The organism is Variovorax paradoxus, assembly GCF_009498455.1.
Classification (GTDB): domain Bacteria; phylum Pseudomonadota; class Gammaproteobacteria; order Burkholderiales; family Burkholderiaceae_C; genus Variovorax; species Variovorax paradoxus_H.
On record NZ_CP045644.1, the window covers coordinates 1897286 to 2120279 of the forward strand.

The window sequence follows — 222994 nt, forward strand, 5'->3', positions numbered from 1 at the left end:
GCAAAGATTCAAGCAAGAACGCAGAACGAAGGTCCTGAGGACGGTTTGCGCGAGAAGATGATCGCGATCAACCGCGTCACCAAGGTGGTGAAGGGTGGTCGTATCCTCGGTTTCGCAGCACTGACCGTGGTCGGTGACGGTGAAGGCCGCGTCGGCATGGGCAAGGGCAAGTCGAAGGAAGTGCCTGCTGCCGTGCAGAAGGCAATGGAAGAAGCCCGTCGCAACCTGTTCAAGGCTGCGATCAAGAACGGCACGCTGCACCACCAGGTGCAAGGCCATCATGGTGCCGCCAGGGTCGTGATGTATCCGGCTCCCAAGGGTACCGGCATCATCGCCGGCGGCCCGATGCGCGCCGTGTTCGAAGTCATGGGCATCACCGACATCGTGGCCAAGAGCCATGGTTCGTCGAACCCCTACAACATGGTTCGCGCCACGCTCGACGGGTTGAAGAACTCGACGACGGCCGGCAATGTGGCTGCCAAGCGCGGTCTCACCGTCGAAGAAATCTTCGCCTGAGCGCAAGCTCTCGCAAGGCTGAAGGAAGCATTCAAATGACGCAACAACAAACCCTCAAGGTGCAGCTGGTGAAGAGCCCGATCGGCACCAAGGAATCGCATCGCGCGACCGTGCGTGGCCTCGGCCTGCGCAAGCTCAACAGCGTGAGCGAGCTGCAAGACACGCCCGCAGTGCGCGGCATGATCAACAAGATCAGTTATCTGGTCAAAGTTCTGTAAGAGAGACTGATATGGAACTCAATGGCATCAAGCCGGCAGCTGGCGCCAAGCACGCCAAGCGTCGCGTCGGCCGCGGTATCGGCTCCGGCATCGGCAAGACCGCAGGTCGCGGTCACAAGGGCCAGAAGTCGCGCGCAGGCGGTTTCCACAAGGTCGGCTTCGAAGGCGGTCAAATGCCGCTGCAGCGTCGCCTGCCGAAGCGTGGCTTCAAGTCGCACCTGCTGAAGTACAACGCCGAAGTCACGCTGACTGCTCTCGAGCAGCTCGGCCTGGCCGAAGTCGATGTCCTGGCACTGAAGCAAGCCGGCCTCGTGGGCCAGCTCGCCAAGGTCGTCAAGATCATCAAGACCGGCGAACTCACCAAGGCCGTCAAGCTGACGGGCGTGGGTGCGACCGCTGGTGCCAAGGCTGCGATCGAAGCGGCCGGCGGCAGCTTCGCCTGATCACCTTCGGACTGAAAGAAGTTCTTCGTGGCAACTAACGCGGCAACGATCGCAAAAACAGGCAAGTTCGGCGACCTCCGTCGTCGGCTCGTCTTTTTGCTGCTCGCGCTCGTGGTCTACCGGATTGGCGCGCACATTCCTGTGCCGGGTATCAACCCGGACCAGCTGGCAGCGTTGTTCCAGGGCCAGCAGGGCGGCATTCTGAGCCTGTTCAACATGTTCTCGGGCGGGGCGCTGTCGCGTTTCACCGTGTTCGCGTTGGGGATCATGCCGTACATCTCGGCGTCGATCATCATGCAGCTGATGACCTACGTGCTTCCTACCTTCGAGCAATTGAAGAAGGAAGGCGAGGCTGGTCGCCGCAAGATCACGCAGTACACGCGCTATGGCGCACTCGGCCTGGCCCTGTTCCAGTCGTTCAGCATCGCAGTGGCCCTCGAATCGTCGGCTGGTCTGGTGATCGCCCCCGGTTTCGGCTTCCGCCTGACCGCCATGGTGAGCCTGACCGCTGGTTCGATGTTCCTGATGTGGCTCGGCGAGCAGATCACCGAACGCGGCTTGGGCAACGGCATCTCGATCCTGATCTTTGCAGGTATCGCGGCCGGTCTCCCGGGTGCCATCGGTGGCTTGGCTTCGCTGGTGACGACCGGTGCGATGAACCCCATCGTCGCGCTCTTCATCATCGCTGTCGTGGTGCTGGTCACTTACTTCGTGGTGTTCGTGGAACGCGGTCAGCGCAAGATCCTCGTGAACTATGCGCGGCGCCAGGTTGGCAACAAGGTCTACGGCGGTCAGTCGTCGCACCTGCCCCTGAAGCTGAACATGGCCGGTGTGATTCCTCCGATCTTCGCGTCGTCGATCATTCTGCTGCCGGCAACGGTGGTGGGCTGGTTCAGCGCCGGTGACGGTGGCTTCCGCTGGATCAAGGACATCGCCAGCGCACTGCGTCCGGGCGAGCCGATCTACGTGCTGCTGTACGCTGCTGCGATCGTTTTCTTCTGCTTCTTCTACACGGCACTCGTGTTCAACAGCAAGGAAACGGCCGACAACCTGAAGAAGAGTGGTGCGTTCATTCCTGGCATTCGCCCGGGTGACCAGACCGCTCGCTATATCGACAAGATTCTGGTTCGCCTGACGTTGGCTGGCGCGGTGTACATCACCTTCGTCTGCCTGCTGCCCGAGTTCCTGATCCTGAAGTACAACGTCCCGTTCTACTTCGGTGGTACCTCCCTGCTGATCATCGTGGTCGTCACGATGGACTTCATGGCCCAGGTGCAAAACTACATGATGTCCCAGCAGTACGAATCGCTGCTGAAGAAGGCTAACTTCAAGACATCGTAGGGCTGTGAGTTTCAGTATTGAGAATTTGGGTGTGGGCGGTGTACCGCCACGTTAAACAGTTTTAGGAGAATGAAATGAGAGTTTCGGCTTCGGTCAAAACCATCTGCCGTAATTGCAAGGTCATCCGCCGTAAAGGTGTGGTGCGTGTGATTTGCACCGACCCGCGCCACAAGCAGCGCCAGGGTTGATTGAAGAGTATTAGAGGACGCACATGGCACGTATTGCTGGCATCAACATCCCGCCGCACAAGCACGCTGAAATCGGCCTGACCGCCATTTTCGGTATCGGTCGCACCCGCGCCCGTCAAATCTGCGAAGCGAGCGGCATCGAATATTCGAAGAAGATCAAGGATCTGACCGACGCCGATCTCGAAAAGATCCGCGACCAGATCGCTCTGTTCACGATCGAAGGCGATCTGCGTCGCGAGACGACGATGAACATCAAGCGTTTGATGGACATCGGCTGCTATCGCGGCTTCCGTCACCGTCGCGGCCTGCCGATGCGCGGCCAGCGCACGCGCACCAACGCCCGCACCCGCAAGGGTCCGCGCAAGGCTGCGCAGTCCCTGAAGAAATAAGGATAGACAAGCATGGCTAAAGCACCTGCAAACAACGCCGCACAGCGCGTTCGCAAGAAGGTTCGCAAGAACGTTGCGGACGGTATCGCCCACGTGCATGCCTCGTTCAACAACACCATCATCACGATCACCGATCGCCAGGGCAACGCCCTGTCGTGGGCTTCGTCGGGTGGCCAGGGCTTCAAGGGCTCGCGCAAGTCGACCCCGTTCGCTGCGCAGGTCGCTTCCGAAGTGGCCGGCCGTGCTGCTGTCGAACAAGGTATCAAGAACCTCGACGTCGAGATCAAGGGCCCCGGTCCTGGTCGCGAGTCGTCGGTGCGCGCCCTGGCTGCGCTCGGCATCCGGATCAATTCCATTGCCGACGTGACGCCCGTTCCGCACAACGGCTGCCGTCCCCAGAAGCGTCGCCGCATCTGATCGTCAGTCCGCAAGGCGCAGCCAGCTTTCGAGCGGCTGCGCATTTGTTTTTTCACTAAGCCCACCGCCATCGGCACATCCGCCGACGGCTCCCGCAGGCAACTGCGGCAGATGACACCAAGGAAATACCGTGGCACGTTACCTCGGCCCCAAGGCCAAACTTTCCCGCCGTGAAGGCACCGACCTGTTCCTGAAGAGCGCCCGCCGTTCGATCCAGGACAAGGCCAAGTTCGACTCCAAGCCCGGCCAGCACGGTCGCACCTCGGGTCAGCGCACCTCCGACTACGGTCTGCAGCTGCGTGAGAAGCAGAAGGTCAAGCGCATGTACGGCGTGCTCGAAAAGCAGTTCCGCCGCTACTTCGAAGAAGCCGATCGCCGCCGTGGCAACACCGGCGCCAACCTGCTGTTCATCCTCGAGTCGCGCCTGGACAACGTGGTCTACCGCATGGGCTTCGGCTCGACGCGCGCCGAAGCACGCCAGCTCGTGTCGCACAAGGCGATCACCGTGAACGGCCAGTCGGTCAACATCCCGTCGTACCTGGTCAAGACCGGTGACGTGATCGCCGTGCGCGAAAAGTCGAAGAAGCAGAACCGCATTGTCGAAGCGCTGCAACTCGCCCAACAAGTCGGCATGCCGGCCTGGGTCGATGTGAACGCCGACAAGGCCGAAGGCACCTTCAAGAAGGTCCCGGATCGCGACGAATTCGCAGCCGACATCAACGAATCGCTGATCGTCGAACTGTATTCGCGTTGATTTTCTCTACCCGCCTGCGCGTCTTTGCGCCGGCGGGAGATTGATATTGTTGTTCACGTTCCTGCTCCGCACTCTGTTGCGGATCAGGCGCTTCACCAGCCTTACCGGTGTAACGAGCCGGGGGTATTGAGAGGAAGTCTGCATGCAAACCACCCTGCTGAAACCCAAGACCATCCAGGTCGAGCAACTTGCCGCCAACAAGGCCAAGGTCACGCTCGAACCTTTCGAGCGCGGCTACGGCCACACGCTCGGCAACGCGCTGCGTCGCGTTCTGCTGTCGTCCATGGTCGGCTACTCGGCCACCGAAGTCACGATCGCTGGCGTTCTGCATGAGTACTCGTCGATCGACGGCGTGCAGGAAGATGTCGTCAACATCCTGCTGAATCTCAAGGGCGTGGTGTTCAAGCTCCACAACCGCGACGAAGTCACGCTGAGCCTGCGCAAGGACGGCGAAGGCCCGGTCCTCGCATCGGACATCCAGACCCCGCATGACGTCGAGATCATCAACCCTGACCACGTGATCGCGCACCTGTCGCAAGGCGGCAAGCTCGACATGCAGATCAAGGTCGAAAAGGGTCGCGGCTACGTGCCCGGCACGATGCGTCGCTACGCCGACGAGCCGACCAAGTCGATCGGCCGCATCGTTCTCGACGCGTCGTTCTCGCCCGTCAAGCGCGTGAGCTACACCGTCGAAAGCGCCCGGGTCGAACAGCGTACCGACTTGGACAAGCTGCTGGTCGAGATCGAGACCAACGGTGCGATCAGCGCCGAAGATGCCGTTCGTGCATCGGCTAAAATCCTGGTTGAACAGCTCGCCGTGTTTGCGCAGCTCGAAGGCGGCGAACTCGCTGCATTCGACGCACCCGCACCGCGCAGCGCCCAGCAATTCGATCCGATCCTGCTGCGACCTGTCGACGAACTCGAACTGACGGTGCGTTCGGCCAACTGCCTGAAGGCCGAAAACATCTACTACATCGGCGACCTGATCCAGCGCACCGAGAACGAGCTGCTCAAGACCCCGAACCTGGGTCGCAAGTCGCTCAACGAAATCAAGGAAGTCCTCGCTTCGCGCGGCCTCACCCTTGGTATGAAGCTTGAAAGCTGGCCGCCGGCCGGTCTCGACAAGCGTTGATTTTTGTTTGAATTGAGCCCCTGAGGGCTCGTGCCCGGGCAGTACCTGATACGGCTGCCTGTTTAATAAAGTAAAGGAAAAGCACCATGCGTCACGGACACGGACTTCGCAAACTCAACCGCACCAGCTCGCACCGCCTTGCGATGCTGCAGAACATGATGAATTCGCTCATCGAGCACGAAGTCATCAAGACCACGGTCCCCAAGGCCAAGGAACTGCGCCGCGTCATCGAACCGATGATCACGCTCGCCAAGAAGCCCACGCTCGCCAACAAGCGCCTGGCCTTCGACCGCCTGCGCAGCCGCGACAGCGTCGTCAAGCTCTTCGGCGAACTCGGCCCGCGTTTCGCAGCGCGTCCGGGCGGCTACACCCGCATTCTGAAGATGGGCTTCCGCGTGGGCGACAACGCGCCGATGGCGCTCGTCGAACTGGTCGACCGTGCTGAAATTAAAGATGCTGGCGCTGAGCAAAACGCCGCTGAATAAGCTATAATTTATACTTGCCGCGCGATGGAGCAGCCTGGTAGCTCGTTGGGCTCATAACCCAAAGGTCGCAAGTTCAAATCTTGCTCGCGCAACCAATTTAAAAGGCCCTTTGAGAAATCAAAGGGCCTTTTTCTTTGGCCAAATTCGTTTGGAAATTCCCGGTCGAAATCCGACGCAAAAGAAAGCCCTCGCGAAGAGGGCTTTTCTGTTTCTGGACCGGCCCCGCAAAGGACCGGTTTCGAGAACGTGCGCAGTGAAGGCGCCTGAGGGACTGCGATGAGGCGCAGCCCAAGCGCAGGATCAGTCCGGAATGACCGCCGTGACCTCGATCTCCACCTTCGCGCGGTGCTCCACCAGCGCCGCCACCTGCACGCAGGTCATCGCAGGGAAGTTGCGGCCCAGCGCGTCGCGGTAGACCGGGCCGAGCTCGGACAGGCGCCGGCTGTACTCGTCGCGGTCCGTCACGTACCAGGTCATGCGCACCATGTGCTCGGGACCGGCGCCGGCTTCGCGCAGCACCTCGGCGATGTTGCGCAGCGCCTGGCCGCACTGGTCGATGAAGTCGTCGGATTCGAACTGCTGCTGGGCATTCCAGCCGATCTGGCCGCCGACGAACACTTGCGTGCCGCGCGCGGCGATGCCGTTTGCATAGCCCTTCGGGGGCAGCCAGCCGGGAGGCTGAATCAGTTTGTTCGTCATGATGATGGTGTCTCGCTGTTGAGTTGTCTCAATTTGAAGCGCTGGAGTTTGCCGGTTTCGGTGCGCGGCAGCGCCGTCACGAACTCGATCTCCCGCGGGTACTTGAAGGGGGCGATGGTGGCTTTCACGTGGTCCTGAAGCGCCTTCGCCATCGCTGCGTCGCCGGTGTTGCCGGGCTTGAGCACGCAGAAGGCTTTCACGATCATGCCGCGGTCGGCGTCGGGCTTGCCGATCACGCCGCACTCGGCCACGGCCGGGTGCTTGAGCAGCGCATCTTCGACCTCCGGGCCGCCGACGTTGTAGCCGGCCGTGATGATCATGTCGTCCGCACGCGCCTGATAGAAGAAGTAGCCGTCGTCATCCTGCACGAACGAGTCGCCAGGGTAGTTCCAGCCGTTCTTCACGTAATCGGACTGGCGCGGATCGTCGAGGTAGCGGCAGCCGACCGGCCCTTGCAGCGCCAGCTTGCCGACCGTGCCGCGCGGCACTTCGTTGCCCTGGTCGTCGACCACCTTGGCCGTGAACCCCGGCACCGCCTTGCCGACGGCACCGCGGCGTACCTCGTCACCGGCGGCCGAGATGTAGATGTGAAACACCTCGGTCCCGCCGATGCCGTCGAGCATCTCGATGCCGGTGGTGTCCTTCCAGAGTTGGCGCGTGGCGTCGGGAAGCGCCTCGCCTGCGCTCACGCAGATGCGCAGGCTCGGCGCCCCGTGCTGCCGGACAAACGGCGCCATCTGGCGATAGAAAGTGGGCGCGGTGTAGCAGATGGTCGCGCCGACCTCGTTGATGAGCTTCACGAGCGCTTCGGGTGAGAAAGAGCCCTCGGGAAAATACACCGACGCACCGGCCCACATCGGGAAGATCAGCAGGCCGCCGAGCCCGAAGGTGAACGCCAGCGGCGGGGTGCCGACCACGATGTCGTCGCTGCGCGCACGCAGCACGTGGCGCGGCCAGGTCTGGCACATGGCGACCACGTCGCGGTGCGTGGTGACGGGCGCCTTGGGCTTGCCCGTGGTGCCGGAGGTGAAGGCGAGCAGCGCGATGTCGTCGGCCGCGGTGGGGCAGGCGGTGAATACGCCGCTTTTGCCGGCTGCGCGCGCCGACAGCGAATCGGGCGCATCGGGCTGGTTGAACGCAATCACCGTCGCGAGCACGGGGTGCGCCTGCTGCGCGGCCACCAGTTCGTCGAGCAGGCGGCCTTCGCACAGCGCGGCCACGGGCTGCGCCTTCTCGATGATCTCGCCGAGCTCCTTGGCGCGCAGCAGCGGCATCGTCGCCACCGCGATCAGCCCGGCCTTGACCACGGCCAGCCACGACAGCGCCATCCACACCGAGTTGCCGCCGCGCAGCAGCACGCGGTTGCCGGGCACGAGCCCGAGATCCTCGACCAGCACCTGGGCGATGCGGTTCACCTCGACGCCCGCCTGGGCGTAGGTGAGCACGCCGGCGGGCGAACGCAGCATCGGCTTGTCGCCGAAGCCCTTGGCGACCGCCTTGTCCAGCAGCTCCTCGACCAGGTTCAGCTGGTCGGGGAACTGCAGCTCGGGCAGGTCGTAGCGAAAGACCGGCAGCTGCGCGGCAGGCGGCAGGCGGTCATGAACGAAGCGATCGACTTGGGCAGACACGATTTCACCCCCGCAGAACGGATTTGCCGATGATCAGTTGCTGGACTTCCGTCGCGCCTTCGTAAATGCGCAGCGAGCGGATGTCCCGGTACAGGCTTTCGATCTTGGTGCCGACCTTCACGCCGAGTCCCCCATGCATCTGCAGCGCCATGTCGATCACGCGGCTCGCGTTCTCGGTGGCGCACATCTTGGCCATGGCCGCAGCGGCCGACACGTCGCCGACCGCCGGTGCACCACGGCGCTCGGCGTCGTCGCGCATCCACGCGGCGCGATAGGTCAGCAGCGCGGCACTGTCGATCAGCGCGGCCATCTCGCCGAGCTTGGCCTGCGTGAGCTGGAAGTCGGCCAGCGTCTGGCCGAACATGCGGCGACCCTTGGCATGCGCGATGGCTTCGGCGAGCGCACGGCGACCCATGCCGAGCGCAGCAGCAGCCACCGACGCACGGAAGATGTCGAGCGTGCGCATCGCGAGCTTGAAGCCGCCGTTCAGCGTGCCCAGCTGCGCCGTGCGCGGCACGATGCAGTTGTCGAAGCGCAGGGTGGCCAGCGGGTGCGGTGCCATCACGTCGATATGGGCCGAGGTGTCGAGCCCCGGCGTCGTCGCGTCGACGATGAACACCGTGATGCCGCGCGTGCCGGCCGTGGGGTCGGTCTTCGCGAACACGCAGTAGAAGTCGGCGATGCCGCCGTTGCTGATCCAGGTCTTCTCGCCGTTCAGGCACCAGCCGTCGGTGGTGGGCTCGGCGCGCATCGCCATCGCTGCCACGTCGGAGCCGGCTTCGGGTTCGCTGAGTGCGAAGGCCGCGATCTTCTTGCCCTGGCCCACGGCCGTGAGGTACTGCGACTGCTGCTCGGGCGTGCCGTCCAGCGTGATCGCGCCGCTGCCCAGGCCCTGCATCGCGAACGCGAAGTCGGCCAGTGGCGAGTGGTAGCCGAGCGTCTCGCGCAGCAGCACGAGCGCGCGCGAATCGAGGCGTTCGAGCGCGCCGCCGGCACTGCCGGGCACCGCGTAGCGCAGCCAGCCGGCGTCGCCGAGACGGCGCACCCATTCACGGCAGGCCGCGCGGTCGTCGCGCTCATCGATCTCCTGTGCGGCGCACCAGGGCAGCAGGTCGTTGGCGAGCGCGCGGTGCGCGTCGTCGAAGAACGGCAGCGCGAGGTGCGCGGTCGAAGGTGGGGCGGGGATCTTGGTCATCATGATGCGCGTCAGTCTCCGCCGAACACCGGCTTGCGCTTGGCCGCGAAGGCCTCGTAGGCGCGCTTGAAGTCTTCGGTCTGCATGCAGATCGCCTGCGCCTGCGCTTCGGCCTCGATGGCCTGGTCGATGGTCATCGACCACTCTTGCGCGAGCATGGTCTTGGTCATGCCGTGCGCGAAGCTCGGGCCTTCGGCCAGGTCGCGCGCCACCTTGGTGGCGGCGTCGAGCAGCGAGGCGCTGTCGTGCAGTGCGTTGAAGAAGCCCCAGGACTGGCCTTCGTCGGCGGTCATGGCGCGACCGGTGAACAGCAGCTCCGAGGCGCGGCCCTGGCCGATCACGCGCGGCAGCAGCGCGCAGGCGCCCATGTCGGCGCCGGCCAGACCCACGCGGGTGAACAGGAACGCAGTGCGCGTGGCGGGCGTGCCGTAGCGCAGGTCGCAGGCCAGCGCGATCATCGCGCCGGCGCCGGCGCACACGCCGTCGATCGCACCGACGATCGGCTGCGGACAGTTGCGAATGGCCTTCACGAGGTCGCCCGTCATGCGCGTGAACTCGAGCAGCTCGGGCATGCGCATGCCGGTCAGCGGGCCGATGATTTCATGCACGTCGCCGCCGGAGCAGAAGTTGCCGCCGGCGCCGGTGATGACGATCACCTTCACGTCGGTTGCGTAGGTCAGCGCGCGGAACAGGTCGCGCAGCTCGGCGTACGAGTCGAAGGTCAGCGGGTTCTTGCGCTCGGGGCGGTTCAGCGTGATGGTGCCGACGCCGGCCTCGAAACGCCAGGCAAAGTGCTCGGCCTTGTAGTCGGCCTTGGGTTCGAATTGCGCGCGCATGGGATTGCTTGCGCCGATGTAGTGCTTCATGCGGTCTCCGCCAATTGGCTGCTGTGGGAATGTTGCTTGACCTTGCCGAGCAGCTTGTGAAGCTGCGCGATCTCCTTGGGGTTGAGGCTTGAAAAAGCCTCGACGATCCAGTCTTCGTGCTGTTGCGCCATCTCGTTGAAGAGCTTGCGTCCGCGCGGCGTGAGGCGCACGCGCCAAGCGCGGCGGTCGCCCTCGACGTTGATGCGTTCCACCAGCCCTTCGGTCACGAGCTGGTCGGTGATGCCGGTGACATTGCCGCCTGTGACCATCATGCGGCGCGAGAGTTCGTTCATCTTCAGGCCGTCGGGCGAACGCTCGAGTTGCGACATGAGATCGAAGCGCGGCAGCGTGGTGGCGAACTGCGCACGCAGTCCGTTGCGCACCTGCTTTTCCACCAGCTGCGTGCAGGTGAGCAGGCGCAGCCAGAGGCGCAGCGCCTCGGGATGCTCGCTGTGGGCGCGTGCTTCGAGGTCCATGTCAGTGGGTCTCTTCGGTGTCGGCCGCGCGGCCTGCGGCCGCGGTGGCCGCGGCGATCTGCTGCTGCTTGGCGATCTCGCGGTACATCTGGTCGCGGCCGCTCAGGTACTGCTTGGGCCAGTCGACGTCGCGGCTTTGCAGCTTGGCGGCTTCGTGCAGCGTCCATGCGGGGTCGGCCAGGTGCGGGCGCGCCACGGCGCACAGGTCGGCGCGGCCGGCCGCGATGATGCTGTTGGCCTGGTCGGCGTCGGTGATGGCGCCCACGGCGATGGTCGAGATGCCGACCTCGTTGCGGATGCGGTCGGCGAACGGCGTCTGGTACATGCGGCCGTACACGGGTTTGGCGTCGCGCGTGGTCTGGCCCGACGACACGTCGATGAAGTCGGCACCGGCTTCCTTGAAGAGACGTGCAACCACCACGGCGTCGGCATCGGTGTTGCCGCCGGGCGCCCAGTCGTGCGCCGAGATGCGCACGCTCATGGGCTTGTCGGCGGGCCACACGGCGCGCATGGCGCGGAACACTTCGAGCGGGTAGCGGCAGCGTGCCTCGATGTCACCGCCGTATTCGTCGGTGCGCTGGTTGGTGAGCGGGCTGATGAAGGCCGACAGCAGGTAGCCGTGCGCGCAGTGCAGCTCGAGCCAGTCGAAGCCGCATTCGACCGCGCGGCGCGTCGAATCGACGAACTGGTCGCGCAGCGTGTCCATCTCGGCGCGCGTGATCGCGGCCGGCAGCTGGTTCTGTTCGCCGTACGGCAGGGCACTCGCGGCGAGCAGCGGCCAGTTGCCGCTTTCGAGCGGCTCGTCGGTGCCTTCCCAGCCCACGCGCGTCGAGCCCTTGGGGCCGCTGTGGCCGAGCTGGATCGCGATCTTCGCGCTCGACTGCGTGTGCACGAAGTCGACGATGCGCTTGAACGCCGCCTGCTGCGTGTCGTTGTACAGGCCCGTGCAGGCCGGCGTGATGCGGCCTTCGGGCGTCGGGCTCGTCATCTCGACGCAGACCATCGCAGCGCCGCCGAGCGCGCGTGCGCCCAGGTGCACCAGCAGGAAGTCTTGCGGCACGCCGTCGACCGCGCTGTAGGTGGCCATCGGCGAGACCACGATGCGGTTCTTCAGCTCGACGCCGCGCACCTTCAGCGGCATCAGCATCGGCGCCATCGCCTTGCCGCCTGCCAGCCACTGCTCGTAGCCGCCGAGCCATTGCGTGTCGCGCACGCGCAGGTTCTCGTGGCTGATGCGCTGCGAGCGCGTGAGCAGCGAGTAGGCGAACTGCTCGATCTCCATGCCCGTGTAGCGCGGCACGTTCTCGAACCACTCGGTGGAGTTGCGCGCGGCGTTCTGGATTTTCAGCACCTCGACGCTGCGGCGTGCTTCATAGCCTTCGAGCACATGGTCGAGCGTGCCGCCCTGTTCGAATTCGTTGGCCAGGTCGATCGCGTCTTCGAGCGCGAGCTTGGTGCCCGAGCCGATCGAGAAGTGCGCCGTGTGCGCGGCATCGCCCATGAGCACGACGGGCACCGAGCGGCCGTCGACGTCGATGCGGTGCGTCCAGCGCTCGCACACCACGCGCGGAAAACGGATCCAGTTGGCAGAGCCGCGCAGGTGCGTGGCGTTGCTGATGAGCGCGTGGCCGCCCAGGTACTTGGCGAACAGCTTCTCGCAGAAGGCAACGGCCTCGGGCTGCTCCATCTGGTCGAGGCCGTGGGCCTTCCACACGGCTTCGGGCGTCTCGACGATGAAGGTCGAGGTCTTGTCGTCGAACTGGTAGGCGTGCGCCTGGAACCAGCCGTGCTCGGTCTCTTCGAACGCGAAGGTGAAGGCGTCGAAGGTCTGGTGCGTGCCCAGCCACACGAAGCGGCAGTTGCGCAGATCGACGTCGGGCTTGTACACATCGGCGTAGCGCTGGCGGATGCGGCTGTTGAGGCCGTCGCTGGCAATGACGAGGTCGGCCTTGTACTGCGCGGCAATCGCCTGGTCGTCGGTGGCGTCGGTTTCGAACACCAGCTCCACGCCGAGTTCGAGGCAGCGTTCCTGCAGGATGTTCAGCAGGCGCTTGCGGCCGATGCCGCAGAAGCCGTGGCCGCCCGAGCGCACCTGGCGGCCCTTGAAGAAGACCTGGATGTCGTCCCAGTGGTGGAACTCGTTGCCGATGAGCGCGGCCGTGGGGCCGTCGGCCGCGCGCAGGTTACCCAGCGTCTGGTCGCTCAGCACCACGCCCCAGCCGAAGGTGTCGAAGGGGCGGTTGCGCTCCACCACGGTGATCTGCAGCGCCGGGTTGCGGGCCTTCATCAGCAGGGCGAAATACAGGCCGGCCGGACCCCCACCGATGCACAGGATGCGCTGGAGGTCCGAGGCGGGCGCGAGGCGGGGGGAGGTCAAGCTGTTCATGGTTGAATAGTTTAGGCATAAACAATCTGTTGTCAACGAGGGCTTCTCTGCAGAGGCCCGAGGGCCCGCGCGGCGTGTGATGTCATGCAAATCCTTGGAAAAATCAATACCATGGACGGATGCAACACTTGATACCCAAGATCGAGTCGCAGCTGGCCTCGCTGCCCGTGCCCATCGCACTGGAGTTGCCCGACGGGCGCCGGGTCGCCCAGGCGGGTTCACGCGTGACGCTGGCTTTCAAGGAGTGGTCGGTGCTGGCCAAGCTGGCCGGCCGGCAGGTCGGGGCCATCGGCGAGGCCTACGTCGAAGGCAAGGTGCAGATCGAAGGCGCCATGCGCGACCTGATCGACGCCACCGTCGGCCTGTTGCCCGGCAACCCCGCCGAAACCGACACCAGCTGGTGGAGCCGCCTGCAGCACCGCGCCAAGTCGCGCGGCTCGCACTCGCTGCGCAAGGACGCCGCGCAGATCGAGTTCCACTACGACGTCTCCGACGACTTCTACGCGCTGTGGCTCGACCCGCGCCGCGTCTATTCATGCGCCTACTTCCGCACGCCCGAGCTCACACTGGCGCAGGCGCAGGAAGCCAAGCTCGACCACATCTGCCGCAAGCTCATGCTGCAGCCGGGCGAGCGCTACCTGGACATCGGCTCGGGCTGGGGCGCGCTGCTGCTGTGGGCGGCCGAGCACTACGGCGTGGACGCCACCGGCATCACGCTGTCGAAGAACCAGCATGCGCATGTGCAGCGGCTCATCGAAGAAAAAGGGCTGCAGGGCCGCGTGCGCGTGGAGCTGCGCGACTACCGCGAGCTGCCCGACGACCACCCCTTCGACAAGATCTCGTCAGTGGGCATGTTCGAGCACGTGGGCGCGGCCAACATGCCGACCTACTTCCGCAAGATCCACGCACTGCTCAAGCCGGGCGGGCTGGTGCTCAACCACGGCATCACCTCGGGCGAGCTGAACTACCGCCAGCTCGGTGCGGGCATGGGCGACTTCATCGAGAAATACATCTTCCCCGGCGGCGAGCTGCTGCACGTGACGCACGTGCTGCGCGAGACCGCGGCGGCCGGGCTGGAGATGGTCGACACCGAAAGCCTGCGCCCGCACTACGCGCGCACGCTGTGGGCGTGGTCGGATGCGCTCGAGGCGCAGCTCGATGCCGCGCGCGAGGTGCTCAGCCGCAGCGGCGGGCGCCAGGGTCCGAACGCCGAGCGCATCCTTCGCGCCTACCGCCTGTACCTCGCGGGCTCGGCGATGAGTTTCGAGCAGGGATGGATCTCCTTGCATCAGATGCTGTCGACAAAGCCTGACGGCAATGTAGGGCGCGCGGGCGTCTTGCGCGGTGCGCAATCGGTGTACCCTTTTGCCCGTGACTACATCTACAAATAAGTGAGGACACCATGCTCTACCGCTTCAAATCCCGGGCCGCGCCTGACTTCGTGATGCTCGAGGTGCATGCGCGGCAACTGCTCGACATCGTCGGCAAGCCGGCCGCGCCGCAGGGCATCATCACGGTCGAGCAGATTCCGTCCGCCATCGCCGCCCTCGAGGCCGCACTGGCCCGCGAAAGCACCAAGCCCGCCGTGCACAACCACGACGACCACGCCGTGGAAGGCCACGATGCCGACGCCGAGAAACAGCATGTCGGCCTGCACCAGCGCGCCGCGCCGCTGCTGCACATGCTCAAGGACGCACAGGCCGAGAGCAAGGACGTGACCTGGGGGACCTGAGCCGCCCCGGCTTGTGATCAGTCCACCTTTGCGCCGGAGTCTTTCACGACCTTCGCCCACTTCACATGCTCACTCGCGATGAGCTTCGTGAAGTCGGCCGGCGAATTGCCGCTCGGGATCGCGCCCTGGGCCAGCATCTTTTCCTTGATCGCCGGCGTGCCCAGCGACTTCGCCACTTCCTGCTGGATGCGGTTCACGATCTCGGGCGAGGTGCCGGCCGGTGCCAGCAACCCGAACCACGAACTCGCCTCGTAGCCCTTGAGCGCGGGGCCGCCGGCTTCTTCCACCGTCGGCACATCGGGCAGCGCGGGCGAGCGCTGCGAACTGGTCACGGCCAGCGCCGTGAGCTTGCCGCCCTTGATCTGCGCCATCGACGAGGGCAGGTTGTCGAACATCACGTCGGCGTTCCCGCCCACCATGTCCAGCAGCGCCGGGCCCGATCCCTTGTACGGGATGTGGGCCATGAAGGTGCCGGTCATGCTCTTGAAGAGTTCGCCCGCCAAATGGATTGACGTGCCGCTGCCGCTCGATGCCATGTTCAGCTTGCCGGGATTCGCCTTCGCGTACTTGATGAAATCCTGCACGTTGCGGATGTTCAGTTTCTTGGCTGTTTCGGCGTTCATCTCCATCACGTTCGGCACCGCGGCCACCAGCGTGACGGGCACGAAGTCCTTGATCGGGTCGAAGGGCAGCTTGGGGTACAGCGCGCGGTTGATGCCGTGCGTGCCCACCGTGCCCATCAGCAGCGTGTAGCCGTCGTTGGGCGCGCGCGCCACGAGCTCGGCGCCCACGTTGCCGCCGGCGCCCGCGCGGTTGTCCACGATGAACTGCTGGCCGAAGGCCTTCGACAGCTCGGGCGCGACCGCGCGCGCCAGGATGTCGGTGGTGCCGCCGGCCGCGAAGGGCACGACGATGCGCACCGGCTTGGTCGGCCACGTGCCTTGCGCGTGCGCGGCGCTGCCCAGCAGCGCGAGGGTGGCCGCCGCCGTGGCGATCAGTGCGAAGCGGCGGGTAGATGAAGTAGCGGAAGAAGAGCGAGAGGTAAAAGTCATGCGCGTCTTTGTACAGGGGGCCGCCGCAGGCGTCGCGGGTAAAAACCCCGGCCTGTGAGGGCCATCGCCGCTCAACCCACCTGCATCCGCTGCGAGAAGCGCGCCTCGCGAAAGCGTGCCAGCACGAAGTCGACGAACACCCGCGTCTTGGGCGGCAGCAGCTTCTTGCTTGGGTAGTAGATCCACACGGCGCCCGAATCCTGGTACCACTCGGGCAGCAGCCGCACGAGCGCGCCGCTGCGCAGGCCGCGTTCCACGAAAGGCATCGGCAGCATCGCCACGCCGAACCCCAAGAGCGCCGCCTGCGCGATCGCCTCGGGGTCGTTGAAGATCGCGCGCGGGCGCTGCGGCAACTCGACCATGGTTTCTTCGCCGCTCGCATGCCGCAGCGTCCACGGCCGCAGCCGGCCCGTGGGCGAGGAGCGGCGCAGCAGCACGTCGAAGCGTGCCAGCTCGCCCGGATGCGCGGGCAGCGTGCGCCCCGCCAGGTAGGCCGGCGCCGCCACGGCGACCACGTGGATGCGCGCCAGCTCGCGCGCCACCACGCCGGGCGACAACGCGATGCCGCCGCCGATGGCCGCGTCGAAGCCCTCGCCGATCAGGTCGACCTGCTGGTTGTCGAAATGCCAGTCGGGCACGATGCCCGGATAACGCGCCAGAAAGTCACCCATGAACGGCAGCACGTGCTCGCGCCCGAAGGCCTGGCCCATGCTCACCTTGAGCGTGCCCGACGGCTGGCCGTCGTCCTGCGCGAGGCCGGCCACCGCGTCCTGCAGCGTGGCCAGCGCGCCGCCCACTTGCGCCAGGAAGCGCTCGCCGGCCTCGGTCAGCGTGAGCCGCCGCGTGCTGCGCTGGAACAAGCGCACGCCCAGCCGCGCCTCGAGCCGCGCCACGTTCTTGCTGACCGCCGCCGGCGTCAGCCCCAGGCGCCGTGCGGCCGCCGAGAAGCTGCCGCCCTCGGCACTCTGCACGAAGGATTCGAGGTGATTGAGCGGTTCCATGCCGCGATTCTGGCGCTCATCTTCAACTTTGGGTTGAATCTGATCGGGCCGATTGATGGCTACCGCAAAGGGAATGGAATTCCGACACTGAAGGCCTTCCTCCTCCAACTGATCGGAAAAATCATGGCTTCCACCTCTGTGTCTTCTTCGTCTTCCTCCCCCGTCCTGGCCGGCAAGGTCGCCTTCGTCACCGGCGGCTCGCGCGGCATCGGCGCCGCCATCGTGCGCCGGCTGGCGCGCGATGGCGCGGCCGTGGCCTTCACCTACGTCAGCGCCCAAGCCGAGGCCGACAAGCTCGCCGCCGAGATCCAATCCGCCGGCGGCCGCGCACTCGCCATCCGTGCCGACGCCGGCGACGCCGCCGCGCTGACGGCGGCCATTGCCCAGGGCGCACGTGCTTTCGAGCGCCTCGACGTCCTCGTGAACAACGCCGGCGTGTACCTCGGCGGCGACCTCGACACCTTCTCGCTCGACGACTTCGACCGCACCATCGACGTCAACGTGCGCGCCACCTTCGTGGCCGTCCAGGCCGCCGCGCGCCACATGGGCGACGGCACGGGTCGCATCGTCAACATCGGCAGCGTCAACGCCGAGCGCGTGTTCGACGCGGGCGCCAGCGTCTACGCCATGAGCAAGGCCGCCATCGTCGGCCTCACGCGCGGCCTGGCGCGCGACCTCGGCCCGCGCGGCATCACGGTGAACAACGTGCAGCCCGGCCCCATCGACACCGCCATGAACCCCGCCACCGGCCCGCGTGCCGCCTCGATGCACGACGTGATGGCGCTGCCGCGCCACGGACGCGCCGAAGAAATCGCCGGCATGGTCGCGTACCTCGTGGGCCCGGACGGCGGCTTCGTCACCGGCGCCAACCTGAGCGTGGACGGCGGCTACACGGTCTGATCGGCAGCGGCTGCGTCGATGGGGCCGGGCGCACGCTCCACGGCGTGGATCAGCGTGTCGAGCGTGTCGCTCAGCCGGGCCAGCTCGCTGGCATCGATGCCAGCGAACAGCTCGGCCTCGCGCTGCCGCCCGAGCGCACCGACCGTCGCGTGCAGCGCCTTGCCGGCGGCCGTGAGGTAGAGCCGGCTGCAGCGCTGGTCGGTCGGGTCGCCGCGACGCTGCACGCGCTTGTGGCGCTTCAGGCCTGCGAGCGCGCGGCTCACCGCCATCTTGTCCAGGCCGGTGAGGTCGGCCACCTGCGCGCCCGTGAGCCCCGGCTGCGTGGCGAGCACGGCCAGCGTGCGCCACTCGTTCAGCGTGAGCTGGTGCTCGCGCCCCACGCGCTCATGGAACGGCCGCGCCGTGAGGTTGACCACCCGCACCAGCTTGAAGAAGAGCGGGTCCATGGCCGTTCGTGTTCTGGTTCTGGCGTGTCAGCCGGCCAGCTTCTTCGCCGCCGCCACGATCGCATCCACACCGACGCGCGACTGCGCCTCCAGCAGCGGCGCATAGCCGACCGGAATGCGCGGCGCGCCCAGCCGTGCGACGCGGCAGCCGGTCGCCTCGGCCGCGCTCGCGGCGATCTCGGCGCCGAAGCCCGCGGCCTGCACCGCTTCATGCACCACCAGCAGCCGCCCCGTGCGCGCGCACGACGACAGCACCGTCTCGCGGTCCCAGGGCCACAGCGTGCGCAGGTCGATCAGGTCGACCGCGATGCCCTCGGCCGCCAGCGCGTCGCAGGCTGCGGCGCAAGGCTGCATCTGCTTGCTCCAGCTCACGAGCGTGAGCGCGTTGCCCTCGCGCACGCGCGCCGCCTGGCCCAGCGGCACCACCAGCGTGTCGTCCACCTCGCCGCGCAGGCCCCACAGCGTCTTGTGCTCGATGTAGACCACCGGGTCGCCGCACTGCAGCGCCGCGCGCAGCAGGCCGTGGTTGTCCTGCGGCGTCGACGGGCTCACCACCACCACGCCCGGCAGGTGCGCGAACCAGGCCTCGAGCGACTGCGAATGCTGCGCCGCCGACGCGTCCCAGATGCCGCCCGGCATGCGCGCCACCAGCGGCACGCGGCCCTGGCCGCCGAACATGAAGCGGTTTTTCGCCGCCTGGTTCACCAGCTCGTCCATGCCGCACAGCGCGAAGTCGACCACGCGCATCTCGACCACGGGGCGCAGCCCCGCGAGCGCCATGCCCACGCCGGCGCCCATGATCGCGGCCTCGCTGATCGGCGTGTCGATCACGCGCCCGGCGCCGTACTGCTGCTGCAGCCCCTTGTACTGGCCGAAGATGCCACCGCGGCCCACGTCCTCGCCGAGCACGACCACGCGCGGGTCGGCGTCCATCTCCTGCTGCAGCGCGCGCACGGCGGCTTCGGAATAACTCAGCGTGGTCGTCACAGCCATTGGCCTGCTCCCGTGGTCTGCACGTCGGTGAAGGCGGCGCTCGCCTCGGGCCAGGGCGCCGCGTCGGCCACGGCAAGGGCGGTGTCCACCTCGTCGCGCGCGGCGTTCTCGATGGCGTCCAGCGCCGCGGCGGCCACGCCGGTGTCGAGCAGGTGGCCGCGGGCGCGCGCGATCGGGTCGGTCTCCAGCGCCGCCGCCAGCTCGGCCGGGTCGCGGTAGGCCGCGAGGTCGACCGACACATGGCCCTTCACGCGGTAGGTGAGCGCGTGCAGCAGGCGCGGACCGGCGCCGCTGCGCACCTCGGCCACAAGACGCGCGGCGGTGTCGTGCACCGCGAACACGTCGTTGCCGTCGACCTGTGTGGCCGCGATGTCCATCGACGCGGCGCGCGCCGAGGCGCCATCGCCCGCCGTCATAGGGCCGCTCGCGGTGGTCGCGCTCCAGCGGTTGTCTTCGCAGACGAAGAGCACGGGCAGGTCGTACACACGCGCCCAGTTCAGCGCTTCGAGGAACGGGCCGCGGTTGATCGCGCCGTCACCAAAAAAACAGACCGTGATGTCGTCGCCTTGCTTCAAGAGTTTTTGCGCATGCGCCGCGCCGACGGCGATCGGCAAGCCCGCCGCCACCACGCCGTTGGCGCCGAGCATGCCGACCGAGAAGTCCGCGATGTGCATCGAGCCGCCCTTGCCGCCGTTGAAGCCCGTGGCCTTGCCGAACAGCTCGCACATCATCCGCGTGAGGTCCGCGCCCTTGGCCAGCGTGTGGCCGTGGCCGCGGTGCGTGGAGGTGAGGTAGTCGCTCGTGCGCAGGTGGGCGCACACGCCCGCCGGCACGGCCTCCTGCCCGGTCGACAGGTGCAGCGGCCCGCGCACCTTGGCGGCCCCGCCCGCCTGCTGGCCGTAGGCACTGACCCCGCCCTGGCTGGCGGTTTCGGCGGCATTCTCGAAGGCGCGGATGCGCACCATGACGCGGTACAGCGCCTCGCCGGCGCTGAGGGAGCGGTGTGATTCCATGTTGTCTCCAGCGCTGGTGAGGTCTGCGCTTGGAGAAAAATCGTATCAAACGTGACGGAATCAGGTATCGGGCTTACCCGCCGCTGCCGGGCGACCTCCTCAGGGCTTCTTGACCAGGTTGCAGCGAGATTCCGCCAGCGGCTGGAACGCCTGGTCGCCGGGTACCACGGCCTTCACGTTGTAGAAGTCCCAGGGCTCCTTCGACTCCGACGGCTTCTTGACCTGCACGAGCAGCATGTCGTGCACCATGCGCCCGTCGTCGCGGATGTGGCCGTTGGCCGCGAACATGTCGTTGATGCGCACCGACTTCATCTGCTTCATGACGGCGTCCGCGTCGTCGGTACCGATAGCCTGCACGGCCTTCAGGTAGTTGGTCACCGCCGAGTAGGTGCCGGCGTGGATGAGGTTGGGCATCTTCTTCTGCTTCTCGAAGAAGCGCCGGCTCCACTCGCGCGTCTGCGCGTTGAGGTTCCAGTAGAAGGCCTCGGTCAGCACCATGCCCTGGGCCGTCGCCAGCCCCATGGCCTGGACGTCGTTGAGCGTGCCGCTCAGCGGCACGATGGTCTGCGCCTTGCCGAGGCCGAACTCGCGCGCGGCCTTCACGGCGCCGATCAGGTCGCCGCCCGCGTTGGCGATGGCCACGCCCTTGGCCTTCGACGACTGCGCCTGCAGCACGAAGGACGAGAAGTCCGACGCGCTCAACGGATGGCGCGCGCTGCCGATCACCTTGCCTCCCGCCGCGGTGATGGCGCCCGAGGCCTCCTGCTCGATGGAGTGGCCGAGCGCGTAGTCCACGGTGATGAAGTACCAGCTGTCGGTGCCCGCCTTCGTCAGCGCCGCCACGGTGGGGCGCGACGTGGCATAGGCGTCCCACGTGTAGCTCACCGTGTAGGGCGAGCATTCCTCGTTGGTCAGGCGCATCGAGCCGGGCCCGGTGGCGAACAGCAGGCGCTTCTTCTCCCGCGCCACGTTCGAGACGGCCAGCGCCACCGCCGAGTTGATGGCGTCCACCACGATGTCGACGCGCTGCGTGTCGAACCACTCGCGCGCCTTGTTGGCCCCGATGTCGGCCTTGTTCTGGTGGTCGGCTGAGACCATCTCGATGGCGAAGGCCGGCTTGGCGTCGCGCTTGAAGTCGTCGATGGCCATCTGCGTGGCCACCACCGAGCCGCGTCCGCCGAGCTCGGAGAAGATGCTGTTCATGTCGGTGAGCACGCCCACCTTCACGACCTGGCCCGAGAGCCCCGGCGCCGCGACGGCCGCGGGCGCGCACAGCGACAGCGCGCACGCCAGTGCGCAGGTGGTCATGCGATGCGGCATGCTCATGCGGCCTCCTTCTGTTCCGACGACGCGCGCAGGCCGCGCGCCCAGTGTCCGGCCTCGGCCAGCGTGCGCTGCGCCTCCGGCAGGAACGGGAACAGCGTGAAGACGTGCACCGAGTCGGGCACGAGGTCCAGGCGCACGTCGACGCCCGCCGCGCGGGCCGCTTCGGCGAAGCGCGTCGTGTCGCTCTCGAGCACCTCGCCCTGGACGGCCGACAGGAACAAGGGCGGCAGGCCGCGCAGGTCGCCGAACAGGGGCGACACCAGGGGGTCGGTGGGCTCGTGGCCCTGGAAGTACGACGCCGCGAGCTGCGTGAGCGAGTCCCGATGCGCCGCCGGATCGTCCCCCGAGTTCTGCCGCACGGTGGGGCCCGACAGCGTGAGGTCGGTGAACGGGCAGACCGCGATCACGCCCGCCGGTTGCGGCAGCCCTGCGCGCGCCAGCCCCAGGGCCAGCGCGAGCGCCAGCCCACCGCCCGAAGACTCTCCACTCAGCACGATGCGCGACGCCGCCACGCCACGCGCGAGCAGGCCGCGGTAGGCCTGGAAGGCGTCGTCGATCGCGGCGGGGTAGGGGTGCTCGGGGGCGAGCCGGTAGTCGACCGTGTAGCAATCACCGCCCAGGGCCGCCGACAGCCGTCCGGCGTACTCGGCAGAGCTCGCGGCCGAGCCCATTACGTAGGCGCCCCCGTGGAAGTGCAGCACGACGGAGCCGGCAGGCTGCGGTGCCCCGCCGTCCACGCGCAAGGCCGGCACGCCGTTGAGTTCGACCGGCGTGACGCCGAGCGTGGCGGGTGCGGGAAAGTGCGTCGTGAGGAAGCGTTCGTAGGCCTCGCGCTGCCCCCGGTGCCCGCGCGCGATGTCTTCGGAGCCGATGGCGCTCTTCCATAGGTCGAAGGCGCGCTGGCTTTCGGGCCGCGCCATGCGCTTGCCTTCGCGTGCCGCGCTCAGGCCCACCACTTCGCCGGCCGGCTGTTGGGCCGCTTCCAGGATGTTGTGGCCCCACGCAAACGCCCACGAGGTTTCGGCGAGCGGATCGATGCGCGAGAGGCCGCGCCAACGGCCGTTGCGGTGACGCACCGATTCCTCGTCGGGCTCGTGCGACTGCTTCACGGCAAAGCGCGCGCCGGCCTGGATGCGCGTGGTGCGCGGCTGGCGGCGGCGTTCGTATTCGAGCAGCGCGGCCTCCACGCCGCCGGCGCCGTGGCGGTGCAGGCAGGTCGCGAGCACCCAGGCGTCCTCGATGGATTGGCAGGCGCCCTGCGCGAGGTACGGCACCATCGCGTGCGCCGCGTCGCCCAGCAGCGTGATGCGTCCCGTGGTCCAGTGCTCGATCGGGTCGCGGTAGTACATGCCCGTGATGAAGCTCGAGTCCACCTGCTCGAGCATGTGCTGCACCGTCGGCTCGCTGCCGCGGAAGGAGTCGAGCATTTCGCCGATGTCGCCGCTCTCGGTCCACGATTCGCGTCGCACCTCGCTGGCGGGCACGGCGGCCAGGATGCTGTACAGGTCCTTGCGGACCCAGTACGACACTACGCTGCGCCGCAGGCCGAACCAGTTGTTGCCGGCCACCGGCAGCGCCAGCCCTTCGAGCCGGGCGGCCGGAATCAGCGCGCGCCACATGAGGATGTTGGCGAACTGCTTTTCCTCGGGGCCGCGCAGTGCGGTGCGCACGGCCGAGTGGATGCCGTCGGCGCCGATGACCGCGTCGGCCTCGATGACCTCGCCGGTCTTGAGGACCACGCGGGCACCCTTGGCGTCTTGCGAGATCGACGCGCATTCGGCGCCCAGGCGCACGGTGTCGCGCGGCAATGCGTTGTAGAGCAGGGCGACGAGGTCGGCGCGGTGCACGTTGTACATGAGCGCGCCATAGCGCTGCGCCGCCTCCGCGCCCAGCGGCGCGAGGTAGAGCAGGCGGCCCGTGTGCAGGTCGCGGTAGTCGTAGCGCTCGGGCACCGTGGCGACCTGGGCCAGCGCGGGCTCGAGGCCGAGCTCGCGCAGCACCAGCGTGCCGTTGGCCGCGATCTGCACGCCGGCGCCGATCTCGGCCATCTGCGCGGCACGCTCCAGCACAATCGCGTCGATGCCGTGATGCCGCAGCGCCAGCGCTGTCGTCAGGCCGCCAATGCCGCCACCCACAATGAGAATCTTCATTTTGGACACCTGTTTTCCGTATAGTTAACCGAGTTCGGTTAGTTAAGTTAACTCGATAAACTTATGGCCCCATCGGTAAAAACCCTTCGTGCGGACGGCCTCGAGACGCGTGCGCGACTGAAGGAAGAAGCGCAGCGGCTGTTTGCGCTGCGCGGCATCGACGGCGTGTCGGTGCAGGACATCGTTTCGGCCGCCGAGCAGCGCAACAACGCATCGCTGCGCTACTACTTCGGCACCAAGCTGGAGCTGGCGCGTGAGCTGGTCGTGGACGGCGCGCGCGTCATCGACGAGATACGCCAGGCCATGCTCGACGCGCTCGAACGGGAGGGCCAGGTGACCCTGCCCAGCGTGCTGGACGCGCTCACGCTGCCGTTGCTCGAGCTGTCGGAGCGCACGGGCCAGGCCACCTACATCCGCCTGATCGCGAACCTGCAGCTCAACAACCGTGCGTTCCTGCGCGAGGCGCTGGAGGACAAGTGGAACGCCGGCTACAAGCGCTGCTTCGCGCACCTGGCGCGGCTGCTGCCCGACATGCCCGCACCGATCCTGGAACAACGCCTGACCCTGGCGGGCAACATCTACGGCAACGCCGTGTGGGCAGCCTGGGAGTCTTCGAAAGACAGCGACGATCCCAGCCGTTTCTGGGAACGCGGCTACACCATCTCCAACGTGATGGACACGCTGCAGGGCGTGCTCGAAACACCGCCTTCGGCGCGCACGCTGGCGCTGGTCGATGCCAAGCTGCCTGCGCGGAAGACGACGGCGCGCACCACGCTCGCGCGAAAGAAGGCCTGACCTGCGCGGCATTTGCGTCCGCTTCGGGGCGCTCTCTGGCGCCGCGCGCTTCCCGCTCTCTTCTCTATTTATTCTTCTTATTTAAGTTAGTAGTAGTAGATAAGGGTAAACCCGCCCTGTGGACAGGCCGCTTTTCCCCTTGCCTGACAACAACTTGTGACACCCGAGACACTGTGCGCTCCTGTGCTTCCGTGGTGCTATCAAAAAAGGAACAACTTGGGCGCGGGCGGTCCTTCTGTGGATAACAGGGGGCTTGTCCGGAAACTGTCCCCAGAGTTTTCCTGAGGAGGCCGGGCCCTGTCGCCCGGCCTCCGGTTCACAGCTGAATGTCCGCGACGATGCGTGACACCTGGCGTTCCACGAGGCTGTGTTCCGCGGCCAGCGCGCGGATGGATTTGCCCGTGCTGTAGTCCGTGCGGATCTGTTCGTTGCGGATGGCGTCGAGGGCCCGTTGGGCCTTGGGCAGCACGAAGCGAAGCCCCGTGCCGTCGACGGCGTACTCGGCGCTGAGCGCGCGCAGGTTGTCGAAGCCGATCAGCGCGGCGAACGGATGGTCGGGCGCGGGGTTTGCCGGGATGTAGATCCGCAGCCCACCGTAGCGCGCGACGAACGACATGGTGGCCGACAACCCGATCAGGCGGGCGAACTCCCGCAACCGGGGCGGCAGCAGGTCGCGCGCCGGCGCGGACCTGCGCGGCCACGGCGCGATCGTGTGCGTTGGAAACGGCAGGGTGCTGACGAACTCGGGAGGGCTCATGGGTGGGGCTCCATTTCAGATGTCGGTGGGGCCGATCTGCACCTTGGCGGGCGGGCGCTCCCGTATCGCCGAAGGTTCGACCAGGCCCGCGGCCTCGAGCTGCGGCCGGCAGGCGTCGCAGGCGATCTCGTGCAGGCTGGCGCCGGGCGCCATGCACCAGGCGCAGAAAGAGGGCTCGGTGATGTGCATGCTCATGCGGCGGCCACGTCCAGGTTGATCGGCGTGTACTCGCCGGTGAGGTCATTGCGCTCGTAGAAGCGGATGTAGGGCTTGGTGCTGGCGATGCGCATGCTGTCGCTGATCGCCCGCATCGCCTGCTGCCACTTCGCGTCGGCGATGTCGTGCCGGCGCAGGCCGAGCACGCGGGCGGTGCTGATCTTGCCCTGCTGGTCGACGTCGAACGCATCGTTCACCAGCACCTTGATGTTGGCGTTGCTGCCCTTGCTCCAGCCCTGGATGCACTCGTCGATGAGCGCCTTGGCCGCCTGCAGCCGCTCGTCGAAGACGATGGTGTCCTGCATCCGGCGTTCCACCTTGTGCTTGCCGTCGAAGCTCACGAGCGTGACGTTGCCCTTGCGCCCGCCCTGCTTCACGTCGTAGGCCGCCAGGCTGCGCTCGATGAATGCGTGCACCGCGTTCATCGCGGCCACCTTGAACCCGATCAGCGCCGCGCTCTGCTGGCGGGCCTGCGCGCAGAGTTCGCTGACGACGGCATGGCGGTCCTTGTCGATGGGCTTGATCTTCGACACCGGGATCAGGGCGTCGTTGGCGTCTTTCCAGTAACCCGGGTGGTGTGCGATGGCTTCTTGCATGAAATGTCCTCTCAGGAGTTGGCGTTGTTCTTGGGTGTGTCGTTGTCGGACAGGGCGAGCTGCCCGAGCAGAGCGAGCAGCGACACCCGGCGCAGCCGGCTTTCGATGCGCAGGCCGGACACGGCGCGGCTGCGCAGGTAGCGGCAGGTCTCGTCGAGCTCGGCTGCAGTGGCGGCCATGAAGTAGCCGGTGTCGGGTTTGCCGCAGATGTGCTCGCCCTGCAGTCGCAGCGCCGCGACGTGTTCGCGCGCGCGGCGTTCATGGGCGGGTGCCGGCGTCGAGCGGCCAGTGATGCGGGCGACAAGGTCGCGCACATGCAGGCCGTGCGCGCGGCCGACGCACGTCCGCAGTTCGGCCAGCACCTGGGCGGCGGTGAGGGTCGGATCGGCGCTGCTCATTGCGCCGACCCCCAGTAGCCGGATCGCGTGCCGAGCAGCAGGCTCGGCACGCGCGTGAAGTCGAGCGCGCCCGGCCGCACCACGGGGCTGTGCACGGGCATGTAGACGCTGGTGTCGAGCCGCGTCACGCGGCGCGCCGATGCCATGCGCTCGGCCACGGGCCCGGGGCCGCACCGCCAGCGCCGCCGGCCGCCGACCGTCACGGCGTGGACGTGGCCGCCGTCCGCCAGCCGCGCCAGTTGCCGGCGAAGCGCCGGGCAGCCCGGCTCGGGTCGGTAGCCCGCGAGGCGGTGCGCCAGCATGCGGTCGAGCTCTCCGGCCGACGCCGTGCCGTGTGCTTCGAGGTGCGCGGCAACAGCCCGTCCGAGCCGCTGCTCCCACGCGCGATCTGTGGTGTCGTTCATGCGGGGTGTCCTTCCCTTGCAGTGCGTGGCGGCGGCGTGGCGCCCACGTCGCGCTGGAGCACGTAGCGCTTCAGCCCGTCGACACGGCGCGCGCCGATGCGCACGTCTTTCGGACGCTGCCGCGACCACGACAACATCAGCGCGCCGGCCTGGCGCCGGGCCTCGGCCACGTCGTCGTCCGCATCGACCAGCAGGCTGGCTGCTTCGTCGGCGGTCAACGCGCGGCGGATGCGCAGCAGGCGCCACAGGCGGTCGGCGAAAGGGGCACCGTCGGCCGCCATCGGCTCGGCCGGCGTGTCGTCGGGCTGTGGTGGGGGTGCGGCCGCGTCGGCCTGCGCGTTCGCGATGCGCTGCTCGGCGAGTGCCAGCAAGGCCTTGGCGACGAACCATTCGGAAGAAGAGGTCGTGACCTGCATCACGCACCTCCTGCCAGTTGTTCGAAGCGCGTCGCGCCGTCGAACACAGTCTTTTTCTCAGTCTTGACGAAGCCTTTTCTCACAGTACATTTCTCCTCGCTCGTGGCACTGCTCAGTTCACTGGCACGCCCGGTGAAGGCTGCAACCTTCATCGGGCACTCTTGAAATCACGCGTTTCTTCTTCCTCCTCCGCACATGCCAGACCCTGGCGAGCCGGCCGGGAAACCCGGCCAGGTCTCGTGCGGTGAGCCCGCTGGTCACGCTCAGTCGGGTCCTTCGCCGGGAGGCGCCAGCGCATGCGGATTGCGCGTCATCGCAATGCCGCGGTGGCGCGGGCGCAGGTAACGGCTGGGCCAGATGGCTTCGGGTTCCAGCGCCAGCGCGCGGGCCACGATGCGTTCCGCGGCAACCCAGGGGCGGTACAGAACTTCGTTGATGTGCGCGTATTTGTGTTCTTTGGCCAACTTCGACAGGTTGGTGTCGACCATTTCAAGTGCCGCTTTAACCTGAGCCGGGTGCCAATCCATCGAAAAATCTCGTTTTGTGTTGATGATCTCGATTATGCACATGAAGCAGGTTTTGACAATCTAAATAAACACGCCAACAGATATTTCTTGTCGATGAAACATCTTTTGGGTTGAAAGAGTACCTTTGTGTGTTTAATATGTGCGCCTTCGCACAAAGCAGAGTGATCGTGACGTCGCCCACCCCTACCCCTCTAGACGACACCCAAGTGACCGCCCGCGTCAACGAACTGGCCCTTGCTCAGGGCGCGCGGCTGCGGGATCTGCGCAAGCGCAAGGGCCTCACCATCGACGACCTCGCGCAGCGCAGCGGTCTTCACTTCAATACGGTGGGGCGCATCGAACGGGGCGTCAGCGACGCCAGCCTGGCGCAGCTGTATGTGATGGCCCTGGCGCTGGGCGTCGATCCGGCGGAGCTGAATCCTTTCCAGTCCGCCCAGCCGGCCAGCCCGCTGTCGAGCGGACTCGACGACGAGACCTTCGTGCTGGTGGAACTGCTCGACGTTCGCGTGAGCGCCGGTGGGGGCTCGTACAACGGCTCGCAGGAAGACATGGGCCGCTTCGCGTTCAACCGGGCCTGGATGGCGCGCAAGGGCGTGAAGCCAGCCTATGCCCGCATCGTCCACGCGCGCGGCGATTCGATGGCCGACAAGATCAACAACGGCGACATCCTGCTGGTCGACACCGCCACCAAGTCGCTCGACCAGGACGGCGTGTACGTGATCCAGCTCGACGGCCACGACTACGTGAAGGTGCTGCAGCGCGACTTCTCGACCGGCGGCCTGCAGATCATCAGCTACAACCCCGCGTACAAGCCGCAGGTGCTCAGCGCCGAACAGGCCGCCGACCTGCACATCAGCGGCCGCGTTGTTTGGCACGGCGGCGAGATCTGACCCGCGCGCTCCCGCGTTCGGCGGGCAGGCCAGTGTAGGCAGCGCCCTGCGGTGAAAAGCAGGTCGGCGCATGTCGACCTCAGCCGATCGCGACCCACGCCCGACCATGAGGGCATGGGCAAAAACATCTTTCGAAGGTTCCGGCGGCGACCTGCGTCCGCCGAAAAAGGGGGCGCGTCCCCGCGTCAACTGCTGACCGTCCTTGCGCTCAGCGCGGCCGGGCTGGTGGGCATCGTCGCGCGGGAGGGCTACAGCGACAAGGCCTACCCCGACCCTGTGCACGGCACCGCGGTGCCGACCATCGGCTTCGGCACCACCGGTGGCGTTCGCATGGGCGACACCACCACGCCCGTGCCCGCGCTGCATCGCGCGTTGCACGATGTGCAGACTTATGAAAGCGCGCTCAAGCAGTGCGTGCAAGTGCCACTGCATCAGTACGAGTACGACGCCTATGTGAGCCTGGCCTACAACATCGGCGCGTTCAATTTCTGCACCGGCGGCCGCGCGGGCCGCACCTCGATGCTGGTGCAGCGGCTCAACCGCGGCGACTACGCCGGCGCATGCGACGCCATCCTCGGCTGGAAGTACGCAGGCACCACCGACTGCTCAGCGCCCGGCAACAAGACCTGCGGCGGGCTCTGGAAAGACCGCTTGCGTTTGCACGCGCAGTGCCAGGGGAATGCGCCATGACCTTCAGCGCAAGACTGGCCGTGGTCGGTGTGGCCGTGGGTGCGGGCGCACTGTTGCTCGCCGTCGGCGGATGGGCGGTGCACGACGCAGGCCGCACCAAGGAGCGTGTCCTCTGGCAGGACAAGGAAGCGCAGCGCGCCGCGCAACTCGCGAAAGACCTCGAAGCCGAGTACGCGCGCGGGCGTGCCGCATCGACCCGCTACCAGCTTGGCGTCAGCGCCCTGCAGGCCCGCTACTTCACCCTCGAAGGCCCGTCCCATGATCTACGCCGGCGCGTTTCTCTTGTCGTTCCTCCTGCTGTTCCTGATTGCCGCGCTGAGCGGCCTGGCGATCCTGCGCGACCTGTCGCGCCGCGAGCGGAACCGGATGCTGTCGCGCCTGGCGATGCACAGCGCGACCCTGTCGACCGCGGTCATCGCCTCAGCCTTGCTGCTGTCTGGCTGTGGAACAGCGCCCTTGCGGGCACGGACGTTCCCGCCGGTGCCTGCGGACTTGCTGACACCTCCGTCGAAGCCTGTGGTGCTGACGCCGGCCTCACCGTCGACGACGCCTGGAACAACCACCACCTCAACGCGAAATCCTGCGCCGCCGATCGCCTTCGGTATCGCGCGCTGATCGAGTTCATCACAGAAAGACCCGTCCCATGAGCGACTCCCACGTCCGCGCACAGGAACTGCTGTTGCTCGGCCAGATCCACGGCCTCGTGCAAGCCCTGAAGGAAGGGCAGGACCGGCAGAGCCGGCGCATGGACCACTTCGATGCGCGCTTCGATGCGCTCGACAGCCGGCTGCGTGCCGTCGAGCAGCGCGCAGCCGTGTTCGGCGCCGCCTCGGGCGGTGCGATGGCCATCGGCACCGCGTTGCTCATCGAGGGCATCAAACAGTGGTTTCGCGGCGGAGGTCCTGGTGCGAACTGAACACACGACCGCAGGCGAACACCGCCGATTTTTCGCTTCAGGGGCCGACAGATGTCGGCCTTTTGCATTTCGGGCCCGGCCGCGACAGTTGATTCACCAACCAACGCAGCCAACGATGCACACCACTTTCATTCACACGATCTTCATGCCGCGACGCGCGGCCGGAGCCGCCGCATGAGCGGCCTCGACACCCTGCGCGCGGCCATTGTCCAGACGCTGAACGGCGTGCCGCAGATCGGCCGTGTTCACGACCGCGAGCGTTTCGCGAGCGACGAGGCCGCGCTGCGCGCGCTCTACCTGCACACGCTGCCCGGCGGCGCGCAACAGCTGCGTGGCTGGTGGCTGCGCCGCGATGCCACCGAGGAGCGCAGCCTCAATGTCGGGCGCACCCTCAGCGTCGACACCTGGACCCTGCACGGCCGCATGGCCGTCGACGACACCGCCGCTTCGGAGCTCGCCTTCGACGCCTTGATCGAGGCCGTGCGCGACGCCGTGCGCGCCGACCCGACCTTCGGTGGCGCATGCGCCACCAGTCCAATCAAGGACGAGAAAGCCACCGACGGCATGCAGGTCGGCGGCACCGGCGCGGTCAGTTTTTGCGGCGTGCAGTGCCACGGCGCCTCCCTGCAGTTGCGGACCTGGCGCTACCTCTGAGCCAGGCCCTCTGTTCATCAGTCCCATCCTTCCATCAACCAACCAACCAACCAACCAACGGAGAACGCCGACATGGCAAAACTCATGCGCAAGATGGCCATCCTGGCCAAGGCTGAAACGGTACGCGGTACCGACGCTCTTCCCACCGGTGCGGCCAACGCCATCCTGGTCAGCGAAGTCACCCTGACCCCCATCGAAGGCGATGTGGTACAGCGCGACAACGTGCGACCCTACTTCGGCTCGCGCGGCTCCGTGCTGGTGACCCAGTACAGCAAGATCGCCTTCTCGGTCGAGATCGCGGGCGTCGCCGCCGCCGGTGATGTGCCGGCCTACGCTGCGCTCATGCGCGGCTGCGCCATCGCCGTCACCACGGCCGCCGGCGTCAGCACCACCTTCGCACCGGCAACCGACAGCCTCGAGTCGCTCACCATCTACGGAAACGTCGACGGCACCGTCTACAAGATGACCGACGCGCACGGCAACGTGAAGGCCACCATCGACGCCAAGGGCATCCCGAAGTGGCAGTTCGAGTTCACCGGCCTGTTCGTGCCCGCCGCCGATGCGCCGCTGCCCACGGCCGACTACACCAAGTTCATGGACCCGCTGGGCGTGAACAAGGCCAACACCACCTTCACGCTCGACGGCCTCGGTGTGGCGGCCAGTGCCTTCAGCTTCGATGCCGGCAACACCGTCGTGAAGCGCGACCTCATGACCATCGACTCGGTCGAGATCACCGCCCGCGTTTCCACTGGCTCGGTCACCTTCGAGAACACCGCGGTGGCGACCAAGGACTGGATCGGCATGGCGCGTTCGAGCAAGCGCGTGCCCCTGGCCCTCAAGCACGGTCAGGGCGCGACCAACGTGGTCGAGTTCCTCTCGCCGCGCGCGCAGATCGGCAAGCCCACCTACAGCGACGTCGACGGCGTGCAGATGGTCACCGTGCCGCTCGAGTTCGTGCCCAGTGGCTCGGGCAACGACGAGTGGTCGATCGTCGTGCGCTGAGCACGGCCTTCTGCGTCATTCGCTCAACCACCCAGTCATTCATTCAAGACACAGGAAAGAGAACCCGATGCCTCAGAAGCTCAAGATCGCCGTGAAGCCCACCTTCATCGCACCCGTGGTGATGCGTGTGCCCGGTGACGGCCAGGTCGAGGAGGTGCGTTTCGACGCCGTCTTCAAGCGCCTGTCCAAGACCGACAACGAAACGCTGCAGGCGCGGCTAGACGCGCGCAGCCTCACCGACCGCGAACTGCTCGACATGGTGCTGGCCGACTGGAAGGGCCTGGAGGGCGAAGACAACGCGCCCTTCATCTGCACGCCCGACAACCGCGCCGCGGCGGCCGAGGACTGGCCGACCTTCGAGGCGGCCATTGCCTACAGCTACTTCGAGCACGCGTACCCGGCCGCAGCAAAAAACTGAGGGGCGCCGCGCGCTTCGTGCTCGGAGTCGCGCATCGCGTCCATGACGAGCTGGACGACGATCTCCGAAGCCAGTGCGCGTCGCTCGGTCTCGACCCGAGAAAGCTCGTCTCCTCGATGGCGAACGGGGACGGCCCGCCGCCTTTCGAGCTGTGGCCGGAACACCAGGAAGCCTTCGAGGTGTTCCACGCCTGCCGCACGCAATGGCGCGTGGTCGCCGGTGCGGCAGGCGCGTGGTTCCAGGGGCTCGACTTCGGTGCGGTCGACGTGGCGATGCGGCGCCTGGGCATTCCGCGTGCGCGTCAGCGTGAAGTGTTTCTGCAGTTGCAGGTGATGGAAGACGAAGGCATTGCGGTGCTGAACGTCTAGCAACAGCGCGGGCCGACGGCCATCGAAGGAGCAAGGGGCCGGCAGATGTCGGCCTTATTTTTTCTTTCTCTCAAACGGACCATACAGACATGGCTGCTGAACAAAAAACTGGAATCCTTGCAAACACTTTGACAAAAGAAGTGCCTGCGGCCACGCAAGCGCTGAAGGAGTTCACTAGCGCCGCCGGTGCCGCGAATGTGGCAATGGCGACACTTCGGCGCGAACCACGTGTCGAGCTCGCCGTGAAGGCCGCGCGCTACGTGGGCGAAGCCGCCGTTGACGGTGCGAGAGAAGGCGCTTCGTATTCGCGAGCGAAGACGTCGAGCGGGAACTATGCCGCCGTGACGAACGACCAGCTGCGAAGAATGGAAGTCGAGATCGCAGGCAGTACCGGCGGATCGCGCGCAAAAGCGGCGGAGGCCTTGAGCAGCCTGGTGGCTTCGGGCCAGGTACAAGGCCACGTCTTGCAGCAGGCGGCCACCGCGGTCGTTCAGATGAACCGGGTGTCGGGCGTCTCGATCAAGGACGCCGTGGAGAATTTTGCCAAGCTGGCGGACGAGCCCCTGAAAGCTTCCGAGGAGCTCAACAAGAAACGCAACTACTTCACCCCGGACGTCAGAAAGCGAGTGAGTGACTTCGAGGGTAAAGGCCAGAAGGAAGCCGCTGCCGCCGTCGCTCAGAACGCCTTCGGTGTCGCGATAGACCAGCGAGCGCGGCAGGAGATCGAGAACATGACGTTCTTCGATCGCGGGTTTCTGCATCTTCGCGAACTTCGCGATCGGCCGAAGGACATCGTGCGCAACGTCGGACGCGGCACCACGTTGCAGGAGGACTATGAAAGAGCCTCGACGAAGCGCGACAACCGGCTTCGCCGCGATGGCGGCGAAGGCACCCCAATGGCCGAAACGGAAGGAGGAGCCGCAGTCGGATTTTTGCGGCGACCTGCATCGCCGATATGGAACCGAGACAGTGAAAACCTGAGAGAGCAGCGGGTGCTAGACGCCCGGCTGGCGGCATTGCAAGGAGAGCGTGCAAGCAGCAGCAAGGCTGCAGCTGACGCAACGCTGGAGGCGAAAGATGCGCTCGCTCAGGACAAGGAGACAAGTGATGTCGCTCGAAAGGTCGTGGCTCTCCTAGGCAGCAAGGCGCCGGCTCCGTCGGTCTCAACAGCGGGAGCATCGGCCCGCAAGGCGCCTGCGGCCCGTAGTGCAAGCGCCGGCATCCTGCATGCTGAGGGTGAGGGATTGCGCCCGTGCATCGAAGTTGTGTGCGGCTGCAAGGCAGGCGCAACGGACCAAGCAAAGCAAGGCGCGCAAAAGGCCGCGACAAGCGAAACCGCGAAGCGCGCGTCCATCGACCCGGAACAAGCGCGGCAAGCGGCTCTGGTCGAAAGCATGCGCAAGGCCACCTCCGGCGTTCTCGATCAGACGACCGCACTGGACGCGCAGAACACCGCGCACGGAAAAACCAAGTCGGCGCTGAAGGAACTGAACATCGCTCAACTGGAGCGCCAGTACCAGGACCTGGACAACACCGAGCAAGTCATTCCTGGCTACCTGGAGGTACTGGGTGCGCGCATCGAAGCCGAGAAAGAACTGCTGAAGGTCACCCGAAACAGTGAAGGTATCGAGGCAGCCGACAAGGAAAAGACCAAGCGGGATGCGAAGGCCACCAAGATGTCCGACGACATCGGCGGTGCGTTCCGGGAAGGTTTCACGGGCTTTCTTCAGGGCGACGACAAGGCCTTCGACAAGATGGGCGAGTCGCTCAAGAAGAAGATCGTTTCGTCGATCGCCGACGCGCTCTACGACACATCGCTGAAGCCAGCCGTCGAGGCATTTTCCGGATGGTTCTCGGGCCTGTTCAAGGGAGGGTCTTCGGGTGGTGGCGCGTCTGCAGGCGGAAGCTCCGGCGATAACTGGTTGGGCAGCCTCGTGAACGGCGTGATGAAGTTCTTCGTCACGAGCGCCAACGGCAACGTCTTCTCCTCCCCCGGCCTGCACACCTACGCCAACAGCGTGGTCGGCAAGCCCACCTTCTTTCCCTTCGCCAACGGCATCGGCCTCATGGGCGAGGCCGGGCCCGAAGCCATCATGCCGCTGCGTCGCGGCTCCGACGGACGGCTGGGCGTCAGTGCCCAAGGTTCGGGTTCAGGTGGTGCCCTGCACTACGCACCCTCCACCGTCTTCCACATCGATTCGAGGTCCGATCGCGGCGCCGTGATGGCCGATCTGGACCGTGCGCTTCAAGCAAACAACCAAGGCCAAATGGAACAACTCAAGCGTATGCGGGTGGTGCCCCAATGAGCATCATCACCTTGCCCCTCACCTTGCCTGTCAAGCGACAGGACTTCGGCATCCAGACCTTCGACCTGAGCTTCAGCAGTGGCGACACCGGCTCGTCGCAGGTCGCCGTGCTGGCACCGCCGCGCCGCACCTGTGCGCTCGTGAGCGAAGAGCGCATCCCACTGATGAACGAGGCCGCGATGTGGCGCAGCCTGGTGCATGCGCTGCGCGGCCAGGTCAACGTGCTCGCGGTCAGCGACATGTTGCAGCCGGCCCCGCGCGGTAGCGCGCGGGGCACATGGACGGCGCTGGCCGCTGCTGCGGGCGCGTCGTCGCTGTCGATCCAGATGGGTGCGGCCCAGACCGGCAAGACCCTGCTGCAGGGCGACTGGATCGGCGTCAACCAGGGGTCGATCCATCGGCAGTTGTTGCACGTGCAGTCCGATGCCGTGGCGAACGCGTCGGGGCTGATCGTGGTGTCCGTCGAGCCGGTGTTGCGCGTGGCTGTGGCCGCCGGAAGTGCCGTGGTCTGGGACCGCCCGACCTGCCTCATGCGCAAGGTCGATGCCAAGAACAACTGGTCGTCGGAGTCGCGCACGCAGGGCGGCTTCAGCCTCGATCTCATGGAGTCCTGGGAATGACAGTCACCACCAACAGCGGCTTTCAGGCCACTGCCAGCGCCGGCGCCTATGGCGAACTTGCACTGGTCGAACTGCAACTGCGCTCGGGCACGGCGCGCTTCACGAACTGGCCGCTCAGCGTCCAGGTCATGGGCGAGACCTGGCAGGGCGTGGGCAACCTCGGCTCCATCGGTGAGTTGCACGAGAGCGAAGACGGCGCGGCCGAGAAGCTCACGCTGACGCTCTCGCCGGTGGACATCGGCACGCGTGCGCTGGCGCTCGGCGATCCCTCCGACTACCAGGACCGCCGTGTGCGCGTGTGGATCGCGATGCTCGATGCCAACACGCTACAGATCACCGGCGCTCCCGTGCTGCGCTTCGTCGGCGTGATGGACCAGATGAAGATCGATCGCGATGGCAACAACGCCTCGATCAGCATGGACTGTCGCACCGCGAGCTACGACGTGCGCAGCAATCCCGCGGCGCTGCGCATGAACAACGCGCAGCACCTGGCGCGGCATCCGGGCGAGCTCGGCTTCTCCTACCTAACGGGTCTGATCGGCAATCCGTCGATCTGGGTCAGCAAGTGGCTGCAGGCCAATCTGCAGTACCGGCAAAGCCTGGGGGTGCACAGCAAATGAGCATCGACCTGGACGCCTTCATCGACGCGCGACGCCACACGGGCTTCGCCTATTTCAGACACGACTGCGCAAGCATTGCCGCGGACTGGGTGCTCGAGCAGCGCGGCGCGGACCCGCTCGAGGCGCTGCGTGCGCCGGGCGGTGCATTGGCGCCCCAGAGGCTGCTGACGGCGCTGCGGCATGTGCGTGCCTCGGGCGGCTTCGAGGCTGCGGCCTCCGCCCTCCTGGGGACTCCACAGCCGGGCCGCATGGCGCAACGCGGCGACGTCGTGCTGGCTCGCAGCGGCCGGCGCATCGGCCGCGTTTCTGGCTACAGCTTCGGTATCTGCACGGGCTCGCACATCGTGGCTCCCGGCACCGACCGATTGATTTTTCTTCCAATGACCGAGGGGGTGGCCGCATGGCGCATTTGATTCGACGGTTCTCCGTCCTGTTTGGTCTTCTTTGCTTTGCGGCGGTAGCGCATGCGGAGCCGACGTCCATCATCGGCGGGATCATTTCCGCCATCACGAGCTATGGAGCGGCAGTCGCTGCAGTCGTTTCGATCGTGAGTTCGGCCTACGCCTCATCGCAAGCCAAGAAGAAGGCGCGCCAGGCCGCGGCCCGCAAGTTCGCCGAAGACGTTGCCAACCTGCGCGACCGCACCGCCACGCTGGTCAGTTCGGAAGCCCCCTGGTCGACGGTCTACGGCGCACCTGCACGCGTGGGGGGCGCCATCGTTGCGGTGCTCGACAGCGGTGCGATGGCCCATTTCAAGCACATCGTGATCGTCTTCGCGGCGCACGAGTGCGAGGCCATCGACGAGATCTTCATCGACGGTACGTCGGTGGGACGACCCAATGCGGCCGGCTGGACCGACGGCTCCGAGTTCCAGATGCCGCCGCTGTTCAGCGGGTGGCCTTCGGAAGGCCCGTCGGTGAACGTGCAGTTTCACACCTCGCCCGGTGGCGTGGACACGGCCGATGGCTTCCTTCGCGCCAGTCTCCACGAGACCTTCCCCGACGTCGACTTCTGGACCGAACAGCACAAGCTCAGCGGCTGCACCTATGCAGTCGTCACGCTCAATCTGCTGTTCGACCGTTTCCAGGGCGGCATTCCCGAGATCACGGCCAGGATTCGCGGCAAGAAGGTGAACGATCCGCGCACCGGCCAGACCGTCTATTCGCGCAACCCGGCGCTGTGCCTGGCCGACTTCCTGCGCTCGGAGTCGGGGTACCTCGCGGCGCCTGACCAGATCGACGAGAACGCACTCATCGCTGCCGCCAACGCCTGCGACCAGCAGGCCTACACCGCCACCCAAGCAAGCGACGCCCTGAACTACGGCAACTCGCGCGCGCTGTACGTCTGCGACGGCATGTTCCGCTCCGACCAGGACCGCGAATCGACCCGCCAGCAGATCGAAGATGCAATGGCCGGCTTCAGCCTGGAGTCGGGCGGCGTCTGGCGCGTCCAGGCCGGTGCATGGAGCACGCCGGTGCTCAACCTCGACGACGACGACATGCTGGCGCCCACGGCGGTGGCCCAGACCGCCCATCCTGGTACGAGCCGATTCAACGGCATGCGCGGCACGTATGTCAACGCGGCGCGCAATGGCGTCAGCGAAGACTTCTCGCCCTACCAGAACGCGAACTTCCGCGCGCTCGATGCGAAGGACAAGCTCACCGACATGGCGCTGGCCTTCACGGCCTCGCACATGCGTTGTCACCAGATCGCCCGTGTGGTGGTCGAGCAGAGCCGAGGCGGCTTCGTGCTGCGCATCCATCCGAAGATGCTGGCCTGGCATCTGCAACCCGGCGATCGCATCGTGCTTTCGAGCGCGCTGTATGGCTTCACCAACAAGACCTTCCGCGTCACGGACTGGACCTACGCACGCAACGCACCGCTGTCGCTGCTCGTGATCGAGGATGTGCCGGCGTACTACGACCTGGCCGACGAGGTGCTCGCCGACGCGGCGCCGAACACCAACCTGCCGAGCCCCTTCCTTCAACCGCAGGCACCGTTCGACTTCAAGGTGGAAAGCGGCCTGTCGCAAATGTCGGTGCAGGACGGCGGCATGGTGGCGCGTGCCCGCGTCTCATGGGCGAAATCGAACGAGCTCAACATCCTGAAGAGCGGCGCTGTCGAGGTGCAATGGCGCTCGCTGGCACCGGTGAGCGACTGGCACTCGTCGCAACTGCCGGGCGATGCCACCGAGACCTTCCTGCTGGGCTTGTCGGTGCGCAGCCTCTATCAGGTGCGAGCGCGTTTCCGAACACCCTACGCATCAAGCCCGTGGGCCACGGCCGAGCACACGCTGGTCGGCAAGGGCGGTGTGCCTGGCGACGTGGCGGGGCTCGCGCTCGACGTGACCGACGCAGGCATCGTCGCCACCTGGGGGCAGCCGATCGGAATCGACCTGCTCGACTGGAGTACGACCCGCGTGCGCATCGGCGCCAGCTGGGAGCTGGCCGACGAGGTGTTCTCCGCCAAGGGCGTGGCGGCCAACCTCGGGTGGCTGCGCGCCGGCACCCAGCGCGTCTGGGCCTCGCACGGCAGCACGTCCAACCAATGGTCGGTGCCGGTCTCCGCGTCCATCGACATTGCGCCGCCTGCGCAGCCACTCGTGAACGGCATCGTCTGGCGCAACGAGGTCGACCTGTCGTGGCAGGACTGCAAGACCATGCAGCCGATCGCGTACTACGAGCTGCGCCGGGGCGCTACGCTCGAGACCTCTGAAGAGATCGGACGTACGGCAGAGCGGACCTTCGTTCGCACCGAAGCCACGGGCAGCTGGCGCTACTGGGTGCGCGCCGTGGACGCCGGTGGCAACGGCAGCGCGGCCGCGTACGTGCAGCTCACGGTGCTGCCCGGCATCGACGAGGCGCTGGAAGAGCTCGAGCAAGGCCTGAACGAAGCCGTCGACGAGCTCAAGGCCGTCGACCAGGCACAAGGCCAGGCGCTGACCAAGGAAGCGCAAGACCGTGCGCAGGCCCTGAGCGCCGAGGCGGCCGCGCGAGCGGCAGCCATCGCGGCAGAAACGGCCGCGCGCTCGGCGGCGTTGGTGTCCGAGGCCCAGCAGCGGGCGCAGCAGGTCACGCAGGTGACGAACGCGCTCACGGCAGAAGCCACCACCCGCGCCGCGGCCGACCAGGCCGAAATCACTGCACGTGTGGCGGCCGTCTCGCAGGAGGTGGCCGACCGGAAGGCGGCAGTGACGGCCGAGGCCACGACGCGTGCCACCGCGATCACGGCCGAGCAGAGCGCGCGCGCCGCGGCGCTGCTCGCCGAAACCAATGCCCGCAAGGCCGCGATCACGGACGAGGCCACGGCACGGCAGACCGCCGACGAGTCGTTGTCATCACGCGTCACGACCCTGAACGCATCGTTGAGCATCGCGCAGGCTGCACTGCAGACCGAGGCCACGACGCGCGCCAGTGCCGATGCGGCCGAAGCGTCTGCACGGCAGCAGCTGGCCACGCAACTGCAGGCCGCCGATGCGACTCTGACCGCGGCCATCGGCAACGAAGCCTCGGCGCGCAGCGCGGCGGATGCGGCCGAGGCCCGCAGCCGCGAGTCGTTGACGGTCGCGCTGGTCGGCGCAACGGACCTCGCCGCCACCTTGGCCTACGTGGACGGCGCCTCGCTGGAGATCGGGTTTGCCGAGCAGAGCTACGGCGTCTGGCAGGCACCGGCGCTGGGGCAGGTGGGCAGCGGCCTGATCGCCGAAGAGCGCCAGGCCCGCGTGGCGGCCGATGCTGCAGAGGTAACGGCACGGGAGACGCTGCAGGCACAGCTCACCGGCGGCTACGGCGGATCGGACCTGTCGCAGGTGGTCAGCGGCCTGATCTACCAAGAGCGCAGTGCACGCGCCACGAGCGACGAGGCATTGGCGCAGCAGATCACGCTGATCTCGGCAGGCGTGGGTGAGCAGTTCGACTACGCGAAGATCTGGTACTTCGATTCCGGTCTGGAAGCCTGGACGGGCAATGGCACGCCTTCTGTCGCGGCCGGGTGGATCCGCCCCGCCAACCATGCGACCGACCCCTTCGTCGTGTCGCCTGTGGGGATTGCCGCAAACGGCTCGACCTACGGCCAGATCCGCATGCGCGTGCGCAAGATCGGTGTGCCTGCATGGGACGGCGCGCTGTCCTGGCGTGCGGCGAGCGACAGCGGCTTCGACGCGTCGCGGCGTGTGACGATGACAGAGCCGACCTACGACGGCGCAGGCATCGGCATGGTCACGGTCAGCCCCGGGTGGGATGTGGCCATCGACCAGCTCCGCATCGAGCTGTCGGCGACGCAGACGGCCACCGCGTACTTCGAGATCGACTGGGTCGCCATCGGACGCCCGTCGCCAGGCGCCTCGAACGCCGCGCTGCAGGCGGAAGTGGCCGCGCGTGCGAGCGCGGACGCTGCGCAGGTCACGGCGCGCGAGAACCTCGCCGCGCAGCTGCGCGGCGCCTACAGCGGCAACGACATCGGCGCGCTGAGCTCGGGCCTTCTCGCATCGGAGCGTGATGCACGGGTGAGCGCGGACAGCGCCGAGGTCACGGCGCGGCAGCAGCTCGCGGCCACTGTGGCCGGCAACAAGACGAACGCGGATGCTGCGCTCGTGGCCGAGCAGACGGCGCGTGCCAACGCCGATGCCGCCGAGGTCACGGCCCGCCAGGCACTGGCCGCGACCGTTGCCGGAAACCTGTCCACCGTCAATGCTGCGATCAACGCCGAACAGAGCGCGCGTGCCACCGCAGACACGGCGGAAGTCACCGCGCGCGAATCGCTGGCCACGCAGGTGCGCGGTGCCTACATCGGCACGGACGTCGGTGCTGTCAGCTCGGGCCTGGTCTACAGCGAGCGCCAGGCACGCATCGCCGCCGACAACGCGGAGATCACGGCTCGCACGGCGCTGGCGGCAACGGTCGCGAGCAACAAGACCAGCGCCGACGCTGCGCTGGTGACCGAGCAGAGCGTGCGCGCCACCGCTGACACGGCCAATGCCAATGCGATCACCGCGTTGCAGGCGACAGTCACGGGCAACGCCACGGCCGGGTCCGCCGCGCTGCAGAACGAGGCTGTGGCGCGTGCGCAAGCGGACAGTGCAGAGGCGATCCAGCGGCAGGGCCTTTCCGTGGCGCTCACGGGCGTTCCCGACACCTCGGGCAGCCTGGACACGGTGATCGGTGCGTCGCTGGTCAACGACTTCGTGGGCAATGCCTTCGAAGTCTGGGAGAAGCCGACGGGACCGACACTCGCCAGTGGGCTGATCTACGAGGAGCGCCAGGCGCGCATCACGGCGGATGCGGCCGAAGTGTCTGCTCGTCAGGCGCTGGAGGCGGTGGTCAATACCAACAAGGCAGATGCCGCCGCGGCCGTGACGGCGGAGCAGAGTGCCCGCGTCACGGCGGACACGGCGAATGCCAACGCGATCACTGCGCTGTCGGCCACCGTCAACCACACCACGAACGGCCTGCCGAGCAAGGCCAGCAACACGGCCCTGACCGCGTTGACGACGCGCGTCACGAATGCAGAGGGCCTGATCACGTCGCAGGGCGATGCGATCACCAGCATCAACAGTGGATTGGAACTGGGGCGCGCCGATTCGCAGGCGAGTTTGACGGCGGACGAGAGCCTGGCGAATGCGACGGCATGGCGCAGTCACTACGGCACCAACCTGGCGACGTACTTCGTCACGACGACGACCGGCAAGGTTGCCACGACGGTGTGCCGTTCGCCTTTGGGGGGGGCGAACTTCTGGAACTACTCGAAGAGCAAGGTGGTGATCGACCAAGCGCGAACCTACCGCCTCACGGCATGGGTTCGACGCGCGGATGCCAACGGCACGCACTACTGGACGTGGTGGCGCAACACGTTGGGCAACTATGGCAACAGCGGCATCGCGATCGGCAGCCTGCCCAACAACGTCTGGACCCAGATCTCGCTGGACCTGCTCGGCAGCGCCTTTGGCGATACGTCGGTCAGTCCCGGCTTTGCCCTGAACCACACAGGTGGCACGACGGGCTACTCGGAGATCCAGGGGTTCCGCTTCGAGGATGTCACGGACAGCCTGCGGATCACCAAGGCGGAGACCACGAAGGCGGACGCCACTGCGGTCAATGCGCTCACGACGCGTGTGACGAGCGCTGAAGGCGCGATCACGAGCCAGGCGACGGCGCTGAGCAATGTGACGGCCAAGGTCAATGGGAACACTGCGTCGATCACCGCGACGTCGAGTGCGCTCGCGACGCTCGACGGCAAGGTCAAGTCGACGTGGAAGCTCAACGTCACGGCCGGAAACAGGGTCTCCGGGATCTTGCTCGACGCCGACAACACTGAGAGCAAGATGGTCGTGCTCGTCGACAAGTTCGCGATCGCCCAGACCGCGACGGGCGGAGAGACCAAGTACCCGTTCATCGTCGGTCGCGTGGACGGTGCCAGCACCATCGGCATGGACGGCAACTTGTTTGTCGATGGGTCCATCAAAGCCCGCTCGCTGGATGTGGAGCAGTTGACTGCGACGATCTCGAAGCTGAACTACATCAGTGCGGGTCAGATCACGATCAACGGAAACATGGCGGGAACGGACTGGGGCTACATCCGCTCCACCGACAAGTGGTACGGCGATGGCAGATGGGGATGGATACTCGCCAAGGCACCGGATGGCGCCTCTTTTGTCGACTTCACCCAGGGGCCTTGCGGCCTGCAGATGCTGGGGACCCCCAACGGAGGGGATAGCTTCCGCTTGTGGGGGCCGGGCTTCAACCTGGATCGAGGAGGGCTGACGATCGGTCAGGCCAACGTGATCGACACGCTCAACATTCGGGGCGAAGCGGTCACCGTTCCCAGATACGCAGTCTCGCCGGGGAATGTCTGCCATTTGCTCTACCGGAACAGCACAGGGCAGACGTTGGATGTCTTCGCAATGGGTACCGTCTTCTTGATGATGACGGGCTTCGTCTCGATCAAAGTGAACGGAAACCAAGTCTGGTTTGGTGCGGGCATTGCAGGTTCCACCGTGACTGGCGGGGCAAGTTTTCAATGTTGGCCAGGTGACTCTGTGATCGAAATATCTTCTACCGCGCCCTCCGGTCTCTCCGGCTCTTTCATCTATGCAATCGCCACACGTCGTTGAACATGATCGATTTCACTGTTTATAAAACCGCGACCGGAGAGGTCGTTCGTTCAGGCTACGCCGGCTCCGAGGACGAGTGCCTCAGTCAGGCCTTCGAAGGGGAGTCTGTCTATGTGGGCAAAGCCCGATTCGACCAATACCTCGCGGATGGGAAGCCTGTCGACATGCCGTCGAAGCCAGACGAACACCACGTGTTCGATTGGACGCACCGCGCCTGGCTCGATCCCCGAACGATGGAGGACCGTCGTCGCGCGCTGCGCGAGCGCGTCACCGAGCGTCGGTGGGAAATCGAAACCGGCGGTATCACGTTGCAGAGCGGTGTGCGTGTTCTCACAGGCAAGCCCGACCAAGACCGCATCACCGCGGTGATCGTCAACGCCGACATCGCAGGCATCGACGCCGTCGACTTCAAAGCCGACAGCGGATGGGCCCGCTTGACCCTCGACGAACTTCGCGGCGTGGCCAAAGCGATCGGCCTGCACGTCCAGGCGTGCTTCAGTGCCGAGCGCACGCACCACGCCGCCATCGACCAACTCCGGACAGAGGCCGAGACCGAGGCCTATGACATCTCCGCGGGCTGGCCCCTCACCAACAACAGCATCGAAACGCAATGACCACTACGCTCACTGAAAAAACATTCGCCGAACTTTTCACTTACTCTGGTGCAGAGCAGGGTTCGTTTGTCAACGCGCAGGGCTGGATTCAAAAGAAGCCACATGGAGAGGCCCCGCGCTTTGACTACGATCCTGTCACCAAGGTCGCCAAGGGGCTGCTGATCGAGAACTCGCGGACGAATCTTTTTTCGTTTTCGTCGCGATTCGATAAATCTTCAGTTTGGATCAGGGGCGGCGCTACGCCTGTGCCGGAAGCTGCTGTTGCGCCCAATGGGCGCTGGGACGCATGCAAGTTGATCTTGAACAGTGGGATCAGCGCTGGCGGCGGCCATATTGCCCAGACCTTTGCAAAGGCAACGACGGCAACCACCTATGCGTATTCGTTCTATGCGAAGGCTGCGGGCGCGCTCAATGGTTGGATCTATGCCCGAGGTGCCGCGGGGGCAGACAGCATCAGCATTCCTTTCAATCTGACGACGATGGTCGCGTCAGGCGTCGCCACCGGCGGCTTCGTCGAAGTGTCCAAGCGCGTTGTTGATGTTGGCAATGGGTGGCGCAGGGTCGAGATCGTCTTCACGGCGGATGCATCCGCAACGTTGGTGGCGGCCATTTATCCTGGCACTGCGTCAGGGAGCGTGGGCAATGGCGTCGATGGTCTCTACATTTGGGGGGCGCAGCTTGAGGAAGGGAAGTTCCCCAGCTCCTATATCTACAACGTCGAGACAGTCGCCGGGCGTGCGTCTATCGGCAGCTATTGCGATGCCAACGGTGTCCTGCGCAATGTGGCGGTGGGCGTTGCACGCAACAGCTTCGAGCCGTCGAATTTGGCGTTGCCCCCCATGTTGATGGTTGAGGAGCAGCGCACCAACATCCTACTGAAGAGCAACGACATGCACCTGACGCCGTGGACGGGCGGCGGGCTCACACGCATTCCTGGCAGGCTGGCGCCAGACGGAACCTACCGAGCCGTAGAGTTTTCGGGAGCCTCCGTGGGCCCCAACACGCAGTCTGTTGCGGCAACGGCTACGGTGATGACTTACTCGATCTATCTCAAGAACATTTCGAGAACCGGAACGCTCGAACTCTTGCTGAGGAACCACACCACTAGCGTCAACGGGGTCTACGGAAATGTGACCCTTCACGGTTCCACTCCTTCCATCGCGGGCGCGGGCTGGGAAATGCGTGATGTAGGCGGCGGCTGGTATCGCTGCTCCTATACGTCGAACATACACATCACCGTCGGCGACACGGTCATCGTCTACGCTGTCGTCGCGGGTGCGCGTGCAGACGCGGGAGCCTGCCTTGCCTGGGGCGCCCAACTGGAAGCTGGTGCCTTTGCGACCAGCTACATCCCGAGCACCGAGACTTTCACCAGTCGCGCATCCATCGGCACCTACTTTGACTCCATGGGCGTGATGAAGACCGCTGCTGCAGGTGTTGCACGGATGACGTACAACCCCGCCGACCTGACCATCGCGCCGTGGCTCATGCAGGAGATGTCCAGTGTAAATCTGTTGACCGAGAGCGAATTTCGCAACGGGCTTGCAGATGCGTCCATCAGACTCGGATGTGCTGCGGCATCCTGGAACGAACTGGGGTTCACAACAGGCATCGCGTTCTCTGCACCGCCGCCCGCCGGCACGTTCGCGTTCTATGCCGCCAAGACGCCTGTTCTTGCGCCGTCGACCACCTACGTGATTTCCTGTTTCGTGAAGATGGACGATGGCGGAGCACTTAGCATGCCCACGTCTGGCGGCGCGGCGGACTTCGCGCTTGTCATCGCGAACGCGCCAATTTCTCCCGCTGCCTGCACCATGACGCATGTCGGTGGCGGCGTATACCGCGTCACTGGCACGCGGACCACCGATGCATCCGTTCCCAGCGCGGCGTCGGGCATCTGGAAGTACGGCACCAACAGCGCTCGGACTTTCAGGTTCACGGGTTTGCAGTTGGAGCAGGCATCATCAGCTTCGAGCTACATCCCGACCACGACGGCGGCGGTGACGCGTCTTGCTGACATCGCTTCATCGACGGCCACCACACGCCAGGCCGACACAGCCACTTCAGTGGCCACGACACGTGCATTCGACAACGTTCGCATCGATACCACGAAGGGCTGGTTCAACGCTGCCGAAGGCACTGTGTTCATGGAGCTGGAAGCGCCCCGGACGAGCGATACCGGGACCAAGACGGTCCTGGAGTTCGGAGGGTGGGCGGGCGCATGGGCGTTTCGTACTCCGCTGGGAACGTCACCAACGCCGTGGCCTACGGGTACACGGTGATCGATGGCACGACCCTGGCCACGCCGCCGAAGGTGCTGCCAGGACCGGTCGCAAAGATCGCAATGAGCTACGGGACCGACGGCGTGCGCTTCGCGTACAACAATCAGCCGATCCAGAAGGTGGCCACGCCGATTGCCGGACCTGGCACCACCTACCTCGGGCTGGGCAGCACCTACGGGGGAGGCAACTGCCCGTTCTTCCGCGTCCGCGCGGTGCGCTACCAGCCGCAGAAGCTCACGGATGCCGAGGTGGTGGCCCTGACGGCGTAAGGGCGGAGCTCTGACAAAGGGCATTGCAGAAAGAGCAATCGCCACGAGGCCCTTCGGGGCCTTTTTCACGCCCGCTTGCGCACCCGCGTCATCTCCACGCAGTCCTTCTTCGTACTGTCAACCTCCTTGGCGTCCACTCCCAAAGCGTGCGGAGCGCTTCACGCGCCCACGCCTCGGGGAATTCCCGGGTGCCCGGAATCCCCACCCGATGGGATAGTTAGTTCGCCACTCAAACTAACTACCCCGGCACGCCAGCTCACGCTCGGCAAACCGTTCAGGAGAGACACCGATGCAACTGACAACGAAACACACCCTGGCCGCCATGGCGTTCGGTCTCACGGCCGTGGGCGCGATGGCGCAGACCGTGGTCGGCGTGAGCTGGTCCAACTTCCAGGAAGAGCGCTGGAAGACCGACGAGGCCGCGATCAAGGCGCAGCTCGAAAAGCTCGGCGCGAAGTACATCAGTGCCGACGCGGGCGGTTCGCCCGAGAAGCAGCTGGGTGACATCGAGGGCCTGATGTCCAAGGGCGCGAAGGCGCTCATCGTGCTGGCGATGGACAAGGACGCGATCCTGCCCGCCGTGACCAAGGCCACGCGGCAGAAGGTGCCGGTGGTGGCGTACGACCGTCTCATCGAAGCGCCCGGCGTCTTCTACATCACCTTCGACAACGTCGAGGTCGGCCGCATGGAGGCGCGCGAGGTGCTCAAGGTCAAGCCCAAGGGCAACTACGTGATCATCAAGGGCTCGCCGAGCGACCCGAACGCCGACTTCCTGCGCGCCGGCCAGCAGGAGGTGCTCGAGCCTTCGATCAAGAAGGGCGACATCAAGATCGTCGGCGACGAGTACACCGAAGGCTGGAAGCCCGAGGTCGCGCAGAAGAACATGGAGCAGATCCTCACCAAGAACGGCAACAAGGTCGACGCGGTGGTGGCGGCCAACGACGGCACGGCCGGCGGCGCCGTGGCGGCGCTCACGGCCAAGGGCCTGCGCGGCATTCCGGTGTCGGGCCAGGACGCCGACTTTGCGGCGCTCAACCGCATCGCGCTCGGCACGCAGACGGCCACCATCTTCAAGGACTCGCGCGAGCTCGGCCGCGAAGCTGCCTCCGCCGCCATCGCACTGTCGCAGGGCAAGCCGGTCGAGAAGGCCGCGCAGTGGAACTCGGGCCCGAAGAAGGTCGCGCTCTCCTCGCGCCTGCTCACGCCGGTGCCGATCACACGCGACAACCTCGACGTGGTCGTGAAGGCCGGCTGGATCAAGAAGGACGAGCTCTGCAAGGGCGTCCCGGGTGCGAACGCACCGGCGGCCTGCAAGTAACGCAGCCACCCACGACGCGTTCGGCCTTCTTCTGAACGGCTGACCGCGTCGATCCATCTCCTCGCAACATGGCTTCCGGCGGACCCGCGAGGGTCTGGCGGCAGCCGGTTGCGCACCTGAAATCCTGAGGGGGTTCAAGAAATGAGCGATCCAACACCCGGCTGGTGGCGCCGCACCGGCATCGACCTGCGCCTGATCCTGATGTGCGTGCTGCTGGCCGCGATGGCGGTGGCGTTCAGCGTCATGTCGGGCGGCGTGTTCCTGTCGCCCGAGAACCTCTACAACGTCGCGCAGCAGACGGCCGTGGTCGGCATCGTTTCCACGGTGATGGTGCTGGTCATCGTGGCGCGCCACATCGACCTGTCGGTGGGCTCGGTGATGGGCTTCGTCGGCGTGCTCATCGCGTACCTGCAGTACACCTCGGGCTGGTCGTGGCCCACGGCCTGCCTCGCGGGGCTCGCGGTGGCGCTGCTGGTGTCGATCTACCAGGGCTGGCTCACGGCGGTGCTGGGCGTGCCCTCGTTCGTGGTCACGCTGGGCGGGCTGATGTCGTTCCGCGGCGCGGCCTTTCTCGTGGCCGACGGCAAGACGCAGCCGGTGAACGACGAGTTCTTCCAGCGACTGGGCGGCGGCTACGACGGCGGCATCGGCGTCACCGCCAGCTGGGTGCTTGCGGCCTTCGTGGCGCTGGTGCTGTTCGGGCGCATGGTGCAAAAACGCCGCGCGCGCCAGCGCCACGACATGCCGACCGAGGCGCTGTGGCTCGATGTGCTGCTCACCGCCGTCCCGGTGGCGGTGGTGGCCGGCTTCGCCTGGGTGATGAACAGCTACCAGATCTCGTCCAAGAGCGAGCCGCAGGGCATTCCGATTCCGGTGCTGATCTGGGCCGTGGTGGCGATCGTGCTGTCGTTCATCGTGCACCGCACGCGCTTCGGGCGCTACGTGTTCGCGATGGGCGGCAACCCCGACGCGGCGGCGCTGGTGGGCATTCCGGTCAAGCGCGTCACGCTGATGCTGTTCGCGCTGCTGGCGGTGCTGGTCACCATCGCGGCCATCGTGTCGATCGCGCGGCTCAATGCGGGCACCAACTCGCTGGGCACGGGCATGGAGCTGTACGTGATCGCGGCGGCCGTGATCGGCGGCACGGCGCTCGCGGGCGGCACCGGCTCGATCTTCGGCTCGGTGCTGGGCGCGCTGATCATGCAATCGCTCGACAGCGGCATGCTGCTGCTCGACGTGCCCATCGGCAAGCGCATGGTGATCATCGGCCAGGTGCTGATCGTGGCCGTCGTCTTCGACGTGCTGTACCGCCGCAAGTTCGGAGACAACTGACATGGCCGACATCGACAAGACGAAACCTCTCGTCGAGCTGCGCGAGATCCGCAAGGCCTTCGGCGGCGTGAAGGCCGTGGACGGCGTGAGCATCAACCTCTACCCCGGCGAGGTGGTCGCGCTGCTGGGCCACAACGGCGCGGGCAAGTCCACGCTGATGAAGATGCTCGCGGGCGCCTACCCGATCGATTCGGGCGACACGCTCATCGCGGGCGAAAAGGTCCACATCCGCACGCCCGCCGAGGCGCAGGCGCAGGGCATCGAGACCATCTACCAGACGCTCGCGCTGGCCGACAACCTCGACTCGGTGGCCAACCTCTTTCTCGGCCGCGAGAAGATGACGGCGTGGAACACGCTCGACGACCACTTCATGGAAGTGCAGGCGCGCAAGGTGTTCCAGCGGCTGAACAAGAACTTCACCAACATCCGCATCCCGGTGCGGCGGCTGTCGGGCGGGCAGCGGCAGGTGGTGGCGATTTCGCGCGCGCTGTACTTCAACGCGCGCATCCTCATCATGGACGAGCCCTGCGCCGCGCTCGGCCCCGAAGAAACGGCGATGGTCGGGCGCCTCGTGAAGCAGCTGAAGGACGACGGCGTCGGCATCTTCCTCATCACGCACGACATGCCCGACGTGTTCTCGCTGAGCGACCGGCTTGCGGTGATGAAGAACGGCAAGCTCGTGGGCACCTACCGCACGGCCGATGTCACCGAGGACGAAGTGCTCGGGATGATCATTGCCGGCAAGCGGCCCGAGGGGCGGGAGCAGGCGCACCACGCAGCCACCGCAGCCACTGCATCGGCATGAAGACGATCGGCGACCAGCCGCTGCTCAAGCGCATGAACCGCAGCGTGCTGCTGCGGTTGCTACGCGCGCAGCCGGGCTTGTCGCGCGCGCGGCTCGCGAGCGAAAGCGGGCTCACCAAATCGACCGTGAGCCTGCTGGTGCGCGAGCTGCTCGACGAAGGCTGGCTCAGCGAATCGGGCGCGGCCGTGGCCGACGGACTGGGGCGGCCGTCTACGCCGCTGCAGATCAACGTCGGCGTGCGCGCGCTGATGGGCGTGGAGATCGCCGTCGAAACGCTGCGCCTCGTGTGCGTCTCGCTGCAGGGCGAGGTGCTGCACGCGGACACGCAGCCGCTGGACGACGGCACGCCCGCCCGCGTGTGCGCGCAGCTCGCGCGCATGGCCGCTGCGGGACACGCGCACCTCGACCGGCGCGGCCTGCGCCTGTCGAGCATCGGCGTGTGCGTGCCGGGCGCGGTGGACGACTGCACGGGCGTGGTCCGCTTCGCGCCCAACCTCGGTTGGCGCAACGTGAACCTGCTGCCTGCGCTCGAAAAAGCGCTGGCCGCGGCGGGCCTGCCGGGCGTCACCGTGCAGCTGCAGAACGACGCCGATGCGGCCGCGCTCGGCGAGTACGAGTTCGCCGCGGGCGAGGGCGAAGACCCGCTGATCTTCGTCAGCAGCGACGTCGGCGTGGGCGCCGGCGTGGTGCTGAACGACCGCCTCTTCACCGGCGCGCAAGGCATGGCCGGCGAGATCGGCCACACCATCCTGCAGCTCGACGGCCCGCTGTGCTCGTGCGGACGGCACGGCTGCGCCGAGGCTTTTTTCGGCTCGCGCGTGCTGGCGCGCGAGGGTGCCGACATGGCGCGTGCCGCCGCTTTCTTCGGCGTGCTGCTGCAGAACCTGTGGGTCACCTTCAACCCGCGCGCGATCGTGCTCGGGGGCAAGGTCTGCGCGGAGCATCCCGCGTTCGTGCAGACCGCGTTCGACGCAGTGAAGGGTTATGCGGAGCGCGCCGGCATGCCCGCGCCCGACCTGCGCACCGCGCGCTACGAAGCACTCGCGCCCGCGGTGGGCGCGGCGGCGTTGGCGCTGCACGAATACTTAAGGCCGCTGCAGCCCGACGCCCGCACGCGGCGCGCGCGCGCCGCACAAGGTCTTGCCACCGTCGTCTGAGCCATCGGCCTACGCGCGTGGCGCGGGCGTTGGTCTACGGTAGGGGTTCCGTTCGAGGGGAGCTCCAGCCATGACGCGTTCTTCCGCCCAGTTCACGCAGCCTGCCGGGGTGTCGTCGGCGTCTCCCTTGCTGGTCGCCACCGCCGTGGTGCTCGGCCTCGCGGGCCTGGTGCTCGCCGCTGCGGGCGCGTGGCTTATCGCGCTCGGCGGCTCGTGGTACTACCTCGTCGCGGGGCTCGGGCTCCTCGCGTCGGCGTGGCTGCTGAAGCGCGGCGGCGGCATCGGTCTGCTGGTCTATGCGGCGGTGGTGCTGCTGACGCTGGTGTGGTCGCTGTGGGAGGTGGGCTTCGACTGGTGGCCGCTGGCCGCGCGCGGCGATGTGTTCTTCGTGCTCGGCCTGTTCCTGCTCTCGCCGTGGGTGGCGCGTGCGCTGGCGCGCCGCGATGCCACGGGCATCGGGCCCACGCGCGCCGTGCTCGGCGGCGTGCTCGCGGCCTTCCTCGTTGCCGCGGTGGTTTCGTGGACGCGCGAGCCCGGCCGCATCGAAGGCATCGCGCCGCTGCCCGATGCATCGAGCAATGCAACCAGCAACGCAGCCGCCCACCCGCCACCGCCCACGGATGAGTGGACCGCCTACAGCGGCACCGGTTTCGGCCAGCGCTACTCGGCGCTCGACCAGATCACGCCGGCCAACGTCGGGCAGCTCCAGGAGGCGTGGCACTTCCGTACCGGCGACGTGCGCGGCCAGCCCGGCGATCCGGAGGAGACGACCTTCGAGGTCACGCCGCTGAAGATCGGCGAGCGGCTCTTTTTGTGCACGCCGCACCAGTCGGTGGTGGCGCTCGACGCGACCACGGGCGCGCAGCTGTGGCGCTACACGCCCGAGATCAAGCGCCCGCTCGCGCTGCAGCACCTGACCTGCCGCGGGCTCTCGTACCACGCGGGCAGCGCGTCGCCCTCGCCAGCACCGGCACCCGCACCCGCAGGCGACTGCAGCGCCAAGCTCTTCATGCCCACCGCCGACGGCCGCGTGCTCGCGCTCAACCCCGAGAACGGCAAGCCCTGCATGGCCTTCGGCAATGGCACGGGGCAGATCGACCTGTGGAAGAACATGCCCAACGTGAACCCGGGCTCGTATTACTCGACCTCGCCCGTCGTCGTGACGCGCTCGCTGTTCATCGTGGGCGGCACCGTGCTCGACAACGTCTCGACGAAGGAAGCCTCGGGCGTGATCCGCGCCTTCGACGTGAACACCGGCGCGCTGGTGTGGAACTGGGATTCAGGCAACCCCGAGGACACCGCGCCCATCGCGCCCGATCGCACCTACAGCGCCAACTCGCCCAACAGCTGGTCGATCTCCAGCGTGGACGAGGCGCTGGGCCTGGTCTACGTGCCCACGGGCAACCAGCCGCCCGACCAGTGGGGCGGCAAGCGCACCGAGGGCGCCGAGCGCTATTCGTCGTCGGTGGTGGCGCTCGACCTGGCGAGCGGCCGCGTGCGCTGGCATTTCCAGACCGTGCACCACGACCTGTGGGACTACGACGTGCCGTCGCAGCCCAGCCTCGTCGACCTGCGCGTGGGCAGCGAGACCCTTCCCGCGCTGGTGCAGCCGACCAAGCAGGGCGAGCTCTTCGTGCTCGATCGGCGCAACGGCCAGCCGATCGTGCCGGTGACCGAGCGGCCCGTGCCGCAGGGCGCAGCCGCAGGCGACCGCACCGCGCCGACGCAGCCGGTGTCGGGCCTGTCGTTCGATCCGCCCGCGCTCACGCCGGCCGATATGTGGGGCGGCACGGTCTTCGATCAGCTGGCCTGCCGCATCGCGTTCCACCGGCTGCGCTACGAAGGCCGCTACACGCCGCCGTCGACGCAGGGCTCGTTGATCTATCCGGGCAACTTCGGCGTCTTCAACTGGGGCGGCATCGCGGTCGATCCGCAGCGGCAGATCGCCTTCGCCACGCCGACCGCGCTGGCCTTCGTGTCGAAGCTCGTGCCGCGCGCCGACGACACCACGCCGTACGTGCAGGGAAAAAACCGTCCGAACGACAGCCTGCCCGCGCTCAACGAGAACTTCGGCGCGCCCTTCGCGGTGAAGCTCAGCGCGTTCACGTCAGTGTTCGGCCTGCCGTGCCAGGCGCCGCCGTGGGGCCACGTGGCCGCCGCCGACCTGCGCAGCGGCAAGGTCGTGTGGAAGCACAAGAACGGCACGGTGCGCGACAGCTCGCCGCTGCCGCTGCCCTTCGCGATGGGCGTGCCGAACCTCGGCGGCCCGGTCATGACGGCGGGCGGCGTCGCCTTTCTCTCGGGCACGCTCGACCAGTACGTGCGCGGCTACGACGTCGGCAACGGCAAGGAACTGTGGCGCAGCCGTCTGCCCGCCGGCGGACAGGCCACGCCGATGACCTACCGCGGCAGCGACGGGCGCCAGTACGTGGTGGTGGCGGCGGGCGGCCACGGCTCGCTGGGCACGCGCACGGGCGACCATGTGATCGCGTACGCGCTGCCGAAGCGCTGAAGGTTGCGCTCAGTCCGCAGCCAGCCCTTCGCTCTCCCGCCAGCCGCGCATGCGTCGATAGAGCGTCCCGCGCGACACCTTGAGCTGACGTGCCGCCTGCGACACATTGCCGCCGTGCGCTGCTAGCGTTTCCTCGATCAGCTTGCGGCTGTGTTCGCGCAGCGTCTCGGCGTGAGGAGTCTGTGGGTCGTCGACTGTGGCTGTGCAATCTGCGTCGGCAGCGACCGCGTCGAGCGTGGGTGCGATGGGCGTCGACGCGTGCAGAGCGGGCATTGCCACCGCGTGCTTGAAGTCCACGCCGTCCGCGCCCTTCAGATGCGCCTGCACCCACACGCCGAGCCCACTCGCAAGCCGCAACGGCTGCGCGGATTCGCGGTGCCCCAGCCGCAGCAGGCTCGCGAGGTCGTGGCCCAGCAGGCATTCGACATCGCGCTCGTCCGCCGCATCGGGCAAGCGCCCGAGCAAGCGCGCGCCCGCGTTGTTGAGCCACGCGATCGTGCCGTCCGGCGCGATGCCGGCGAGCGCTTCCAGCGGCGTGCCGAGCAGCGTCGGGCTCGCTTGGAAACGAAGGATGAGGTGGTCGCGCGACTGCGCCTGGAGCAATCGGTTTTCGATCGTCGTCGCATATAGCGACACCATCGACGCCGCATCGAAGCCGAAGCGGCGCGCCTCTGCCGTGAGGTCGAGCACACCGGCGAGGCGACCCGTCACGTCGCGTATCGGCGCGGCCGCGCACTGCATCTCGCCCAGCACGTCGAAGTAGTGCTCCGCGCCGTCGACCGCGCAGGCCTGCCCCGTGGTGGCGACGATGCCCGGTGCGGTGGTGCCTACGATGCGCTCGGAGATGTTCACGCCCACGCGCGCGGTTTTGCGCAGCACCGGCTGGTGCGCGGCGGCGGGTTGGTGCGTGACGTGCACCACCACGCCCTCGCGGTCGGTGAGGATCACGCGGCAGTCGGTGCCGGCGAGCGCGTGCTCCATCTGCCCGAGTTCCTGCCGCGCCACCTCGAGCAGCTCGCGGTTGCGCGCGAGCGTGGCGTGCAGGCGGCTGGGCGTGACGGCATCGAAGGGCACGATGCGCTGGCGGTCGGCATGGGTGCGGGTGCAGCGCATCCACGACTGGAGCACCGCCTCGCCGATGAGGCCGGAGGGCCGCACGCCTTCCTCGAAGAACTGCCGCCGCGCGAGCGCCACGCGCTCCGCGGGCGTGCTGGTGAAGAGCTGGCGCGGCGCATCCGCGGTGCCCAGCCTGTCGAATATGTCGTGAGCCATGGTGCTCGATGCCTCCCTGGATTCGGGGACCACAGCGAATGTGTCCCGCAATGGAACAGCACCGGACTGGGGAAATCCCGAAGAGACACGGGCTGGGCGAGCAGGGCGGTCATACAGAAGCCATAGCTTGTCGCAGCGATCGAGAGTGGCGTGTCCAAGAGTGCTAAATCGGCATTTCCGAGCAAAGTGTTCCTAGTAGAAATCGGAGTATTTGTCTTCAGTGCGTTCTCTCCAAGAGGGCGGCGGTTGCGAATGCTCTGAGATGGTCATCTTTCGATTTCCGTCAGACTAACATCGCTGCTACATTCAAAAACTAACTACCACTGGAGGTGGAGATGACAGACGGCACCGCGCGAGCCAAATTTAGCTTGGCTGATGGTCGAATTGAGATTGAGGGGTCTGAGGCGTTCGTAATGGCACAACTTGCGAAGCTCGAGCCGTTGCTTGCGAAGTTAATTGAGCAACGTCCTGCGCCAAGCTCGTCTGCCCCGATCACCAGTGCGGCTGCGGGAAACGGAGCCACTGCGGGGGCTTCTGCCGCTGCGTCTGTCGCTCCTGGACTCGATGCTTATCTGAACCTCTTCGCATTGGCCGACGAAAAAATTCAGATTCTTAAATCGCTGCCTGGGAGTTCGAAGTCCGGAAAGACGTTGGCTGCAGCTCAGCTCCTGACGCTCGCGAATGAGCTGAATGGAAAGAAGGCAACAAATATCGAAGAAATACGTAGCACGTGTACTGCGCATGCGTGTCTCGATAGGCCCAACTTTGCGACAACTTTCAAGGGAGCGTCAGCCAAAGAGTGGTTCACCTTTTCCGGGACTGGTGCGACTCAGACAATCTCGTTGACTTATCCCGGTAGAGTGAAAGCAAAAGAACTGGCAAATCTACTCAACAAATGACGATCGAAGCGGCCCTCAAGGCTAAGTTTCCGACGGATGTTTGCGACGCATTACTTGCCGCGTACAAGGAAATTGAAGAGAGCTTCTCTCTTCAGAAGTGGAAAGCTACGGAGCTTGACGCAGGGCATTTTGTAGAGGCATCTCGACGGCTGATTGAACAAGAGCTTTTGGGGAGCTACACCCCCATCGGCAAGAGCTTGCCTGGCTTCAGTGACGCTGAGCTGAAGAAATATGAAAACGCGGCAGGCGACGAATCGCTGCGCATGCTCATCCCTCGCGTTCTGAAGTCGATCTTCAATATCAGGAATAAGCGCGGCATCGGGCATCTCGGGCTCATTTCGGCGAATGAGATGGACTCGACGCTCATTCTTTACAGCGTGAAATGGGTCTTGGCGGAGTTCGTTCGGCTGGCAACCGGTGCGGACCCAAGTGCGACCCAGAAGATGATCGACTCCATCGTGGAGCGCCGAATCGGCGTCTTGTGGAAGCAAGACGGCATCACGCGAGTTCTTGAGAACAAGATGGAGGCGAGAGACCAAGTTCTGGTGCTCTTGTTCGATTCAAATCCCCTAGCCGAAAATGAACTTCAGAAGATCACTGAATACCGGAACACCACGAACTTCAGGAAGATTTTGAAGCGCCTTCACAACTCGCGAATGATCGATTGGACCGTAGGTGGAAAAGCCTTCATCACACCGAAAGGCTCTGCAGCCGCTGAGGCCGTGATTCTCAAGTACAGACCGAAGTAGGAATGGGCTTCGGTAAGAGTGCGGGGTAGCAAGCGTGGTTGGACGCCAAGAAAAAATTGGCCGGGGAACGACTCCAGCTAGAACCTGTTCAGTCAAGCGGCTCGCTGCTCTCGCCGGCAGGGGGCTTTGAGTCGTCTGGCGAACAAGCGCTCAAAACAACTCTTGATGTTCCGTAATGGAACAGTGTCGGACTCGGGAAATCCCGAGGGTGAGCGCGAAGACCGCGCGCGTGATCCTTGCGCAATAAGGAGACCCATGATGAAAAACACACCCCCCAGGCTGCTTGTGCTCGCCGGCGCTTTGCTGTGCCTGTGTACGACGACGACGACGGTCACGGCCCAGAACGCGCAGGACCGCGCGGCGGCCGCTACGAAGAAAGTCGACGCCAACTTCGTGCGCGCCAACGCGGCGAAGAAGACGCCCGACTGGCCCAGCTATGGGCTCGACTACGCGGAGTCGCGCTTCAGCAAGCTCGACCAGGTCAACACCGGCAACGTGAAGCAGCTCGGGCTGGTCTGGTCGTACAACCTGGAGTCGACGCGCGGCGTGGAAGCCACGCCGCTGGTGGTCGACGGCATCATGTACGTCACGGCCTCGTGGAGCGTGGTGCATGCGATCGACACGCGCACCGGCCAGAAGATCTGGAGCTTCGATCCGCAGGTCGACCGTTCCAAGGGCTTCAGGGGCTGCTGCGACGTGGTCAACCGCGGCGTGGCGCTGTACGAGGGCCGCGTCTACGTGGCCGCCTACGACGGCCGCCTGATCGCGCTGGACGCCGCCACCGGCCAGAAGGTGTGGGAGAAGAACACCATCGACGGCCAGAAGGGCAGCTACACCATCACCGGCGCGCCGCGCGTGTTCAAGGGCAAGGTCATCATCGGCAACGGCGGCGCCGAGTACGGCGTGCGCGGCTACGTCACCGCCTACGACGCAAAAACCGGCGACCAGAAGTGGCGCTGGTTCGTGGTGCCCGGCGACCCGAGCAAGCCCTTCGAAGACGAGTCGATGGCGCGCGCCGCCAAGACCTGGGACCCTTCGGCCAAGTACTGGGAAGCCGGCGGCGGCGGCACCGCCTGGGACAGCTTTGCCTACGACCCCGAGCTCAACCTGATGTACGTGGGCACCGGCAACGGCTCGCCCTGGGCGCACAAGAAGCGCAGCCCCAAGGGCGGCGACAACCTCTACCTGAGTTCGGTGGTGGCGCTGAACCCCGACACCGGCAAGTACGTGTGGCACTACCAGGAGACGCCCGGCGACAACTGGGACTACACCTCCACGCAGTCGATGATCCTGGCCGACGTCAAGCTGGACGGCAAGACCCGCAAGGTGCTCATGCACGCGCCGAAGAACGGCTTCTTCTTCGTCATCGACCGCACCAACGGCAAGTTCATCTCGGCGAAGAACTTCGTCGAGGTCAACTGGGCCACGGGCTACGACAAGAACGGCCGGCCCATCGAGGTCGCCGCCGCGCGGCAGAACGAGAAGCCGGGCGACAGCATCCCGGGCCCGTTCGGCGCGCACAACTGGCACCCGATGTCGTTCAACCCGCAGACCGGCCTGGCCTACCTGCCCGCCCAGCACGTGCCGCTCAACCTGATGGACGACAAGGACTGGAAGTTCGACCAGAACGCGCCGGGCCGCCCGCACGCCGCGCTGGGCTGGAACACCGCCATGTTCGCCAACGCCGAGCCGCCCAAGAGCAAGCCCTTCGGCCGCCTCGTGGCCTGGGATCCGGTCACGCAGAAGGAAGCCTGGGGCGTCGACTACGCCTCGCCGTGGAACGGCGGCACGCTGACCACCGCCGGCACGCTGGTGTTCCAGGGCACGGCCGACGGCCGGCTCGTGGCCTACCACGCCAAGACCGGCGAGAAGCTCTGGGAAACGCCCACCGGCACCGGCGTGGTGGCGGCGCCCGCCACTTATATGGTGGACGGCAAGCAGTACGTGTCGGTGGCCGTGGGCTGGGGCGGCGTGTACGGCCTGGCGCAGCGCGCCACCGAGCGGCAGGGGCCGGGCACGGTCTACACCTTCGCGGTCGGCGGCACGGCCAAGATGCCCGCGTTCGTCGAGTACCGCATGGCCAAGCTGGTGCAGGGCGTGAAGTACGACCCCGCCAAGGTCCAGGCCGGCACCCTGCTGTACGTGAGCAACTGCGTGTTCTGCCACGGCGTGCCGGGCGTGGACCGCGGCGGCAACATCCCTAACCTGGGCTATCTCGATCCGGCCTACATCGAGAACCTCGACAAGTTCGTGCTCAAGGGCCCGGCCATGTCGCGCGGCATGCCCGACTTCACGGGCAAGCTGTCGGGCGACGACATCGAGAGCATCAAGGCCTTCATCCAGGGCACGGCGGACGCGATCCGGCCGAAGTAGGGCGCATCGCGCGCAAGCAAACAGGAAAGGCGCCATCGGCGCCTTTTCTTTTGAGGGCAGGGCGGCCGGTCAGCCCGCCAGCCGCAGCTCGTGGATCAGCCCCGCCACGTTGCCCACCTGCAGCTTGTCGTAGATCGACTGGATGTGGTTGCGCACCGTGGCCGGCGAGCGGTTCAGGAGGGCGGCGATGTCCTTGTGCGTGTCGCCGCGCGCCAGCAGCTCGGCCACCGTGTGCTCGCGCGGCGTGAGGCTGTCGGCGCGGCAGCGCTTGCGAATGCTCAGGAACAGGAGGCGCTGCTCAAGCCGATAGGACACCACGACGTGCCGGCCCATGCAAGCCGACTGCGCCGTCATGAAGTGCTGCAGCAGCAACTGCGGCAGCGCCTGGCGCGGCCAACCCGGGAATTCTTCCTGCATCAGCGCCACGAAGGTCACGTCGCAGTGATAGATCGCGCCTTTCAAGTCGGCAATCGCTGCGCCGCGCGGGTGCGTGCCCGAGGCCGGCGAGAGCGTGCGGTCCAGGTGCATCACGCGGTTGAGCGCCAGCGCCTGCATGAGGTGGGGCGACAGGCTGGCCAGGAGGCTCACTTCCTCGGGCTTGCAGTGCGCATCGGGATCGGCGCGGAACAGCGAGAACCAGTGCATGAAATTGGACTGCGGGTTGCTGTCCATCGTGATGAAGATGTTGTTCTGGTCATAGCGCTGCACGTAGTCCAGAAACGGCGCGTACGTGGGGCCGCTCCACCAGCTCGCCGAGTTGAAGCCCCGCGTGCCGTGTCCCTTGCCGAAGAAGCTCGCGGCCGCGGAGTCGAGGTGCTTGAAGTCGTCGTACTCCATCATCATTTCGGGCGTCTTGCGGTGCAGGTGCAGCGTGTGCACGTCGATTCCCTCGGCCGCTGTGGTGGCGGTACCCCACATCGACGAGTCGAAGGGCAGCACGGGCTTGATGAGGTCGAGCGCCGCATCCTGGAAGGCATCGATGGGCAGCTCGTGCGAGAGGCGGTACAGCCGCAGCAGGAGGTCGCTGAGATCGCGCGGGGCACCGGCCGGGGAGGTCATGCGCGGAGTCTTCCAGCCGCCGGACCCTCTGCCCATCCCATGTTCCGGGGAAGCGCGCCAGGCCTGGCCGGGTGGTTTCAAGAATGGTGCATTTGCATCATTTGATTTCCAAAAGCGAAAGCTATTGTTTGCAGCGCCCTCGGTTGCTGCCCAGGCCCTTTCCCTTTTCGAGAGACCCACGATGCCTCATCCCACCTCCAGAATCCCCCACGCCCTGTCCCTTGCCACCCTGTTGATCCTCGGCGCCTGCGGCGCGGAGGGTGGCGGAGGCGGCGGTGGTTTCGCGTTCCCCGTCGGCACGGGCGGCAATGGCGGTACCCCGCCCGCCGCCGAATCGCCCGGCACCCTGAGCGGCACCGTCGCCACCGGCGCCGCCTTTGCCGGCGCCGCCCTCACCGTGTTCGACCAGACCGGCGCCAAGGTCTGCGAACTGACCGTGCCGGCCGAAGGCAGCTACAGCTGCGTGCTGCCCGCCGGCACCAGGGCGCCGCTGGTGATCCAGGCCGTGCGCGACGACCTCACGCTCTACAGCACCACCGCCAGCACCGCCACCGGCACCACCAACGTGACGCCGCTCACCACCGTCGTGGTGGCGCAGCTGTCGCCCGACGGCGACCCCTCGAAGCTGGCCGCCGCCGTGCAGGCCGATGCCGGCGCCGTCACGCCGGGCGCCATCAGCGACCAGGTCGCCAGGCTCGTGGCCGCGCTGAAGCCGCTGCTGGACGCGCTCAACACCAGCATCGATCCGATGAGCGGCGAGTTCCAGGCCAACGGCACGGGACAGGACCGCGTGCTCGACACGCTCAATGTCTCGGTGCGCCCCGACGGCACCGCCGCCAACATCGAGATCACCGTCAAGGCGCAGCCTGCGAGCGAAGACAGCGCGCCGGTGTCCATCGTCTTTCGCACCGGCGAGAGCACCATCGCGCCGCTGCCCGCGGTCGATGTCGCGGCCCTCGTGCCGCCGCCCACGCCGGCGATGGTGAAAGACCTGCTCGACCGCCTCGACGCCTGCTACGCGCTGCCGGTGAACGAACGCGTGGACAGCACCATCGGCTCCGACGGCAACGCCTTCGGTGAGGCCTTCAACGTGGTCGCGCCGGCCTGCCGCACGCTGTTCGTGGGCGACGACCCGGCCAGCTTCGTGACGGCCGGCCTGCACATCGGCCGCGCGTCGAGCGGCCCGCGCCGGCCTTTCGAAAGCCTGTTCCGTTTCGGCCCCACGAACCTGAAGCACGACCGCGGCAACTTCGAATATTTCCATCCGGGCGGCGACATCGCGCTGACCTACCGCTGGACCGACAGCGTGGGCAACACCGACAACGACGTGTTCAACGCGAAGATCGTGAATGGCGCGCTCAAGCTCACCGGTAACAGCAACGCCTACCGCGCCGCCGTGCGCCCGCAGCAGGAGCTGAAGGACTTCCTCAAGCACGCGAACCTGATGTACCACGCCGCCGGCTACAACGTCGCGGTGGACAACGTGCTCGACGGCAACGGCGACTCGATCTTCACGAAGGTGGTGGCCACCTCGTCCGCGCTGCCGGGCCGCGAGCTGGTGCTGGTGCCCCGGGCCGGGCTGACGACCCTGGTGCTCACCACCGACGGCACCCCCAACGGCGCGCTGAACTCCTCGCTGTGGCGCATGGCCGCACGCTACGCGGACCCGGCACAAGGCGGCAATCCGAGCAGCATCGAGCCCGGCAATCTCTTCGCCGCGCCGCAGTTCGACGACGCACAGCTGAGCGCCATTCCCGATCAGGCGGTCTGGAAGCTCGAGTTCTTCCTGGCGGCCGGCGGGACGAACCCGGTGCAGTACGCGCGCACCTTCTCGCGCGCGCCGACCCTCGCCGAGGCCATGCAGTTGCCGACCATGGACATGACGCCGGCCCTGCGCGCCGAACTGATGCAGGAGATCGACGGCGTTCCGCGCGGCATCGTGTTCGGCGCGCCGGAGCCGTCCGACCCCGGCGCCAACAACATCGACTTCAGCGCCGACGGCAACCTCGACGGCTGGTCGGTGCCCACCGGCGCCTACGCCCCGACCACCTTCCTGGTGGCCGGCCGTGGCCCGAACAACAACCGCTTCACCGACTCGATCACCGTGCGCACCTCGGCGCGCAAGGCCGTCATCTACTGCCAGCCCGTGAACTCGCCGAGCGACAACCACTGCGTGAGCGTCGGCAACAACGCCTGGCAGTACGCGCAGGGCACATCGGTCAGCAGCTTCATCTTCACGGCACGCACCGCGCGCCAGGTCGACGTGCGCAAGAACTTCGAAGTCTGGACCGTCCCCACCCCCTGATTCTTTTTCCTGCTGTCACACCGGATGAAAAAAGCCGCCGGCCCTTTCGGGTCGGCGGCTTTTTCTATGGGAGATCGAAAGGATCAGTCTGCGTAGACGCCAGCGGCCTTGATGATCGGGCCCCACTTGGCGATTTCAGCCGAGACGAACTTCTTGTGCTCGGCCGGCTCGACGCGCTTGTCGGTGGTGATCACGGCGCCCAGGCCTTCCTGGCGCTTGATGAAGGCCGGGTCCTTCATGGCGGCCTTGATGGCCTCGTTGACCTTCTTCAGCACCGGCGCGGGCGTGCCCTTGGGGGCGTACACGCCGTGCCAGATCGACACTTCAAAACCCTTCAGGCCCGACTCGTCGAGCGTGGGCAGGTCTTTCAGCGCGGGCGTCGTCAGGCGCTTGCTGGTGGTCACGGCGTAGGCCTTGACCTTCTTGGCCTCGATCTGCGACGTGGTGTTGGTGGTCTGGTCGCACAGCAGGTCGATCTGGCCGCCCAGCAGGTCGGCGATGGCCGGCGCGGTGCCCTTGTACGGCACGGGCGTCATTTCGACCTTCAGCGCGCTCTGGAACAGCAGGCCGCACAGGTGCGAAGCAGCGCCCAGGCCGGCGTTGCCCAGGTTGATCTTGCCCTTGTTGGCATTGATCCAGGTCGTCAGTTCCTTGTAGTTGTTGGCGGGCAGGCCGGGCTTGCCGATGAGCGTCATCGGCACTTCATTGACCATGCCGAGGTATTCGAAGTCGTTCTCGACGTTGAACGGCAGCTTGCGGTACAGCGCCGGCATCGTCGACATGCCGATGTGGTTCAGCAGCAGCGTGTAGCCGTCGGGGTTGGCGCGCGCCACCTTGGCGGTGCCGATCGAGCTGCCGGCGCCGGCGGTGTTGTCCACGATGATCGTGGTGCCCAGCGTCTTCTGCAGCGATTCGGCCAGGTCGCGGGCCACGCGGTCGGTCGGGCCGCCGGCCGAGAAAGGCACCACCAGTGTCACGGGCTTGCCTGCGGGGAAATCCTGGGCGTGTGCGCCGACGGCGGCCGCGGCAATCGCCGCGAGGGCAAACAGTTTCTTCATGATGTCTCCGACGGAGTTTTTAAATGGAAAGGGTCGCGATCTTATCGGCTGACCGGGGGCTGACCCATACCGAATAGCCCTTAGGAATGTCACCGATTTCGCCCCATGCTGGGGCATGATCACGCCCGTCCCGCGCACCCGCGCCGGGGTGACCACAACCACAAACAGGCCAGCCCGACGGGCGGCATCGAGGAGAAGAAACCAATGGATCCCTGGGTCTATCCGCGCGAGCGCTGGCTCGGCAAACTCACGCTCGTTCTGGGCCTGCTGGCCTGGGCGCTGATCGTCGTCGGCACGCTGGGCATTGCGCTGCTGTACGTGCTGCTGGGCTTCATCGGCTACGTGTTCGCACAGTCGGCGGTCATCGCCTGGATCAAGGGCACCGGCGTGAAGCTGTCGCCCCAGCAGCTGCCCGAGCTGCACGCGCGCTTTGTCGACTGCTGCACCCGCCTGGGCATCGCGCAGCCGCCCGAGGCCTACCTGCTGCACGGCGACGGCATGTTCAACGCCTTTGCCACGCGCTTTTTCGGCCGCAACTTCGTGGTGCTGCTGTCCGACGTGGTCGACGCCATGGAGTCGCAACCCGACGGCATCCACTTCTACATGGGCCACGAGCTGGGCCACATCCGCCGCGGCCACCTCACGGGCCACATCTGGCGCGCGCCCGTGCTCTGGCTGCCGCTCTTGGGCGCGGCCTACGCGCGCGCCAAGGAATACACCTGCGACCTGCACGGCGCCGCCTGCTGCCGCGAGGTCGATTCCGCGCCGCGCGCGCTGGTGGCATTGGCCGCCGGCGCGCAGCAGTGGCGCAACGTGAACCTGCAGCGCTACGCCGCCCAGTCGGTGGCCAACCGCGGTTTCTGGGGCTCGTTCCATGAGCTCATCGCCGGCTATCCCTGGCTCACCAAGCGCGTCGCACGCGCCATCGACCCGGGCGCCAAGCTGCCCGAGCGCAACCCGGTGGCGTACCTGCTCGCGCTCTTCGTGCCGTATGCCGGCCGGGCCGGCGGCGGCGCGGCAGGTGCGCTGATCGTGGTGGCGGTCATCGGCGTCATGGCGGCTGCAGCCATCCCCGCCTACCAGGAGTACCAGACCCGCGCCGCCGTCGCGCAGGCCTGGACCGAGGGCGCATCGGTGCGCGACGCGCTCACGCGCCACTACGAAGAAAAGGCCGAGATCCCCGACACCCTGGCCGCCGTCGGCCTGCCGGGCAACCTGCCCAACGGCGCGGCGCTCACGCTCGACCCGGACAGCATGGTGGTGGAGGTGGCCACGTCCAAGGGCACGCTGCGCATGGAGCCGTCGTCGACCGACGCGGGCATCGCATGGCACTGCAGCGCGGGGGACGGGTTGAAGGACAAGGCGTTGCCGGCGAGCTGCAAGAAGTAGCCGTCTGTTGGCTTCGATGACGTCTTCCACTTCACTCGCCAACGCGTGGCGCCTGCCGCGCGACTTCGCGCTCATTACCGTGGCCGTCGAAGCGGCCATCGTGGGGGTCCGCTTCGGCCGGCAGCTGTGGTCCGCCTCGGAGGACAGCGGCTATGGCCTGGAGGTGTGGTTGGGCATGGCGGCCAACCTCGCGATGGCCTGGGTGCTGTCGGCGGCATTGGCCTGGAGCCATGCCCGCCAGGCGCTGGAAGTTCGCGGTGCCGCGCGCCTGGCGCAACTGCGCGGCCCGCATGTGCGCCTTGCCGGGGCCTATCTCATCGTGCGGGTGCTCGAGTATTTCGTGCTGAGCCCCTGGCTCTACGGGCTGGAGCTGCTCTACATGCCGGGCGGTCGGCTGGTGCAACTGGCGATGCTGGTGCTGGGCGTGTGGCTCGCAACCTGGATTGCGCTGAGGCAGGGCACTCAGGCATCGGCCGCGTCGTCCGATGCGGGCGATGCCGACGCCGCCGCGCCCCCGGGCGCGTGGTCGGGCCGGACCACGGTGGCACTGTTGATCGCCGCCGTGTTCGCGTCGACCCAGGTGTGGTGCGTGATGGCCGTGGACCCGTGGAACGAGGTCGAAAGGACCCTGAATCGCGTGGTGCCCTTCCTGGGCTTCCTCGGGCCGCCGCTGCTGCTCTTTGCGCTGGCATTCTGGGGCGGCTGGCTCGGCATCGGCCGCGGGCCCGTCCCCGCACGTCTGCGGCCCTTCCGGGCGGTGGCGGCGTCGGTGCTGGCCTTGGTGCTGGTGGTGGCGAGCTGCGCGGCCCTCTTTTTCGTGGGGCTGGCCCTGGTGCTCGTGCCGTCGTCGAGCAGCATGTCCGGCCTCGGCGGCCTGATCGTGCTGGTGGGCGTGCTCGTGCTGTTCTACCTCGTGCTGACCGTGCTGCTCACACGCTTCATCACGCGTCGCCTGTACCGCCCCTACTTGTAGCTGCGCGCGTCCTCGATCACCTTGCCGTCGTTCGGCAGGGTGCCCGGCGCCACCAGTTCGATGGTGCCGCGCAGCTTGGTCACTTCGCGCACCGCGTCGGCAACGCGCGCGTCGAGCCCGGCCGGAGCGCCGGCGCATTCGAGCTTGAAGGTCATCTGGTCGTCGCCCATCTCGCCCGACACCACGAGGCGCGCACGCACGATCTCTGGAAAGCGCCGCACGACCTCGGCGACCTGCGACGGGTGCACGAACATGCCGCGCACCTTGGTGGTCTGGTCGGCGCGGCCGAGCCAGCCCTTGATGCGCTTGTTGGTGCGGCCCGTGGGGCAGGTGCCCGCGAGCACGGCCGAGAGGTCGCCGGTGCCGAAGCGCACCAGCGGGTAGTCGGGGTTGAAGGTGGTGACGACGATCTCGCCCACCTCGCCATCGGGCACCGGGTCGCCGGTGCCGGGGCGCACGATCTCGACCAGCACGCCCTCGTCGATCACCAGGCCCTGGCGCGCGCTGGTTTCATAAGCGATGAGGCCCAGGTCGGCGGTGGCGTAGCACTGGATGCCCTGCACGCCGTGCGCGGCAATCCAGTCGTGCAGGCTGGGCGGAAAGGCCTCGCCGGACACCAGCGCCTTGGTGAACCACGGCAGCTTCTGGCCCTTTTCTTCGGCCTTCTCCAGCAGGATTTTCAAAAAGCTCGGCGTGCCCGCGTAGCCATCGGGCTTGAGGTCGACGATGGCTTCGAGCTGCTGCTCGGTCTGGCCCGTGCCGCCCGCGAAGATGGTGCAGCCCATGGCATGCGCGCCGCTTTCCATGATCGAGCCGGCCGGGGTCATGTGGTAGCTGAAGCTGTTGTGGATCAGCTCGCCGCCGCGAAATCCCGCCGCATGCAGCGCCCGTGCGGTGCGCCAGTAGTCGCGCGCCTCGCCCTCGGGTTCGTAGATGGTGCCGGGGCTCGCGAAGATGCGCGGCATGCGCGGCCCGCGCACGATCGACGCAAAGCCGCCGAACGGGTCGTCGGCGCGGCGTGCCTTCTGCAGCTCGAGCAGTTCCGATTTGCGCGTGACCGGTAGTTTTGTCAGTGCCTCGCGCGAGGTGACGTCGCCGGGTTTCACGCCGTCGAGGATCTTCGTGAACGCGGGGGAGGCGGTCTGGGCCTGGGCGATCTGCTTGGGCAGCGCGGCCAGCAGGTCACGTTCGCGTTCGGCGGGGTCGCGGATCTCGAGGTCGTCGTAGTGGTCGGTCATGTCCGTACCCTTCATCTTTCTGTTCGGTCTTGCTCCCTCTCCCCTTGGGGAGAGGGCTGGGGTGAGGGTCGGCGGCGATGGCGGAGGCGGTGTCTGTGCAAAGGCCGATGCCCTCACCCTGACCCTCTCCCGCACGCGGGAGAGGGAACAAAGCCTCTCAAGCCAGCCACCTCTTGCGGCGCTTGTAGCTCTTCACATCGCGGAAGCTCTTGCGGTCTGCGCCGCCCACGCCGAGGTAGAACTCCTTCACGTCCTCGTTCTCGCGCAGGCTCTTGGCCTCGCCGTCCATCACGATGCGGCCGTTCTCCAGGATGTAGCCGTAGTCGGCGTAGCGCAGCGCCATGTTGGTGTTCTGCTCGGCCAGGAGGAAGGTCACCTTCTCCTTGGTGTTCAGGTCTTTGACGATCTCGAACACCTCTTCCACGATCTGCGGCGCCAGGCCCATCGAGGGCTCGTCGAGCAGCACCATCGTCGGGTTGGCCATCAGCGCGCGGCCGATGGCGCACATCTGCTGCTCGCCGCCCGAGGTGTAGGCCGCCTGCGAGCTGCGGCGCGTCTTCAGGCGCGGGAAGTACGCGTAGACCTTTTCCAGCGTCTCCAGCACCGCGGCCTTGCCGTCGGTGCGCGTGTAGGCGCCGGTCATCAGGTTCTCTTCGATGGTCAGGTGGGCGAAGCAGTGACGGCCTTCCATCACCTGGATCAGCCCGCGCTTGACCAGCTCGGCCGGCGACAGCGCCTCGATGCGCTCGCCGCGCAGCTCGATGGTGCCCTTGGTGACGGCGCCGCGTTCGCCTGCGAGCAGGTTGCTCACGGCGCGCAAGGTGGTCGTCTTGCCGGCGCCGTTGCCGCCGAGCAGCGCGACGATGCCGCTTTCGGGCACGGTCAGCGACACGCCCTTGAGCACGAGGATCACGTGGTTATAGATAACCTCGATGCCGTTGACGTTGAGAAGGATCTTGGGTTCGCTCATGGTGTGGTCCGAAGCATTCGCAAGAACGGCACATCGCCGTCCTTGCGAATGGCGGCTCTTGCGAGCCGCCACGGCACTTTCTTTGAAGGTCAGTGCATCAGGATTGGCAGTCGGCCGCTTCGCGACGCGTGATCTTCTTTTCACCTGCGTACTTGTCGGCGGCAGCCTTCACCATCGGCTTGATGATCTGGCTGTCGGCCTCGTACCAATCAGACATGCCGCCCCACTTCGCGCCGTCCCAGGTGTGGACGCGCGCCCAGGTCGAGCCCATGTGGTCCTGGCACGAGGTGCTCACCGGACGCATCACGCCCGAGAAGCCCAGCGCGTCGAGCTTCTTCTGGTCGAGTGCGAGGTTTTCCATGCCCCAGCGCACCTGCTCGCCGGTCATGACCTTGCCCTTGCCGAAGCGCTCTTGCGCACGCTTGACGGCCTCGATGGTCAGCATCTGGATGATCACGCCGCGCGTGTACAGCACCGAGCCCACTTCGTCCTTCGGACCCGTGCCCTGGCCCTTGTCGTGCACCTGCTTCAGGATGTCCTGGATCACCTTCGGCTGCGTGCCCGAGGTGTTCAGCGCCAGCGCGTTGTAGCCCTTGGCGTTGGCACCGACGTCCTTCACATCGGGTTCGGCGCCGGCCCACCACACGCCGTACATCTTCTCGCGCGGGTAGCCCGTGGCCACGGCTTCCTTCAGGGCGGTGGAGTTCATCACGCCCCAGCCCCACAGCAGCACGAAGTCAGGACGCGACTGGCGCACCTGCAGCCAGGCCGACTTCTGTTCCACGCCGGGCGCGGTCACAGGAATGAGCGACAGCTCGAAGCCGTTCTGCTTGGCGCGCTCCTGCAGCAGCGGAATCGGTTCCTTGCCGAACGGCGAGTCGTGGTACACGAGGGCAATCTTCTTGCCCTTGAGCTTGTCCATGCCGCCTTCTTTTTTGCCGATGTGCTGGATCAGGATGTCGGCCGCGGTCCAGTAGGAGCCCATGAGCGGGAAGTTCCACTTGAACACGCCGCCGTCTTGCGAGGCCGAGAGGCCGTAGCCCAGCGTGATGAGCGGGATCTTGTCGGTGGGCACCTTGTCGGTCAGTGCAAAGGTGATGCCGGTGGCCTGCGGATCGAACAGCGCGACGCCCGGGCGGCCCTTCAGGCGCTCGTAGCACTCCACGCCCTTGTCGGTCGCGTAGCCGGTTTCGCATTCTTCGTAGGCGATCTTCACGCCATTCATGCCGCCGGTGGCGTTGACGTACTTGATGTAGTCCTGCTTGCCGTTGGCCCAAGGCGTGCCGTTGGGCGCGTAGGGGCCGGTGCGGTAGACCAGCAGCGGGAAGAACTGTTCCTTGGCCTGCGCCTGGACCAGCGACGGCGCCAGCGCCGTGCCCAGGGTGGTGACCACCAGGGCGGCGGTCAGAGCGAGCGATTTCAGTGTCATGCCTGTCTCCTTTTGTGGGCACCTCGGTGCCGGTTTTTACGTGCGAACGAACGGGAACTCTTGCAATGCGTTGTCTGTCAGTGCGGGAAGGGCCACAGCCGCAGCTTTTCCTTGGCCGTGGACCACAGCCGCGCCAGGCCGTGCGGCTCGACGATCAGGAAGAACACGATCAGCGCGCCGAAGATCATGGTCTCCAGGTGCGAGGCCAGTGCGGTCGAGATCGAGAAGCCCAGCCAGCCCGGCAGCTGGTTCAAAAAGAGCGGCAGCAGCACGATGAAGGCGGCGCCGAAGAAGCTGCCCATGATCGAGCCGAGCCCGCCGATGATCACCATGAACAGCAGCTGGAACGAGCGGTCGATGCTGAACGCCGCCGGCTCCCACGCACCCAGGTGAATGAAGCCCCACAGCGCGCCGGCCACGCCGACGATGAAGCTGCTCACCGCAAAGGCCGTGAGCTTGGCGTACACCGGGCGGATGCCGATCACCGCGGCGGCCACGTCCATGTCGCGCATCGCCATCCACTCGCGGCCGATGGCGCTGCGCACCAGGTTCTTGGCGAGCAGTGCGAACACCACCACGAAGATCAGGCAGAACAAATACTTCTGCACCGGCGATTCGATCGGCACGCCGAACACGTTCAAACCCGCCACGCTCACCGAACCCGACGACGAGTTGTTAGTGAACCACTGGATGCGCAAGAACGCCCAGTCGGTGAAGAACTGCGCGGCCAGCGTGGCCACCGCGAGGTACAGGCCCTTGATGCGCAGGCTCGGAATGCCGAACAGCACGCCGATCACCGTCGCGCACAGCCCGCCCAGCAGCAGCGAGGCAATGAGCGGCATGCCGTCGATGCGCACCTGGAAGTTGTAGGCCGCATACGCGCCCACCGCCATGAAGGCGCCGGTGCCCAGCGAAATCTGGCCGCAGTAGCCGACCAGGATGTTCAGGCCGAGTGCCGCGAGCGACAGGATCAGAAAGGGCGTGAGGATGGCGCGCATCCAGTAGTCGGACACGCCCATCGGCACCACGACGAACGCCACGAGCAGCAGCACGAGGATCGCGATGCGGTCCTGCGCGATCGGGAAGATCTGTTGGTCGGCGCGGTAGCTCGACTTGAACTGGCCGTTTTCTCTGTAGAACATGTCAGACCCGATCGATGATCTTTTCGCCGAACAGCCCTTGGGGCCGCACGAGCAGGAAGACCAGTGCAAGAACATAAGCAAACCAGATCTCGATGCCGCCACCGAGCATGGGGCCGAGATAGATTTCAGACAGCTTCTCGCCGACGCCGATCAACAGGCCGCCGATGATGGCGCCGGGGATCGAGGTCAGCCCGCCGAGGATCACCACCGGCAGCGCCTTCAGCGCCACCAGCGAGAGCGAGAACTGCACGCCGAGCTTGGAGCCCCAGATGATCCCGGCCACCAGGGCCGAGAAGCCGGCCACCGACCACACGATCACCCAGATGCGCGACAGCGGAATGCCGATCGATTGCGCGGCCTGGTGGTCGTCGGCCACTGCGCGCAGCGCGCGGCCCGTGGCGGTCTTCTGGAAGAAGATGGCCAGTACCACCACCAGCGCGGCCGACACCGCCGCGGCTGCCAGGTCTTCCTGGCTCAGCAGCAGGCCACCGGGGAAGGTGCCTTCAAGCACCATCAGCGGTTCCTTGGGCATGCCCACGTCGATCTTGTAGATGTCGTTGCCGAAGATCGTCTGGCCCACGCCGTCGAGAAAGTAGGCGATGCCCAGCGTGGCCATCAGGAGCGTGATGCCTTCCTGGTTCACCAGCTTGCTCAGCGCCAGCCGCTCGATGAGCCAGGCCACGACGATCATCACCGCCATGGCCGCGATGAAGGCCAGGATGTTCGCGAGCAGCAGACTTTCGAAGCCGAACCACAGCGGGAACCACTCGGCAAAGCGCGCCATGGCCAAGGCTGCGAACAGCACCATCGCGCCTTGTGCGAAGTTGAAGACGCCCGAGGCCTTGTAGATCAGCACGAAGCCGATCGCGATGAGCGAATACAGCATGCCGACCATGAGGCCGCCGAAGAGGGTTTCGAGGAAAAAGCCCATGGTCAATGTCTCTCTTGTTTTTCTCCCTCCCCGCTGGGGAGGGTTGGGGTGGGGCAGGCGGCGTATCCACTGGGCGCTCTGCGTGCCCCCATCCCAGCCTTCCCCAGAGGGGGAAGGAGCAATGCTTCATGGCGATGATCGGCATGGCGTCAGTGCTCCACACCCAGATACGCCCGGATCACGTCTTCGTTGTTGCGCACTTCGTCCGGCGTGCCGTCGCCGATCTTCTTGCCGTAGTCCAGCACCACCACGCGGTCGGAGATGTCCATCACCACGCCCATGTCGTGCTCGATGAGCACGATGGTCGCGCCGAACTCGTCGTTCACGTCGAGGATGAAGCGGCTCATGTCCTGCTTCTCTTCGACGTTCATGCCGGCCATGGGCTCGTCGAGCAAAAGCACCTGCGGTTCCATCGCGAGCGCGCGGCCGAGGTCGACGCGCTTTTGCAGACCGTAGGGCAGGCGGCCCACCGGCGTCTTGCGGTGCGCCTGGATTTCCAGGAAGTCGATGATGTGCTCGACGAACTCGCGGTGCTGCAACTCTTCGCGTTCGGCCGGGCCCCAGCGCAGCGCTTGCGCGAGCAAGCCGCTCTTCATCTTGAGGTTGCGCCCCGTCATGATGTTGTCGAGCACGCTCATGCCCTTGAACAGCGCCAGGTTCTGGAAGGTGCGCGCCACGCCCATCTCGGCCACCTGGCGCGAGTTCATGTGCTTGAAGGTCTGGCCGCGGAAGGTGATGGAGCCCTGCTGCGGCCAGTACACGCCGTTGATGCAGTTCAGCATCGAGCTCTTGCCCGCGCCGTTGGGGCCGATGATGGCCCGCACCTCGTGCTCGCGCACGTTGAAGCTGATGTCGGTCAGCGCCTTCACGCCGCCGAAGCTCAGGCTGATGTTCTGGACGTCGAGGATGACCTCGCCAATCTTTCGGTTGCTCATGCGGCGGCCTTCACGATGGGGAAGGTCTTGGCTTCGGTGATCTTCAGCGTGGCGCTGACAACCCCCGTGCGTCCGTCCTCGAACTTGACCTGGGTCTCGATGTACTGCTCGGCCTTGCCGCCGTAGAGCGCGTCGACCAGCACGGCGTACTTTTCGGCGATGAAGCCGCGGCGCACCTTGCGCGTGCGGGTCAGCTCGTCGTCGTCGGGGTCGAGCTCCTTGTGCAGCACGAGGAAGCGCGCGATCTGCGTCTCGCCCATGCCGTCTTCGGCCGCGAGGTCGGCGTTGACCTTGCCGATGCACTCGGCGATGAGTGCCAGCACCTCGGGCTTGCCGGCCAGGTCGACATAGCCGCCATAGGCCAGGCCGCGGCGCTCGGCCCAGTTGCCGACCGCCTCGAAGTCGATGTTGATGGCGGCGCAGACCTCGTCGCGGGCGTTGCCGAAGCACACGGCTTCCTTGATCTGCGGGAAGAACTTGAGCTTGTTCTCGATGTAGTTGGGCGCAAAGATCGCGCCGCTCACGAGCCGGCCCACGTCCTTCGCGCGATCGATGATGCGCAGGTGGCCTTCGCTGTCGAGCACGCCAGCGTCGCCGGTGTGGAAGTAGCCGTTGGCGTCGAGCACCTCGGCCGTGGCGTCGGGGCGCTTGTAGTACTCCTTGAGCACCGACACGCCGCGCACCAGCACCTCGCCGTCTTCGGCGATCTTGAGTTCGATGCCCGGTGCCGCCGTGCCCACGGTCTGCAGCTTGACCTTGCCGTCCTGCTGCAGGCACACGTAGGCGCAGGTTTCGGTCTGGCCGTAGAACTGCTTGAGGTTCACGCCGATCGAGCGGTAGAAGCGGAACAGGTCGGGCCCGATGGCCGCGCCGGCCGTGTAGGCCACGCGGATGCGGCTCATGCCCAGCACGTTGCGCAGCGGGCCGTAGATCAGCAGGTTGCCCAGGCTGTACATGACCCGGTCGCCCGTGCTCACCGGCGCGCCGTTGAGGATGTCGGCGCCCACGCGCTGTGCCAGCGCCATGAACTTCGCATACAGCCAGCGCTTGGGCGCGGCCGCGTCTTCCATGCGGATCGACACGGCCGTGAGCAAACCTTCGAAGGTGCGCGGCGGGCCGAAGTAGTAGCTCGGGCCGATCTCGCGCATGTCGTTCATCACCGTCTCGGCCGACTCGGGGCAGTTGAGCGTGAAGCCGCCCACCAGCCACTGCGCCACCGAGAACAGGTGGTCGCCCACCCACGCCATCGGCAGGTAGCTCATGATGTTGTCGCCGGGGCCGAGCTTGTCGGTCTCGACGCCGCCGCGGCCCGCCGCGATGAAGCTGGCGTGCGTCTGGCACACGCCCTTGGGACGGCCGGTGGTGCCCGAGGTGTAGAGGATCACGCCGACATCGGCCGCCTCGCCGCTGGCCACGGCGCGGTCGTAATACCCGGCGTTGGCCTTGTCGAAGGCCCGGCCCAGCTCGCGCAGCTGCTCGTAGCCCATGAGCCCCGGCTGCTCGTAGTGGCGCAGGCCCTTGGGGTCGTCGTAGATGATGTGGCGGATGCCCTGCTGCTGGCCTTCCTGCCCTTGCTGCAGCTCGCGGCACTCGAGCAGCTTGTCGACCTGCTCCTGGTCTTCGACGATCACGAACTCGATGCTGGCGTCGTTCAGCATGAAGACCATCTCGCCGGCGACCGCGTCCTGGTACAGCGGCACGGGCACGCCGCGCAGGCTTTGCGCGGCGAGCACCGCCATGTACAGGTGCGGCCGGTTGGCACCGACGATCGCAAGGTTGTCGAAGGCCTTGAAGCCAAGGCTTGCCAGACCGCAGGCCATCTCGCGCACTTCTTGCGCCACGGCGTTCCAGGTCCAGGTTTGCCAGATGCCAAGGTCTTTTTCGCGCACGGCGGGGGCCTCGGGACGGGCCTCGGCATGCGCGAGCAGCAGACGGGGGAAGGTGGGGGCGGTGGTTTGCACAGTGGCCGGATCGTAGGTCCCACTTTGACGCCCGGTTGTCGTTCCAACGACAATCCTAGGGACACTACTCCCCGGAGTTTCCCGATGCCTCCTGGCAACCTCAACCCGCAGAACGTGCTCGGCGGTTCCATCAAGGACCGCGTGCGCCCCGCGAATGCCAATGAACTCGATGGCATTCCGTGGCTGCCCACGCTCACGCCGACCGAGCGCCGCCGCGCCGAGGCCACGCTCGTGGTCGGCGAGGCCGAGCCCGGCGACCTGGTGTGCCGCGTCGGCCGCTCGCCCACCTACTGGTTCGGCGTGGTCGAGGGCCTCTTGAAGATGAGCAACGACAACGCCGACGGCGGCTCGGTCACCTACACCGGCGTGCCGCCCGGCGGCTGGTTCGGCGAAGGCACGGTGATGAAGCGCGAGCCCTACCGCTACAACATCCAGGCGCTGCGCCGCAGCCTCGTGGCGGGGCTGCCGATCGAGAGCTTCCACTGGCTGCTCGACCATTCCATCGGCTTCAACCGCTTCGTGATGAACCAGCTCAACGAGCGGCTCGGGCAGTTCATCGCGGCGCTGGAAATCGACCGCCTCAACAACCCCGACGCGCGCGTGGCGCGCAACCTCGTGTCGCTGTTCAACCCCGTGCTCTACCCCGGCGTGGGCGAGGTCTTGCGCATCACGCAGCAGGAGCTGGCGTATCTTGTCGGCCTGTCGCGCCAGCGCGTGAACGAGGCGCTCAATGCGCTGTCGGCACAGGGGCTGATCCGCGTGGAGTACGGTGGCCTGCGCGTGCTCGACCTGCCGGGCCTGCGCGCCACCGCGATGTCCAGCCGCAAGAACAACAGCACCTCGAACTGAAAGATAAAAACATGGCTCTCTCCGACCACCTGCAGATCGTGCCCGCCGACGCACAGGCGAGCTTTCTGCCGCCGCAGCAGCAACAGGCCACGCAGGCCCGCAACGAGGAAGACGACGGCCCGACGCTCGAAGAAGCCATCGACCGCGCCGAGGCCTTGGGCGAACAGATCGACGCGCTCAACGAGATCCTGGCGCGCCCGCTGAAAGACATCCTTGCCGACCGCGAAAAGTCCGAGGAAGCCGCACTGGCCTGGGACCGCTTCGGCGCGATGTGGATGCTGTCGCAGCGCGCCATGCGCCGCGTCGCGCTCGACCTGGCGGCGCAACTCGGCGTGAGCGAGGAAGAAGTCGTCGCGCGCGCCATGGCGAACGCCAACGCGGTGCTCAACGGCGCGGACGAAGTCGACCTCGGCGGCAGCATCGCACCGGCGCAGCTGCAGCACATCGCGCGCCACCGCAACTTCCTGCGCAGCCAGTTCCGTACCGGCTGATGCACGCGGCCTTTCGATATCCCTTAGCCTTGCGGCCTTCTCCTGCCCCCACACACCCATGACCACCTCCGCCCCTTCCCACCTCACCGTCATCACCGGCGCCTCGCGCGGCCTGGGCCGTGCCATGGCCGAACAGCTGCTGCAGGCCGGCCACGCGGTGCTCGGCATTGCGCGCAAGCCATCGCCCGAACTCGCCGAAGCGGCGAAGGGCGCCAGCGCCGAACTGACGCAATGGGAGCAGGACCTGTCCGACCCCGTGGCCGCCGCGGCGCGCCTGTCGGACTGGCTCCAGACGCTGGACGGCCAGCGCTTCGACAGCGTCACGCTCATCAACAACGCCGGCACCGTCGGCAACCCCGCGCCACTGTCGCGCGCCGTGCCGGCCGAACTGGCACAGGCCCTGCGCATCGGCCTCGAAGCGCCGATGCTGCTCACGGCCGCTTTTCTCGGTGCCACGCGCGAATGGCGCGGCGCACGCAAGGTGCTGAACATCTCGTCGGGCCTGGGCCGCAACGCCCTGGGCAGCCAGGCGCCGTACTGCGCGGCCAAGGCCGGCATGGACCATTTCTCGCGCGCCGTGGCGCTCGAAGAAGCCCATGCACCGAACGGCGCGCGCATCGTGTCGCTGGCACCCGGCATCATCGACACCGACATGCAGGTGCAGCTGCGCGGCGCGTCGGCCGAACAGTTTCCGGACCGCACGCGCTTCGTGAGCATGAAGGAAGAAGGCCGGCTCGACAGCCCCCAGGGCGCCGCAGGCAAGGTGCTCGCCTACCTGGCACGTGCCGACTTCGGCGCCAACCCCGTGGCCGACGTGCGCGACCCGGCCTGAGCACCGAAGACAGAAGCACATCATGGCCACCGCAAAGTCCATCGACACCGTCGAATACAAGCTCTTCCCGTCACCGAGGAACGTGCACCGCATCGTCTTCGAGCACCAGGTCTTCGTGCCCTACCCGTACGCGCTGATCGTGATGGACGAGTTCTATTTCAAGGGCCGCTACAGCCTGTTCTCGGCCTGCCGCATGAGCGACGGGAAGATGGGGCAGGTCGCGACGTTCGAGGATGCGGCGGACGTGGAGATCTTCAATACGAAGTTCGTGCCGGATTGAGCGCGCGGGAGTTTCTCCCTCCCCGCTGGGGAGGGTTGGGGTGGGGCACGACGGCCTCCTGAACAGCGCGGCGCTTCGTCGGAGGCCTGCCCCCATCCCCACCTTCCCCCAGAGGGGGAAGGGGCAAGAGTCTTACTCGATCGTCGCCCCCGAGGCCTGCACGATCCCCTTCCACTTCTCATAGTCCGTCTTCAGCAGCGCACCGAACTGCTCCGGCGTCATGCTCTGCGGCTCCGCGCCCTGCGCAATGATGGCCGCCTTCATCTCGGGCGTGGCCAGCAGCTTGTTGACCGCCGCGTTCAGCGTGGTGACGATGTCCTTGGGCGTGCCGGCCGGCACGAAGACGCCGTACCAGGTGCTCACGTCGAAGTCCTTGTAGCCCAGCTCGGCCACGGTGGGCGTGTCGGGCAGCGAGGTGCTGCGCTTGGCCGAGGTGACCGCCAGCGGTCGCAGCTTGCCGGCCTTGATCTGCGCCAGTGCCGAAGGCACCGACGACACCATCAGGTCGACGTTGCCCGCGAGCACGTCCATCATGGCCGCGTTGGAGCCCTTGTAGGGCACGTGGCGCATCTTGATCTTGGCGGCGCCGTTGAAGATCTCGCCGGCCAAGTGGATGGTGGTGCCATTGCCGGGCGAGCCGTAGGTGACGGTGTCGGGCGCGGCGCGCGCGGCCTTCACCACGTCGTCGAGCGTCTTGAACTTCGAGTTGGCCTGCGTGACGATCACCACGGGCGTGTAGGCCACGTGGGCCACGGCCGTGAGGTCCTTCACCGGGTTGTAGCTGAGGCTCTTGTAGAGCCAGGGCGCGACGACCATGTTGTCCTTCTGGCCCATCACGATGTCGTAGCCCGTGGGCGCGGCGCGCGCCGCCTCGGCGATGCCGATGGTGCCGCCGGCGCCGCCGCGGTTGTCGGGCACCACGGTCCAGTGGTTGGCCTCGGTGAGCTTCTGCGCGACCAGGCGCGCCAGGATGTCGGTGCCGCCGCCGGGCGGGAAGGGCACGACCATGCGGATGGGCTTGGCGGGGTAGGCGGCGGTCTGGGCCTGCGCGGCCACGGTGCCAAAGGCCAGGGGGAGTGCGAGCACGAGGGCCAGCGAGCGGGTGAGTTTTCTTCGGATCATGGGTTTGTCTCTCTCGGTCTGAGCGGATCGGGGGGCGGCAGTGTCGGTGGAGGTCTTTCGACCTCACTGCACCCACGGTGCAGTGTGCCGGAAGGGGCATCGCCCCATTTTCGTGGTTTGCGATGGGCCCCGTATCGGACGGCGCCGACTTGACAGGGCCATCTTGGCGCCGAAGATGAAATGTCCATTCCCCCCACAGGAGACACCCATGCTCGGAAACATCGATGCAGTGGCGAATCTCGCGGTGAAAGACATGACCGTGGCGCGCCGTTTCTACGAAGACACCCTGGGCCTTGCGCAGGTGGATGCCGAAGGCGACGAGGTCATCGTGTACCGAAGCGGCAACACGCGCATCCAGGTGTACCGCTCGTCGTTCGCAGGCACGAACCAGGCCACGGCCGTGAGCTGGCAGGTCGGCGCGGACATCGGGCGCCTCGTCGCCGCGCTCAAGGCCAAGGGCGTGCGCTTCGAGCACTACGACATGCCCGACACGAAGCGCGAAGGCGACCTCCATGTCGCGGACGGCATGAAGATGGCGTGGTTCAAGGACCCGGACGGGAACATCCTGCACCTGATCGGCGGCTGAGGCACTGGCCGTCCGGCATCCCTCGTTTGGGGGAAGCCAAAGGCGGCGCGCTGCGGACAATCCCTCCTGCCATGCACCCGCGTGGCATGAGGAGTCACCCCATGCGCGCATCGTCGCCCGACCCGTCAACGCCCGCGCGCCCCGAGCGCGTCGCGGTCATCGCCATCCACGGCGTGGCCGACCAGAAGGCCGGCGACACGGCCCGCGCCATCGCCTCGCTGATGCTCAACAATCCCGGCCCTGGCGCGACCTACCGCCAGGCCGACTGCGACACCCACCTGCTGCCGGTGCCGCCGCTGACATCGATGGTGCAGCAGCGCACGGGCCATCCGAAGTCAACGGAAGGCGGTGCCGCGCAGAAGGCCTACGTGCCGCCCGTGCGCAAGGCGATGCGGCAGTCGAAGACCTCCGACTTCAGCGCCGACGACTGGATCTCGACCGCCGAGTCCGAGGACGCGGGCGTGGTGCGCGCCGCCAAGGGGCGCGGGCCGCTCACGCCGCGCGAGCTGAAGAAGAGCAACCCCGACATCGCCTTCAGCGACTACCTGCTGTTCAAGTCGCAGCGCGCCGAGCCCGACCACGAAGCCTACGAGGCCACGCGCGTGCGCATGACGCGCGACGCCACCGATGCCAACGGCCAGCCGGTGCAGCAGCGCATCGACGTGCACGAGATGTACTGGGCCGACCTGTCGCGCCTGCCGGGCTCGGTGGCGCGCATCGTCGCCGAGCTGTTCACCATCGTGTTCCGCCTCTCGCAGCTGGGCCGCGATGCGGTCGACCGCGCGGCCGAAGCAGCCGGCGTCAACAGGAAGCCCCGGCCGCCGGGCGCGCGGCGCTGGGCTTGCCTGGCGTCGCTGCAGACGGCGCTCGACTGGGCGTTTGCGAACCTGCTGGCGAATCTCTTTCTGCAGCTGCTGCTCATCGGGCTGGTGATCGCGGGGCTCGGCGGCCTGGCGCGGGCGGAGGCCGCGTCAGGTGCCGAGCTTCTGCGCCGAGTGCTGGCCGTGGTCGTGCCGGTGCTGGCGTTCTGGTGGTACGGCTACCAGGCGCGCCCCGGGGTTTCGGGGCGCATCGTCGTGGGCCTGTATGCCTTGCTCGCGGGGTGGCTCCTGTGGGCGCAACTGCCCGCGCACTGGGTGGTCGGCATGACCTGGCTGGCACTGCTCGCCGCGTTGGCCGACCGCGCCTTGCGCATCGCACGCGACCGCTTTCCGGCAGCACGCACCTGGGGCCTGGGCCTCATGGCGCTGACCGCGGCGGCGCTGCTGCTGCACGTGGCAATCAACGCCGCGGCGGCAGGCGGCACGGACGACCTGCGCCACTGGGTGCGCGCCGGCATGCGCGTGGTCGAGTACCTGCTGCTGGGCGTCGTCGCGTGGTGGGGCGTGGCCGGCGTGCTGCTCATCGCCTGGCTCATCGCAGGGCAGACCGTGCCCGACCGCGATGCGGCCGCGTGCGCCAGCATCGCCACGGGTCGGCTCGGGCTCTTCGTGTCGGTGGCCGCGTTCGTGGCGCTGTCGATGGTGTTCTGGGCCGTGCTCACGAACGTCGTGGAGCTCGGCGCGAAGAACGTCGACTACGCGCCGTTCTGGTTCGGCAAGGGCATCTACTGGGCCGATGGCGCGAACTTCCTGCATGGCCGCTACGAGAAGAGCACGCAGGCCTTCGCCCTGACGGCGGGGCTCACGCTCTCGCTGCTGGCGTATCTCGTCGCGGTGCTGGTGCCCAGCCTGTTCGCGGAACTCAAGGTGGCCTTCGGGACCTCGGAGCGCCTGGGACACTGGCTCGGCGCGGGCTACCGGCGGCTCGACCGTTTCGTCACGATCCTCACGAGCGCCAGCGTGCTGGTCGCTTGCGCGGTCGCGCTGCTGCTGGTGCTCAAGCAATGCGGTGTCTCGGTCGGTGGGCGGATCGACGACGCCGTCATCTGGGTGTCGGCGCTGTCGCAGACCGGCCTCAAGCCGCTGATCTTCACCGCCGCCACGCTGACCGCTGCCGTCTCGCTGCTCGGCGGTTTCCTGTCGCGCACCGTGCCGGGCCTGCGCATGCCGCTCGATGTGGCGCTCGACGTCGACGGCCACTTCCGCGAGTTTCCGCGCCGCGCCATTCCGCGTGCGCGCATCTTCTCGCGCTATGTGTCGCTGCTGGAGCATGTGGCGGCGCAGGGCTACGACCGCATCGTGATCGTGGCCCACAGCCAGGGCACGGTGATCTCGACGGAGCTGCTGCGCTACCTGCAGTTCCGTGCCGAGCAGAAGGTCGACGCGCGCGTGACGGAACTCTGGGCGGCGTTGAACAAGAGCCGGCTGCTGCTGCTCACCGCCGGCTGCCCGCTGCGCCAGCTGTACGCGGCGCGCTTTCCGCACCTCTATGCGTGGGTGACGGCGGAAGACGCGAACGGCGGCGGGCCGAGCGCGGCCAAGGTCGGCGTGGACCGCTGGGTCAACCTGTACACGGCCGGCGACTACGTCGGGCGCTGGCTCTGGGGCGCCGACGACAAGTCGTACGCGCAGGTCAGCGTGGCGCCGGCCTGGTGCGCCACGGCCGAGCACGAGGCGTGCCTCGGCCGCGGCGCCCACACGCACTATTTCGACCTCGACCAGGCGCAGGTCGCGCGCTGGATCGACTGGATGGTGACGGCGCCGCGCTGAACCGACCGCCCACAAAAAAGCCGACCCGCAGGTCGGCTTCCTTCAGTGCGAGAACGCGGGCTTCAGCCGAAGTTCTTGGCCGCGAAGTCCCAGTTGACCAGCTTGGCCAGGAAGGTCTCGACGAACTTCGGGCGCATGTTGCGGTAGTCGATGTAGTACGCGTGCTCCCACACGTCGACCGTCAGCAGCGCGGTGTCGGCGGTGGTCAGCGGCGTGCCGGCAGCGCCGGTGTTCACGATGTCTACCGAGCCATCGGCCTTCTTCACGAGCCACGTCCAGCCCGAACCGAAGTTGCCCACGGCCGACTTCACGAAGGCTTCCTTGAAGGCGTCGTAGCTGCCCCACTTGGCATCGATGGCCTTGGCCAATGCGCCCGTCGGTGCGCCGCCTCCTTGCGGCTTCATGCAGTTCCAGAAGAAGGTGTGGTTCCAGATCTGGGCAGCGTTGTTGTAGATGCCGCCGCTGGACTTCTTGATGATCTCTTCGAGCGTCATCGCTTCGAACTCGGTGCCCTTTTGCAGGTTGTTCAGGTTCACCACGTAGGCGTTGTGGTGCTTGCCGTGGTGGAACTCGAGCGTTTCCTGCGAGTACTCGGGGGCCAGTGCGTCGATGGCGTACGGCAGCGGGGGAAGGGTGTGTTCCATGGTGGAGTCTTTCTTTCTAGTTGGTGGATAAAAACAAAAAGGTGCGTCGGCGTTTCAGGCGGCCTTGGGCACGACGCGGTAGGCGCAGCGCCGCGCGCCCGCGAGCACGTGCTCGACGCGGCTCACGTCGGCCTCGGGCCCCAGCACTTCGTTGAAGAGCTGCAGCTCGCTGCGGCAAAAGCCGGTGCAGGCCTGCGCCGCGGTGCAGATGGGGCAGTGGTTCTCGATGAAGAGAAAGCCCTCGCCCTCGGCCCGGTACTCGGCCATGTAGCCCTCGCGGCTGCGGATGTCCGCGAGCCGCTCGAGCCGCGTCTCGAGGTTGCGCGCGCCGCGCATGGCCTCGGTGTAGGTGGCGCGCATGGTGGCTTCGCGCGCGCCGATGAGCTGGTCCATGCCCTTCTCGCCGAACACGCTGATCACGGCGCTGATCATCTGCACCGTCATCTCGGCGTGCGTGTCGGGAAAGCGCCGGTGGCCCTCGCCGGTGAGCCGCCAGATCTGGGTCGGACGGCCGCGGCCGCTGGAGCGGCTCTCGGCGTCGACCAGCCCTTCGGTCTCGAGCTTGGCCATCTGCTGGCGCACCGCCTCGACCGTCACGTTCAGCACCTTGGCGATGTCGGGGATGCCGAGCGCGCCGCGGGTCTTCAGCGTGGAGAGGATGCGGTCTGCCGGCTGGTGCGGCATCCAGGTGGGCTTGGTGGCATCGGGGGCGGACATGGCAACTTCGGTCGTGGGGAAAAACAGTGTCATTGTCAGGTGGTTGGCACTCCCTTCGCATCCGTGGGCGCTTGCCACCCGCCGCCCAGTGCTTTGTAAAGCGCCACGAGGCTGGTGAACGAGGCCGTTTCGGCCTCGGCCACGGCGTCCTGCGCGCGCAGCAGGGTGCGCTGCGCATCGAGCACGCTCAGGTAGGGCGCGGCGCCTTCGCGGTAGCGCACCTGGGCCAGCTCGGCGGCACGGCCGCTGCGGGCCGAGGCCTCCAGCAGCCGCTGCAGGCGCAACTGGTTCTGGCCGTAGCCGGTGAGGGCGTTCTCCACGTCCTCGATGGCGCGCAGCACCGTCTGTTCGTAGACGGCGCGCTCGCCTTCGGCACGGGCTTCGGCGCCGCGCAGGCGGGCCTTGACCGAGCCCAGCCGCAGGCCGGGCCAACTCACGCCGGGCGTGACGCTGAAGGCGCGGCTCGACGCACTGCCCAGGTCCGACCCGCGCAAGGCGATGAACCCCAGGAACCCCCCGATATCGACGCGCGGATACAGCTCGGCCGTGGCAGCGCCCACGTCCGCGGTGCTGGCCGCCAGGCCGCGCTCGGCGCGCAGCACGTCGGGCCGGCGGCGCAGCAATTCGCCCAGGTCGCCGATGGGCAGGCGCTTGTCGAGCACGCGCAGCGCTTGCGGCTGCAGCATCGGCACCAGCTCGGCCGGACGCAGGCCCGCCAGCACGGCGACGCGGTAGGCGGCCTGGCGGCGCGCGGTTTCGAAGGCAGGCAGCTGGCTCTCAGTGCTGGCCAGATTGGCCTGCGCGCTCGCCAGGTCGCCTTCGAGGCCGCGCCCGGTCTGCACCTGCGCCTCGGTCACGCGCAGGCTCTGGCGCAGGCTGTCGAGCGTGCGCTGCGTCACGGCCAAGCGCTGCTCGGCGCCGCGCATCTCGTAGTAGTTACGCGCCAGTTCGGCCACGGCCACGATGCGCACCTGTTCGAGGTCGGCCGCGCTGGCCTGGGCGCGCGCGGTGGCGGCTTCGTCCAGGCGTTGCAGGCGGCCGAAGAGGTCGATCTCCCAGCCGGCGTCGAAGCCGGCGCGGCTGCTTTGCGCCAGCGTGCGCGCATCGGCCGGTACGCCGTTGCCTTGGGCGATGCTGCGCGTCTTGCTGGCGCCCAGCGTCACCACGGGCAGGCGGTCGAGTTCGGCCTCGGTCTGCATCGCGCGGGCTTCGAGCAGCCGGGCCTGCGCGATGCGGATGTCGTGGTTGCCGGCCAGTGCGCGTTCGATGAGCGCATCGAGCTGCGGGTCGTCGAGCTGGCGCCACCAGTCGCGCTGCACTGCGTCGGGCGCGAACAGCGCGCGCTCGGGGGCGGCGATGGCCACCGGCGCATCGTCCAGCGCGGCGTACTTCGGCCCGACCGCGCAACCGGCCAGCACCAGCACGCTGAGGGCGAACGGTGCGGCGTAAGAGAAAAGTCCTGTCGTCATGGTCATGCTCCCGGTGTCATCAGGCGGGGTCGCCGGCGGGCTCGCGCGCCACGAGCGCTTCGAGTTCGGCGGTGCGCGCCGAGCGGCCCACCGTGCGGTGGTCGCGCGCCAGCAGCGTGTACATCGTGGGCAGCACGAACAGCGTGAACAGCGTGCCCACCAGCATGCCGACCACGATCACCAGGCCGATGCTGAAGCGGCTGTTGGCGCCCGCGCCGCTCGCGAACAGCAGCGGCACCAGGCCCACCACCATCGCGGCCGTGGTCATCAAGATCGGGCGCAGCCGGATGCGCGCGGCCTGCTCGATGGCGGCGCGGCGGTCCAGGTTCTGGCGCTCCTGGATCTCGTTGGCGAACTCCACCATCAGGATGCCGTGCTTGCTGATGAGCCCGATGAGCGTCACCAGCCCGATCTGCGTGTAGATGTTGATGGTGGCAAAGCCCAGCGCCAGCGGCACCAGCGCACCGCAGATCGACATCGGCACGCTGATCAGGATGATCAGCGGGTCGCGCAGGCTCTCGTACTGCGCGGCCAGCACCAGGTAGATCACCACGATCGCGAACACGAAGGCCATCACCAGCGCCGAGCCTTCCTGCGTGAAATGGCGCGCGTCCGACTGCCAGTCGTAGCTGAAGCCGGCCGGCAGCTTCTTCGCCTCTTCGCTGAGGAACGCCACGGCGTCGCCCATGGTCACGCCCGGCATCGGAATGGCCTGGAAGGTCGAGGCATTGAGCTGGTTGAACTGCGTGAGCTTGTTGGGCCCCACGCTGGTCGACAGCGTCACCAGGTTGGCCAGCGGCACGGGCTGGCCGCTCGCGCTCTTCACGAAGTAGCGCGACATCGCCTCGGCCGTGAGCCGCTGGTCGCGCGGCGATTGCGGAATCACGTCGTACGAGCGGCCGTCCATGCCGAAGCGGTTGACGTAGTTCTCGCCCACCAGCACCGCCAGCGTGTCGCCGATGGCCTTCATGGTCACGCCCATGCTGTTGGCCTTGGCGCGGTCGACGCGCACTTCGGTCACGGGGTTGTTGAACTCCAGGTCGCTGTCGACCACGGCGAACTTGCCGCTTTCGCGCGCCGCCTTCTTCAGCGTTTCCATCGCCTCGAACACGGTGGCGTGGTCGCCCGCGCTGCGGATCACCATCTGCACCGGAAGCCCACCGGTCGAGCCGGGAAGCGACGGCAACTGAAAGGCGAACACGCTGCTGCCCTCGACCTCGTTCATGCCGCCCTGCACGTCGGCCTGGATCTGGTCGGCGTTGCGCTCGCGGTCTTTCCAGTCGGACAGCTGCACGCCGCCGATGCTGTTGGACACACCGTCCGAGCCGTTGATGAGCCAGCGGCCGGTGTTCTCGGGCAGCTTCGCCAGCACCGCGTCCCACGTCTGGCCGAACTTCTCGACGTAGTCGATGTTGGCGTGTTGCGGCGACTTGATGACGGTCATCACCATCGCCTGGTCTTCGCCGGGCGCCAGCTCGCGCTGCGCCGCGTTGTACAGAAAGGGCAGGCTCACGAGCACGGCCGCGGCCAACAGGCCCGTGACCCAGCGGTGGTGCAGCGACACGTCGAGCAGCCGGCCATACGCGGTGGCGAGCTTGTGGAAGAACGATTCCGCATAGCGCGCCATGCGGCCCGTCGTGGCGTCCTGCGGCAGCAGGAACGAGCTCATCACCGGCGACAGCGTGAGCGCGATCACGCCCGACACCACCACCGCGCCTGCGAGCGTGAAGGCGAACTCCTTGAAGAGCGAGCCCGTGAGCCCGCCCATGAGGCCGATGGGCGCGTACACCGCGGCCAGCGTGAGCGTCATCGCGATCACCGGGCCGGCCACTTCGCGTGCGCCGATCAGTGCGGCCTGCACGCGCGACTTGCCCTCTTCGATGTGGCGGTGCACGTTCTCCACCACCACGATGGCGTCGTCCACCACCAGGCCGATGGCCAGCACCATTGCCAGCAGCGTGAGCAGGTTGATGCTGAAGCCGAACAGCAGCATCAGCGCCGCCGCGCCCAGCATCGACAGCGGAATCGTCACCACCGGAATGAGCACCGCGCGCAGCGAGCCCAGGCACAGGAAGATCACCAGCACCACGATGGCGATGGCTTCGAGCAGCGTCTTCTGCACCTCGTCGATCGAGGCCTCGATGAAGCGCGCGAGTTCGAAGGGAAGCTGCACCTCCACACCCGGCGGCAGGTTCTGCTTGATGCCGGGCAGCAGGTCGCGGATGCGCTTCACGATCACCAGCGGGTTGCCGTTGGGCGCGGCCTGCAGGCCGAGGTAGATGGCCTTGTCGCCGTCCATCGTCGCGCTGCTGTCGGCGCTGGCCGCACCGAGTTCCACCGTGGCCACGTCGCCCAGCCGCACGATGGCTTCACTTCCACCGTCGGTCTGGCGCTTGATGACCATGTCGCGGAACTCGGCCACGTTCACCAGGTCGGTGTTCACGCGGATGTTCGACACCACGTACAGGCCCTTCACCTGCCCCGGTGCGGCCTGCACGTTGTTCTGGCGCAGCGCGTCGGCCAGCTCGCCGGCCGAGATGCCGCGCGCGGCCATGCGGTTGGCGTCGAGCCACACGCGCATCGCCAGCGTCTGCCCGCCCGACACCTCGACACCCGAGACGCCTTCGATCGACGCGAACTGCGGCTGCACCACGCGCGAGAGGTAATCGGTGAGCTGCGGCACGGCCATGGTCTTGCTCGAGAAGCCCACGTACGCCACCGCCGTGGCCTCGCCTGCCGACTTCAGGATCACCGGGTCGAAGGCCTCGGCCGGCAGCCGGTACTTCACCTGGCTGACCTGCGCCATCGCCTGCGTGAGCGCCTGGTTGGCGTCGGCGTTGAGCTTCATGCGCACGCTGATCACGCTGCGCCCGAGCGTGGACGACGACGAGAGGTAGTCGACGTTCTCGATGGTCGCCACCGCCTGCGCGATGGGCTGCGTGACGAAGCCCTGCATCAGCTCCGGCGAGGCGCCGGGGTACTGCGTGGTGATGGTGAGCGTGGTGCTTTCAGTCAGCGGGTACTGGCGCACCGGCAGGTCGCCCAGCGCGCGGGCGCCGAGCAGAAGAATGAGCGTGCTCACCACCAGCGCCAGCACGGGCCGGCGCACGAAGAGGTCGGTGAACTTCATGACTTCGGCTCCGTGAGGGCCAGCGTGTCCTTCGCGGCCGGCGCTACGGCGGCGCCGTTGTACAGGCGCAGCTGGCCCGAGGTGACGACCTGCTCGCCGGCCTTCAGGCCCTGCTCGACAACCACCAAGCCGTCTTGCCGCTCGCCGGTTTTCACGAACACCTGCTGCACCGAGTAGCCGTCGCCTTTGTCGCCAGCGCGCACCACGAACACCGAGTCGCCGTGCGTGCTGTAGGTGATGGCGGTTTCAGGCACGGCGATGGCGTCGGCGCGCGTGGGCAGCGCCACCTTGCCGTTGACGTACATGCCGGGTGTGAGTGCGCCGTCGGCGTTGTCGACCGTGGCCTGCAGCCGCACGGTGCGCGTGTCGCTGCCGATCATCGGTTCGATGGCGCTGAGCTTCGCGGGGAACACGCGGCCCGGGTAGGCATCGACCGCGAGCGCCACCGCCTGGTTGCGCTTGAGCGCCGGCAGCGCGGTCTCGGGCAGCGTGAGGTTGGCGAACAGCGTGCGGCTGTCGGTGAGCGACACCAGCGCATCGCCGGCGCGCACGAACTGGCCGAGGTTGACCTTGCGGATGCCCAGCACGCCGTCGAACGGCGCCTTGATGTGCTTCTGTTCGATGAGCGCCTGCACGCGCCGCAGCTCGCCGCTGGCCTGGTCGAAGGCGGCCTGCGCCTGTTCCATCTGCTCCTGCGTGGCGGCCTGCTGCGGCAGCAGGCGGCGCGTGCGGTCGAGCAAGGCCCTGGCATTGGCCTGCTGGGCGCGCAGGCGTTCGAGGTCGCCCTGCTCGGGCGCGTCGTTGAGCTGCACCAGCAGCTGGCCGGCACGCACCTGCGCGCCCGGCGTGAACAGGATCTTCGCGACCCGTCCCTCCACCTCGGCCGGCACCTCGACCTGCCGGTTGGCCTCCAGCGTGCCGATGCCGCTGAGGAAGCGCGCCATCTCGGTCTGCCGCGCGGGGGCCACCGCCACCTTGGCCGGGGGCATGGCGCCGCCCTGTGCATGGGCCGGCTGGAATTTCGCCACGAGCCCGTAGCCCGCCGCGCCCAGCACCGCGACCGTGAGACCGGCGCCGAGCCAGGTCCTGGATTGTTTGTTCATACGCAACCTGCTCTTTTATCAAAGAAAGTGCTTTGATTATTAGATCGCGTCCGAATGAAGTCGAGAACGACGTGGCAATGGCCTCGATAGAACAGGGCTATCTTTTGCAGCGCGTGCATGCGGGGTGCTCCGGTGGTGGCGCGGGGACATCCCCGCACCCCGAAGACGGACTGCTCGTCGCTTTTGTGACGCGGCGCCGCTGTGCAATCGCCGTGCGGCCGCCGGGACATCGCTCGCCGCGCCAGGCGCCGATGTACATTGCGACCTGCGCATGAACCTATTCAGCATGGCCACCAAACCCCGCAAGAAGTCCTCGGCTGTCACCGAGGACGAGGTCTTCGACATTGCCGCCGACCTGTTCCGGGCCATGGCCGCGCCCATGCGGCTGAAGATCGTGAGCCTGCTGTGCAACGGCGAGAAGAACGTGAGCGAGCTGCTCGCGCAGATCGACACCACGCAGCCCAACATGTCGCAGCACCTGAACACGCTCTACCAGGCGGGCGTGCTCGCACGACGCCGCGACGGCGTGAGCATCTACTACAGCATCGCGAACGAGACCGTGGTGGCGCTGTGCCGCAGCATCTGCGTGCAGATCGCCATCGAGCAGGAATAGGAAGAGAAGAAGGCCGGCGTCAGCCGGCTTCTTCTCTTCAGCGCTGCGTTCAGGGCTTCAGGTAGACGTAGCCTTCCTTCGCCTGCAGCCGCGCCACCTCGGCCACGCCCGAGGGCACCACCTTGGTTTCCATCAGCAGCTTGCCCGCGTCGATGTTGCGCGAGGTCAGCGTGTTGTTGCACACCTTGAACTCCACGCCGCGTCCGGCCAGTGCGCTCACCGGACCACTGAACTCGCGACCCTTGCTGTCCTTCGCGTCGCTCAGCAGGAAGTCGATGCCGGGGCCGTGCGTGACCACGACGATCTTCGCCTTCGGCTCCGCGTTCAGGTGGTTCGTGATGTTCGCGAGGATGGCGGCGCTGTTCTCCACGCCGGTGTTCACGTGGTAGACCACCTTGGTCTCCTGTGCGCCCGCGAACGTGGCGACCATGGCGAGCAGGAAGGCGATGAATGCGTGTCTCATGGGGAAACCCTCTGGCTGTTGTCGTTGCCCGCAAAATATCATCTTCTGCTTATATTTACAGCCGGGCAAGCCCGCGGCCCTCGCCGCCCAGCCCGCAGGAGACGACCCACGATGTTCCCGTGCCGGCCCACCGCCGTTCGCGCGAAGGCGCTGTTGATGTGCGCTGCGCTCTGGCTGAGCGCCAGTGCCGCAGTCGCCGCCCCCGAGATCCGCCCGCTGCCGGTGGCGCCCGACATCTACTACGTGCAGGGCATCCCCGCGCTGGGCTCGAAGGACAACCAGAACTTCATCTCCAACGCCGGCTTCGTCATCACGCGCGACAGCGTCGTGATGATCGACGCGCTCGGCTCGCCCGCGGTCGCCGAGCGCATGGTGGCCGAGATCCGCAAGCTCACGCCCAAGCCGATCAGCCACGTCATCCTCACGCACTACCACGCCGACCACATCTACGGCCTGCAGGTGTTCAAGGCGCTGGGCGCGCAGATCGTGGCGCACACGCGGGGCAAGACCTACCTCACGTCCGACACCGCACGGCTGCGGCTCGAGGCCTCGCGCCAGGAGCTCGCCCCATGGATCGACGAGCGCACGCGGCTGGTGCCGGCCGATGTGTGGATCGACGGCCGCACCGAGCTCACCATCGGCGGCACGCGCTTCGTGATCCAGCCCGCGGGCCCCGCGCACACGCCCGAAGACCTCGCCATCTTCCTGCCGCAGCAGAAGGTGCTGTTCACCGGCGACATCGTGTTCCGCAACCGCACGCCCTACGTGGGCTCGGCCGACAGCCGGCACTGGATCACGTCGCTCGACGCACTGCTCGCACTCGATGCGCGCACCATCGTGCCGGGCCACGGCCCCGCGTCGGACGACCCGGCGCAAGACCTGCGGCAGACGCGCGACTACCTCGTCTTCCTGCGCGGCGCGATGCAGAAAGCGGCCACCGAGATGACGCCCTTCGACGAGGCCTACGCCGCCACCGACTGGTCGCGCTTCGAGGCCTGGCCGCTGTTCAAGGTGGCCAACCGCATGAACGCCTACAACACCTACCTGCTGCTGGAGCAGGAGGCGCGATGAGCGGCGACCGCACGCGCCGGCAGCTCGTTGCGGGTCTTGCCGCGTGGTGCGTCGCGCCGATGGCGGTGTATGCGGCTGAGGTGCAGCAACTGCCCGCGCCCGTCTCGCTGGCCGGTGCGCTCGCCGCGGCGCTGGCCCGCTCGCAACCGTTGGTCGTCATGGCCAGCCTGCAGGGCTGCCCCTTCTGCAAGATCGTGCGCGAGCACTACCTCGTGCCTGAAGTCGCAGCCGGCCTGCCTGTGGTGCAGATCGACTTTCGTGATTCACGCAGCGTGCGCGATTTCGATGGCACAGCGCGCACGCATGACGCGCTCATCAAGGCGTGGAAAGTCACCGTCGCACCGACGGTGCTCTTCTTCGGCCGCAACGGCCGCGAGGTCGCCGAGCGGCTGACCGGCGGCGACTCGGACTTCTACGGCGCTTACCTCGAAGCACGCCTGCAGCACGCACGCACCGCCGTCCGCAGCTGACGTGGCGCAGCGAGAAACCGCACGGGTTTCCCCCAAGGCCGAAGCCCTTCCCTTGTGCGCGATCGTCCCTAAAATCAATACATAACGATTTACTTATTTAACGATGAAACCAGCCGCTTCGGGGCGCGTTTCAAGGAGACCGATTTGAAGTTGCTGTTGCCGTCGCTCGCCGTTGCTGTCACCACCTTGCTGCTGTCGACACCGGCCCTTGCCAACAAGGAACTGGCCCAGAAGAACGCCTGCCTCGCGTGCCATGCGGTCGACAAGAAGCTGGTCGGTCCCGCCTACCTCGACGTCGCGAAGAAGTACACCGGCCAGGCCGATGCGCTCGCCGTGCTCACCGCGAGCATCCAGAAGGGCAGCACCGGCAAGTGGGGCGCCGTGCCCATGCCCGCGCAGCCCGCGATGAGCGAGGCCGATGCCAAGGCGCTGGCCGCCTGGGTGTTGGGCGGCGCCAAGTAAGGCGCACGGACGCGACGCAATGAGCGGCAGCATCCAGCAGACCGGGAAGGTGCGCAAGGCACCCGAGAACTTTCTCGATGCGCAGGGCGTGCGTGCCGTCTTCGCCGAAGCCGGCAAGGGGCGGCGCGACTTCATTCGCAACGCGTTCGCAGCGGCCGTTGCAGGCACCGCAGCGACATCGTCCGCGCTCGCGCAATCGCGCACTGCGGTGGGCGATGGCGACCCCGCCATCTTGAATCTGCCCGCGCACAGCACGGGCCTCGGCCAGCCGGTGGTCACCGACGGCTACGGCAAGCCTTCCAGATACGAAGCCAATGTGCAGCGTCGCCAGAGCCCGGGGCTCACGCCGACCGCGCAGGCCTCGGTGTCGTTCGCGCCGCTGCAGTCGCTGTTCGGCATCGTCACGCCCAGCGGCCTGCACTTCGAGCGGCACCACCAGGGCTGGTGGGACATCGATCCGTCGAAGCACCGGCTCATGGTCAACGGCCTCGTGAAGACGCCGAAGGTCTTCACGCTCGACGAGCTGATGCGGCTGCCGTCGGTGTCGCGCTTTCACTTCATCGAGTGCGGCGCCAACACCGGCATGGAGTGGGGCAACGTCGCGGTGCCGACGGCCCAGTACACGCACGGCATGCTGTCGTGCAGCGAGTTCACCGGCGTGCCGCTGATCACGCTGCTCGAGATGGCGGGCGCCGACCTCAAGGGCGAGCGCTTCGTGCTCGCCGAGGGCGCCGACGGTTCGTCCATGACGCGCACCATTCCCATGAGCCTCATCCGCTCCGGCGAGGTGCTCGTGGCCTACGGCCAGAACGGCGAGATGCTGCGGCCCGAGCAGGGCTACCCGCTGCGGCTCGTGGTGCCGGGCGTGCAGGGCGTGAGCTGGGTCAAGTACCTGCGCCGCATCGAACTCGGCGACCAGCCCTACGGTGCCAAGGACGAGACCGTGCACTACGTCGACCTCATGCCCGACGGCCAGCACCGCCAGTACACCAGCATCCAGGAATGCAAGAGCGTCGTGACCACGCCCTCGGGCGGCCAGATGCTGCTCGACAAGGGCTTCTACAACATCACCGGCCTCGCGTGGTCGGGCCGCGGCCAGGTGAAGCGTGTGGACGTGAGCGTGGACGGCGGGCGCAACTGGCGCACCGCGCGGCTCGAATCGCCCGTGCTCTCGAAGTGCCTCACGCGCTTCAACATCGACTGGGTGTGGGACGGCACGCCCGCCATCATCCAGAGCCGCGCCATGGACGACACCGGCTACGTGCAGCCCAGCTACAAGCAGCTGCGCGCGGTGCGCGGCACGCGTTCGATCTATCACAACAACGCCATCCAGTCGTGGCAGGTGCAGGCGAACGGGGAGGTGGCGAATGTCCAGCTTTCCTAGTCGCGCGCTGCTCGTTCTTGCGCTCGCCTGCAGTGTCGGCGCTGCGGCCTGGGCACAGCCCAAGACGGCAGGCTACGCAGGCATCGGCCGCGACGCCACGCCCAAGGAAGTGGCCGCGTGGGACATCGACGTGCGCCCCGACTTCAAGGGCCTGCCGCCCGGCTCGGGTTCCGTCACGCGCGGGCAGGATGTGTGGGAAGGCAAGTGCGCCTCGTGCCACGGCGTGTTCGGCGAATCGAACCAGGTGTTCAGCCCGATCGTCGGCGGCACCACGGCCGAAGACATCAAGAGCGGCCACGTCGCACGCCTGAAAGACTCGGCCTTCCCGGGCCGCACCACGCTGATGAAGGTCACGAGCCTGTCGACCGTGTGGGACTACGTGTACCGCGCCATGCCGTGGAACCAGCCCAAGTCGCTCTCGCCCGACGATGTGTACGCCGTCACCGCCTACATGCTGAACCTCGGCGGCATCGTGCCCGACGACTTCACGCTGTCCGACAAGAACATCCGCGAAGTGCAGGCCCGCATGCCCAACCGCAACGGCGGCACCACCGCGCACGCGATGTGGCCTGGCGCCGAGCTGGGCCGCGCGACGAAGCCCGATGTGTCGGCCGTGGCCTGCATGCGCGACTGCGTGCCGGCGGCGTCGTCCGTCGCGCAGCTGCCGCCGCATGCGCGCGGCAGCCACGGCAACCTCGCCGACCAGAACCGGCTGGTGGGGGCGCAGCGCGGCATCGCCACCGCCGCACCCGCTGCCGTGAAGACCACCGCACCCGCTGTAGCAGCACCGAAAGTGCCCGTGGCGCTGCTCGAGAAGAACAGCTGCACCGCCTGCCACGGCATGACGCAGAAGCTCGTCGGCCCCGCCTTCTCGGACATCGCGAAAAAGTACCCCGGCCAGACCGACCACCTGCTGCAGAAGATCAAGGCGGGCAGCACCGGTGTCTGGGGGGCGATCCCGATGCCGCCGCAGACCCTCGGCGACGATGATGCCAAGGCCATCGCCCGCTGGCTCGCCGACAGCACCGGACCATGATTCGACAGGAGACAACCCCATGAAAAACCGCAGACAGATGCTCACGCAGTCCGCCGCCCTCGCGGGCCTGGCGGCCACCGCCGGCTGGCTCCCCGCCACCGCGTTCGCGTACTCCAAAGACGCCTTCGACGCCAAGAGCGTGGCCGACGCGCTCAAGGCCGTCGGTGTCACCGGCGCGCCCACCGAGAGCAAGGACGTCACCATCACCGGCCCCGACATCGCCGAGAACGGCGCCGTGGTGCCGCTCAGCGTGGCCACCGCCTTGCCCGGCGTGAAGCAGCTCATGCTGCTGGTCGAGAAGAACCCGAACGCCGTGGTCGCGATCTTCAACACCTCGGAGTTCGTCGAGTCGAACTTCACCACGCGCGCCAAGCTGGGCCAGTCGTCCGACGTGTACGCGATCGCGGTCATGAACGACGGCAAGGCGCTCTTCGCCAAGAAGGAAGTCAAGGTCACGCTCGGCGGCTGCGGCGGCTGAGCGACGGCTTCACACACAAGAACACGACGAGAAGAAGGAGACCACCATGGCAGATCCCATGCGCATCCGCGCCCAGGCCGCGGGCGACAAGACGACCGTGCGCATCCTCATGGCGCACGAAATGGAAACCGGCCAGCGCAAGGACGCCGCCGGCAAGACGATTCCCGCCTGGTTCATCCAGGAGGTCACGGCCTCGCTCAACGGCAAGACCGTGCTCACGGCCGACTGGGGCCCGGCGGTGTCGAAGAACCCCTTCATGCAGTTCACGCTGAAGGGCGCGAAGGCCGGCGACAAGATCGCCGTGACCTGGAAGGACAACCGCGGCGACACCCGCACCGACGAAGCCACCGTCAGCTGACGCTTCCTCCTCCACGCGGGCGATCGCTCACGTGTTGTTGTGTTCCCCACGAGAAAAAAGGCGGCCCCATGAGGACAACCACATGCCTGAGCCTGCTGGTGCTGGCCGGCAGCATCGCGCTGCCCGCCGCGGCGCAGAAGACCACGGCCGAAGGCATCGCCGAGTACCGCGCGCTGCTGCAGGACGGCAACCCCGCCGAACTGTTCGAGGCCAAGGGCGAAGACCTCTGGAAACAGAAGCGCGGCCCCAAGGCTGCGTCGATGGAGAAGTGCGACCTCGGCAAGGGCCCGGGCGTGGTGAAGGGCGCGTTCGCCGAACTGCCGCGCTACTTTCCCGACACCGGCCGCGTGCAGGACATGGAGTCGCGCCTGCTCACCTGCATGGAAACCTTGCAGGGCTTCGACGCCGCCGCCATCGCCAAGACGCCGTTCGGCCAGGGCGAGCAGAAGAACCTCGAAGGGCTGGTGGCGTGGATCTCGGCCGAATCGAAAGGCCTGCCGCTGAACCTGCCGCAGTCGCATGCCAGCGAACGCCGCGCGTACGAAGTGGGCAAGCGCCTGTTCTTCCTGCGCGCCGGCCCGCACGACTTTGCCTGCGCCACCTGCCACGGCGCCGACGGCAAGCGCATTCGCCTGCAAGACCTGCCCAACCTCACGAAGAACCCCGGCGCCGGTGAAGGCTTCGGTGCCTGGCCGGCCTACCGCGTGTCGTCGGGCGAGCTGTGGGGCATGCAGCGCCGGCTCAACGACTGCTTCCGCCAGCAGCGCTTTCCGTACCCGGGCTACGCCAGCGACGTGACCGTGGCACTGGCCGTGTACATGGGCGTCAACGGCAAGGGCGGCAAGACCACCGCGCCCGGCATCAAGCGCTGAAGGAGCCACGCCATGAAGTCTGATCATTTCGTCGGCCTGGCCGCCGTGGCCTGCGCGCTCACCGTGTTCGGTTGCGCGTCGGTCGACAGCGCCGCCGAACTCGACAAGCTCACCGCCGACGCGCTGCAGCGTTCCTTCCGTGACCAGGGCATCGCCAAGGTCGACCGCCTCGTGCAAGACCCGGCCAACCTCGCGTGCAGCGAAGCCGAGGCCAGCGGCAAGCCGCTGGACGAGCAGCGCACCAAGGAGATCGAGGCCGCCAACATGAAGACCGTGCGCTGGCCTTCTGACGGCAAGTTCGTCGGCGACTGGCGCGAGGGCGAGAAGATCGCGCAGAACGGCCGCGGCCTCACCTGGACCGACGCGGCCAATGCGGCCAACGGCGGCAATTGCTACAACTGCCACCAGATGTCGAAGGAAGAAATCTCCTTCGGCACGCTCGGCCCGAGCCTGTACCACTACGGCAAGCTGCGCGGCGTGAGCGACCCGGCGAGCGCTGCTTCCAAGCCCATCGTCGAATACACCTGGGGCAAGCTGTGGAACGCGCGCGCCTACAACGCCTGCTCGAACATGCCGCGCGTCGGCCACTCCGGCATCCTCAACGAGAAGCAGATCCGCGACGTGATGGGCTTGCTGCTCGACCCCCAGTCTCCCGTCAACCGCTGAGCGTCCGGCTTTCTTCTTCATGAACCTTTCCAAGCGCGAGTTCGTCCAGATGCTCGGTGCCGGCGCTGTCGCCGGCCTGGGCCTGGGCCGCCACGGCAGCAGCGTGGCCGCCGGCCTTGACGGCATGTACACCGTGCCGGCCTTCGGCAACGTGTCGATGCTGCACATGACCGACTGCCATGCGCAGCTCAAGCCGCTGTACTTCCGCGAGCCGGGCGTCAACATCGGCATCGGCGCCATGCGGGGCAAGGTGCCGCACCTCGTGGGCGAGCACCTGCTGAAAGCCGCGGGCGTGAAGCCCGGCACGCGCATGGCGCATGCGCTCACCTACCTCGACTTCGACAACGCCGCGCAGCGCTACGGCAAGGTGGGCGGCTTCGCGCACCTGGCCACGCTGGTCAAGCAGCTCAAGGCCAGCCGCCCCGGCGCGTTGCTGCTCGACGGCGGCGACACCTGGCAGGGCTCGGCCACATCGCTGTGGACCGACGCACAGGACATGGTCGACGCCTGCAAGCTGCTCGGCGTCGACGTGATGACCGGGCACTGGGAGTTCACCTACGGCATGGCGCGGGTGCAGCAGATCATCGAGAAAGACTTTGCGGGCAAGGTCGAGTTCGTCGCGCAGAACGTCAAGACCGCCGACTTCGGCGACCCGGTGTTCAAGCCCTATGTGATGCGCGAGATCAACGGCGTGCCCTGCGCCATCATCGGCCAGGCCTTCCCCTACACGCCGATCGCCAACCCGCGCTACATGGTGGCCGACTGGACCTTCGGCATCCAGGACGACAACCTGCAGCGCGTGGTGAACGAGGCGCGCGGCAAGGGCGCGCAGGTGGTGGTGGTGCTGTCGCACAACGGCATGGACGTCGACCTCAAGATGGCCAGCCGCGTCACCGGCATCGACGCCATCCTCGGCGGCCACACGCACGACGGCACGCCCATGCCCACGCTCGTGAGCAACGCGGGCGGCAAGACCATCGTGGTCAACGGCGGCTCCAACGGCAAGTTCCTCGGCGTGATCGACTTCGACGTCAAGGGCAAGAAGGTGAGCGACTTCCGCTACCGCCTGCTGCCCGTGTTCTCCGACCTGATTCCGGCCGACAAGGAGATGGACGCGCTCATCACCCGCGTGCGCGCGCCCTACGAGGCCAAGCTTGCGGAAACCCTCGCCCACACCGACGGCGCGCTGTACCGGCGCGGCAACTTCAACGGCACCGGCGACCAGCTGCTGCTCGACGCGCTCATGGAAGTCCAGGACGCGCCCATCGCCTTCTCGCCCGGTTTCCGCTGGGGCACCTCGCTGCTGCCCGGCCAGGCGATCACGCGCGAGTGGCTCATGGACATGACGGCCACCACGTACTCGTACGCGACCGTCACGCAGATGACCGGCGAGACGCTGAAGACCGTGCTCGAAGACGTGTGCGACAACCTCTTCAACCCCGACCCGTACTACCAGCAGGGCGGCGACATGGTGCGCGTGGGCGGGCTGCAGTACACCTGCGACCCGACGGCCGCCATGGGCCAGCGCATCCAGGACATGCGCCTGGGCGGCAAGCCCATCGACGCCAGCCGCAGCTACAAGGTCGCGGGCTGGGCGCCCGTGAGCGAAGAGGCGCGCACCGCCGGCAACAAACCGGTGTGGGAAGTCATCGAGCCGTGGCTGAAGTCGCGCAAGGTGGTGACCACGCGCCGGCTCGACGAACCCGTGCTGAAGAACATCGCACCGAACCCCGGCCTGGCCTGAATCGAGCGCCCCGCAGGTGGGGCGCTCCCTAGAATCGGGCCATGTCCATCGCGCAGGTTTCCCTTCTCACCACGCTCGCGCTCGTGGCGGCCTTCGTGCTGTCGGCCGTGTTCGGCGCCGTCGCGCGCGCCACGCGCTTTTGCACCATGGGCGCGATCAGTGACGTGGTGGCGCTCGGCGACTGGACCCGCGTGAAGCAGTGGGCCGCAGCCGGCGGCGTCGCGCTCATCGGCTTCTCGGCGCTTGTGTCCGCGGGGCTCGTCGATGCCGACCGCACGCTCTACGCCTCGCACCAGATCCTCTGGCTCTCGGCGCTGGTCGGCGGCCTGCTGTTCGGCGTCGGCATGGTGCTGTCGTCGGGCTGCGGCAACAAGACGCTGGTGCGCCTGGGCGGTGGCAACCTCAAGGCGCTGGTGGTGCTCGTGCTCATGGGCGTGTCGGCCTTCGCCACGCTGAAGGGCATCACCGCGGTGCTGCGTGTTGCGACTGTCGATGCGGTGCATGTGGACCTGGCGGTGAATGCATCGCTGCCTGACGTGCTGGCCGCATCCTTCCAACTCGACGCAGCATCGCTGCGCCTTGCGCTCGGCCTCGTGCTCGGCGGCGCGCTGCTCGTGTGGGCCGCGTGGGGCCGCGAGACGCGCGACGTGCGCAGCCTTGTCGGCGGCATGCTGATCGGCGCATTGGTCGTCGGTGCGTGGTGGCTCAGCGGCCACTGGGCGGTGGTCGAGGAGCATCCGCTCACGCTTGAGCACGTGTTCCTCGCCACCAACTCCGGCCGCGCCGAAGCGCTGAGCTTCGTCACGCCGGTGGCCTACGCGCTCGACTGGCTCATGTTCTACAGCGACGTCAACAAGCGGCTCACGCTCGGCATCGTGTCGGTCGCGGGCGTGGTGGCGGGTGCCGCACTGCATGCGCTGTGGTCGCGCGAATTCCGCTGGGAAGGTTTCACGAACACCGGCGACCTCGCGCACCACGCGACGGGCGCCGTGCTCATGGGCATCGGCGGCGTCACGGCCATGGGCTGCACCATCGGGCAGGGCCTGAGTGCGTTGTCGACGCTGAGCATCGCGAGCGTGCCGGCGATCGCGGGCATCGTGGCCGGTGCAGTGGTCAGCCTGAAGTACCAGGCGTGGCAGCTCGAGCGGAGTGCTTGACGCACGCCAAGTTGCCCCCATCTCTTGTCTTGTTCCGGCACGCCCGACCCGGAACCCTGTGTGCAAAGCGCGGGCAACCACTGGAGAAATAGATGACTCACCACGACACTGCAATCCTGGCCGGCGGCTGCTTCTGGGGGATGCAGGATCTCATCCGCAAGATGCCGGGCGTGGTTTCTACCCGGGTCGGGTACAGCGGCGGCGATGTACCCAACGCCACGTACCGCAACCACGGCACCCACGCGGAAGCCATTGAAGTCGTGTTCGACCCCGCGGTCCTGAGCTATCGGAAATTGCTGGAATTCTTCTTCCAGATCCATGACCCCACGACCCCCAACCGCCAGGGCAATGACCGGGGCGCCTCCTACCGCTCTGGCATCTACTACACCTCGCCCGAACAGTTGCAGGTGGCGCAGGACACCATCGCCGACGTGAATGCCTCGGGGCTGTGGCCGGGCACGGTGACGAGCGAAGTCAAGGCGGCGGGCCCCTTCTGGCAGGCCGAGCCGGAACACCAGGACTACCTGGAGCATTACCCGGGCGGCTATACCTGCCACTTCGCACGTCCCGACTGGCGCCTGCCGGGATCGGCATAAGCAGCACCCGCTGACATCGACAGCCCGTAGAGGGCGGCCCCCGCGTGGGCGCGCGGCAGCCCGGTCTGCGCGCTGCCGGTGTAACCCTTTGGATGTCTGGACCGAACTCAGTAGGTGTGTGCCATCCGCACCGACCGGCTGACGGTCGTTCGGGCTTTGACGCTCCCCCAAGATCCAGCGACTCAAGGAGCATTCCGTGCAGACTGATTTCGACCCTCGTCAGCCCGGCATCCTCGGCCAGGCGGCGCCGGAACTGGGCGTGACCCAATGGGTCGATGCCGCAGGCCAGCCGCTTTCGCATTTCGGTCTGTCGCACATGCCCGGCGCGTTCAAGCTGTTGTTTTGTTTTCAGGATGCCTGCCCCGGCTGCCACAGCGCGGGCTTTCCCAGCCTGATCAAGCTGGTGGAGGGCCTGCGCGGTTCGCGCATGGTGAGCTTTGCCGCTGTCCAGACCGCGTTTGAAGACTTCGAACACAACAGCTACGAGCGCATCGACCGGGCACGTGCCGTCATTTCCGACGCGACCGTCATTCGACCGACATCTCCAACGGAGTCCCCATGAATCTGCTGCACCTGACAGACGAGGTCACCATCGAATTCCTGAGCCATCAGGCCGGGTCCACCGTCTCTCGCATCGATTTCGATCCCCATGCGGCAGCAGCGGTCCACGCGCACGCACAAGAGGAAATCAACTACGCGTTGCAGGGACGCTTCGAGGTGAAGAACGGGGCAGAGACGTTGGTCATTGAAACGGGCCAGGCGGTGCATATTGCGCCGAATGTCGCCCACAACATTACCAATCTGGGCGAAACAGCCGGATCGGTGCTGAGCTTCTGGGCGCCCGGCCGCCAGGATCTGGTGGACTTCGCTCAGAAGAAGAACGCTGGCAGCGATTGACGTGGTCGAACCACGTGCGCCCACACGGCTGGCCGTGAGACAGCGGCGCGCCGCCCGCGCCGCCCGCGCCGGCTACGTCCTCAGCCGGCGTGGCGACGGGCGCTGGATGGCGCACTGAGCCTCTCGCCCGCCCGAATCAGGGCACCACGTCCATGACCACCGGGTAGTAGATGTCATAGGCAGGGCCTCCGTCCGGGGTGTAGCGGAACTGAACCTGCGCGCTGTAGCGTCCGGGCACCAGGCATCGGTCGTTGTAGCAGGCCTGCACCTGCGTGCTCCAGCTGTAGCTCTTCGTCGCGTACCGGGGCAAGCCCGCTTCGTTGTAGAAGTAGTCATAGAGCCACAGGTTCGGCCCTGGGTACATGCTGGTGTCCACGCCGGGCGGTGTGTTCATCACCGTGCCCATGTAGCGCATCTTGTCGCTGGTGTCGCCCGGGAAGAAGACCGCGCCGTCCTGTGCGGGCGCCAGGGTGGACGTTCCTTGCTTGACCACGAAATGCGCTTCCGGCCTGGACAGGGCGTAGGGCGCGCTGGAGGGGTTGGTCAGCACGCTCACCTCGAGCAGCCTGGACAGTGTCTGCTCATCCGAAGTGGTGGCACTCACGTTGAAGCTGGCCTTGTACGACGAGGCGCTCGGCAGCAGCGCCGGCAGCGAGACCACGAGGTTCGCCGAGCCATCGCCCGCCTTCTCGACCTTGAAGGTATCGGTCGACCCGATCGCCGGCGCGACGGCCCAGGAGACGGCGCCCGCAGGCAGCGTGACCGGAACCGTCACAGGCGCCACGGCGGCGCCGAAGGGGGTGACGAAGTCGACGTTCTTGCTGCCCAGGCCCAGCCCGGCCTTGACGGTGATCGCATACGGAATCTGCGGATTCTCGACCCGGATTTCCGACTGGCATGCCGTGTCCAGGCAGGCCTTGATCGTCATGCTGCCCTTGTAGGTCCTGGGGCCGTCGGGTGCCATCTTGCCGGTCATGCTCAGCGAAGCCGACTGTGCCGCGGCATTGACGGTGATGACGGGCTTCTCTTCGAACAGCGGATCGGGCATCACGACAAGCAGTACCAGCACCTTGCCGCTGAGCAGATTCACATCGCCCGACAGCGTGCCGGACACCAGGGCGCTTGGGATCATCTGCCCTTCGTAGACCGTCTTGTCGATGCTGGCCGGCTGGTTGATGCGGATGGACAGCCCGCTGACATAGTTCACAGGGGAGCGACGGGTGCGATGCCGATCGGAAAACCGCCACCACCTCCTCCTCCTCCGCCACCCTCCGCCGCCACACGCGGCGATCATCAGGAACGAAAGGCCAGCCGCAGCCGCCTGAAAGACACGCTTCAGTTTCATTTCTTCTCCTCTGTGGTTTGCACTTTTTTGCGGGCCCGATCGATCACTGTTTCGGCCCGCACCCTCTTTGGTTTGCGCTTTTTTTCTTGCGCTCTCGTTTTCAGGGATTGTTGTCGATTCCACCTGGCGGCGGCAACAACCTGGCAGGCGACCACCGGTCGCTTTCTCGTTGCCCGCGTTTTTACGTTTTCTTTACGCCCGCCCGCTCACTCTTTCCCCCGGTTTTACGCACGCCTGCCGAGACTCATCCCGTCTTGTTTGCAGGAGTGATGAATGGACATCGTCTGGATGGGCGCCTTGCTGGCGCTGTGGGCCGTGGTGGCGGCCCTGGTCGTCGGGCTGAACCGGCTCGAAGGGCCGCAGAAGCCGCACGCGGGCGTTGATACGACACGCACGCCGGGAGACGCATCGTGATCGGCCTCGAAGTGCTGTATGGCTTCGGCGCGCTGGTCGCCGTGGTCCTGTTCGCGTACCTGGTGTTCGCGCTGATCTGCGCCGAGGAGTTCTGACATGGAAACCTCGGCCTGGGTCTTGTTGGCCCTTTTTCTTGGCGCGCTGCTCGTGTTGGCCTGGCCGCTGGGCAAGCTGCTGGCTGCGCTGTGCGGCGAGCGCGTGCCGCGCTGGATGCAGCGCGTCGAAGCACCGCTGTACCGGCTCGCGGGCACCCAGCCCGAGCAGTCGATGCACTGGCTGCGCTACGCGCTGGCGCTGCTCGCGTTCAACGCCATCGGCGCGATCTTTCTGTATGCGCTGCAACGCCTGCAGGGCGGGCTGCCGTTCAATCCGGCCGGCATGGGCGCGGTGTCGCCCGACTCGGCCTTCAACACGGCGGTGAGCTTCGTCGCCAACACCAACTGGCAGGGCTACGGCGGCGAGTCGACCATGAGCTATCTCACGCAGATGCTCGGCCTGGCGGTGCAGAACTTTTTCTCCGCCGCCACCGGCATCGCGGTCGCCTTCGCGCTGGTGCGCGGCTTTGCGCGCCGCGGGGAAGGGCGTGAGGGCAAGGGTCTGGTCGGCAACTTCTGGGCCGACGTGACGCGCGTCACGCTGTGGGTGCTGCTGCCGATCTCGTTCGTGCTCGCGCTGTGCCTCGCAGGGCAGGGCGTGATCCAGAACTTCGACGCCTACAAGAGCGTGCAGACACTCGAGGCCACGGCCTTCCAGCAGCCCAAGAACGGCCCCGATGGCCAGCCTTTGAAGGACGACAAGGGCGCGCCCGTGATGGAAGACGCCAGCACCCCCACGCAGACGCTCGCCATGGGCCCGGTCGCTTCGCAGGAAGCGATCAAGATGCTCGGCACCAACGGCGGCGGCTTCTTTAACGCCAACTCGGCGCATCCCTACGAGAACCCGACCGCGTTCAGCAACCTGCTGGAGATGCTGGCGATCTTCCTGATCCCGGCGGCGCTGTGCTTTGCCTTCGGCCGCGTGGTCGGCGACCTGCGCCAGGGCTGGGCCGTGCTCGCGGCGATGACGGTGCTGTTCGTGGTGGCGGTGCTGGTCGTCACGCCCGCCGAGCAGGCTGGTAACCCGCTGCTGGGCCCGCTGGGCGTGGACCAGATGGCGAGCGCGCTGCAAAGCGGCGGCAACATGGAAGGCAAGGAAGTGCGCTTCGGCATCGACGCCTCGGCCCTCTTCGCCGCCGTGACCACCGCCGCCTCGTGCGGCGCGGTGAACGCCATGCATGACTCTCTCACGCCCATCGGCGGCATGGTTCCCCTGGTGCTGATGCAGCTGGGCGAGGTCGTCTTCGGCGGCGTCGGCAGCGGCCTGTACGGCATGCTGGTGTTCGCCATGCTCGCGGTGTTCATCGCGGGCCTGATGATCGGCCGCACGCCCGAGTACCTCGGCAAGAAGATCGAGGTGCGCGAGATGAAGCTGATCTCCATCGCCATCCTCGTCACGCCGGTGCTGGTGCTGGCGGGCACCGCGCTGGCGGTGAGCGCGGGTGCGGGCAAGGTCGGCATCGCCAACCCTGGCGCGCACGGCTTCTCCGAGGTGCTGTATGCGCTGACCTCGGCCGCCAACAACAACGGCAGCGCCTTCGCGGGTCTGTCGGCCAACACACCGTTCTACAACGGCCTGCTCGGCCTGGCGATGTGGCTCGGCCGCTTCGCGATGATCGTGCCGGTGCTCGCCATTGCCGGCGCGCTGGCCGCCAAGAAGCGCCTGCCCGTCACCAGCGGCACGCTGCCCACGCACGGTCCGCTGTTCGTCTTCCTGCTGATCGGCACCGTGCTGCTGGTCGGCTTGCTCAACTACGTGCCGGCACTGGCCCTCGGGCCGATCGTCGAACACCTCGTGCTCTGGAAATAAGAAGGAGCGCACCATGACTGTCAAAACCAAAACCTCTCTCTCGCTGTTCGATGCGGCGCTCGTGAAGCCCGCGCTGTGGGGCGCCTTCGCCAAGCTGAGCCCGCGCACCCAGTGGCGCAACCCGGTGATGTTCATCGTCTACATCGGGAGCATCCTCACGACGCTGCTCTGGGTGCATGCGCTGAGCTTTCCCGGCGACACCGGCATGCAGCCCGCCTTCGTGCTGGCCGTGACCGTGTGGCTGTGGTTCACCGTGCTGTTCGCCAACTTCGCCGAAGCACTGGCCGAAGGCCGCAGCAAGGCACAGGCGGCGTCGCTGCGCGGCCTGCGCAAGGACACCTGGGCCAAGAAGCTGAAGGACCAGCAACAGCCGCACCATGGCGCGCCGTGGTTGCCGGAGCAGGCACCCAACCTGCGCAAGGGCGACGTCGTGCTGGTCGAAGCCGGCGACGTGATCCCGCTTGACGGCGAGGTCATCGAAGGCGTGGCCTCGGTCGATGAAAGCGCCATCACCGGCGAATCGGCGCCTGTGGTGCGCGAATCGGGCGGTGACTTCTCGGCCGTCACCGGCGGCACCCGCGTGCTGTCCGACTGGCTGGTGGTGCGCATCTCGGTGAACCCGGGCGAGTCGTTCCTGGACCGCATGATCGGCATGGTCGAGGCGGCCAAGCGCCACAAGACGCCGAACGAGATCGCGCTGACCATCCTGCTGGTCGCACTGACGATCGTGTTCCTCATGGTCACCGTCACGCTGCTGCCGTTCTCGGTGTTCAGCGTCGAGGCCGCGGGCGCGGGCACCGTGGTGTCGCTCACCGCACTGGTCGCGCTGCTCGTGTGCCTGATCCCGACCACCATCGGCGGCCTGCTCTCGGCCGTGGGCGTGGCCGGCATGAGTCGCATGATGCAGGCCAACGTGATCGCCACCTCGGGCCGCGCGGTGGAAGCCGCCGGCGACGTCGACGTGCTGCTGCTCGACAAGACCGGCACCATCACGCACGGCAACCGCCAGGCCAGCGCCTTCCTGCCCGCACCGGGCGTGCCGAAGGGCCGCCTCGCGCGCGCCGCCATGCTCGCCTCGCTGGCCGATGAAACGCCCGAAGGCCGCAGCATCGTCGAGCTGGCACGTCGCGATGGCCTCGAAGCCGCTTCTGTCGACGTGCTGCGCTATGTGCCGTTCACCGCGCAGACCCGCATGAGCGGTGTCGACCTGCCGGCCGCGCCCCACAGCCTCGACACCGACGCCATCGTGCTGCGCAAGGGCGCGGTCGATGCGGTGCGCCGCCATGTCGAATCGTTCGGCGGCACCATGCCAGCCGAGATGCTGCGCGCCGCCGAAGAAACGGCACGCCGCGGCAGCACGCCGCTGGCCGTGGCCGAAGGCAACCGCGTGCTCGGCGTGGTCGAACTCAAGGACATCGTCAAGACCGGCATCAAGGAGCGCTTTGCCGAGCTGCGCCGCATGGGCATCAAGACCGTGATGATCACGGGCGACAACAAGCTCACGGCCGCCGCCATCGCGGCCGAGGCCGGCGTGGACGACTTCCTGGCCGAGGCCACGCCCGAAGACAAGCTTGCGCTCATCCGCAAGTACCAGGCCGAAGGCCGCCTGGTCGCGATGACCGGTGACGGCACCAACGACGCCCCCGCGCTCGCGCAGGCCGACGTGGCCGTGGCCATGGGCAGCGGCACGCAGGCCGCGAAAGAGGCCGGCAACATGGTCGACCTCGACTCCAACCCGACCAAGCTGCTCGAGGTGGTGGAGACCGGCAAGGCGCTGCTCATGACGCGCGGCTCGCTCACCACCTTCTCGATCGCGAACGACGTGGCGAAGTACTTCGCGATCATTCCGGCGATCTTCGTGTCGACGTATCCGCAGCTGGGTGCGCTCAACGTGATGCGGCTTGCGAGCCCGTCGTCGGCCATTCTGTCGGCGGTGATCTTCAACGCGCTCGTCATCGTGTTCCTGATTCCGCTCGCGCTCAAGGGTGTGCGCTACCGGCCGGTGGGCGCCGCTGCGCTGCTGCGCCGCAACCTCGCCATCTACGGCCTGGGCGGTCTGCTCGTTCCTTTCATCGGCATCAAGTTGATCGACTGGCTGCTCGTGGCCGTCCATCTCGTCTGAGGAGTTCTTCACCATGACAAGCCACAACACCAACGCCAACAACAACGGTGGCATTTTTCGCCCCGCACTCGTGCTTTTCGCACTGCTGAGCGCGCTCACCGGCCTGATCTACCCGGCGGCTGTCACAGGCGCCGCGCAGTCGCTGTTCCCATCGCAAGCGGCGGGCAGCCTCGTCGTGCGCGACGGCAAGCCCGTCGGCTCCGCGCTCATCGGCCAGAACTTCAGCGACCCGAAGCACTTCTGGGGCCGCCCGTCGGCCACCGCGCCGCAGCCCTACAACGCCAGCGCCTCGGGCGGCTCCAACCAGGGCCCGCTCAACCCCGCGCTGGCCGATGCGGTGAAGGCGCGCGTCGAAGCGCTGCGCGCGGCTGACGCGGGCAACACCGCGCCGGTGCCCGTGGACCTCGTCACGGCCTCGGCCAGCGGGCTCGACCCCGACATCAGCCCCGCCGCCGCGCACTACCAGGCCGCCCGTGTGGCACGTGAACGCGGCATGGCGCCCGACCAGGTGAATGCGCTGATCGTGCAGAACACCCAGAAGCCGCTGTGGGGCGTGCTGGGCGAATCGCGCGTCAACGTGCTGGCGCTGAACCTGGCGCTTGAAGCTTCTTCGACGGTGCGTTGAGGAGAAAACAACCATGGCCTATGCCGCTTACCGTGACCACCCCAGCGTCGTGCGAAGTCCGATCGCGCCGCGCACGACGCAGTTCCACGTGCTCGATGTCACCGTCTGCTGCGCCGACGCACTGCGCGTGCGCCGCAGCATTGCGGCCTGCGCCGAAGCCGGCGTGGTGCGCTGCGAGCCGCTGCTGCATGCCTGCAGCTCGCAGGAAAGCGACGCGCCCTGCGTGCGCCTGATGATCCGCTTTCCGACCACGCGCTACGCTGAGGTGCTGCACCGGCTCATCGAATGCGTGCCCTCGGGCGAGATCGGCCGGCTCATGAGCTGGCGCGATCACCTCACGCGCTGCGGCCTGCGCCATGGTCTCTGACCTGCTGCACGTGCTGCTGGCCATGGCGGCGCTGTTCGTGCCGCTGGGCTTTGCCTGGTGGGTGCTGTCGCGCACCGCGCGCCGGCATGCGCGGCGGCGCAAGAACGGGCCGATGCGATAACCTGCACCTTCCCATGCCCGAGACCCGCCCCGACCCCGACGCCCTGCTCGCGCAACTGCGCAGCGACGAGGCGCGCGCGCTGCGCGGCAAGCTGCGCATCTACTTCGGCGCCAGCGCCGGCGTGGGCAAGACCTGGGCCATGCTCAGCGCCGCCCGGCGCGAGCGCGAGGCCGGACGCGACGTGCTCATCGGCGTGGTCGAAACGCACGGCCGCAGCGAGACGGCCGCGCTGCTCGCGGGGCTCGACACGCTGCCGCTGCGCGAGCTGCCTTATCGCGGCCGCACGCTCGCCGAGTTCGATTTAGACGCCGCCCTGGCGCGCAAGCCCGCCGTGCTGCTGGTCGACGAACTGGCCCACACCAACGCACCCGGCTCGCGCCACGCCAAGCGCTGGCAGGACGTGCAGGAGCTGCTGGCCGCGGGCATCGAGGTGTGGTCGGCGCTCAACGTGCAGCACCTCGAAAGCCTCAACGGCACCGTCGGCGCCATCACCGGCGTGCGCGTGCACGAGACCGTGCCCGACAGCGTGCTCGACGAGGCCGACGAGGTGGTGCTGGTCGACGTCACGCCCGACGAACTCACGGCGCGGCTCGCGGCCGGCAAGGTCTACCTGCCGCAGCAGGCCGAGCGCGCCGCACAGAACTTCTTCCGCAAGGGCAACCTGATCGCGCTGCGCGAGATCGCCCTGCGCCGCACCGCCGAGCACGTCGAAGACGACGTGCGCGGCTGGCGCGTCGAGCAGTCGGTCCCCGGCGGCAACGGGCAGGGCGGCGCGGCGCTGCAGGCCTGGAACACCTCGGGCGCGATCCTGGCCTGCGTCGGTCCGCACGAGGGCGCGGCGCAGACCGTGCGCACGGCGGCGCGGCTCGCGGGCCAGCTCAACGTGCGCTGGCATGCCGCGTATGTCGAGACGCCGCGGCTGCAGCGCCTCGATGCCGCGCAGCGCGACCGCATCCTCGCCGTGCTCAAGCTCGCCGAGGAACTGGGCGCGGCCACGGCCGTGCTTACCGGCGCCGACGTGGCCGAGCAACTGTCCGAGCAGGCGCGGCGCCTCAACTGCGCGACGCTGGTCATCGGCCGCGCGGAGCCCGTGCGCGGATGGCGGCGCTGGTGGGGTGCGTCCGCGGTGCCGCTGGCGCGCGCGCTGGCACAACGGGCACCGGCGCTCGACATCCTCGAAGTCGGCCGCGCCGACAGCGCACGCCGCCTGTCGCAAGCATCGCTGGTCGCCACGCAGGCCGACGAAGACGACGAGCGCGCGCAATCGCGCTGGCCCGGCTACGCGTGGGCCGCTGCCTCCAGCATCGCGCTCACGCTGCTGTGCACGCCGCTGACCGGCGTGCTGGAGCTCACCAACATCGTCATGCTGTTCCTGCTCGGCGTGGTGGGCGTGGCGATGCGCTTCGGGCGCGGGCCGTCGGCGCTCGCGGCGATGCTCAACGTGGCGGCCTTCGACTACTTCTTCGTCGCGCCGCGCCTGTCCTTCGCGGTCAGCGACGTGCAGTACCTGCTGACCTTCGCCGTGATGCTCGGCGTGGGCCTGCTGGTGGGCCAGCTCACGGCCGGGCTGCGCTTCGCGGCCGGCGTGTCGACCAGCCGCGAGCGCCGCGCACGCTCGCTGTTCGAGCTCACGCGCGAACTCTCGGCCGCCCTCGAAAGCACCCAGGTCGTCGCGCTCGGCGCCGCCGCCGTGCAGGCCCATTTCGGCGGCCATGCGCGCGTGCTGGTCACCGATGCGGCCGACCAGCTCGTGCCCCCCGCCGACCCGGCGCCCGGCTTCGATGCGCAGGTGGCCGACTGGGCCTTCCGCCACGGCCAGCCTGCCGGCCTGGCCACCGCCACGCTCGCCGCGCAGCCCTGGCACTACGTGCCACTGCGCGCGCCGATGCGCGTGCGCGGCGTGCTCGCGCTGTGCCCGGCCCGTCCGCGCTGGCTGCTGATTCCCGAGCAGGCGCAGCAGCTGGACACGCTCGCGCGCCAGATCGCCATCGCGCTGGAGCGCGTGCACTACGTCGAAGTCGCGCAGCGCGCCGTGGTCGAGATGGAATCGGAGCGCCTGCGCAATGCGCTGCTCGGCGCCATCTCGCACGACGTGCGCACGCCGCTCACCGCGCTCATCGCGCTGGCCGAATCGCTGCAGACCCTTCCGCCCGAAGAACACACCGAGGCCGCGCGCGCCATCGTCACGCAGGCCCACGCGCTGCATGCGCTGGTCAGCAACCTGCTCGACATGGCGCGGCTCGAAAGCGGCGTGGCCGGCGGCACCGTCAACCTGCGGCGCGACTGGCAGTCGGTCGAAGAAGTGGTGGGCGCCGCCATCCGCGCCGCGCGCCCCGCATTGCGCGGCATGACCGTGCAGACCGCGTGGGACCCCGAGCTGCCGCTGGTCGAGTTCGACGCCGTGCTCATCGAGCGCGTGCTCGTCAACCTGCTGGAAAACGCCGCCAAGTACGGCGCCGCGCCCATCGAGGTGGGCGCGCGCGCCGAGCCCGGCACGCTGGTGCTCACGGTGCGCGACCACGGCCCCGGCCTGCCCGCCGCGCTGCACGGCCGCGAGCAGACACTGTTCGACAAGTTCACGCGCGGTGAGGCCGAGTCCGCCACGCCCGGCGTCGGCCTCGGCTTGGCCATCTGCCGTGCCGTGGTGAGCGCGCACGGCGGCGAGATCAGCGCAGCGAATGCGCGCGACGGCGGTGCAGAATTCACCGTCACCTTGCCGCGCCGCGAGCCGCCCGAACCCGCTGAAGCCCAGCTCTGAAACCCGCCATGCCATCCCCCACCGCCATCGTGATCGAAGACGAGCCGCAGATCCGCCGCTTCGTGCGCGGCGCGCTCGAGGCCGAAGGCTGGCAGGTGCACGAAGCCGGCACCCTGCGCGACGGCCTTGCCGCCGCCGGCACGCGCCAACCCGATCTGCTGGTGCTCGACCTGGGCCTGCCCGATGGCGACGGCGTGTCGCTGATCCGCGATGTGCGCGGCTGGTCACAGGTGCCGATCATCGTGCTCTCGGCCCGCACCGACGAAGCCGACAAGATCGCCGCACTCGACGCCGGCGCCGACGACTACCTCACCAAGCCCTTCGGCACCGGCGAACTGCTGGCCCGCGTGCGCGCCAACCTGCGCCGCCCACGTGCCGCGAGCGGCAACGGCGATGAACCGGCCGCCGAGGCCGTGTTCCGCTTCGGCGAGATCGAACTGGACCGCGCCGCACGCATCGTGCGCCGCGCCGGCGCCGAGGTGCACCTCACGCCGACCGAGTACAGATTGCTCTCCGTGCTGGTGGCCAACGCCGGCCGCGTGCTGACGCAGCGACAGCTGCTGCGCGAGGTGTGGGGCCCGTCGCACACGGACCAGAGCCACTACCTGCGCATCTACATGGGGCATCTGCGGCAGAAGCTGGAGACGGACCCGGCGCAGCCGAAGCATCTGTTGACGGAGACGGCGGTGGGGTATCGGCTGGTTGTCTAGTGAGGAGGCCGCGCTTTGTCGGCGGCACATGCCCTCACCCTAACCCTCTCCCCGAGGGGAGAGGGGACAAGGCGGGGACAAGAGAGCAAGAGGTGCGCAAGAAGGCAGTCAACGACGCCGAGGTCTTGCTCCCTCTCCCCTCGGGGAGAGGGTTGGGGTGAGGGCAACGGCCGTCACATCACGACAGCCGCTCACTCGATCGCAAGCGATCAGGCCGCCAATCCCTTGTTCGGATTCAGCAGGAATTTCTCCCCGGTCGCCTGCTTCCCATACACCCCGATCGCATCCAGCTGCAGCGCCTCCACAAGAGACACCTCCCGCGTGTAGTGACTCGCAAACGTCGTCTTCAACTCCGCCACCACGCGCGAACGCAGCCGCTGCGTGCCTTCATCGCCCAGCTTCTGCAGGAACGGGAACAGCAGCCAGCCGCCCATGCCCCAGGCCATGCCGAAGTTGCGCACGAACTCGGTCGGGCTGCGGTCCAGGCCGCCGTAGATGTAGACCTGCTTGTGCGTGGTCGAGCCGTAGCGGCTGTATTCCTTGGCGGTGCGGTTCAGCGCCGCTTCCATGCAGCCGAGGATCTGGCCGGCGAGCTTGCCGCCGCCCGTGGCGTCGAAGGCCAGCGTGGCGCCGGTGGCGACCAGGGCGTCCGTCAGCTGGTCGAGAAATTCCGGCGAGCTCGCGTTGCAGACGTACTTCGCGCCGATGCTGCGCAGCAGCGCTTCCTGCTCGGGCTTGCGCACGATGTTGACGAGGTCGATGCCGTCCTTCTGGCAGATCTTGTTGAGCATCTGGCCGAGGTTGGACGCGGCTGCCGTGTGCACCAGCGCCTTGTGGCCTTCCATCCGCATGGTCTCGACCATGCTCAGCGAGGTGAGCGGGTTGACGAAACACGAGGCGCCATCGGCAGGAGTGGCATCCGCAGGCAGCTCCAGGCACTGCGCAGCGGCGAGGCAGCGGTACTGCGAATACATCGCACCACCGATGGCCGCCACCGTCTTGCCGAGCAATGCCTGCGCGGCCGGCGACGAACCGGCCTTGACGACCACGCCCGCACCCTCGTTGCCCACGGGCATCGACTGGTCGAGCCGCGCCGCCATCGACGCGCGTGCGCGCTCGGGCACCATGGCGGTGACGACAGGGCGATCGGCCGTGCCGGAGGCCACCGCGGTGGTCATGTCGGCGGCGCCGAACAGCAGGCCCAGGTCCGACGGGTTCATCGGCGAGGCCTCGACGCGGATCACCACCTCGTGGGCCTGCGGTTCGGGCATCGGGTCGTCGTGCAGCGAGAGTTCGAGTTCGCCGTTGGAACGGATGAGAGAGCGCAGCTGGAGTGCCATGGAGAAGCCCCTGTGAAAGGTCGTTCGGAGATGGCCATCGGCCACGGGGCGGCCAGTATAGGAGCGGGTGCGCGCGCCTGCTGGCGCCTTCAGGACACCACGGGAATCACCGGGGCATGGGCCAGCGCATGGCGCATCTTCAGCGGGTCGAGCCGCTCGAGGTAGCGCGGAATGTTGCGCCACATCGTGTGGTACCCATAGCCGCCGCGCAGCATCTCCTGGCGCGCGCTGTCCTTGTCCCAGTCCTGCACGGCCATGCGGTAGACGGCCGCCACCACGCCGGTGCGGTCGGCGCCGTGCATGCAGTGAATGAGCACCGGGCCCTGCTTCTCGGCCTCGCGGATCGCGACCAGCGCGCGCAGCACCTTGGCATCGTCGATCGACCAGGTGTTGATCGGCACGCGCACCAGCCGGATGCCGCTGCCCGCAAACACCTTCCGGTCGTCGTTGAAGGAGCGCAGGCTCACGACGGTGCGGATGCCCAGCGTCTGCAGCGCCGCCACGTTCGCGCGGCGCGGCTGCGCGCTGCGATACAGCGTGGGCGTGATGCGGTGCAGGTTCTCGACCTGCAGGGCATTGAGCGGATCGGCCCAGTGGCCGGGGCGCAGGTCGGCGGTCTTCGTTTTTGTCGTTGTCATCGCGCGCGCGGACGCCAGTGGCGCACCGTCAGGATCAGCGCCGCGATCGCAAGCCCGCCCCAATAGTCGATCGGCGCACCCCACAGCCAGTGCTTGTGCCAGAACGCCTTGGTCGGGTTGAAGTTCTCGAAGCCGAAGGCCGGGTTGATGAGGAACCACAGGAAGTCTTCGCAAACCCAGAACACGATCAGCCCCGCAAGCGCCAGACCCCAGTCGCGCCATGTCCAGCGCCCCTGGAAGGCCAGCGGCGAGAAGAACACCAGCATCATGAAGGTGAACACCCAGGCGTGATAACCCGTCATCGCGCGGCCACCCCAGAACAGGTCGAGCCAGATGTTGTTCTCGATGCGCCACGTGGGCAGCGAGGTGGCCCAGCCCGCACCGCCTTCGATCTGGATCTCGGCGTTGGCGAAGAAGAACGCCATCGTCACGACCCACGCGAGGTAGACCAGCGTGCGGCCGATGCCCGGCCGGGGCTCCACGGCGCCGCCGCTCATTCGACGAGGCCCAGCACGCGCTGCAGCACCGCACGCGCGGCCTGCGGCTTGCCCAGCGCGCGGCTGCGCGCGGCCATGGCGGCGAGCTTGGCGGGGTCGGCCATGAGGCGCGCGACCTTGTAGTCCAGGCCGATGGCGTCGTAGGCCAGCCACGCGGCGCTTTCTTCCATGAGGAAGCCGGCGTTGTGCTCTTCCTGCCCCGGAATCGGCGAGATCAGCAGCATCGGCTTGCCCAGCGCCAGGCACTCCGACACCGTGAGGCCGCCGGGCTTGGTCACGACCAGGTCGGCCGCGGCCATCATCTTGTGCATCTCGTTCGTGAAACCGACGGCCACCACGCGGCCCGGATGGCGCCGCGACAGCGCCTCGAGCCGCGCGTGCGCGTCCGCATTGCGGCCGGCCACGGCGATCACCTGGAACGGCGTGTCGCCGCCGAGCGCCAGCACGCGCTCGACCATGCTCGGCAGGTCGCCCACGCCGGCACCACCCGACGCCATCAACAGCACCGGCCGTGCGGGGTCCAGCCCCAGCGCACGAGCGCAGGCCGCGTGCGCCAGCTCGGGTGCATCAGGCTCGGAAAAAGCCGGCATCACCGGAATGCCCGTGACATGCACGCGCTCGGGCGGAATGCCGCGTGCGCGCAGCCGGAAGGCGACTTCTTCCGTCGCCGCGAGGTAACCGGTCATGCCCGGCACCAGCCACATGTTGTGCAGGTCGTAGTCGGTGATCTGCAGCCACACGGGGCACTCGATGCGCCCCCGGTTGCGCTCGCGCATCAGCAGCTCGGCCGGCAGGAAGTGGGTGCAGATCACGGCGTCGGGCTTGGCGCGGCGAATTTCGCGCACCAGCGCGCCGGTGCTCAGGCGCTCGATGCCGCGTCGCAGCCGCTGCGAGGGCGCGTGGTGCGGCGTGACGTCGGTGCGCTGGTGCAGGTACGACCACAGCTCGGGCGCGCGGTTCACCAGCTGGAGGTACCAGTCGGTGTACACCTTGCGAAAGCCCAGCGGCACATGGGCCATGGCGTCGACATGCACCGCGGTATGCGGCGCGAACGACTGGGCGAGGGTGGATTCAAGCGCCTGGGCGGCGCGCACATGGCCGTTGCCGGCGCTCACACTGAGGATCAGGAGATGGGTCATGCAGTAAGGATGCCGGCGGCGTGCCGATTGGCGCGCATTATCGCCACGCATTGCGACACATCGGCCCCGGGCGTGGCACGGCGCCCGCCATCGGCGAAAATGTCACGGGACGCCCCGTCCCGCGGGCTGTGCACCGCCATCTCGCCAGCCGCAACCATTGCTCCCATGACCGACAACGCCCCCGCCCCCGTCCGCCTCAACAAACGCATGGCCGAACTCGGCCTGTGCTCGCGCCGCGAGGCCGACGACTGGATCGCTCAGGGCTGGGTGCGCGTCAACGGCAAGCCCGCCGAGATGGGCGTGAAGGTCACGCCCAACGACCGCATCGAGGTCGACAAGGCCGCCAAGGGCCAGCAGGCGAACCAGGTCACGATCCTCATCAACAAGCCCATCGGCTACGTGAGCGGGCAGGCCGAAGACGGCCACGAGCCGGCGGTCACGCTCTTCACGCCCCAGAACCGCTGGGTGGAAGACAACGCGCGCTTTTTCTTCGGCCCGCAGCAGCTGCGCGGCCTGGCGCCGTGCGGGCGGCTCGACATCGACTCCACCGGCCTGCTCGTGATGACGCAGGACGGGCGCATCGCGCGCCAGCTCATCGGCGAAGACTCGGTGATGGACAAGGAATACCTCGTGCGCGTGGCCTACCACGGCCTGGACCAGCCGGCGCCCACCGGCCAGCTGGTGCGCCTGGACGACGACGACCCGGTCACCACCAACGTGCAGGCGGTGTTTCCGCCCGCCATGCTCGCGCGGCTGCGGCACGGCCTGAGCCTGGACGGCCAGGCGCTCAAGCCGGCGCGCGTCGAGTGGCAGAACCCCGAGCAGCTGCGCTTCGTGCTCACCGAAGGCAAGAAGCGCCAGATCCGCCGCATGTGCGAGCTGGTCGGCCTCAAGGTGGTGGGGCTGAAGCGCGTGCGCATCGGCAAGGTGATGCTCGGCAACCTGCCGGTCGGGCAGTGGCGCTACCTGGCGCCGCACGAGAAGTTCTAACCAAAAATCGACCCATGGCCGCGGTGCTGAGCCGGCGCGCATTGAACCGGGCCACGCTGGCGCGGCAGATGCTGCTGGCGCGGCGCAAGGCGACCGTCGTGCAGGCCATCGACAAGCTGGCCGGTTTGCAGGCGCAGGCGCCCAACCCACCGTACGTCGGTCTGTGGAGCCGGCTCGAAGGCTTTCGCCGCGAGCAGTTGACCGATGCGCTGAAAACACGCCGCATCGTGCGCATGTCGACGCTGCGGGCGACCCTGCACCTGATGACCGCCCCGGACGCGTGGGCCTGGCGGCCGTTGCTCGAACCGGTGCACCAGCGCGGCCTGTCGGGCCTGCATGCGCGGGCCCTGGAAGGCGTCGACCGTGCGGCCGTGGTGAAGGCGGGCCGTGCGCTGCTCGATGGCGGACCGCTCACCGGCACGGCGCTCGGCCAGGCGCTTGCCGGGCGTTGGAAGAACCACGCGCCGGCTTCACTTGCCGCGCTCATCCGCAACAACGTGCCGCTGGTTCACCTGCCGCCCGCGGGCAGCTGGAACTCGCACCAGAACGCGCTGCTGCAGCCGCTCGGCGCATGGCTCGGTGAATCCGCCGCCGAGATCGCAGAAGCCACGCAAGACGACCTGCTCCTGCGCTACCTCGCCGCCTTCGGCCCCGCGACACTGGCCGATGCGGGCGCGTGGTCGGGCCTCACGGGGTGGAAGGCCGTGGCCGAACGGCTGCGGCCGCAGCTGCGCGTGTTCACCGGCGAGCAGGGCCAGGAACTCTTCGATCTGCCGCGCGCGCCGCGCCCCGACCCCGACACGCACGCGCCGCCGCGCCTGGTCGCCGAATGGGACAACCTGCTGCTCTCGCACGCCGACCGCAGCCGCGTGCTCGACGAGGCGCATCGCGCCCGCGTGTTCACCGTCAACGGCATCGTGCGCGGCACGGTGCTGCTCGACGGCTTCGTGGCGGGCACCTGGAAGATCGAACGCGCGACGCAGGCGGCCACCGTGGTTCTGGAGCCCTTCACGCGCTGGTCGGCGGCCGACCGGCGCGGCGTGGAGGAAGAGGCGCTGCGCCTGCTGGCCTTTGCCGCGGGCGCAGAAGGCGAGCGGCACGCGGTTCGCGTCCTGAGCCCCGCCTAAGCCTCTCCTAAGTCTTCGCGCCTACGCTGCGCCGCGGCGCAGGGCCACTACCGATCATCCCGGTCGCGTGCTACCTTGCGCGCGAAGGAGTCGCCGCGATGCGCGTGCTGCTGGTGGAAGACGACGAAATGATCGGGCGCAGCCTGAAGCAGGCGCTCGAGGGCGCGGGCTGGTCGGCCGACTGGGTGCGCGACGGCGAACTGGCGCACAGCGCGCTCGGCGACGGCGGCTACACCTGCGTGCTGCTCGACCTGGGCCTGCCGCGCCAGGACGGCACCGAGGTGCTGCGCCGCGCGCGCGAACGCGGCGACGCCACGCCCGTGCTGGTGCTCACCGCGCGCGACGGCCTGGACGATCGCATCCACAGCCTGGACCTCGGCGCCGACGACTACCTGCTCAAGCCCTTCGAGTTCCGCGAACTGCTCGCGCGCATGCGCGCCGTGGTGCGCCGCCGCGACGGCGCCGCGCATTCACGGATCGGCACTGCCGCGCTGCAGCTGGACCTCACGACGCGCGAGGTGGCCGTGAACGGCGTGCCCGAGGCGCTCACCGCGCGCGAGTTCGCACTGCTGCACGCACTGCTGGAGCGGCCCGGCGCCATCCTCTCGCGCGAGCAGCTCGAGAACCGCATCTACGGCTGGGGCGACGAAGTGACCAGCAATGCGATCGATGTGCTGATCCACGGCATGCGCCGCAAGCTCGGCGCCGACGCGATCCGCAACGTGCGCGGGCTCGGCTGGCGAGTGGCTGCATGACCGGTGACCGCCGCTGGTGGCGCCCGCGTTCGCTGCGCACCCAGCTGTTGCTGTGGCTGGTCACGCTGCATGTGGTGGCGGCGGTGCTCACGGCGTGGTTCTCTTTCCTGGCCTACGGCAACCTCGTTCACAACGCGCTGGACGACCAGATGCGGCTGGTGGCCGAGTCGTACGCGGGCAACGACCCGCCCAAGACCCCGCGCGCGATGGACGGCGAAGCGGCGTTCTCGCGCGGCGCCTTCGTCGTGCAACTCTGGAGCGCCGACGGCGCCACCTTGCGCGCGAGTTCGTGGCCCGCGCTGTCGGTGCCGCTGCAGCCCGGCAGCGGCTTCCGCGACGTGCACGCGGAAGGGCCCGCACATTCGCGCTGGCGCGTGTTCACGGCCGAGCCCGCGCTGCATGCCGACGCGCCGCGCGTGCAGGTGCTGCAGAACGAGGACTACCGGCACCGCCGTGCGCTGCGCCGCGCCCTGCTCGAAGGCCTGCCGATCGCGCTGCTGCTGCCGGCGGCGCTGCTGGTGCTGTGGCTCATCGTGTCGGCCGCCTCGCGCTCGCTGCGCGGCGTGGCGCGCGACGTGGCCTCGCAGGACGAGCGTCGCCCCACCGAGCTGTCGCTGGCGCGCGTGCCCGACGAGATCACGCCGCTGGTGGGCGCCTTCAACCACCTGCTGTCGCGCGTGCGCAGCGCCTTCGCCACGCAGCGCCGCTTCGTGCAGGACGCAGCGCACGAGCTGCGCACGCCGATGGCCGCCATCGGCCTGCAGATCGAGAACCTGCGCGCGCACGTGCCGGCGGGCGAAGCCACCGACCGCTTCAACCAGCTCGAAGCCGGCGTGACGCGCGCGCAGCACCTGATCGAGCAGCTGCTGCAGCTGTCGCGGCAGGACGCGCCGCCCTCGGATGCGCCGGGCGAGCGGGTCGACATCGAAGCGTTGCTGCGCGACAGCCTGGGCCAGCGCATGGTGCTGGCCGATGCGCGGCGCATCGACGTGGGCTTTGAAGGACTCACGAGCGCCGTGGTGACTGCACCCGCGTCCGAACTGCGCAGCGTGTTCGACAACCTCATCGACAACGCGCTGCGCTATGCGCCCGAAGGTGGCGTGGTCGATGTGCGGCTGCACCGGGTCGAGGACGGACAGGCGGTGGTCGACGTGCTGGACAACGGACCGGGCATTCCGCCGGCCGAACTGGAGCGCGTGTTCGACCGCTTCTTTCGCGTGCCCGGCGCGGCGGCGGGCGGCAGCGGGCTGGGCCTGGCGATTGCGCGCACGGCGGCGGAGCGGCATGGGCTGCGCATCGAACTGCGCAACCGCGAGGACGGGCCGGGGTTGAGGGCGCGGGTGCTGCTGCCGATGTAGAGGGCGCGGTGATGCTCACGCTCCGCTCATTCTTCGCTCACGCTCGCCTCAGTCAGGCTGCCTAGAGTGGCTGCAGGTCCTGCTGCGCGCGGTCCGCGCGACGGCTCCGGACCGGAGACAACCTGCCCTCAGGAGAACACACCATGCGCACTTCGTTCCAACTTCTTGCCGTTGCTTCCTTCGCCGCGTTCGCGGCCCTGGGCACGGTCCACGCGTCCGCCGAAACCACCGACGGTTCGGACTTCCATCCGCTGCAGATGAATTCGCCGGAGAACCCGGAGGTGCAGGCCGGCGCGATGGCGGCGGCACGTCCGAGCGGCACGGAGCCCATCGGGCAATCGACCTCGGCGCCGGCGATCAATGGGATGACGCCGGTGTCCGACATCGAGGCGGGCGCCTATGCGGCGTCGCACCCGACGGGCACGGAGCCCATCGGGCAATCGACTTCACTGCCGATGGTGAAGTCGGGCAGCAGCGGAAGCTGAGTCCGCCGCCGAAGATTTACCAGCTCAGTCGTCGTTGCTGCTGAGCAGTGCGCGGTAGATCACCGCGCCGATGATCGCGCCCACGATCGGGGCGACCCAGAACAGCCACAGCTCCGACATCGCGTACGACGGGCCGAACAGGGCCGGGCCGGTGCTGCGCGCCGGGTTCACCGAGGTGTTGGTCACGGGGATCGACACCAGGTGGATCAGCGTCAGGCACAGGCCGATGGCCATGCCTGCGAAGCCGGCTGCCGCGCGCCGGGCGGTGGCACCGAGGATCACGATCAGGAACACGGCGGTCATCACCACTTCGCTGATGAGTGCAGCCGTCATGCTGTACTTGCCGGGCGAGTGCTCGCCGTAGCCGTTGGTGGCAAAGCCGCCGATGTCCGCGCCCGGCTTGCCGGTGGCAATCAGGTACAGCACGCCGGCCGCCGCGATGGCGCCCAGCACCTGCGACACGATGTAGCCCGGCAACTGTCCGGCCTTGAAACGGCCTGCGGCGGCGAGGCCGATCGACACGGCCGGGTTGAAGTGGCCGCCCGAGATCGGACCGAGCGCATAGGCGCCGGTGACCACCGTGAGGCCGAAGGCCAGCGAGACGCCGAGCAGGCCGATGCCGACGCCCGGAAAGGCCGCTGCCAGAACTGCGCTTCCGCAGCCTCCGAGCGTGAGCCAGAAAGTACCAATGAATTCTGCAGACCACTTTTTGTAGGTACTGTGTTCCATAACGCTCCATCCTGAAGTTGAGAAAGCGCGCACGGCGAGGGCCGAACGCGGGCCGCATTCTAGGAACGGGAAATGAAGGCGTCGAGCAAACGGGCGCGCTGAGCGGCAACTGTTCACGATTGCTGTGGATTTGTGCCCTGCAGCATTTGCAAATGGGCGGGGCGAGGGCGCGCCACCGCACATCGTCGTCACATCGTCACGACGACCTTGCCGAACGCGCCGCGTTCCAGATGGTCGAGCGCGGCGGGCAGCGCGTCGAAGCCGTAGCGCGCCGCAATCACCGGCTTCAGCGCGTTGGCATCGACCGCGCGCACCAGCTCTTCGAGCGCACGACGGTGGCCGACGCCGATGCCTTGCACCGTCACGCGGCCGAGCACCATCGCGTAGAACGACGCGCTCAGCGTGTCGCCGCCGAGCATGCCGATGATCGACACGCGCCCGCCCTGCTTCACGGCCTGCAGCGAGCGGTCGAGGTCGGGGCCGCTCGAGAGTTCGAGCACGTGGTCGACGCCGCGCCCGTGCGTGAGCCGGCGCACCTCGGCGGGCCAGTCGCTGTCGCGCGCCAGCACGTGCGTGGCGCCGAGCGCGCGGGCGGCGGCCTGCTTGTCGGCGCTGCCCGTCACCACGATGGCCTGCGCGCCGTGCAGCCGCGCGAGTTGCAGCCCGAACAGCGCGACGCCGCCGGTGCCGTGGACCAGCACCGTCTCGCCCGCGCGCAGGGCGCCGGTTTCGACCAGCGCGAACCACGCCGTGAGGCCGGCGCAGGGCAGCGTGCTCGCTTCTTCGAGGCTCAGCGTGGCGGGCGCGGCCACGGCCCAGTTCGCATCGATGCACACGTGCGAGGCCAGCATGCCCGGGCCGGGGCCGCCGAGCAGCGTGGTGTCGGCGTGCCAGTGGCTGTCGATCCAGCCGCCCCAGAAGGTGTTGATCACGCGGTCGCCCACGGCAAAGCGGCGCACGCCCGGGCCCACGGCCACCACGGTGCCCGCCATGTCCGAGCCGGGCGTGAAGGGCAGGTCGAGCGCCATGCCCATGCCGTCGCGCACCATGAGCAGGTCGCGGTAGTTGAGCGCCACCGCGCCCACGCGCACGAGGATCTGGCCCGCGCCCGGCGAGGGCATCGGCGCGTCGGCTTGTTCGAGGTGGGCGCGGCCCAGCCGGGGAAGCTGCCAGCGGCGCAGCACGTCGGGTTCTTGCATCGGAAAGGCTCCATCAAAAAAGGACTGACCTCGATGCTATTGACGATGAAAACGATCCGGTGGTGGATAATTTTCCGAAGAATGGTGCTTGAAAGTCTCCAATGAGCCAACGCCTGCAAGGCATCGAAGAGTTCGTCGCGGCGGTGGAGGCGGGCAGCTTTGCGCTCGCCGCGCAGCGTTTGCACGTCACGCGTTCGGCCGTCGCCAAGAGCATCGCGCGGCTCGAGGCGCGGCTGGACACGCGCCTCTTTTTGCGCACCACACGCAGCCAGAGCCTCACCGAGGAAGGGCACGGCTACTACGAGCGCTGCCGCCGCGCGCTGGCCGAACTGGACGCGGCCGAGGCGCTCACCGACGCCGCGCGCCACACGGCCGCCGGCCTCGTGCGCCTGAGCATGCCGGCGATGCTCGGGCGGCTCAAGGTCGGGCCGCTGCTGCTGGCATTGGCGCGTCAGCACCCGCAGCTGTCGCTGGAGCTGGCCTTCAATGACCGGCGCGTCGACCTCGTCGAAGAGGGGCTCGACCTGGCCATCCGCAGCGGCGAGCTCGACGACAGCGCGGGCCTCGTGGCGCGGCCGGTCGGCGTGCAGTGGATGCTGCTGTGCGCTGCGCCCGCGTACCTGGCCGAGCGCGGCCATCCGCGTGATCTGCGCGCACTGGTCGCGCCGCACGAGGCCGTGTACTACGCCCGCGACGGGCAGGTGTCGCCCTGGCGCTTTCACGAAGGCGGAACGATGGTGGAGGCCGCGCTCCCGTCGCGGCTGCGTTGCGACAGCGCCGAGGTGCTGCTGGAGGCCGCCCTCGGCGGCATGGGCCTGGCGCGGCTGCCGGCCTGGCTGGCGGCCGACGCGCTTGCGGCCGGCACGCTGGTGCGCGTGTTCGACGAGCCGGTGCCGTTTGGCTTTCCGCTGCACGTGATCCGCACGCCGAGCCGCTACCTGCCGCTGAAGACGCGCGTGGTGATCGACTGGCTGGTGGAACACCTGCCACCGCTGCTGGCGACACGCTGAACCCATCCACGCAGACGGGCGCTATCCTGCGCCTTCGAGCAACGAGGAGACCTGCGCATGCCTTCATCATCCGCCCCGCGACCCACCGTGAGCGCCCTGGCCATCGCCTGCCTGGGCGCGGTGCTCCTGCTCGGGGCGCCGCAGGCTGCCGCGCAGGGCACCGTCAACGCGCTGTGCAGCACCGACGCGGGCTGGTGTGAGGCGGCCGCCACGGCCTTCACGCGCGAGACCGGCATCAAGGTGCAGCAGGCCCACAAGGGCACCGGCGAAATCGGTGCGCAGCTGCGCGCCGAGGCCGCCAACCCCAAGACCGATCTCTGGTGGGGCGGCACCGGCGACCCCTTTTTGCAGGCCGCCGAGCAGGGCCTGCTCGAGCCGTACCGCCCGGCCTACATCAACGACCTGCACGACTGGTCGGTGCGCCAGTACGCCATGTCGCAGAACATGGTGGGCGGCTTCTACACCAGCGCCATGGGCTTCGGTTTCAACACCGACCTGCTGAAGAAAAAGAAGCTCGCCGAGCCCAGGTGCTGGGCCGACCTCATCAAGCCCGAGTACAAGGGCGAGATCGAAATCTCGCACCCCGCCACCAGCGGCACGGCCTACACCGTCATCGCCGGCCTGGTGCAGCAGATGGGCGAGGAGCCCGCCTTCGACTACCTGAAGAAGCTGCACAAGAACGTCACCAGCTACACGCGCAGCGGCCAGGCGCAGGCGCCCAACGTGGCCAAGGGCGAGGTGGCGATCGGCGTGAGCTTCATCTTCGGCTTCGAGCGCTGGCGGCACGACAAATTTCCGGTGAAGACCGCCGCGCCCTGCGAAGGCACGGGCTTCGAAATCGGCGGCATCGCGCTCGTGAAGGGCGCGCGCAACAAGGAGAACGCCAGGCGCTACTACGACTGGCTCATGAGCCCCGCGGGCCAGTCCATCGGCGCCAAGGTCGGCAGCCTGCAGTCGCCGGCCAACAAGACCTTCAAGGCCGATGCCCGCATTCCGTCGATGGAGGGCGTGCGGCTCATCAAGTACGACTTCGAGAAATACGGCAAGGTGGCCGAGCGCAAACGGCTCATCGACCGCTGGACGCGTGAAGTGGAGTCGCAACCGCGCTGAAAGCGCAGCGTGCAGCCGACAGCCGTGTGACAAAGTTCGCCCGGCCTTGCACTCGTTGTTTTTTGGCGCGACAACCCCAGTTCATAAAGTTGGCAAGGCCGCTGCCCGCCGCGGGCGGCTCGCCTTAGAATTTTTTGGCTTCGATCTCATTCTTTCCCATGGCTGATTCCTCCAATACCAAACTCCCGTTCCAGGCTGAAGTCGCGCAACTGCTGCACCTCGTCACGCATGCGCTGTACTCCAACAAGGAAATCTTCCTGCGCGAGCTGATCTCGAACGCGTCCGACGCGTGCGACAAGCTGCGCTTCGAGGCGCTCGACCATCCCGAGCTCTACGAAGACCAGCCCGAGCTCGACGTGCGCCTGTCGTTCGACAAGGCCGCGCGCACCCTCACCCTCACCGACAAGGGCATCGGCCTGTCGCGCCAGGAAGCCATCGACAACCTCGGCACCATCGCCAAGAGTGGTACCAAAGACTTCATGAGCCGCCTGAGCGGCGACCAGAAGGCCGACGCGCAGCTCATCGGCCAGTTCGGCGTGGGCTTTTACTCGGGCTTCATCGTGGCCGACAAGATCAGCGTCGAGTCGCGCCGCGCGGGCCTGCCCGCCGACCAGGGCGTGCGCTGGGTGAGCGGCGGCGCCGGCGACTTCGAGGTGGCCGACATCACGCGCGCCGAACGCGGCACCAGCATCACGCTGCACCTGCGCGACGATGCCGACGAATACCTCAACGCCTGGAAGCTCAAGCAGATCGTCGGCAAATATTCCGACCACATCTCCCTGCCCATCCTGATGGAAAAGGAAGAGTGGAAAGAAGGCGAGAACGACCAGCCCGGCGACATGGTGAAAACCGGCGAATGGGAAACCGTCAACAAGGCCAACGCCCTGTGGAGCCGTCCCAAGAAGGACATCACGTCCGAGCAGTACGAAGAGTTCTACAAGAGCATCAGCCACGACTACGAGGCGCCGCTCGCCTGGAGCCACAACCGCGTCGAAGGCAGCACCGAGTACACGCAGCTCCTGTACATCCCGGCCAAGGCCCCGTTCGACCTGTGGAACCGCGACAAGAGCGCGGGTGTCAAGCTGTACGTCAAGCGGGTCTTCATCATGGACGACGCCGAGGCGCTGCTGCCCAACTACCTGCGCTTCGTGAAGGGCGTGATCGACTCGGCCGACCTGCCGCTCAACGTGAGCCGCGAGCTGCTGCAGGAAAGCCGCGACGTGAAGGCCATCCGTGAAGGCAGCACCAAGCGCGTGCTGTCGATGCTCGAAGACCTGGCCAAGAAGCAGAAGACCGCGCCCGACAGCGTCGAAGGCAAGATCGACGTGGGCTCGGGCGAATCGGTGCCCGCACCCGAGCCGACCGAAGGTGTGACCGACGTGGTCGACAAGAACACGCCCACCGCCGCCGAAACGGCCGCCGCGGCCGCCGACGACTCGGGCAAGTTCGCCAAGTTCTACGCCGAGTTCGGCGCGGTGCTGAAGGAAGGCCTGGGCGAGGACATGGGCAACCGCGACCGCATCGCCAAGCTGCTGCGCTTTGCCTCCACCACGAGCGACGTCGCGAGCGTGAGCTTCGCCGACTACAAGGCGCGCATGAAGGACGGCCAGGACGCCATCTACTACATCACGGCCGACAACCTCGCCGCCGCCAAGAACAGCCCGCAGCTCGAGGTCTTCAAGAAGAAGGGCATCGAGGTGCTGCTCATGACCGACCGTGTCGACGAGTGGGCGCTGAACTACCTCAACGAGTTCGACGGCACGCCGCTGCAGAGCGTGGCCAAGGGCGCGGTCGACCTGGGCAAGCTGCAGGACGAAGCCGAGAAGAAGGCCGCCGAGGAAGCCGCCGAGTCGTTCAAGCCGCTGCTCGAAAAACTGAAAGAGGCGCTCAAGGACAAGGCCGAAGACGTGCGCGTGACCACGCGCCTGGTCGACTCGCCCGCCTGCCTCGTGGTGGAAGACGGCGGCATGAGCACGCAGCTCGCGCGCATGCTCAAGCAGGCCGGCCAGCCCGCGCCCGACCTGAAGCCCGTGCTCGAAGTCAACGCCGAGCACCCGCTGGTGAAGAAGCTCGAAGGCTCCGCGCATTTCGACGACCTCGCGAACATCCTGTTCGACCAGGCGCTGCTGGCCGAAGGCGGCCTGCCGGCCGACCCCGCCGCCTACGTGAGGCGCGTCAACGCGCTGCTGGTGTGAACGCCCGGCCGCGCATCGTTCGTCGCGCAGCGGCTGCCACTTCGGCGCTGCTGTTGTTGCTTCTGATGGGCGGCTGTTCGCACTATCACATCGGCATTCCGCTGGTGCCCGGGCTCTCGCTCGGGCTCGGTGCCACGAAGGACGGCAATTTTTCCGTCGGCCTGAACACCGGCTGGGGCCCGCTCGGCGCGGGCGTGTCCCTGCACGACAACGGCGCCGTCACCGGCTCGGCCAGCGTCGGCGTGGGGGTCGGCGTCGGGCCGATCGGCACCGGCGTGGGCGTCGGCAAGAGCGTGGTGCTGCACAACCCGTACGAGACGGCGCCAGCAGCGCCCGGGCAGGCGACGCCTGGCGTGGTGGTGCCTGCCGCGGCATCGGCCACCGCGCCTGTCAGTGTCACCAAGGCCGGCGTCACGCGGCCCATGTCATCGTCGCCACCGATCGCCGCCGCACCCGTGCCGGCGGCACGCGTGTCCTACCGCCCCTCCGCTGCGAGAACAGCGGTCGTGGCCGGCGAAGCAGGCACGCCCGGCCATCCCATCGCGCCCTGATGGTCGCGCCCCTCCCACCCCTGACCGCGCCGCGGCCCGGCGCGAGGCTGCCCTTTCCATGAGTCTCAGTACCGAAGCCGTCCTCGCGCTTGCGCCGGACGACGCCTCCGCGAAGGCCGCCAAAGGCCTGCTCGCGCCCGCCAAGTGGCCCACGCTCGCACATTCCGACGACGCCGTCTGGGGCGAATGCCAGGGCAGCGGCAGCAAGCCCTACCAGACACAGGTCGACCTGTCGGGGCCCGTGTTCCGCTGCTCCTGCCCGAGCCGCAAGTTCCCCTGCAAGCACGGCCTGGCGCTGATGCTGCTGCGCGCGCAGAGCGAAGCCAGCTTCACCGCCGGCGCGCCGCCGCCGTGGGTGGCCGACTGGCTCGCCTCGCGCCGCGACAAGGCCGAGAAGAAAGAAGCCCGCGCCGCCGAACCGGCCGCCGCGCCCGATCCCGCTGCAGCCGCCAAGCGCGACGCGCAGCGCTGGAAGCGCATCGAGACCGGCGTGCAGGAGCTTGCGCGCTGGCTCGACGACCAGACCCAGCGCGGCCTGGCCGCGCTCGGCAGCGAGCAGGCCGAAGGCTGGGCCGCCATGGCCGCGCGCATGGTCGACGCGCAGGCGCCGGGGCTCGGCCAGCGCATCACGCAGGCGGCCGAGCTGATCGGCGCCGGCGATGGCTGGCCCGCGCGCCTGCTCGACCGGCTGGGCCGGCTGCAACTGATCGTCGATGCGGTGCCGCGCCGCGACAGCCTGTCGCCCGCCACGCGCGCCGACCTGCGCGCCGCGCTCGGCTGGCCGCAGGACCGCGAGGCGCTGCTGGCCGATGGCGAGCGCGTGAACGACCACTGGCTCGTGCTGGGCCAGTGCCTCGACGAGCGCGACACCAAGCTGGTCGAGCGCCATGTGTGGCTGCAGGGCCGCGCGAGCGGACGGCGCGCGCTGCTGCTCGACTACTCGCACGGCGGACGCGGCTTCGAGACCGGCTGGGTCAGCGGCAGCGAACGTGCGGCCGTGCTGTGCTTCTATCCCGGCCACGCCTCGCAGCGCGCGGTGGTGGCCGAGCTGCCGGCCGAGGCTGCGTCGACCGCAGCGCCTGTCGCGCTTCATGACGAAGCCAGTGAATGGCAACGCATGGCGCAGCAGATCGCGGCCAACCCGTGGCAGCCGCTGCTGCCCCTGGTGTGGGCCGATGCCGTGCCCGCGCGGCATGGCGACCAGTGGTGGCTGCGCCTGGGCGCCGCTTCGCAGGCGCTGCCGATGCAACTGGCCGCGGCCGAAGCCTGGCAGCTGATGGCGCATTCGGGCGGTGCGCCGCTGCGCGTATTCGGCGAATGGGACGGCGAGCAGTTCGCGCCACTCACCGCGTGGGCGGCTGAGGGTGGAACACCCGTCTGGACCTTGAGCGGAGCACGCACATGAGCCACTGGAACACCTTGCTGCAGACGGCTCTCGTCGGCACCGCACGCCAACCCGTGCCCGCCGCCGACGGCATGGCCGGCGATTTCGGCGCGCTGCTTCAGGCGCTGCAACAACCCGCTGACAGCGCGCAAGGCGTGCTGCTGCGCGTCGCGGGCGCCGTGGCCGTGGGCCGCCGTGCGGGCTTCGTCGCGCCGGGCTTGCCCGCCGACGACGCACCGCCTGCCGCCAACGATCTCTCTCCCGCGCTCGGCGACCCCGCCTTGCTCGCCGTGATCGCCGATGCGCTCGCCGCCGGCCCGCAGCGCCTGCAGCACGAGGTGCTGGCGGTGCTCGCCGCTGCCGGCTGGCGCCTGCCGCCCAGCCTGCTGCCCGCCGCGCTCGATGCCGGCCGCCGCGACACCGCGCTGCGTCCCGCCGTCGTTCTCGCGCTCGGCGAGCGCGGTCGCTGGCTGGCCGCGCGCAACGACGACTGGCGCTACGCCGTCGGTGCCAGCGCGCAGGCCGACACGCAGACCCGCTGGGACGAAGGCAGCATCGATCAGCGCCGCGCCGTGCTGGCCGAGCAACGCCGCGACGACCCGGCTGGCGCGCGCGAACGCCTCGCCGCCGAGCTGCCGCAACTGCCCGCCAAGGAGCGCGCCGTGCTGATCGGCGCGCTGGCCGAGAACCTCGGTCCCGACGACGAAGCCTTGCTCGAAGCCCAGCTGAAAGACCGCGCGCGCGATGTGCGCCAGACCGTGGTCGAGCTGCTGCAGCGCCTGCCGGCCAGCGCGCACGTGCGGCGCGTCGAGGCCTTTCTCGCGCCCTTGCTCTCACCGCAAGGCGCGACGTGGCAACTGAACGCCCCCGAGGCCGCCGACCCGCGCTGGAAGGACGACGCCATCGACGCCACGCGCCCCACGCACGACAGCCTCGGCGAGCGCGCGTGGTGGCTCTACCAGCTCGTGCGCCAGATGCCGCTCGCGTGGTGGACCGCGCGCACCGGCCTGACGCCCGCTGCCTTGCTCGACTGGGCCGCGACCGGCGACTGGCACGACGCGCTGCTGCGCGGCTGGAACGAGGCCGTGCTGGCCGCGCCCGATTTCGACTGGTGCGATGCGCTGCTCGACCGCCCGCGCGGTCACCGCGGCGGCGTGGGCCCGCTGCTGGCGCTGCTGCCGCGCGAACGCCGCGAGCGCCACTGGGCGACGCAACTCGGCGATGCCGGCGAGGGCGTGCAGGACGTCGTCGCGTTTGCCGACCAGGCCTGCGCGCCCGGCAATACGCCCTCGGCCGCGCTGTCGCTGCGCATCGCACAGGCGCTGCGCACGCGCGTCGAGCGCGGCGACCTCGTCAACGACTACGTGCTGCGCCAGGTGCTCGGCACCGCCGCCGCGCTGCTGCACCTCGATGCGCTGCCGCTGCTGGCCGACCTGCCGCGCGCGGCCGAGGAAAGCCCCGGCCTCGCCCACGCACTGGCCGACACCGCGCGCATCGTGCGCGCGCGCCGGCTGGTCGCGACCCTTCCCTTGTCTTCTTTCTCTTCTTCCTCACTTTCAACCTCTTCCCAAGGCCGTCCATGAGCAATGTCCTGCGCCAGCATGCCGAACAGCAATTCGCCGAAGAACTCGAAGCGCTCCAGAAGGTCGACGACCGCCAGCGCCCGGCCAACTGGAAGCTCTCGCCCTGGGCCGTGCTCACCTACCTGATGGGCGGCAAGCTGGCCAACGGCTTCGAGGTCAGCCCCAAGTACATCGGCAGTTCGCGCCTGATGGAAATCGCCGTGTCCACGCTCGCGACCGACCGCGCGCTGCTGCTGTACGGCGTGCCGGGCACTGCCAAGTCGTGGGTGTCGGAGCACCTGGCCGCCGCCGTGAGCGGTGACTCGACGATGCTGATCCAGGGCACGGCTGGCACCAGCGAAGAACAGCTGCGCTACGGCTGGAACTACGCCGAGCTGCTGGCCCACGGCCCGTCGGAAAAGGCGCTGGTGCCGAGCCCGCTGGTGAACGCCATGCGCCTGGGCAAGATCGCGCGCGTCGAAGAACTCACGCGCATCCCGGCCGACGTACAAGACTCGCTGATCACCGTGCTTTCGGAAAAGACGCTGCCCGTGCCCGAACTCGGCACCGAGGTGCAGGCCACGCGTGGCTTCTCGGTGATTGCCACGGCCAACAACCGCGACAAGGGCGTGAATGAACTCTCGAGCGCGCTCAAGCGCCGCTTCAACACCGTGGTGCTGCCCGTGCCGTCGAGCGAAGCCGAAGAAGTCCAGATCGTCGTCAAGCGCGTGTCCGAGCTGGGCCGCGCGCTCGCGCTGCCGGCCGAGCCGCCCGCGCTGCAGGAAGTGCGCCGCGTGGTGCAGATCTTCCGCGAGCTGCGCAACGGCCAGACCGAAGACGGCAAGACGCGCATCAAGTCGCCCACCTCCACGCTCTCGACCGCCGAGGCCATCTCGGTCATCAACAGCGGCATGGCGCTGGCCGGCCACTTCGGCGACGGCGTGCTGCGCTCGGCCGACGTGGCTTCGGGCCTGATCGGCGCCGTCATCAAGGACCCGGTGCAGGACCAGGTGGTGTGGAAGGAATACCTCGAGACCGTGGTGAAGGAACGGGCCGACTGGAAGGACCTGTACCGCGCCTGCCGCGAACAACTCTGACGCGAGCCAGCGCATGAGCACGAGCGCGGCGCCTTCGCCGCTGCACTACTTCGGCATCCGCCACCACGGCCCCGGCTGTGCGCGCAGCCTGCTGCGCGCCTTCGAGTCGCTGCAGCCCGACTGCATCCTCGTCGAGGGCCCGCCCGAGGCCGAGCCGCTGCTGTCCTTTCTCGCGCATGCCGACCTGCAACCGCCGGTCGCGGTGCTGATCCACGCGAGCGAAGACACGGGCCTGGCCGCGTTCTATCCTTTCGCCACCTTCTCGCCCGAGTGGCAGGCGCTGCAATGGGGCGCCGCGCGCGGCGTGCCCACGCGCTTCATCGACCTGCCGCAGGCGCACCGCATGGCCATCGAGCAGGTCGCACGCGCAGCCGACGAGGCCAAGGCCGCAGAGCCTGTCGACACACCACTCGACGATGACGAGACCGACACGGTGCCCCTCGTTGAAACGGTCGAAGCCCCCGAGGAAGAACACGCCGCGCACACGTTGCCCGACGACCCCTTCGACTGGCTCGCCCACGCTGCCGGCTATGCCGACGGCGAGAGCTGGTGGAACCACATGGTCGAGGAACGCGGCGACGGCGAAGACCTGTTCGGCGCCATCGCCGAAGCCATGACCGCCGTGCGCGCCGAAACGCCCGAAGACCGGCGCGGCGTGCGCGCGATGGAACGCGAGCAGCGGCGCGAAGCCTTCATGCGGCAATCGATCCGCGAAGCCGTGAAGGCCGGCCACCAGCGCATCGCCGTCGTCTGCGGTGCGTGGCACGTGCCTGCGCTGCAGGGCGCGGCCACCGCCAAGGCCGATGCGGCGCTGCTCAAGGGCCTGCCCAAGCTCAAGGTGCTCGCGACCTGGGTACCGTGGACGTACCGGCACCTCACGAGCGCCAGCGGCTACGGCGCCGGCATCGATTCGCCGGGCTGGTACGAGCACCTGTGGCAGCAGGGGCACGAGGTGGCGGGGCGCAGCACCGGGTGGCTCGCACGCGTCGCGCGCTTGCTGCGCGAGCACGACCTCGACTGCTCCTCCGCCCACCTCATCGAGGCCACGCGCCTGGCCGACACGCTCGCCGCATTGCGCGAGCGCCCCGCGCCCGGCCTGCCCGAGCTCGACGAGGCCGTGCGCAGCGTGATCTGCATGGGCGAGCAGGCGCCGCTCACGCTCATCCGCGAACGCCTCACGGTCGGCGACCGCATGGGCCAGGTGCCGGCCGACGTGCCCACCGTGCCGCTGCAGCGCGACCTCGAACAGGCGCAGAAAAGCCTGCGCCTCAAGCCCGAGGCCACCGCGAAGACGCTCGACCTCGACCTGCGCCAGCCCAACGACCTCGCACGCAGCCACCTGCTGCACCGCCTGCGCCTGCTCGACCTGCCATGGGGCGAGGTCACCGCCGGCCAGCGCGCGAGCCGCGGCACCTTCCACGAGGTGTGGCAGCTGCAGTGGCAGCCCGAGTTCGCGCTGCGCGTCATCGAGGCCAGCCGCTTCGGCGCTACGGTGGCACACGCCGCCAGCGCGCGCGTGATGGAAGGGCTGGCGGCCGAGACCTCGCTCACCGTGCTCGCAGAGCAGGTCGACACCGTGCTGCTCGCCGACCTGCCCGTGGCCGTGCAGGCCGTGACCCGCGCGCTCGAAGACCGCGCCGCGCTCACCGGCGACGCCGTGCAGCTCATCGGCGCCGTGCCGCCGCTGGCCAACGTGTTCCGCTACGGCAGCGTGCGCCAGACCGACAGCGCGCTGCTCTCGCACGTGCTCGACAGCCTCATCGTGCGCGGCGCCATCGGCCTGCCGATTGCGTGCGGCGCGCTCGACGCCGAAGCCGCCGAGTCGCTGCGTATCCGCCTCATCGGCGCGCACGACGCGGTGCGCCTGCGTGATGGCGAAGAAACCACCACCGCCTGGCGCAACGCATTGCGTGCTATCGCCTTCGGCGAAACCGGCGCGCCGCTGCTGCGCGGCGTGAGCTGCCGGCTGCTGCTCGACGACGCGCAGATCGGCAGCGACGGCGCCTCGCAGCAACTGGCGCGCAACCTCTCGGCCGGCGCACCGCCGACCGATGCGGCGGCATGGCTCGAAGGCTTTCTCAACCGCAACGCGATGGTGCTGCTGCACGACGATGCCGTGTGGTCGCTGGTCGACGGCTGGCTCGCGGGGCTCGGTGAAGACCACTTCGTGCAGGTGCTGCCGCTGGTGCGGCGCAGCTTCGCGGACTTCTCGGGCGCCGACCGGCGCGCGCTCGGCGAACGCGCCAAGCGCGGTGCGGTCGGCGGCACCTTGCCGTCTGCCGTGGCTGCCACCAACTGGGACGAATCACGCGCGGTGCTCGCGCTGCCGCTGCTGCGGGAACTGCTGGGAGTGAAGGCATGAGCGCGAATCCAATGCCCATCGACGACGAAGAACAAACCCTGCCGCCCACCGACCGGCTGCAGCGCTGGCGCCTCGTGCTCGGCAGCGAAGCCAACGCCAGCTGCGGCGCCATCGAAGGCCGCGTGCGCGAGATCGACCAGGCACTCGCCGCGCTCTACGAAGCTGATGGCCGGCGCGGCCTCGGCCAGGGTGGGCAGCGCGGCGGCCGCGGCGATTCGGCGCCCAGCGTGGCGCGCTGGCTCGGCGACATCCGCAAGTACTTTCCGAGCCAGGTGGTGCAGGTCATGCAGCGCGACGCGATGGAGCGGCTCAACCTGCGCCAGATGCTGTTGCAGCCCGAGATGCTCGAGAACGCGCAGCCCGACGTGCACCTGGTGGCCAACCTCGTGGCACTGGCGAGCGTGATCCCGGCCGGCACGAAGGACACGGCGCGCGCCGTGGTGCGCAAGGTGGTCGACGAGCTCATGAAGAAGCTCGAGGAGCCGATGCGCAGCGCCGTGAGCGGCGCGCTCAACCGCAGCCAGCGCAACCGCCGCCCGCGCCATTCGGAGATCGACTGGCACCGCACCATCCGCGCCAACCTGCGCCACTGGCAGCCCGAGTACCGCACCGTGGTGCCGCAGACGCTGATCGGCTACGGGCGCAAGGCGCGCCAGCCGCAGCGCGAAGTGATCCTGTGCATCGACCAGAGCGGATCGATGGCCGCGTCGGTCGTGTATTCGAGCATCTTCGGCGCGGTGATGGCGAGCCTGCCGGCGGTGTCGACCAAGCTGGTGGTGTTCGACACCGCCGTGGTCGACATGACCGAGCAGTTGCAAGACCCGGTCGACCTGCTGTTCGGCGTGCAGCTGGGCGGCGGCACGGACATCAACGGCGCCGTGGGCTACTGCCAGACGCTGGTGCGCGAGCCGCGCAACACCATCCTGATCCTCATCTCCGACCTGTACGAAGGCGGCGTGGAAGACGGCCTGCTGCGCCGCGCCCACCAGCTGGTGGAGGCCGGCGTGCAGTTCATCGCGCTGCTGGCGCTCAGCGACGAGGGCGCGCCCTCGTACGACCGCGACCTGGCCGCCAAGCTCGCCGCGCTGGGCGTGCCCTCGTTCGCCTGCACGCCCGATGCGTTCCCCGGGCTCATGGCCGCGGCCATCAAGCGCGAGGACGTGTCGACCTGGGCCGCAGGGCAGGGCTTGAAGACCAGCCGCGCGGCCTGACGCGAGAGACGATGACGGCGCTCAGCGCGCCGCGTCGTCGTCGCTCGGGAGGAACGCGTCGCCCGGCGTCAGCGGTGCGTGGCGGTAGCTGGCCGGCGTGCGGCTGAGCTTCACCGGCGCGCCGATGCCGCGGTAGCCGCCTTCCATCTCCACCACCATCTCGCGGTGCAGCGTGTGCGGGTGCTGCAGCGCAGCCGCCACGGGCAGCACGGGCGCGGCGGGCACGCCGGCGGCCATCAGCTGGTCGACCAGCGTGCGGCCGTCGAAGGCGGCGAGCGCGGCTTCGAGCTGCTGCTTGAGGCCGTCGCGGTTCACAGAGCGCGCGCCGGCAGTGCGGTACAGCGGGTCGTCGGACAGCGCGGGCAGGCCGATGCAGCGGCAGAAGCTCGCGAACTGGCGGTCGTTGCCCACGGCCACGAAGATCGGGTCGGTGCCCGTGGCCAGCGCGTCGTAGGGATAGATGTTGGGGTGCGCGTTGCCGGTGCGGCGCGGCGCCGTGCCGTCCATGAACCAGTTGGCTGCGTGCGGGTGCAGCAGCGAGAGGCCGCTGTCGTACAGCGCCGCTTCGACGAACTGGCCACGTCCGCTGCGATTCCGCTCTTGCAGTGCGAGCAGCACGCCGATGACGGCGTTGAGCCCGGTCACCATGTCGACCACCGGCAGGCCCACGCGCAGCGGGCCGCCGTCGGCCTCGCCGTTGATGCTCATGATGCCGGTCATGGCCTGCACGGCGGCGTCGTAGCCCGGCAGCGCGCCCAGCGGGCCATCGGCGCCGAAGCCCGACACGCGGCACCACACCAGGCGCGGAAAGCGCTGCGACAGCGCCTCGTAGCCGATGCCCCAGCGCTCCATCGTGCCGGTCTTGAAGTTCTCGATCAGCACGTCGGCCTCGGCCACCAGCGTGAGCAGCGCATCGCGGCCTTCTTCGGTCGAGAAGTCCAGGTGCTGCACGCGCTTGTTGCGGTTCAGCCCGTGGTAGTACGAGGCCACGCCTTCCTTGAAGGGCGGGCCCCAGGTGCGCGTGTCGTCGCCTTGCGGCGGCTCGACCTTGAGCACGTCGGCGCCGTGGTCGCCGAGGATCTGGCCGCAGTACGGGCCGCCGAGGATGCGCGAGATGTCGAGCACGCGGATGCCCGCGAGGGCGCTTTGGGGGGATGTCATGTCAGTGCGGTGCCTTCGTCGTCGTCAATCGAGCTGCGCGCCCGACTTCGTCACCACGTCTTTCCACTTGGCCGTTTCGCTGGCGATGAACTGCGCCAGCTTCTGCGGCGAGGTGTCGGCCGATGCTTCGAGGCCTTGGCCGGCGAACATCTGCTTCACCTTCGGCGAGTTGAGCACTTCGGCGAACGCGTGGTTGAGCTTGGCCACGCGGTCGGGCGGCGTGCCGGCCGGGGCGACGATGCCGAAGAACACGCTCACGTCGTAGCCCTTGTTGCCTTGCTCGGCAATCGTCGGCACGTCGGGCAGCGCCTGCGAGCGCGCTGCCGTCGCCACGCCGAGCGCGCGCAGCTTGCCGGTCTTGACGTAGGGCAGCGCGGTGAGGATGTCGGTGAAGGTCATGCTGACCTGGTTGCCCAGCAGGTCGTTGAGCGCCGGGCCCGTGCCTTTGTAGGGCACGTGCAGCAGGTCGGTGCCGGCCACCGAGTTGAACAGCACGCCCGCCAGGTGCGACGAGGCGCCGTTGCCCGACGAGGCATAGCTCAGCTTGCCCGGGTTGGCCTTGGCGTAGGCGACCAGCTCGGGCACGTTCTTCACCGGCAGGGCCGGGTTCACCACCAGGATGTTCGGCAGGTAGCCGACCTGGATCACGGGCGCGAAGCTCTTCGTCGGGTCGTAGCTGATCTTGCGGTACAGGCTGACGTTGATGGCCAGCGGGCCCGAGGTGCCGAACAGCAGCGTGTGGCCGTCGGCCTCGGCGCGCGCCACGTAGTCGGCGCCGATGTTGCCGCCCGCGCCCGCGCGGTTCTCCACGATCATGGGCTGGCCGAGCTTGTCGCGCAGCTCGGCGGCGAGCGTGCGCGCCATCGCATCGGTCGGGCCGCCGGGCGGGAAGGGCACGACCAGCGTCATCGGCTTGGACGGGAAGGCGCCGGGTTGCGCGTGCGCAGCGGGCGTGGCCGCGAGCAGCAGGGTGGCGCAGGCGGTGGCCGCCGCGCTGAGGAAATGGCTGAGTGAATGTCGCATGGGTTCTTGTCTCCGTTGTTCTAGAAAAAGTGGGGTCAGGCGGCGGTGCGGACGACGGCGGCGTGCCAGTCGGCAGGCAGCGCATCGGGCGCCAGCGGATCGCGCGGCAGCACGCGGTGCAGCAGCACCAGCTGCGCCCAGCGCAGGCGCGCGGCGGACCCGCCGGCCGAGGCCTCCCAGGCCATCGCGGCGGCGCTGGTGCAGTGGTACAGCGCCGATGCGGCCTGACGTGCGAGCACGTCGCCGCCTTCGCGTGCGGCGGTTTCGGCCAGGGCGCAGGCGCGTGCCATCGTGTCGCGCAGCGCGGCAGCGAAGGCGGGCGTGAGTTCGGTGGCGTCGCCGATGAGCTTCTCGACGTGCGCGCGCAGCACGGGCAGCGAGCCTTCGCGCTTCACGGCGCGGATCACGTCGAGCGCCACGATGTTGCTGGTGCCTTCCCAGATCGAGCCCAGGTGCGCGTCGCGCACGATGCGCGGGTCGCTCCATTCCTCGATGTAGCCGCAGCCGCCGCGCACTTCCATCGCATCGCCCGTGACCTGGCGCGCGTCGCGGCAAGCGCGGAACTTGATGAGCGGCGTGAGGATGCGCAGCAGCGCATACGCATCGGGCTCGCCGGCGTCGGAGCGCGCGAGCGCTTGCGCGGTCTGGCAGACCATGGTGCGGGCCTGCTCGGACGGCACGCGCAGCTTGTCGAGCTGGCGCTGCATCAGCGGCATCTGCTCGAGCGCGCGGCCGAAGGCGCGGCGCTCGGAAGCGATGTACTCGGCCTCGGCCACCGCGCGGCGCATCAGGCCGGCGGAGCGCACGCCGTTCGACAGGCGCGAGTTGTTGACCATGTCGGCCATCTGCTGGAAGCCGCGGCCTTCCTCGCCCACGAGGTAGGCCACCGCGCCTTCGAGGCGGATCTCGCCGCTGGCCATCGAGCGCGTGCCCAGCTTGTCCTTGAGCCGGATGATGCGGTAGTGGTTGAGGCTGCCGTCGTCGAGTTCGCGCGGCAGCAGGAACAGCGACACGCCCTTCATGCCCGCGGGCGCATCGTCCGCGCGTGCGAGCACCATCGCAAAGCCGGCATCGGGGTTAGAGCAGAACCACTTGTCGCCGGCCAGGCGCCAGCTGCCGTCGGCCTGGCGATGCGCGGTGGTGGCGGTGGCGGCGATGTCGGAGCCGGCGGCCTGCTCGGTCATGAACATCGCGCCCTGCGCCAGTTCGTCGAAGTCGAGCGAGGTCAGGCGCGGCAGGTACTTGGCGACCAGCTCGGGCGTGCCGAACTTCTTCAGCGTGCGCGTGAGCGAGTCGGTCATCGAGACCGGGCAGCACAGGCCGAACTCGGCCTGCACGAAGAGGTAGGTCAGCACGTACTTGACCAGCGGCGGCATCTTGCCTTGCCAGCCCAGCGTCTCGTCGCGGTGCGAGATGGCGGCCAGGCCGAATTCGCTGAGCGCCAGGCGCTCCATCTCGACATAGGCCGGATGCTTGATGACCTTCTGCTCGTCCACGCCGGTGCGCGTGCGCTGCTTGAGCGTGGGCGGGTTGCGGTCGGCGGTGCCGGCCAGGTCGTCCAGCAGGCCGCCCGCCAGGCCGCCCAGGCGTTCGAAGTGCGGGCGCATGTGCGTGCGCAGGGCTTCGGGCAGGTACAGCGCGAGCAGCGTGTGCAGCTCGGTGTCGGTGGTGAAGAGGTTCTGGCCGTGGCGATCGGGGATCGGGTGCGCGGTGGGGTGCGCGGCGGCTGCGGCTGCGGATGTAGGCATGCGGGCGTCTCCTGGTTCGCCGCATTGTTGAGTTGGCAACGATCCGTGTCTAATATTGATTTGGTCTTGTATGATTTGATTTAACTATTCATGGAACTGCGGCACCTGCGCTACTTCTCCGTGCTCGCCGAAGAGCTGCACTTCGGGCGCGCCGCGCGGCGCTTGGCCATTTCGCAGCCGCCGCTGTCGGTGGCGATCCGCCAGCTCGAAGAGTCGGTGGGCGCGCGCCTGTTCGAGCGCAACAGCAAGGAGGTGCGGCTCACGCCCGCGGGCGAGGCGCTGCGCGTGTCGGCGCGGCGCGTGCTGCTGCAGGCCGAGGAGGCCGCCATGGAGGCGCGCGACGTGGCCACCGGTTCGGCGGGCCGGCTGCGCATCGGCTTTGTCGGCGCCATGCTCTACCGCGGCCTGCCGCCCGCGCTGCGTGCGTTCCAGGCGCGGCATCCGGCGGTGCGCATCACGCTGAGCGAACTCAATTCGGGCGTGCAGATCGCCGAGCTGCTGCACGACCGGCTCGACCTGGGCTTCGTTCACACCAGCCGCATGCCGGCCGAGCTGCAGCACCGGCTGCTGTTGTCGGAGCCCTTCGTGGCCTGCCTGCCCGCGGGCCATGCGCTGGCGCGCAAGCGCGTGCTGGCGCCGGCCGACCTGCGCGCGCAGCCCTTCGTGCTGTTCTCGCGCGAGGCCTCACCCGATTACCACGAGCGCATCCTCTCGATCTGCGCCGACGCGGGCTTTTCGCCCGAGGTGCGCCACGAGGTGCGGCACTGGCTGGCCGTGGTCTCGCTGGTGTCGCAGGGCATGGGCGTGGCGCTGGTGCCGCAGGCGATGCGGCACTCGGCGCTGCGCGGCGCGGTGTTCCGCCCGCTCGACCGCGCGGTGGCGCAGTCGGAGGCTTATGGCGTGTGGCGCACCGGGCCGGTCAATGTGCTGGTCGAGCGGCTGCTGCAGGGCGTATCCAACGTCCAACCGGCCGCCGCCGGGCCGCCCCAAGGCGGCCGGGCCTCCCCCATGGGGGGTGGCGAATTACACGCAGCGAAGCGAAGTGAAAAGCCGGGGGGCCGACATTTCTAGGCGTACAGCGGCTCTTCCGCCATCTGCTCGCACTGGTCTTCCAGCACGAGGATCTGGCCCTTCCAGTAGTCGCTGGAGCCGAACCACGGAAAGTTGATCGGGAAGATCGGGTCTTCCCAGCGGCGCGCCAGCCAGGCGCTGTAGTGGATGAGCCGCAGCGTGCGCAGCGGTTCGATGAGCGCCAGCTCGCGGCGGTCGAATTCGCGGAACTGCTCGTAGCCGTCGAGCAGGCCCGACAGCTGCGCCGTGCGCTGCGCGCGGTCGCCCGACAGCAGCATCCACAGGTCTTGCACCGCGAAGCCCGTGCGCGCGTCGTCCAGGTCGACGAAGTGCGGGCCGCCGCCGGGGCGGTCGGTGGGCGTCCACAGGATGTTGCCGGGGTGCACGTCGCCGTGCAGGCGCAGCTTGCGGGGCTTGAAGTCGGAGGCCGGCGGCTGCAACGCCAGGGCGGTGGCGCGGACCATGTCCAGCGCCTCGTTGCAGGTCTTTTCCCATTCGCGCTGCATGTCGAGCGGGATCTTGTCGTTCTCGAGCAGCCAGTCGCGCGAGTCCAGGCCGAAGGTCTGCAGGTCGAGCGCGGGGCGGGCCTCGAAGGGCTTGGCGCTGCCCACGGTGTGGATGCGCGCGAGGAAGCGGCCGACCCATTCGAGCACCTCGAAGTTGTCGAGCTCGGGCGCACGGCCGCCGCGGTAGGGGCTCACGCTGAAGGCAAAGCCCGCGTGGTGGTGCAGCGTCTTGCCGTCGAAGGCCAGCGGCGGCACGGCCGGCACTTCGCCAGCGGCCAGTTCGAGCGAGAAGGCGTGCTCCTCGAGGATCTCGGCCTCGCTCCAGCGGCCGGGGCGGTAGAACTTGAGCACCACCGCAGGATGGGGATTCGGGTCTTCCAGGAACACCTGGTAGACCCGGTTTTCATAGGAGTTCAGGCCGGTGAGCCGGCCGTCGCCGTGCAGGCCGAGTGTCGCGAGCGCGTCGAGCACCACGTCAGGCGTGAGGCTCTCGTAAGGATGTGTGTTCGCGGGCGCGACAGAAGAAGGGGTCATGCGGCGATTGTCGCCACACGGGCCCCGTGCCGGTCAGCGAGCGCCCGCTTGTTTGTAAAGCGAAAGGATATGGCCCGTGCGCGGGTCGCCCTTGCCCGCCAGCACCTGCGCGTAGGCGGCCTGCACCGCCTCGCCGCCAAAGTGGTGTTGGGCGTGCAGCCAGGGGTTGTTGGGGTCGGTCACCGTGGCCAGGAAGTGGTGCCAGGCGGCCACCATGCGCCGGCCGAACTCGTCGGCGCCCCATTCGGTGGTGCGCTTTTTTATCTGCGCCGGCGCAAAGAACAGCGTGGCGCGCGGGCCGCTCAGGCTCTTGCCGGCGCCCTTGGCGGCGAGCTGCTCCACGTGCGTGCCGCCGATCGAGCTGCTGTACTTCAGGTTCGTGAAGCGCTCGTGGATCGCAGTGCGCAGCTCGCCGTTGCCGGCGAAGTCGATGTACACGCACGGCGTGTCGGCCGCGATGCTGTCGAGCGCGTCGTAGGTCACCACGCGGTCGTAGCAGCCCAGGCTCTGGCAGAAGGCCACGTTGGCGGGCGACGTGAGGCCGATCACTTCGATGCCTTCGCGCTGGTGCAGCTGGAAGGCCGTGCCGTAGGCCGTCTTGCTCGACGCGCTCGACAGCAGCATGGTGGTGGCGCCGAAGAAGTCGTTGTCGGCCATGAAGTCGTCGATGAGCCACGAGGTGATGAACAGCGGGCGCAGCAGCGCCTGCAGGTCTTCGGTGTCGGTGGTGTACAGCGGGTCGGCGTTGCAGCGGAAATACTGGTTGTAGACCGCGGGCAGCTCGGCGCGGTGCGGCGCCGCGTCGGTGAAGCGTGCGGGCGAGAGCCGGTCGGGGCTGAGCACCGCGCTCGTGGCCATCGGCCAGTAGCCGTACAGCCGTTCGCCCACGGCCACGCCCGGGTGCAGCGACTGCACCACGCTCGCGAAGCCCCACACCGGGATGCTGCCCCAGCCTTCTTCCTCGGAGGGGAAGAACTGCCAGTAGCTCATCGCATCGCCGAAGGCGGCGTAGGTGATGTTGTTGGAGGTGAGCGCAAAGCTGTCGATGCGCACGCGCACCTGGCCGTCGGCCAGCGGCCGTTCGGTGGTGTCGGTGTGCAGGCGCGCGGTGGCGAGCTGGTCTTTGCGGATCAGGAGGTGGGTGGTGCTCATGGGGTCGATCTCCACGGGTGTGTGTTGAGGACTAGCGGGCGAGACGTGCGGCCACATTAGCCAAGCTTGGTGAAAGGCGCTATCTCGGCGTGCGTTTCGGCGTCACCCGTGAGACAGACATGAAAAAAGCGCCCGGGCCTGGGGCCGGGGCGCTTCTTTTTTTCACGAAACCGTCAGAGCGGAATCAGACGATGGTGAGTTCCACGTCGATGTTGCCGCGGGTGGCGTTCGAGTACGGGCAGACCTGGTGGGCGGTGTCGACCAGCAGCTTCTTCTGTGCGTCGTCGAGGCCGGGCAGCGAGATCGCCAGTTGCACCGAGATGCCGTAGGCCGCGCCGCCGTTCGTCGGGCCGAGGGAAACCTTCGAGTCGATGGCGACTTCTTCCGGCACCTTGACGCTGATCTTCGGGCCGACGGCCTTCATGGCGCCGATGAAGCAGGCGGCGTAGCCGACCGCGAACAGCTGCTCGGGGTTGGTGCCGGGCTTGCCCGAACCGGGCGAGCTCAGCTTGACGTCGATGGCGCCGTCGCTGGACTTGCCGGCGCCGTCACGGCCGCCGACGGTGTGGGCTTCTGCGGTGTAGAGAACTTTGTCGAGCTTGGTGGTCATGGTGATTTCCTTTGGCTTGGGGTGGTGAAAGGGCTTCCTGGGGAGGCCGGGGAGAACTGTGATGGGGTTGTGTGTCAGGCGGCTTTGCGGATGCGGTCGCGCAGGGTCTGGATCTGCTGCGTGAGGGCGATCAGCTCGGGCACCGAGCATTCGCTGGCGGCCATGAGGCACTCGGGGACGTTGGCGGCGCGGGACTTGAGTTTGCGGCCGGTGGCGGTGAGCGTGATGTGGACGCGGCGCTCGTCTGCGACGTCGCGGACGCGGGCTACGTAGCCGTTGGCTTCGAGGCGCTTGAGCAGCGGGGTCAGCGTGCCGGAATCCAGCGAGAGGCGCTCGCCGAGGGCGGAGACGGTGGGGCCGTCTTGTTCCCAGAGGGCGAGCATCACCAAGTATTGAGGGTAGGTGAGCTGGAGCTTTTCCAGCAGCGGCTTGTAGAGACGGGTCATGGCCAAGGACGCGGAGTAGACGGCGAAGCAGAGCTGGTTGTCTAGCTTGAGCATCTCGTCTGGTTGGATCTTCTTTGGCATGGGTGGAATTGTAGTTCGCAATTGAATTGTGTGCAATGTAGTTGGTTTGGGTGACATGGGGTGGGGGTCGTTTTGCTTTCCGAGGCCGGGACTCGCCCCGGCGGGCGACTTACTTTCTTTTGCTTCGCCAAAAGAAAGTAAGCAAAGAAAAGGCGACCCCACTGTCTGCGTCCCTTCGCTTCGCTGCGGGCAACCTGCGGTGCTCGCGTTTCGCGGGGTCTCGCAGAACTCGCTGCGCTCAAACAGCTGCGAGCCCTGATCCGCGAAACGCTGCGCTCCTCGGCGCAGCCAGAGGGGATTGGGACACCGGGCGGGCCGTCGCTTCGCTCGGCATGGGATCGGGCCTTTGCTTCGGTCGGCTTGGGATCGGGCCTTTGCTTCGGTCGGCGGGGGACTTGCTCCCTCTCCCCTTGGGGAGAGGGCGGGGGTGAGGGCGTCGGCCTTTGTGCGCGCGAGGCGGTGTTTCTGTGCCGCGGACCCTCACCCCAACCCTCTCCCCAAGGGGAGAGGGAGTAATGCAAGCCGAGCGAGCGAAGGCTCGTGAGGTGTTCAGCTGCCGAGCAAAGCGATGGCCCGCTCGGTATCAAACCCCTTCTGTATGCGCCGAGGAGCGCAGCGTTTCGCGGATCAGGGCTCGCCCTTGTTTGAGCGAAGCGAGTTTGGGCGAGACCCCGCGGAACGTGAGCACCGCAGGTTGCCCGCAGCGAAGCGCAGGGACGCAGACAGCAGGGTCGCCTTTCTTTTGCCTACGTTTCTTTGGCGAAGCAAAGAAAAGTAGGTCGCCCGCCGGGGCGAGACCCGGCCCCGGGAAGCAAACCAGATCACGCCCTAAACATCACCCCCGAAACCTCTTCCGAGTCAACGCCAAAGCAACCCAGAAAGCAACAACCGCATAAACAACCAACACCCCCGCATGCACCCACCACCCCTCAGGCCACCGATCCATGAACAACGGCCGCACCAAAGCCACAGCATTAGTCAACGGCAACCACGCAGCCACAGCACGCACAGCAGCAGGCAACTGCTCCAAAGGAAAAAACACCCCACTCAAAAACATCATCGGCGTCATGAACAGCGTGAAGTAATAAGTAAAAAAGTCATACCCCTTGGCCAACGCATTGAAGATCAACGCCACAGAAGAAAACGTGATCCCACACCCAATCAACACCATCCAAGCCACGATCAACTTGGGGCTGTGACTGATCCCCAACCCCAACATCACAAACAAGATCGCAGTCACAGTAAAGATCGACTTGAACGCCGCCCACAGCATCTCCGCGAGAACGATGTCATCCAGCCCCACCGGCGCATTCATGATCCCGTCCCACGTCTTCTGCACATGCATCCGAGAAAACGCCGAATACAGCGCTTCAAAGCTCGCCGCATTCATCGCACTCATGCAGATCGACCCACTCGCCAGGAACAGGATGTACGGCACCTGCGTGCCATCCACCGTCACCTGCCCGACGAGTGCGCCCATGCCGTAGCCAAAGGCCACGAGCCAGATCAGGGGCTCCGCGATGTTGCCGATGAGGCTGGGCAGCGCGAGCTTGCGCCACACCAGCAGGTTGCGCAAAAACACCGGCCACCATCGCATCGACAGCTCAGGCGCGCGCCACACGGAGGGTGAAGGAGGCACGGGTGTCTCAGAAGAAGCAGTGGTCGTGTTCATAAAGAAGGTCTGATTAGCCATCTTGGCGAATCTGCCGGCCAGTGAGCTTGAGGAAAAGATCTTCCAGGTTGGCCGGCCGATGGAAGGTCCGCAGCCCGCCATGCTGCGTCAGCGCGTCAAGCAAACGCCGCGCATCCTGCGTGTAGAAGAACACGGTCTCCCCGCTCACCTCCACGCGCGCAGCCAACGCCTGCAACTCCGCCGAGCCGGCCAGCGACAGCGCGCCATTGCCATACACCTCGACCACATCAGGCTCCAGGTGCTCGGCGATCAAATCGCGCGGGCGGCCTTCGGCGATCTTGCGGCCATGGTCGAGCACCAGCAGACGCGAACACAGGCGCTCGGCCTCGTCCATGAAGTGCGTGGTCAGCAGGATCGACTTGCCCTGCTGCAGCAGCACCTGCAGCCGCTCCCACATCAGATGGCGCGCCTGCGGGTCGAGCCCGGTGGTGGGCTCGTCGAGCAGCAACAACTTGGGGTCGTTCACCAGCGCACGCGCCAGCGACAGCCGCCGGCGCATGCCGCCCGACAACTCACCGGGCTTGGCGTCGGCCTTGTGCGAGAGCGCGGCGAACTCCAGCAGCTGCGGCACGCGTTCGCGCACATGCGCCTTGCTGAAACCGAAATAACGGCCGTACACCACGAGGTTCTCGGCGCAGCTGAAGTCGGGGTCGAGCGTGTCGAACTGCGACACCACGCCCAGCTGCGCCTTGATGGCCAGCGCGTCGCGTGGCATCTGCAAACCCAGCGCCTCGATGCTGCCGCCGTCGGGCGCGGTCAGCCCCAGGCACATGCGGATGGTGGTGGTCTTGCCCGCGCCGTTCGGCCCGATCACGCCCAGGCACTCGCCGGGCGCGATCTCGAACGAAAGATCGTCGACGACCGTGGTCTCGCCGTAGCGCTTGCGCAGCCCGCGGACCTGGAACAACGGGGAGGAAGAAGAAGGCGAGGAGGGGGTGGTGGGAGATGGCACGCGGTCATTCTGACGCAGCTCGCCGATTGGCGCAGCCGCTACATGCGCAGCCCGCTGAACTCGGTTTTCATCCAGTCGATGAAGGCCCGCGTGCGTGCCGGCAGCAGCCGCGCGTTGGGGTAGATCACGCTCACGGGCCGGGGCGCGGGCTCGTAGTCTTCGAGCACCAGCTGCAGCTGGCCCTGCGCCACGTAGGGGAGCACCTGGTACGAGAAGAAGGTACCGAAGCCCATGCCCGCGGCGCAGGCTTCGAGGGCGGGCGCGAGGTGGTTGAACTCGAGGCGGTTGTCGGGCGTGACATGCACGGTCTTGCCACCGTCGCGGAACGCCCATTGCGGCGGTGCATCAATGCGCCCGCGCACGCTGGGCGCACCGGCCAGGTCGCGCGGATGGCGCGGCACGCCGTGCTGCGCCAAGAAGGCAGGGCTGGCCGCCACCACGCGGCGGATGGTGCCCAGCGTCTGCGCCACCAGCGACGAGTCTTCGAGCGGGCTGATGCGGATGCCGACGTCGATGCCCTCTTCGAGCAGGTTCACCGTGCGGTCGTGCAGCCGCACGCTGCAGCGCACCTTCTCGTGGCGCTGCATGAAACGCACGATGGCCGGCGCCACGTACATGTGGCCGAACAGCACCGGCGCGGTGATGACGAGTTGCCCCGCGGGTTCGCGCGCCTCGGCCTTCAGCGCCTGATCGGCGGCGTCGGCCGCGAGCAGCACCTCGCGCGCGCTCGGCAGATAGTGGCGGCCCTCCTCGGTGAGGGACAGGCGCCGCGTGGTGCGGTGGAACAGGCGCACGCCCAGGTGCGCCTCGAGCGCGGCGAGCGCGCGCACCACGGCGGGCAGCGAACTGCCGAGCGCCTCGGCGGCGCGGGTCAGGCTGCCCTGGTCGGCAATCTGCACGAAGGTCTGCATGGCTTTGAAGCGGTCCATGGCGCGATTAAACCGGAAAACGCAGCAGTCAAATCCGGCAAAGGCTATTCATTCATTTGGCGGAAGAGAGAAGAATCGAGGGCATACCCACCCGAAGGACTCTTCATGACCGAGAACATCGCAGCCACCCGCCAGCCAGCCCAGCCCATCCAGCTCTACGGCAACGCCATCTCGGGCCATGTGCACCGCGTGCGCTTCTTCCTCACGGTGCTCGGCCTGCCCTTCGAGATCGTCGAACTCAACCTGCGCCAGCGCGAGCACCGCACGCCGGAGTTCCTGGCGCGCAACCCCTTCGGACAGGTGCCGGTGATCGAGGACGGCGACGTCACGCTGGCCGACTCCAACGCCATCCTCGTGTACCTCAACGAACGCTATGCCGCCGATCCGGCGCGTTGGATGCCGCGCGACCCGGTGGGCGCGGCGCGCGTGCAGCGCTGGTTCTCGGTGGCGGCCGGCCCGCTCGCGTTCGGGCCTGCGGCGGCGCGCGTGATGGTGCTGTTCGGCCTGGACACCGACCCGACCGAAACGGTCAAGCGCTCGCACGCCCTACTCGCCGTGATGGAGACCTGCCTGACCGGCCAGGCCTTTCTCGCGGGCCCGTCGGCCACGCTGGCCGACATCGCGAACTACGCCTACGTGGCGCATGCGCCCGAGGGCAGCGTGTCGCTCGACGCGTATCCGCAACTGCGCGCCTGGCTGGCGCGCGTGGAAGCCTTGCCGGGGTTCGTGCCGATGGTGCGCACGCCGGTCGGCCTGGCGGCGGTCGCATGATCGCCGCGCCATTCCACGCGGGCGAGCGTGCGCTGCAGGCGCTCGTGGGTTCGCGCGAGCAGATGGAGGCGATGGGGCCGCGCGTGATTCGCGACTACATGCCCGACCAGCACCGCGAGTTCTTCGCGCAGCTGCCGTTCCTTGTGGTCGGCAGCCTCGACGCCGACCTGCAGCCGTGGGCCAGCATGCTCGCGGCACCCGCCGGCTTTGCGCACTCGCCCGACGCGACGCACCTGCGCGTCGATGCGCTGCCGGGCGCCGGTGATCCGCTCGCGGCCCAGCTCGCGCCCGGTGCCACGCTCGGGCTGCTGGGCATCCAGCCGCACACGCGGCGGCGCAACCGCATGAACGGCACGGTCGAGGCGCTCGACGCGGCGGGCTTCATGGTCGAGGTGCAGCAGAGCTTCGGCAATTGCCCGCGCTACATCCAGGCGCGCGAGCCGGTGTTTGCCGCACCGCCTGCCAATGAGCCGGCCGTGCAGTGGCTCGACACGCTCGACCTCGCCGCCGAGCGGCTCATCGGTGCCGCCGACACGCTGTTCATCGCCACGGCGTATCCCGACGCGGCGGCGGTCGGCGACGAAGCCGATGCGCGCTCGCACGGCGTCGACGTGTCGCACCGCGGCGGTCGACCGGGCTTCGTGCGTGTCGATGCGGGCGGCGTGCTCACGGTGCCCGACTTCAACGGCAACCGCTTCTTCAACACGCTCGGCAACTTGCAGGCGCACCCGCGCGCGGGTCTGCTGTTCGTCGATTTCGACACCGGCGAACTGCTGCACCTGAGCGCCACGGCGGAGATCGTCACGGACGGGCCCGAGGTCGCGGCGTTCGAGGGCGCGGAGCGGCTGATGCGCTTTCATGTCACGCGTGCGTTGCGTCGTCCGGCCGCATTGCCGCTGCGTTGGGGCGAGGCCGCGTTGTCGCCGCACCTGGCGGGCACCGGCCGTTGGGCCGGGCACTGACTATTCAAAGACGGGAATGCGCCCGTTGACCGATGGCCGGTAGCGCCAGCGAAGCGCGTCGAGATCGGATGCGCGTTGTGGGCGCAATAGCGCTTCGAGGCCCGCAGCGGCCAGCGTGCAGGCCAGTGCCTGTCCGGGGCACGCATGCATGCCATGGCCGAAGCCAAGCACGCGGCGTTGGGCGCGCACGGGCATGAAGCGGTCGGGCTCGGGGTTGAACGCCGGGTCGCGGTGCGCCGAGGCCAGCAGCACCAGCACCGCATCACCCGCCGCCAGCGAGGTGCCGGCGATCTCGACGGGTTCGATCGCGAAGCGGCGCGTGTTCTGCACCGACGGATCGTGGCGCGCTGTCTCTTCAACGATCGCGAGCAGCCCGTCGCGCGTGCGAGTCAACGGGCGCAGCGCGGGCTCGCGCACCAGTGCGATCAGGCTGTTGCCCAGCAGGCCCGCCGTGGCGTCGCAGGTCTGCGAGAGCAGGCCCACGAGGTTCGCCAGCAGCGCGCGGGAGAGCGGCGCGCTCGCCGCGCTTTCGGCCAGCACCGCCGCCAGCAGCGTACCGTCGCGCGGCGAGGCGTTCGCGCTCAGGGCTTCGAAGCGGTTCATTAGTTCGCCGGCCGCCGCGCTTGCCGCCTGCAACTGGTCGGCGTTCGACAGCGGTGAGAGGCAGGCGACGAAGTCACGCATCCAGCGGTCCACCTGCGGCAGCGTCGCGTCGTCGAAGCCGAGCAGGTGCGCCATCGCGCGCACGGGCAGCGAGAACAGCGAATCGGACAGTGGTGCGTGCGCGGGCACCTGCCGTGCCACGTCGAGCGCGGCGGCGTGTGCCGCATGGAGGTCGAGCCCCGCCAGCGCGCGCTGCAATGCCGGCCGGTGTGCCTGGTGCGCGGGGCCGTCGTTCATGCGTACGAGGTGGCCGAACACCTCGCCGGCCGGGCTGCCCACGATCGCGCGCGGCACGGGCTCGGCGGCGGGGCGCACGCGCAGCGGGGCGTGGGCCTGCAACACCTGCATGACCACATCGGCGCGGCTCGCCACCCACGCGCGCAAGCCCTCGTGCCACGCGAGCGGCGGGCCATCACGCAGCGTGGCGTAGTACGGGTACGGGTCGGCGTGCGTGGCGGCGGCGACCGGGTCGGCGGGGTGATAAGGGAGCACAGCGGTGGTCATGGCGCGCAGTGTGCGTTCGCAGCTGCCGGCACACTTCGCTCGCGAACGAAGTGTGGGATGCGGCGTCGCTTTAGGATGGCCGCATGGACGACACCACCGCTTCCGACTTCCAGCTCGCCCGTCTTGCCGGCGCCATCGCCGAACCGGCGCGCGCCCGCATGCTGAACTGCCTGATGGACGGTCACGCCCGTACCGCGACCGAGCTCGCCACCGTGGCCGAGGTGGCGCCCTCGACCGCGAGCGCGCACCTCGCGCGCCTGAAAGAAGAACGGCTGGTCGAGGTGCTTGTGCAAGGCAAGCACCGCTACTTCCGCCTGGCCAGCGACGACGTGGCTGCCGCGCTCGAAAGCCTCATGGTCGTGGCCGGCGCGCCGCGCCCCACGGCGGCCGCCTTTCAGCCCAACACGCCGAGCCGCCTGCGCAGCGCCCGCACCTGCTACGACCACATGGCCGGCACCGCGGGCGTCGCGCTGCACGACCGGCTGCATGCGCAGGGCTGGCTCAGCGGGCTGGAGAGCGGCTCGTACGAGCTCACGCCCGACGGCGCGATCGCGCTGGAAAGCCTGGGCGTCGAGGTCGATGCCGTGCGCCGTTCACGCCGCCGCTTCGCCTGTGCCTGCCTCGACTGGAGCGAACGCCGCCCGCACCTGGGTGGCGCGCTCGGCGCCGCGTGGCTGCAGCTGTCGCTGCGGCGCGGCTGGGTGCGGCAAGCGCTCGACGGGCGCGCGCTCACGCTGACGGCGAAGGCGCTGCGGGAGATGCCGGAGTTGTTTGCTTGAGCGGCTGTTCTGCGGGCGAACCCGAGTAAACGGCACACTGCGAACTGACTACCATCTTCGGTTTCCAAGGGAGAGAGACCGTGACTGTGAAAACATGGGCGGCCGTGAGCTGCATCGTTCTGGGGGCGTGCGGAGGTGGGGGCGGAGGCGGTGGAGGCGGCGGTGGTTTTGCCGGCTTCGTTCCACCAGTGACAGGTACATCGCAGACACCGCCTGCGGGCACGCAAACCACGCCGAACACAACGACCGATCCGGAGCCCGGAGCCGGTCCTGGTCCCGGACCAGGCCAGCCGGAGCCGGGTGGAACTGGGCCTCGACCTGGCCCCGTCGTCACCTACACCTACAAGCTGGCCAAGATCACAGAAGCAGGCAACCCCTTCGCCGGCACCATGGCCACAACGGTGCTCGGTCTGCTGAACAGCCCTGAGTTCGTGGGCTACTACTACGCCGGCTTTCTCAATTCTCAGACGGGCAATGGCATCTTCGCCAAGTCGTCGCTGGAGTCGTCCTATGTGTGGACCTTCGACAAGGCCTCGCCTCCGAATGGTGAGGCTGCCGCGAGCTTCCTGCCGATGATGTTCTTCCCCGGTCAGGGCGGAACGGGCGTGCAATACCTCTATGGAAGACCGGCCACAGCCGCAACGTACGAGAGCATGCCGGTCGATGCCGACTGGTTCGGCGCCAGCGACGATGTCCTGGCACGGCTCAATGCGATGGGCGCACAAGGCTATTGCCGGCAGTCGGGCGAATGGGATGCGCCGAAGCTCTCTCTGATCCGACAGCAGGGCGCCAGTGATCGCTGCGCCTACGAGTTCAAGGCTTTTCCGCGGGACGTAATGAGCGACAGTCTTGAAACGCTCAACGCAATGGGCGACAGGGGCTTTGTACCGCTCACCTCCGTGGCCTCGCGTGGCACCTACTACGTCAAGGTGAGCAACGATCCGACCACCTATTACTACTACGTGGTCGATGCCGTGATGAGCAGCGATGCGGATTGGGTGGCACAGCTCAACACCGAAGGCGCCAAGGGCGGAGCCCAGTACACCTTCGTTCCGGCGAACGGCAGCCTGCCGGCAAAGCGCGTCTTCCGGATTGCCACCCAGTGCACACGCACCTGGCTCTGCCGATGACCGCGGGCGGCGCTCGCGCGCCGCGCCACGATCTGCTCAGGCTTTCAGCTTGAGCAGATAGATCAGCGGCCCAGCCATCGCCGTATCGAGTTCGAGAAAGCTCTCGAAGTCCTTCCCCGCCATCCAGTACGGGTCCCAGTTGTTGCGCTTGATGGTCTTCTGCCAGAGGTCGTGCGTGGTGGCGCGTTGCACGGCCTCGAGCAGCTGGCCGCGGCGGTAGGGCGGCACTTTCTTGCCGGTCATCACGCCGCGCCAGTTGGCCAGGTCGGCGTCCACGCCCTGCTGGCGCACCGACGCAATGCCCTGGAACGGGTGCTTGGACGACACGCCGATGGCGCGCAGCTTGCCGCTCGTGATGTGCTCGGCGAATTCGCTGTAGCCCGAGATGCCGGCCGCCGCCTTGCCCGTCTCGAGCGCTTCGACCACCTGGGCGCCGCCCGGGTGCGGCTGGTAGTTCAGCGACGCCGAGGCGCCGGCCACGCGCGCCAGCATGCCGGCGAACATGTGGTCCACGCCGCCGGCCGAACCGCCGGCGATGACCGTGTTGGCGGCATCGGCGCGCAGCTGGGCGATGAGGTCCTTGGGGGTCTTGATGGGCGAGTCGGCCTTGACGGCGACCACCTCGTAGTCGCTGGTGAGGCGCGCCACGGGCGACACGTGCGCCAGCGTCACGGCGGGCTTCTGCAGCGCCACCGCGCCGACCATCACCATGCCGCTGACCAGCAGCGCCTCGGGGTCGGCGTCGTACTTCTCGACGTACCTGGCCAGCCCGATGGTGCCGCCCTTGCCGCCGATGTTCTCGTAGGTGACGGTGCCCACGGCGCCCGAGGCCAGCAGGGCGGCGCCGAGGGCGCGGCCGGTCTGGTCCCAGCCGCCGCCTTCGTTCGCGGGAATGACGATGCGCAGCTTGCTGCTCAGCGGCGCGTCGGCCGCGCGGGCGTTGCCGGCCCACAGCGCGGCCTGGCCCGCACCGGCGGCAGCGGCCGAGGCGGCCAGCCAGGTGCCGAATCGGCGGCGGGACAGGGGGAGGGCGGCGGCAGGCGGCGAAGACGGGCGCATCGTGTTTCCGGTGGTGTACGTGACAGCCAATGATGTCCGCGAAACACCGCCATCCCGTCCTCGCCCTCACAGGGAGAAACCCTGAGGCGAAGACCGAGAGAAAGGCGCCTCAGCCTACTGGAAAGCCACTTCCGCGAAGCTTCGCAGCTTGCGGCTGTGCAGCCGGGTCGTGCCTTCCTCGCGCAGGATCTCGATGGCGCGCATGCCGATGCGCAGGTGCTGCTCCACGCGCTCACGGTAGAAGTGGTTGGCCATGCCGGGCAGCTTGATCTCGCCGTGCAGCGGCTTGTCGCTCACGCACAGCAGCGTGCCGTAGGGCACCCGGAAGCGGAAGCCGTTGGCCGCGATGGTCGCGCTTTCCATGTCCAGCGCCACGGCGCGGCTCTGGCTGAAGCGGCGTTGCGGCTGGTTGGCGGGCAGCAGCTCCCAGTTGCGGTTGTCGGTGCTGGCCACGGTGCCGGTGCGCATGATCTTCTTGAGCTCGGGCCCTTCGCACTTCGTGACGTCGGCCACCGCCTGCTCGAGCGCGAGCTGGATTTCCGACAGCGCCGGAATCGGCACCCACAGCGGCAGTTCTTCGTCGAGCACGTGGTCCTCGCGCACGTAGGCGTGGGCCAGCACGTAGTCGCCCAGCTGCTGCGTGTTGCGCAGGCCCGCGCAGTGGCCCAGCATCATCCAGGCGTGCGGACGCAGCACGGCGATGTGGTCGGTGATGGTCTTGGCGTTGGCCGGGCCGACGCCGATGTTCGTCATGGTGATGCCGCTGTAGTCCTCGCGCACCAGGTGGTAGGCCGGCATCTGCGGCAGGCGCGGCGGCGCGGTGCCCTGGCTGCCGTCCAGCAGGTGGGCGAAGGTGTCGCTCTGGCCCGCGGCCAGCCCGCGCCGGCGCGTGATCACGTTGCCGGGTTCGATGAAGGCGATGTACTCGCTGTTCTCGTCGGCCATGGCCTCGTGGCCCAGGCGCACGAACTCGTCGATGTAGAACTGGTAGTTGGTGAACAGCACGAAGTTCTGGAACCACTCGGGCGCCGTGCCGGTGTAGTGGCGCAGGCGGTGCAGCGAGTAGTCGACGCGCGCCGCCGTGAACAGCGACAGCGGCTGCGGCTCGCCGGGCAGCGCCTCGAAGGTGCCGTTGGCAATGCCGTCGTCCATGGCGCCCAGGTCGGGCAGGTCGAACACGTCGCGCATGAGGGCGCGACGCTCGGTGCTCATGGTGCCTTCGATGTGGTCGTTCTCGGCGAACGAGAAGTGGATGGGAATCGGCTGCGTGCTGGTGCCCACCTCGAGCTCGACCTGGTGGTTTTCGAGCAGCAGCCGGAACTGGTCGAGGTAGTAGCGCGAAAACAGGTCGGGCCGCGTCAGCGTGGTCTCGTAGCGGCCGGGGCCGGCCACGAAGCCGTAGCTCAGGCCGGCGTTGGCCGGCGGCGTGTGGCGCGACACGGTGTGCGTGTGCACCCGCACGAACGGGTAGCAGGCCCGCACCCGGCCCGGCAGCGCCTCCCCGGCCACGAAGCGCAGCATCGACTCACGCAGGTGGGCGAGCCCGCCCTGGTAGATGGCTTTGACCTGGTCGAGCGCCTCGGCGGCGTCGGTGAAGCGGGCGGGAGCGACGAAGGTGGGCATGTAGGGCATGGCGTCATTGTGCAATGCGGGCGTGACGCGTGGGCGGTCGCCGCGCGGCGCTGTCGTGCGTCGGCGAGGCCCCGGCACGCCGGGCGCGAAGTGATTAACCTCGATGGTTTCCGATGAACGAATGCTGGAAGGTGAAGGAATGAAAGTCGCAGTCATGGGTGCCGGCGCGGTCGGCTGTTACTACGGCGCCATGCTGGCGCGTGCGGGGCACGCGGTGGTGCTGATCGGCCGGCCTTCGCATGTGGAGGCGGTGCGCGCGAACGGGCTGCGGCTGGAGACGAAGACTTTCGATGAACAGGTGCCGCTCGATGCGAGCACCGAAGCGGACGCGGTGCAGGGCGCCGACCTCGTGCTGTTCTGCGTGAAGTCCACCGACACCGAATCGGCCGCCGCGCAGATCCAGTCGCACCTCGCGCCCGGTGCGCTGGTGCTCACGTTGCAGAACGGCGTCGACAACGACGCGCGCGTGCGGTCTGTGCTGCCATCGCACGACGTGGCCGCTGCCGTGGTCTACGTGGCGACCGAGATGGCCGGGCCGGGCCACGTGAAGCACCACGGCCGCGGCGAACTGGTGATCGCGCCGTCGCGCCGCAGCGACGAGGTCGCGCAGGCGCTGATCACCGCCGGCGTGCCCACGCAGATTTCCGACAACGTGCGCGGCGCGCTGTGGGCCAAGCTGGTGCTCAACTGCGCCTACAACGCGCTGTCGGCCGTCTCGCAACTGCCGTACGGCGTGCTCGTACAGGGCATCGGTGTGACCGACGTGATCCGCGACGTGGTCGCCGAATGCCTCGCGGTGGCGAAGGCCGAAGGCGTCGTCATTCCAGGTGACACCGATGCAGCCCTCCGCGGCATTGCGCAGTCGATGCCGTCGCAGTATTCGTCGACCGCGCAAGACCTCGCACGCGGCAAGCGCAGCGAGATCGACCACCTCAACGGGCTGGTCGTGCGGCGCGGCGAGGCGCTGGGCGTGCCCACGCCGGCGAACCGGGTGTTGTTCGTGATGGTGAAGCTGCTCGAAGGCAAGCCGCCTCGGGCCAGCGTCTAGCCGGGCATCGGTTCGCGCATGGTGACGAACTCTTCAGCAGCCGTCGGGTGGATGCCGATGGTGCTGTCGAACAGTGCCTTCGTCGCGCCCGCGCGCATCGCCACTGCAAAGCCCTGCACGACTTCACCCGCGTCTGCGCCGACCATGTGCAGGCCCACCACGCGGTCGCTCTTCTTGTCGACCACGAGCTTCATGAAGGTGCGTTCGCTGCGGCCCGAGAGCGTGTGGCGCAACGACTTGAACTCGCTCGAGAACACGGTGACCTCGCCGAACTTCGCGCGGGCGTCGATCTCGCTGTAGCCGCAGGTGCCGATGTTGGGATGCGTGAACACGGCGGTGGGAATGAACTCGTAGTCCATGCCGCGCTTGCCCTTGCCGAACAGCGCATCGACCACCACCATCGCTTCGGCCAGCGCCACGGGCGTGAGCTGCACGCGGGTCGACACGTCGCCCACTGCGTAGATCGACGGCACCGAGGTGCGGTAGTGCGCATCGACCGCGATCGCGCCCTTGTCGTCGACCTTCACGCCCGCCGCCTCGAGGCCGAGCCCCTGCGTGTTGGGCACGCGGCCGGTGGCGAAGAGCACGGTGTCGGCCTCGATCTGCTGGCCGCGCGCGAGCGTGACCACGAGGCCGTTGGGGCCGCGTGCGATCGACGAGGCCTCGCAGTTCAGGCGCACGTCGACGCCGGCCTTGCCCATCTCGTGCGCGAGGAACTGGCGCACGTCGTCGTCGAAGCCGGTGAGCAGGTGGGCGCGGCGGTGCAGCTGCGTCACCTTGGAGCCCAGGCCGTTGAAGATCGACGCGAACTCGCAGGCGATGTAGCCGCCGCCCACCACCAGCAGGCGCTTGGGGAACGGGTCGAGGTCGAACATCGCGTCGGAGGTCACGATGTGTTCGCGGCCCGGAATGTCGGGCACGAAAGGTGTGCCGCCGGTGGCCACCAGCAGGTGCCGCGCGGTGTGGCGCTTGCCTTCGATCTCCACCGTGTGGGCATCGATCAGCTGCGCCCAGCCGGTGATGAGCGTGACGCCCGAGTTCTTCAGCAGCGAGCCGTAGATGCCGTTGAGCCGGCTGATCTCTTTGGCGCGCTGCGTCTTGAGGTGCGCCCAGTCGAACTGCGGCGCCTCGGGCAGCTTCCAGCCGTAGCCTTCGGCTTCCTCGAAGGCCTCGGCATAGCCGGCGGCGTAGCTGTAGAGCTTCTTCGGGATGCAGCCCACGTTGACGCAGGTGCCGCCGAGTTCGGCGGCCTCGGCCAGCGCGACGCGCGCGCCGGTTTGCGCCGCCATGCGCGCGGCGCGCACGCCGCCGCTGCCGCCGCCAATGACGAAGAGGTCGAAATCGAATGGTTGCATGGGAAAGACACTCCTTGCGGCCGACTGTAGCGGTGAGGCGAAGGCGGTGCTCGCAGCGGGGCTTGGGGGCCGGCGGCGAGCGAGAATTCGCGCTCGTCGCAACGGGAGTCCGAGGCCTATGAAGAACAACACGCACAGCCATAGAAACATCCTTCGCATCGGGGCCGGGTGGCCGCAGAAGGGCCTGGCCCTGTGCGCGCTCGCGCTCGTCTGCCTGAGCGCCAGCGCACAGCTCGCGCGCAAGCCGTCGTACTACCAGCAGCAGAACCAGCCGCAGCCCGAAGGGCCGGCCGCGCAGCTCGTGCCGCGCCCCGCGGTGCCCGCCTCGTTGCCGGCGCTGCGCAGCCAGGGCGATTTCGACACGCTGGCGCGCGTCTACGACGCCGGCACGCCGATGCAGCTGGCCCACGTGCTGTTCGCGATCGACCGGCAGGCCAAGCCGGCGCGCATGCACTACATCGACACACCGCGCTTCCAGCTGCACGTGCGCTTCCTGCGCGACACGCGGCTCACGCCGAACACCCTCAAGCGCGAGATCGACCGCAACTACCTCGTGCCCGACCGGCGCTTTCTGTTCGGCACGTTGAGCTGGCAGCAGAACATCGGCACCTTCACCTACGAGTTCTGGGAAGGCGACCGGCTGACCGTGCCGCTGCTGCGCGAGGCCGAGGCGCAGGTGAAGGCCAGCTTCTTCGCGCCGGTGAAGTTCAAGACCAACTCGACGCTGCACGAGCGCATCGCGAAAGAGGCCGGCATCGACTTCGTGAGCCAGGAGGCGCTGATCCGCGAGCAGCCCTTCCTGCCGATGAACCTCGGCACCGCCACGGGCCGCGTGCGCATCGTGAACGACGCCTCGGGCCTGAACGCGCTGCTGCCCGACGACATCGCCGTGCTGCGCGAAGTGCCGATCAACCTGCCGCCGGTGGCCGGCGTGCTGACCGAGCGGCCGTCCACGGCGCTGTCGCACGTCAACCTGCTGGCCAAGGGCTGGGGCATTCCGAACGCCTACGTGCGCGATGCCGCATCCGTGCTGCGCGAGCACGCGGGCCAGTGGGTGGCGCTGAAGGTGGCGGCCTCGGGCTACCAGCTGCGCCGCCTCACGGCGGAAGAAATCGCCGCGCTGCCGCCGCGCGCTGCGCGTACCGCTGCCACCGGCGCGCTGCCCGGTAGCAAGGCCGCGAAGCCCGACCTGCGCGAGGCGCGCCTGCTGCCGCTGGCCTCGCTGCGCGCGCGCCACAGCGTGCAATGCGGCTCGAAGGCGGCCAACCTCGGCGCGGTGCTGGCCGCGCGCATTCCCTCGACCACCGTGCCCGACGGCTTCTGCATTCCGTTCGCGCACTACGACCGCTTCATGCGGTCGAACGGGCTGGCCGAGCGCATCGCGCGCATGCAGCAGCAGCCCGGCTTCGCGGGTGACCCGCAGGTGCGGCTGAAGGCGCTGGCGCAGCTGCGCGAGGAGATCGTGCAATGGCCCGTCGATGCGGGCACCGCGGCAGCTTGGCGCGCCGCGTGGCAATCGCAGCTGGGTGGGGGCGGCGTGTTCGTGCGCAGCTCGTCCAACTCGGAAGATCTGCCGGGCTTCAGCGGCGCGGGGCTCTACACGACGGTGCCCAACGTGAAGACTGGTGATGCGCTCGAACTCGCGGTGAAGAAGGTCTGGGCTTCGGTGTTCAATCCCGAGGCCTGGGAGGCGCGCAGCGCCGCGGGCTTCGGCGCCGAGTCGGTGCTGATGGGCGTGCTCGTGCAGACCGCCATCGACGCGACGAACGCCGGCGTGATGATCACGCGCGACCCCTTCGACGCGGGCCATCCGCACATCACCTACATCTCGGCCAAGCGCGGCATCGGCATCCGCGTGGTCGAGGGCAAGCGCGTGGCGGAGCAGGTGATGTATTCGAGCTGGTCCAAAGCCATCCAGGTGCTGAGCCGCTCGGCCGAAGAGACGGCGCTGCAACTGGACAAGGACGGCGGCGTGAAGGAAGTGCCCGTGGAACTGGGCCGCCACGTGCTGACCGACGAACTGGTGGTGCGGCTCGCGAACGTGGGCGCGGCGGTGAAGCGCACGTTCAATGCGGTCGATCAGGACATCGAGTGGGCGACGGTGGGCGACAAGATCGTGCTGCTGCAGGCGCGACCGTATGTGGAGCGGCGGCGCTAGTTCGCCGATCCGTCACACCGGCGCGGCGCGCGGGCGATGCCCCGCCAGCGTGTTCAGCGGAATGCGCAGGTAGGCCACGCCGTTGTCGTCGGGCGGTGGCAACCGGCCGCCGCGCACGTTGACCTGCATCGACGGCAGGATCAGCGTCGGCACTTCGAGGGTGGCGTCGCGCGCGGTGCGCATGCGCACGAATTCGTCTTCGGCGATGCCGTCGCGCACGTGGATGTTGTGGGCGCGCTGTTGCGCCACGGTGCTCTGCCAGCGGGGCTCGCGCGTGGCGGGCGGGTAGTCGTGGCAGACGTACACGGTGGTCTCGGGCGGCAGCGCGAGCAGCCGGCGCATCGAGCGGTAGAGCTCGCGCGCATCGCCCCCCGGAAAGTCGGCGCGCGCGCTGCCCAGGTCGGGCATGAAGAGCGTGTCGCCCACGAAGACCGCGTCGTCCACCAGGTACGCCATGTCGGCCGGCGTGTGGCCGGGCACGCGAAGGGCCTGGGCCTCGATCTCGCCGATGCGAAAACGCTCGCCATCCTGGAAGAGGTGATCGAACTGGCTGCCGTCAGGGACGAAGTCGCGCTCCAGGTTGTAGAGGCTGCGAAAGGTGGCCTGCACCGTGCGGATGTGCTCACCGATGGCGACGCGCCCGCCGGCCTGCGACTGCACATGCCGCGCGCCCGAGAGGTGGTCGGCGTGCGCGTGGGTTTCCAGAATCCAGTCGACCTGCAAGGCCCGCGCGCGCACGTACGCCAGCAGGCGGTCGGCCGAGACGGTGTCGGTGTGGCCGGAGCGAAAGTCGTAGTCGAGCACCGGGTCGATGACGGCGGCGCGTTGCGTAGCGCGGTCCCACACCACGTAGGACACGGTACCCGTTGCAGGGTCGAAGAACGCCTGGGTGGTGGCGCGGTGCGTGGTCATGGGCACTCCTTTCGCGAACAAGGGCCAAGGCTCATTCAAGCGATCTATATTATATGAATTGATAGAATATAAATTCCCGAACTGAAAATCTTCCCATGAAGGCTTCCACTCTCGTCATCGATCCCGCGCAACTGCGCAGTGCGGCCGGCCAGGCGGTCGCCGTGCTCAAGCTGCTGGCCAACGAAGACAGGCTGCTGCTGCTGTGCCAGCTCTCGCAGGGCGAGATGTGCGTGAGCGATCTCGAAAGCGTGCTGGGCATCCGCCAGCCCACCTTGTCGCAGCAACTGTCGGTGCTGCGCACCGAGGGCGTGGTGACCACGCGCCGCGAAGGCAAGAACATCCACTACAGCGTGGCCGACCCCGCGCTGCTCGAGATTCTTGCGGTGCTCTATCGCCTTTACTGCCCGAAGGAGAACTGAAGATGCCCACCATCGACTGGCCTCATTTCACGCCCTGGGCCGCACTGGCCGGCGGCGTGCTCATCGGACTTTCCGCGGCGATGTTCGTGCTGCTCAACGGGCGCATCGCCGGCGTCAGCGGCGTGCTGGGCGGCTTGCTGCGTCCCATGAAGGGCGACGTGACCTGGCGCGCGGCCTTCGTGCTCGGGCTGGTCGGCGCGCCGCTCGTGTACGGGCTGTTCACCGTGCTGCCCGCGGCGCAGATCGACGCGGGCTACGGCACGCTCGCGCTGGCCGGCCTGCTGGTGGGCGTGGGCACGCGCTACGGCGCGGGCTGCACCAGCGGCCACGGCGTGTGCGGGCTGGCGCGGCGCTCGCCGCGTTCGCTGGTCGCCACGCTGGCGTTCATGGCCGCGGGGTTCGTCACGGTGTTCGTGCTGCGCCACCTGCTGAATCTGTGAACCGGGAGACTGCCATGTGGACCGCCCTCGCTTCTCTGCTCGCCGGCCTTGTCTTCGGACTGGGCCTCATCGTCTCCGGCATGGCCAATCCGGCCAAGGTGTTGGGCTTTCTCGACGTGGGCGGGGCCTGGGATCCGTCGCTTGCCTTCGTGATGGCCGGCGCGGTGGCGGTGAGCACCGTCGGATTTCTGCTGGCGGGCCGTCGCAAGGACTCGCTGCTCGGCGGGCCGATCACGCTGCCCAGCCTGCGCCACATCGACCGCCGCCTGGTCGGCGGCAGCCTGCTGTTCGGCGTCGGCTGGGGCGTCGCGGGCTTCTGCCCCGGGCCCGCGCTGGTGTCGCTGGGCTCGGGCGAAGTCAAGGCGCTGGTCTTCGTGGGCGCCATGCTGTTGGGCATGGGCCTGTTCGAAGTGATCGAGCGCCGCCGCTGAGCAGCGCCCGGCGCCGTCCGCTTACTTGTACAGCAGCTGCGGCAGCCACAGCCCGATCTGCGGCCAGATGTACAGCAGCACGATCGCCAGCACCTGGATGCCCATGAACGGCAGCATGCCCAGGAAGATCTGGTTCAGCGTGACGTGCGACGGGCTCACGCCCTTCAGGTAGAAGGCGGCCATCGCCACCGGCGGCGACAGGAACGCCGTCTGCAGGTTCAGCGCCACCAGCAGGCCGAAGAACAGCGGGTCGACACCGAAGTTGTCCAGCAGCGGGATGAAGATGGGCATGAAGATCACGATGATCTCGGTCCACTCCAGCGGCCAGCCCAGCAGGAAGATGATGACCTGGCTCAGGATCAGGAACTGAACCTTCGTGAGGTTCATGCCGAGCACCCACTGTTCCACCAGCGCCTGGCCGCCCAGCAGCGCGAACGCCGCCGAGAAGATGGCCGAGCCGACGAACAGCCAGCACACCATCGCCGAGGTCTTGGCCGTGAGGAAGACCGATTCCTTCAGCACCGTGAGGTTGAGCCGCCGGTAGGCTGCGGCCAGCAGCATGCCGCCCAGTGCGCCCATGGCGGCGGCCTCGGTCGGCGTGGCCAAGCCCAGCACGATCGAGCCCAGCACCGAGAGGATCAGCAGCACCAGCGGGAAGAACGAACCCAGCAGCATCTTGAAGATCTCGAGCCGCGCGAAACTCAGGAACAGGTAGAACAGCGTGACCATCGCGCCGAAGACGGCGAAGGTGACCCACCACCAGGTCGGCGCGGGGCGCACCGAGGCGCCTTCGGCCGGCGCCGAGGATGCGGCGGCCGGCGGTTCTGCCACCGCGGCTGCAGGCGCCGAGGCTTCGGCGGCAGCACCGGGCGGTTCGGCCAGCGGGCCTGAAGACGAGGCGGCCGGCGCGGGCGTTTCTTCCGACGGCGGCTCCTGCAGCCCGCCTTCCGCAGGCGGCTCTGCCAGGCTGTCGTTCGACGGCGGCTCCTGCAAGCCGCCCGCACTGCTTTCGCCGCTGCCCGTTCCGGTCGCGCCGATCTCCTGGATCTCGTAGCGCGCCTGCGCTTCCACGGTGGTCACCGACTGGTAGCTCAGGCCCGCGGCCAGCAGGAAGATCGCGCCGGGCAGCACGACGATGCCCAGCTGCTTGAGCACATGCGAGAACGGCACGTCGGCGTTGCGGCGGCCTTTCAGCAGCCCGACCACGGCGTGCGCGGCGGGGCTGTCGGCCAGCCGCTGCGACAGCGGCGGCAGCGGCACCACGCGCTCGGCCTGCGACAGCGGCGGCGCCCACTGCGGCTTCAGCCACGCGATGACGATCACGTACACCACATACAGCGACGCGAGCATCAGCCCTGGAAAGAAAGCGCCCGCGTACAGCTGCACCACCGACACGCCCGCCGTCGCGCCGTACACGATCAGCAGCACCGACGGCGGAATCAGGATGCCCAGGCAGCCGCCCGCCGTGATCGCACCCGCGGCCAGCGGCACGCTGTAGCCCGCGCGCAGCATGGCCGGCAGCGCGAGCAGGCCCATGAGCGTGACCACTGCGCCGACGATGCCGGTGGCAGTCGCGAAGATGGTGCAGGTGACCAGCGTCGCCACGGCCAGCGCGCCCGGCAGGCGCGCGAGCGCCAGGTGCAGGCTCTTGAAGAGCGACTCGATGAGGTTGGCGCGCTCCACCAGGTAGCCCATGAAGACGAACAGCGGCACGGCGATCAGCACGTCGTTGGCCATGGTCTTGTAGGCCGACTGCACCATCAGGTCGAGCGTGCGGTGCCAGTCGCGGTCGTAGGCCAGCCAGGTGAAGAGCATGCCCATGCCCATCAGCGTGAACGCCGTGGGAAAGCCCAGCATGATCGCCACCACGACGAGCGAGAGCATCAGCAGGCCCAGGTGGCCGTTGGTGATGGTGTCGGCGCTCAGCAGCATGGCTGCCGCGCCGATGACGATGAGGGCCATGAACGACAGGCCGAACCAGAGTTCGCGGCGGATGTTCATCGCGCGCCCTCCTTGGCCACCACCACGCGGTCGAGCGCGGCGATGTCTTCGTCCTTCACGTGCACCATTTCCTTGAGCTTCTCGACGTCGACTTCTTCCACGTCCTGCTCGCGCGACGGCCAGGCGCCGGTGCGGATGCATTGCACGCAGCGAATGATCTCGACCACGCCCTGCAGCAGCAGCGTGAAGCCGGCCAGCGGAATGACGTACTTGAACGGGTACAGCGGCAGCGGCTCGGCCGAGAAGGTCTGCTCGCGGATGGCGAGCGACTCGCCCGCATAGACCCAGCCGGCCCAGGTCAGCGCGATGATGCCGGGCAGGAAGAACAGAAAGTAGAGCACCAGGTCGAACAGCGCCTGCGTGCGGGGACGAAAGAAGCCGTAGAGCACGTCACCGCGCACATGGCCGTTCTTCGAGAGCGTGTAGGCACCGGCCGTCATGAACATGGCGCCGTACAACATGATCTGGGCATCGAGCACCCAGGCGTGCGGGCGGTTCAGCACATAGCGAGAGAACACCTCCCAGCTGATGAGCAGCGTGAGCAGCAGCGCGCACCACGAGAAGGTCTTGCCGATCCAGGTCGAGAACCGGTCGACGGCCAACAAAAAAGATTGCATCGAAAGGGGCTCCTCGCTGCGGGCGATGCCGCGCGGACAGGCAAGCAAAGAGGGCACCGCGCGGGTGCCCTCAGGTCGGCGGATGGCCTCAGGCCTTCTTGGCCTTGGCGCCGAAGTAGTGGTTGTAGGCCATCTTGAAATCGACCGTGTAGTCGTTCTGCCATTGGCCTGCGCGCTCGGCAAAGGCCTTCTGCGAGTCGAGCACCTTCTTGAACATCGGGTTCTCGGCCGACTTCTTGGCCACCGTCTTGTCCCACGAGGCCAGCTGCGCGCGCAGGATGGCGTCGGGCGTCTTGTAGAACTTGATGCCGGCCTTCTTCAGCTCGATGTAGTCCTGCGAGTTGCGCTGGATCGCCTTCCAGCTCATGTCGGCGCTGGAGGCCTGCACCGCGTAGTCGATGATCGACTTGAGCTCGGTCGGCAGCGCCGTGAGCTTGGCCTTGTTGAACAGGATTTCGAACTGCTCGCCCGACTGGTGAAAGCTCTGCAGCATGCAGTTCTTCGCCACGTCGGGAAAGCCCAGCACGCGGTCGCTCGACGCGTTGTTGAACTCGGCCGCATCGATCAGGCCGCGGTCCAGCGCCGGCACGATCTCGCCGCCGGGCAGCGGGTTCACGGCCGTGCCCATGTCGGTGAACACGTCCACCGCCAGGCCCACGGTGCGGAACTTCAGGCCCTTCATGTCCTCGACCTTGGCCACCGGCTTCTTGAACCAGCCCAGCGGCTGCGTGGGCATGGGGCCGTACAGGTACGACACCACGTCCAGGTTCAGGCTCTTGTAGATCTCGTCGATCAGCGCCTTGCCGCCGCCGTAGTTGTGCCAGGCCAGGACCATGTTGGCGTCCATGCCGAAGCCCGGGCCCGAACCCCACAGCGCGAGCGCCGAGTTCTTGCCGTACCAGTACGCGACCACGCCGTGGCCGCCGTCGAGCGTGCCCTTGGCCACCGCGTCGAGCAGCTGGAAGGCGGGCACCACCGAGCCGGCGGGCAGCACTTCGATCTTCAGGCGGTTGCCCGCCATGTCGTTCACCTTCTTGGCGAAGTCCTGTGCGTACTCGTGGAAGATGTCTTTCGCCGGCCAGGTGCTCTGGAAACGCAGCGACGTGGTTTGGGCCATGCTGACCATCGGCGCCGACATGGCGCCTGCAGCCACTGCCGCACCTTTGAGAAGGCTTCGGCGGCGGGGCGATTTGCTGTCTGTCATGTGTCTCTCTCCATAAGTTCTCTGACCGGAACACCCAGGCCGTCGTCTTCACGTTATGGTTTCGACAGGCCGCGACCTCCATCTTTGGCGCGCCACACCTTGTGACAAACAGGGTTTTCACGAACCGGTGAAAAATTCCATCATCCGGCGTGCAGATCGATCGCCCCGAGCCGCCAAAGGCTTCGGGCTAACCCTAGAAATTGGAAAGAAAACGCGAAATGAGCGAACCCGTTGGAGAAAAAGGCTACGCCGGCGACGTGACGCCCGAACAAGCCGCGCAGTGGATGGCCAGCGGCGAGGCCGTGCTGGTCGACGTGCGCACCGACGCCGAGCGTGAATGGGTCGGCTACGTGCCCGGCGCCGTGCCGCTGGCCTGGAAGCAGTGGCCCGGCATGGCGCTCAACCCGGCCTTCGACGACGGCGTGCGCGCCGCTGCGGAGGGCGGCAAGAAGCTGGTGCTGCTGTGCCGCAGCGGTGTGCGCTCGATCGCCGCGGCGAAGCGGGCGACCGAACTGGGCGTGCAGGCCTACAACATCCTCGAAGGCTTCGAGGGCAACCCGGACGAGAGCGGGCACCGCGGGTTGATCGGGGGCTGGCGCAAGCGCGGGCTGCCCTGGCGCCAGAACTAGAGAGCGCCCAGAGAGCGCCGCTCGCCTCACTCGGACGTGGCCGGGTCGATCACGCTGTACACCCGGTCCACACGGTTGGCCGGAAAGCCACCGAGCTCCGCGTGACGGCGCACCAGGGCCTCGTCGGTCGCCTGGTAGACGCAGTAGATCCGGTCGTCGGTCACGTAGCTGTGGATCCACTGGATGTCGGTGCCCATGCTGTTGAGCACGCCACAGGATTTCTGCGAGATGGCCTTGAGGTCCGACGGCGTGAACTTGCCGGCGCCGGGGATGTCTCGCTCGATAACGAATTTGGGCATGGCGGTACTCCTGTCTAGAATCGGCCGAAGGTGACCAGGTCCTATGGTGCCGACGTGCAGCCGCCCTGCATTGCCCGTCTCGCCGGACTTGTTGACCGAAACCCCGCCCTCGCTTGCCGGAGGTGACCATGGATGTCTTGTCGGACGTGCTGCGGACCATCCGCCTGGAGGGCGCGCTGTTCCTGAACGGGGACATGTATGCACCCTGGTGCTTCAAGGTACCCAAGGGCGCGCACATCGCGCAACTGCTCAGGCCTGGCGCGCAGCGGCTGGCCATCTGCCACCTCGTGCTGCAAGGCGAATGCTGGGCCCAGGTCGACGGTGAGGCGCCGATCCACGCGCACGCCGGCGACGTGATCGCCGTGCCGCATGGCGACGCGCATGTGCTGGGCAGCGGCCTGCACCATGCGGCCGTGGACATGTCGCATGTGGTGAGTCCGCGGGCGCCCGAGCTGGAGCGCATCCGCTATGGCGGCCAGGGCGAGCGCACGGTGCTGGTCTGCAGCTGGTTCGCGTACGAAGGCGACGCGCCCCATCCCGTCATGTCGAACATTCCGCATCTGTTCACCACGCCGCTGCGCAGCAGGCCGGCGGGCCCGTGGATCGAGCAGTCGGTCGACTTCGTGTTGGGTGATGCGCCGTTGCACACGCCCGGCTCGGAGATGGTCGCCGCCAAGGTGGCGGAAGTGCTGTTCACCGAAGTGCTGCGCGGCTACATCGAGTCGATGCCTGCCAACAACCCCGGCTGGCTGGCGGGCCTGCGCGACCCCCATGTGAGCCGCTGCCTGGCGCTGATGCACGCCGAGCCCGCGCGCAACTGGACGGTCGACGCACTGGCTCAGGAAGTTCATACCTCGCGCAGCGTGCTGGCGGACCGCTTCACCGAACTGGTGGGCGCGCCGCCCATGCACTACCTGGCGCGCTGGCGCATGATCCTGGCCGCCGGCATGCTGCGCAAGGACCAGGGCAACCTGGCGCGCATTGCCGAAGGCGTGGGCTACGAATCGGAAGCGGCTTTCAACCGCGCATTCAAGCGGGAGTACGGGGTGTCGCCCGGGGCCTGGCGCCAGAACGGCGCCTAGCGATGCGCGCCGGGCTTGATCCGGCTGCGATCAGAGCGCGGGGATGCGCAGCTTCTGGCCCGGGTAGATCTTGTCCGGGTGCGACAGCATCGGCTTGTTCGCCTCGAAGATCGCGTTGTACTTGTTGGCGTCGCCGTAGTACTTCTTCGAGATGGCCGAGAGCGTGTCGCCCTTCACCACGTCGTGGTACTGCGCAGGCGGTGCGGCCGGGGCGACAAGGTTGTTGTCGACGCTCGTGACGTTGGCCACGTTGCCCGCGGCGAGCGCGGCTTTCTCGCTGGCTTCCTGCGAGGGCGCTTGACCTGCGAGGGTGACGACGCCGCTGCTCGCGGTGTAGGTCACTTCCAGTCCGGTGAGGCCGAGGTTCTGGGTCTCGATGTAGGTCTTGATGGCCGCGGCGGCTGCCGTGTTCGCATCGGGTGTGGCCGCTTCGGCCGACGAACCGCCGAACAGTTTTTCGCCGGCCTCCTTGATGAAGCTGAGCAATCCCATGGTGTTCTCCTTGTGCCGTGGTGGATGGAAAGGGCGAATGTAGCGGCGGAACCGACCGCATCCGCGTAGGCCCACGCCGCGACTGTCAAAGAGGCGCCAGCAGGAATAACCACAAAGTCGCAATAATCGCGCGCATGTCTTCCCCCTTCCTCGCCATCGACATCGGCAACACCCGGCTCAAGTGGGCGCTTTACGAGGGGGCTTTCCCCGGTGCGGCGCTGCAGGCCCATGGTGCCGAGTTTCTCGACCACATCGAACGCCTGGCCGACGGCCCCTGGGCCGAGCTGCCCGCGCCCGGCTCCATGCTGGGCTGCGTCGTGGCCGGCGACACGCTGCGACGGCGCGCCGAAGAGCAGATCACCGAACGCTTCGACTGCACGCCGCGCTGGGTGGTGTCGAGCGCGGGCGAGGCCGGCATCGTCAACGGCTACGACCACCCGACACGGCTGGGCGCCGACCGCTTCGTGGCGATGATCGGCGCGCGCCACCGCATGCTGACGCAAGGGCCCGAGCGGCCGATGGTGGTGGTGCTGATCGGCACGGCCGTCACGGTCGAGGCGATCGATGCCAGCGGCAAGTTCTTGGGCGGCCTCATCCTGCCGGGCCACGGCATCATGTTGCGCGCGCTCGAGTCGGGCACGGCGGGCCTGCACGTGCCCACCGGCGAGGTGCGCGAATTTCCCACCAACACCAGCGACGCGCTGACCAGCGGGGGTACCTACGCCATCGCGGGCGCGGTCGAGCGCATGGTGCAGCACGTGCGCTCGCACTGCGGCGCCGAGCCGGCCTGCTTCATGACCGGCGGCGCGGGCTGGAAGATGGCGCCCGCCATGAACGGGGACTTCGAACTGGTCGAGAGCCTGATCATGGACGGCCTGCTCGTCATCGCGAAGCAGCGCGCCGGCTGAGCCACCTGGAAGCTCAGGGCTTCATCAACGCCTCGCCCATGGCCTGGAAGGCGGGCAGGGTCAGCGGGTCGTTGCCTCCGTTCGCGGCGATCGGGTGCGCGGCGTAGCGCACGATGACCATCTCAGCCTTCGGATCGACATAGATGCTCTGGCCGTGGATGCCACGCGCCATGTACGCGCCATGCGGGTTGTGCGTCACCCACCACATGTTCCGGTAGCTCCAGCCCGGCAGCAGCGCGTAGCCGGCCTTCGCGAACTTGGCGGGGTCGGCGCCGCGCTGGATGTCGTCGACCACCGCCTTCGCGATCGCCTGCTGTCCGTTCGGGGCGCGCCCGCCGTTGCGCAGTGTTTCGCCGAAGCGCGCGATGTCGCGCAGCACGGTGTTCAGGCCACCGCCGCCCGACTCGGTGCCGATGCGGTCGACCATGAAATACGCATCCTGCTCGGCGCCGATGCGGCGCCAGATTTTTTCGCTCAGCAGGTCGGCCAGCGAGCGGTTGGACGCGCGGCGCAGCACCCAGGCCAGCACCTCGGCGTTGACCGTCTTGTAGGCAAAGGCGTCGCCGTGCGTGCCTTCCTTCTTGAGCGTGACCAGGAACTCGTAGAACGATTTCGGGCCCGTGTAGTTGGCGCCCTGCGTCAGCATGCCGCCGGCGCGCGCATAGTCCCAGACCTCGGCCTTGGGGTCAGCGTAGTTCTCGGAGTAGCGCACGCCGATGGTCATGTCCATCACCTGGCGCACCGTGGCGTCGCCGTAGGCCGTGTCCTTGAGTTCGGGCAGGTACTTCGTGACCGGCGCCGACGGGTCGATCGTGCCCTCCTGCGCAAGGATGGCCGCCAGCGTGCCCACGAACGACTTGGTGACCGACATCGCCAGGTGCGGGCGCTCGGGCGTGAGCGCGCCGAAGTACTTCTCGTAGACCACCTGGCCGCGGTGCAGCACCAGGATGCCGTCGGTGTAGGTGCGCGTGACCATCTGGCCGAAGGTCTGCGCCTCGCCGCCGCCCATCGGCTGGAAGCGCACGGCCTCGATGTCGAAGCGCGGCGTGGCCGTCGGCAGCGGGCTCGCGGCGCCGGGGCCGCGCCACACGTTGGCCGTGGGCACCGTCTCGCGCACGTGCGAGAAGCTCCAGCGGATGCGCGGGTACACGCCGCCGACCGGGTTGTCGAAGGTGATCTGCTTGTCGGGTGGTGGCGGAAAGCCCTGCATCCAGCCCATCGCCTCCACCGAGGTGGCAGCGGGATCGGGCAGCGCGGGCGGCGTCGGGGTCTGGGCGTGGCTGGTGTTCACGGCAAGAAGGGCGAAGGCGGCGGCCAGCGCCGTGCGTTGAAAAAAGAAAAACGACGAAGAAGAGGGCATGCAACGGGCTCCAGTGGACGACAGAAACGGAACAGCAATCAGCGGCCGCTGAACCGCGCAGGCCGGCGCTCGATGAACGAGCGCACGCCCTCGGCCGCGTCCTCGCTGTTCGACAGGCGTTTCTGCGTCTCGATGAATTCCGCCACGGCCGCCAGCGGCCCGTGTTCGATCGCCTTGAGCACGTTGAGCCGCGTGGCCTGCACGGCCAGCGGCGCCTGGGCCGCGATGCGCTGCGCGATCTGCAGCGCCGCGTCGAGCTCCTGCCCGGCCGGCACCACCTTCTGCACGAAGTTCAGGCGATAGGCCTCGGCGCTGTCGAACTCGTCGGCCGTGAGCAGGTGCAGCATCGCGTTGCCCAGCCCCGCGCGCTCGGCCATGCGCAGCGTGGCGCCGCCCGTGGCCATGATGCCGCGCTGCACTTCCATCTGCGAGAAGCGGCAGTTGTCGGCCGCCACCACGATGTCGGCGCCCAGCATCAGCTCGATGCCCACCGTGAAGCAGATGCCCTTCACGGCCGCGACCATCGGCTTGGTGCGGCGGCGGTAGCCCTCCAGGCCGAAGTCGTGCGGCTCCACCAGCCCCGCCGGAATCGCCTTTTCGCCGCGCTTCATGTACTCGGTGACCGCCGGCAGGTCCAGGCCCGCCGTGAAGTGGTCGCCGAAGGCATGCAGCACGCCCACATGCAGGCTCGGGTCGTCGTCCAGCCGCGTGTAGGCCTCGGCCAGCTGCTTGAACATCGGCGGCGTCCAGCCGTTGCGCTTGGCGGGGCGGTTGATGCCGATCAGCAGCACGTGGTCGAGCACCTGCGTGTCGATGCAGCCTTCGGCGGGCGGGGTGGTGGGGGTCGCGGTCATCGGTCTTGTCTCCTTGTTGTTGTGGTCGTGGCGCTGCGGATCAGTACGTGTAGACGCCGCGGCCCGTTTTACGGCCGAGCTGGCCGGCGGCGACCATTTCCTTCAGCAGCGGGCAGGGGCGGTACTTGGAGTCGCCGAACTGCTCGAGGTACACCTCCATCACGGCCAGGCACACATCGAGGCCGATCATGTCGGCCAGTGCCAGCGGGCCGATGGGCTGGTTGCAGCCCAGCTTCATGCCGGCGTCGATGTCTTCGGCGGTGGCCAGGCCTTCGGCCAGCACGAAGAAAGCCTCGTTGATCATCGGCACCAGGATGCGGTTGACCACGAAGCCCGGCGCGTTCTTCACCGTGATCGGCGACTTGCCCAGCTTCTCGGCCAGGGCCTTCACCGCGTCGTGCGTGGCGTCGCTCGTGAGGTAGCCGCGGATCAGCTCCACCAGCGCCATCATCGGCACCGGGTTGAAGAAGTGCATGCCGATGAAGCGGTCGGCGCGCGAGGTGGCGGCGGCCAGCTGCGTGATCGAGATCGACGAGGTGTTCGACGCAATGATCACCTCGGGGCCGACCAGATCGTCCACCTGCTTGAGGATCTTGAGCTTGAGCGCGTGGTTCTCGGTGGCGGCCTCGATGACCAGCTGCGCGCCCTTCAGGTCGTTGTAGTCGGTCGAGCCCTTGACCAGCGCCAGCGCGGCGGCCTTCTGCTCGGCCGTGAGCTTTTCCTTCTTGATCAGGCGGTCGAGGCTGCCCGAAATGGTGGCGATGCCCTTGTCGACAGCCGCCTGGGCCACGTCGATCATCACCACGTTGACGCCCGACACCGCGCAGGCCTGGGCGATGCCGTTGCCCATGGTGCCGGCGCCGATGATGCCCACAGTTTGAATCGTCATGAAAAATGCTCCTTGAAACAAAAAAGAAAGGGGGAGGCGAGGGCGGGCGCGGAGCCGCCGTCGCGCAATGGCGGTCATTGTGAATCAGCCGTGCAGCGCGGCCGTTCCCGTGGGCGACACCAGCCCGGGGTGGCTTACAGTGCTGCGATTGTTTTCAACCCTATTTTTTCGAGCCCTCGCATGACCACCCTCGGCACCCCCCTGTCCCCTTCCGCCACCCGCGTGATGCTGCTCGGCTCCGGCGAGCTCGGCAAGGAGGTGCTCATCGCCTTGCAACGCCTGGGCGTCGAGACCATCGCGGTCGACCGCTACGAGAACGCGCCCGGCCAGCAGGTGGCCCACCACGCGCGCACCATCACCATGAGCGACCCTGAGCAGCTGAAGGCGCTCATCGAGGCCGAGAAGCCCACGCTCGTCGTGCCCGAGATCGAGGCCATCGCCACGCAGACGCTCCAGGAGTTGGAAGATGCGGGCGTGGTGCGCGTGATTCCCACCGCCCGCGCCGCCCGCCTCACGATGGACCGCGAAGGCATCCGCCGCCTGGCGGCCGAAACGCTGGGCGTGCCCACCAGCCCCTACAAGTTCTGCGACTCGCTGGCCGAGCTGCAGGCCGCCATCGACGCGGGCATTGGGTACCCCTGCATCGTCAAGCCCGTGATGAGCAGCTCCGGCAAGGGCCAGAGCAAGATCGACGGCCCCGCCGACGTGCAAAAGGCCTGGGACTACGCCATGGCCGGCGGCCGTGTGAGCCATGGCCGCGTGATCGTCGAGGGTTTCATCGACTTCGACTACGAGATCACGCTGCTGACCGTGCGCGCCAAGGATGCGGCAGGCGCCGTCGAAACGAAGTTCTGCGCCCCCATCGGCCACGTGCAGGTCAGCGGCGACTACGTCGAAAGCTGGCAGCCGCACCCCATGGCGCCGGCCGCGCTGCAGAAGGCGCAGCAGATCGCGCAGGCCGTCACGGCCGACCTCGGCGGCCAGGGCCTGTTCGGCGTGGAGCTGTTCGTGAAGGGCGACGAAGTCTGGTTCAGCGAAGTCAGCCCGCGTCCGCACGACACCGGCATGGTCACCATGGCCACGCAATGGCAGAACGAGTTCGAGCTGCATGCACGCGCCATCCTCGGCCTGCCGGTCGACACTTCGCTCAAGAGCCCGGGCGCGAGCGCCGTGATCTACGGCGGCGTCGACGCCACCGGCATCGCCTTCGACGGCGTGGCCGAGGCGCTGCAGGTGCCCGGCAGCGACATCCGCCTGTTCGGCAAGCCCGAGAGCTTCGTCAAGCGCCGCATGGGCGTGGCGCTGGTGCACGCGGCCGACACCGACACGGCGCGCAAGCTCGCCAAGGAAGCCGCTTCGCGCGTGAAGCCGCGCACCGCCTGAGCCGTGAGCTTCTCGGGGTGAACCCGCGAGCCGGGCCCCGGTAGCCAGTTTTCGCAAGCGACCCCGCAGCGGTGCGGGCATGGTGCAGGTCTTGTCGCCAGGACGCCGGTCGGGTGCGGGTGCATGCGGATACCCCGCAGGCACCCCGCCCTCCACACTGAGCGCTCCGTTCGATTCACCGGAGACACCATGCTGCATCCCCAGGCGCGCGCCTTGCTGGATTTCATCGAAGCGCGCGGCATTCCGCCGACCCACACGCTGTCGCCCGCCGATGCGCGGGCCTTCTATCGCGAGCGCCGCACGGCCACGCAGCCGCTGCCGGCGGAGGTGGCCGAAGTGCGCGACCTCGCCGCCGACGGGCCGCACGGCACCATTCCGGTGCGGCTGTACAAGCCACTCGGCGCAAACGCAAGCGCAGGTCCGCTGCCTGTGCTCGTCTACTACCACGGGGGCGGCTGGGTCATCGGCGACCTCGACACGCACGACGTGCTGTGCCGCGAGCTGGCCAACGGCGCAGGCTGCGCGGTGGTCGCGGTCGACTACCGCATGGGCCCGGAGCACCGCTTTCCCACCGCCGTGGACGACGTGCTCGCCGCCACGCGCTGGGTGCGCCGCGAAGCGGCCGCGCTGGGGCTCGATGCAAGCCGCCTCGCGGTGGGCGGTGACAGTGCGGGTGGCAATCTCGCGGCCGTGGCGGCGATCGCGGCGCGCGATGCGGGCGACCTGCCCATCGTGTTCCAGCTCCTGATCTACCCGGCCACCGACATGCGCCGCGGCCATCCGTCGCACCAGGCGAACGGGCAGGGCTACCTGCTCACGCGCGACACGATGACCTACTTCCACGACCACTACATCACCGACGTGGCGCACGACCTCGACTGGCGTGCCTCGCCGCTGCTGCACACCGACCTCGCGGGCCTGCCGCCCGCGCTCGTGCTCACGGCCGGCTACGACCCGTTGCGCGACGAAGGCGCGGCGTATGCCGAGGCGCTCACGGCCGCCGGCAACCGCGCGAACTACGTGTGCTTCGAGCGCCAGATCCATGGCTTCATCACCATGGGCAAGGTGCTCGACGAAGCGCACACCGCGGTCGCGCTGTGTGCCGCCGAACTGCGCCGCGCGTTCGCGTCGGCCTAGGGAAAGTCCCCGCGCAAATGGATGCCGCGCTCACGGCCCTCGCCGCTACGATCCAGCGAACACGACGCCACCCCCCGGTCGGACGTCGTCGACCGATGCAGGAGACAGACACCATGCAGCGAACCAGGACGTCGACGCCTTCGGGCGGCGATGCACGGCAGGGCGAACGCCTCATGTGGCTCACGCCGCAGCGCGTCTTCTATGCCGGCCTGCTCGGCGCCGCGGCCGAGCGCGCGATGGGCGGGCACGGCGTGTACGTGTCGCCCGCCGGTGCGCCGCCCAACCGCATCCGCATCGGCGGTGGTGCCTGGCAGAGCGGCGAGTTCATCGTGGTGCCGCCGCACGTGCCGCACCAGGTCGAGAGTGCGTGCCCGCTGATCTTCAACCTGCTGATCGAATCGGAGTCGGTCGATCCCGCGCGCATGCCGGCCTTCCTGCAGCACTGCGGCCCGGTCGATGCGCCGGCCTTCGTGCAGCGCATGCGCGAGGCCCATGCCCACTTGCTGGCGGCCTCGGCGCGCGGCATCGACTTCGACGGTTTCGATTTCGACGCGCTGTTCTTCGACGGCCCGCTCACGCCGCGCCCGCTCGATGCGCGCATCCGCAAGGTGGTCGACATGCTCGTGGCCGACCCCGCCGCGCCCGCCTCGGCGGAAGACTGCGCGGCCTCGGTGCACCTGTCGTTCTCGCGCTTCCTGCACCTGTTCAAGCAGGAGACGGGCATGGCCTTTCGCGGCTTCCGTGCCTGGAAGCGTGCGCGCAGCCTGCTGCGCTACGTGCACCAGAGCGGCACGCTCACCGACATCGCGCTGGACACCGGCTACCCCGACTCCACGCACTTCAGCCATTCGATCCGCCAGGTCTACGGGCTCAAGCCCAGCGACATCGTCGCGGGCTCGCGCCGCCTCGCGCTGCACGACGCGGCCGGCGGGTTCCGGCAGTAACGGCGCGCGGGACGGCAACGCATGCAGATCCTCCAACTCCTGCTGTCGGGCATCGCACAAGGCTGCATCTACGGCCTGATCGCGCTCGGCTTCGTGCTGATCTACAAGGCCACCGAAACGGTGAGCTTCGCGCAGGGCGACCTGATGATGCTCGGCGCGTTCGGTGCCTTCGCGGGCATGTCGCTGTTCGGCATGCCGTTCTGGCTCGCGGCGCTCTTGGCCGTGGTGGCCATGGCGGCCTTCGGCGTGCTGCTCGAACTGGTGGTGATCCGCCCGATCCTCGGGCAGCCGCAGTTCTCCATCGTGATGCTGACCATCGGCATTGCCTACGTGGCGCGCGGCCTCATCACCATGGTGCCGGGCATCGGCACCGACACCCACACGCTGGCCGTGCCCTACAAGGACCAGATCTGGAAGCTCGGTGAGCTGGTGGTGAACCTCGAGCAGCTCGTGATCATCATTGCCACCGCCATCCTGTGTGGGCTGCTGTTCGCGATGTTCCGCTACAGCAAGCTGGGCATCGCGATGCAGGCCTCGTCGCAGAACCAGCTCGCGGCCTACTACATGGGCATTCCGGTGAAGCGGCTCAACGGGCTGGTGTGGGGGCTGGCGGCTGCGGTCGCGGCCATCGCGGGCATGCTGCTCGCGCCCATCACCTTCGTGCACGCCAACATGGGCTTCATCGGCCTCAAGGCTTTTCCGGCGGCGGTGGTGGGCGGCTTCGGCAGCCTGCCGGGCGCGATCGTCGGCGGGCTGGTGATCGGCATCGTCGAGTCGTTCGCGGGTTTCTATCTGCCCGACGGTTTCAAGGACACGGCGCCGTACATCGTGGTGCTGCTGATGCTCATGATCAAGCCCAACGGTCTGTTCGGCGAGAAGCTGCGCAAGAAGGTGTAAATCTCATATGCGCTTCATCTTCAAGACCACCTACGACCAGGACATCCGCTTGGCGCGGCACGGCGGCCATGTGCTCTGGTACAGCCTGCTCGTGGCCTTCCTGCTCGTCGCGCCGTGGGTCATCGACGAGTACTGGCTTGCGCAGCTGACCTTCGTGCTCATCTACGGCATCGTCGGCCTGGGGCTGATGCTGCTGGCGGGTTTCACGGGGCAGTTCTCCATCGGGCATGCGGCGTTTCTCGGAACGGGCGCGTACACGCAGGGCGTGCTGACCAACATGGGCGTGCCATTCCCGCTCGCGCTGCTCGCGTCGGCCGCGTTGTCGGCGGCGGTGGGCGTGGTGGTGGCGCTGCCGGCGCTGCGCGTGAAGGGCATCTACCTGGGCATCGCGACGCTGTCCTTCGGCTTCATCGTCGAGGAAGTGTTCGCGCGCTGGGAAAGCGTGACGGGCGGCAATGCGGGCCTGCATGTGAAGTCACCGCAGCTGTTCGGCTGGTCGCTGGGCTCGGGCGAAGGCTTCTACTTTCTGTGCCTGGTGGTCGCGGTGATCTCCACGCTGGGCATCCTGAACCTGTTGCGTTCGCCGACCGGGCGCGCCTTCGTGGCGATCCGCGATTCGGAGATTTCGGCGCAGAGCATGGGCATCCACCTGGCGCGCTACAAGACGATGTCGTTCGCGATCTCTGCGGCGCTCGCGGGGCTGGGCGGGGCGCTGTATGCGCACAAGCTGAGCTTCATCTCGCCGGACCAGTTCAACATCCTGCAGTCGATCGACCTGCTGCTGATGGTGGTGATCGGCGGCCTGGGCTCGGTGCACGGCGCGTTCCTCGGCGCGATTTTTCTCATCGCGATGCCGCAGCTGATCTCGATGGGCAAGGACTGGCTGCCGGCGGTCGTCGGTCAGGCGCCCGGCCTGCAGGGGTTGGTGTACGGCCTGGTGCTGATCGCCTTCGTGCTGTTCGAGCCGCTGGGGCTGTACGGGCGCTGGCTGAAGATTCGCACCTGGCTGCAGCTCTTCCCGTTCTACCGCAAGGGCTTGTTCAAGCGGCAGAAGTCGTTCACCAAATCGGATCGGCTGAGATGAGCAACGACATTCTTTTGTCGGCCAAGGACCTGAGCGTTCGCTTCGGCGGTGTGCTCGCGGTCAACAAGGTGAGCTTCGACGTGCGGCGCGGCGAGGTGTTCACGCTCATCGGCCCGAACGGTGCGGGCAAGACGACGGTGTTCAACCTCATCAGCCGCATCTACACGCCGACCACCGGCGAGATCACGTGGCATGGCGAGGCGGGCGGGCCGATCGCGCTCACGCAGCAGGCGCCGCACGCGATTGCCGCGCTGGGCATTGCGCGCACCTTCCAGAACATCGAGCTGTTCGAGCATGCGACCGTGCTGCACAACCTGCTGATCGGGCGCCACACGCACCGGCAGACGGGCTTCTGGAGCGAAGTGTTCTTCACGCCGGCCACGCGCCGCGCCGAGATCGCGGCGCGCGAGAAGGCGGAGCAGGTGATCGACCTGCTCGACCTGCAGCACTACCGCGACTCGATGGTGGCGGGCCTACCTTATGGCGTGCGCAAGGTGGTCGAGCTGGCGCGTGCGCTGTGCACTGAGCCGAAGCTGCTGCTGCTCGATGAGCCCTCTTCGGGACTCAATGTCGAAGAGACGGCGGACATGGCGTTCTGGATTCAGGACATCCAGCATGAGCTGGGGGTGTCGGTGCTGATGGTCGAGCACGACATGTCGCTTGTTTCCAAGGTGTCGGATCGCGTGTTGGCGATGAACCAGGGCGAGGTGCTGGCGACCGGCTCTCCGCGCGAGGTGCAGGCGGATGCGCGGGTGATCGAGGCTTATCTTGGGACTGTGGATGACGTGAGCAGCCTTCGGAGGGTTGTGGCATGAGCACTTTGTTCGCTACCCCTTTGGAGGCGCCCGGTGCGCGGCACGGCGCGGTCGCCCCCACTGTGCCGGCCGCTGCGCGGCTCCCCTGCGGTGCTCGCGTTTCGCGGGGTCTCGCAGAACTCGCTGCGCTCAAACAGCTGCGAGCCCTGATCCGCGAAACGCTGCGCTCCTCGGCGGCACAGAGGGGGCGCCCACGCCGCACCGCACACCGGGCTTCGTGGTGGCGTGATGGCTCTGCATGTTCCGCCTTGAATCAGGGAGCAGTGGCATGAGCGACGTCGTACTCCAACTGCTCAACGTCGAAAGCGCCTACGGCCCGATCAAGGCCATCCGGGGCGTGAGCCTGAAGGTGCGCAAGGGCGAGATCGCGACGGTGCTGGGCTCCAACGGTGCGGGCAAGACGACGATCCTCAAGACCATCTCCGGGATCATCGATCCGCGCAAGGGAAGCATCGAATTCCAGGGGCACGACATCACGGCCAAAGACCCGGCCTTCATCGTGCAGCAGGGCCTGAGTCATGTGCCCGAAGGGCGCGAGGTGTTCCCGCTGCTGTCGGTGAAGGACAACCTGCTGATGGGCGCCTACACGCGCAAGGACCGCGACGGCGTGGCGCGGGACATCGAGACCGTCTTCACCTACTTCCCGATCCTGCGCGAGCGGGCCACGCAGGACGCCGGCCTGCTCTCGGGCGGGCAGCAACAGATGCTGGCCATCTCGCGCGCCATCATGGCGGCGCCGCACCTCATCCTGCTCGACGAACCCAGCCTCGGCCTGAGCCCCAAGCTCACGAAGGAAATCTTCGAGATCGTGGTGCGCATCAACCGCGAGCGCGGCACCACCATCCTGCTGGTGGAGCAGAACGCCAACATGGCGCTCAACGCCGCCGACCACGGCTACGTGCTGGAAAACGGGCGCATCGTGATGGAAGACTCGTGCGAACGCCTGCGCGAGAAGGACGACATCAAGGAGTTCTACCTCGGTGTCAAGGACGACGGCGTGCGCGGCGAGCGGCGCTGGAAAAAGAAGAAGACCTGGAGGTAGCCGTCGCCATGCAAGGACTCTGGGATCTTCGAACCATCGAATCCGGCCACGACATCCTCGTGCCGGGCGACACGCTTTCGGCCATGTTCTGGAACGCCGTGCGCCAGCGCGGCGACAACATCTGGATGCGGCAGAAGGAGCTGGGCATCTGGCGCGCCTGGAGCTGGCGCCAGACCGCCGAGGCCGTGCGCGAGATCGCGGCCGGCCTGCAGGCGATCGGCTTCACGCGCGGCGAGTGCGCGTCCATTCTTTCGAACACCGTCATCGAGTGGGTGCTGGCCGACCTGGCCGTGCTGAGCTGCGGCGGTGTGTCGAACGGCATCTACCCGACCGACGCCGCCTCGCAGGTGGAGTACCTGTGCGAAGACTCGCGCACCACCGTGCTGTTCGTGGAAGACGACGAGCAGCTCGACAAGGCGCTCGAGGTCCGCGCCCGCCTGCCCGGCCTGCGCCGCGTGGTCGTGTTCGACATGGAAGGCCTGCGCGAGCTCGACGACCCGGGCGTGATGAGCCTCGATGCGCTGCGCGCCCTCGGCCGCACGCACCTGGCGGGCGACCCGCAGGCGGTGGAGCGCAGCGTGGCCGCCTGCCGGCCCGAAGACCTCGCCATTCTTGTCTACACCTCGGGCACCACTGGCAAGCCCAAGGGCGCCATGCACAGCCACGCGGGGCTGGTGTACACCGCGCGCGGCTACAACACGCTCATCGCGCAGGACGAGAAGGACGAGCGCATGTGCTTCCTGCCGCTGTGCCACATCGCCGAGCGCATGGGCGGCGAGTATTTCGCGATGTACACCGGCTCGATCCTCAACTTCGTCGAGAACCCCGAGACGGTGCCCGAGAACGTGCGCGAGATTGCGCCGACCGTGTTCACGGGCGTGCCGCGCGTGTGGGAGAAGTTCTATTCGGGCGTGATGATCGCGCTGAAAGAGGCCAGCCCGCTGCAGCAGGCGGCCTACAAGTGGAGCATCGGCGTGGGCGAGACCATCGCCAACAAGGTGCTCGCGGGCCAGGAGATCGGCACGGGGCTGCGCCTGAAGTTCAGGCTGGCGCGGCTGCTGGCGCTGGACAACGCGCGCAAGCTCATCGGCATCCACCGCGCGCGTTTTCTCGTGACGGGCGCGGCGCCCATTTCGCCCGAACTGGTCAAGTGGTACCTCGCGCTGGGCGTGCCCATGCTCGAGGTGTGGGGCATGACGGAGTCGTGCGGCGCTTCGACTGCCGTGCCCGTCACGCGCATCAAGCCCGGCTCCATCGGCCCGGCCACGGGCTACAACGAGGTGCGCATCGATCCGGCCACCAGCGAGATCCTGGTGCGCGGCCCCAACGTCTTCATGGGCTATTTGAATCTGCCGGAGAAAACCGCAGAGACCATCGACGCCGACGGCTGGCTGCACACGGGCGACGTGGGCGTGATGGACGAGGACGGGTATTTCCGCATCACCGACCGGATGAAAGACATCATCATCACGGCAGGCGGCAAGAACGTGACCCCGAGCGAGCTGGAAAACGAGCTCAAGTTCAGCCTCTACATCACCGATGCCGTGGTGATCGGCGACAAGAGGCCCTACCTCACGGTGATCGTCATGATCGACCAGGAGAACGTCGAAAAGTTTGCGCAGGACCACGACGTGCCGTTCAGCAACTACGAGAGCCTGACACGCACGCAGGAAGTGCAGGACCTGATCCAGGGCGAGATCGATCGCGTCAACGCCAAGTTCGCGCGCGTCGAGCAGATCAAGAAGTTCTTCCTGCTCGAGACGCAACTGAGCGCCGAGGACGAGGAGCTCACGCCGACGATGAAGCTCAAGCGCAAGCTGGTGCAAACCAAGTACGCGGCGCGCATCGACGCCATGTACAGATAGGGCTCGCCCCCAGGCTTCGCGCACTTCGTGTCGCTACGCCAGCCCCCTACCGGGGGCAACACCAGCGGCCCGGCAAAGCCGGTTCCGCGGTGTTTCTGGAAGAGGCCAGGCAGTGTGTTTTTTCAACAGGCAAGGAGACAAGGCAATGACGAAGCTCAAGACATTGACGACGCTGGCTGTGCTGGGCCTGATCGCGACGCTCGCGTCGGCGCAGCAGGGTGTCAGCAAGGACGAGATCCGCATCGGCACCATCCAGGACCTGTCGGGTCCGCTGGCGGGCTTCGGCAAGCAGGCGCGCAACGGCATGCAGCTGCGCGTGGACGAGCTCAACGAGCAGGGCACGCTGAACGGCCGCAAGCTCAAGCTCTTCGTCGAAGACTCGGGCTATGACCCGAAGAAAGCGGTGCTGGCGGCGCAGAAGCTGGTCAACCAGGAAAAGATCTTCATCATGGCCGGCCACATCGGCACGGCGCAGAACATGGCGGCGATGCCGGTGCAGTTCGACAAGAACGTCGTCAACTTCATGCCCATTACCGCGGCGCGCGAAATGTACGAGCCGCTGAACCGGCTGAAGTACTCGTTCGCGGCCACCTACTACGACCAGATCCGCCTGGCGCTGCCCAAGATGATCAAGGACAAGGGCGCCAAGAAGGTCTGCACGATCTACCAGGACGACGAGTTTGGCCTGGAGGTGCAGCGCGGCGCCGAGGCCGGCCTGAAGGCCTCGGGCATGGAGCTGGCCGAGAAGACCTCGTTCAAGCGCGGCGCCACCGACTTCAGCTCGCAGGTCGCGAAAATGAAGGCCGCCAACTGCGACCTCGTGGTGCTCGGCACCATCATCCGCGAGACCATCGGCACCGTGGGCGAGTCGCGCAAGACGGGCTTCAACCCGACCTTCCTGGGTTCGAGCGCGGCTTACACCGACCTGATCCACAAGCTCGGCGGCAAGGCCATGGACGGCGTGTACGCCACCATGACGGTGCAGAACCCCTATACCGACGAGCAGTCGCAGCCGCTGCGCTTCTGGGCCAACAAGTACAAGACCAAGTTCAACGAAGACCCGACCGTGTTCTCGGTGTACGGCTACGTGATCATCGATTCGTTCATCAAGGCCGCGACCAAGGCCGGCCCGAACCTGACGACCGACAGCTTCATCAAGGCGATGGACAGCATCACCTTCGAGCCCGACATGTTCGGCAGCCCGAAGAGCACCTACACCGCCACCAAGCGCCTGGGCAACGATCAGTCGCGGCTGTCGCAGATCAAGGACGGCAAGTGGGTCGTGGTGTCCGACTACGTGACACCGTAAACGAGGAGCGCCCCGGAATGGGGCGAGCGGCTATATTCCGCGAAATCCCCTTCGCGAGACTGCCGCCATGCCCCAGTACTGGTTGATGAAATCCGAGCCCGACGAGGTCTCGATCGACGATGCCCTCGCCGCACCCGGTGCCACCGTGGCGTGGACCGGCGTGCGCAACTACCAGGCGCGCAACTTCATGCGCGACGGCATGAAGATCGGTGACGGCGTGCTGTTCTATCACTCGAGCTGTCCCGAGCCCGGCATTGCCGGCATCGCGCGGGTGGCCTCGGGCATCAAGCCCGATCCGACGCAGTTCGATGCGAAGTCGCCGTACTACGACGCGGCCTCGAAGAAGGACGATCCGCGCTGGCTGCTGGTCGACGTGCAGGCGCTGCGCAAGACGCGGCTGCTGTCGCTGCCCGAGCTGCGCGCCAAGCCCGAGCTGGCCGACCTCGTCGTGCTGCGCAAGGGCAACCGGCTGTCGATCACGCCGGTGGAGCCGGCGCACTGGAAGGTCATCGAGAAGATGCTGGCCTGAGCGACGCTGTTCAGGCGACTTTCGACAGGATCGGGAACAGCTTGCCGAGCCCGTCGGCCATCACCTCGACCGCGAGCGCCGCGAGGATCAAGCCCATCAGCCGCGTCATGATGTTGATGCCGGTCTTGCCGAGCACCCGCGCGATCGGCTGCGCGAGCGAAAAGGCCAGCGCGGTCGCCAGCGCCACCACCACGCCGTAGCCGACCAGCAGCCCCAGCTCCCACAGGTGCTGTGTCTTGTCGGCGTAGATCACCACGGTGGAGATCGCGGCCGGGCCGGTGAGCAGCGGGATGGTGAGCGGCACCACCGCGATGGACGCGCCCATCGACGCCTTCACTTCGGTGGCGCGCAACTCATCGACGTTGGTCTTGCTCTCGGCCGGTTGCGCGTTGAGCATCGAGATCGAACTCATGAGCAGCAGCAGCCCGCCGCCGACCTGGAAGCTCGCGATCGAGATGCCGAAGAAGGACAGCAGCTGCAGCCCGATGAGCGCGCTGACGGCGATGACCACGAAGGCGCTGAAGGCCGACATGCGCACCGTGCGCTTGCGCTGGGCGTCGGAGTAGTCCTGCGTGTAGTGGATGAAGAAGGGCACGATGGCCAGCGGGTTGACGATGGCCACCAGCGTGACCAGCGGTTTGATGAGGTCCATGGAGGTGCTCATCGTTATCGTCCTCCGGTCACGTCGAGCAGGGCCATGGTGGTGTAGCTGGCCTCGGGCGAGAGCAGCCACAAGATGGCACCCGCGATTTCTTCGGGGCTGCCGGTGCGCTGCATCGGCACGGTCGGCGCGAGTTCGGCGGCGCGGTCGGGCATGCCGCCGGAGGCGTGGATCTCGGTGTCGATGAGGCCGGGGCGCACGGCGTTGACGCGGATGCCTTCCATGGCGACTTCCTTGGCCAGCCCGATGGTCAGGGTGTCGATGGCGGCCTTGCTGGCCGCATAGTCGACGTACTGGCCCGGCGATCCCAGGCGCGCGGCGCCGCTGGAGATGTTGACGATGGCGCCGCCCGCGCCGCCGTACGTCGTGCTCATGCGCTTCACGGCCTCGCGCGCGCAGACGAAGCTGCCGATCACATTGATGCGGAACATGCGCTCCATGCGCGCCACGCTCATCTCGTCGACGCGCGCCTGCACGTCGACCACGCCGGCGTTGTTCACGAGTGCCGTGAGCCGACCGAGCTTGGCGTCGATCTTCGCGAACATCGCGAGCACCTGGGCCTCGTCGCCCACGTCGGCCTGCACCGCCATGGCGGTGCCGCCGCCTGCGCGGATGGTGCGCACCACCTCGTCGGCGGCCAGCGAGTTGCTGGCGTAGTTCACGGCCACGGCGTAGCCGCGCGTCGCGGCGAGCAAGGCCGTGGCGGCACCGATGCCGCGCCCACCGCCGGTGATCAAGAGCACCTGGTCCAAATCCCACCTCCTGCAGAGAAACTGTGTGTCAGTTAAAACCGTTCGTCCGGATTACATCACCGAGGGCCAGCGCATGACGCGTGAGCGTGAGCGCCGCGTCGGACCGCCCCAACCAAGCTCGCACCGCAGTGCGAAGCACGGAGGTTATTGAATGCACAAGACCATCGACTATTACTTTGCGCCACAGAGCCCGTGGACTTATCTGGGGCATACCCGCTTTGCCGCCATTGCAACGGCCGCCGGCGCCACGGTGCGCGTGCGACCCATCGACATGGGCAGCGTGTTCCCCGTGTCGGGCGGGCTGCCGTTGGGCAAGCGCGCACCGCAGCGCCAGGCCTACCGGCTGCTCGAGCTGGCGCGCTTTTCCCGGCACCTGGGCCTGCCGCTGAACCCGAAGCCGAAGTTCTTCCCGGTGGCCGGCGACGATGCGGCGCGGCTGATCATCGCGGTCGACATGCACGACGGCACCGAGGCCGCGATGCGCATCAGCGCCGCGGTGTTCGCGGCCGTGTGGGTGCAGGAGCGGAACATCGGCGACCCGAACCTGCTCGAAGCCCTGGTCGCGGAGTGCGGCCTGCCGGCCAAGCGCGCCGAGCAATCGCAGAGCCAGGCGGTGCAGGAGCGTTACGAGGCTTACACGCAGGAAGCGATCGACATCCAGGTGTTCGGCGCGCCAAGCTACGTGATCGACGGCGAGATCTTCTGGGGCCAGGACCGCCTCGATTTCGTCGAACGCGCATTGCGCGCGTAACGAACGGCGCGCGCGCAAGCCAAACCACTTTCTTTCCATTCCATCGTTTCAGGAGAACCCCATGGGCCAATTCATCGATCTCACCGCCAAGGATGGCTTCACCTTTCCCGCCTACGTGGCCGAGCCCGTCGGCACGCCGCGCGGCGCCGTGGTGGTGGTGCCGGAAATCTTCGGCGTGAACTCGCACATCCGCTCGGTGGCCGACGGTTATGCGGCCGACGGCTACCTGGCCGTTGCGCCGTCCACCTTCCACCGCGTCAAGCCCGATGTCGAGCTGGGCTACAGCGACGACGACATGAAGACCGGCTTCGGCTACAAGACGGCGGTCGAGGCGCTGCCCGCGCCCGGCGTGCTGCAGGACCTCGAAGCCGCGATTGCCTACGCCTCGAAGGCGGGCAAGGTCGGCATCGTCGGCTACTGCTGGGGCGGCCTGCTGGTCTGGCGCGCCGCGGCCCTGCTGCCGGGCCTGGCCGCTGCCGCGCCTTATTACGGTGGCGGCATGACGACGCCCGAAGAAAGCGCACGCCAGCCGAAGGTGCCGGTGCTCGCGCAGTTCGGCAACCGCGATCACTGGATTCCGCTGGACACCATCGAGGCCTTCAAGAAGGCGCACCCCGAGGTGGAAGTGCATGTGTACGAGGCCGACCACGGCTTCAACTGCGACCAGCGCGGTTCGTACAACGCCGAAGCGGCAAAGCCGGCGCGTGAACGCGTGCTGGCGTTCTTTGCCAAGCACGTCGGCTGATCCGACCGCCACGCTCCAGGCAAAAGCCCGGCAGTGCCGGGCTTTTTCATTGCTTCTATTTCTTGGCGCCGACCCGGGTCTGCAAGAAGTCGAGCAGCGCGCGCAGCGCCGCGCTGTTGTGGCGCCGCTGCAGGTAGGCGGCCGACAGCCACATGTCCTTGCGCGCATAGCCTTCGAGCACCGGCACCAGCTCGCCGCTGTCGATGTGCGACTGCACGAGCAGCGAGGGCAGGTAGATCACGCCGAAGCCGCGCATCGCGACGCGGATCAGCGGCGCGCCTTCGGTGCAATCCATGCGGCTCTTGACCTGCACGTCCAGCGGCTGGCCGTTGTCATCGAAACGCCACACGGGCTGCGTGCCCAGCAATGAATGGGTGAGTGCGTCGTGGTTGGCGAGGTCTTGCGGGTGCGCGGGCTTGCCGTGCTTCTTCCAGTAGACCGGCGAGGCGCAGACCACCATGGGAATGAGCCGCAGCTTGCGCACGATGAGGTTGGCGTCTTCCACCGGGCCGCTGCGGATGTCGACGTCGATGCCTTCCTCGGCGAGGTCGACGGTGCGGTTGGTCAGCTGCAGGCTGATGCTCACGTCGGGGTAGTGGCGCATGAAGTCGGCCAGCAGGTCGGGAAACTCGCCGTTGCCCATGCCGTGCGGCGCCGAGATGCGCAGCCGGCCGCCGGGCTGGCTGGCGCGCTCCTGCAGTTCGGCCTGGGTGAGCTCGACCATTTCGAGCATCGGCGTGCTGCGTTCGAGCAGCAGCTGGCCGGCGTCGGTGAGGCTCACGGAACGCGTGGAGCGGTTGAGCAGGCGCACGCCGAAGCGGGTTTCGAGCTCGGCGACGTATTTGCTGACCGTGGCCTTCGACATGTCGAGCCGCTTGGCGGCCTGGGAGAAGCTGCCGTGCGAGGCGACTTCCCGGAAGGTTTTGATCAGATCGAGACTGTCCATGTCAGTGAGCCCGTTGTTTTTCGCGAGGGAGCGCGGTGCGCCGATTCTCGGGGGTTTCGGCGAACAGGTCCGGCGCGCGCTCTTGGTGTACGCCAGAAGCAGTCAAGCAGTGAATACCCGGATTTTTGCGTGCACAACTTTGTTGACTGATTGTTTCGCTACAGGAAACACCGTGTCTCTGAACCGAGTGTTTTCCCGAAGGAATTCCGGCTGACACTCGCCGCACAGGCGAGCCAACGTGCAAGCCTGGTGGACATCCCATCTAGCCGAACACAAGGAACAGACATGAAGACCTCGCACATTTTCGCAGCCGCCGCCCTGACCCTCCTGGCCGCCACCGGCGTCCAAGCCGAGACGTACCAAGGCGTGACCCAAGTGATCTCGTCCAAGAGCCGCGACGAAGTCAACGCCGAAGCCCAGCGCACCGCCGCAGCCCCGAACCAGAACGTCGTGCGCGGTTCGCGCGGTGCGGAAACCGTGGCCGTGTCGAAGGACCGTTCGATCGTCGAAGCCGAAGCCATCCGCACCGCCTACGCTCCGGACCAGAACGTGACCTCGGGCTCGCGCGTCAACAGCAAGGTCGTCTCGACCATGGTGAACCCGATGGACGCACGCGTTCAAGCCCAGCAAGGTTCGGGCGCCGTCGCCAAGTAATTGGCCATGAAGCCAGCCGCCTTCCGGGGCGGCCCGGGCTGACACAAGAAAGCCACGCATCCGCGTGGCTTTTTTCATGGGCGCTCGAAATAGGGGATCAGCGCGTGCGGGCGAGGTAGCGCTTGCGCCAGAACACCACGACCAGCACCACCGCGATGACCAGCATGGCCGACATCGCGATCCAGAAGCCGTCGGCCTTGTGCACGAGCGGAATGAACTCGAAGTTCATGCCGAAGATGCCCGCGATGAGGTTCAGCGGCAGGAAGATGGCGGTGAGCGCGGTCAGCACCCGCATGATGTCGTTGGCCCGGTGGCCCTGGACGCTGAAGTGCATCTGCACGGCGGTCTCGGCGTTCTGCTCGAGCCGGTGCACGTGGTGCACCACGCGCTGGATGTGTTCCAGCACGTCGCGGCTGCGCACCATGATCAGTTCACGCTCGCGCTGCGCCACCTCGCCTTGCGGGGTGGGCAGTGTTTCGAGCGAATCGATCCAGTCCTGCATGGCGGCGCGCTGGTCTTCGCAGATCTCGTCGAGGCGGTGCAGCGACTGGCGTGCCTCCATGAGCGCGCTCCAGTTGGTGAAGCGGCTGCGCGGGTCGATGAGTTCGGTCTGCCAGTGGTCGAGCTGCTTCGTGAGTTCGCGGCGCATGTCGAGGTAGCCGTCGACGATCAGGTTGACGATGCGCAGCATCAGGTCGGCCGGGCTGGTCGGCAGGCGGGCCGAGGTGGCGCGCACGTCGAGCGCGGGCGTGCCGCGGTCGTCGGGCGAAGCGGCCGCCAGCAGCCGGGCGGCGAAAGCGTCGCGCACGGTGCCGTCTTCGGGGTGGACCGAGAGCAGCACGCGGTCGAATACCGCGAAGCCAACCGGGCGCGTGTCGATGCGGCGCAGCACCGGCGGGCCGCCGCGCGACGGGCGCTGCGGCACCGACGGCTCGCTGGTGTTTGGGGTTTCAGCGCCGTTGCCCGTGGCCAGGCGGCGGAACACCAGCACGTCGTACTGCGAGGTGTAGTCGTAGTGCGAGGGCAGCTGGTCGTTGAGCAGGTCGGCCACGTGCAGGTCGACGAGCTGGGTCTGGCACAGCGTCTGCAGGATCTGCTGCACCTCGGGCTGGGCGGCGCGGAATTCGTCGCGCGTCAGCGAAATCCAGAGGTAGCTGGCGGCGCTGCAGGCGCCCGGCACGGCCAGCGGCGCCAGCGAGGCGTGCTCGCTGACCTGCGAGCGGCTGATTTCGAAGATGCGCATGGACACTCGCCCCTGGTGGTTCTTCTTCCACGCCAGAAGTGCCGTGGAGGTGCGGCAGGCATGCCGCGATAGCTATTATTTTTGTAGCAACCGGGCGGCGTCAAGCGCGAAGTAGGTCAGCACGCCATCGGCGCCGGCGCGCTTGAAGGCCAGCAGGCTTTCGAGCACCACGGCGTCGTGGTCGAGCCAGCCGTTCTGGGCGGCCGCCTTCAGCATGGCGTACTCGCCGCTCACCTGGTAGGCGAAGGTGGGCACGTGGAACTCGTCCTTCACGCGGCGCACGATGTCCAGGTAGGGCATGCCGGGCTTCACCATGACCATGTCGGCGCCTTCGGCGATGTCGATGGCGACCTCTCGCAGGGCCTCGTCGCTGTTGCCGGGGTCCATCTGGTAGACCTTCTTGTTGCTCTTGCCGAGCGTGGCGGACGAGCCGACGGCGTCGCGGAACGGGCCGTAGAAGGCGCTGGCGTACTTGGCGCTGTAGGCCATGATGCGCGTGTGCACGTCGCCGCGGGCTTCGAGCGCGGTGCGGATCGCGCCGATGCGGCCGTCCATCATGTCGCTCGGGGCCACAATATCGACGCCAGCTTGCGATTGTGTGAGTGCCTGCTTCACCAGCACTTCAACGGTGGCGTCGTTGAGGATGTAGCCGGTGTCGTCGAGCAGGCCGTCCTGGCCGTGGCTGGTGTAGGGGTCGAGCGCCACGTCGGTCATGATGCCCAGCTCGGGAAAGCGCGCCTTGAGCGCAGCCACCACGCGGGGAATCAGCCCGTCGGGGTTGAAGGCCTCGTCGCCCGCGGGCGTCTTGAGGCTGGCATCGATCACCGGGAACAGCGCCATCACCGGAATGCCGGCCTGCACGCACTGCTCGGCCACGGGCAGCAGCAGATCGAGGCTCAGGCGCTCCACGCCGGGCATCGAGGCCACGGCGTCGCGGCGCTTTTCGCCTTCCTGCACGAACACCGGGTAGATCAGGTCGTTCGTCGTCAGCGCATGCTCGCGCACCAGGTTGCGGGTGAAGGCGTCGCGGCGCAGCCGTCGCGGGCGGCCGGCGGGGAACATGGCGAGCGGGGAAAATGATGACGTCATATATCTAAAATTGTGCCTGAAGCCTCGGACGGCGCCTCAGGAGGGTTAGAAGCAAGTTGTCTGACAACTACGGAAATTAGTAGAACTTAAGTTCTAGATTTTTGTTGTAAAAGTCAAAGAAACTGCCTCAATCGCTTGAAACCTTGTTTCGTCTTTGTTAAATTCTGAAGCGGGCGGCTTGCCGCTCCCCGCTTTTCCTCCCTGAGCGGGTGCCTTGATGTGTGACAGCAAAAGGGCTTCCCAGCCCGACGTGAAGACGTCGGGCTTTTTTTTTGCCCGAAACCTTGGCAAAGAGCCCCAAAAGGGGTCAGTGTGCAGCCACCACTAAACTGCCGCCATGCTCTGGGTCAAATCTCTTCACATTGTTTTCATTGCCAGCTGGTTTGCCGGACTGTTCTATCTGCCGCGGATCTTCGTCAACCTGGCGATGGTGCCGCCCGAGTCGGTCGCGGAGCGCGAACGCCTGCTGCTGATGGCGCGCAAGCTGCTGCGATTCACGACCTTCCTGGCGGTGCCGGCGCTGGTGTTCGGTGCCTGGCTCTGGCTGGGCTACGGCATCGGTCGCGGCCCGGGCAACGGCTGGATGCACGCCAAATTGGCGTTGGTGCTGGTGGCCATCGGCTATCACCACGGCTGCGGCGTGCTGCTGCGCCGCTTCGCTGCAGGCGGCAACCGCCGCAGCGACCGCTGGTACCGCTGGTTCAACGAGCTGCCCGTGCTGCTGCTGCTGGGCATCGTGATCCTGGTGGTGGTGAAGCCTTTCTGATGCCGTGTCGACGGTAGACATGCCGCACAAGTCTGCCGCGTTCCCCCTGGCGCTGGCGTATGCGGCGCTGATCGTCTATGCCAGCCTGTACCCGTTTGCCGACTGGCGTGACCAGGGGATCGCGCCCTGGGCCTACCTGTCGGCGCCCTGGCCCAAGTACTGGACGGGTTTCGACTTCGGGGTGAACGTGGCGGGCTACGTGCCCTTCGGATTCCTGTGCGCGCTGAGCGTGCTGCGCACGGGCAGCAGTCCCAGTGTGTGGCGTGGGTTGTTGCGCGCCACCGTGGCGGGCGCGGCGATCGCCTTTGCCATGGAGACGCTGCAAAGCTATCTGCCGGCGCGCATTCCTTCCAATGTCGACCTGGGGCTGAACACCGCCGGGACGGTGCTCGGCGCCGTGCTGGCCGCGGCGCTGGAGCGGCTGGGCGCGGTCGCCCACTGGGGTCGCGCGCGCTCGCAGTGGTTCGTCGAGGACGCGCGCGGCGGGCTCGTGCTGCTGGCGCTCTGGCCCTTTGCCCTGCTGTTTCCTGCCGCCGTCACCTTCGGCCTCGGCCAGGTCTTCGAGCGGCTGGAGGCGACGATTTCCGAGTGGCTGCTCGACACGCCCTTCATCGACTGGCTGCCCGTGCGCCAGTTCGAACTGGAGCCGCTGGTGCCGGCCGTGGAGTTGCTGTGCGTGATGCTCGGGGCGCTGGTGCCGTGCCTGCTGGGCTATCTGGTGGCACGCACCGTGGTGCAGCGCGCGGTGCTGCTGCCGCTGATCCTGCTTGCAGGCATGGCGGCCTCGGCCTTGTCGGCGGCCATGAGCTACGGTCCCGAGCATGCGTGGGCGTGGCTCGAGCTGCCGGTGCAGATCGGGCTGGCCGCGGCGGTGTTCGCAGGCGTGCTGCTGCTGTTCGCGCCGCGCCGCTTGTGTGGCGCGCTGCTGCTCATGGGGCTCGTGCTTCAGCTGAGCCTTCTGAACCAGGCGCCCGAGAGCGCCTACTTTGCGCAGACCCTGGCCACCTGGGAGCAGGGCCGCTTCATCCGTTTCCATGGCCTGGCCCAGTGGCTGGGCTGGTGCTGGCCCTTCGCGGTGCTGGTGTATGTGCTGGCCGCACTGTCGCGCCGCCGCCGTCCTGCATCGCCTGCGTCCTGAGCACGCTCATAAAATCGATCGATGCCCAGCACCACTCCCGCCGCGCCGCCCGGCTACTACGGCCGCCACATCTTCTTCTGCCTGAACGAACGCAAGAACGGCGAGGACTCCTGCGCCCTGCACAACGCGCAGGAGGGCTTCGACCGCTGCAAGGCCAAGGTGAAAGAACAGGGGCTCGCCGGGCCCGGCAAGGTGCGCGTCAACAAGGCCGGCTGTCTCGACCGCTGCGCGGGCGGGCCCGTGGCGGTGGTCTATCCCGAGGCCGTCTGGTACACCTTCGTGGACGCGGAAGACATCGACGAGATCGTCGAGTCGCACCTGAAGAACGGCCAGGTCGTCGAGCGGCTGGTGTTGCCGCCCGACGTCGGCCGCTGAACTTTCCTGCGGGCCCCGTGCTCGTACCGTGCACGTTGCCGGCATCGCCGGCCCAGCCAACCCCAGCGCCATGAACTCCCAGACCGAAAAAATCAGCCTCCAGGGCGCCGCGGGCGTGATCGAGGTGCAGCGCGATGTGCCTTCCGGCGAAGCGCGCGGCATCGCGGTGATCGCGCATCCGCACCCGCTGTTCGGCGGCACGATGGACAACAAGGTCGTGCAGACCCTGGCGCGTGCCTTCGTGTCCTGCGGATGGACGGCCGTGCGCTTCAACTTCCGCGGCGTCGGCGCCAGCGAAGGCGCTCACGATGAAGGGCGCGGCGAGCTCGAGGACATGCTGCATGTCGTCGGCCAGCTCGCCCCCGAAGGCCCGCTGGCGATTGCCGGCTTTTCCTTCGGCGCCTTCGTGGCCAGCTGTGCGGCCGAGAAACTCTGGGCCGCACGCGACGTGCGGCAACTGGTGCTGGTGGGCACGGCCGCCTCGCGCTTCTCGGTGGCCACGCTGCCGGCCGACGCGCACGAGCGCGCGCTGGTGGTCCATGGCGAAGCCGACGACACCGTGCCTCTCGCCGCCGTGATGGACTGGGCGCGTCCCCAGTCACTCCCTGTCACGGTAATTCCCGGGGGCGGCCATTTCTTTCACGGACAATTGCCGCTGCTCAAAAGCCTGGTCGCCCGCCATCTGCGCGCGGGCACCGCATGAAAGCCTTCCGGGCTTGTTTTCGCCTCTTCCCACACTCTCCATGAATCGTTTTTTCACTGCGCTTCGCGCATTGGTGCTGACCGCTGCTGCCTCGGTCGGCGTGATCGCCGCCGCCCAGATGCCGGCCCCGCCTGAAATCGCCGCGCGCAGCTACCTGCTGCTCGACGTGACCGCGAACCAGATCCTCGCGCAGAAGGACATCGACAGCCCCATCGAGCCGGCCTCGCTCACCAAGCTGATGACCGCGTACGTCGCGTTCGACGCGCTGCGCGCCAAGAAGATCACGCTGACCCAGACCCTGCCGGTGAGCCCGCGTGCCTGGAAGATGCCCGGCTCGCGCATGTTCATCGACCCCAAGATGCAGGTGCCGGTGGAAGACCTCATCAAGGGTGTGATCGTGCAGTCGGGCAACGACGCCACGGTGGCGCTGGCCGAAGGCGTGGGCGGCACGGTGGAGCACTTCGTCGAGATGATGAACGCCCAGGCCAAGGTGCTGGGCATGAAGAACACCACCTACAAGAACCCCGAAGGCCTCACGGCGCCCGGCCACACGACCACGGCGCGCGACCTGAGCATCCTGGCCACGCGCCTGGTGCGCGACTTCCCCGAAGAAGCCAAGTACTACGCCATCAAGAAGTACCGTTACCCGGGCACGCCGTCGACCAACGACACCAACCGCAACCTGCTGCTGTTCCGCGACCCGACCGTCGACGGCTTGAAGACCGGCCACACCGACGCCGCCGGCTACTGCATGATCGCCACCGCCAAGCGCGACTTCCCGAACCTCACCGGCGGCCGCCGCCTGCTGTCGATCGTGCTGGGCGCCAGCAGCGAGGCTGTGCGCGCCAACGAGTCGCAGAAGCTGCTGAACTGGGGTTACACGGCCTACGACGCCGTGCGCCTGTTCGAAGCCGGCCAGCCCGCCGCCACGCCCGCCGTCTGGAAGGGCAAGGCCAACGTGCTGAAGCTGGGCCGCCCCGAGGCCATCGTGGTCGCGGTGCCGACCGGTTCCGCCAGCAAGATCAAGACGCAGGTGTCGCGCCCCGATCCGCTGGTCGCGCCCTTCACCAAGTACCAGGCCGTCGGCTCGCTCAAGGTCACGCTGGACGACCAGCCCCTGGCCGACGTGCCGCTGGTGGCCCTGGAGCCGGTCGAGCAGGCTGGCGTCTTCGGCCGCGCCTGGGACGCTGTGCGTCTCTGGATCAAGTAAGACGCGGGCAAAAGAGGCCTTGAAACGGACGATGGCGGGCGCTCCAAGCGTCTGACATTGCCATTTCAGGCCTGCCTGCTATACTCGTGGGCTTTTCGGAATTTTCCGAAGGGTTTCACGTTTTCGTTATTCCCGGCTTCCTTGAGTCACGACCAAGGGCGGTTTCGCAACCAGGGCCGGGTTGTTTTGGGACTAATTCATTCATGCCAACCATCAATCAACTGGTGCGTCAGGGTCGAACGGTCGAAAAGATCAATTCGAAGAGCCCTGCCATGCAGAACTCGCCGCAACGTCGCGGTGTCTGCACCCGCGTCTACACCACGACGCCCAAGAAGCCCAACTCGGCGCTTCGTAAAGTTGCCAAGGTCCGTCTGACCAATGGCTTCGAAGTCATCTCCTACATCGGCGGCGAAGGCCACAACCTGCAGGAACACAGCGTCGTGCTGGTTCGCGGCGGTCGTGTCAAGGACTTGCCCGGTGTGCGTTACCACATCGTGCGCGGTTCGCTCGACCTGCAAGGCGTGAAAGACCGCAAGCAGTCGCGTTCCAAGTACGGCGCGAAGCGTCCCAAGAAGGCTTAAGCCTTCCTGTCGTCAAGAAAACAAGCGGTGTTCGATGGCCTTGGCGGGCTTGTCGAGCGAAGTGACCCAATGTCGGGTCGAGTAAGTGAGAGTCCTGACTGGCTCTCGCGGTATCGGAAACGATGCCAACTGAAGCAAAGAGGTTAGAAAAATGCCACGTCGTCGCGAAGTCCCCAAACGTGAAATCCTGCCGGATCCCAAGTACGGCAATGTCGAGCTGTCCAAATTCATGAACGTGATCATGGAAGGCGGCAAGAAGGCTGTTGCCGAGCGCATCATCTACGGTGCCCTCGACTTCATCGAGAAGAAGAACCCGGACAAGGACCCCCTCGAAGCGTTCACCGTTGCCATCAACAACGTGAAGCCGATGGTCGAAGTGAAGTCGCGCCGCGTCGGTGGTGCGAACTACCAGGTGCCGGTCGAAGTCCGTCCTGTCCGTCGCCTCGCCCTGTCGATGCGCTGGATCAAGGAAGCTGCCCGCAAGCGCGGTGAGAAGTCGATGGCCCTGCGTCTGGCCAACGAACTGATGGAAGCCACGGAAGGCCGTGGCGGCGCCATGAAGAAGCGCGACGAAGTGCACCGCATGGCAGAAGCCAACCGCGCATTCAGCCACTTCCGCTTCTAAAAATCACACGTCTCTTGAGCGTTGGGGGTCGAGTGCCAGGCGAAATCGCCCGTGCTCGACGCCCAGCGCTCAACGCATTTAAACCCGAAAGTACACCATGTCCCGCAAGACCCCCATCGAGCGCTACCGCAACATCGGTATCTCCGCGCACATCGACGCTGGCAAGACCACGACGACCGAACGTATCCTGTTCTACACCGGTGTGAATCACAAGATCGGTGAAGTGCACGACGGTGCCGCCACGATGGACTGGATGGAGCAAGAGCAAGAGCGCGGCATCACGATCACCTCGGCTGCCACCACCTGCTTCTGGAAGGGCATGGCTGGCAAGTTCGAAGAACACCGCATCAACATCATCGACACCCCCGGCCACGTGGACTTCACCATTGAAGTCGAGCGCTCGATGCGCGTGCTGGACGGCGCTGTCATGGTGTACGACGCCGTCGGCGGCGTGCAGCCCCAGTCGGAAACCGTCTGGCGTCAGGCCAACAAGTACAAGGTTCCGCGTCTTGCGTTCGTCAACAAGATGGACCGCACCGGCGCCGACTTCCTGCGTGTGCGTCAGATGATGGTGGACCGCCTGAAGGCCAACCCCGTCGTGATCCAGATCCCGATCGGTGCCGAAGAGCACTTCCAAGGCATCGTCGACCTCGTGAAGATGAAGGCGATCATCTGGGATGAAGACAAGGGCATCACGTTCACCTACGGCGACATCCCGGCCAACCTGGCCGATGTGTGCGCCGAGTACCGCGAAAAGCTCGTCGAAGCCGCTGCCGAAGCGAGCGAAGAGCTCATGAACAAGTACCTCGAAGGCAACGAGCTGACCGAAGAGGAAATCAAGGCTGCCATCCGCCAGCGCACCATCGCCGGCGAGATCCAGCCGATGCTGTGCGGCTCGGCCTTCAAGAACAAGGGCGTGCAGGCCATGCTCGACGCCGTCGTCGAATACATGCCCGCTCCGACCGACATTCCTCCGGTCACCGGCACCGACGAAGACGAGGCGCCCGTCACCCGCAAGGCTGACGACGGCGAGAAGTTCTCGGCGCTCGCATTCAAGCTGATGACCGACCCGTTCGTGGGCCAACTGACCTTCGTGCGCGTCTACTCGGGCGTGCTGAGCAAGGGCGACAGCGTCTACAACCCGGTGCGCGGCAAGAAGGAACGCATCGGCCGTATCGTGCAGATGCATGCGAACAACCGCGAAGAAGTCAGCGAAATCCGCGCCGGCGACATCGCCGCCTGCGTGGGCCTGAAGGAAGTCACCACGGGCGAAACCCTGTGCGACCCGGCAGCCGTCGTGACGCTCGAGCGCATGGTGTTCCCGGAATCGGTGATCTCGCAGGCCGTCGAGCCCAAGACCAAGGCCGACCAGGAAAAGATGGGCATCGCCCTGCAGCGTCTTGCGCAGGAAGATCCGTCGTTCCGCGTGAAGACCGACGAAGAATCGGGCCAGACCATCATCGCCGGCATGGGCGAGCTTCACCTTGAAATCATCGTGGACCGCATGAAGCGCGAATTCGGCGTGGAAGCCAACGTGGGCAAGCCGCAAGTGGCCTACCGCGAAACGATCCGCAAGACCGTCGAAGATGCCGAAGGCAAGTTCGTTCGCCAGTCGGGCGGCAAGGGCCAGTACGGCCACGTGATCCTGAAGATCGAGCCGCAGGAAGCCGGCAAGGGCTTCGAGTTCGTCGACGCCATCAAGGGCGGTGTGGTTCCTCGCGAATACATCCCTGCGGTGGAAAAGGGCGTCGTGGAAGCGCTGACGCAAGGCGTGCTGGCGGGCTACCCCGTCGTGGACGTCAAGGTCACGCTGCACTTCGGTTCGTACCACGATGTGGACTCGAACGAAATGGCGTTCAAGATGGCCGCGATCTTCGGTTTCAAGGAAGGCGCCCGCAAGGCCAACCCCGTGATCCTGGAGCCGATGATGGCCGTGGAAGTCGAAACGCCTGAAGACTACGCCGGCAACGTGATGGGCGACCTGTCCTCGCGTCGCGGCATGGTGCAGGGCATGGACGACATGATCGGTGGCGGCAAGTCCATCAAGGCCGAAGTGCCGCTGTCGGAAATGTTCGGCTACTCGACCACGCTGCGCTCGATGTCGCAAGGCCGCGCCACGTACACGATGGAGTTCAAGCACTACGCTGAAGCTCCGCGTAACGTTGCCGAAGCCATCGTGGCCGCTCGCGCCAAGTAAATTCAAGAATGCAGGGCCATGCAGTGCATGGCCCTTCTTGTCTGCGATCCGGTGCCGCCCTGTTCCCGTGCGGGGCGAACCAGCAATCGGATGCAGACATAAAACCAACACACGGGACATGCTCTTTCAAGGATTGAAAAATGGCAAAAGGTAAATTCACCCGCACCAAGCCGCACGTGAACGTGGGCACGATCGGTCACGTTGACCACGGCAAGACCACGCTGACGGCTGCGATCGCAACCGTTCTGTCGTCCAAGTTCGGCGGCGAAGCCAAGGCTTACGACCAGATCGACGCAGCGCCCGAAGAAAAGGCCCGCGGCATCACGATCAACACCGCGCACGTCGAGTACGAAACGGCCAACCGCCACTACGCACACGTCGACTGCCCCGGCCACGCCGACTACGTGAAGAACATGATCACGGGCGCCGCTCAGATGGACGGCGCCATCCTGGTGTGCTCGGCCGCTGACGGCCCGATGCCCCAGACCCGTGAACACATCCTGCTGGCTCGCCAGGTGGGCGTGGGCTACATCATCGTTTTCCTGAACAAGTGCGACATGGTCGACGACGCCGAGCTGCTCGAGCTGGTCGAAATGGAAGTGCGCGAGCTGCTCGACAAGTACGAGTTCCCTGGCGACGACACCCCCATCATCCACGGCTCGGCCAAGCTCGCCCTCGAAGGCGACAAGGGCAAGCTGGGCGAAGAAGCCATCCTGAAGCTGGCCGAAGCGCTGGACACGTACATCCCCACGCCTGAGCGCGCTGTGGACGGCACGTTCCTGATGCCCGTCGAAGACGTGTTCTCGATCTCGGGTCGCGGCACCGTGGTGACCGGCGCTGTCGAGCGCGGCGTGATCAAGGTCGGCGAAGAAATCGAAATCGTCGGCATCCGCCCGACCGTCAAGACCACCTGCACCGGCGTGGAAATGTTCCGCAAGCTGCTGGACCAAGGTCAGGCTGGCGACAACGTCGGCGTGCTGCTGCGCGGCACGAAGCGCGAAGAAGTCGAGCGCGGCCAAGTGCTGTGCAAGCCCGGCTCGATCAAGCCGCACGTGCATTTCACCGCCGAGGTGTATGTCCTGTCCAAGGACGAAGGCGGCCGTCACACGCCGTTCTTCAACAACTACCGTCCGCAGTTCTACTTCCGCACGACGGACGTGACCGGCGCGATCGAGCTGCCCGCGGACAAGGAAATGGTCATGCCCGGCGACAACGTCAGCATCACCGTCAAGCTGATCAACCCGATCGCGATGGAAGAAGGCCTGCGCTTCGCCATCCGTGAAGGCGGCCGTACCGTGGGTTCGGGCGTCGTGGCCAAGATCCTCGACATCTAAGCTGGAAGCAAAGGAATCACCATGGCTACCAAGCAAAAGATCCGCATCCGCCTGAAGGCATTCGACTACAAGCTGATCGACCAGTCGGCCGCTGAAATCGTGGACACCGCCAAGCGCACCGGCGCGATCGTCAAGGGCCCCGTGCCCCTGCCGACCCGCATGAAGCGTTTCGACATCCTGCGTTCGCCGCACGTCAACAAGACGTCGCGCGACCAGCTGGAAATCCGCACGCACCAGCGCCTGATGGACATCGTTGATCCCACCGACAAGACCGTGGACGCGCTGATGAAGCTCGACCTGCCGGCCGGCGTCGACGTCGAGATCAAGCTGCAGTAATTCGACCTCGCGTCGCATTCCGAGCACAGCCCGCCTGCAGCAATGCAGGCGGGCTTTTTTGTGCTTCACGTTTGTTTATCAACTGTGGCATCCTCGCGCACCGGCCTGCAGGACGCAGTGCGCCGGGGCTGAAACGAGGGCAGCACACGTGATAAGCCAGAAGTTCTCTTTTGCATTCGGTGCGGCGTGCACCGCCGCGGCATTGCTGGCAGGTTGCGGTGGGGGAGGCGGTGGCGGAGGAGGCGGCGGCGCCGGATTTCCCATCGGTCTGCCGATCGTGCTGAACCCGGTCGCCCTGAGCGGGAAGGCCACCTACGATTCGGTACCGAACAACGACGGCCCCCTCCTGTACGCGAGCACCACGGCCAAGCCGGTGCGCGGCGCCACGGTGGAAGTGCTCGATGCCAACACATCGGTGCAGCTCGCGGTGACCACCACGGATGACAGTGGCAATTACACAGTCTCGGTGCCGGCCAATACCAACATCACCGTGCGCGTCCGGGCCCAGCTGACCCGGACCGGTCCGGGTGCCACCTGGGATGTGACGGTGCGGGACAACACCCGCAGCGACGCGCTGTACTCGATGCAGTCGGCGAGCTTCTCGTCGGGCAATACAGCATTGACGCGCGACCTGCGCGCGGACAGCGGCTGGGGCGGTTCGGGATACACCGGGACGCGGGTCGCGGCGCCGTTCGCCGTGCTCGACACGGTCCATACCTCCATGCAGAAGGTGCTGTCGGTGGCGCCGGCTTCGGCGTTTCCTTCGCTGAAGATTTTCTGGAGCACGGACAACGCGCCGTCCACGTCCATCAACCTCGCAGCAGGGCAGATCGGCACGACCTTCTTTTTCAACAACGGAAGCAGTGGTCGGCAGATCTATGTGCTGGGCAAGGAGAACGTCGACACCGACGAATTCGACGCGCCGGTGATCGCGCACGAATGGGGTCACTACTACCAATCGGCCTTCAGTCGGGACGATTCGATGGGCGGCGCGCATGACGGGGACGACCGCCTCGACCGGCGGCTCGCTTTTTCCGAAGGCTGGGGCAATGCGTGGTCGGGCATCGCGCTGAACCGGAGCAACTACGTGGACTCGACGGGTGCGCAGCAGGGCGATGGCGGGCGACTGGATCTGTCTGTCGGGCCGCCGAGCGGCACGACCCCGGGCTGGTTCCGCGAACTGTCGGTCCAGGCCATCCTGTGGAACCTCAACCGGCAGGCCGGCTTCAAGCCCATCCACGACACCTTGACCGGTTTCCAGTTCCGCGGCGGGGCGCCGGTCACGTCGATCCATGCCTTTGCCGCAGCGTTCAAGGTGGCGTCGCCCGGCAGCACGTCGGCGCTGACGGGCCTGTTGAGCGCGCAGAACATCAGCTCCAGCGACGCGTACGGCGCGGGCGAATCGAACGATGGCGGGGTGCCCGGCGCGCTGCCGATGTACGGAGCCCTGACGGTGGGCCCGGCGCCAAGCAACGCCTGCGTCTCCAATGCGGCGGGCACAGGCAACAAGCACGGCAACATCGCCTATCTGCGCTTCATCGCGCCGGCGGACCGGGAGTACCGGGTCTCGATCGGGGGCGCCACGGTGCCGGACTTCGATCTCTTCAGGGGCGGGGAGATCGCCCGGTCGGGAAATACGGTCAGCCTGGGCGCGGGTGAGTACGTTCTGGCGGTGAGGGATGCTGCAATGGCCTCGACCCCCATCTCGCAGAAATGCCTCACCGTTCTCGTCCAGCAACAGTAGGAGGCCCAGCCATGACCCTGAATACTCGCTTCCCCTCGGCTGTGGCATTGACCTGGCTTGCCGTGTCCATGTTTCCGGTGTTGGCCCTGGCTGACGGGATGCCGTCGGCGCGCACCACTGCGAAGCTGTCGACTTCGGCTCAGAAGGGCGCAGCCACCCCTTGGGTGACCGCGTCGAGAAAACCCAACGACTCCGGCGTCAAGCTGCAGTACCGGCTGGATGGCGCGCCGCAGGCGGGCAAGCCGACCGTGGTCGTTCTGCAGTTCGACGGCGTCAGTGACCCGGCGGGCGCTGGCGTCACGCTGACGGTCGATGCGGGCCTGACGCTGTCCGGCAACGCGTCGCTGAGCCTGCCGCCGGGGCAACGCTCCGACGCCTTCGTCACGGTGGTCAGCGAAGGCGACGGCCTGGCCTACCTGAACGTGTTCATCAAGCAGGGCGGGCGGACCAGTGCCATTTCCATCCCGATCCAGACCGGCTCGGCGGCCCCCGCCATGAAGGGCAATGGCGAGATCAAGTCGCTGCCCAGCGGCGACCACATCATTTCGCTGCCTGCGAAATAGGCCCGAAAGCCGTTCCCAACGGGGTCGGAAATCCCTGAATCCAGTCCGAACAGGGCCACTTGCGCCCCGGTTCGACTGCGGGCTATAATCTCTGGCTCTGCCCTTGTTGCGTCCGTTCGGGCGTCGTTCTGGCAGGGATTTATCAACCTTCTCTCGCAGGCCGGGAAACCAGCCAAACGCTGTCGCCAATTGAAGTGGCAGCGGCGAAGGAAGTCTTCCATTTTTGGAGAAAACAAATGAGTCTGAGCAACTCCCTCGGGTTGCTGGGCCGCAAGGTGGGGATGATGCGTCTCTTCACCGATGACGGGGACGCAGTTCCTGTCACGGTGGTGGATGTGTCCAACAACCGTGTGACCCAGATCAAGTCCCAAGAGACCGATGGCTACGTCGCCCTGCAGGTGACGTTCGGTTCGCGCAAAGCATCGCGCGTGACCAAGCCCCAAGCCGGCCACCTTGCCAAGGCAGGTGTCGAAGCTGGTGAAATCATCCAGGAATTCCGCGTCACCGCCGATACCGCAGGTCAGCACAAGGCTGGCGGCGTCATCGCGGCAAGCAGCGTGTTCTCCGTGGGCCAGAAGGTGGACGTGCAAGGCACGACCATCGGCAAGGGCTTCGCCGGCACGATCAAGCGTCACAACATGAGCTCGCAGCGCGCGTCGCACGGTAACAGCCGTTCGCACAACGTGCCCGGCTCGATCGGCATGGCACAAGACCCCGGTCGCGTGTTCCCCGGCAAGCGCATGACGGGCCACCTCGGCGACGTCACCCGCACGACGCAAAACCTCGACGTGTTCCGCATCGACGAAGCACGTCAGCTGCTGCTCATCAAGGGCGCGATCCCGGGTTCGAAGGGTGGCTTCGTCACCGTGCGTCCCGCCATCAAGGCCAAGCCGCAAGCGGCTGAAGGAGCGAAGTAATGCAACTCGAACTCCTGAACGAACAAGGCCAGGCCGCGTCGAAGTACGACGCCCCCGAGACCGTGTTCGGCCGTGACTACAACGAAGACCTGGTCCACCAGATCGTCGTTGCATTCCAGGCTAACGCTCGCCAAGGCACGCGCGCCCAGAAGGACCGCGAACAGGTCAAGCACTCGACCAAGAAGCCTTTCAAGCAAAAGGGAACGGGCCGCGCCCGTGCCGGTATGACGTCCTCGCCCCTGTGGCGCGGAGGCGGCCGCATTTTCCCGAACATGCCTGACGAAAACTTCTCGCAGAAGATCAACAAGAAGATGTACCGCGCCGGCATGGCCGCCATCTTCTCGCAGCTCGCTCGCGAAGGCCGTCTGGCCGTGGTCGATTCGCTGACTGTGGATTCGCCCAAGACGAAGCCGCTGGCAGCCCGTTTCAAGGCAATGAATCTCGAGTCCGTGCTCGTGATCGCCGAAGAAGTCGACGAAAACCTGTACCTTGCCTCGCGCAATCTGGTCAACATCCTCGTGGTCGAACCCCGTTACGCCGATCCGGTGTCGCTGGTTCACTACAAGAAGGTGCTGGTCACCAAGGGTGCCGTCGACAAGCTCAAGGAGATGTTCGCATGAGCCGCGTGAACCCCACCCCTGCACAACGTAAGTTCGACGAAGGCCGTCTCATGAACGTGCTGGTCGCACCGATCGTGTCCGAAAAGGCCACGATGGTCGGCGAGAAGTCGAACGCTGTCACTTTCAAGGTGCTGCAAGACGCCACCAAGCCCGAGATCAAGGCCGCTGTTGAACTGATGTTCAAGGTCGAAGTCCAGGGCGTGTCGGTGCTCAACACCAAGGGCAAGACCAAGCGCTTTGGCAAGTCCATCGGCCGCCGCGACAACGTTCGCAAGGCTTATGTGACGCTGAAGGCCGGTCAAGAGCTCAACCTCGTCGGGGAAGGCGCTTAATCATGGCCGTCATCAAGATGAAACCCACTTCGCCGGGCCAACGCGGCGCGGTGAAGATTTCGCGTGACCACCTGCACAAGGGTGCCCCTCACGCAGCCCTGCTGGAACCCCAGTTCCAGAAGGCCGGCCGTAACAACAACGGTCACATCACGATCCGCCATCGTGGCGGTGGTGCCAAGCACCACTACCGCATTGTCGACTTCGTGCGCAACAAGGACGGCATCCCGGCCAAGGTCGAACGCATCGAGTACGACCCGAACCGCACCGCCCACATCGCTCTGGTCTGCTACGCCGACGGCGAGCGCCGCTACATCATCGCCCCGCGCGGTCTGGAAGCTGGTGCAACCCTGATGTCGGGCGCCGAAGCCCCGATCCGCGCCGGCAACACCCTGCCGATCCGCAACATCCCCGTGGGTTCGACGATCCACTGCATCGAACTGCAACCCGGCAAGGGTGCGCAGATCGCTCGTTCGGCCGGTACCTCGGCCACGCTGCTGGCCCGTGAAGGCGTCTACGCCCAGGTCCGCATGCGTTCGGGCGAAGTCCGCCGCATTCACATCGAATGCCGCGCGACCATCGGTGAAGTGGCGAACGAAGAACACAGCCTGCGCCAGCTCGGCAAGGCCGGTGTGAAGCGTCACATGGGTATCCGCCCGACCGTTCGCGGCGTGGTGATGAACCCGGTCGACCACCCGCACGGTGGTGGCGAAGGCAAGACTGGCGAAGGCCGCCATCCTGTCGACCCGTGGGGCAATCTGACCAAGGGCTATCGCACCCGTAACAACAAGCGCACGCAGGTCTTCATCGTGTCGCGTCGCAAGAAGTAAGGGATAGCCAATGACTCGCTCTCTCAAAAAGGGTCCTTTCGTCGACCACCACCTGGTGGCCAAGGCCGACAAGGCCGTGACGAACAAGGACAAGAAGCCGATCAAGACCTGGTCGCGCCGCTCGATGGTTCTGCCCGAGTTCATCGGTCTGACCATCGCTGTGCACAACGGCAAGCAACACGTGCCCGTGTACATCACCGACCAGATGGTCGGCCACAAGCTCGGCGAATTTGCGCTCACGCGCACGTTCAAGGGGCACCCCGCGGACAAAAAAGTCCAGAAGAAGTAAGGAACGACCATGTCTGAAACACGTGCAGTCCTCCGCGGTGTCCGCCTGTCGGTCGACAAGGGCCGTCTGGTCGCGGACCTGATCCGCGGCAAGAAGGTCGATCAAGCGCTCAACGTTCTGCAATTCACGCAGAAGAAGGCCGCTGTGATCATCAAGAAGGTGCTCGAGTCGGCAATTGCCAACGCCGAGCACAACGACGGTGCCGACATCGACGAGCTGAAGGTCAAGACCATCTACGTCGAGCAAGGTGCAACGCTCAAGCGCTTCACGGCGCGCGCCAAGGGTCGCGGCAATCGCATCAGCAAGCCCACGTGCCATGTGTACGTGACGGTTGGCAACTAAGAAGGCCTGGAAGAAATATGGGACAGAAAATCCACCCAACCGGGTTCCGCCTTGCGGTTACCCGTAACTGGTCCAGCCGTTGGTACGCAAGCGACCGCGATTTCGCGGGCATGCTGGCCGAAGACATCAAGGTTCGCGAATACCTGAAGAAGAAGCTGAAGAACGCTTCGGTGTCGCGCGTCATGATCGAGCGTCCCGCCAAGAACGCACGCATCACGATCTACTCGGCTCGTCCGGGCGTCGTGATCGGCAAGAAGGGCGAAGACATCGAAAACCTCAAGCGCGAACTGGGCAAGCAGCTCGGCGTGCCGGTGGCAGTGAACATCGAAGAAGTGCGCAAGCCTGAAATCGATGCGCAGCTGATCGCCGACAGCATCACGCAGCAGCTCGAAAAGCGGATCATGTTCCGCCGTGCCATGAAGCGCGCCATGCAAAACGCCATGCGTCTGGGTGCCCTGGGCATCAAGATCATGTCGTCGGGCCGCCTCAACGGCATCGAAATCGCTCGTTGCGAGTGGTACCGCGAAGGTCGCGTGCCCCTCCACACGCTGCGCGCCGACATCGACTACGGCACCTCGGAAGCCAAGACCACGTACGGCGTCATTGGCGTCAAGGTCTGGGTCTACAAGGGCGACACGCTGGGTCGTAACGACCTGCCGGCCGTCGAAACGCCGCGTCCGGACGAAGAGCGCCGCCCGCGCGGTCCCCGCCGTGATGGTCGCCCTGGCGACCGTCCGGGTGGCGACCGTCGTGGTCCCGGCCCCCGTGCCGGTGCCCGTGGTCCGATCGGTGGTAACACCGCTCCGGCCGATGGCAGCGACAAGCCCGCAGAAGCAACCGGCGGTGCCGGTGCAGACTCGAAACCCGCCGTTAAGCGCGTCCGCAAAGCCGCGCCCGCTGCAGCAGCGGACGGTGCCAAGACCGAGTAATCGGTCGCTCCCGGGCACGCAAGTGCCTGGGGCCCTCACGGAGTAACAAAACATGCTGCAACCTGCACGAAGAAAGTTCCGCAAGGAACAAAAGGGCCGCAACACCGGCATCGCAACCACGGGTAACTCGGTTGCGTTCGGTGATTTCGGTCTCAAATGCACCGACCGCGGCCGCCTCACGGCGCGCCAGATCGAAGCCGCTCGTCGCGCGATTTCGCGTCACGTGAAGCGCGGTGGCCGTATCTGGATCCGCGTGTTCCCGGACAAGCCAATCTCTACCAAGCCCGCTGAAGTGCGGATGGGTAACGGTAAGGGCAACCCCGAGTACTACGTCGCTGAAATTCAGCCTGGCAAGATCGTGTTCGAGATCGTCGGCGTGCCCGAAGAACTCGCCCGCGAAGCGTTCCGCCTGGCCGCCGCCAAGCTTCCGCTGCGTACGACGTTCGTCGCTCGCCAGCTCGGCGCCTGAGAGGAGAACACCCATGGCAACCCGTAAGAAGAAAGAAACCGCGGCTTCGGCCAAGGTGACGAAGGCTGCAACCCTGCGCACGAAGGACGTCGCAGGCTTGACCGCTGAAATCAAAGATCTGCAGAAGGCCCACTTCGGCCTGCGCATGCAGAAAGCCACGCAACAGCTGTCGAACACCACGACGCTGCGCGTGACGCGTCGCGACATCGCTCGCGCCAAGACCATTCTTGCTCAGAAAGAGCAAGAGACCCAAGCCGCCAAGTAAGGAGTGAACATGACGGAAGCTAAAAAATCCCTCAAGCGCACCTTGATCGGCAAGGTGGTCAGCGACAAGCGTGCCAAGACCGTGACCGTGCTGGTCGAGCGCCGTGTGAAGCACGAGCTCTACGGCAAGATCGTGGCCAAGACGAGCAAGTACCACGCCCATGACGAAAAGGGCGAGTACAAGCTGGGCGACACCATCGAGATCACGGAAAGCCGTCCGATCTCGAAGACCAAGAACTGGGTTGTGACCCGTCTGGTCGAGAAGGCCGCCCTGGTCTGATCAAGCACCCGGTCGCCCTCGAGGCAACCCATCCGAAAACGGCCCACAATGTGGGCCGTTTTTCTTTTTCAGGAGCAAATTACATGATCAAAGTCGGCGACACCCTTCCTTCGGCCACCCTGCAGGAATATTCCGAAGTCGAGGGCGAAGGCTGCAGCATCGGCCCGAACGCGGTCGACGTGACCAAGGCCACGGCTGGCAAGACCATCGCGTTGTTCGCACTGCCGGGCGCCTTCACGCCCACCTGCTCGGCCAAGCACGTGCCGGGCTACGTGCAGCACTTCGACGACTTCAAGGCCGCCGGCGTGGACGAGATCTGGTGCGTGAGCGTGAACGACGCCTTCGTGATGGGCGCCTGGGCGCGCGACCAGAAGACCGGCGCCAAGGTGCGCATGCTGGCCGACGGCAGCGCCGACTTCGCGAAGGCCACCGGCCTCACGCTCGACCTGACCGGCCGCGGCATGGGCCTGCGCAGCAACCGCTACTCGATGCTCGTGAAGGACGGCAAGGTCGCGACGCTGAACGTCGAGGGCCCGGGCAAGTTCGAAGTGAGCGACGCCGACACGCTTCTCGCACAAGCCCGCGGCTAATAAATCCTGATCCTTCGCGGGGGCCGCCGCGCATGGCCGCCCGAAGCGGCCGGCCCGCCCCCGGTAGGGGGAAGGCGCGCGCGACACGAAGTGCGCGCAGCCAGGGGCGAGCCTAGAGGTCTACCTTGAGGTAATGGGCCCCGGCGACGGGGTTGTGATAGTAGGGCGGCACCTCTGCGAAACCCAGGTCTTCGTAAAGGGCGCGCGCCGACTCCATGTCGTCGAGGGTGTCGAGCAGCACGCAGGCATAGCCTGCGCCGCGCGCGGCATCGAGGATGGCTTCGGCCAGCTGCCGGCCGAGCCCGAGCCCCCGGAACCCGGGGCGCACATACAGCCGTTTCATTTCCGCCGCGTTCGCGTAGTCCGTGTTGTCGATCGGGCGCAGCGCGCAGCAGCCGGCCACGTGGGCGAGCGTGCCGTCGGTGCGTTTCAGTGTGGGCGCGGCGCGGCCGGCATCCTCGTTCACATGGGCAGGATCGACCAGCGCGAGCAGCAAGGTACCGCGCGGCTCGGCGTACTCGCCGGGCAGGCCGGCCAGTTCGCCGTCGAAATCCTGGAACGCGAGGTCGATGGCCAGCGAGCTCGCGTAGTCGCGGAAGATCGCGCGCACGGCGTCGAACTCATGCGGTTCGTCGGGCGTGAGAAGCACCACGGCCGGCAGGTCCGACAGCGGCAGGGGGCGGGAGACGGAAAAGCCGCTCATACGCGCAACGACGCCACCCAGAACGCCACGCCCGCGCACAGCGCGAACAGCAGCAGCGCCAGCGTGCGCGATGCCGCATCGTCGCGGCTCGGTGGTACGCCATTGCCATTGCCATTCCCGTCGGAGGCCGCACCTGCGATCACCAGCTTGTCGCCCGACAGCATCGGCCCGACCAGCCGGTGCCGCTTCACCAGCACATAGAACAGCACCGCCAGCACATGCAGGCTCACGAGGCCGATCACGATCCATTTGCCCTGCGCCTTGTGCCAGCCGGTCGCCAGGCTCACCATGGCGCCTGACACAAAGCGGGTCAGCGGCCCGGAGGCGGAAATCTCGTCGTCGGCCATCAGGCCGGTGGCGACCTGCAGGATCAGCAGCGCCAGCACCGCGAACACCGACAGCGCGCCCAGCGGCGTGTGGCCGATCAGGTGGTCGGGGTGCGATTTGCCGCGCAGGTAGGCGATGACCGAGCCCGGGGCGTAGATGAAGGCCGCGAACCGCGACCAGCGTCCGCCCACGAAGCCCCAGACCAGGCGGAACAGCAGCAGCGCCAGCACGGTGTAGCCGAGGCGGAAATGCCATTCCATGATGCCGTTCAGGCCGGTCACGATCAGGCCGATCACGGCGAAGGCGAGCGCCCAGTGAAAGAGGCGGGTCGGCAGGTCCCAGACGCGTGTGCGGGCCACCGAGAGGGTGTCGGTCATCGAAAAAGGCGCCGGGGCGCGAGGCTGCGGAAGGCGCAGGTTAGCAAAGTCCGGCCCGATCGTTCCACCGGGTTGTTGCTATGCGCCCGACACAGGCAGCCCCTACACTGCCCACAGCACTGCGTTCGACGGTGCCAAACCCCACACAAGGAAGGTCCCCCGATGATCCGTTTTGCTTCGTTCGCCCTTGCAGCCGCCTGCGCTGCCATGTCCCTGCCGGCGGCGGCACAGTTCGCCAAGCCCGAAGACGCCATCAAGTACCGCCAGAGCGCGCTGTTCGTGATGGGCCAGCACTTCGGCCGCCTGGGCGCCATGGCCAACGGCCGCGTGCCCTACGATGCAGCCGCCGCTGCCGCCAACGCCGAGGTCGTGGCCGACATGGCCAAGCTGCCCTGGGCCGCCTTCGGCGCCGGCACCGAGGGCGGCAAGGCCAAGCCCGAGGTCTGGAAGGAAGCCGCGAAGTTCAAGGAGCACCAGGACAAGGCGATCGCCGAGACCGGCAAGCTGGTGGTTGCCGCCAAGGCCGGCAACATCGACGCCCTCAAGGCCCAGTTCGGCGCGACCGGCGCGAGCTGCAAGGCCTGCCACGACAGCTTCCGCAACCAGTAAGCCGCAGGCTTTCGCAATGAAAAAGGCGCTCTGCAAGGAGCGCCTTTTTCATTCCAGGGACACCGCGGAACCGGCTTTGCCGGGCCGCCGGTATCGCCCCCGGCAGGGGTGGGCGAAGCGACACGAAGTGCGCGCAGCCTGGGGGCGAGTCAAGCTTCCGCCAGCAGCTTTTCGATCAGCTTGTGCAGCTCGGCAAAGTCGGGCTCGCCCACGTAGCGCTTCACGATCTCGCCTTTCTTGTTGACGATGAAGGTGGTGGGCGTGAGCTTCACGTCGCCCCAGGCCTGCGCCACGCTGCCGGTGTTGTCGATCGCCACCTTGAACGGCAGCTTGCGCGTTTCGGCAAAGTTGACGACATAGCTCGGCGGGTCGTAGCTCATGGCGATCGCCAGCGTGTCGTAGCCCTTGGCCTTGTACTTGTCGTAGGTCGAGATCACCTTGGGCATCTCGGCCACGCAGGTCACGCAGCTCGTGGCCCAGAAGTTGACCAGCGTGACCTTGCCCTTCAGGTCGGCCGTGCTCTTGGTGGTGCCGTCGAGCAGCACGAAGGTCGAGGCCGGGGCGGCCGTGCTGCCCGAACCGAGGTACACGCCCACGCCGGCGGCCAGGGCGATCACGACGGCGGCGGCAGCGAGGTATTTTTTCATGGGCACCTGAAGGAGAGAGGCGCGGCGATTTTAGTTCCGCGTGCCGGATCGCGTCGGCACACGGCCTTCATCCTCCCGAAGGCCGTCCGATAATCGTTCTCCGATGCCATCGCTTCCTTCCCCCTCCTGGCCTGTGCTCGCCCTGGCCGCCGCACTGGGCGCTTGCAGCCCCACCTTCAACTGGCGCGAGGTGCCGATCGCCGACGCCGGCCTGGTCGCGCTGCTGCCCTGCAAGGCCGACCGCGCCCAGCGCGCGCTGCCGCTCGGCGCCGAGTCGGTGCAGGTCGACATGACCGGCTGCGAAGCCGGCGGCGCGACCTTCGCCGTGGCCCATGCCGCCGCCGCCAGCCCGGCGCAGGCCGAGGCCTGGCTCACGGCCTGGCGCACGGCCACGCACGGCCAGCTGGGCGTGGCGCAGGTGATCCAGGGACCGGCCACCTTGCCGCGCGCCACGGCCGTTCCCGCACCGTGGCGGCTCGACGGGCAATCGGCGCAGCAGGGCGTGGCGCCGGTCGAGGTGCTCTGGTTCGCGCAGTCGCAGAAAGACGGCAGCGTGTCGCTCTACCAGGCCACCGTGCTGGGCCGTCCGTCCTCGCCCGAAGCGGCCAAGACCTTCTTCGAGGGCCTGCGCCTGCCCTGAGTTCGGGCCGCGAGGCGCAGCTATCGTTTTTGTAGCTGTTGCCGCGGCGCCAATGGCCGCCTTCCCCGCCTGGCGCGTTGTGTCCTCCATGTCTCTACTTCCTTTGGGCGCCCCCGCATAATCGACGCGTCGTCCTTTGAGCCGCATGAACAGCATCCTCATCATTGCCCACTCCCCGTTCGCACAGGCGCTGCGGCAGTGCGCGCTGCATGTGTTCCCCGACTGCGAACAGGCGGTCGTGGCGCTCGACGTGCTGCCCAACGTGTCCCCCGAAGAAACGCTGGCCGCCGCGCGCATCACGCTCGCGCAGCAATTGCATGCGCCGCGCTCGCAGGTGCTGGTGCTGGCCGACGTGTTCGGCGCCACGCCCTGCAACGTCGCGCAGAAGCTGGTGGACGGCGTGCGCTCGCGGCTCGTGGCCGGTGTCAACCTGCCGATGCTGCTGCGCGCCGTCACCTACCGCCACGAACCGCTCGACACGCTGGTGCAGCGCGCCCTCGCGGGCGGCACCGCCGGCGTCATGCAGGTGGCGGTGGCGGCTCCCCAGAACCAGGCGAAAAGAAAGCACAGTGATCAAGAAATCCGTGACCATCAGCAATAAGCTGGGCCTGCACGCACGCGCGTCGGCCAAGCTGACCAAGCTCGCGGGCAGCTACCCCTGCGAGGTGTGGCTGTCGCGCGGCGACCGCCGCATCAATGCCAAGAGCATCATGGGCGTCATGATGCTGGCCGCCGGCCTCGGCGTGACCGTCGAGCTCGAAACCAACGGCCCGCAGGAAGAAGAAGCCATGAACGCCATCGTCCACCTCATGGACGACAAGTTCGGCGAAGGCGAATGAATGTGGCCCCGACGCTCCGCACTGCGTGTCGTCGCTGCCCCCCGAGGGGGCTCGGCCGCCTTGGGGCGGCCCGGCGGCGGCCGATGACCTTCGGTCCACGCACATGACCTTCGCAGTCCACGGCCTCCCCGTCGCCCGTGGCATTGCCATCGGCCGCGCGGTGCTGGTGGTGTCCAGCCGCATCGACGTGGCGCACTACTTCATCAAGCCCGAAGAGATCGAAAGCGAGATCGACCGTGTGCGCACCGCGCGCAACGCGGTGGCCGACGAGCTCACCAAGCTGCAGGCCAGCGTGGCGCAGATGGGCCCGAACGACGCGCCGCACGAACTCGCGGCGTTGCTCGAGGTGCACCAGATGCTGCTGCAGGACGACGTGCTCAGCGGCGGCGTGAAGCACTGGATCAGCGAGCGGCTCTACAACGCCGAATGGGCGCTGACCACGCAGCTCGAGGTCATCGCGCGCCAGTTCGACGAAATGGAGGACCCGTACCTGCGCGAGCGCAAGGCCGACCTCGAACAGGTGGTCGAGCGCATGCTGCATCGCATGAAGGGCACGGCCGCCGTGCTCGCGCCGAGCCCGCCGCGGCGCAAGCGCGCTGCGGCCCATCACGACCACGACGACGAAGACGACGACCCCACCGCGGGCGACGGCTTCGACGTGCCGCTGGTGCTCATCGCGCACGACCTCTCGCCGGCCGACATGCTGCAGTTCAAGAAGAGCGTGTTCGCGGGCTTCGTGACCGACGTGGGCGGGCGCACCTCGCACACCGCCATCGTGGCGCGCAGCATGGACATTCCGGCCATCGTCGGTGCGCGCTCCGCGAGCCAGCTGGTGCGCCAGGACGACTGGGTGATCATCGACGGCGAAGCCGGCGTGATGATCGTCGACCCGTCGCCGATCATCCTGGCCGAGTACGGCTTCAAGCAGCGCCAGGGCGACCTCGAGCGCGGCCGGCTCGCGCGGCTGCGCCACAAGCCCGCCGTCACGCTCGACGGCCAGCGCGTCGACCTGCTCGCCAACATCGAGATGCCCGAAGACACGGCCGGCGCCGTCAAGGCCGGTGCCGTGGGCGTGGGCCTGTTCCGCTCCGAATTCCTCTTCATGGGCCGTGAGAACTCGGCGCGCCAGACGCGCCTGCCCGACGAAGAAGAGCAGTACCAGGCCTACAAGCGCGCGGTCGAGGGCATGCAGGGCATGCCCGTCACCATCCGCACCATCGACGTGGGCGCCGACAAGCCGCTCGACGGCAAGTCGGCCAGCAAGCAGGAGCACCTGAACCCCGCGCTTGGGCTGCGCGCCATCCGCTGGAGCCTGGCCGATCCGGCGATGTTCCTCACGCAGCTGCGCGCCATCCTGCGCGCGGCGGCGCACGGCGAGATCCACCTGCTCATTCCGATGCTCGCGCATGCCAGCGAGATCCGTCAGACGCTGTCGCTCATCGACTTCGCGCGGGCCGAACTCGACAACCGCGGCGTGGTGTACGGCCCGGTCAAGCTCGGCGCGATGATCGAGATCCCGGCCGCCGCGCTCACGCTCAAGACCTTCCTGAAGCACTTCGACTTCCTGTCGATCGGCACCAACGACCTGATCCAGTACACGCTGGCCATCGACCGCGCCGACGAGGCCGTCGCCCACCTCTACGACCCCGCGCACCCCGCGGTGCTCAAGCTCGTGGCAGACACCATCGCCGAGTGCCGCCGCCAGGGCAAGGGCGTGTCGGTGTGCGGCGAGATGGCGGGCGACGTCGCCTTCACGCGCCTGCTGCTGGGCCTGGGCCTGCGCAGCTTCTCGATGCACCCGTCGCGCATCCTCGCCGTGAAGCAGGAAGTGCTGCGTGCCGACACGGGCAAGCTCGAGCCCTGGGCGCGGGGCGTGCTCGACGCGGACGATCCTGCGGCTGCACTCGCGGGCTGAGTCCGCAACCCCGCCCTTCGCGGCGGGACGCAAGTACCAGGAACACCACGGAACCGGCTTTGCCGGGCCGTCGGTGTTGCCCCCGGTAGGGGGTTGGCGAAGCGACACGAAGTGCGCGCAGCCTGGGGGCGAGCCAGGTCTGGTGAAACAAACCGAAATACGGCGATACGGGCGTGAAAGGACTCCCCGCACCTTGACGCGCACCATCAGGTCTCCTCTTCCAACCCCCTGAAAGAAAGGCCTGCATCATGATCGTCAAGCCGTCTCTGCCCCTCGCCCAGCTCATCGCTGTCGGTTCCTTCGCCATGCTCGCCGCTGCCGGCGCCAAGGCCGAAACCTACCAAGGCGTCCACGCCCCCGTGTCGGCCATGAGCCGCGCCGACGTCGCCGCCGAAGCCGTGCGCACGGCCGCCGCCCCCGATCAGAACGTCGTGCGGGGTTCGCGCGGTCCCGAGACCATGGCCGTGTCGACCGACCGTGCCCGCGTCGTCGCCGAAGCCGTGCGCACCGCCGCGGCACCCGACCAGAACGTGACCTCCGGCTCGCGCGTGAACAGCAAGGTCATCTCGACGATGCAGAACCCCGTCGACGCGCGTGCCGCTGCCGCGCGCGACAGCGGCAACCGCCTCTGAGAAGGTGTGAACGAACCCGCCATGTCCGCTCATCCCGCCCAGACACGCCCCCTCTGCGTTGCAAATGCTCGCCATAGCCCGAGCTATGGCTGCGCTTTGCGCCTTGAGGGGCCGCGCCTGGGCGGGCTGCTCGGCCACGCCGGATTCATTCGCACCTTCTGAGCCACTGCGGCGCATGCGTCGCCGCCGTCGCCTCGTCCATCACTGAAGCCGCCCCGCGCAGGGGCGCATGAAGGAGCACCCTTATGAAGCACTGGATCAAACGAACCCTGTTCGGATTCGCGGGCCTGGCCGTCGTGGCCGGCAGCATCGCCGGCTGTGCCGGCCACCGCCACGGCTGGGGCGGCGACAGCGCCGAGTTCCGCGCCAAGATGGTCGAACGTGTCGGCAGCAAGCTCGAGCTCGACGCCGCACAGAAACAGAAGCTCACCGTGCTCGCCGAGAAGCTGCAGGCGCAGCGCCAGGCCATGCGCGGTGCGGGCGGCTCGGGCGATCCGCGCTCGCAGTTCAAGGCACTGTTCGCGGGCAACACGCTCGACCAGACAGGCGCCGCACGTCTCATCGAAGAGAAGACCGCCGTGGTGCGCACCGGCAGCCCCGAGGTCATCGCCGCCGCGGCTGATTTCTTCGATCACCTGAATCCCGCCCAGCAACAGAAGGTGCGCGACTTCATGGACCGCGGCGGCCGCCGTTGGGCTCGCCATGGCTGACGTGGGCTCGCCTCCCGGCTTCGCGCGCTTCGTGTCGCTGCGACGACCCGCTCTGCGGGAGCCGCAGCACCACGCTGCCGCGGTGGTGTCGCGCGAACCTGCAGCGCCGGCTGTGGACGGTGTGCGCACCGTGCTGCGCTTCGAAGGCGCGGTGGTGCTCGCGGTCGCATTGGTCGGCTATGCCCAGTTCGGCATGGGCTGGGGCGTGTTCGCGCTCTGGCTGCTCGCGCCCGACCTCTCGCTGCTCGGTTACCTCGCCGGCCCGCGCGTCGGCGCCGCGCTGTACAACGCGGCGCATGCGCTGATCGGGCCGGTGCTGCTGCTGGCCTTCGGCGTGTTCGCGGCGCAGCCGTGGGCAGTGGCCGGTGGCCTGATCTGGCTGGCCCGCGTCGGGCTCGACCATGCGCTGGGCTTCGGCCTCAAGTACGCGACCGGTTTTGCGTCCACCCACCTCGGCCGCATCGGCCGCGCCGATCCATGGTGATCGCGACCGTGTGGCTTTTTCAGACGGCGGGCACGCCCCGGGCGGTGCCATGCCGTCTGGACTGATTGCCAGCTTCGCCATCCGCGCTCTCTTTGCCAGGAGGCACAATCCCGCCATGCCGCGCATCCTGCTGATCGACGACGACGAACACCTCGCCGCGCCGCTGACCACCTACTTCGCACGCTTCGGCTGCACGCTCGACAGCGCCAAGCGACCGAGCGAAGGCATCGCCAAGCTGCGCGCCGGGCACTACGACGCGGCCATCCTCGACGTCATGCTGCCCGAGATGGACGGCTTCGAACTGTGCCGCGAGATCCGCAAGGAAAGCGACATCCCCATCGTGATGCTCACCGCGCGCGGCGAGGTGATGGACCGCGTGGTCGGCCTCGAACTCGGCGCCGACGACTACGTGCCCAAGCCCTTCGAGCCGCGCGAACTCGTGGCGCGCGTGCAGACCATCCTGCGCCGCCAGCGCAGCGCGCCGGCCGCCACCGCTTCCAGCGCACAGCTGCGCGTGTTCGACGGCCTCTCGATCGACCTCGACCGGCGCCAGGTCACGCGCCACGGCGAGCGCGTCGAGCTCACCGGCACCGAGTTCGACCTGCTCGCACTGCTGGCCGGCGAGCCCGGCAAGGTGTTCAGTCGCGACGACATCCTCAACCGCCTGCGCGGCCACGAGGCCGAGCTCTTCACGCGCGCGGTCGACATCGTGGTGAGCCGGCTGCGCAAGAAGCTCGAGCCGCTCGATTGCATCAAGACGCTGCGCAACGCCGGCTATGCGCTGGCCGTGGCACCGGGCGAGCCCGCTTCATGAGATTTTCCCGAGGGCGCGAAGGCGCCGCGCCCGCCGACGGCGAGGGCCGTTGTCCCGGCGCGGAACGGCGCCGGCACTGGCACGCGCGCATGCATGCACAGATGCAGCAGCGCTGGCGCAGCTCGGTGCGCGTGCGGATCGTGATGATGTTCGTCGTGCTCGCGCTCGTGATGGCCGCGGTGTTCGTGGGCGGCATGAAGCGCTCGTTCTCCAGCACCTGGGCCGAGGCCGCGCAGCCGATGCTCATGGACTACGCCGACCGCCTCGTCGCCGAACTCGGCACGCCGCCCGACACGGCGCGCGCGCAGGCGCTGGTCGACCGGCTGCCGATCACCATCCGCATCACCGGCCCGGCCGTGAACTGGGCGTCGAACCCCGGCGACGACATGCACGCGCGCGGCGGCTGGTTCCACGACCGCGACCGCGAGGAGTCGATGTTCTCCACCGAGCGCTGGTTCGTGCGCCCCACTGCCGACGGGCACAAAGTGATCTTCGGCTGGGCGCCCCGGCTGTGGCAGTTCGCGCCGCGCGCGGCCGGCTGGACCACCCTCGGCGTGCTGCTGCTGCTCGTGGTGGTGGCCTACGGGCTCGTGAGCCGGCTGCTGCGCCCGCTGATCGACATCCGCGAGGGCGCACAGCGCTTCGGCCGCGGCGAGTTCACGCAGCCCATCCCGATCCGCCGCAACGACGACCTGGGCGACCTCGCGAAGCGCGTCAACACCATGGCCAGCGACATCCAGGCCATGCTCGACGCCAAGCGCGGGCTGCTGCTGGCGCTGAGCCACGAGCTGCGCTCGCCGCTCACGCGCGCCCGCCTCAACGCCGAGCTGCTGCCCGCCACGCCCGAAGGCGAGGCAGAGCGCGAGGCGCTGCTGCGCGACCTCAACGAGATGCGCGACCTGATCAGCGACCTGCTCGAAAGCGAACGCCTGGCGAGCCCGCATGCCGCGTTGCAGCGCGAGCCCGTCGACCTCGCGGCGCTGGTGCGCGAGATCGTCGCCGAGATGCCCGGCGCGCAGGCCGTGCAACTCGACCTCGCGGCCGGCCTGACGCCCCAGGCCATCGACCGCATGCGCGTGCGCCTGATGGTGCGCAACCTGCTGGACAACGCGCTGCGCTACAGCGCCGGCGCACCGCAGCCGCCGACCGTGACCTTGCGTGCGTCCGCAGACGGCGGCGCCGAGCTGGAGGTGCGCGACTTCGGTCCCGGTGTGGACGAGGCGCAGCTCGAACGCCTGACCGAGCCCTTCTATCGCACCGACGGCGCGCGGGCGCGCGCCACGGGCGGTGTCGGCCTCGGCATGTACCTGTGCCGGCTCATCGCCGAAGCCCACGGCGGCCGGCTCACGGTGCGCAACGCGCACCCCGGACTGCAGATCAGCGTGCGCTTCGGCTGAGGCGCGTGGCCGTCGAAGGGCAGGGCGGGCTGTCGCCTGCGCTACGCGCGGGGCCTTGACCCGCGACTACGATGCGCCTGCATCGCCGACGCCCGGCACATCCACGTCAAGGAGACAGACACCATGAGCAGCCCCCTCACCAACCACCAGGTCCGTCTTGCCAAGCGCCCCGAGGGAACCGCCACGCGCGAGCACTGGCGCTTCAGCACCGAGCCCGTGGCCCAGCCCGACGAAGGCGGCGTGCTGGTCAAGACGCTGTCGCTGTCGCTCGACCCCGCCATGCGCGGCTGGCTCAACGACGCCAAGAGCTACATCCCGCCCGTGGCCATCGACGAGGTGATGCGCGCCGGCGGCATCGGCCGCGTGATCGCGTCGAAGAACCCGCAGTTCGCTGTCGGCGACACCGTGTACGGCACGCTCGGCGTGCAGGAATACATGCTCGTGCCGCAAGACCAGGTCAAGCGCAACGGCCTCGTGAAGATCGACCTGCGCGTGGGCACCATCACCCAGTGGCTCAACGTGCTGGGCATGCCCGGCATGACCGGCTACTTCGGCCTGATGGACGTGGGCATGCCCCAGGCAGGCGAAACCGTCGTCGTCTCGGGCGCGGCCGGTGCCGTGGGCCAGACCGTGGGCCAGCTGGCCAAGATCAAGGGCTGCCGCGTGGTCGGCATTGCCGGCGGCGCCGCCAAGTGCGACTGGGTGGTGAAGGAGCTGGGCTTCGATGCCTGCATCGACTACAAGGCCGGCGCGGGCGCCGTGCGCGAAGGCCTCAAGGCCCACTGCCCGAAGGGCGTGGACATCTACTTCGACAACGTCGGCGGCGACATCCTGGACGCGGTGCTGGCGCGTCTGGCACGCAAGGCCCGCGTGATCATCTGCGGCGCCATCAGCCAGTACAACAACGCCAACAGCATGCCGGCCGCCGGCCCGAAGAACTACCTGAGCCTGCTCGTGAACCGCGCGCGCATGGAAGGCATCGTGGTGTTCGACTACGCCGACCGTTACCCGATTGCCATCGCCGAGATGGCTGGCTACCTGAAGGACGGGCGCATGAAGAGCAAGGAAGACATCGTGAAGGGGCTCGACACCTTCCCCGAGTCGCTGAACAAGCTGTTCGCGGGCGAGAACTTCGGCAAGCTCGTACTTCAGGTCGCCGAAGACTGACGCAGGGGGTGCTGAAGCGCCCCGAATCTCAATCGTCGATGGGCCGCATCGGAATGTCGCCCATCGCATCGTCCTCGCGCAGGCCGCGCGCGGCCTTCAGCAGTTCGATCGAGAGGCCGTCGCCGCGGCCGGCGAAGCCCTTGGCGATGCCTTCGAGCACCGTCGACAGGCTGGCTTCGCCGTCGGCGCGGGCGTCCATGCTGATGTTCAGGACGCGCGCCGCCATCTGCCGGTAGGTGACGGCGCCGGCGCCCTCCAGCGCGGCCACCAGGTCGAGGTACAGCGCCAGGTTCATGTCGAACACCAGCTTGGGCGTGATCTCGAAATCCTCGGTCTTGTTGTTCTTCTGATCCATGGGGGTGACTCCTTTTTCCTGAGCCTCCACTCTAGCCACAAAAAACGACAAGCTCTGTCGGGCATCGCCCTGATTTGTCTCATTTCGCACGCGTGCCCATCACCGCGGCCGAGATGATGAGCGCCGCCGCCAGCGCGATGCTGGCCGTGAGCGCGCGGCCGGTCACGGCCAGCAGCAGCGCGGTGGAGGCCAGCGGCGTGAGGTAGCTGAGGATGCCGATCTGCCGCGCGTCGCCGCGCTTGAGCGCCATGTCCCACACGAAGAACGCCGCGCCCAAGGGGCCCAGGCCACACAGCGCGACGAGCACCCCGTCTTTCGCCGACAGCGCGACGGCGGGCTCCAGCAGCGCATGGCAGGCCAGCGAGAGCGCGCCCGACACCAGCCCGAACAGGCCGATGGCCGAGGTGGGGAAGGGCGTGACGCGCTTCGTCCACAGCGAGTAGCTGGCCCAGATGAAGGCCGAGCCGGCCGCGGGCAGGAAGCCCCAGTAGGTGGCGGGTGCGCCGGGCAGTGCGGCACCGCCGCTGCGCGCACCGAGGATCGCGATGGCCGCGCCCGCGAAGCCCAGCAGCGCCGCCACCACGTGCAGCGGGCGCAGCGACACGCCCGGCAGCAGCACGGGCGCGAGCACCACCATGAGCAGCGGCCAGAGGTAGTTGACGAGGTTGGCCTCGACCGGCGGCGCGTGCCGCAGCGCGATGAACAGCAGGAAGTGAAAACCGAAGAGCCCGTACACCCCGAGCGCCAGCGTGCGCGGCGGCACGCGCCAGGCGCGGCGGTCGCGCAGCACCAGCGGCCAGCTCGGCACGCTGCCGATGATCAGCGCCAGCCCGGTCAGCAAGAACGGCGGCAGGTGCGACAGCGAGGTACCGAAGGCGGCGAGCGTGGCCCACAGCGCGATGGCGAGCAGGGCGTAGAAGGTGGCGGACATGGAGGTCGAGGCTACGCGAGGCAGTCGTCGCGCGATGGCGGTGCATCGTCGCGCAACGACGGTCTTGCTCCTTCCCCCGCTGGGGAAGGTGGGGATGGGGGCAGGCCTTCGATGAGGCGCCGCGCTTTTGGGAGGCCGTCGTGCCCCACCCCGGCCCTCCCCAGCGGGGAGGGAGACATACAAATACAAAGTCAGCGCCGCAGTGCGGCCGTGAGCGCCGACGGCGACCGGTAGCCTGTGCGGCGCGCTGTCTCGGCCACGCTCAGGCCTTCGAGCCGCAATTCGCGCGCATGGGCCAGCCGCAGCGTGCGCAGCCAGAGCATCACGCTCTGACCCTGCTCCGCGCGGCAGCGCTGCGCGAACTGGCTGGGGCTCAGGCAGGCGACCTCGGCCAGGTCGGCGACGCCCAGCGGGCGGTGCCAGTTCGCCTGCGCCCAGGCCGCGAGGGCCGGCCAGTCGATGCGTCTGCGGCGCGTGTCCGCCGCGGCCGGCGAAACGCCCCAGGCTTCGAGCAGCAGGGCCGGGCCGTGGTGCAGGGCGAGGGCCGCGTGCTGCGGCTGCTGCAGGCAGTGCGCGAGGTAGCGGGCCAGCGCATGCAGCCGGGGCGCATCGGCCGGCGGCTGTTCGACGCAGCGCGCCCACGGCGCGTGCGGGGTGTCGAGCACCAGGCAGACGCTGCCGCCGCGCCGGGCCTCGAAGTCGTGGCGGTCGCCGGGCGCGACCACGTGGGCCTGGCCCGTGCCGATGCCCGATCCGCGGCCTTCGACTTCGATCTCGAGCACGCCATCGAGCCCGAGCAGCACCTGGAAGTGGTCGTGCGCGTGGCTGCCGCGAGACTGGGTGTAGTCGCGCAGCGAGAGGACGGGGGCGGAGGTGTTCATGACGCGGAACCGATTGTCCGCGCCGCCCCGCCGCCTGTCATCACCCCAGCCGCAGCAGCAACGCCGAGGCCGCGCACACCACCAAGAAGGGAATGCTGATGCGGTGGAATTCGCGCAGCCCGTGCGGCAGCTTGGCCAGCCGCAGCGCAATGAGGTTGGCCAGCGAGCCCAGCACGCAGCCGAAGCCGCCCACGCTCACGCCGGCCGCCAACGCGGGCAGGTCGTGCACGTAGCGGTCGAGCAAAATCGCCGCGGGCACGTTGCTGATGACCTGCGAGGCGGCAATGGCCGCAAGGTAGGCGCGCCAGCCTTCGCCGATCGGCCAGTGGCCCAGCAGCGCGGCCACGGCGGGCAGCTCGGCGGCCTGGCGCAGGTCGACGAACATCAGCGCGATGATGGCCAGCAAGGCCCAGTCGATGCCGCGCAGCACGCGCGGGTAGGTGAGCAGCAGCACGCCGAACACCACGCCCAGGCCGGGCAGCAGCCAGTGGCGGTCGAGCGCGACCACGAAGCCGACGAACAGCACGCCGGCCAGCGCCAGCAGGCGCGGTTGCACGGGCGCGGCCTCGGGCTCTTCGCGCAGCGCGATCGGCGTGCGCGGCACCAGCCACCACACGGCCACGAACAGCCAGAACAACATGATCGCCACGGTCGGGCCCATCATGGCCATGAAGCCGAAGAAGCTCTCGCCCGAGCGGTGCCACAGGTACAGGTTCTGCGGGTTGCCGATGGGCGTGAGCGCCGAGCCCGCGTTGACGGCCAGCGCCTGCAGCACCACCAGCCGCGCCAGCGGCAGGTGCGCCTGCACGGCCAGCACGCGCGTGAGCGGCACCAGCAGGAACAGGCTCACGTCGTTGGTGACCAGCGCCGACAGCAGCGCGGCCGTGGCCGTGAGTGCCATGGCCAGGCCGCGCTCGCTGTGCGTGTGCGCCAGCAGGCGCCGCGCGGCGGCCTGCAGCATGCCGCTCTTCTCGACGCCCTGCGTGATGGCCAGCAGGCCCGCGAGCGCGCCCACGGTCTGCCAGTCGACCAGCTGCAGCCAGTCCATCGGCGCGCGCGGGCGCACGAAGGCGAACACGACCGCGACGGCCACGAGCACCCACAGCAGGCCGTTGCCGCCGCCTTGTTCCGGCGGCGCGGTGTGGGTGCTCGCGGCGCTCACTCAGGCACTCAGGTCGCGCAGCTCGCGCTTGAGCACCTTGCCGATCGCGCTGCGCGGCAGCTCGTCGATGAAGCGCAGGCGCGCCAGCCGCTGCGTCTTGCCGACCTGCGCGTTGGCCCACTGCAGCAGCGCGTCTTCGGTGGTGGTGTCGCCTTCCCGGCGCACCACGAAGGCCACGGGCGTCTCGCCCCACTGCTCGGACGGCACGCCGACCACCGCCACGTCGGCCACAGCCGCATGGCCGCGCAGCACGCCTTCGAGGTCGCTCGGGTAGATGTTGAAACCGCCGCTGATGATCATGTCCTTCTTGCGGTCGAACAGCGTGAGGAAGCCGTCGGCGTCGAAGCGGCCCACGTCGCCGGTGCGGATGAAGCGCTTGCCGGTGGCGTCGAACCATTCGGCCTCGCGCGTCTTCCCGGGCTGGCGGTGGTAGCCGGTCATCATGCCGGCCGAATGGCCCACGACCTCGCCGGCCACGTCGGTGTCGCCGCGCGGCAGCTCGTGGCCTTCTTCGTCGATCAGGCGGATGTCGCTGCCCGGCGCGGGCTGGCCCACGGTGTGCAGCTTGGTCGGGTTCAGGTGCGCCTCGAGGATGCAGGTGCCGCCGCCTTCGGTCATGCCGTAGAACTCGACCAGCCCGCCGGGCCAGCGCTTGAGCACGTCGGCCTTGAGCGCCGCGTTGAAGGGCGCGCTGGTGCTGAACTTGTGGCGGAAGCTCGAGAGGTCGTGCGCGTTGAAGCGCGGGTGCGCCATCAGACGCTGGTACTGCACCGGCACGAGCATGGTGTGCGTCACGCGGTGTTTTTCGGCCAGCTGCAGGTAGCCCAGCGCGTCGAACTTGGGCATCAGCACCACGCAGCCGCCGAAGGCGATCGTGGGGAAGAACACCACCAGCGTGGTGTTGGAGTACAGCGGCGTCGACAGCAGCGTGACCGTCTCGGGGCCGTACTCGTACTTGGCGCCGCGCTGGATGTGCGACCAGCGCATGCCGTGGCCCTGCACGATGCCCTTGGGCTCGCCGGTGGTGCCCGACGAATAGATGATGTTGAAGGCCCAGCCGGGCTGCACGTCGACGGGCTCCGGCTTCGCGTCGGGCGCCGCGAGCCAGTCGTCGAGGGCGCGGCCGACATTGGCGCCGTCGAGCGCGATGTGCGGCAGGCCCGTGGCCTGCGCGGCGCCCACCACCTCGGCGGCCGAGGCGTCGGTGAACAGCAGGCGCGCGTCGGCGTCGGAGATCATGCGCGCCAGGCTGGCAGGCGCCGAGCCGGGGGCCAGCGGGGCCACCGCGACGCCCGCGCGCAGCGCGCCGAGAAACACGGCGGCGTAAGGCACCGACGAGGCGGCGCAGACCGCGATGGCATCGCCGGCGCGCAGGCCGTCGCGCTGCAGGGCGGCGGCGATGCGGTCCATGAGCGCGTCGAGCGCGCGGTAGTCGAGCGTCTGTTGGGCATCGGCCAGCGCGGGGCGATCGGGCGTGTGCTGGGCGTGGAGGCGGACCAGGTCGGCAAGGGTGCCGAAATCGCGCGCGGCGGCGTCCTGGAGGGCGGGGTGCAAGTTCAAGGTCGATCCTTCGTCTGGGGCCAGACGGCAGGATAGCGAAGAAGCCTGCCGCGGGGTGTGCCGCCCGTGACGAGACCCCTGGAGATCAATCCGCCGTGTCGTCGCCCTGCTGCGCCACGTCGAACAGCGCGCGGATCAGCGGCCGGTCCTTGCGCACCGCCAGGCAGCACAGCGAGTAGCTGATCGACAGTTCGTCGTCGTCGATTTCCACCACCTTCAGGCCGGGCAGCGGAATGCATTCGATCTGCGTCACGAAGCCCACGCCCATGCCGTTGGCCACGGCGTGCAGGATGGCCTCGCGGCTGTTGATCTCCATCACGCAGTTCATCTGCACGCCCTGCTGCGCGCAGGCGCGCTCGACGCGGTGGCGCGTCTTGGAGCCGGGCTCGCGCAGGATCACGGGCTCGCCCGCGATGTCGCGCGTGGCGATGGTGCGCTTCTTCGCCCACGGGTGCTTCGCCGGCACCACGGCCACGATGCGCTCCACGCGGTACGGCACCTGGTGCAGGCCCTCGATCTCGGGCGGTTCGACGAGGATGCCGACGTCGATGTCGAAGTCCTGCAGCCCGCTGAGCGTCGAGGCCTCGGAGCCGATCGACACCGTCAGGTCGAGCCCGGCGTGGCTGCGCTTGAAGCTGCGCGCCAACTCCAGCGCAATGGGCGGCGACACCGCGCCCACGCGCACCAGCCCCGTGCGCAGCTTGTGGGCGCGCTGCAGGAACTGCATCGCTTCTTCTTCCTGCCCGAACAGGCCCTGCGTGATCGCATACAGCTGCTCGCCCGCGGCCGTGAGCCGCACGGCGCGCCCGCTGCGCAAGAACAGCTCGACGTTGAAGCGCTCCTCGAGCGCCTTGACCTGGTCGGTCACGGTGGGCTGGCCGATGTGCAGGTAGCGCGCGGCCGTGGTGAAACCGCCGGTCTTGGCGACGGCGTGGAAGCAGCGGATCCACTTGTAGTACTGGTGAAACATGGGGCGATCGTGAGGGGCGTCGGTGCCGGGGGCGTGCGCCGAGCCTCTCTCAGATTCAGCGCCCGCGCCTATGCAGGCTTACCCCAAGGCATCCATCGGTTTTGGACCGGTTGCACGCGCGAAATGCGATTGGACGCCCTGTCGCGCCGCTTCGACACTGCGGCCAAGACAGAAACCGGAGACAAAAAACATGCCCCACGCTTACCGCAACCCCGTGTCCATTCATTCCGGGCGAGGCAGCCTCGCACGGCTGCCCTCGCTCCTGGCGGGCCGCCGCGTCGCGCTCGTCACCTTCCCCGAAGCCCGCGGGCTCGGCCTGGTCGACCGCCTGCAGACGCTCCTGGGCGACGCGCTCGTCACCGTCATCGACGACGTGCGCCCCAACCCCGACGTCGCCCACCTGCGCGACCTGTACAACCGCTTCTGG

General features: G+C 67.5%; 228 protein-coding genes and 1 tRNA gene (2 of these 229 cut by a window edge). 147 read left to right on the top strand and 82 right to left on the bottom strand.

Going from position 1 to position 222994, the window contains the following annotated elements:
• The 11 genes from rpsE to GFK26_RS08645 form a co-directional block, all read left to right on the top strand.
• Positions 1 to 516, top strand: partial view of a 30S ribosomal protein S5 gene (rpsE, locus tag GFK26_RS08595; protein ID WP_099793806.1) — the 3' portion only. It extends 3 nt beyond the left edge of the window; the window shows 516 of its 519 coding nt (coding positions 4-519); its start codon lies beyond the left edge, outside the window; it ends in the stop codon at positions 514 to 516.
• 35 nt (positions 517 to 551) lie between these two features.
• Positions 552 to 734 (top strand): 50S ribosomal protein L30, encoded by a 183-nt coding sequence (gene rpmD / locus GFK26_RS08600; RefSeq protein WP_019653974.1) that lies wholly within the window; start codon positions 552 to 554, stop codon positions 732 to 734.
• Positions 735 to 745: 11 nt separating this feature from the next.
• Positions 746 to 1177, top strand: coding sequence for a 50S ribosomal protein L15 (rplO, locus tag GFK26_RS08605; protein ID WP_099793804.1), 432 nt, complete (start codon positions 746 to 748; stop codon positions 1175 to 1177).
• 27 nt (positions 1178 to 1204) lie between these two features.
• Positions 1205 to 2518 (top strand): preprotein translocase subunit SecY, encoded by a 1314-nt coding sequence (gene secY / locus GFK26_RS08610; RefSeq protein ID WP_056576979.1) that lies wholly within the window; start codon positions 1205 to 1207, stop codon positions 2516 to 2518.
• 74 nt (positions 2519 to 2592) lie between these two features.
• A complete protein-coding gene (rpmJ, locus tag GFK26_RS08615) occupies positions 2593 to 2706 on the top strand; it encodes a 50S ribosomal protein L36 (protein ID WP_013544106.1) in 114 nt (37 codons plus the stop codon).
• 23 nt (positions 2707 to 2729) lie between these two features.
• Positions 2730 to 3095: a 30S ribosomal protein S13 gene (gene rpsM / locus GFK26_RS08620; protein ID WP_013544105.1), complete on the top strand. Its 366-nt coding sequence runs from the start codon at positions 2730 to 2732 to the stop codon at positions 3093 to 3095.
• Positions 3096 to 3107: 12 nt separating this feature from the next.
• Complete coding sequence (gene rpsK / locus GFK26_RS08625) at positions 3108 to 3512, top strand: 30S ribosomal protein S11 (RefSeq protein WP_009124825.1); 405 nt, start codon at positions 3108 to 3110, stop codon at positions 3510 to 3512.
• A gap of 130 nt (positions 3513 to 3642) precedes the next feature.
• Positions 3643 to 4266, top strand: a complete 624-nt coding sequence (gene rpsD, locus GFK26_RS08630) for a 30S ribosomal protein S4 (protein ID WP_056576976.1) — start codon at positions 3643 to 3645, stop codon at positions 4264 to 4266.
• Between the two features lie 142 nt (positions 4267 to 4408).
• A complete protein-coding gene (locus tag GFK26_RS08635; protein WP_056576973.1) occupies positions 4409 to 5398 on the top strand; it encodes a DNA-directed RNA polymerase subunit alpha in 990 nt (329 codons plus the stop codon).
• An 86-nt stretch (positions 5399 to 5484) separates the two neighbouring features.
• A complete protein-coding gene (gene rplQ, locus GFK26_RS08640) occupies positions 5485 to 5883 on the top strand; it encodes a 50S ribosomal protein L17 (RefSeq protein ID WP_056576970.1) in 399 nt (132 codons plus the stop codon).
• Positions 5884 to 5901: 18 nt separating this feature from the next.
• Positions 5902 to 5978 (top strand) — tRNA-Met (locus GFK26_RS08645).
• Between the two features lie 205 nt (positions 5979 to 6183).
• Here the strand turns inward: GFK26_RS08645 and GFK26_RS08650 are convergent.
• Genes GFK26_RS08650 through GFK26_RS08675 form a run of 6 tightly spaced genes read right to left on the bottom strand, consistent with a single transcriptional unit; the run spans position 6184 to position 13133 of the window.
• Positions 6184 to 6582 (bottom strand): RidA family protein, encoded by a 399-nt coding sequence (locus GFK26_RS08650; RefSeq protein ID WP_056576966.1) that lies wholly within the window; start codon positions 6580 to 6582, stop codon positions 6184 to 6186.
• Positions 6579 to 8210 carry an AMP-binding protein gene (locus GFK26_RS08655; protein ID WP_153281624.1) on the bottom strand — a complete coding sequence of 544 codons (1632 nt, stop codon included), beginning with the start codon at positions 8208 to 8210 and terminating at the stop codon, positions 6579 to 6581. Before GFK26_RS08655 ends, GFK26_RS08650 begins: the two co-directional genes overlap by 4 nt.
• Positions 8211 to 8214: 4 nt before the next feature.
• Positions 8215 to 9408: an acyl-CoA dehydrogenase family protein gene (locus GFK26_RS08660; RefSeq protein ID WP_153281625.1), complete on the bottom strand. Its 1194-nt coding sequence runs from the start codon at positions 9406 to 9408 to the stop codon at positions 8215 to 8217.
• 8 nt (positions 9409 to 9416) lie between these two features.
• A complete protein-coding gene (locus GFK26_RS08665) occupies positions 9417 to 10271 on the bottom strand; it encodes an enoyl-CoA hydratase family protein (protein WP_153281626.1) in 855 nt (284 codons plus the stop codon).
• Positions 10268 to 10747: a MarR family winged helix-turn-helix transcriptional regulator gene (locus tag GFK26_RS08670; RefSeq protein ID WP_056576953.1), complete on the bottom strand. Its 480-nt coding sequence runs from the start codon at positions 10745 to 10747 to the stop codon at positions 10268 to 10270. The genes GFK26_RS08665 and GFK26_RS08670 overlap by 4 nt, the downstream gene beginning before the upstream one ends.
• A 1-nt stretch (position 10748) precedes the next feature.
• The gene (locus GFK26_RS08675; protein ID WP_153281627.1) at positions 10749 to 13133 is read right to left on the bottom strand and encodes a bifunctional salicylyl-CoA 5-hydroxylase/oxidoreductase; all 2385 of its coding nucleotides are present in this window, start codon (positions 13131 to 13133) and stop codon (positions 10749 to 10751) included.
• A 119-nt stretch (positions 13134 to 13252) separates the two neighbouring features.
• Between GFK26_RS08675 and GFK26_RS08680 the strand changes: the two genes are divergently transcribed.
• Together GFK26_RS08680 and GFK26_RS08685 are read left to right on the top strand one after the other, a co-directional pair.
• On the top strand, positions 13253 to 14524 hold the full coding sequence (locus GFK26_RS08680) for an SAM-dependent methyltransferase (RefSeq protein ID WP_153281628.1): 1272 nt from the start codon (positions 13253 to 13255) through the stop codon (positions 14522 to 14524).
• Between the two features lie 11 nt (positions 14525 to 14535).
• Entirely contained in the window at positions 14536 to 14865 is a 330-nt protein-coding gene (locus GFK26_RS08685; protein ID WP_153281629.1) for a DUF1840 domain-containing protein, read from the top strand.
• Positions 14866 to 14882: 17 nt separating this feature from the next.
• Here GFK26_RS08685 and GFK26_RS08690 read toward each other — a convergent pair whose 3' ends face one another.
• Together GFK26_RS08690 and GFK26_RS08695 are read right to left on the bottom strand one after the other, a co-directional pair.
• Entirely contained in the window at positions 14883 to 15917 is a 1035-nt protein-coding gene (locus tag GFK26_RS08690; protein ID WP_153281630.1) for a Bug family tripartite tricarboxylate transporter substrate binding protein, read from the bottom strand.
• Between the two features lie 71 nt (positions 15918 to 15988).
• On the bottom strand, positions 15989 to 16918 hold the full coding sequence (locus GFK26_RS08695) for a LysR family transcriptional regulator (RefSeq protein ID WP_153281631.1): 930 nt from the start codon (positions 16916 to 16918) through the stop codon (positions 15989 to 15991).
• A gap of 123 nt (positions 16919 to 17041) precedes the next feature.
• On the opposite strand from GFK26_RS08695, the gene GFK26_RS08700 reads away from it, so the two are divergent.
• Positions 17042 to 17818 (top strand): SDR family oxidoreductase, encoded by a 777-nt coding sequence (locus GFK26_RS08700; RefSeq protein WP_153281632.1) that lies wholly within the window; start codon positions 17042 to 17044, stop codon positions 17816 to 17818.
• Here the strand turns inward: GFK26_RS08700 and GFK26_RS08705 are convergent.
• From GFK26_RS08705 to GFK26_RS08725, 5 genes are all read right to left on the bottom strand, one after another.
• A complete protein-coding gene (locus GFK26_RS08705; RefSeq protein ID WP_153281633.1) occupies positions 17806 to 18264 on the bottom strand; it encodes a MarR family winged helix-turn-helix transcriptional regulator in 459 nt (152 codons plus the stop codon). The two genes, GFK26_RS08700 and GFK26_RS08705, sit on opposite strands and share 13 nt — an antisense overlap.
• A gap of 27 nt (positions 18265 to 18291) precedes the next feature.
• Positions 18292 to 19257: an alpha-ketoacid dehydrogenase subunit beta gene (locus GFK26_RS08710; protein ID WP_153281634.1), complete on the bottom strand. Its 966-nt coding sequence runs from the start codon at positions 19255 to 19257 to the stop codon at positions 18292 to 18294.
• Positions 19248 to 20270, bottom strand: coding sequence for a thiamine pyrophosphate-dependent dehydrogenase E1 component subunit alpha (locus tag GFK26_RS08715; RefSeq protein ID WP_153281635.1), 1023 nt, complete (start codon positions 20268 to 20270; stop codon positions 19248 to 19250). The genes GFK26_RS08710 and GFK26_RS08715 overlap by 10 nt, the downstream gene beginning before the upstream one ends.
• A 99-nt stretch (positions 20271 to 20369) precedes the next feature.
• Complete coding sequence (locus tag GFK26_RS08720) at positions 20370 to 21590, bottom strand: ABC transporter substrate-binding protein (RefSeq protein WP_153285904.1); 1221 nt, start codon at positions 21588 to 21590, stop codon at positions 20370 to 20372.
• A gap of 2 nt (positions 21591 to 21592) precedes the next feature.
• Positions 21593 to 23746 (bottom strand): alpha/beta hydrolase fold domain-containing protein, encoded by a 2154-nt coding sequence (locus tag GFK26_RS08725; protein WP_153281636.1) that lies wholly within the window; start codon positions 23744 to 23746, stop codon positions 21593 to 21595.
• A gap of 63 nt (positions 23747 to 23809) precedes the next feature.
• Between GFK26_RS08725 and GFK26_RS08730 the strand changes: the two genes are divergently transcribed.
• On the top strand, positions 23810 to 24541 hold the full coding sequence (locus GFK26_RS08730) for a TetR/AcrR family transcriptional regulator (RefSeq protein ID WP_153281637.1): 732 nt from the start codon (positions 23810 to 23812) through the stop codon (positions 24539 to 24541).
• A gap of 316 nt (positions 24542 to 24857) precedes the next feature.
• Here the strand turns inward: GFK26_RS08730 and GFK26_RS08735 are convergent, their stop codons facing one another.
• The 8 genes from GFK26_RS08735 to GFK26_RS08770 all read right to left on the bottom strand — a co-directional run bounded on the left by GFK26_RS08735 (position 24858) and on the right by GFK26_RS08770 (position 27897).
• Positions 24858 to 25298: a hypothetical protein gene (locus tag GFK26_RS08735; protein WP_228121952.1), complete on the bottom strand. Its 441-nt coding sequence runs from the start codon at positions 25296 to 25298 to the stop codon at positions 24858 to 24860.
• Between the two features lie 15 nt (positions 25299 to 25313).
• On the bottom strand, positions 25314 to 25493 hold the full coding sequence (locus tag GFK26_RS08740; RefSeq protein ID WP_153281638.1) for a hypothetical protein: 180 nt from the start codon (positions 25491 to 25493) through the stop codon (positions 25314 to 25316).
• Positions 25490 to 26110, bottom strand: a complete 621-nt coding sequence (locus tag GFK26_RS08745; RefSeq protein ID WP_153281639.1) for a DUF3164 family protein — start codon at positions 26108 to 26110, stop codon at positions 25490 to 25492. Before GFK26_RS08745 ends, GFK26_RS08740 begins: the two co-directional genes overlap by 4 nt.
• A gap of 11 nt (positions 26111 to 26121) precedes the next feature.
• Positions 26122 to 26508 carry a hypothetical protein gene (locus GFK26_RS08750; protein WP_153281640.1) on the bottom strand — a complete coding sequence of 129 codons (387 nt, stop codon included), beginning with the start codon at positions 26506 to 26508 and terminating at the stop codon, positions 26122 to 26124.
• Entirely contained in the window at positions 26505 to 26912 is a 408-nt protein-coding gene (locus tag GFK26_RS08755) for a hypothetical protein (RefSeq protein ID WP_153281641.1), read from the bottom strand. The genes GFK26_RS08750 and GFK26_RS08755 overlap by 4 nt, the downstream gene beginning before the upstream one ends.
• Positions 26909 to 27328, bottom strand: coding sequence for a hypothetical protein (locus GFK26_RS08760; protein WP_153281642.1), 420 nt, complete (start codon positions 27326 to 27328; stop codon positions 26909 to 26911). The genes GFK26_RS08755 and GFK26_RS08760 overlap by 4 nt, the downstream gene beginning before the upstream one ends.
• A complete protein-coding gene (locus GFK26_RS08765) occupies positions 27328 to 27480 on the bottom strand; it encodes a hypothetical protein (RefSeq protein WP_153281643.1) in 153 nt (50 codons plus the stop codon). Before GFK26_RS08765 ends, GFK26_RS08760 begins: the two co-directional genes overlap by 1 nt.
• A gap of 111 nt (positions 27481 to 27591) precedes the next feature.
• Positions 27592 to 27897: a helix-turn-helix domain-containing protein gene (locus GFK26_RS08770; protein WP_194274054.1), complete on the bottom strand. Its 306-nt coding sequence runs from the start codon at positions 27895 to 27897 to the stop codon at positions 27592 to 27594.
• A 164-nt stretch (positions 27898 to 28061) separates the two neighbouring features.
• On the opposite strand from GFK26_RS08770, the gene GFK26_RS08775 reads away from it, so the two are divergent.
• The 21 genes from GFK26_RS08775 to GFK26_RS08875 all read left to right on the top strand — a co-directional run bounded on the left by GFK26_RS08775 (position 28062) and on the right by GFK26_RS08875 (position 53736).
• The gene (locus GFK26_RS08775; RefSeq protein ID WP_228121953.1) at positions 28062 to 28745 is read left to right on the top strand and encodes an XRE family transcriptional regulator; all 684 of its coding nucleotides are present in this window, start codon (positions 28062 to 28064) and stop codon (positions 28743 to 28745) included.
• Positions 28746 to 28859: 114 nt separating this feature from the next.
• Complete coding sequence (locus GFK26_RS08780; protein WP_153281645.1) at positions 28860 to 29435, top strand: lysozyme; 576 nt, start codon at positions 28860 to 28862, stop codon at positions 29433 to 29435.
• The gene (locus GFK26_RS08785; RefSeq protein WP_153281646.1) at positions 29432 to 30082 is read left to right on the top strand and encodes a hypothetical protein; all 651 of its coding nucleotides are present in this window, start codon (positions 29432 to 29434) and stop codon (positions 30080 to 30082) included. Before GFK26_RS08780 ends, GFK26_RS08785 begins: the two co-directional genes overlap by 4 nt.
• Positions 30079 to 30351: a hypothetical protein gene (locus tag GFK26_RS08790; RefSeq protein ID WP_228121954.1), complete on the top strand. Its 273-nt coding sequence runs from the start codon at positions 30079 to 30081 to the stop codon at positions 30349 to 30351. Before GFK26_RS08785 ends, GFK26_RS08790 begins: the two co-directional genes overlap by 4 nt.
• Before the next feature lie 174 nt (positions 30352 to 30525).
• Positions 30526 to 31005: a hypothetical protein gene (locus GFK26_RS08795; protein WP_153281648.1), complete on the top strand. Its 480-nt coding sequence runs from the start codon at positions 30526 to 30528 to the stop codon at positions 31003 to 31005.
• 72 nt (positions 31006 to 31077) lie between these two features.
• The gene (locus GFK26_RS08800) at positions 31078 to 32007 is read left to right on the top strand and encodes a hypothetical protein (RefSeq protein WP_153281649.1); all 930 of its coding nucleotides are present in this window, start codon (positions 31078 to 31080) and stop codon (positions 32005 to 32007) included.
• Between the two features lie 67 nt (positions 32008 to 32074).
• Positions 32075 to 32425 carry a hypothetical protein gene (locus GFK26_RS08805; protein ID WP_153281650.1) on the top strand — a complete coding sequence of 117 codons (351 nt, stop codon included), beginning with the start codon at positions 32075 to 32077 and terminating at the stop codon, positions 32423 to 32425.
• A gap of 116 nt (positions 32426 to 32541) precedes the next feature.
• Positions 32542 to 32793 carry a DUF1799 domain-containing protein gene (locus GFK26_RS08810; RefSeq protein WP_153281651.1) on the top strand — a complete coding sequence of 84 codons (252 nt, stop codon included), beginning with the start codon at positions 32542 to 32544 and terminating at the stop codon, positions 32791 to 32793.
• 89 nt (positions 32794 to 32882) lie between these two features.
• Positions 32883 to 35099, top strand: coding sequence for a phage tail length tape measure family protein (locus tag GFK26_RS08815; RefSeq protein ID WP_153281652.1), 2217 nt, complete (start codon positions 32883 to 32885; stop codon positions 35097 to 35099).
• Positions 35096 to 35719: a hypothetical protein gene (locus GFK26_RS08820; protein ID WP_153281653.1), complete on the top strand. Its 624-nt coding sequence runs from the start codon at positions 35096 to 35098 to the stop codon at positions 35717 to 35719. Before GFK26_RS08815 ends, GFK26_RS08820 begins: the two co-directional genes overlap by 4 nt.
• Positions 35716 to 36339, top strand: a complete 624-nt coding sequence (locus GFK26_RS08825) for a hypothetical protein (protein ID WP_153281654.1) — start codon at positions 35716 to 35718, stop codon at positions 36337 to 36339. Before GFK26_RS08820 ends, GFK26_RS08825 begins: the two co-directional genes overlap by 4 nt.
• A complete protein-coding gene (locus GFK26_RS08830; protein WP_153281655.1) occupies positions 36336 to 36752 on the top strand; it encodes a DUF6950 family protein in 417 nt (138 codons plus the stop codon). The genes GFK26_RS08825 and GFK26_RS08830 overlap by 4 nt, the downstream gene beginning before the upstream one ends.
• A gap of 134 nt (positions 36753 to 36886) precedes the next feature.
• Complete coding sequence (locus GFK26_RS08835; protein ID WP_153281656.1) at positions 36887 to 43447, top strand: phage tail tip fiber protein; 6561 nt, start codon at positions 36887 to 36889, stop codon at positions 43445 to 43447.
• Between the two features lie 2 nt (positions 43448 to 43449).
• On the top strand, positions 43450 to 44061 hold the full coding sequence (locus GFK26_RS08840) for a DUF4376 domain-containing protein (protein WP_153281657.1): 612 nt from the start codon (positions 43450 to 43452) through the stop codon (positions 44059 to 44061).
• Positions 44058 to 46343, top strand: a complete 2286-nt coding sequence (locus GFK26_RS08845) for a phage head spike fiber domain-containing protein (protein ID WP_153281658.1) — start codon at positions 44058 to 44060, stop codon at positions 46341 to 46343. The genes GFK26_RS08840 and GFK26_RS08845 overlap by 4 nt, the downstream gene beginning before the upstream one ends.
• Entirely contained in the window at positions 46322 to 46612 is a 291-nt protein-coding gene (locus GFK26_RS08850; protein WP_153281659.1) for a hypothetical protein, read from the top strand. The genes GFK26_RS08845 and GFK26_RS08850 overlap by 22 nt, the downstream gene beginning before the upstream one ends.
• Before the next feature lie 295 nt (positions 46613 to 46907).
• The gene (gene xylF, locus GFK26_RS08855; protein ID WP_373696583.1) at positions 46908 to 47930 is read left to right on the top strand and encodes a D-xylose ABC transporter substrate-binding protein; all 1023 of its coding nucleotides are present in this window, start codon (positions 46908 to 46910) and stop codon (positions 47928 to 47930) included.
• A gap of 141 nt (positions 47931 to 48071) precedes the next feature.
• Entirely contained in the window at positions 48072 to 49262 is a 1191-nt protein-coding gene (locus GFK26_RS08860) for a sugar ABC transporter permease (protein ID WP_153281661.1), read from the top strand.
• A 1-nt stretch (position 49263) separates the two neighbouring features.
• Complete coding sequence (locus tag GFK26_RS08865) at positions 49264 to 50067, top strand: ATP-binding cassette domain-containing protein (RefSeq protein ID WP_153281662.1); 804 nt, start codon at positions 49264 to 49266, stop codon at positions 50065 to 50067.
• Positions 50064 to 51224, top strand: coding sequence for an ROK family transcriptional regulator (locus tag GFK26_RS08870; RefSeq protein ID WP_153281663.1), 1161 nt, complete (start codon positions 50064 to 50066; stop codon positions 51222 to 51224). The genes GFK26_RS08865 and GFK26_RS08870 overlap by 4 nt, the downstream gene beginning before the upstream one ends.
• A gap of 70 nt (positions 51225 to 51294) precedes the next feature.
• Positions 51295 to 53736, top strand: a complete 2442-nt coding sequence (locus tag GFK26_RS08875; RefSeq protein WP_153281664.1) for a glucose/quinate/shikimate family membrane-bound PQQ-dependent dehydrogenase — start codon at positions 51295 to 51297, stop codon at positions 53734 to 53736.
• 9 nt (positions 53737 to 53745) lie between these two features.
• Here the strand turns inward: GFK26_RS08875 and GFK26_RS08880 are convergent, their stop codons facing one another.
• The gene (locus GFK26_RS08880) at positions 53746 to 55008 is read right to left on the bottom strand and encodes a helix-turn-helix domain-containing protein (RefSeq protein ID WP_153281665.1); all 1263 of its coding nucleotides are present in this window, start codon (positions 55006 to 55008) and stop codon (positions 53746 to 53748) included.
• A gap of 335 nt (positions 55009 to 55343) precedes the next feature.
• Here GFK26_RS08880 and GFK26_RS08885 point away from each other — a divergent pair, with 335 nt between their 5' ends.
• The 3 genes from GFK26_RS08885 to GFK26_RS08895 all read left to right on the top strand — a co-directional run bounded on the left by GFK26_RS08885 (position 55344) and on the right by GFK26_RS08895 (position 59029).
• Positions 55344 to 55907 carry a hypothetical protein gene (locus GFK26_RS08885; protein ID WP_153281666.1) on the top strand — a complete coding sequence of 188 codons (564 nt, stop codon included), beginning with the start codon at positions 55344 to 55346 and terminating at the stop codon, positions 55905 to 55907.
• Positions 55904 to 56656: a hypothetical protein gene (locus GFK26_RS08890; RefSeq protein WP_153281667.1), complete on the top strand. Its 753-nt coding sequence runs from the start codon at positions 55904 to 55906 to the stop codon at positions 56654 to 56656. Before GFK26_RS08885 ends, GFK26_RS08890 begins: the two co-directional genes overlap by 4 nt.
• A gap of 258 nt (positions 56657 to 56914) precedes the next feature.
• Entirely contained in the window at positions 56915 to 59029 is a 2115-nt protein-coding gene (locus tag GFK26_RS08895; protein WP_153281668.1) for a PQQ-dependent dehydrogenase, methanol/ethanol family, read from the top strand.
• A 69-nt stretch (positions 59030 to 59098) separates the two neighbouring features.
• On the opposite strand, the gene GFK26_RS08900 is transcribed toward GFK26_RS08895, so the two are convergent.
• Positions 59099 to 60088 (bottom strand): helix-turn-helix transcriptional regulator, encoded by a 990-nt coding sequence (locus GFK26_RS08900; RefSeq protein WP_153281669.1) that lies wholly within the window; start codon positions 60086 to 60088, stop codon positions 59099 to 59101.
• Positions 60089 to 60269: 181 nt separating this feature from the next.
• Between GFK26_RS08900 and GFK26_RS08905 the strand changes: the two genes are divergently transcribed.
• Positions 60270 to 62393, top strand: coding sequence for a carboxypeptidase regulatory-like domain-containing protein (locus GFK26_RS08905; protein WP_153281670.1), 2124 nt, complete (start codon positions 60270 to 60272; stop codon positions 62391 to 62393).
• Positions 62394 to 62476: 83 nt separating this feature from the next.
• Here the strand turns inward: GFK26_RS08905 and GFK26_RS08910 are convergent, their stop codons facing one another.
• On the bottom strand, positions 62477 to 63451 hold the full coding sequence (locus tag GFK26_RS08910) for a tripartite tricarboxylate transporter substrate-binding protein (protein ID WP_153281671.1): 975 nt from the start codon (positions 63449 to 63451) through the stop codon (positions 62477 to 62479).
• Positions 63452 to 63655: 204 nt separating this feature from the next.
• On the opposite strand from GFK26_RS08910, the gene GFK26_RS08915 reads away from it, so the two are divergent.
• Together GFK26_RS08915 and GFK26_RS08920 are read left to right on the top strand one after the other, a co-directional pair.
• Positions 63656 to 64840 (top strand): M48 family metalloprotease, encoded by a 1185-nt coding sequence (locus tag GFK26_RS08915; RefSeq protein WP_153281672.1) that lies wholly within the window; start codon positions 63656 to 63658, stop codon positions 64838 to 64840.
• Positions 64841 to 64856: 16 nt separating this feature from the next.
• Positions 64857 to 65813, top strand: a complete 957-nt coding sequence (locus tag GFK26_RS08920) for a hypothetical protein (RefSeq protein WP_153281673.1) — start codon at positions 64857 to 64859, stop codon at positions 65811 to 65813.
• On the opposite strand, the gene GFK26_RS08925 is transcribed toward GFK26_RS08920, so the two are convergent.
• The 7 genes from GFK26_RS08925 to GFK26_RS08955 all read right to left on the bottom strand — a co-directional run bounded on the left by GFK26_RS08925 (position 65804) and on the right by GFK26_RS08955 (position 74419).
• A complete protein-coding gene (locus GFK26_RS08925) occupies positions 65804 to 67051 on the bottom strand; it encodes a phenylacetate--CoA ligase family protein (protein ID WP_153281674.1) in 1248 nt (415 codons plus the stop codon). The genes GFK26_RS08920 and GFK26_RS08925 overlap by 10 nt on opposite strands.
• A gap of 157 nt (positions 67052 to 67208) precedes the next feature.
• Positions 67209 to 68021, bottom strand: a complete 813-nt coding sequence (locus tag GFK26_RS08930) for an ABC transporter ATP-binding protein (RefSeq protein ID WP_099793747.1) — start codon at positions 68019 to 68021, stop codon at positions 67209 to 67211.
• Between the two features lie 97 nt (positions 68022 to 68118).
• Positions 68119 to 69450: an ABC transporter substrate-binding protein gene (locus tag GFK26_RS08935; protein ID WP_153281675.1), complete on the bottom strand. Its 1332-nt coding sequence runs from the start codon at positions 69448 to 69450 to the stop codon at positions 68119 to 68121.
• A gap of 77 nt (positions 69451 to 69527) precedes the next feature.
• Positions 69528 to 70592: a branched-chain amino acid ABC transporter permease gene (locus GFK26_RS08940; protein WP_099793743.1), complete on the bottom strand. Its 1065-nt coding sequence runs from the start codon at positions 70590 to 70592 to the stop codon at positions 69528 to 69530.
• Between the two features lies 1 nt (position 70593).
• Positions 70594 to 71523 (bottom strand): branched-chain amino acid ABC transporter permease, encoded by a 930-nt coding sequence (locus GFK26_RS08945; RefSeq protein ID WP_153281676.1) that lies wholly within the window; start codon positions 71521 to 71523, stop codon positions 70594 to 70596.
• A 149-nt stretch (positions 71524 to 71672) separates the two neighbouring features.
• Entirely contained in the window at positions 71673 to 72458 is a 786-nt protein-coding gene (locus GFK26_RS08950) for an ABC transporter ATP-binding protein (RefSeq protein ID WP_099793739.1), read from the bottom strand.
• Positions 72455 to 74419 (bottom strand): AMP-dependent synthetase/ligase, encoded by a 1965-nt coding sequence (locus GFK26_RS08955; protein WP_153281677.1) that lies wholly within the window; start codon positions 74417 to 74419, stop codon positions 72455 to 72457. The genes GFK26_RS08950 and GFK26_RS08955 overlap by 4 nt, the downstream gene beginning before the upstream one ends.
• A gap of 84 nt (positions 74420 to 74503) precedes the next feature.
• On the opposite strand from GFK26_RS08955, the gene GFK26_RS08960 reads away from it, so the two are divergent.
• From GFK26_RS08960 to GFK26_RS08975, 4 genes are read left to right on the top strand one after another with little or no spacing between them, the layout of a single operon-like run.
• A complete protein-coding gene (locus GFK26_RS08960; RefSeq protein ID WP_153281678.1) occupies positions 74504 to 75268 on the top strand; it encodes a Crp/Fnr family transcriptional regulator in 765 nt (254 codons plus the stop codon).
• A gap of 11 nt (positions 75269 to 75279) precedes the next feature.
• Positions 75280 to 75759: a hypothetical protein gene (locus tag GFK26_RS08965; protein ID WP_153281679.1), complete on the top strand. Its 480-nt coding sequence runs from the start codon at positions 75280 to 75282 to the stop codon at positions 75757 to 75759.
• Between the two features lie 58 nt (positions 75760 to 75817).
• Entirely contained in the window at positions 75818 to 76591 is a 774-nt protein-coding gene (locus GFK26_RS08970) for an SDR family NAD(P)-dependent oxidoreductase (RefSeq protein ID WP_153281680.1), read from the top strand.
• A gap of 22 nt (positions 76592 to 76613) precedes the next feature.
• The gene (locus GFK26_RS08975; RefSeq protein ID WP_153281681.1) at positions 76614 to 76871 is read left to right on the top strand and encodes a hypothetical protein; all 258 of its coding nucleotides are present in this window, start codon (positions 76614 to 76616) and stop codon (positions 76869 to 76871) included.
• Between the two features lie 132 nt (positions 76872 to 77003).
• Here GFK26_RS08975 and GFK26_RS08980 read toward each other — a convergent pair whose 3' ends face one another.
• The gene (locus tag GFK26_RS08980) at positions 77004 to 77993 is read right to left on the bottom strand and encodes a Bug family tripartite tricarboxylate transporter substrate binding protein (RefSeq protein ID WP_194274055.1); all 990 of its coding nucleotides are present in this window, start codon (positions 77991 to 77993) and stop codon (positions 77004 to 77006) included.
• 208 nt (positions 77994 to 78201) lie between these two features.
• Here GFK26_RS08980 and GFK26_RS08985 point away from each other — a divergent pair, with 208 nt between their 5' ends.
• Entirely contained in the window at positions 78202 to 78579 is a 378-nt protein-coding gene (locus GFK26_RS08985; RefSeq protein ID WP_153281682.1) for a VOC family protein, read from the top strand.
• A 101-nt stretch (positions 78580 to 78680) separates the two neighbouring features.
• A complete protein-coding gene (locus tag GFK26_RS08990; RefSeq protein ID WP_153281683.1) occupies positions 78681 to 81230 on the top strand; it encodes a hypothetical protein in 2550 nt (849 codons plus the stop codon).
• 62 nt (positions 81231 to 81292) lie between these two features.
• Here the strand turns inward: GFK26_RS08990 and GFK26_RS08995 are convergent, their stop codons facing one another.
• Genes GFK26_RS08995 through GFK26_RS09015 form a run of 5 tightly spaced genes read right to left on the bottom strand, consistent with a single transcriptional unit; the run spans position 81293 to position 88293 of the window.
• On the bottom strand, positions 81293 to 81874 hold the full coding sequence (locus tag GFK26_RS08995) for a superoxide dismutase (RefSeq protein WP_153281684.1): 582 nt from the start codon (positions 81872 to 81874) through the stop codon (positions 81293 to 81295).
• Positions 81875 to 81928: 54 nt separating this feature from the next.
• The gene (locus GFK26_RS09000) at positions 81929 to 82591 is read right to left on the bottom strand and encodes a helix-turn-helix transcriptional regulator (RefSeq protein ID WP_153281685.1); all 663 of its coding nucleotides are present in this window, start codon (positions 82589 to 82591) and stop codon (positions 81929 to 81931) included.
• Between the two features lie 35 nt (positions 82592 to 82626).
• The gene (locus GFK26_RS09005; protein WP_153281686.1) at positions 82627 to 84066 is read right to left on the bottom strand and encodes an efflux transporter outer membrane subunit; all 1440 of its coding nucleotides are present in this window, start codon (positions 84064 to 84066) and stop codon (positions 82627 to 82629) included.
• A 13-nt stretch (positions 84067 to 84079) separates the two neighbouring features.
• Positions 84080 to 87190 (bottom strand): MexW/MexI family multidrug efflux RND transporter permease subunit, encoded by a 3111-nt coding sequence (locus tag GFK26_RS09010; protein ID WP_153281687.1) that lies wholly within the window; start codon positions 87188 to 87190, stop codon positions 84080 to 84082.
• Positions 87187 to 88293: an efflux RND transporter periplasmic adaptor subunit gene (locus tag GFK26_RS09015; RefSeq protein ID WP_153281688.1), complete on the bottom strand. Its 1107-nt coding sequence runs from the start codon at positions 88291 to 88293 to the stop codon at positions 87187 to 87189. Before GFK26_RS09015 ends, GFK26_RS09010 begins: the two co-directional genes overlap by 4 nt.
• 286 nt (positions 88294 to 88579) lie before the next feature.
• On the opposite strand from GFK26_RS09015, the gene GFK26_RS09020 reads away from it, so the two are divergent.
• Positions 88580 to 88906: an ArsR/SmtB family transcription factor gene (locus tag GFK26_RS09020; RefSeq protein WP_099793711.1), complete on the top strand. Its 327-nt coding sequence runs from the start codon at positions 88580 to 88582 to the stop codon at positions 88904 to 88906.
• A gap of 49 nt (positions 88907 to 88955) precedes the next feature.
• On the opposite strand, the gene GFK26_RS09025 is transcribed toward GFK26_RS09020, so the two are convergent.
• On the bottom strand, positions 88956 to 89369 hold the full coding sequence (locus GFK26_RS09025) for a DsrE family protein (protein ID WP_153281689.1): 414 nt from the start codon (positions 89367 to 89369) through the stop codon (positions 88956 to 88958).
• Between the two features lie 111 nt (positions 89370 to 89480).
• Between GFK26_RS09025 and GFK26_RS09030 the strand changes: the two genes are divergently transcribed.
• From GFK26_RS09030 to GFK26_RS09095, 14 genes are all read left to right on the top strand, one after another.
• Complete coding sequence (locus GFK26_RS09030; RefSeq protein ID WP_153281690.1) at positions 89481 to 90440, top strand: MBL fold metallo-hydrolase; 960 nt, start codon at positions 89481 to 89483, stop codon at positions 90438 to 90440.
• Positions 90437 to 90910 carry a hypothetical protein gene (locus GFK26_RS09035; protein WP_153281691.1) on the top strand — a complete coding sequence of 158 codons (474 nt, stop codon included), beginning with the start codon at positions 90437 to 90439 and terminating at the stop codon, positions 90908 to 90910. Before GFK26_RS09030 ends, GFK26_RS09035 begins: the two co-directional genes overlap by 4 nt.
• Before the next feature lie 144 nt (positions 90911 to 91054).
• Complete coding sequence (locus GFK26_RS09040; protein WP_218967438.1) at positions 91055 to 91372, top strand: c-type cytochrome; 318 nt, start codon at positions 91055 to 91057, stop codon at positions 91370 to 91372.
• 19 nt (positions 91373 to 91391) lie between these two features.
• The gene (soxC, locus tag GFK26_RS09045) at positions 91392 to 92756 is read left to right on the top strand and encodes a sulfite dehydrogenase (RefSeq protein ID WP_153281692.1); all 1365 of its coding nucleotides are present in this window, start codon (positions 91392 to 91394) and stop codon (positions 92754 to 92756) included.
• Positions 92740 to 93792, top strand: a complete 1053-nt coding sequence (locus tag GFK26_RS09050) for a c-type cytochrome (RefSeq protein WP_153281693.1) — start codon at positions 92740 to 92742, stop codon at positions 93790 to 93792. The genes soxC and GFK26_RS09050 overlap by 17 nt, the downstream gene beginning before the upstream one ends.
• A gap of 19 nt (positions 93793 to 93811) precedes the next feature.
• Complete coding sequence (soxY, locus tag GFK26_RS09055) at positions 93812 to 94270, top strand: thiosulfate oxidation carrier protein SoxY (RefSeq protein ID WP_095950317.1); 459 nt, start codon at positions 93812 to 93814, stop codon at positions 94268 to 94270.
• A gap of 46 nt (positions 94271 to 94316) precedes the next feature.
• Entirely contained in the window at positions 94317 to 94628 is a 312-nt protein-coding gene (gene soxZ, locus GFK26_RS09060; RefSeq protein WP_172438442.1) for a thiosulfate oxidation carrier complex protein SoxZ, read from the top strand.
• Between the two features lie 68 nt (positions 94629 to 94696).
• The gene (gene soxA, locus GFK26_RS09065) at positions 94697 to 95500 is read left to right on the top strand and encodes a sulfur oxidation c-type cytochrome SoxA (RefSeq protein WP_101491416.1); all 804 of its coding nucleotides are present in this window, start codon (positions 94697 to 94699) and stop codon (positions 95498 to 95500) included.
• Positions 95501 to 95512: 12 nt separating this feature from the next.
• Positions 95513 to 96166 (top strand): sulfur oxidation c-type cytochrome SoxX, encoded by a 654-nt coding sequence (gene soxX, locus GFK26_RS09070; protein WP_153281694.1) that lies wholly within the window; start codon positions 95513 to 95515, stop codon positions 96164 to 96166.
• 19 nt (positions 96167 to 96185) lie between these two features.
• Entirely contained in the window at positions 96186 to 97910 is a 1725-nt protein-coding gene (soxB, locus tag GFK26_RS09075; RefSeq protein ID WP_153281695.1) for a thiosulfohydrolase SoxB, read from the top strand.
• Between the two features lie 41 nt (positions 97911 to 97951).
• Positions 97952 to 99067 carry a YeeE/YedE family protein gene (locus tag GFK26_RS09080; RefSeq protein ID WP_153281696.1) on the top strand — a complete coding sequence of 372 codons (1116 nt, stop codon included), beginning with the start codon at positions 97952 to 97954 and terminating at the stop codon, positions 99065 to 99067.
• 92 nt (positions 99068 to 99159) lie between these two features.
• Positions 99160 to 99663 carry a peptide-methionine (S)-S-oxide reductase MsrA gene (gene msrA / locus GFK26_RS09085; protein WP_153281697.1) on the top strand — a complete coding sequence of 168 codons (504 nt, stop codon included), beginning with the start codon at positions 99160 to 99162 and terminating at the stop codon, positions 99661 to 99663.
• Between the two features lie 196 nt (positions 99664 to 99859).
• Positions 99860 to 100225, top strand: coding sequence for a hypothetical protein (locus tag GFK26_RS09090; RefSeq protein ID WP_153281698.1), 366 nt, complete (start codon positions 99860 to 99862; stop codon positions 100223 to 100225).
• A complete protein-coding gene (locus GFK26_RS09095) occupies positions 100222 to 100560 on the top strand; it encodes a cupin domain-containing protein (RefSeq protein ID WP_153281699.1) in 339 nt (112 codons plus the stop codon). The genes GFK26_RS09090 and GFK26_RS09095 overlap by 4 nt, the downstream gene beginning before the upstream one ends.
• Positions 100561 to 100696: 136 nt before the next feature.
• On the opposite strand, the gene GFK26_RS09100 is transcribed toward GFK26_RS09095, so the two are convergent.
• A complete protein-coding gene (locus GFK26_RS09100) occupies positions 100697 to 101767 on the bottom strand; it encodes a hypothetical protein (protein ID WP_153281700.1) in 1071 nt (356 codons plus the stop codon).
• A gap of 411 nt (positions 101768 to 102178) precedes the next feature.
• Between GFK26_RS09100 and GFK26_RS34010 the strand changes: the two genes are divergently transcribed.
• From GFK26_RS34010 to kdpE, 9 genes are read left to right on the top strand one after another with little or no spacing between them, the layout of a single operon-like run.
• On the top strand, positions 102179 to 102319 hold the full coding sequence (locus GFK26_RS34010) for a hypothetical protein (RefSeq protein WP_194274056.1): 141 nt from the start codon (positions 102179 to 102181) through the stop codon (positions 102317 to 102319).
• The gene (gene kdpF, locus GFK26_RS09105; protein WP_056576794.1) at positions 102316 to 102414 is read left to right on the top strand and encodes a K(+)-transporting ATPase subunit F; all 99 of its coding nucleotides are present in this window, start codon (positions 102316 to 102318) and stop codon (positions 102412 to 102414) included. Before GFK26_RS34010 ends, kdpF begins: the two co-directional genes overlap by 4 nt.
• Before the next feature lies 1 nt (position 102415).
• Positions 102416 to 104224 (top strand): potassium-transporting ATPase subunit KdpA, encoded by a 1809-nt coding sequence (kdpA, locus tag GFK26_RS09110; RefSeq protein ID WP_153281701.1) that lies wholly within the window; start codon positions 102416 to 102418, stop codon positions 104222 to 104224.
• A gap of 13 nt (positions 104225 to 104237) precedes the next feature.
• The gene (gene kdpB / locus GFK26_RS09115) at positions 104238 to 106346 is read left to right on the top strand and encodes a potassium-transporting ATPase subunit KdpB (RefSeq protein WP_153281702.1); all 2109 of its coding nucleotides are present in this window, start codon (positions 104238 to 104240) and stop codon (positions 106344 to 106346) included.
• A gap of 13 nt (positions 106347 to 106359) precedes the next feature.
• A complete protein-coding gene (gene kdpC, locus GFK26_RS09120) occupies positions 106360 to 106971 on the top strand; it encodes a potassium-transporting ATPase subunit KdpC (protein WP_153281703.1) in 612 nt (203 codons plus the stop codon).
• A 13-nt stretch (positions 106972 to 106984) separates the two neighbouring features.
• The gene (locus GFK26_RS09125; protein ID WP_153281704.1) at positions 106985 to 107338 is read left to right on the top strand and encodes a hypothetical protein; all 354 of its coding nucleotides are present in this window, start codon (positions 106985 to 106987) and stop codon (positions 107336 to 107338) included.
• Entirely contained in the window at positions 107328 to 107459 is a 132-nt protein-coding gene (locus GFK26_RS34455) for a hypothetical protein (protein WP_265590126.1), read from the top strand. The genes GFK26_RS09125 and GFK26_RS34455 overlap by 11 nt, the downstream gene beginning before the upstream one ends.
• Positions 107460 to 107472: 13 nt before the next feature.
• Positions 107473 to 110217 carry a DUF4118 domain-containing protein gene (locus tag GFK26_RS09130; protein WP_153281705.1) on the top strand — a complete coding sequence of 915 codons (2745 nt, stop codon included), beginning with the start codon at positions 107473 to 107475 and terminating at the stop codon, positions 110215 to 110217.
• An 8-nt stretch (positions 110218 to 110225) separates the two neighbouring features.
• Positions 110226 to 110927 carry a two-component system response regulator KdpE gene (gene kdpE / locus GFK26_RS09135; protein ID WP_101491405.1) on the top strand — a complete coding sequence of 234 codons (702 nt, stop codon included), beginning with the start codon at positions 110226 to 110228 and terminating at the stop codon, positions 110925 to 110927.
• A 209-nt stretch (positions 110928 to 111136) separates the two neighbouring features.
• On the opposite strand, the gene GFK26_RS09140 is transcribed toward kdpE, so the two are convergent.
• The 4 genes from GFK26_RS09140 to GFK26_RS09155 form a co-directional block, all read right to left on the bottom strand.
• A complete protein-coding gene (locus GFK26_RS09140) occupies positions 111137 to 112267 on the bottom strand; it encodes a zinc-binding dehydrogenase (RefSeq protein WP_153281706.1) in 1131 nt (376 codons plus the stop codon).
• A gap of 89 nt (positions 112268 to 112356) precedes the next feature.
• A complete protein-coding gene (locus GFK26_RS09145) occupies positions 112357 to 112905 on the bottom strand; it encodes a dual specificity protein phosphatase family protein (RefSeq protein ID WP_153281707.1) in 549 nt (182 codons plus the stop codon).
• A complete protein-coding gene (locus GFK26_RS09150) occupies positions 112902 to 113402 on the bottom strand; it encodes a hypothetical protein (RefSeq protein ID WP_153281708.1) in 501 nt (166 codons plus the stop codon). Before GFK26_RS09150 ends, GFK26_RS09145 begins: the two co-directional genes overlap by 4 nt.
• Positions 113399 to 114541: an MGDG synthase family glycosyltransferase gene (locus GFK26_RS09155; RefSeq protein WP_153281709.1), complete on the bottom strand. Its 1143-nt coding sequence runs from the start codon at positions 114539 to 114541 to the stop codon at positions 113399 to 113401. Before GFK26_RS09155 ends, GFK26_RS09150 begins: the two co-directional genes overlap by 4 nt.
• A 165-nt stretch (positions 114542 to 114706) precedes the next feature.
• On the opposite strand from GFK26_RS09155, the gene GFK26_RS09160 reads away from it, so the two are divergent.
• The 5 genes from GFK26_RS09160 (at position 114707) to GFK26_RS09180 (ending at position 119256) form a co-directional block, all read left to right on the top strand.
• On the top strand, positions 114707 to 115531 hold the full coding sequence (locus GFK26_RS09160; protein WP_153281710.1) for a pseudouridine synthase: 825 nt from the start codon (positions 114707 to 114709) through the stop codon (positions 115529 to 115531).
• Between the two features lie 14 nt (positions 115532 to 115545).
• A complete protein-coding gene (locus tag GFK26_RS09165) occupies positions 115546 to 116658 on the top strand; it encodes a winged helix DNA-binding domain-containing protein (RefSeq protein WP_153281711.1) in 1113 nt (370 codons plus the stop codon).
• Between the two features lie 98 nt (positions 116659 to 116756).
• A complete protein-coding gene (locus GFK26_RS09170; RefSeq protein WP_153281712.1) occupies positions 116757 to 117413 on the top strand; it encodes a response regulator transcription factor in 657 nt (218 codons plus the stop codon).
• A complete protein-coding gene (locus tag GFK26_RS09175; protein WP_153281713.1) occupies positions 117410 to 118771 on the top strand; it encodes a sensor histidine kinase in 1362 nt (453 codons plus the stop codon). Before GFK26_RS09170 ends, GFK26_RS09175 begins: the two co-directional genes overlap by 4 nt.
• A gap of 143 nt (positions 118772 to 118914) precedes the next feature.
• Positions 118915 to 119256 carry a hypothetical protein gene (locus GFK26_RS09180; RefSeq protein ID WP_153281714.1) on the top strand — a complete coding sequence of 114 codons (342 nt, stop codon included), beginning with the start codon at positions 118915 to 118917 and terminating at the stop codon, positions 119254 to 119256.
• Between the two features lie 24 nt (positions 119257 to 119280).
• Here the strand turns inward: GFK26_RS09180 and aqpZ are convergent, their stop codons facing one another.
• Both aqpZ and GFK26_RS09190 read right to left on the bottom strand, forming a co-directional pair.
• Complete coding sequence (gene aqpZ / locus GFK26_RS09185; protein ID WP_153281715.1) at positions 119281 to 119985, bottom strand: aquaporin Z; 705 nt, start codon at positions 119983 to 119985, stop codon at positions 119281 to 119283.
• A 188-nt stretch (positions 119986 to 120173) separates the two neighbouring features.
• On the bottom strand, positions 120174 to 121184 hold the full coding sequence (locus tag GFK26_RS09190) for a zinc-dependent alcohol dehydrogenase family protein (RefSeq protein WP_153281716.1): 1011 nt from the start codon (positions 121182 to 121184) through the stop codon (positions 120174 to 120176).
• Between the two features lie 101 nt (positions 121185 to 121285).
• Between GFK26_RS09190 and GFK26_RS09195 the strand changes: the two genes are divergently transcribed.
• The 9 genes from GFK26_RS09195 (at position 121286) to GFK26_RS09235 (ending at position 133666) form a co-directional block, all read left to right on the top strand.
• A complete protein-coding gene (locus GFK26_RS09195; RefSeq protein ID WP_153281717.1) occupies positions 121286 to 122194 on the top strand; it encodes a LysR substrate-binding domain-containing protein in 909 nt (302 codons plus the stop codon).
• Positions 122195 to 122251: 57 nt separating this feature from the next.
• Positions 122252 to 123304 (top strand): ABC transporter substrate-binding protein, encoded by a 1053-nt coding sequence (locus tag GFK26_RS09200; protein ID WP_153281718.1) that lies wholly within the window; start codon positions 122252 to 122254, stop codon positions 123302 to 123304.
• Between the two features lie 158 nt (positions 123305 to 123462).
• A complete protein-coding gene (htpG, locus tag GFK26_RS09205) occupies positions 123463 to 125499 on the top strand; it encodes a molecular chaperone HtpG (protein WP_153281719.1) in 2037 nt (678 codons plus the stop codon).
• On the top strand, positions 125496 to 126050 hold the full coding sequence (locus tag GFK26_RS09210) for a hypothetical protein (RefSeq protein WP_153281720.1): 555 nt from the start codon (positions 125496 to 125498) through the stop codon (positions 126048 to 126050). The genes htpG and GFK26_RS09210 overlap by 4 nt, the downstream gene beginning before the upstream one ends.
• Positions 126051 to 126108: 58 nt before the next feature.
• The gene (locus GFK26_RS09215) at positions 126109 to 127455 is read left to right on the top strand and encodes an SWIM zinc finger family protein (RefSeq protein ID WP_153281721.1); all 1347 of its coding nucleotides are present in this window, start codon (positions 126109 to 126111) and stop codon (positions 127453 to 127455) included.
• Complete coding sequence (locus tag GFK26_RS09220) at positions 127452 to 129017, top strand: DUF5691 domain-containing protein (RefSeq protein WP_153281722.1); 1566 nt, start codon at positions 127452 to 127454, stop codon at positions 129015 to 129017. The genes GFK26_RS09215 and GFK26_RS09220 overlap by 4 nt, the downstream gene beginning before the upstream one ends.
• Positions 129014 to 130093, top strand: coding sequence for an AAA family ATPase (locus GFK26_RS09225; RefSeq protein WP_153281723.1), 1080 nt, complete (start codon positions 129014 to 129016; stop codon positions 130091 to 130093). Before GFK26_RS09220 ends, GFK26_RS09225 begins: the two co-directional genes overlap by 4 nt.
• Before the next feature lie 13 nt (positions 130094 to 130106).
• Positions 130107 to 132455, top strand: coding sequence for a DUF5682 family protein (locus GFK26_RS09230; RefSeq protein ID WP_153281724.1), 2349 nt, complete (start codon positions 130107 to 130109; stop codon positions 132453 to 132455).
• Positions 132452 to 133666: a VWA domain-containing protein gene (locus GFK26_RS09235; protein ID WP_153281725.1), complete on the top strand. Its 1215-nt coding sequence runs from the start codon at positions 132452 to 132454 to the stop codon at positions 133664 to 133666. The genes GFK26_RS09230 and GFK26_RS09235 overlap by 4 nt, the downstream gene beginning before the upstream one ends.
• A gap of 21 nt (positions 133667 to 133687) precedes the next feature.
• Here the strand turns inward: GFK26_RS09235 and GFK26_RS09240 are convergent, their stop codons facing one another.
• From GFK26_RS09240 to GFK26_RS09250, 3 genes are read right to left on the bottom strand one after another with little or no spacing between them, the layout of a single operon-like run.
• On the bottom strand, positions 133688 to 134827 hold the full coding sequence (locus GFK26_RS09240) for a CaiB/BaiF CoA transferase family protein (protein ID WP_153281726.1): 1140 nt from the start codon (positions 134825 to 134827) through the stop codon (positions 133688 to 133690).
• Between the two features lie 24 nt (positions 134828 to 134851).
• The gene (locus tag GFK26_RS09245; protein WP_153281727.1) at positions 134852 to 135850 is read right to left on the bottom strand and encodes a Bug family tripartite tricarboxylate transporter substrate binding protein; all 999 of its coding nucleotides are present in this window, start codon (positions 135848 to 135850) and stop codon (positions 134852 to 134854) included.
• Positions 135851 to 135885: 35 nt separating this feature from the next.
• Positions 135886 to 137598, bottom strand: a complete 1713-nt coding sequence (locus GFK26_RS09250; protein WP_153281728.1) for an acyl-CoA dehydrogenase family protein — start codon at positions 137596 to 137598, stop codon at positions 135886 to 135888.
• A 90-nt stretch (positions 137599 to 137688) separates the two neighbouring features.
• Here GFK26_RS09250 and GFK26_RS09255 point away from each other — a divergent pair, with 90 nt between their 5' ends.
• Positions 137689 to 138669: a LysR family transcriptional regulator gene (locus GFK26_RS09255; RefSeq protein ID WP_153281729.1), complete on the top strand. Its 981-nt coding sequence runs from the start codon at positions 137689 to 137691 to the stop codon at positions 138667 to 138669.
• Here GFK26_RS09255 and GFK26_RS09260 read toward each other — a convergent pair.
• From GFK26_RS09260 to GFK26_RS09290, 7 genes are all read right to left on the bottom strand, one after another.
• The gene (locus GFK26_RS09260; protein ID WP_153281730.1) at positions 138666 to 139709 is read right to left on the bottom strand and encodes a serine/threonine protein kinase; all 1044 of its coding nucleotides are present in this window, start codon (positions 139707 to 139709) and stop codon (positions 138666 to 138668) included. The two genes, GFK26_RS09255 and GFK26_RS09260, sit on opposite strands and share 4 nt — an antisense overlap.
• 33 nt (positions 139710 to 139742) lie before the next feature.
• A complete protein-coding gene (locus tag GFK26_RS09265; protein ID WP_194274057.1) occupies positions 139743 to 140861 on the bottom strand; it encodes a DUF2855 family protein in 1119 nt (372 codons plus the stop codon).
• Between the two features lie 184 nt (positions 140862 to 141045).
• On the bottom strand, positions 141046 to 141471 hold the full coding sequence (locus GFK26_RS09270) for an organic hydroperoxide resistance protein (RefSeq protein ID WP_062481095.1): 426 nt from the start codon (positions 141469 to 141471) through the stop codon (positions 141046 to 141048).
• 74 nt (positions 141472 to 141545) lie between these two features.
• Positions 141546 to 141998 carry a MarR family winged helix-turn-helix transcriptional regulator gene (locus GFK26_RS09275; protein WP_153281732.1) on the bottom strand — a complete coding sequence of 151 codons (453 nt, stop codon included), beginning with the start codon at positions 141996 to 141998 and terminating at the stop codon, positions 141546 to 141548.
• Positions 141999 to 142833: 835 nt separating this feature from the next.
• On the bottom strand, positions 142834 to 143670 hold the full coding sequence (locus GFK26_RS09280; protein WP_153281733.1) for an ABC transporter permease: 837 nt from the start codon (positions 143668 to 143670) through the stop codon (positions 142834 to 142836).
• A 13-nt stretch (positions 143671 to 143683) separates the two neighbouring features.
• Complete coding sequence (locus GFK26_RS09285) at positions 143684 to 144643, bottom strand: ATP-binding cassette domain-containing protein (RefSeq protein WP_228121955.1); 960 nt, start codon at positions 144641 to 144643, stop codon at positions 143684 to 143686.
• 38 nt (positions 144644 to 144681) lie between these two features.
• Complete coding sequence (locus GFK26_RS09290; RefSeq protein ID WP_153281734.1) at positions 144682 to 145572, bottom strand: LysR family transcriptional regulator; 891 nt, start codon at positions 145570 to 145572, stop codon at positions 144682 to 144684.
• Between the two features lie 117 nt (positions 145573 to 145689).
• Here GFK26_RS09290 and GFK26_RS09295 point away from each other — a divergent pair, with 117 nt between their 5' ends.
• Both GFK26_RS09295 and GFK26_RS09300 read left to right on the top strand, forming a co-directional pair.
• Complete coding sequence (locus GFK26_RS09295) at positions 145690 to 146343, top strand: glutathione S-transferase family protein (RefSeq protein ID WP_228122058.1); 654 nt, start codon at positions 145690 to 145692, stop codon at positions 146341 to 146343.
• Positions 146340 to 147305: a pyridoxamine 5'-phosphate oxidase family protein gene (locus tag GFK26_RS09300; RefSeq protein ID WP_153281736.1), complete on the top strand. Its 966-nt coding sequence runs from the start codon at positions 146340 to 146342 to the stop codon at positions 147303 to 147305. The genes GFK26_RS09295 and GFK26_RS09300 overlap by 4 nt, the downstream gene beginning before the upstream one ends.
• Here the strand turns inward: GFK26_RS09300 and GFK26_RS09305 are convergent, their stop codons facing one another.
• Complete coding sequence (locus GFK26_RS09305) at positions 147306 to 148472, bottom strand: cytochrome P450 (RefSeq protein WP_153281737.1); 1167 nt, start codon at positions 148470 to 148472, stop codon at positions 147306 to 147308.
• An 83-nt stretch (positions 148473 to 148555) separates the two neighbouring features.
• Between GFK26_RS09305 and GFK26_RS09310 the strand changes: the two genes are divergently transcribed.
• Both GFK26_RS09310 and GFK26_RS09315 read left to right on the top strand, forming a co-directional pair.
• Entirely contained in the window at positions 148556 to 149251 is a 696-nt protein-coding gene (locus GFK26_RS09310; RefSeq protein ID WP_153281738.1) for an ArsR/SmtB family transcription factor, read from the top strand.
• 389 nt (positions 149252 to 149640) lie between these two features.
• Entirely contained in the window at positions 149641 to 150381 is a 741-nt protein-coding gene (locus GFK26_RS09315) for a hypothetical protein (protein ID WP_153281739.1), read from the top strand.
• 36 nt (positions 150382 to 150417) lie between these two features.
• On the opposite strand, the gene GFK26_RS09320 is transcribed toward GFK26_RS09315, so the two are convergent.
• Positions 150418 to 151440, bottom strand: a complete 1023-nt coding sequence (locus GFK26_RS09320; protein WP_194274058.1) for a tripartite tricarboxylate transporter substrate-binding protein — start codon at positions 151438 to 151440, stop codon at positions 150418 to 150420.
• Between the two features lie 114 nt (positions 151441 to 151554).
• Positions 151555 to 153072: an AMP nucleosidase gene (locus GFK26_RS09325; RefSeq protein ID WP_153281740.1), complete on the bottom strand. Its 1518-nt coding sequence runs from the start codon at positions 153070 to 153072 to the stop codon at positions 151555 to 151557.
• Between the two features lie 139 nt (positions 153073 to 153211).
• On the opposite strand from GFK26_RS09325, the gene GFK26_RS09330 reads away from it, so the two are divergent.
• Complete coding sequence (locus GFK26_RS09330) at positions 153212 to 154120, top strand: ketopantoate reductase family protein (protein WP_153281741.1); 909 nt, start codon at positions 153212 to 153214, stop codon at positions 154118 to 154120.
• Here the strand turns inward: GFK26_RS09330 and gorA are convergent.
• Complete coding sequence (gene gorA / locus GFK26_RS09335; protein WP_153281742.1) at positions 154117 to 155475, bottom strand: glutathione-disulfide reductase; 1359 nt, start codon at positions 155473 to 155475, stop codon at positions 154117 to 154119. The two genes, GFK26_RS09330 and gorA, sit on opposite strands and share 4 nt — an antisense overlap.
• A 118-nt stretch (positions 155476 to 155593) precedes the next feature.
• On the opposite strand from gorA, the gene GFK26_RS09340 reads away from it, so the two are divergent.
• Positions 155594 to 157633, top strand: coding sequence for a PEP/pyruvate-binding domain-containing protein (locus GFK26_RS09340; RefSeq protein ID WP_153281743.1), 2040 nt, complete (start codon positions 155594 to 155596; stop codon positions 157631 to 157633).
• 12 nt (positions 157634 to 157645) lie between these two features.
• Here GFK26_RS09340 and GFK26_RS09345 read toward each other — a convergent pair whose 3' ends face one another.
• On the bottom strand, positions 157646 to 158545 hold the full coding sequence (locus GFK26_RS09345) for an MBL fold metallo-hydrolase (RefSeq protein WP_153281744.1): 900 nt from the start codon (positions 158543 to 158545) through the stop codon (positions 157646 to 157648).
• Between the two features lie 95 nt (positions 158546 to 158640).
• On the opposite strand from GFK26_RS09345, the gene GFK26_RS09350 reads away from it, so the two are divergent.
• The 3 genes from GFK26_RS09350 to GFK26_RS09360 are packed head-to-tail and all read left to right on the top strand — an operon-like array spanning position 158641 to position 159835.
• A complete protein-coding gene (locus GFK26_RS09350; RefSeq protein ID WP_153281745.1) occupies positions 158641 to 158964 on the top strand; it encodes an ArsR/SmtB family transcription factor in 324 nt (107 codons plus the stop codon).
• Between the two features lie 2 nt (positions 158965 to 158966).
• Positions 158967 to 159404 carry a YeeE/YedE family protein gene (locus GFK26_RS09355; protein ID WP_153281746.1) on the top strand — a complete coding sequence of 146 codons (438 nt, stop codon included), beginning with the start codon at positions 158967 to 158969 and terminating at the stop codon, positions 159402 to 159404.
• A 14-nt stretch (positions 159405 to 159418) separates the two neighbouring features.
• Entirely contained in the window at positions 159419 to 159835 is a 417-nt protein-coding gene (locus GFK26_RS09360) for a YeeE/YedE family protein (RefSeq protein ID WP_153281747.1), read from the top strand.
• 21 nt (positions 159836 to 159856) lie between these two features.
• Here GFK26_RS09360 and GFK26_RS09365 read toward each other — a convergent pair whose 3' ends face one another.
• From GFK26_RS09365 to GFK26_RS09375, 3 genes are all read right to left on the bottom strand, one after another.
• Positions 159857 to 161836: a TRAP transporter large permease gene (locus tag GFK26_RS09365; RefSeq protein WP_153281748.1), complete on the bottom strand. Its 1980-nt coding sequence runs from the start codon at positions 161834 to 161836 to the stop codon at positions 159857 to 159859.
• On the bottom strand, positions 161833 to 162453 hold the full coding sequence (locus GFK26_RS09370; RefSeq protein WP_153281749.1) for a TRAP transporter small permease subunit: 621 nt from the start codon (positions 162451 to 162453) through the stop codon (positions 161833 to 161835). The genes GFK26_RS09365 and GFK26_RS09370 overlap by 4 nt, the downstream gene beginning before the upstream one ends.
• An 88-nt stretch (positions 162454 to 162541) precedes the next feature.
• Positions 162542 to 163657, bottom strand: a complete 1116-nt coding sequence (locus GFK26_RS09375) for a TRAP transporter substrate-binding protein (RefSeq protein ID WP_153281750.1) — start codon at positions 163655 to 163657, stop codon at positions 162542 to 162544.
• 218 nt (positions 163658 to 163875) lie between these two features.
• On the opposite strand from GFK26_RS09375, the gene GFK26_RS09380 reads away from it, so the two are divergent.
• Entirely contained in the window at positions 163876 to 164286 is a 411-nt protein-coding gene (locus tag GFK26_RS09380; protein WP_153281751.1) for a rhodanese-like domain-containing protein, read from the top strand.
• A gap of 26 nt (positions 164287 to 164312) precedes the next feature.
• Here GFK26_RS09380 and GFK26_RS09385 read toward each other — a convergent pair whose 3' ends face one another.
• Complete coding sequence (locus tag GFK26_RS09385; RefSeq protein ID WP_153281752.1) at positions 164313 to 164585, bottom strand: DUF4242 domain-containing protein; 273 nt, start codon at positions 164583 to 164585, stop codon at positions 164313 to 164315.
• A gap of 128 nt (positions 164586 to 164713) precedes the next feature.
• Between GFK26_RS09385 and GFK26_RS09390 the strand changes: the two genes are divergently transcribed.
• Complete coding sequence (locus GFK26_RS09390; RefSeq protein WP_153281753.1) at positions 164714 to 165667, top strand: AraC family transcriptional regulator; 954 nt, start codon at positions 164714 to 164716, stop codon at positions 165665 to 165667.
• A 30-nt stretch (positions 165668 to 165697) separates the two neighbouring features.
• Here the strand turns inward: GFK26_RS09390 and lysM are convergent, their stop codons facing one another.
• Positions 165698 to 166159, bottom strand: a complete 462-nt coding sequence (lysM, locus tag GFK26_RS09395; protein ID WP_153281754.1) for a peptidoglycan-binding protein LysM — start codon at positions 166157 to 166159, stop codon at positions 165698 to 165700.
• A 134-nt stretch (positions 166160 to 166293) separates the two neighbouring features.
• Here lysM and GFK26_RS09400 point away from each other — a divergent pair, with 134 nt between their 5' ends.
• Entirely contained in the window at positions 166294 to 167067 is a 774-nt protein-coding gene (locus GFK26_RS09400) for a type III pantothenate kinase (RefSeq protein WP_153281755.1), read from the top strand.
• 13 nt (positions 167068 to 167080) lie between these two features.
• Here GFK26_RS09400 and GFK26_RS09405 read toward each other — a convergent pair whose 3' ends face one another.
• Genes GFK26_RS09405 through GFK26_RS09415 form a run of 3 tightly spaced genes read right to left on the bottom strand, consistent with a single transcriptional unit; the run spans position 167081 to position 170170 of the window.
• Positions 167081 to 168427 (bottom strand): serine hydrolase domain-containing protein, encoded by a 1347-nt coding sequence (locus GFK26_RS09405; protein WP_153281756.1) that lies wholly within the window; start codon positions 168425 to 168427, stop codon positions 167081 to 167083.
• 38 nt (positions 168428 to 168465) lie between these two features.
• Entirely contained in the window at positions 168466 to 169281 is an 816-nt protein-coding gene (locus GFK26_RS09410) for a crotonase/enoyl-CoA hydratase family protein (protein WP_101491348.1), read from the bottom strand.
• Between the two features lie 40 nt (positions 169282 to 169321).
• On the bottom strand, positions 169322 to 170170 hold the full coding sequence (locus GFK26_RS09415) for a 3-hydroxybutyryl-CoA dehydrogenase (RefSeq protein ID WP_099793566.1): 849 nt from the start codon (positions 170168 to 170170) through the stop codon (positions 169322 to 169324).
• Between the two features lie 180 nt (positions 170171 to 170350).
• On the opposite strand from GFK26_RS09415, the gene purT reads away from it, so the two are divergent.
• The 10 genes from purT to GFK26_RS09465 all read left to right on the top strand — a co-directional run bounded on the left by purT (position 170351) and on the right by GFK26_RS09465 (position 181175).
• A complete protein-coding gene (purT, locus tag GFK26_RS09420; protein WP_153281757.1) occupies positions 170351 to 171553 on the top strand; it encodes a formate-dependent phosphoribosylglycinamide formyltransferase in 1203 nt (400 codons plus the stop codon).
• Between the two features lie 189 nt (positions 171554 to 171742).
• A complete protein-coding gene (locus GFK26_RS09425; RefSeq protein ID WP_153281758.1) occupies positions 171743 to 172690 on the top strand; it encodes an alpha/beta hydrolase in 948 nt (315 codons plus the stop codon).
• Between the two features lie 113 nt (positions 172691 to 172803).
• Positions 172804 to 173634, top strand: a complete 831-nt coding sequence (locus tag GFK26_RS09430; protein ID WP_153281759.1) for a helix-turn-helix transcriptional regulator — start codon at positions 172804 to 172806, stop codon at positions 173632 to 173634.
• Between the two features lie 21 nt (positions 173635 to 173655).
• A complete protein-coding gene (locus tag GFK26_RS09435; RefSeq protein ID WP_153281760.1) occupies positions 173656 to 174531 on the top strand; it encodes a branched-chain amino acid ABC transporter permease in 876 nt (291 codons plus the stop codon).
• A gap of 7 nt (positions 174532 to 174538) precedes the next feature.
• A complete protein-coding gene (locus tag GFK26_RS09440) occupies positions 174539 to 175615 on the top strand; it encodes a branched-chain amino acid ABC transporter permease (RefSeq protein ID WP_153281761.1) in 1077 nt (358 codons plus the stop codon).
• Positions 175612 to 176430 carry an ABC transporter ATP-binding protein gene (locus GFK26_RS09445; protein ID WP_101491342.1) on the top strand — a complete coding sequence of 273 codons (819 nt, stop codon included), beginning with the start codon at positions 175612 to 175614 and terminating at the stop codon, positions 176428 to 176430. Before GFK26_RS09440 ends, GFK26_RS09445 begins: the two co-directional genes overlap by 4 nt.
• Positions 176431 to 176698: 268 nt before the next feature.
• Positions 176699 to 177472: an ABC transporter ATP-binding protein gene (locus GFK26_RS09450; protein ID WP_153281762.1), complete on the top strand. Its 774-nt coding sequence runs from the start codon at positions 176699 to 176701 to the stop codon at positions 177470 to 177472.
• Between the two features lie 8 nt (positions 177473 to 177480).
• Positions 177481 to 179337 carry an AMP-dependent synthetase/ligase gene (locus GFK26_RS09455; RefSeq protein WP_153281763.1) on the top strand — a complete coding sequence of 619 codons (1857 nt, stop codon included), beginning with the start codon at positions 177481 to 177483 and terminating at the stop codon, positions 179335 to 179337.
• Between the two features lie 145 nt (positions 179338 to 179482).
• Positions 179483 to 180646 carry an ABC transporter substrate-binding protein gene (locus GFK26_RS09460; RefSeq protein WP_153281764.1) on the top strand — a complete coding sequence of 388 codons (1164 nt, stop codon included), beginning with the start codon at positions 179483 to 179485 and terminating at the stop codon, positions 180644 to 180646.
• Positions 180647 to 180713: 67 nt separating this feature from the next.
• The gene (locus tag GFK26_RS09465; protein WP_153281765.1) at positions 180714 to 181175 is read left to right on the top strand and encodes an EVE domain-containing protein; all 462 of its coding nucleotides are present in this window, start codon (positions 180714 to 180716) and stop codon (positions 181173 to 181175) included.
• A gap of 10 nt (positions 181176 to 181185) precedes the next feature.
• Here the strand turns inward: GFK26_RS09465 and GFK26_RS09470 are convergent, their stop codons facing one another.
• Positions 181186 to 181839: a MarC family protein gene (locus GFK26_RS09470; protein WP_099793548.1), complete on the bottom strand. Its 654-nt coding sequence runs from the start codon at positions 181837 to 181839 to the stop codon at positions 181186 to 181188.
• A 2-nt stretch (positions 181840 to 181841) separates the two neighbouring features.
• Positions 181842 to 182588, bottom strand: coding sequence for an SDR family oxidoreductase (locus tag GFK26_RS09475; RefSeq protein WP_153281766.1), 747 nt, complete (start codon positions 182586 to 182588; stop codon positions 181842 to 181844).
• Between the two features lie 151 nt (positions 182589 to 182739).
• Between GFK26_RS09475 and GFK26_RS09480 the strand changes: the two genes are divergently transcribed.
• Positions 182740 to 183339 (top strand): 2-hydroxychromene-2-carboxylate isomerase, encoded by a 600-nt coding sequence (locus tag GFK26_RS09480; RefSeq protein WP_153281767.1) that lies wholly within the window; start codon positions 182740 to 182742, stop codon positions 183337 to 183339.
• A gap of 61 nt (positions 183340 to 183400) precedes the next feature.
• Positions 183401 to 184084: a dienelactone hydrolase family protein gene (locus GFK26_RS09485; protein ID WP_101491336.1), complete on the top strand. Its 684-nt coding sequence runs from the start codon at positions 183401 to 183403 to the stop codon at positions 184082 to 184084.
• A 55-nt stretch (positions 184085 to 184139) separates the two neighbouring features.
• Here the strand turns inward: GFK26_RS09485 and GFK26_RS09490 are convergent, their stop codons facing one another.
• Positions 184140 to 185030, bottom strand: a complete 891-nt coding sequence (locus tag GFK26_RS09490; RefSeq protein ID WP_153281768.1) for a LysR family transcriptional regulator — start codon at positions 185028 to 185030, stop codon at positions 184140 to 184142.
• A gap of 285 nt (positions 185031 to 185315) precedes the next feature.
• Between GFK26_RS09490 and GFK26_RS09495 the strand changes: the two genes are divergently transcribed.
• Positions 185316 to 185684 carry a DUF4148 domain-containing protein gene (locus GFK26_RS09495; protein WP_101491334.1) on the top strand — a complete coding sequence of 123 codons (369 nt, stop codon included), beginning with the start codon at positions 185316 to 185318 and terminating at the stop codon, positions 185682 to 185684.
• 97 nt (positions 185685 to 185781) lie between these two features.
• On the opposite strand, the gene GFK26_RS09500 is transcribed toward GFK26_RS09495, so the two are convergent.
• Together GFK26_RS09500 and hemB are read right to left on the bottom strand one after the other, a co-directional pair.
• Positions 185782 to 186927, bottom strand: coding sequence for a magnesium transporter CorA family protein (locus tag GFK26_RS09500; protein WP_153281769.1), 1146 nt, complete (start codon positions 186925 to 186927; stop codon positions 185782 to 185784).
• Between the two features lie 75 nt (positions 186928 to 187002).
• Positions 187003 to 187989, bottom strand: coding sequence for a porphobilinogen synthase (gene hemB, locus GFK26_RS09505; protein ID WP_099793536.1), 987 nt, complete (start codon positions 187987 to 187989; stop codon positions 187003 to 187005).
• A 364-nt stretch (positions 187990 to 188353) separates the two neighbouring features.
• On the opposite strand from hemB, the gene GFK26_RS09510 reads away from it, so the two are divergent.
• The 23 genes from GFK26_RS09510 (at position 188354) to GFK26_RS09620 (ending at position 205447) form a co-directional block, all read left to right on the top strand.
• On the top strand, positions 188354 to 188782 hold the full coding sequence (locus GFK26_RS09510) for a CopD family protein (RefSeq protein ID WP_062478845.1): 429 nt from the start codon (positions 188354 to 188356) through the stop codon (positions 188780 to 188782).
• A gap of 19 nt (positions 188783 to 188801) precedes the next feature.
• Positions 188802 to 189920, top strand: a complete 1119-nt coding sequence (locus tag GFK26_RS09515; RefSeq protein ID WP_153281770.1) for a VanZ family protein — start codon at positions 188802 to 188804, stop codon at positions 189918 to 189920.
• A gap of 21 nt (positions 189921 to 189941) precedes the next feature.
• Entirely contained in the window at positions 189942 to 190295 is a 354-nt protein-coding gene (locus GFK26_RS09520; RefSeq protein WP_153281771.1) for a (2Fe-2S) ferredoxin domain-containing protein, read from the top strand.
• Positions 190296 to 190365: 70 nt separating this feature from the next.
• A complete protein-coding gene (locus GFK26_RS09525) occupies positions 190366 to 190998 on the top strand; it encodes an alpha/beta hydrolase (protein WP_153281772.1) in 633 nt (210 codons plus the stop codon).
• Positions 190999 to 191038: 40 nt separating this feature from the next.
• Positions 191039 to 192208 carry a D-alanyl-D-alanine carboxypeptidase family protein gene (locus GFK26_RS09530; RefSeq protein ID WP_153281773.1) on the top strand — a complete coding sequence of 390 codons (1170 nt, stop codon included), beginning with the start codon at positions 191039 to 191041 and terminating at the stop codon, positions 192206 to 192208.
• Positions 192209 to 192411: 203 nt separating this feature from the next.
• Positions 192412 to 192789, top strand: a complete 378-nt coding sequence (rpsL, locus tag GFK26_RS09535) for a 30S ribosomal protein S12 (RefSeq protein ID WP_013543948.1) — start codon at positions 192412 to 192414, stop codon at positions 192787 to 192789.
• Between the two features lie 151 nt (positions 192790 to 192940).
• The gene (rpsG, locus tag GFK26_RS09540) at positions 192941 to 193414 is read left to right on the top strand and encodes a 30S ribosomal protein S7 (protein WP_007829591.1); all 474 of its coding nucleotides are present in this window, start codon (positions 192941 to 192943) and stop codon (positions 193412 to 193414) included.
• Positions 193415 to 193511: 97 nt separating this feature from the next.
• Positions 193512 to 195611 carry an elongation factor G gene (gene fusA / locus GFK26_RS09545; protein ID WP_153281774.1) on the top strand — a complete coding sequence of 700 codons (2100 nt, stop codon included), beginning with the start codon at positions 193512 to 193514 and terminating at the stop codon, positions 195609 to 195611.
• Between the two features lie 140 nt (positions 195612 to 195751).
• A complete protein-coding gene (tuf, locus tag GFK26_RS09550; protein ID WP_099793527.1) occupies positions 195752 to 196945 on the top strand; it encodes an elongation factor Tu in 1194 nt (397 codons plus the stop codon).
• Positions 196946 to 196966: 21 nt separating this feature from the next.
• The gene (gene rpsJ, locus GFK26_RS09555; protein WP_007838118.1) at positions 196967 to 197281 is read left to right on the top strand and encodes a 30S ribosomal protein S10; all 315 of its coding nucleotides are present in this window, start codon (positions 196967 to 196969) and stop codon (positions 197279 to 197281) included.
• 148 nt (positions 197282 to 197429) lie between these two features.
• Positions 197430 to 199025: a carboxypeptidase-like regulatory domain-containing protein gene (locus GFK26_RS09560; protein ID WP_228121956.1), complete on the top strand. Its 1596-nt coding sequence runs from the start codon at positions 197430 to 197432 to the stop codon at positions 199023 to 199025.
• A gap of 11 nt (positions 199026 to 199036) precedes the next feature.
• Positions 199037 to 199588: a hypothetical protein gene (locus GFK26_RS09565; RefSeq protein ID WP_153281775.1), complete on the top strand. Its 552-nt coding sequence runs from the start codon at positions 199037 to 199039 to the stop codon at positions 199586 to 199588.
• 236 nt (positions 199589 to 199824) lie between these two features.
• Positions 199825 to 200505: a 50S ribosomal protein L3 gene (gene rplC, locus GFK26_RS09570; protein ID WP_153281776.1), complete on the top strand. Its 681-nt coding sequence runs from the start codon at positions 199825 to 199827 to the stop codon at positions 200503 to 200505.
• Positions 200505 to 201125 (top strand): 50S ribosomal protein L4, encoded by a 621-nt coding sequence (gene rplD / locus GFK26_RS09575; protein WP_013543942.1) that lies wholly within the window; start codon positions 200505 to 200507, stop codon positions 201123 to 201125. Before rplC ends, rplD begins: the two co-directional genes overlap by 1 nt.
• Complete coding sequence (gene rplW, locus GFK26_RS09580) at positions 201122 to 201457, top strand: 50S ribosomal protein L23 (RefSeq protein ID WP_056576559.1); 336 nt, start codon at positions 201122 to 201124, stop codon at positions 201455 to 201457. The genes rplD and rplW overlap by 4 nt, the downstream gene beginning before the upstream one ends.
• 2 nt (positions 201458 to 201459) lie before the next feature.
• Positions 201460 to 202284, top strand: a complete 825-nt coding sequence (rplB, locus tag GFK26_RS09585) for a 50S ribosomal protein L2 (RefSeq protein ID WP_056576555.1) — start codon at positions 201460 to 201462, stop codon at positions 202282 to 202284.
• 10 nt (positions 202285 to 202294) lie between these two features.
• Entirely contained in the window at positions 202295 to 202573 is a 279-nt protein-coding gene (rpsS, locus tag GFK26_RS09590; RefSeq protein ID WP_062478874.1) for a 30S ribosomal protein S19, read from the top strand.
• 9 nt (positions 202574 to 202582) lie between these two features.
• A complete protein-coding gene (gene rplV / locus GFK26_RS09595) occupies positions 202583 to 202915 on the top strand; it encodes a 50S ribosomal protein L22 (RefSeq protein ID WP_007838134.1) in 333 nt (110 codons plus the stop codon).
• 17 nt (positions 202916 to 202932) lie between these two features.
• Entirely contained in the window at positions 202933 to 203844 is a 912-nt protein-coding gene (gene rpsC, locus GFK26_RS09600; protein ID WP_056576551.1) for a 30S ribosomal protein S3, read from the top strand.
• A 52-nt stretch (positions 203845 to 203896) separates the two neighbouring features.
• Positions 203897 to 204313 (top strand): 50S ribosomal protein L16, encoded by a 417-nt coding sequence (gene rplP, locus GFK26_RS09605; protein WP_007838137.1) that lies wholly within the window; start codon positions 203897 to 203899, stop codon positions 204311 to 204313.
• Positions 204314 to 204368: 55 nt separating this feature from the next.
• Positions 204369 to 204578, top strand: a complete 210-nt coding sequence (rpmC, locus tag GFK26_RS09610; RefSeq protein ID WP_099797259.1) for a 50S ribosomal protein L29 — start codon at positions 204369 to 204371, stop codon at positions 204576 to 204578.
• 9 nt (positions 204579 to 204587) lie between these two features.
• Positions 204588 to 204857 carry a 30S ribosomal protein S17 gene (rpsQ, locus tag GFK26_RS09615; protein WP_056576548.1) on the top strand — a complete coding sequence of 90 codons (270 nt, stop codon included), beginning with the start codon at positions 204588 to 204590 and terminating at the stop codon, positions 204855 to 204857.
• 83 nt (positions 204858 to 204940) lie between these two features.
• Positions 204941 to 205447 carry a peroxiredoxin gene (locus GFK26_RS09620; protein WP_153281777.1) on the top strand — a complete coding sequence of 169 codons (507 nt, stop codon included), beginning with the start codon at positions 204941 to 204943 and terminating at the stop codon, positions 205445 to 205447.
• Between the two features lie 112 nt (positions 205448 to 205559).
• Here GFK26_RS09620 and GFK26_RS09625 read toward each other — a convergent pair whose 3' ends face one another.
• The gene (locus GFK26_RS09625; protein ID WP_153281778.1) at positions 205560 to 206150 is read right to left on the bottom strand and encodes a GNAT family N-acetyltransferase; all 591 of its coding nucleotides are present in this window, start codon (positions 206148 to 206150) and stop codon (positions 205560 to 205562) included.
• Positions 206147 to 206854, bottom strand: coding sequence for a cytochrome b/b6 domain-containing protein (locus tag GFK26_RS09630; protein WP_153281779.1), 708 nt, complete (start codon positions 206852 to 206854; stop codon positions 206147 to 206149). The genes GFK26_RS09625 and GFK26_RS09630 overlap by 4 nt, the downstream gene beginning before the upstream one ends.
• A gap of 162 nt (positions 206855 to 207016) precedes the next feature.
• Between GFK26_RS09630 and GFK26_RS09635 the strand changes: the two genes are divergently transcribed.
• Positions 207017 to 207463: a c-type cytochrome gene (locus GFK26_RS09635; RefSeq protein WP_153281780.1), complete on the top strand. Its 447-nt coding sequence runs from the start codon at positions 207017 to 207019 to the stop codon at positions 207461 to 207463.
• Positions 207464 to 207612: 149 nt separating this feature from the next.
• Here the strand turns inward: GFK26_RS09635 and GFK26_RS09640 are convergent, their stop codons facing one another.
• Positions 207613 to 208110, bottom strand: coding sequence for a TlpA disulfide reductase family protein (locus GFK26_RS09640; RefSeq protein ID WP_153281781.1), 498 nt, complete (start codon positions 208108 to 208110; stop codon positions 207613 to 207615).
• 103 nt (positions 208111 to 208213) lie between these two features.
• Between GFK26_RS09640 and GFK26_RS09645 the strand changes: the two genes are divergently transcribed.
• From GFK26_RS09645 to GFK26_RS09690, 10 genes are all read left to right on the top strand, one after another.
• Positions 208214 to 208750, top strand: a complete 537-nt coding sequence (locus GFK26_RS09645) for a hypothetical protein (RefSeq protein WP_153281782.1) — start codon at positions 208214 to 208216, stop codon at positions 208748 to 208750.
• A gap of 145 nt (positions 208751 to 208895) precedes the next feature.
• The gene (locus tag GFK26_RS09650; RefSeq protein ID WP_062478898.1) at positions 208896 to 209351 is read left to right on the top strand and encodes a PTS sugar transporter subunit IIA; all 456 of its coding nucleotides are present in this window, start codon (positions 208896 to 208898) and stop codon (positions 209349 to 209351) included.
• The gene (locus GFK26_RS09655; protein WP_153281783.1) at positions 209320 to 209589 is read left to right on the top strand and encodes an HPr family phosphocarrier protein; all 270 of its coding nucleotides are present in this window, start codon (positions 209320 to 209322) and stop codon (positions 209587 to 209589) included. Before GFK26_RS09650 ends, GFK26_RS09655 begins: the two co-directional genes overlap by 32 nt.
• A gap of 103 nt (positions 209590 to 209692) precedes the next feature.
• Positions 209693 to 211504, top strand: coding sequence for a phosphoenolpyruvate--protein phosphotransferase (gene ptsP / locus GFK26_RS09660; RefSeq protein ID WP_153281784.1), 1812 nt, complete (start codon positions 209693 to 209695; stop codon positions 211502 to 211504).
• Positions 211505 to 211752: 248 nt separating this feature from the next.
• Positions 211753 to 212136, top strand: coding sequence for a DUF4148 domain-containing protein (locus tag GFK26_RS09665; protein WP_194274059.1), 384 nt, complete (start codon positions 211753 to 211755; stop codon positions 212134 to 212136).
• A gap of 245 nt (positions 212137 to 212381) precedes the next feature.
• Complete coding sequence (locus tag GFK26_RS09670; protein ID WP_153281785.1) at positions 212382 to 212846, top strand: Spy/CpxP family protein refolding chaperone; 465 nt, start codon at positions 212382 to 212384, stop codon at positions 212844 to 212846.
• Positions 212839 to 213330 (top strand): DUF4260 domain-containing protein, encoded by a 492-nt coding sequence (locus GFK26_RS09675; RefSeq protein WP_153281786.1) that lies wholly within the window; start codon positions 212839 to 212841, stop codon positions 213328 to 213330. The genes GFK26_RS09670 and GFK26_RS09675 overlap by 8 nt, the downstream gene beginning before the upstream one ends.
• A 115-nt stretch (positions 213331 to 213445) precedes the next feature.
• Positions 213446 to 214144: a response regulator transcription factor gene (locus GFK26_RS09680; protein ID WP_153281787.1), complete on the top strand. Its 699-nt coding sequence runs from the start codon at positions 213446 to 213448 to the stop codon at positions 214142 to 214144.
• A complete protein-coding gene (locus tag GFK26_RS09685) occupies positions 214141 to 215541 on the top strand; it encodes a sensor histidine kinase (RefSeq protein ID WP_153281788.1) in 1401 nt (466 codons plus the stop codon). The genes GFK26_RS09680 and GFK26_RS09685 overlap by 4 nt, the downstream gene beginning before the upstream one ends.
• 123 nt (positions 215542 to 215664) lie before the next feature.
• Complete coding sequence (locus GFK26_RS09690; protein ID WP_153281789.1) at positions 215665 to 216708, top strand: NADP-dependent oxidoreductase; 1044 nt, start codon at positions 215665 to 215667, stop codon at positions 216706 to 216708.
• A 28-nt stretch (positions 216709 to 216736) separates the two neighbouring features.
• On the opposite strand, the gene GFK26_RS09695 is transcribed toward GFK26_RS09690, so the two are convergent.
• The 6 genes from GFK26_RS09695 to GFK26_RS09720 all read right to left on the bottom strand — a co-directional run bounded on the left by GFK26_RS09695 (position 216737) and on the right by GFK26_RS09720 (position 222567).
• Positions 216737 to 217063, bottom strand: a complete 327-nt coding sequence (locus GFK26_RS09695; protein WP_153281790.1) for a hypothetical protein — start codon at positions 217061 to 217063, stop codon at positions 216737 to 216739.
• A gap of 79 nt (positions 217064 to 217142) precedes the next feature.
• Positions 217143 to 217994 (bottom strand): DMT family transporter, encoded by an 852-nt coding sequence (locus GFK26_RS09700; protein WP_153281791.1) that lies wholly within the window; start codon positions 217992 to 217994, stop codon positions 217143 to 217145.
• A gap of 191 nt (positions 217995 to 218185) precedes the next feature.
• On the bottom strand, positions 218186 to 218875 hold the full coding sequence (locus tag GFK26_RS09705) for a helix-turn-helix domain-containing protein (protein WP_153281792.1): 690 nt from the start codon (positions 218873 to 218875) through the stop codon (positions 218186 to 218188).
• Between the two features lie 40 nt (positions 218876 to 218915).
• Positions 218916 to 220037 carry an SLC13 family permease gene (locus GFK26_RS09710; protein WP_153281793.1) on the bottom strand — a complete coding sequence of 374 codons (1122 nt, stop codon included), beginning with the start codon at positions 220035 to 220037 and terminating at the stop codon, positions 218916 to 218918.
• The gene (locus GFK26_RS09715) at positions 220038 to 221591 is read right to left on the bottom strand and encodes a class I adenylate-forming enzyme family protein (protein WP_153285912.1); all 1554 of its coding nucleotides are present in this window, start codon (positions 221589 to 221591) and stop codon (positions 220038 to 220040) included. It abuts the gene before it with no gap.
• 91 nt (positions 221592 to 221682) lie between these two features.
• Complete coding sequence (locus GFK26_RS09720) at positions 221683 to 222567, bottom strand: LysR substrate-binding domain-containing protein (RefSeq protein WP_153281794.1); 885 nt, start codon at positions 222565 to 222567, stop codon at positions 221683 to 221685.
• Positions 222568 to 222757: 190 nt separating this feature from the next.
• Between GFK26_RS09720 and psrA the strand changes: the two genes are divergently transcribed.
• Positions 222758 to 222994, top strand: partial view of an iron-containing alcohol dehydrogenase PsrA gene (gene psrA, locus GFK26_RS09725; protein WP_153281795.1) — the start only. Its footprint extends 858 nt past the window's final position; 237 of the gene's 1095 nt are visible here — the first part of the coding sequence; the start codon lies at positions 222758 to 222760; the stop codon falls past the right edge of the window.

Coding starts and splice junctions, on each gene's coding strand:
- rpmD (WP_019653974.1), top strand. CDS start 552: ATGACGCAACAACAAACCCTCAAGGTGCAGCTGGTGAAGAGCCCGATC.
- rplO (WP_099793804.1), top strand. CDS start 746: ATGGAACTCAATGGCATCAAGCCGGCAGCTGGCGCCAAGCACGCCAAG.
- rpmJ (WP_013544106.1), top strand. CDS start 2,593: ATGAGAGTTTCGGCTTCGGTCAAAACCATCTGCCGTAATTGCAAGGTC.
- rpsM (WP_013544105.1), top strand. CDS start 2,730: ATGGCACGTATTGCTGGCATCAACATCCCGCCGCACAAGCACGCTGAA.
- rpsK (WP_009124825.1), top strand. CDS start 3,108: ATGGCTAAAGCACCTGCAAACAACGCCGCACAGCGCGTTCGCAAGAAG.
- GFK26_RS08635 (WP_056576973.1), top strand. CDS start 4,409: ATGCAAACCACCCTGCTGAAACCCAAGACCATCCAGGTCGAGCAACTT.
- rplQ (WP_056576970.1), top strand. CDS start 5,485: ATGCGTCACGGACACGGACTTCGCAAACTCAACCGCACCAGCTCGCAC.
- GFK26_RS08650 (WP_056576966.1), bottom strand. CDS start 6,582: ATGACGAACAAACTGATTCAGCCTCCCGGCTGGCTGCCCCCGAAGGGC.
- GFK26_RS08660 (WP_153281625.1), bottom strand. CDS start 9,408: ATGATGACCAAGATCCCCGCCCCACCTTCGACCGCGCACCTCGCGCTG.
- GFK26_RS08665 (WP_153281626.1), bottom strand. CDS start 10,271: ATGAAGCACTACATCGGCGCAAGCAATCCCATGCGCGCGCAATTCGAA.
- GFK26_RS08670 (WP_056576953.1), bottom strand. CDS start 10,747: ATGGACCTCGAAGCACGCGCCCACAGCGAGCATCCCGAGGCGCTGCGC.
- GFK26_RS08675 (WP_153281627.1), bottom strand. CDS start 13,133: ATGAACAGCTTGACCTCCCCCCGCCTCGCGCCCGCCTCGGACCTCCAG.
- GFK26_RS08680 (WP_153281628.1), top strand. CDS start 13,253: ATGCAACACTTGATACCCAAGATCGAGTCGCAGCTGGCCTCGCTGCCC.
- GFK26_RS08685 (WP_153281629.1), top strand. CDS start 14,536: ATGCTCTACCGCTTCAAATCCCGGGCCGCGCCTGACTTCGTGATGCTC.
- GFK26_RS08690 (WP_153281630.1), bottom strand. CDS start 15,917: ATGACTTTTACCTCTCGCTCTTCTTCCGCTACTTCATCTACCCGCCGC.
- GFK26_RS08695 (WP_153281631.1), bottom strand. CDS start 16,918: ATGGAACCGCTCAATCACCTCGAATCCTTCGTGCAGAGTGCCGAGGGC.
- GFK26_RS08700 (WP_153281632.1), top strand. CDS start 17,042: ATGGCTTCCACCTCTGTGTCTTCTTCGTCTTCCTCCCCCGTCCTGGCC.
- GFK26_RS08705 (WP_153281633.1), bottom strand. CDS start 18,264: ATGGACCCGCTCTTCTTCAAGCTGGTGCGGGTGGTCAACCTCACGGCG.
- GFK26_RS08710 (WP_153281634.1), bottom strand. CDS start 19,257: ATGGCTGTGACGACCACGCTGAGTTATTCCGAAGCCGCCGTGCGCGCG.
- GFK26_RS08715 (WP_153281635.1), bottom strand. CDS start 20,270: ATGGAATCACACCGCTCCCTCAGCGCCGGCGAGGCGCTGTACCGCGTC.
- GFK26_RS08720 (WP_153285904.1), bottom strand. CDS start 21,590: ATGCCGCATCGCATGACCACCTGCGCACTGGCGTGCGCGCTGTCGCTG.
- GFK26_RS08725 (WP_153281636.1), bottom strand. CDS start 23,746: ATGAAGATTCTCATTGTGGGTGGCGGCATTGGCGGCCTGACGACAGCG.
- GFK26_RS08730 (WP_153281637.1), top strand. CDS start 23,810: ATGGCCCCATCGGTAAAAACCCTTCGTGCGGACGGCCTCGAGACGCGT.
- GFK26_RS08735 (WP_228121952.1), bottom strand. CDS start 25,298: ATGAGCCCTCCCGAGTTCGTCAGCACCCTGCCGTTTCCAACGCACACG.
- GFK26_RS08740 (WP_153281638.1), bottom strand. CDS start 25,493: ATGAGCATGCACATCACCGAGCCCTCTTTCTGCGCCTGGTGCATGGCG.
- GFK26_RS08745 (WP_153281639.1), bottom strand. CDS start 26,110: ATGCAAGAAGCCATCGCACACCACCCGGGTTACTGGAAAGACGCCAAC.
- GFK26_RS08750 (WP_153281640.1), bottom strand. CDS start 26,508: ATGAGCAGCGCCGATCCGACCCTCACCGCCGCCCAGGTGCTGGCCGAA.
- GFK26_RS08755 (WP_153281641.1), bottom strand. CDS start 26,912: ATGAACGACACCACAGATCGCGCGTGGGAGCAGCGGCTCGGACGGGCT.
- GFK26_RS08760 (WP_153281642.1), bottom strand. CDS start 27,328: ATGCAGGTCACGACCTCTTCTTCCGAATGGTTCGTCGCCAAGGCCTTG.
- GFK26_RS08765 (WP_153281643.1), bottom strand. CDS start 27,480: ATGAAGGTTGCAGCCTTCACCGGGCGTGCCAGTGAACTGAGCAGTGCC.
- GFK26_RS08770 (WP_194274054.1), bottom strand. CDS start 27,897: ATGTGCATAATCGAGATCATCAACACAAAACGAGATTTTTCGATGGAT.
- GFK26_RS08780 (WP_153281645.1), top strand. CDS start 28,860: ATGGGCAAAAACATCTTTCGAAGGTTCCGGCGGCGACCTGCGTCCGCC.
- GFK26_RS08785 (WP_153281646.1), top strand. CDS start 29,432: ATGACCTTCAGCGCAAGACTGGCCGTGGTCGGTGTGGCCGTGGGTGCG.
- GFK26_RS08790 (WP_228121954.1), top strand. CDS start 30,079: ATGAGCGACTCCCACGTCCGCGCACAGGAACTGCTGTTGCTCGGCCAG.
- GFK26_RS08795 (WP_153281648.1), top strand. CDS start 30,526: ATGAGCGGCCTCGACACCCTGCGCGCGGCCATTGTCCAGACGCTGAAC.
- GFK26_RS08800 (WP_153281649.1), top strand. CDS start 31,078: ATGGCAAAACTCATGCGCAAGATGGCCATCCTGGCCAAGGCTGAAACG.
- GFK26_RS08805 (WP_153281650.1), top strand. CDS start 32,075: ATGCCTCAGAAGCTCAAGATCGCCGTGAAGCCCACCTTCATCGCACCC.
- GFK26_RS08810 (WP_153281651.1), top strand. CDS start 32,542: ATGGCGAACGGGGACGGCCCGCCGCCTTTCGAGCTGTGGCCGGAACAC.
- GFK26_RS08815 (WP_153281652.1), top strand. CDS start 32,883: ATGGCTGCTGAACAAAAAACTGGAATCCTTGCAAACACTTTGACAAAA.
- GFK26_RS08820 (WP_153281653.1), top strand. CDS start 35,096: ATGAGCATCATCACCTTGCCCCTCACCTTGCCTGTCAAGCGACAGGAC.
- GFK26_RS08825 (WP_153281654.1), top strand. CDS start 35,716: ATGACAGTCACCACCAACAGCGGCTTTCAGGCCACTGCCAGCGCCGGC.
- GFK26_RS08830 (WP_153281655.1), top strand. CDS start 36,336: ATGAGCATCGACCTGGACGCCTTCATCGACGCGCGACGCCACACGGGC.
- GFK26_RS08840 (WP_153281657.1), top strand. CDS start 43,450: ATGATCGATTTCACTGTTTATAAAACCGCGACCGGAGAGGTCGTTCGT.
- GFK26_RS08845 (WP_153281658.1), top strand. CDS start 44,058: ATGACCACTACGCTCACTGAAAAAACATTCGCCGAACTTTTCACTTAC.
- GFK26_RS08860 (WP_153281661.1), top strand. CDS start 48,072: ATGAGCGATCCAACACCCGGCTGGTGGCGCCGCACCGGCATCGACCTG.
- GFK26_RS08865 (WP_153281662.1), top strand. CDS start 49,264: ATGGCCGACATCGACAAGACGAAACCTCTCGTCGAGCTGCGCGAGATC.
- GFK26_RS08870 (WP_153281663.1), top strand. CDS start 50,064: ATGAAGACGATCGGCGACCAGCCGCTGCTCAAGCGCATGAACCGCAGC.
- GFK26_RS08875 (WP_153281664.1), top strand. CDS start 51,295: ATGACGCGTTCTTCCGCCCAGTTCACGCAGCCTGCCGGGGTGTCGTCG.
- GFK26_RS08880 (WP_153281665.1), bottom strand. CDS start 55,008: ATGGCTCACGACATATTCGACAGGCTGGGCACCGCGGATGCGCCGCGC.
- GFK26_RS08885 (WP_153281666.1), top strand. CDS start 55,344: ATGACAGACGGCACCGCGCGAGCCAAATTTAGCTTGGCTGATGGTCGA.
- GFK26_RS08890 (WP_153281667.1), top strand. CDS start 55,904: ATGACGATCGAAGCGGCCCTCAAGGCTAAGTTTCCGACGGATGTTTGC.
- GFK26_RS08895 (WP_153281668.1), top strand. CDS start 56,915: ATGAAAAACACACCCCCCAGGCTGCTTGTGCTCGCCGGCGCTTTGCTG.
- GFK26_RS08900 (WP_153281669.1), bottom strand. CDS start 60,088: ATGACCTCCCCGGCCGGTGCCCCGCGCGATCTCAGCGACCTCCTGCTG.
- GFK26_RS08905 (WP_153281670.1), top strand. CDS start 60,270: ATGCCTCATCCCACCTCCAGAATCCCCCACGCCCTGTCCCTTGCCACC.
- GFK26_RS08910 (WP_153281671.1), bottom strand. CDS start 63,451: ATGAAGAAACTGTTTGCCCTCGCGGCGATTGCCGCGGCCGCCGTCGGC.
- GFK26_RS08915 (WP_153281672.1), top strand. CDS start 63,656: ATGGATCCCTGGGTCTATCCGCGCGAGCGCTGGCTCGGCAAACTCACG.
- GFK26_RS08920 (WP_153281673.1), top strand. CDS start 64,857: ATGACGTCTTCCACTTCACTCGCCAACGCGTGGCGCCTGCCGCGCGAC.
- GFK26_RS08925 (WP_153281674.1), bottom strand. CDS start 67,051: ATGACCGACCACTACGACGACCTCGAGATCCGCGACCCCGCCGAACGC.
- GFK26_RS08930 (WP_099793747.1), bottom strand. CDS start 68,021: ATGAGCGAACCCAAGATCCTTCTCAACGTCAACGGCATCGAGGTTATC.
- GFK26_RS08935 (WP_153281675.1), bottom strand. CDS start 69,450: ATGACACTGAAATCGCTCGCTCTGACCGCCGCCCTGGTGGTCACCACC.
- GFK26_RS08940 (WP_099793743.1), bottom strand. CDS start 70,592: ATGTTCTACAGAGAAAACGGCCAGTTCAAGTCGAGCTACCGCGCCGAC.
- GFK26_RS08945 (WP_153281676.1), bottom strand. CDS start 71,523: ATGGGCTTTTTCCTCGAAACCCTCTTCGGCGGCCTCATGGTCGGCATG.
- GFK26_RS08950 (WP_099793739.1), bottom strand. CDS start 72,458: ATGAGCAACCGAAAGATTGGCGAGGTCATCCTCGACGTCCAGAACATC.
- GFK26_RS08960 (WP_153281678.1), top strand. CDS start 74,504: ATGCCTCCTGGCAACCTCAACCCGCAGAACGTGCTCGGCGGTTCCATC.
- GFK26_RS08965 (WP_153281679.1), top strand. CDS start 75,280: ATGGCTCTCTCCGACCACCTGCAGATCGTGCCCGCCGACGCACAGGCG.
- GFK26_RS08970 (WP_153281680.1), top strand. CDS start 75,818: ATGACCACCTCCGCCCCTTCCCACCTCACCGTCATCACCGGCGCCTCG.
- GFK26_RS08975 (WP_153281681.1), top strand. CDS start 76,614: ATGGCCACCGCAAAGTCCATCGACACCGTCGAATACAAGCTCTTCCCG.
- GFK26_RS08980 (WP_194274055.1), bottom strand. CDS start 77,993: ATGATCCGAAGAAAACTCACCCGCTCGCTGGCCCTCGTGCTCGCACTC.
- GFK26_RS08985 (WP_153281682.1), top strand. CDS start 78,202: ATGCTCGGAAACATCGATGCAGTGGCGAATCTCGCGGTGAAAGACATG.
- GFK26_RS08990 (WP_153281683.1), top strand. CDS start 78,681: ATGCGCGCATCGTCGCCCGACCCGTCAACGCCCGCGCGCCCCGAGCGC.
- GFK26_RS08995 (WP_153281684.1), bottom strand. CDS start 81,874: ATGGAACACACCCTTCCCCCGCTGCCGTACGCCATCGACGCACTGGCC.
- GFK26_RS09000 (WP_153281685.1), bottom strand. CDS start 82,591: ATGTCCGCCCCCGATGCCACCAAGCCCACCTGGATGCCGCACCAGCCG.
- GFK26_RS09005 (WP_153281686.1), bottom strand. CDS start 84,066: ATGACCATGACGACAGGACTTTTCTCTTACGCCGCACCGTTCGCCCTC.
- GFK26_RS09010 (WP_153281687.1), bottom strand. CDS start 87,190: ATGAAGTTCACCGACCTCTTCGTGCGCCGGCCCGTGCTGGCGCTGGTG.
- GFK26_RS09015 (WP_153281688.1), bottom strand. CDS start 88,293: ATGAACAAACAATCCAGGACCTGGCTCGGCGCCGGTCTCACGGTCGCG.
- GFK26_RS09020 (WP_099793711.1), top strand. CDS start 88,580: ATGGCCACCAAACCCCGCAAGAAGTCCTCGGCTGTCACCGAGGACGAG.
- GFK26_RS09025 (WP_153281689.1), bottom strand. CDS start 89,369: ATGAGACACGCATTCATCGCCTTCCTGCTCGCCATGGTCGCCACGTTC.
- GFK26_RS09030 (WP_153281690.1), top strand. CDS start 89,481: ATGTTCCCGTGCCGGCCCACCGCCGTTCGCGCGAAGGCGCTGTTGATG.
- GFK26_RS09035 (WP_153281691.1), top strand. CDS start 90,437: ATGAGCGGCGACCGCACGCGCCGGCAGCTCGTTGCGGGTCTTGCCGCG.
- soxC (WP_153281692.1), top strand. CDS start 91,392: ATGAGCGGCAGCATCCAGCAGACCGGGAAGGTGCGCAAGGCACCCGAG.
- GFK26_RS09050 (WP_153281693.1), top strand. CDS start 92,740: ATGTCCAGCTTTCCTAGTCGCGCGCTGCTCGTTCTTGCGCTCGCCTGC.
- soxY (WP_095950317.1), top strand. CDS start 93,812: ATGAAAAACCGCAGACAGATGCTCACGCAGTCCGCCGCCCTCGCGGGC.
- soxZ (WP_172438442.1), top strand. CDS start 94,317: ATGGCAGATCCCATGCGCATCCGCGCCCAGGCCGCGGGCGACAAGACG.
- soxA (WP_101491416.1), top strand. CDS start 94,697: ATGAGGACAACCACATGCCTGAGCCTGCTGGTGCTGGCCGGCAGCATC.
- soxX (WP_153281694.1), top strand. CDS start 95,513: ATGAAGTCTGATCATTTCGTCGGCCTGGCCGCCGTGGCCTGCGCGCTC.
- soxB (WP_153281695.1), top strand. CDS start 96,186: ATGAACCTTTCCAAGCGCGAGTTCGTCCAGATGCTCGGTGCCGGCGCT.
- GFK26_RS09080 (WP_153281696.1), top strand. CDS start 97,952: ATGTCCATCGCGCAGGTTTCCCTTCTCACCACGCTCGCGCTCGTGGCG.
- msrA (WP_153281697.1), top strand. CDS start 99,160: ATGACTCACCACGACACTGCAATCCTGGCCGGCGGCTGCTTCTGGGGG.
- GFK26_RS09095 (WP_153281699.1), top strand. CDS start 100,222: ATGAATCTGCTGCACCTGACAGACGAGGTCACCATCGAATTCCTGAGC.
- GFK26_RS34010 (WP_194274056.1), top strand. CDS start 102,179: ATGGACATCGTCTGGATGGGCGCCTTGCTGGCGCTGTGGGCCGTGGTG.
- kdpA (WP_153281701.1), top strand. CDS start 102,416: ATGGAAACCTCGGCCTGGGTCTTGTTGGCCCTTTTTCTTGGCGCGCTG.
- kdpB (WP_153281702.1), top strand. CDS start 104,238: ATGACTGTCAAAACCAAAACCTCTCTCTCGCTGTTCGATGCGGCGCTC.
- kdpC (WP_153281703.1), top strand. CDS start 106,360: ATGACAAGCCACAACACCAACGCCAACAACAACGGTGGCATTTTTCGC.
- GFK26_RS09125 (WP_153281704.1), top strand. CDS start 106,985: ATGGCCTATGCCGCTTACCGTGACCACCCCAGCGTCGTGCGAAGTCCG.
- GFK26_RS34455 (WP_265590126.1), top strand. CDS start 107,328: ATGGTCTCTGACCTGCTGCACGTGCTGCTGGCCATGGCGGCGCTGTTC.
- GFK26_RS09130 (WP_153281705.1), top strand. CDS start 107,473: ATGCCCGAGACCCGCCCCGACCCCGACGCCCTGCTCGCGCAACTGCGC.
- kdpE (WP_101491405.1), top strand. CDS start 110,226: ATGCCATCCCCCACCGCCATCGTGATCGAAGACGAGCCGCAGATCCGC.
- GFK26_RS09140 (WP_153281706.1), bottom strand. CDS start 112,267: ATGGCACTCCAGCTGCGCTCTCTCATCCGTTCCAACGGCGAACTCGAA.
- GFK26_RS09145 (WP_153281707.1), bottom strand. CDS start 112,905: ATGACAACGACAAAAACGAAGACCGCCGACCTGCGCCCCGGCCACTGG.
- GFK26_RS09150 (WP_153281708.1), bottom strand. CDS start 113,402: ATGAGCGGCGGCGCCGTGGAGCCCCGGCCGGGCATCGGCCGCACGCTG.
- GFK26_RS09155 (WP_153281709.1), bottom strand. CDS start 114,541: ATGACCCATCTCCTGATCCTCAGTGTGAGCGCCGGCAACGGCCATGTG.
- GFK26_RS09160 (WP_153281710.1), top strand. CDS start 114,707: ATGACCGACAACGCCCCCGCCCCCGTCCGCCTCAACAAACGCATGGCC.
- GFK26_RS09165 (WP_153281711.1), top strand. CDS start 115,546: ATGGCCGCGGTGCTGAGCCGGCGCGCATTGAACCGGGCCACGCTGGCG.
- GFK26_RS09170 (WP_153281712.1), top strand. CDS start 116,757: ATGCGCGTGCTGCTGGTGGAAGACGACGAAATGATCGGGCGCAGCCTG.
- GFK26_RS09175 (WP_153281713.1), top strand. CDS start 117,410: ATGACCGGTGACCGCCGCTGGTGGCGCCCGCGTTCGCTGCGCACCCAG.
- GFK26_RS09180 (WP_153281714.1), top strand. CDS start 118,915: ATGCGCACTTCGTTCCAACTTCTTGCCGTTGCTTCCTTCGCCGCGTTC.
- aqpZ (WP_153281715.1), bottom strand. CDS start 119,985: ATGGAACACAGTACCTACAAAAAGTGGTCTGCAGAATTCATTGGTACT.
- GFK26_RS09190 (WP_153281716.1), bottom strand. CDS start 121,184: ATGCAAGAACCCGACGTGCTGCGCCGCTGGCAGCTTCCCCGGCTGGGC.
- GFK26_RS09195 (WP_153281717.1), top strand. CDS start 121,286: ATGAGCCAACGCCTGCAAGGCATCGAAGAGTTCGTCGCGGCGGTGGAG.
- GFK26_RS09200 (WP_153281718.1), top strand. CDS start 122,252: ATGCCTTCATCATCCGCCCCGCGACCCACCGTGAGCGCCCTGGCCATC.
- htpG (WP_153281719.1), top strand. CDS start 123,463: ATGGCTGATTCCTCCAATACCAAACTCCCGTTCCAGGCTGAAGTCGCG.
- GFK26_RS09215 (WP_153281721.1), top strand. CDS start 126,109: ATGAGTCTCAGTACCGAAGCCGTCCTCGCGCTTGCGCCGGACGACGCC.
- GFK26_RS09220 (WP_153281722.1), top strand. CDS start 127,452: ATGAGCCACTGGAACACCTTGCTGCAGACGGCTCTCGTCGGCACCGCA.
- GFK26_RS09225 (WP_153281723.1), top strand. CDS start 129,014: ATGAGCAATGTCCTGCGCCAGCATGCCGAACAGCAATTCGCCGAAGAA.
- GFK26_RS09230 (WP_153281724.1), top strand. CDS start 130,107: ATGAGCACGAGCGCGGCGCCTTCGCCGCTGCACTACTTCGGCATCCGC.
- GFK26_RS09235 (WP_153281725.1), top strand. CDS start 132,452: ATGAGCGCGAATCCAATGCCCATCGACGACGAAGAACAAACCCTGCCG.
- GFK26_RS09240 (WP_153281726.1), bottom strand. CDS start 134,827: ATGACATCCCCCCAAAGCGCCCTCGCGGGCATCCGCGTGCTCGACATC.
- GFK26_RS09245 (WP_153281727.1), bottom strand. CDS start 135,850: ATGCGACATTCACTCAGCCATTTCCTCAGCGCGGCGGCCACCGCCTGC.
- GFK26_RS09250 (WP_153281728.1), bottom strand. CDS start 137,598: ATGCCTACATCCGCAGCCGCAGCCGCCGCGCACCCCACCGCGCACCCG.
- GFK26_RS09255 (WP_153281729.1), top strand. CDS start 137,689: ATGGAACTGCGGCACCTGCGCTACTTCTCCGTGCTCGCCGAAGAGCTG.
- GFK26_RS09260 (WP_153281730.1), bottom strand. CDS start 139,709: ATGACCCCTTCTTCTGTCGCGCCCGCGAACACACATCCTTACGAGAGC.
- GFK26_RS09265 (WP_194274057.1), bottom strand. CDS start 140,861: ATGAGCACCACCCACCTCCTGATCCGCAAAGACCAGCTCGCCACCGCG.
- GFK26_RS09270 (WP_062481095.1), bottom strand. CDS start 141,471: ATGACCACCAAGCTCGACAAAGTTCTCTACACCGCAGAAGCCCACACC.
- GFK26_RS09275 (WP_153281732.1), bottom strand. CDS start 141,998: ATGCCAAAGAAGATCCAACCAGACGAGATGCTCAAGCTAGACAACCAG.
- GFK26_RS09280 (WP_153281733.1), bottom strand. CDS start 143,670: ATGAACACGACCACTGCTTCTTCTGAGACACCCGTGCCTCCTTCACCC.
- GFK26_RS09290 (WP_153281734.1), bottom strand. CDS start 145,572: ATGGACCGCTTCAAAGCCATGCAGACCTTCGTGCAGATTGCCGACCAG.
- GFK26_RS09300 (WP_153281736.1), top strand. CDS start 146,340: ATGATCGCCGCGCCATTCCACGCGGGCGAGCGTGCGCTGCAGGCGCTC.
- GFK26_RS09305 (WP_153281737.1), bottom strand. CDS start 148,472: ATGACCACCGCTGTGCTCCCTTATCACCCCGCCGACCCGGTCGCCGCC.
- GFK26_RS09310 (WP_153281738.1), top strand. CDS start 148,556: ATGGACGACACCACCGCTTCCGACTTCCAGCTCGCCCGTCTTGCCGGC.
- GFK26_RS09315 (WP_153281739.1), top strand. CDS start 149,641: ATGGCCACAACGGTGCTCGGTCTGCTGAACAGCCCTGAGTTCGTGGGC.
- GFK26_RS09320 (WP_194274058.1), bottom strand. CDS start 151,440: ATGCGCCCGTCTTCGCCGCCTGCCGCCGCCCTCCCCCTGTCCCGCCGC.
- GFK26_RS09325 (WP_153281740.1), bottom strand. CDS start 153,072: ATGCCCTACATGCCCACCTTCGTCGCTCCCGCCCGCTTCACCGACGCC.
- GFK26_RS09330 (WP_153281741.1), top strand. CDS start 153,212: ATGAAAGTCGCAGTCATGGGTGCCGGCGCGGTCGGCTGTTACTACGGC.
- gorA (WP_153281742.1), bottom strand. CDS start 155,475: ATGCAACCATTCGATTTCGACCTCTTCGTCATTGGCGGCGGCAGCGGC.
- GFK26_RS09340 (WP_153281743.1), top strand. CDS start 155,594: ATGAAGAACAACACGCACAGCCATAGAAACATCCTTCGCATCGGGGCC.
- GFK26_RS09345 (WP_153281744.1), bottom strand. CDS start 158,545: ATGACCACGCACCGCGCCACCACCCAGGCGTTCTTCGACCCTGCAACG.
- GFK26_RS09350 (WP_153281745.1), top strand. CDS start 158,641: ATGAAGGCTTCCACTCTCGTCATCGATCCCGCGCAACTGCGCAGTGCG.
- GFK26_RS09355 (WP_153281746.1), top strand. CDS start 158,967: ATGCCCACCATCGACTGGCCTCATTTCACGCCCTGGGCCGCACTGGCC.
- GFK26_RS09360 (WP_153281747.1), top strand. CDS start 159,419: ATGTGGACCGCCCTCGCTTCTCTGCTCGCCGGCCTTGTCTTCGGACTG.
- GFK26_RS09365 (WP_153281748.1), bottom strand. CDS start 161,836: ATGAACATCCGCCGCGAACTCTGGTTCGGCCTGTCGTTCATGGCCCTC.
- GFK26_RS09370 (WP_153281749.1), bottom strand. CDS start 162,453: ATGCAATCTTTTTTGTTGGCCGTCGACCGGTTCTCGACCTGGATCGGC.
- GFK26_RS09375 (WP_153281750.1), bottom strand. CDS start 163,657: ATGACAGACAGCAAATCGCCCCGCCGCCGAAGCCTTCTCAAAGGTGCG.
- GFK26_RS09380 (WP_153281751.1), top strand. CDS start 163,876: ATGAGCGAACCCGTTGGAGAAAAAGGCTACGCCGGCGACGTGACGCCC.
- GFK26_RS09385 (WP_153281752.1), bottom strand. CDS start 164,585: ATGCCCAAATTCGTTATCGAGCGAGACATCCCCGGCGCCGGCAAGTTC.
- GFK26_RS09390 (WP_153281753.1), top strand. CDS start 164,714: ATGGATGTCTTGTCGGACGTGCTGCGGACCATCCGCCTGGAGGGCGCG.
- lysM (WP_153281754.1), bottom strand. CDS start 166,159: ATGGGATTGCTCAGCTTCATCAAGGAGGCCGGCGAAAAACTGTTCGGC.
- GFK26_RS09400 (WP_153281755.1), top strand. CDS start 166,294: ATGTCTTCCCCCTTCCTCGCCATCGACATCGGCAACACCCGGCTCAAG.
- GFK26_RS09405 (WP_153281756.1), bottom strand. CDS start 168,427: ATGCCCTCTTCTTCGTCGTTTTTCTTTTTTCAACGCACGGCGCTGGCC.
- GFK26_RS09410 (WP_101491348.1), bottom strand. CDS start 169,281: ATGACCGCGACCCCCACCACCCCGCCCGCCGAAGGCTGCATCGACACG.
- GFK26_RS09415 (WP_099793566.1), bottom strand. CDS start 170,170: ATGACGATTCAAACTGTGGGCATCATCGGCGCCGGCACCATGGGCAAC.
- purT (WP_153281757.1), top strand. CDS start 170,351: ATGACCACCCTCGGCACCCCCCTGTCCCCTTCCGCCACCCGCGTGATG.
- GFK26_RS09425 (WP_153281758.1), top strand. CDS start 171,743: ATGCTGCATCCCCAGGCGCGCGCCTTGCTGGATTTCATCGAAGCGCGC.
- GFK26_RS09430 (WP_153281759.1), top strand. CDS start 172,804: ATGCAGCGAACCAGGACGTCGACGCCTTCGGGCGGCGATGCACGGCAG.
- GFK26_RS09435 (WP_153281760.1), top strand. CDS start 173,656: ATGCAGATCCTCCAACTCCTGCTGTCGGGCATCGCACAAGGCTGCATC.
- GFK26_RS09440 (WP_153281761.1), top strand. CDS start 174,539: ATGCGCTTCATCTTCAAGACCACCTACGACCAGGACATCCGCTTGGCG.
- GFK26_RS09445 (WP_101491342.1), top strand. CDS start 175,612: ATGAGCAACGACATTCTTTTGTCGGCCAAGGACCTGAGCGTTCGCTTC.
- GFK26_RS09450 (WP_153281762.1), top strand. CDS start 176,699: ATGAGCGACGTCGTACTCCAACTGCTCAACGTCGAAAGCGCCTACGGC.
- GFK26_RS09455 (WP_153281763.1), top strand. CDS start 177,481: ATGCAAGGACTCTGGGATCTTCGAACCATCGAATCCGGCCACGACATC.
- GFK26_RS09460 (WP_153281764.1), top strand. CDS start 179,483: ATGACGAAGCTCAAGACATTGACGACGCTGGCTGTGCTGGGCCTGATC.
- GFK26_RS09465 (WP_153281765.1), top strand. CDS start 180,714: ATGCCCCAGTACTGGTTGATGAAATCCGAGCCCGACGAGGTCTCGATC.
- GFK26_RS09470 (WP_099793548.1), bottom strand. CDS start 181,839: ATGAGCACCTCCATGGACCTCATCAAACCGCTGGTCACGCTGGTGGCC.
- GFK26_RS09480 (WP_153281767.1), top strand. CDS start 182,740: ATGCACAAGACCATCGACTATTACTTTGCGCCACAGAGCCCGTGGACT.
- GFK26_RS09485 (WP_101491336.1), top strand. CDS start 183,401: ATGGGCCAATTCATCGATCTCACCGCCAAGGATGGCTTCACCTTTCCC.
- GFK26_RS09490 (WP_153281768.1), bottom strand. CDS start 185,030: ATGGACAGTCTCGATCTGATCAAAACCTTCCGGGAAGTCGCCTCGCAC.
- GFK26_RS09495 (WP_101491334.1), top strand. CDS start 185,316: ATGAAGACCTCGCACATTTTCGCAGCCGCCGCCCTGACCCTCCTGGCC.
- GFK26_RS09500 (WP_153281769.1), bottom strand. CDS start 186,927: ATGCGCATCTTCGAAATCAGCCGCTCGCAGGTCAGCGAGCACGCCTCG.
- hemB (WP_099793536.1), bottom strand. CDS start 187,989: ATGTTCCCCGCCGGCCGCCCGCGACGGCTGCGCCGCGACGCCTTCACC.
- GFK26_RS09510 (WP_062478845.1), top strand. CDS start 188,354: ATGCTCTGGGTCAAATCTCTTCACATTGTTTTCATTGCCAGCTGGTTT.
- GFK26_RS09515 (WP_153281770.1), top strand. CDS start 188,802: ATGCCGCACAAGTCTGCCGCGTTCCCCCTGGCGCTGGCGTATGCGGCG.
- GFK26_RS09520 (WP_153281771.1), top strand. CDS start 189,942: ATGCCCAGCACCACTCCCGCCGCGCCGCCCGGCTACTACGGCCGCCAC.
- GFK26_RS09525 (WP_153281772.1), top strand. CDS start 190,366: ATGAACTCCCAGACCGAAAAAATCAGCCTCCAGGGCGCCGCGGGCGTG.
- GFK26_RS09530 (WP_153281773.1), top strand. CDS start 191,039: ATGAATCGTTTTTTCACTGCGCTTCGCGCATTGGTGCTGACCGCTGCT.
- rpsL (WP_013543948.1), top strand. CDS start 192,412: ATGCCAACCATCAATCAACTGGTGCGTCAGGGTCGAACGGTCGAAAAG.
- rpsG (WP_007829591.1), top strand. CDS start 192,941: ATGCCACGTCGTCGCGAAGTCCCCAAACGTGAAATCCTGCCGGATCCC.
- fusA (WP_153281774.1), top strand. CDS start 193,512: ATGTCCCGCAAGACCCCCATCGAGCGCTACCGCAACATCGGTATCTCC.
- tuf (WP_099793527.1), top strand. CDS start 195,752: ATGGCAAAAGGTAAATTCACCCGCACCAAGCCGCACGTGAACGTGGGC.
- rpsJ (WP_007838118.1), top strand. CDS start 196,967: ATGGCTACCAAGCAAAAGATCCGCATCCGCCTGAAGGCATTCGACTAC.
- GFK26_RS09565 (WP_153281775.1), top strand. CDS start 199,037: ATGACCCTGAATACTCGCTTCCCCTCGGCTGTGGCATTGACCTGGCTT.
- rplC (WP_153281776.1), top strand. CDS start 199,825: ATGAGTCTGAGCAACTCCCTCGGGTTGCTGGGCCGCAAGGTGGGGATG.
- rplD (WP_013543942.1), top strand. CDS start 200,505: ATGCAACTCGAACTCCTGAACGAACAAGGCCAGGCCGCGTCGAAGTAC.
- rplW (WP_056576559.1), top strand. CDS start 201,122: ATGAGCCGCGTGAACCCCACCCCTGCACAACGTAAGTTCGACGAAGGC.
- rplB (WP_056576555.1), top strand. CDS start 201,460: ATGGCCGTCATCAAGATGAAACCCACTTCGCCGGGCCAACGCGGCGCG.
- rpsS (WP_062478874.1), top strand. CDS start 202,295: ATGACTCGCTCTCTCAAAAAGGGTCCTTTCGTCGACCACCACCTGGTG.
- rplV (WP_007838134.1), top strand. CDS start 202,583: ATGTCTGAAACACGTGCAGTCCTCCGCGGTGTCCGCCTGTCGGTCGAC.
- rpsC (WP_056576551.1), top strand. CDS start 202,933: ATGGGACAGAAAATCCACCCAACCGGGTTCCGCCTTGCGGTTACCCGT.
- rplP (WP_007838137.1), top strand. CDS start 203,897: ATGCTGCAACCTGCACGAAGAAAGTTCCGCAAGGAACAAAAGGGCCGC.
- rpsQ (WP_056576548.1), top strand. CDS start 204,588: ATGACGGAAGCTAAAAAATCCCTCAAGCGCACCTTGATCGGCAAGGTG.
- GFK26_RS09620 (WP_153281777.1), top strand. CDS start 204,941: ATGATCAAAGTCGGCGACACCCTTCCTTCGGCCACCCTGCAGGAATAT.
- GFK26_RS09625 (WP_153281778.1), bottom strand. CDS start 206,150: ATGAGCGGCTTTTCCGTCTCCCGCCCCCTGCCGCTGTCGGACCTGCCG.
- GFK26_RS09630 (WP_153281779.1), bottom strand. CDS start 206,854: ATGACCGACACCCTCTCGGTGGCCCGCACACGCGTCTGGGACCTGCCG.
- GFK26_RS09635 (WP_153281780.1), top strand. CDS start 207,017: ATGATCCGTTTTGCTTCGTTCGCCCTTGCAGCCGCCTGCGCTGCCATG.
- GFK26_RS09640 (WP_153281781.1), bottom strand. CDS start 208,110: ATGAAAAAATACCTCGCTGCCGCCGCCGTCGTGATCGCCCTGGCCGCC.
- GFK26_RS09645 (WP_153281782.1), top strand. CDS start 208,214: ATGCCATCGCTTCCTTCCCCCTCCTGGCCTGTGCTCGCCCTGGCCGCC.
- GFK26_RS09650 (WP_062478898.1), top strand. CDS start 208,896: ATGAACAGCATCCTCATCATTGCCCACTCCCCGTTCGCACAGGCGCTG.
- ptsP (WP_153281784.1), top strand. CDS start 209,693: ATGACCTTCGCAGTCCACGGCCTCCCCGTCGCCCGTGGCATTGCCATC.
- GFK26_RS09665 (WP_194274059.1), top strand. CDS start 211,753: ATGATCGTCAAGCCGTCTCTGCCCCTCGCCCAGCTCATCGCTGTCGGT.
- GFK26_RS09670 (WP_153281785.1), top strand. CDS start 212,382: ATGAAGCACTGGATCAAACGAACCCTGTTCGGATTCGCGGGCCTGGCC.
- GFK26_RS09675 (WP_153281786.1), top strand. CDS start 212,839: ATGGCTGACGTGGGCTCGCCTCCCGGCTTCGCGCGCTTCGTGTCGCTG.
- GFK26_RS09680 (WP_153281787.1), top strand. CDS start 213,446: ATGCCGCGCATCCTGCTGATCGACGACGACGAACACCTCGCCGCGCCG.
- GFK26_RS09685 (WP_153281788.1), top strand. CDS start 214,141: ATGAGATTTTCCCGAGGGCGCGAAGGCGCCGCGCCCGCCGACGGCGAG.
- GFK26_RS09690 (WP_153281789.1), top strand. CDS start 215,665: ATGAGCAGCCCCCTCACCAACCACCAGGTCCGTCTTGCCAAGCGCCCC.
- GFK26_RS09695 (WP_153281790.1), bottom strand. CDS start 217,063: ATGGATCAGAAGAACAACAAGACCGAGGATTTCGAGATCACGCCCAAG.
- GFK26_RS09700 (WP_153281791.1), bottom strand. CDS start 217,994: ATGTCCGCCACCTTCTACGCCCTGCTCGCCATCGCGCTGTGGGCCACG.
- GFK26_RS09705 (WP_153281792.1), bottom strand. CDS start 218,875: ATGAACACCTCCGCCCCCGTCCTCTCGCTGCGCGACTACACCCAGTCT.
- GFK26_RS09720 (WP_153281794.1), bottom strand. CDS start 222,567: ATGTTTCACCAGTACTACAAGTGGATCCGCTGCTTCCACGCCGTCGCC.